The 230,686-nt window shown below is 54.8% G+C and carries 200 protein-coding genes and 1 pseudogene (2 of these 201 running past the window's edge); 51 read left to right on the top strand and 150 right to left on the bottom strand.

The window, feature by feature from the left end:
- Positions 1-1,772: the 5' portion of an adenine deaminase gene (locus tag KI379_RS06950; RefSeq protein ID WP_212983159.1), read on the bottom strand. It extends 49 nt beyond the left edge of the window; the window shows 1,772 of its 1,821 coding nt (coding positions 1-1,772); its start codon is at positions 1,770-1,772; the stop codon falls past the left edge of the window.
- A 208-nt stretch (positions 1,773-1,980) separates the two neighbouring features.
- Between KI379_RS06950 and KI379_RS06945 the strand changes: the two genes are divergently transcribed.
- The 3 genes from KI379_RS06945 to KI379_RS06935 are packed head-to-tail and all read left to right on the top strand — an operon-like array spanning position 1,981 to position 4,741.
- On the top strand, positions 1,981-2,925 hold the full coding sequence (locus tag KI379_RS06945; RefSeq protein WP_076168448.1) for a D-alanyl-D-alanine carboxypeptidase family protein: 945 nt from the start codon (positions 1,981-1,983) through the stop codon (positions 2,923-2,925).
- A gap of 24 nt (positions 2,926-2,949) precedes the next feature.
- On the top strand, positions 2,950-3,639 hold the full coding sequence (locus KI379_RS06940) for a response regulator transcription factor (protein WP_076168451.1): 690 nt from the start codon (positions 2,950-2,952) through the stop codon (positions 3,637-3,639).
- Entirely contained in the window at positions 3,632-4,741 is a 1,110-nt protein-coding gene (locus tag KI379_RS06935; protein WP_076168453.1) for a sensor histidine kinase, read from the top strand. Before KI379_RS06940 ends, KI379_RS06935 begins: the two co-directional genes overlap by 8 nt.
- Before the next feature lie 60 nt (positions 4,742-4,801).
- On the opposite strand, the gene KI379_RS06930 is transcribed toward KI379_RS06935, so the two are convergent.
- Complete coding sequence (locus KI379_RS06930; protein ID WP_076168456.1) at positions 4,802-5,857, bottom strand: aromatic acid exporter family protein; 1,056 nt, start codon at positions 5,855-5,857, stop codon at positions 4,802-4,804.
- Positions 5,858-6,101: 244 nt separating this feature from the next.
- Between KI379_RS06930 and KI379_RS06925 the strand changes: the two genes are divergently transcribed.
- Positions 6,102-6,611 carry a hypothetical protein gene (locus tag KI379_RS06925; protein ID WP_076168458.1) on the top strand — a complete coding sequence of 170 codons (510 nt, stop codon included), beginning with the start codon at positions 6,102-6,104 and terminating at the stop codon, positions 6,609-6,611.
- A 39-nt stretch (positions 6,612-6,650) separates the two neighbouring features.
- Here the strand turns inward: KI379_RS06925 and KI379_RS06920 are convergent, their stop codons facing one another.
- From KI379_RS06920 to KI379_RS06910, 3 genes are all read right to left on the bottom strand, one after another.
- A complete protein-coding gene (locus KI379_RS06920; RefSeq protein ID WP_076169571.1) occupies positions 6,651-7,733 on the bottom strand; it encodes an AI-2E family transporter in 1,083 nt (360 codons plus the stop codon).
- Positions 7,734-7,849: 116 nt separating this feature from the next.
- On the bottom strand, positions 7,850-8,491 hold the full coding sequence (locus KI379_RS06915; RefSeq protein WP_244879213.1) for a phosphatase PAP2 family protein: 642 nt from the start codon (positions 8,489-8,491) through the stop codon (positions 7,850-7,852).
- A 212-nt stretch (positions 8,492-8,703) separates the two neighbouring features.
- A complete protein-coding gene (locus KI379_RS06910) occupies positions 8,704-8,910 on the bottom strand; it encodes a DUF1657 domain-containing protein (RefSeq protein ID WP_094593650.1) in 207 nt (68 codons plus the stop codon).
- A gap of 145 nt (positions 8,911-9,055) precedes the next feature.
- Here KI379_RS06910 and KI379_RS06905 point away from each other — a divergent pair, with 145 nt between their 5' ends.
- The 4 genes from KI379_RS06905 to KI379_RS06890 all read left to right on the top strand — a co-directional run bounded on the left by KI379_RS06905 (position 9,056) and on the right by KI379_RS06890 (position 12,836).
- The gene (locus KI379_RS06905; protein WP_076168465.1) at positions 9,056-9,916 is read left to right on the top strand and encodes a DUF421 domain-containing protein; all 861 of its coding nucleotides are present in this window, start codon (positions 9,056-9,058) and stop codon (positions 9,914-9,916) included.
- A 12-nt stretch (positions 9,917-9,928) separates the two neighbouring features.
- The gene (gene spoVAC / locus KI379_RS06900; protein WP_076168467.1) at positions 9,929-10,411 is read left to right on the top strand and encodes a stage V sporulation protein AC; all 483 of its coding nucleotides are present in this window, start codon (positions 9,929-9,931) and stop codon (positions 10,409-10,411) included.
- An 8-nt stretch (positions 10,412-10,419) separates the two neighbouring features.
- Positions 10,420-11,430 carry a stage V sporulation protein AD gene (gene spoVAD, locus KI379_RS06895; RefSeq protein WP_089546472.1) on the top strand — a complete coding sequence of 337 codons (1,011 nt, stop codon included), beginning with the start codon at positions 10,420-10,422 and terminating at the stop codon, positions 11,428-11,430.
- Between the two features lie 221 nt (positions 11,431-11,651).
- On the top strand, positions 11,652-12,836 hold the full coding sequence (locus tag KI379_RS06890) for a foldase protein PrsA (protein WP_212983158.1): 1,185 nt from the start codon (positions 11,652-11,654) through the stop codon (positions 12,834-12,836).
- Positions 12,837-12,989: 153 nt separating this feature from the next.
- On the opposite strand, the gene KI379_RS06885 is transcribed toward KI379_RS06890, so the two are convergent.
- Positions 12,990-14,414, bottom strand: a complete 1,425-nt coding sequence (locus KI379_RS06885; protein WP_212983157.1) for an NAD-dependent succinate-semialdehyde dehydrogenase — start codon at positions 14,412-14,414, stop codon at positions 12,990-12,992.
- 477 nt (positions 14,415-14,891) lie between these two features.
- The gene (locus KI379_RS06880) at positions 14,892-16,151 is read right to left on the bottom strand and encodes an MFS transporter (RefSeq protein ID WP_212983156.1); all 1,260 of its coding nucleotides are present in this window, start codon (positions 16,149-16,151) and stop codon (positions 14,892-14,894) included.
- A gap of 344 nt (positions 16,152-16,495) precedes the next feature.
- Between KI379_RS06880 and KI379_RS06875 the strand changes: the two genes are divergently transcribed.
- The 3 genes from KI379_RS06875 to KI379_RS06865 all read left to right on the top strand — a co-directional run bounded on the left by KI379_RS06875 (position 16,496) and on the right by KI379_RS06865 (position 19,168).
- Positions 16,496-17,272, top strand: coding sequence for an ABC transporter permease (locus tag KI379_RS06875; protein ID WP_089546469.1), 777 nt, complete (start codon positions 16,496-16,498; stop codon positions 17,270-17,272).
- A complete protein-coding gene (locus tag KI379_RS06870) occupies positions 17,269-18,069 on the top strand; it encodes an ABC transporter permease (RefSeq protein ID WP_212983155.1) in 801 nt (266 codons plus the stop codon). The genes KI379_RS06875 and KI379_RS06870 overlap by 4 nt, the downstream gene beginning before the upstream one ends.
- Positions 18,070-18,157: 88 nt before the next feature.
- Entirely contained in the window at positions 18,158-19,168 is a 1,011-nt protein-coding gene (locus tag KI379_RS06865; protein WP_076169572.1) for an ABC transporter ATP-binding protein, read from the top strand.
- 78 nt (positions 19,169-19,246) lie between these two features.
- On the opposite strand, the gene tdh is transcribed toward KI379_RS06865, so the two are convergent.
- From tdh to KI379_RS06765, 20 genes are all read right to left on the bottom strand, one after another.
- On the bottom strand, positions 19,247-20,350 hold the full coding sequence (tdh, locus tag KI379_RS06860; protein WP_089546467.1) for an L-threonine 3-dehydrogenase: 1,104 nt from the start codon (positions 20,348-20,350) through the stop codon (positions 19,247-19,249).
- 73 nt (positions 20,351-20,423) lie between these two features.
- Entirely contained in the window at positions 20,424-21,308 is an 885-nt protein-coding gene (gene rfbA / locus KI379_RS06855; protein WP_089546466.1) for a glucose-1-phosphate thymidylyltransferase RfbA, read from the bottom strand.
- A 56-nt stretch (positions 21,309-21,364) separates the two neighbouring features.
- A complete protein-coding gene (gene cps2T, locus KI379_RS06850) occupies positions 21,365-22,621 on the bottom strand; it encodes a beta 1-4 rhamnosyltransferase Cps2T (protein WP_212983154.1) in 1,257 nt (418 codons plus the stop codon).
- A 77-nt stretch (positions 22,622-22,698) separates the two neighbouring features.
- A complete protein-coding gene (locus KI379_RS06845; protein WP_089546465.1) occupies positions 22,699-24,267 on the bottom strand; it encodes a right-handed parallel beta-helix repeat-containing protein in 1,569 nt (522 codons plus the stop codon).
- A 24-nt stretch (positions 24,268-24,291) separates the two neighbouring features.
- A complete protein-coding gene (locus KI379_RS06840; RefSeq protein WP_089546464.1) occupies positions 24,292-25,677 on the bottom strand; it encodes an O-antigen ligase family protein in 1,386 nt (461 codons plus the stop codon).
- Positions 25,674-26,960: a hypothetical protein gene (locus tag KI379_RS06835; RefSeq protein WP_089546463.1), complete on the bottom strand. Its 1,287-nt coding sequence runs from the start codon at positions 26,958-26,960 to the stop codon at positions 25,674-25,676. Before KI379_RS06835 ends, KI379_RS06840 begins: the two co-directional genes overlap by 4 nt.
- Before the next feature lie 23 nt (positions 26,961-26,983).
- Positions 26,984-28,078 carry a glycosyltransferase gene (locus tag KI379_RS06830; protein WP_212983153.1) on the bottom strand — a complete coding sequence of 365 codons (1,095 nt, stop codon included), beginning with the start codon at positions 28,076-28,078 and terminating at the stop codon, positions 26,984-26,986.
- Entirely contained in the window at positions 27,990-29,315 is a 1,326-nt protein-coding gene (locus tag KI379_RS06825; protein WP_179231909.1) for a hypothetical protein, read from the bottom strand. Before KI379_RS06825 ends, KI379_RS06830 begins: the two co-directional genes overlap by 89 nt.
- Complete coding sequence (locus tag KI379_RS06820) at positions 29,312-30,424, bottom strand: GNAT family N-acetyltransferase (RefSeq protein WP_089546461.1); 1,113 nt, start codon at positions 30,422-30,424, stop codon at positions 29,312-29,314. Before KI379_RS06820 ends, KI379_RS06825 begins: the two co-directional genes overlap by 4 nt.
- A gap of 25 nt (positions 30,425-30,449) precedes the next feature.
- On the bottom strand, positions 30,450-31,568 hold the full coding sequence (locus KI379_RS06815) for a GNAT family N-acetyltransferase (RefSeq protein WP_212983152.1): 1,119 nt from the start codon (positions 31,566-31,568) through the stop codon (positions 30,450-30,452).
- Positions 31,565-33,055, bottom strand: a complete 1,491-nt coding sequence (locus tag KI379_RS06810) for a lipopolysaccharide biosynthesis protein (RefSeq protein WP_212983151.1) — start codon at positions 33,053-33,055, stop codon at positions 31,565-31,567. The genes KI379_RS06815 and KI379_RS06810 overlap by 4 nt, the downstream gene beginning before the upstream one ends.
- Positions 33,042-34,157 carry a glycosyltransferase family 4 protein gene (locus KI379_RS06805; protein WP_212983150.1) on the bottom strand — a complete coding sequence of 372 codons (1,116 nt, stop codon included), beginning with the start codon at positions 34,155-34,157 and terminating at the stop codon, positions 33,042-33,044. The genes KI379_RS06810 and KI379_RS06805 overlap by 14 nt, the downstream gene beginning before the upstream one ends.
- Positions 34,154-35,503, bottom strand: a complete 1,350-nt coding sequence (locus KI379_RS06800) for a phenylacetate--CoA ligase family protein (RefSeq protein ID WP_179231907.1) — start codon at positions 35,501-35,503, stop codon at positions 34,154-34,156. The genes KI379_RS06805 and KI379_RS06800 overlap by 4 nt, the downstream gene beginning before the upstream one ends.
- The gene (locus tag KI379_RS06795; protein WP_089546457.1) at positions 35,494-37,671 is read right to left on the bottom strand and encodes a bi-domain-containing oxidoreductase; all 2,178 of its coding nucleotides are present in this window, start codon (positions 37,669-37,671) and stop codon (positions 35,494-35,496) included. Before KI379_RS06795 ends, KI379_RS06800 begins: the two co-directional genes overlap by 10 nt.
- 14 nt (positions 37,672-37,685) lie before the next feature.
- The gene (locus KI379_RS06790; RefSeq protein ID WP_212983149.1) at positions 37,686-39,635 is read right to left on the bottom strand and encodes an alginate lyase family protein; all 1,950 of its coding nucleotides are present in this window, start codon (positions 39,633-39,635) and stop codon (positions 37,686-37,688) included.
- Between the two features lie 41 nt (positions 39,636-39,676).
- The gene (gene wecC, locus KI379_RS06785) at positions 39,677-40,945 is read right to left on the bottom strand and encodes a UDP-N-acetyl-D-mannosamine dehydrogenase (protein WP_212983148.1); all 1,269 of its coding nucleotides are present in this window, start codon (positions 40,943-40,945) and stop codon (positions 39,677-39,679) included.
- A 68-nt stretch (positions 40,946-41,013) separates the two neighbouring features.
- A complete protein-coding gene (gene galU / locus KI379_RS06780) occupies positions 41,014-41,910 on the bottom strand; it encodes a UTP--glucose-1-phosphate uridylyltransferase GalU (RefSeq protein ID WP_089546454.1) in 897 nt (298 codons plus the stop codon).
- A gap of 281 nt (positions 41,911-42,191) precedes the next feature.
- On the bottom strand, positions 42,192-42,842 hold the full coding sequence (locus KI379_RS06775; protein ID WP_306433647.1) for a CpsD/CapB family tyrosine-protein kinase: 651 nt from the start codon (positions 42,840-42,842) through the stop codon (positions 42,192-42,194).
- A 13-nt stretch (positions 42,843-42,855) separates the two neighbouring features.
- On the bottom strand, positions 42,856-43,605 hold the full coding sequence (locus KI379_RS06770; RefSeq protein WP_179231905.1) for a YveK family protein: 750 nt from the start codon (positions 43,603-43,605) through the stop codon (positions 42,856-42,858).
- 39 nt (positions 43,606-43,644) lie between these two features.
- A complete protein-coding gene (locus KI379_RS06765) occupies positions 43,645-44,385 on the bottom strand; it encodes a tyrosine-protein phosphatase (RefSeq protein ID WP_212983147.1) in 741 nt (246 codons plus the stop codon).
- A gap of 331 nt (positions 44,386-44,716) precedes the next feature.
- Between KI379_RS06765 and KI379_RS06760 the strand changes: the two are divergent.
- The 3 genes and pseudogenes from KI379_RS06760 to KI379_RS06750 all read left to right on the top strand — a co-directional run.
- Positions 44,717-44,914: pseudogene (locus tag KI379_RS06760) on the top strand (helix-turn-helix domain-containing protein); the annotation flags it as partial.
- A 182-nt stretch (positions 44,915-45,096) separates the two neighbouring features.
- Positions 45,097-45,744 carry a metal-dependent hydrolase gene (locus KI379_RS06755; protein ID WP_089546450.1) on the top strand — a complete coding sequence of 216 codons (648 nt, stop codon included), beginning with the start codon at positions 45,097-45,099 and terminating at the stop codon, positions 45,742-45,744.
- Positions 45,745-46,110: 366 nt separating this feature from the next.
- Entirely contained in the window at positions 46,111-47,031 is a 921-nt protein-coding gene (locus tag KI379_RS06750; protein ID WP_076169574.1) for a cation diffusion facilitator family transporter, read from the top strand.
- Positions 47,032-47,085: 54 nt separating this feature from the next.
- Here the strand turns inward: KI379_RS06750 and KI379_RS06745 are convergent, their stop codons facing one another.
- The 14 genes from KI379_RS06745 to KI379_RS06680 all read right to left on the bottom strand — a co-directional run bounded on the left by KI379_RS06745 (position 47,086) and on the right by KI379_RS06680 (position 64,258).
- Positions 47,086-48,249, bottom strand: a complete 1,164-nt coding sequence (locus tag KI379_RS06745) for a DUF2264 domain-containing protein (protein ID WP_212983146.1) — start codon at positions 48,247-48,249, stop codon at positions 47,086-47,088.
- 90 nt (positions 48,250-48,339) lie between these two features.
- Complete coding sequence (locus KI379_RS06740; RefSeq protein ID WP_212983145.1) at positions 48,340-50,139, bottom strand: S9 family peptidase; 1,800 nt, start codon at positions 50,137-50,139, stop codon at positions 48,340-48,342.
- A gap of 268 nt (positions 50,140-50,407) precedes the next feature.
- Positions 50,408-51,367, bottom strand: coding sequence for an L-threonine 3-dehydrogenase (locus KI379_RS06735; protein WP_076168543.1), 960 nt, complete (start codon positions 51,365-51,367; stop codon positions 50,408-50,410).
- 33 nt (positions 51,368-51,400) lie between these two features.
- Positions 51,401-52,594, bottom strand: coding sequence for a glycine C-acetyltransferase (locus tag KI379_RS06730; RefSeq protein ID WP_089546445.1), 1,194 nt, complete (start codon positions 52,592-52,594; stop codon positions 51,401-51,403).
- 301 nt (positions 52,595-52,895) lie between these two features.
- A complete protein-coding gene (locus tag KI379_RS06725) occupies positions 52,896-54,176 on the bottom strand; it encodes a Gfo/Idh/MocA family protein (protein WP_212983144.1) in 1,281 nt (426 codons plus the stop codon).
- 70 nt (positions 54,177-54,246) lie between these two features.
- Positions 54,247-55,875 (bottom strand): extracellular solute-binding protein, encoded by a 1,629-nt coding sequence (locus KI379_RS06720; protein WP_212983143.1) that lies wholly within the window; start codon positions 55,873-55,875, stop codon positions 54,247-54,249.
- 61 nt (positions 55,876-55,936) lie between these two features.
- On the bottom strand, positions 55,937-56,821 hold the full coding sequence (locus KI379_RS06715) for a carbohydrate ABC transporter permease (RefSeq protein WP_076168553.1): 885 nt from the start codon (positions 56,819-56,821) through the stop codon (positions 55,937-55,939).
- 14 nt (positions 56,822-56,835) lie between these two features.
- Complete coding sequence (locus KI379_RS06710; protein ID WP_076168555.1) at positions 56,836-57,795, bottom strand: ABC transporter permease; 960 nt, start codon at positions 57,793-57,795, stop codon at positions 56,836-56,838.
- Positions 57,796-58,364: 569 nt separating this feature from the next.
- The gene (locus tag KI379_RS06705) at positions 58,365-59,402 is read right to left on the bottom strand and encodes a LacI family DNA-binding transcriptional regulator (RefSeq protein ID WP_089546440.1); all 1,038 of its coding nucleotides are present in this window, start codon (positions 59,400-59,402) and stop codon (positions 58,365-58,367) included.
- A gap of 184 nt (positions 59,403-59,586) precedes the next feature.
- Positions 59,587-60,300 (bottom strand): GntR family transcriptional regulator, encoded by a 714-nt coding sequence (locus KI379_RS06700; RefSeq protein ID WP_076168559.1) that lies wholly within the window; start codon positions 60,298-60,300, stop codon positions 59,587-59,589.
- 10 nt (positions 60,301-60,310) lie between these two features.
- Positions 60,311-61,327 carry a sugar kinase gene (locus KI379_RS06695; RefSeq protein WP_212983142.1) on the bottom strand — a complete coding sequence of 339 codons (1,017 nt, stop codon included), beginning with the start codon at positions 61,325-61,327 and terminating at the stop codon, positions 60,311-60,313.
- Complete coding sequence (dagF, locus tag KI379_RS06690) at positions 61,320-62,075, bottom strand: 2-dehydro-3-deoxy-phosphogluconate aldolase (protein WP_212983141.1); 756 nt, start codon at positions 62,073-62,075, stop codon at positions 61,320-61,322. Before dagF ends, KI379_RS06695 begins: the two co-directional genes overlap by 8 nt.
- Before the next feature lies 1 nt (position 62,076).
- The gene (locus tag KI379_RS06685; RefSeq protein ID WP_076168566.1) at positions 62,077-63,180 is read right to left on the bottom strand and encodes a DgaE family pyridoxal phosphate-dependent ammonia lyase; all 1,104 of its coding nucleotides are present in this window, start codon (positions 63,178-63,180) and stop codon (positions 62,077-62,079) included.
- The gene (locus KI379_RS06680; RefSeq protein WP_212983140.1) at positions 63,158-64,258 is read right to left on the bottom strand and encodes an amidohydrolase/deacetylase family metallohydrolase; all 1,101 of its coding nucleotides are present in this window, start codon (positions 64,256-64,258) and stop codon (positions 63,158-63,160) included. Before KI379_RS06680 ends, KI379_RS06685 begins: the two co-directional genes overlap by 23 nt.
- 243 nt (positions 64,259-64,501) lie before the next feature.
- Here KI379_RS06680 and KI379_RS06675 point away from each other — a divergent pair, with 243 nt between their 5' ends.
- Entirely contained in the window at positions 64,502-64,999 is a 498-nt protein-coding gene (locus KI379_RS06675) for an RDD family protein (RefSeq protein ID WP_212983139.1), read from the top strand.
- A gap of 87 nt (positions 65,000-65,086) precedes the next feature.
- Here KI379_RS06675 and KI379_RS06670 read toward each other — a convergent pair whose 3' ends face one another.
- Together KI379_RS06670 and KI379_RS06665 are read right to left on the bottom strand one after the other, a co-directional pair.
- On the bottom strand, positions 65,087-65,740 hold the full coding sequence (locus KI379_RS06670) for a deoxynucleoside kinase (protein WP_076168573.1): 654 nt from the start codon (positions 65,738-65,740) through the stop codon (positions 65,087-65,089).
- Positions 65,727-66,365 carry a deoxynucleoside kinase gene (locus KI379_RS06665; protein ID WP_212983138.1) on the bottom strand — a complete coding sequence of 213 codons (639 nt, stop codon included), beginning with the start codon at positions 66,363-66,365 and terminating at the stop codon, positions 65,727-65,729. Before KI379_RS06665 ends, KI379_RS06670 begins: the two co-directional genes overlap by 14 nt.
- A gap of 217 nt (positions 66,366-66,582) precedes the next feature.
- On the opposite strand from KI379_RS06665, the gene KI379_RS06660 reads away from it, so the two are divergent.
- The 3 genes from KI379_RS06660 (at position 66,583) to KI379_RS06650 (ending at position 68,497) form a co-directional block, all read left to right on the top strand.
- Positions 66,583-66,999 carry a BlaI/MecI/CopY family transcriptional regulator gene (locus KI379_RS06660; RefSeq protein ID WP_089546433.1) on the top strand — a complete coding sequence of 139 codons (417 nt, stop codon included), beginning with the start codon at positions 66,583-66,585 and terminating at the stop codon, positions 66,997-66,999.
- A 3-nt stretch (positions 67,000-67,002) separates the two neighbouring features.
- The gene (locus tag KI379_RS06655; RefSeq protein WP_212983137.1) at positions 67,003-67,839 is read left to right on the top strand and encodes a M56 family metallopeptidase; all 837 of its coding nucleotides are present in this window, start codon (positions 67,003-67,005) and stop codon (positions 67,837-67,839) included.
- 103 nt (positions 67,840-67,942) lie between these two features.
- A complete protein-coding gene (locus KI379_RS06650) occupies positions 67,943-68,497 on the top strand; it encodes a DUF2231 domain-containing protein (protein WP_212983136.1) in 555 nt (184 codons plus the stop codon).
- Positions 68,498-68,609: 112 nt separating this feature from the next.
- Here KI379_RS06650 and KI379_RS06645 read toward each other — a convergent pair whose 3' ends face one another.
- From KI379_RS06645 to KI379_RS06620, 6 genes are all read right to left on the bottom strand, one after another.
- On the bottom strand, positions 68,610-70,238 hold the full coding sequence (locus KI379_RS06645; protein WP_212983135.1) for an LTA synthase family protein: 1,629 nt from the start codon (positions 70,236-70,238) through the stop codon (positions 68,610-68,612).
- A gap of 167 nt (positions 70,239-70,405) precedes the next feature.
- Positions 70,406-70,747, bottom strand: coding sequence for a DUF1801 domain-containing protein (locus KI379_RS06640; protein WP_212983134.1), 342 nt, complete (start codon positions 70,745-70,747; stop codon positions 70,406-70,408).
- Positions 70,748-70,784: 37 nt separating this feature from the next.
- Positions 70,785-71,231: a YciI family protein gene (locus KI379_RS06635; protein ID WP_076168588.1), complete on the bottom strand. Its 447-nt coding sequence runs from the start codon at positions 71,229-71,231 to the stop codon at positions 70,785-70,787.
- A gap of 119 nt (positions 71,232-71,350) precedes the next feature.
- Positions 71,351-72,613: an RNA polymerase sigma factor gene (locus tag KI379_RS06630; protein WP_212983133.1), complete on the bottom strand. Its 1,263-nt coding sequence runs from the start codon at positions 72,611-72,613 to the stop codon at positions 71,351-71,353.
- Complete coding sequence (locus tag KI379_RS06625) at positions 72,610-73,044, bottom strand: YciI family protein (protein WP_212983132.1); 435 nt, start codon at positions 73,042-73,044, stop codon at positions 72,610-72,612. The genes KI379_RS06630 and KI379_RS06625 overlap by 4 nt, the downstream gene beginning before the upstream one ends.
- 151 nt (positions 73,045-73,195) lie before the next feature.
- Positions 73,196-74,023: an alpha/beta fold hydrolase gene (locus tag KI379_RS06620; RefSeq protein ID WP_212983131.1), complete on the bottom strand. Its 828-nt coding sequence runs from the start codon at positions 74,021-74,023 to the stop codon at positions 73,196-73,198.
- 393 nt (positions 74,024-74,416) lie between these two features.
- Between KI379_RS06620 and KI379_RS06615 the strand changes: the two genes are divergently transcribed.
- Positions 74,417-74,830: a hypothetical protein gene (locus KI379_RS06615; protein ID WP_076168596.1), complete on the top strand. Its 414-nt coding sequence runs from the start codon at positions 74,417-74,419 to the stop codon at positions 74,828-74,830.
- Between the two features lie 63 nt (positions 74,831-74,893).
- On the opposite strand, the gene KI379_RS06610 is transcribed toward KI379_RS06615, so the two are convergent.
- The 5 genes from KI379_RS06610 to KI379_RS06590 form a co-directional block, all read right to left on the bottom strand.
- Positions 74,894-76,171 carry an erythromycin esterase family protein gene (locus tag KI379_RS06610; RefSeq protein ID WP_212983130.1) on the bottom strand — a complete coding sequence of 426 codons (1,278 nt, stop codon included), beginning with the start codon at positions 76,169-76,171 and terminating at the stop codon, positions 74,894-74,896.
- Between the two features lie 83 nt (positions 76,172-76,254).
- Positions 76,255-77,346, bottom strand: coding sequence for a GerAB/ArcD/ProY family transporter (locus KI379_RS06605; RefSeq protein WP_212983129.1), 1,092 nt, complete (start codon positions 77,344-77,346; stop codon positions 76,255-76,257).
- A gap of 51 nt (positions 77,347-77,397) precedes the next feature.
- Positions 77,398-78,615: a Ger(x)C family spore germination protein gene (locus KI379_RS06600; protein ID WP_076168598.1), complete on the bottom strand. Its 1,218-nt coding sequence runs from the start codon at positions 78,613-78,615 to the stop codon at positions 77,398-77,400.
- A gap of 15 nt (positions 78,616-78,630) precedes the next feature.
- Positions 78,631-80,235, bottom strand: a complete 1,605-nt coding sequence (locus KI379_RS06595; protein ID WP_306433646.1) for a spore germination protein — start codon at positions 80,233-80,235, stop codon at positions 78,631-78,633.
- Between the two features lie 272 nt (positions 80,236-80,507).
- A complete protein-coding gene (locus KI379_RS06590; RefSeq protein ID WP_076168600.1) occupies positions 80,508-80,894 on the bottom strand; it encodes a DUF5684 domain-containing protein in 387 nt (128 codons plus the stop codon).
- Between the two features lie 323 nt (positions 80,895-81,217).
- Between KI379_RS06590 and KI379_RS06585 the strand changes: the two genes are divergently transcribed.
- Positions 81,218-82,120 carry a DUF4261 domain-containing protein gene (locus tag KI379_RS06585; protein ID WP_212983128.1) on the top strand — a complete coding sequence of 301 codons (903 nt, stop codon included), beginning with the start codon at positions 81,218-81,220 and terminating at the stop codon, positions 82,118-82,120.
- 103 nt (positions 82,121-82,223) lie between these two features.
- Here KI379_RS06585 and KI379_RS06580 read toward each other — a convergent pair whose 3' ends face one another.
- The 7 genes from KI379_RS06580 to KI379_RS06550 all read right to left on the bottom strand — a co-directional run bounded on the left by KI379_RS06580 (position 82,224) and on the right by KI379_RS06550 (position 88,092).
- Positions 82,224-82,856 (bottom strand): ferric reductase-like transmembrane domain-containing protein, encoded by a 633-nt coding sequence (locus tag KI379_RS06580; RefSeq protein WP_244879212.1) that lies wholly within the window; start codon positions 82,854-82,856, stop codon positions 82,224-82,226.
- Positions 82,853-83,806, bottom strand: coding sequence for an FAD:protein FMN transferase (locus tag KI379_RS06575; RefSeq protein WP_212983127.1), 954 nt, complete (start codon positions 83,804-83,806; stop codon positions 82,853-82,855). Before KI379_RS06575 ends, KI379_RS06580 begins: the two co-directional genes overlap by 4 nt.
- Positions 83,807-83,835: 29 nt before the next feature.
- Positions 83,836-84,159 (bottom strand): hypothetical protein, encoded by a 324-nt coding sequence (locus KI379_RS06570; protein WP_089546419.1) that lies wholly within the window; start codon positions 84,157-84,159, stop codon positions 83,836-83,838.
- A gap of 237 nt (positions 84,160-84,396) precedes the next feature.
- Entirely contained in the window at positions 84,397-85,338 is a 942-nt protein-coding gene (locus KI379_RS06565; protein ID WP_212983126.1) for a ring-cleaving dioxygenase, read from the bottom strand.
- Positions 85,339-85,536: 198 nt separating this feature from the next.
- Complete coding sequence (locus KI379_RS06560; RefSeq protein WP_212983125.1) at positions 85,537-86,535, bottom strand: type I glyceraldehyde-3-phosphate dehydrogenase; 999 nt, start codon at positions 86,533-86,535, stop codon at positions 85,537-85,539.
- Between the two features lie 27 nt (positions 86,536-86,562).
- Complete coding sequence (locus tag KI379_RS06555) at positions 86,563-87,129, bottom strand: NADPH-dependent FMN reductase (protein ID WP_212983124.1); 567 nt, start codon at positions 87,127-87,129, stop codon at positions 86,563-86,565.
- A 21-nt stretch (positions 87,130-87,150) separates the two neighbouring features.
- The gene (locus KI379_RS06550) at positions 87,151-88,092 is read right to left on the bottom strand and encodes an alpha/beta hydrolase (RefSeq protein WP_212983123.1); all 942 of its coding nucleotides are present in this window, start codon (positions 88,090-88,092) and stop codon (positions 87,151-87,153) included.
- A 467-nt stretch (positions 88,093-88,559) separates the two neighbouring features.
- Between KI379_RS06550 and KI379_RS06545 the strand changes: the two genes are divergently transcribed.
- From KI379_RS06545 to KI379_RS06535, 3 genes are all read left to right on the top strand, one after another.
- A complete protein-coding gene (locus KI379_RS06545) occupies positions 88,560-89,648 on the top strand; it encodes a low temperature requirement protein A (RefSeq protein WP_212983122.1) in 1,089 nt (362 codons plus the stop codon).
- 384 nt (positions 89,649-90,032) lie between these two features.
- Complete coding sequence (locus KI379_RS06540; protein WP_212983121.1) at positions 90,033-90,704, top strand: response regulator transcription factor; 672 nt, start codon at positions 90,033-90,035, stop codon at positions 90,702-90,704.
- Positions 90,694-92,100 carry a sensor histidine kinase gene (locus tag KI379_RS06535; RefSeq protein WP_084203782.1) on the top strand — a complete coding sequence of 469 codons (1,407 nt, stop codon included), beginning with the start codon at positions 90,694-90,696 and terminating at the stop codon, positions 92,098-92,100. Before KI379_RS06540 ends, KI379_RS06535 begins: the two co-directional genes overlap by 11 nt.
- Before the next feature lie 89 nt (positions 92,101-92,189).
- Here KI379_RS06535 and KI379_RS06530 read toward each other — a convergent pair whose 3' ends face one another.
- The 4 genes from KI379_RS06530 to KI379_RS06515 all read right to left on the bottom strand — a co-directional run bounded on the left by KI379_RS06530 (position 92,190) and on the right by KI379_RS06515 (position 96,762).
- On the bottom strand, positions 92,190-92,645 hold the full coding sequence (locus KI379_RS06530) for a GNAT family N-acetyltransferase (protein WP_212983120.1): 456 nt from the start codon (positions 92,643-92,645) through the stop codon (positions 92,190-92,192).
- 159 nt (positions 92,646-92,804) lie between these two features.
- The gene (locus KI379_RS06525; protein WP_212983119.1) at positions 92,805-94,604 is read right to left on the bottom strand and encodes an ABC transporter substrate-binding protein; all 1,800 of its coding nucleotides are present in this window, start codon (positions 94,602-94,604) and stop codon (positions 92,805-92,807) included.
- Positions 94,605-94,797: 193 nt separating this feature from the next.
- Entirely contained in the window at positions 94,798-96,255 is a 1,458-nt protein-coding gene (locus KI379_RS06520) for a DUF4179 domain-containing protein (RefSeq protein ID WP_212983118.1), read from the bottom strand.
- A 27-nt stretch (positions 96,256-96,282) separates the two neighbouring features.
- Entirely contained in the window at positions 96,283-96,762 is a 480-nt protein-coding gene (locus KI379_RS06515; protein WP_212983117.1) for a sigma-70 family RNA polymerase sigma factor, read from the bottom strand.
- A 294-nt stretch (positions 96,763-97,056) separates the two neighbouring features.
- Between KI379_RS06515 and KI379_RS06510 the strand changes: the two genes are divergently transcribed.
- A complete protein-coding gene (locus KI379_RS06510) occupies positions 97,057-97,860 on the top strand; it encodes a MerR family transcriptional regulator (RefSeq protein ID WP_212983116.1) in 804 nt (267 codons plus the stop codon).
- The gene (locus tag KI379_RS06505) at positions 97,850-99,322 is read left to right on the top strand and encodes an alpha-L-fucosidase (protein WP_212983115.1); all 1,473 of its coding nucleotides are present in this window, start codon (positions 97,850-97,852) and stop codon (positions 99,320-99,322) included. Before KI379_RS06510 ends, KI379_RS06505 begins: the two co-directional genes overlap by 11 nt.
- A gap of 332 nt (positions 99,323-99,654) precedes the next feature.
- Here KI379_RS06505 and KI379_RS06500 read toward each other — a convergent pair whose 3' ends face one another.
- From KI379_RS06500 to KI379_RS06460, 9 genes are all read right to left on the bottom strand, one after another.
- Positions 99,655-100,107 carry a VOC family protein gene (locus KI379_RS06500; RefSeq protein ID WP_212983114.1) on the bottom strand — a complete coding sequence of 151 codons (453 nt, stop codon included), beginning with the start codon at positions 100,105-100,107 and terminating at the stop codon, positions 99,655-99,657.
- 173 nt (positions 100,108-100,280) lie between these two features.
- Positions 100,281-100,745, bottom strand: a complete 465-nt coding sequence (locus KI379_RS06495) for a MarR family winged helix-turn-helix transcriptional regulator (RefSeq protein WP_306433644.1) — start codon at positions 100,743-100,745, stop codon at positions 100,281-100,283.
- Between the two features lie 91 nt (positions 100,746-100,836).
- On the bottom strand, positions 100,837-101,586 hold the full coding sequence (locus KI379_RS06490) for an SDR family NAD(P)-dependent oxidoreductase (RefSeq protein ID WP_076168641.1): 750 nt from the start codon (positions 101,584-101,586) through the stop codon (positions 100,837-100,839).
- A gap of 336 nt (positions 101,587-101,922) precedes the next feature.
- Entirely contained in the window at positions 101,923-105,756 is a 3,834-nt protein-coding gene (locus tag KI379_RS06485) for a GH32 C-terminal domain-containing protein (RefSeq protein WP_373309533.1), read from the bottom strand.
- Between the two features lie 545 nt (positions 105,757-106,301).
- The gene (locus tag KI379_RS06480) at positions 106,302-107,192 is read right to left on the bottom strand and encodes an ROK family protein (RefSeq protein WP_212983113.1); all 891 of its coding nucleotides are present in this window, start codon (positions 107,190-107,192) and stop codon (positions 106,302-106,304) included.
- 101 nt (positions 107,193-107,293) lie between these two features.
- On the bottom strand, positions 107,294-108,757 hold the full coding sequence (locus KI379_RS06475) for a glycoside hydrolase family 32 protein (protein WP_076168649.1): 1,464 nt from the start codon (positions 108,755-108,757) through the stop codon (positions 107,294-107,296).
- Between the two features lie 154 nt (positions 108,758-108,911).
- Positions 108,912-110,510, bottom strand: a complete 1,599-nt coding sequence (locus KI379_RS06470) for an ABC transporter substrate-binding protein (protein WP_076168652.1) — start codon at positions 110,508-110,510, stop codon at positions 108,912-108,914.
- Between the two features lie 56 nt (positions 110,511-110,566).
- Entirely contained in the window at positions 110,567-111,448 is an 882-nt protein-coding gene (locus KI379_RS06465; RefSeq protein ID WP_212983112.1) for a carbohydrate ABC transporter permease, read from the bottom strand.
- Between the two features lie 17 nt (positions 111,449-111,465).
- Positions 111,466-112,389: an ABC transporter permease gene (locus KI379_RS06460; RefSeq protein ID WP_244879353.1), complete on the bottom strand. Its 924-nt coding sequence runs from the start codon at positions 112,387-112,389 to the stop codon at positions 111,466-111,468.
- Between the two features lie 521 nt (positions 112,390-112,910).
- Between KI379_RS06460 and KI379_RS06455 the strand changes: the two genes are divergently transcribed.
- Together KI379_RS06455 and KI379_RS06450 are read left to right on the top strand one after the other, a co-directional pair.
- A complete protein-coding gene (locus KI379_RS06455) occupies positions 112,911-113,951 on the top strand; it encodes a LacI family DNA-binding transcriptional regulator (RefSeq protein WP_212983110.1) in 1,041 nt (346 codons plus the stop codon).
- A gap of 287 nt (positions 113,952-114,238) precedes the next feature.
- Positions 114,239-115,201, top strand: coding sequence for a C45 family autoproteolytic acyltransferase/hydolase (locus KI379_RS06450; RefSeq protein ID WP_212983109.1), 963 nt, complete (start codon positions 114,239-114,241; stop codon positions 115,199-115,201).
- A 194-nt stretch (positions 115,202-115,395) separates the two neighbouring features.
- On the opposite strand, the gene KI379_RS06445 is transcribed toward KI379_RS06450, so the two are convergent.
- From KI379_RS06445 to KI379_RS06435, 3 genes are all read right to left on the bottom strand, one after another.
- Positions 115,396-116,601, bottom strand: a complete 1,206-nt coding sequence (locus tag KI379_RS06445) for an MFS transporter (RefSeq protein ID WP_212983108.1) — start codon at positions 116,599-116,601, stop codon at positions 115,396-115,398.
- Between the two features lie 221 nt (positions 116,602-116,822).
- On the bottom strand, positions 116,823-117,407 hold the full coding sequence (locus KI379_RS06440; RefSeq protein ID WP_212983107.1) for a TetR/AcrR family transcriptional regulator: 585 nt from the start codon (positions 117,405-117,407) through the stop codon (positions 116,823-116,825).
- A gap of 173 nt (positions 117,408-117,580) precedes the next feature.
- Entirely contained in the window at positions 117,581-121,975 is a 4,395-nt protein-coding gene (locus KI379_RS06435) for a X2-like carbohydrate binding domain-containing protein (RefSeq protein WP_212983106.1), read from the bottom strand.
- Positions 121,976-122,988: 1,013 nt separating this feature from the next.
- Here KI379_RS06435 and KI379_RS06430 point away from each other — a divergent pair.
- From KI379_RS06430 to KI379_RS06420, 3 genes are all read left to right on the top strand, one after another.
- On the top strand, positions 122,989-123,615 hold the full coding sequence (locus KI379_RS06430; protein WP_212983105.1) for a chromate transporter: 627 nt from the start codon (positions 122,989-122,991) through the stop codon (positions 123,613-123,615).
- A 10-nt stretch (positions 123,616-123,625) separates the two neighbouring features.
- A complete protein-coding gene (locus KI379_RS06425; RefSeq protein ID WP_084203786.1) occupies positions 123,626-124,162 on the top strand; it encodes a chromate transporter in 537 nt (178 codons plus the stop codon).
- Positions 124,163-124,248: 86 nt separating this feature from the next.
- On the top strand, positions 124,249-125,604 hold the full coding sequence (locus tag KI379_RS06420) for a sodium-dependent transporter (RefSeq protein ID WP_089546393.1): 1,356 nt from the start codon (positions 124,249-124,251) through the stop codon (positions 125,602-125,604).
- A gap of 230 nt (positions 125,605-125,834) precedes the next feature.
- On the opposite strand, the gene KI379_RS06415 is transcribed toward KI379_RS06420, so the two are convergent.
- A complete protein-coding gene (locus KI379_RS06415) occupies positions 125,835-127,313 on the bottom strand; it encodes an alpha-N-arabinofuranosidase (protein WP_212983104.1) in 1,479 nt (492 codons plus the stop codon).
- A gap of 118 nt (positions 127,314-127,431) precedes the next feature.
- Here KI379_RS06415 and KI379_RS06410 point away from each other — a divergent pair, with 118 nt between their 5' ends.
- Both KI379_RS06410 and KI379_RS06405 read left to right on the top strand, forming a co-directional pair.
- Positions 127,432-128,211 (top strand): helix-turn-helix domain-containing protein, encoded by a 780-nt coding sequence (locus KI379_RS06410; RefSeq protein WP_212983103.1) that lies wholly within the window; start codon positions 127,432-127,434, stop codon positions 128,209-128,211.
- Positions 128,212-128,292: 81 nt separating this feature from the next.
- On the top strand, positions 128,293-129,324 hold the full coding sequence (locus KI379_RS06405; RefSeq protein ID WP_212983102.1) for an FUSC family protein: 1,032 nt from the start codon (positions 128,293-128,295) through the stop codon (positions 129,322-129,324).
- Here the strand turns inward: KI379_RS06405 and KI379_RS06400 are convergent.
- Genes KI379_RS06400 through KI379_RS06380 form a run of 5 tightly spaced genes read right to left on the bottom strand, consistent with a single transcriptional unit; the run spans position 129,276 to position 134,627 of the window.
- Positions 129,276-129,920, bottom strand: coding sequence for a nucleotidyltransferase family protein (locus KI379_RS06400; protein ID WP_212983101.1), 645 nt, complete (start codon positions 129,918-129,920; stop codon positions 129,276-129,278). The two genes, KI379_RS06405 and KI379_RS06400, sit on opposite strands and share 49 nt — an antisense overlap.
- The gene (locus KI379_RS06395; RefSeq protein WP_212983100.1) at positions 129,907-130,953 is read right to left on the bottom strand and encodes an XdhC family protein; all 1,047 of its coding nucleotides are present in this window, start codon (positions 130,951-130,953) and stop codon (positions 129,907-129,909) included. The genes KI379_RS06400 and KI379_RS06395 overlap by 14 nt, the downstream gene beginning before the upstream one ends.
- A 14-nt stretch (positions 130,954-130,967) precedes the next feature.
- Positions 130,968-131,432: a (2Fe-2S)-binding protein gene (locus KI379_RS06390; protein WP_212984629.1), complete on the bottom strand. Its 465-nt coding sequence runs from the start codon at positions 131,430-131,432 to the stop codon at positions 130,968-130,970.
- A 50-nt stretch (positions 131,433-131,482) separates the two neighbouring features.
- Positions 131,483-132,316, bottom strand: coding sequence for an FAD binding domain-containing protein (locus tag KI379_RS06385; RefSeq protein WP_212983099.1), 834 nt, complete (start codon positions 132,314-132,316; stop codon positions 131,483-131,485).
- Entirely contained in the window at positions 132,303-134,627 is a 2,325-nt protein-coding gene (locus tag KI379_RS06380; RefSeq protein ID WP_212984628.1) for a xanthine dehydrogenase family protein molybdopterin-binding subunit, read from the bottom strand. Before KI379_RS06380 ends, KI379_RS06385 begins: the two co-directional genes overlap by 14 nt.
- 545 nt (positions 134,628-135,172) lie before the next feature.
- Here KI379_RS06380 and KI379_RS06375 point away from each other — a divergent pair.
- The 3 genes from KI379_RS06375 (at position 135,173) to KI379_RS06365 (ending at position 137,971) form a co-directional block, all read left to right on the top strand.
- Positions 135,173-136,354 (top strand): DUF4272 domain-containing protein, encoded by a 1,182-nt coding sequence (locus tag KI379_RS06375; RefSeq protein ID WP_212983098.1) that lies wholly within the window; start codon positions 135,173-135,175, stop codon positions 136,352-136,354.
- A 234-nt stretch (positions 136,355-136,588) separates the two neighbouring features.
- Positions 136,589-137,293 (top strand): DUF1963 domain-containing protein, encoded by a 705-nt coding sequence (locus tag KI379_RS06370; protein WP_212983097.1) that lies wholly within the window; start codon positions 136,589-136,591, stop codon positions 137,291-137,293.
- Between the two features lie 24 nt (positions 137,294-137,317).
- Positions 137,318-137,971 carry a hypothetical protein gene (locus KI379_RS06365; protein ID WP_212983096.1) on the top strand — a complete coding sequence of 218 codons (654 nt, stop codon included), beginning with the start codon at positions 137,318-137,320 and terminating at the stop codon, positions 137,969-137,971.
- Between the two features lie 48 nt (positions 137,972-138,019).
- Here the strand turns inward: KI379_RS06365 and KI379_RS06360 are convergent, their stop codons facing one another.
- The 17 genes from KI379_RS06360 to KI379_RS06280 all read right to left on the bottom strand — a co-directional run bounded on the left by KI379_RS06360 (position 138,020) and on the right by KI379_RS06280 (position 154,549).
- On the bottom strand, positions 138,020-138,718 hold the full coding sequence (locus KI379_RS06360; protein ID WP_244879210.1) for a VIT1/CCC1 transporter family protein: 699 nt from the start codon (positions 138,716-138,718) through the stop codon (positions 138,020-138,022).
- 252 nt (positions 138,719-138,970) lie between these two features.
- Positions 138,971-140,224, bottom strand: a complete 1,254-nt coding sequence (locus tag KI379_RS06355) for a C40 family peptidase (RefSeq protein ID WP_244879209.1) — start codon at positions 140,222-140,224, stop codon at positions 138,971-138,973.
- Positions 140,224-141,324 carry a mandelate racemase/muconate lactonizing enzyme family protein gene (locus KI379_RS06350; protein WP_076168738.1) on the bottom strand — a complete coding sequence of 367 codons (1,101 nt, stop codon included), beginning with the start codon at positions 141,322-141,324 and terminating at the stop codon, positions 140,224-140,226. Before KI379_RS06350 ends, KI379_RS06355 begins: the two co-directional genes overlap by 1 nt.
- A 16-nt stretch (positions 141,325-141,340) precedes the next feature.
- Positions 141,341-142,306, bottom strand: a complete 966-nt coding sequence (locus KI379_RS06345) for a S66 peptidase family protein (protein ID WP_212984625.1) — start codon at positions 142,304-142,306, stop codon at positions 141,341-141,343.
- 17 nt (positions 142,307-142,323) lie between these two features.
- Positions 142,324-143,904, bottom strand: coding sequence for a peptide ABC transporter substrate-binding protein (locus tag KI379_RS06340; RefSeq protein WP_373309584.1), 1,581 nt, complete (start codon positions 143,902-143,904; stop codon positions 142,324-142,326).
- A 237-nt stretch (positions 143,905-144,141) separates the two neighbouring features.
- The gene (locus KI379_RS06335; RefSeq protein WP_076168743.1) at positions 144,142-145,182 is read right to left on the bottom strand and encodes an ABC transporter ATP-binding protein; all 1,041 of its coding nucleotides are present in this window, start codon (positions 145,180-145,182) and stop codon (positions 144,142-144,144) included.
- Positions 145,183-145,188: 6 nt separating this feature from the next.
- Positions 145,189-146,106, bottom strand: a complete 918-nt coding sequence (locus tag KI379_RS06330) for an ABC transporter permease (RefSeq protein ID WP_076168746.1) — start codon at positions 146,104-146,106, stop codon at positions 145,189-145,191.
- 3 nt (positions 146,107-146,109) lie between these two features.
- Complete coding sequence (locus KI379_RS06325; protein WP_212983094.1) at positions 146,110-147,042, bottom strand: ABC transporter permease; 933 nt, start codon at positions 147,040-147,042, stop codon at positions 146,110-146,112.
- Between the two features lie 100 nt (positions 147,043-147,142).
- Entirely contained in the window at positions 147,143-147,967 is an 825-nt protein-coding gene (locus KI379_RS06320; RefSeq protein WP_116231420.1) for a M55 family metallopeptidase, read from the bottom strand.
- Between the two features lie 196 nt (positions 147,968-148,163).
- Positions 148,164-148,502: a DUF3870 domain-containing protein gene (locus KI379_RS06315; protein ID WP_212984624.1), complete on the bottom strand. Its 339-nt coding sequence runs from the start codon at positions 148,500-148,502 to the stop codon at positions 148,164-148,166.
- Between the two features lie 193 nt (positions 148,503-148,695).
- The gene (locus KI379_RS06310; RefSeq protein ID WP_212983093.1) at positions 148,696-149,229 is read right to left on the bottom strand and encodes a DUF6220 domain-containing protein; all 534 of its coding nucleotides are present in this window, start codon (positions 149,227-149,229) and stop codon (positions 148,696-148,698) included.
- 16 nt (positions 149,230-149,245) lie between these two features.
- The gene (locus tag KI379_RS06305) at positions 149,246-149,770 is read right to left on the bottom strand and encodes a DUF2269 family protein (RefSeq protein ID WP_145156588.1); all 525 of its coding nucleotides are present in this window, start codon (positions 149,768-149,770) and stop codon (positions 149,246-149,248) included.
- A gap of 174 nt (positions 149,771-149,944) precedes the next feature.
- On the bottom strand, positions 149,945-150,637 hold the full coding sequence (locus tag KI379_RS06300) for a response regulator transcription factor (RefSeq protein ID WP_089546368.1): 693 nt from the start codon (positions 150,635-150,637) through the stop codon (positions 149,945-149,947).
- Entirely contained in the window at positions 150,634-152,097 is a 1,464-nt protein-coding gene (locus KI379_RS06295; RefSeq protein ID WP_212983092.1) for a sensor histidine kinase, read from the bottom strand. Before KI379_RS06295 ends, KI379_RS06300 begins: the two co-directional genes overlap by 4 nt.
- A gap of 12 nt (positions 152,098-152,109) precedes the next feature.
- Positions 152,110-152,853, bottom strand: a complete 744-nt coding sequence (locus KI379_RS06290) for an ABC transporter permease (protein WP_212983091.1) — start codon at positions 152,851-152,853, stop codon at positions 152,110-152,112.
- Positions 152,822-153,580 carry an ABC transporter ATP-binding protein gene (locus tag KI379_RS06285; RefSeq protein ID WP_212983090.1) on the bottom strand — a complete coding sequence of 253 codons (759 nt, stop codon included), beginning with the start codon at positions 153,578-153,580 and terminating at the stop codon, positions 152,822-152,824. The genes KI379_RS06290 and KI379_RS06285 overlap by 32 nt, the downstream gene beginning before the upstream one ends.
- A 63-nt stretch (positions 153,581-153,643) precedes the next feature.
- Positions 153,644-154,549: a hypothetical protein gene (locus KI379_RS06280; RefSeq protein WP_212983089.1), complete on the bottom strand. Its 906-nt coding sequence runs from the start codon at positions 154,547-154,549 to the stop codon at positions 153,644-153,646.
- A 298-nt stretch (positions 154,550-154,847) separates the two neighbouring features.
- Here KI379_RS06280 and KI379_RS06275 point away from each other — a divergent pair, with 298 nt between their 5' ends.
- Positions 154,848-155,780: a carbohydrate deacetylase gene (locus KI379_RS06275; RefSeq protein WP_212983088.1), complete on the top strand. Its 933-nt coding sequence runs from the start codon at positions 154,848-154,850 to the stop codon at positions 155,778-155,780.
- Positions 155,781-155,883: 103 nt separating this feature from the next.
- Here the strand turns inward: KI379_RS06275 and KI379_RS06270 are convergent, their stop codons facing one another.
- The 18 genes from KI379_RS06270 to KI379_RS06185 all read right to left on the bottom strand — a co-directional run bounded on the left by KI379_RS06270 (position 155,884) and on the right by KI379_RS06185 (position 174,807).
- Positions 155,884-158,223, bottom strand: coding sequence for a X2-like carbohydrate binding domain-containing protein (locus KI379_RS06270; protein ID WP_212983087.1), 2,340 nt, complete (start codon positions 158,221-158,223; stop codon positions 155,884-155,886).
- Positions 158,224-158,314: 91 nt separating this feature from the next.
- Complete coding sequence (locus KI379_RS06265) at positions 158,315-159,217, bottom strand: helix-turn-helix transcriptional regulator (protein ID WP_212983086.1); 903 nt, start codon at positions 159,215-159,217, stop codon at positions 158,315-158,317.
- A gap of 248 nt (positions 159,218-159,465) precedes the next feature.
- Positions 159,466-160,806 carry an LLM class flavin-dependent oxidoreductase gene (locus tag KI379_RS06260; RefSeq protein ID WP_212983085.1) on the bottom strand — a complete coding sequence of 447 codons (1,341 nt, stop codon included), beginning with the start codon at positions 160,804-160,806 and terminating at the stop codon, positions 159,466-159,468.
- The gene (locus KI379_RS06255; RefSeq protein WP_076168781.1) at positions 160,803-161,348 is read right to left on the bottom strand and encodes an OsmC family protein; all 546 of its coding nucleotides are present in this window, start codon (positions 161,346-161,348) and stop codon (positions 160,803-160,805) included. The genes KI379_RS06260 and KI379_RS06255 overlap by 4 nt, the downstream gene beginning before the upstream one ends.
- A gap of 259 nt (positions 161,349-161,607) precedes the next feature.
- Positions 161,608-161,796 (bottom strand): hypothetical protein, encoded by a 189-nt coding sequence (locus tag KI379_RS06250; RefSeq protein ID WP_076168783.1) that lies wholly within the window; start codon positions 161,794-161,796, stop codon positions 161,608-161,610.
- Positions 161,797-162,025: 229 nt separating this feature from the next.
- Complete coding sequence (gene ndk, locus KI379_RS06245) at positions 162,026-162,430, bottom strand: nucleoside-diphosphate kinase (protein ID WP_212983084.1); 405 nt, start codon at positions 162,428-162,430, stop codon at positions 162,026-162,028.
- A 62-nt stretch (positions 162,431-162,492) separates the two neighbouring features.
- Positions 162,493-163,614, bottom strand: a complete 1,122-nt coding sequence (locus tag KI379_RS06240) for a sensor histidine kinase (protein ID WP_212983083.1) — start codon at positions 163,612-163,614, stop codon at positions 162,493-162,495.
- Positions 163,607-164,260, bottom strand: a complete 654-nt coding sequence (locus KI379_RS06235; RefSeq protein WP_076168789.1) for a response regulator transcription factor — start codon at positions 164,258-164,260, stop codon at positions 163,607-163,609. Before KI379_RS06235 ends, KI379_RS06240 begins: the two co-directional genes overlap by 8 nt.
- Before the next feature lie 35 nt (positions 164,261-164,295).
- Positions 164,296-164,742: a hypothetical protein gene (locus KI379_RS06230; protein ID WP_076168791.1), complete on the bottom strand. Its 447-nt coding sequence runs from the start codon at positions 164,740-164,742 to the stop codon at positions 164,296-164,298.
- A 369-nt stretch (positions 164,743-165,111) separates the two neighbouring features.
- Positions 165,112-165,840, bottom strand: coding sequence for a Crp/Fnr family transcriptional regulator (locus KI379_RS06225; protein WP_212983082.1), 729 nt, complete (start codon positions 165,838-165,840; stop codon positions 165,112-165,114).
- A 297-nt stretch (positions 165,841-166,137) separates the two neighbouring features.
- Positions 166,138-166,875 carry a pyruvate formate-lyase-activating protein gene (gene pflA, locus KI379_RS06220; protein ID WP_212983081.1) on the bottom strand — a complete coding sequence of 246 codons (738 nt, stop codon included), beginning with the start codon at positions 166,873-166,875 and terminating at the stop codon, positions 166,138-166,140.
- A 73-nt stretch (positions 166,876-166,948) separates the two neighbouring features.
- Entirely contained in the window at positions 166,949-169,219 is a 2,271-nt protein-coding gene (pflB, locus tag KI379_RS06215; protein WP_212983080.1) for a formate C-acetyltransferase, read from the bottom strand.
- A 109-nt stretch (positions 169,220-169,328) separates the two neighbouring features.
- Positions 169,329-169,952: a molybdenum cofactor guanylyltransferase gene (mobA, locus tag KI379_RS06210; RefSeq protein ID WP_212983079.1), complete on the bottom strand. Its 624-nt coding sequence runs from the start codon at positions 169,950-169,952 to the stop codon at positions 169,329-169,331.
- Positions 169,953-170,056: 104 nt separating this feature from the next.
- On the bottom strand, positions 170,057-172,663 hold the full coding sequence (gene adhE, locus KI379_RS06205; protein WP_212983078.1) for a bifunctional acetaldehyde-CoA/alcohol dehydrogenase: 2,607 nt from the start codon (positions 172,661-172,663) through the stop codon (positions 170,057-170,059).
- Between the two features lie 260 nt (positions 172,664-172,923).
- On the bottom strand, positions 172,924-173,469 hold the full coding sequence (gene hpf, locus KI379_RS06200) for a ribosome hibernation-promoting factor, HPF/YfiA family (protein ID WP_212983077.1): 546 nt from the start codon (positions 173,467-173,469) through the stop codon (positions 172,924-172,926).
- A gap of 145 nt (positions 173,470-173,614) precedes the next feature.
- Positions 173,615-174,013 (bottom strand): DUF3147 family protein, encoded by a 399-nt coding sequence (locus tag KI379_RS06195; RefSeq protein ID WP_089546350.1) that lies wholly within the window; start codon positions 174,011-174,013, stop codon positions 173,615-173,617.
- 15 nt (positions 174,014-174,028) lie between these two features.
- Positions 174,029-174,391 (bottom strand): DUF3147 family protein, encoded by a 363-nt coding sequence (locus KI379_RS06190; RefSeq protein WP_089550108.1) that lies wholly within the window; start codon positions 174,389-174,391, stop codon positions 174,029-174,031.
- A gap of 98 nt (positions 174,392-174,489) precedes the next feature.
- Positions 174,490-174,807: a hypothetical protein gene (locus KI379_RS06185; protein ID WP_089546349.1), complete on the bottom strand. Its 318-nt coding sequence runs from the start codon at positions 174,805-174,807 to the stop codon at positions 174,490-174,492.
- Positions 174,808-175,137: 330 nt separating this feature from the next.
- Between KI379_RS06185 and KI379_RS06180 the strand changes: the two genes are divergently transcribed.
- Entirely contained in the window at positions 175,138-175,416 is a 279-nt protein-coding gene (locus tag KI379_RS06180) for a hypothetical protein (protein WP_145949335.1), read from the top strand.
- Between the two features lie 24 nt (positions 175,417-175,440).
- On the opposite strand, the gene KI379_RS06175 is transcribed toward KI379_RS06180, so the two are convergent.
- Both KI379_RS06175 and KI379_RS06170 read right to left on the bottom strand, forming a co-directional pair.
- Positions 175,441-175,620, bottom strand: a complete 180-nt coding sequence (locus tag KI379_RS06175) for a hypothetical protein (RefSeq protein WP_089546347.1) — start codon at positions 175,618-175,620, stop codon at positions 175,441-175,443.
- A complete protein-coding gene (locus KI379_RS06170) occupies positions 175,617-176,009 on the bottom strand; it encodes an NIPSNAP family protein (RefSeq protein WP_089550107.1) in 393 nt (130 codons plus the stop codon). The genes KI379_RS06175 and KI379_RS06170 overlap by 4 nt, the downstream gene beginning before the upstream one ends.
- Positions 176,010-176,397: 388 nt before the next feature.
- On the opposite strand from KI379_RS06170, the gene ant(6) reads away from it, so the two are divergent.
- Both ant(6) and KI379_RS06160 read left to right on the top strand, forming a co-directional pair.
- A complete protein-coding gene (gene ant(6), locus KI379_RS06165; RefSeq protein ID WP_212983076.1) occupies positions 176,398-177,252 on the top strand; it encodes an aminoglycoside 6-adenylyltransferase in 855 nt (284 codons plus the stop codon).
- A gap of 222 nt (positions 177,253-177,474) precedes the next feature.
- The gene (locus KI379_RS06160) at positions 177,475-178,788 is read left to right on the top strand and encodes an alpha/beta hydrolase family protein (RefSeq protein WP_212983075.1); all 1,314 of its coding nucleotides are present in this window, start codon (positions 177,475-177,477) and stop codon (positions 178,786-178,788) included.
- Positions 178,789-178,886: 98 nt separating this feature from the next.
- Here KI379_RS06160 and mmsB read toward each other — a convergent pair whose 3' ends face one another.
- The 6 genes from mmsB to KI379_RS06130 form a co-directional block, all read right to left on the bottom strand.
- Complete coding sequence (gene mmsB / locus KI379_RS06155) at positions 178,887-180,056, bottom strand: multiple monosaccharide ABC transporter permease (protein WP_076168828.1); 1,170 nt, start codon at positions 180,054-180,056, stop codon at positions 178,887-178,889.
- Positions 180,040-181,590 (bottom strand): multiple monosaccharide ABC transporter ATP-binding protein, encoded by a 1,551-nt coding sequence (gene mmsA / locus KI379_RS06150; protein ID WP_212983074.1) that lies wholly within the window; start codon positions 181,588-181,590, stop codon positions 180,040-180,042. Before mmsA ends, mmsB begins: the two co-directional genes overlap by 17 nt.
- Positions 181,591-181,640: 50 nt before the next feature.
- Positions 181,641-182,726: a multiple monosaccharide ABC transporter substrate-binding protein gene (chvE, locus tag KI379_RS06145; RefSeq protein WP_089546343.1), complete on the bottom strand. Its 1,086-nt coding sequence runs from the start codon at positions 182,724-182,726 to the stop codon at positions 181,641-181,643.
- Between the two features lie 279 nt (positions 182,727-183,005).
- On the bottom strand, positions 183,006-184,220 hold the full coding sequence (locus KI379_RS06140; RefSeq protein WP_212983073.1) for a response regulator: 1,215 nt from the start codon (positions 184,218-184,220) through the stop codon (positions 183,006-183,008).
- Positions 184,217-186,142, bottom strand: a complete 1,926-nt coding sequence (locus tag KI379_RS06135; RefSeq protein WP_212983072.1) for a cache domain-containing sensor histidine kinase — start codon at positions 186,140-186,142, stop codon at positions 184,217-184,219. The genes KI379_RS06140 and KI379_RS06135 overlap by 4 nt, the downstream gene beginning before the upstream one ends.
- The gene (locus KI379_RS06130; RefSeq protein WP_212983071.1) at positions 186,132-187,139 is read right to left on the bottom strand and encodes a substrate-binding domain-containing protein; all 1,008 of its coding nucleotides are present in this window, start codon (positions 187,137-187,139) and stop codon (positions 186,132-186,134) included. The genes KI379_RS06135 and KI379_RS06130 overlap by 11 nt, the downstream gene beginning before the upstream one ends.
- Positions 187,140-187,538: 399 nt before the next feature.
- Between KI379_RS06130 and KI379_RS06125 the strand changes: the two genes are divergently transcribed.
- A complete protein-coding gene (locus KI379_RS06125; RefSeq protein ID WP_212983070.1) occupies positions 187,539-187,928 on the top strand; it encodes a hypothetical protein in 390 nt (129 codons plus the stop codon).
- Positions 187,929-188,544: 616 nt separating this feature from the next.
- Here KI379_RS06125 and KI379_RS06120 read toward each other — a convergent pair.
- From KI379_RS06120 to KI379_RS06070, 11 genes are all read right to left on the bottom strand, one after another.
- Entirely contained in the window at positions 188,545-189,156 is a 612-nt protein-coding gene (locus KI379_RS06120) for a DL-endopeptidase inhibitor IseA family protein (protein ID WP_212983069.1), read from the bottom strand.
- 69 nt (positions 189,157-189,225) lie between these two features.
- A complete protein-coding gene (gene melA, locus KI379_RS06115; protein WP_212983068.1) occupies positions 189,226-190,548 on the bottom strand; it encodes an alpha-galactosidase in 1,323 nt (440 codons plus the stop codon).
- Positions 190,549-190,606: 58 nt separating this feature from the next.
- A complete protein-coding gene (locus tag KI379_RS06110) occupies positions 190,607-191,476 on the bottom strand; it encodes a carbohydrate ABC transporter permease (RefSeq protein WP_145135311.1) in 870 nt (289 codons plus the stop codon).
- 80 nt (positions 191,477-191,556) lie between these two features.
- Positions 191,557-192,939: an ABC transporter substrate-binding protein gene (locus KI379_RS06105; RefSeq protein ID WP_212983067.1), complete on the bottom strand. Its 1,383-nt coding sequence runs from the start codon at positions 192,937-192,939 to the stop codon at positions 191,557-191,559.
- 22 nt (positions 192,940-192,961) lie between these two features.
- Complete coding sequence (locus tag KI379_RS06100) at positions 192,962-193,906, bottom strand: carbohydrate ABC transporter permease (RefSeq protein WP_244879208.1); 945 nt, start codon at positions 193,904-193,906, stop codon at positions 192,962-192,964.
- A 172-nt stretch (positions 193,907-194,078) separates the two neighbouring features.
- Positions 194,079-194,867 (bottom strand): helix-turn-helix domain-containing protein, encoded by a 789-nt coding sequence (locus KI379_RS06095; RefSeq protein ID WP_076168852.1) that lies wholly within the window; start codon positions 194,865-194,867, stop codon positions 194,079-194,081.
- A 186-nt stretch (positions 194,868-195,053) separates the two neighbouring features.
- The gene (locus KI379_RS06090) at positions 195,054-196,481 is read right to left on the bottom strand and encodes an alpha-L-fucosidase (RefSeq protein WP_212983066.1); all 1,428 of its coding nucleotides are present in this window, start codon (positions 196,479-196,481) and stop codon (positions 195,054-195,056) included.
- Between the two features lie 102 nt (positions 196,482-196,583).
- Positions 196,584-198,248 carry an ABC transporter substrate-binding protein gene (locus KI379_RS06085; RefSeq protein ID WP_373309531.1) on the bottom strand — a complete coding sequence of 555 codons (1,665 nt, stop codon included), beginning with the start codon at positions 198,246-198,248 and terminating at the stop codon, positions 196,584-196,586.
- A gap of 88 nt (positions 198,249-198,336) precedes the next feature.
- Positions 198,337-199,251 carry a carbohydrate ABC transporter permease gene (locus KI379_RS06080; RefSeq protein ID WP_076168856.1) on the bottom strand — a complete coding sequence of 305 codons (915 nt, stop codon included), beginning with the start codon at positions 199,249-199,251 and terminating at the stop codon, positions 198,337-198,339.
- Entirely contained in the window at positions 199,245-200,219 is a 975-nt protein-coding gene (locus KI379_RS06075; protein WP_084203793.1) for an ABC transporter permease, read from the bottom strand. The genes KI379_RS06080 and KI379_RS06075 overlap by 7 nt, the downstream gene beginning before the upstream one ends.
- A gap of 258 nt (positions 200,220-200,477) precedes the next feature.
- A complete protein-coding gene (locus KI379_RS06070) occupies positions 200,478-202,730 on the bottom strand; it encodes a helix-turn-helix domain-containing protein (RefSeq protein WP_212983065.1) in 2,253 nt (750 codons plus the stop codon).
- Between the two features lie 277 nt (positions 202,731-203,007).
- On the opposite strand from KI379_RS06070, the gene KI379_RS06065 reads away from it, so the two are divergent.
- Positions 203,008-203,661, top strand: a complete 654-nt coding sequence (locus tag KI379_RS06065; protein WP_244879207.1) for a cell wall hydrolase — start codon at positions 203,008-203,010, stop codon at positions 203,659-203,661.
- A gap of 113 nt (positions 203,662-203,774) precedes the next feature.
- Here the strand turns inward: KI379_RS06065 and KI379_RS06060 are convergent, their stop codons facing one another.
- From KI379_RS06060 to KI379_RS06050, 3 genes are all read right to left on the bottom strand, one after another.
- The gene (locus KI379_RS06060; RefSeq protein WP_212983064.1) at positions 203,775-204,227 is read right to left on the bottom strand and encodes an SRPBCC family protein; all 453 of its coding nucleotides are present in this window, start codon (positions 204,225-204,227) and stop codon (positions 203,775-203,777) included.
- A 150-nt stretch (positions 204,228-204,377) separates the two neighbouring features.
- Positions 204,378-205,022: an alpha/beta hydrolase gene (locus KI379_RS06055; RefSeq protein WP_212983063.1), complete on the bottom strand. Its 645-nt coding sequence runs from the start codon at positions 205,020-205,022 to the stop codon at positions 204,378-204,380.
- 55 nt (positions 205,023-205,077) lie between these two features.
- The gene (locus KI379_RS06050) at positions 205,078-205,662 is read right to left on the bottom strand and encodes a TetR family transcriptional regulator (protein ID WP_212983062.1); all 585 of its coding nucleotides are present in this window, start codon (positions 205,660-205,662) and stop codon (positions 205,078-205,080) included.
- A 149-nt stretch (positions 205,663-205,811) separates the two neighbouring features.
- On the opposite strand from KI379_RS06050, the gene KI379_RS06045 reads away from it, so the two are divergent.
- Positions 205,812-206,582, top strand: coding sequence for an SDR family NAD(P)-dependent oxidoreductase (locus KI379_RS06045; protein WP_212983061.1), 771 nt, complete (start codon positions 205,812-205,814; stop codon positions 206,580-206,582).
- A gap of 72 nt (positions 206,583-206,654) precedes the next feature.
- Here KI379_RS06045 and KI379_RS06040 read toward each other — a convergent pair whose 3' ends face one another.
- From KI379_RS06040 to KI379_RS06025, 4 genes are all read right to left on the bottom strand, one after another.
- Entirely contained in the window at positions 206,655-207,749 is a 1,095-nt protein-coding gene (locus KI379_RS06040; RefSeq protein WP_212983060.1) for a Gfo/Idh/MocA family protein, read from the bottom strand.
- A 40-nt stretch (positions 207,750-207,789) separates the two neighbouring features.
- The gene (locus tag KI379_RS06035; RefSeq protein ID WP_076168872.1) at positions 207,790-208,635 is read right to left on the bottom strand and encodes a sugar phosphate isomerase/epimerase family protein; all 846 of its coding nucleotides are present in this window, start codon (positions 208,633-208,635) and stop codon (positions 207,790-207,792) included.
- A 23-nt stretch (positions 208,636-208,658) separates the two neighbouring features.
- On the bottom strand, positions 208,659-210,017 hold the full coding sequence (locus tag KI379_RS06030; protein WP_212983059.1) for an MFS transporter: 1,359 nt from the start codon (positions 210,015-210,017) through the stop codon (positions 208,659-208,661).
- A gap of 327 nt (positions 210,018-210,344) precedes the next feature.
- On the bottom strand, positions 210,345-211,346 hold the full coding sequence (locus tag KI379_RS06025; RefSeq protein WP_163877440.1) for a LacI family DNA-binding transcriptional regulator: 1,002 nt from the start codon (positions 211,344-211,346) through the stop codon (positions 210,345-210,347).
- A 258-nt stretch (positions 211,347-211,604) separates the two neighbouring features.
- On the opposite strand from KI379_RS06025, the gene KI379_RS06020 reads away from it, so the two are divergent.
- Complete coding sequence (locus KI379_RS06020) at positions 211,605-212,582, top strand: bile acid:sodium symporter family protein (RefSeq protein ID WP_076168878.1); 978 nt, start codon at positions 211,605-211,607, stop codon at positions 212,580-212,582.
- Positions 212,583-212,901: 319 nt separating this feature from the next.
- Here KI379_RS06020 and katA read toward each other — a convergent pair whose 3' ends face one another.
- Positions 212,902-214,362 (bottom strand): catalase KatA, encoded by a 1,461-nt coding sequence (katA, locus tag KI379_RS06015; RefSeq protein ID WP_076168880.1) that lies wholly within the window; start codon positions 214,360-214,362, stop codon positions 212,902-212,904.
- Between the two features lie 229 nt (positions 214,363-214,591).
- Between katA and KI379_RS06010 the strand changes: the two genes are divergently transcribed.
- Both KI379_RS06010 and KI379_RS06005 read left to right on the top strand, forming a co-directional pair.
- Positions 214,592-215,044 carry a sigma-70 family RNA polymerase sigma factor gene (locus KI379_RS06010; RefSeq protein WP_212983058.1) on the top strand — a complete coding sequence of 151 codons (453 nt, stop codon included), beginning with the start codon at positions 214,592-214,594 and terminating at the stop codon, positions 215,042-215,044.
- Positions 215,041-216,162 (top strand): DUF4179 domain-containing protein, encoded by a 1,122-nt coding sequence (locus KI379_RS06005; protein ID WP_212983057.1) that lies wholly within the window; start codon positions 215,041-215,043, stop codon positions 216,160-216,162. The genes KI379_RS06010 and KI379_RS06005 overlap by 4 nt, the downstream gene beginning before the upstream one ends.
- 86 nt (positions 216,163-216,248) lie before the next feature.
- On the opposite strand, the gene KI379_RS06000 is transcribed toward KI379_RS06005, so the two are convergent.
- The 4 genes from KI379_RS06000 to KI379_RS05985 form a co-directional block, all read right to left on the bottom strand.
- Positions 216,249-217,337 carry a Gfo/Idh/MocA family protein gene (locus tag KI379_RS06000; protein WP_212983056.1) on the bottom strand — a complete coding sequence of 363 codons (1,089 nt, stop codon included), beginning with the start codon at positions 217,335-217,337 and terminating at the stop codon, positions 216,249-216,251.
- A 257-nt stretch (positions 217,338-217,594) separates the two neighbouring features.
- A complete protein-coding gene (locus KI379_RS05995; RefSeq protein WP_244879206.1) occupies positions 217,595-219,238 on the bottom strand; it encodes an extracellular solute-binding protein in 1,644 nt (547 codons plus the stop codon).
- Positions 219,239-219,276: 38 nt separating this feature from the next.
- Positions 219,277-220,158, bottom strand: coding sequence for a carbohydrate ABC transporter permease (locus KI379_RS05990; protein ID WP_163877449.1), 882 nt, complete (start codon positions 220,156-220,158; stop codon positions 219,277-219,279).
- Positions 220,159-220,189: 31 nt separating this feature from the next.
- Positions 220,190-221,116, bottom strand: coding sequence for an ABC transporter permease (locus KI379_RS05985; RefSeq protein WP_244879350.1), 927 nt, complete (start codon positions 221,114-221,116; stop codon positions 220,190-220,192).
- 356 nt (positions 221,117-221,472) lie between these two features.
- Here KI379_RS05985 and KI379_RS05980 point away from each other — a divergent pair, with 356 nt between their 5' ends.
- From KI379_RS05980 to KI379_RS05965, 4 genes are all read left to right on the top strand, one after another.
- Positions 221,473-223,758, top strand: a complete 2,286-nt coding sequence (locus tag KI379_RS05980; RefSeq protein ID WP_244879349.1) for a helix-turn-helix domain-containing protein — start codon at positions 221,473-221,475, stop codon at positions 223,756-223,758.
- A 323-nt stretch (positions 223,759-224,081) separates the two neighbouring features.
- Complete coding sequence (locus tag KI379_RS05975) at positions 224,082-225,167, top strand: GerAB/ArcD/ProY family transporter (RefSeq protein WP_244879205.1); 1,086 nt, start codon at positions 224,082-224,084, stop codon at positions 225,165-225,167.
- Positions 225,164-226,603, top strand: coding sequence for a spore germination protein (locus KI379_RS05970; RefSeq protein WP_212983054.1), 1,440 nt, complete (start codon positions 225,164-225,166; stop codon positions 226,601-226,603). Before KI379_RS05975 ends, KI379_RS05970 begins: the two co-directional genes overlap by 4 nt.
- 8 nt (positions 226,604-226,611) lie before the next feature.
- Complete coding sequence (locus KI379_RS05965; RefSeq protein ID WP_212983053.1) at positions 226,612-227,748, top strand: Ger(x)C family spore germination protein; 1,137 nt, start codon at positions 226,612-226,614, stop codon at positions 227,746-227,748.
- Between the two features lie 12 nt (positions 227,749-227,760).
- On the opposite strand, the gene KI379_RS05960 is transcribed toward KI379_RS05965, so the two are convergent.
- Positions 227,761-228,657, bottom strand: a complete 897-nt coding sequence (locus tag KI379_RS05960; protein ID WP_212983052.1) for a LysR family transcriptional regulator — start codon at positions 228,655-228,657, stop codon at positions 227,761-227,763.
- Between the two features lie 103 nt (positions 228,658-228,760).
- Here KI379_RS05960 and KI379_RS05955 point away from each other — a divergent pair, with 103 nt between their 5' ends.
- Entirely contained in the window at positions 228,761-229,630 is an 870-nt protein-coding gene (locus tag KI379_RS05955; protein ID WP_212983051.1) for an alpha/beta fold hydrolase, read from the top strand.
- 78 nt (positions 229,631-229,708) lie between these two features.
- Positions 229,709-230,686, top strand: the 5' portion of a protein-coding gene (locus KI379_RS05950) for an acrylyl-CoA reductase family protein (protein WP_212983050.1). The gene runs 18 nt beyond the window's last position; 978 of the gene's 996 nt are visible here — the first part of the coding sequence; it begins with the start codon at positions 229,709-229,711; its stop codon lies off the right edge, out of view.

Here is a 230,686-nt window from a genome sequence, read left to right as displayed (position 1 = left end):
ACCAGCCCTTTATCCGACAGCCGCAGCTCCGGAATGACGACCAGCGCCAGAAGCGACAGCGTCATGAACGCGTTGTTCAGCAGGCAGCCGGACTGAATCAGCGCCTGGCTGATCGCTTCGGACTGGCTCGCGACCGTTTCAAACGGCTGATCGGACATCAGGCCGCCGACCGGCAGCGGGAACTCCGTCCGGCCCGTGCGCGTGAGCATCACGACGCCGCCCTGCATCTCGGCCACGCGGTTTCCCGCCTGCGCCATCAGCCGGTCATCATTGCCGATGACCGTTACGTTATGGCTGTCATGGGCCACGGTCATTGCGATAGCTGCCGGTTCTTCAAAGCCGATCCCCGCCACGATGCCGAGCGCATGGCCTCCGCCTTGACCGTGGCGTTCAAATACCGCCATTTTGCAGAGGCCGCTCTCCGGCGTAACGCGAAGCGCCGAATTATCCACCGGCACGTTCACCCACGTTTCCTTCGTCTCCACATGATTCTCCACGACCCCAATCGCCCGGACCTCAACCGTTCCGTCCGTCTGCGGCGCGGCGATGACCAAATCCCGTTCTTCAATCGGATGCCCCAATTTGACGGTGCCGTACGCCTCTGGCGGTATGGCATATGGCTCCCACTCGGCGGTCATGCGGCCTTCCTCCGCCACAACCTGTCCGGCCGCGATCGTCATCGTGACGTTCACGTCGGCCAAATTCCCGTCCAGCAAAATGATATCCGCGCAGAGCCCGGGAGCGATCGCTCCGATATCCCTGGCCACTCCGAACCGTTCTGCCGTATTGATCGTGGCCATCTGGAAGGCCGTTACCGGCTTGACGCCCTGCGCAATGGCGTGGCGGACGACAAAATTCATATGCCCTTCGTTCATCAGCGACTCAGAGCTACGGTCGTCCGTGACCAGAATCATGCGCCGGGTATCCAGGCCGCCTTCGGTATGCGCCTTGATGGTGGCCGCAACGTCATGCCAGGCCGAGCCCTGCCGCATCTTGGCGTACATGCCGAGCCGGACGCGCTCGATGACATCCTCCGCGCTCACGCATTCATGGTCTCCATCAATGCCGCTTGCTGCATACACCGGAAGCCTCCAATCCCCGGAACTCCATGTAAAATGGCCGTCCGCGTATTTCCCGGCCCGCAGCGTCGCCTCGATCTCCCCGATCATTTTGTCGTCGCCGTATACGACGCCGGGAAAGTTCATCACTTCGCCCAATCCGATCATATCCGGCCCCCAGCTGAGCGCTTCCGCCACTTCTTCAGGACCGATGTAAGCCCCGGTGGTTTCCAGCCCGGGGTGGGTCGACGGCACGCAGGATGCGACCTGCATATAGGCGGCCAGAGGTGTCGTTCTGGCTTCCTCCAGCATGAAGCGAAGGCCCGGCAGTCCGAGGACGTTCGAAATTTCATGCGCATCGAAAAACCCGCCGGTCGTGCCCAGCGGAAGCACCGCTCTGGCGAATTCGGTTGCCGTAAGCTGCGTGCTCTCAATATGACAATGTCCGTCCAGCAGTCCGGGCGCTGCATATTTGCCTCCGGCATCAATGACAACGGTCCCTTCGCCGATGGTATGGCTCACGTCCTTGCCGACATAAGCGATCCGCGGCCCCTGTACCGCAATGGACATCTCCGGCACGATTTCGCCTGACAAGACGTTGACCAGTCTCACGTTCAGGATGACGAGGCTTGCTTTGCGGTCCCCGCGGGCGGTGGCGACCAAATCCCGGACACAGTCGGCCATCGGGAGTCTTTTCCAAGTGTTGTTGTGCATTGTAAACCCTCCAGTCTCTCTATCTCTCGATTGATGTCTGTAACTTTATCCATGCTGCCGGACGGCATTAGGTTAGTCATATTATATATCCGAACAGGGACGAAAACTTTACATTTCTTAAGATTTTCTTGTAGGGCAATTAAAGTTTGATGGTTAGACTGGTAAAAGAATGAAAGGTATTCAAAACGGATAAACGAGGTATGGTGCCATGAAATCAAAGCAAAAGCAAAAAAGAAAACTGATTGCGCTGGCGCTGCTGTCGAGCTTGACGGTGGCCGCGGCCGTCAGCCTGATCCGGTTTCCTATGATTACGATCAAGGCGCAGGCAGCCGTTCTTATGGATGCGGAGAGCGGAAAGGTATATTATGAGCATAACGGGTCTCAATCACTCCCCCCGGCCAGCATGTCCAAAATGATGACGGAGCTGCTCGTGCTGGACAGCATTCATCAGGGGCGAAGCTCCTGGGATGAGCCCGTCACCGCCAGCCGGTATGCCGCGAACGTGACGGGTTCCGAGATCGGACTCCGCGAAGGCGAGACGCTGACGCTGCGCCAGCTGTTTGAAGCGATGGTCGTGCACTCCGCCAACGATGCGGCGGTGGCCATTTCCGAACATATCGGCGGCAGCGAGAAAGAATTCGTCAAACGGATGAACGCCAGGGCCAAGGACATCGGCCTGTCCCCCCAAGCCGTTTTCGCCAATGCGACTGGACTGACCTCAAGCGATCTGCGGCAGTTCAAGTCGGCGTCTTCGCGGGGAGAGACGATGCTGAGCGCGCAGGATGTGGCCAAACTGGCAAAGTGCCTCATTGATTCCTACCCCGAAATTTTAAATATTACGCAGAAGGCCGATGTCAGCATCCCCGAGAAGCGAATTACGCTGCATACGACCAACGCGATGCTCCCCGGCGAGCCTTACGCCTATCCCGGCAACGACGGCTTCAAAACCGGGTATACGGAGCGGGCCGGGTACTGCTTTACCGGAACGACCGAAAAGGACGGCAAGCGGGTCATTGCCGTTGTTATGGGAGCGCCCGACACCGAGACCCGGTTCCAGGACGCCGCGGCCATGTTCGATTACGCCTTTGAGCATGCGGACAATCCTGCCCGCAGCTGGCTGACCCGAACGGTCCGCTCCGTCTCGAACTTATAGACAAGCACTGATGGAGGTTTATGCATGCGCAACATTATGGTCGTCGACGACGACAAGGAAATCGCCAATCTGATTTCGATTTATTTGCAAAATGAAGGTTTTCACGTCATCTGCGCCTATCATGGCGAGGAGGCGCTCCAGCTGCTGAACGAGCATCCGGTCGACCTCATCGTGCTGGACGTGATGATGCCCAAACTGAACGGCCTTGAGGTGTGCCGCCAGGTTCGGGAGAACGAGTCGACCATTCCGATTCTGATGCTCAGCGCCAAGACCGAGGATATGGACAAAATTCTCGGCCTGATGACGGGTGCCGACGATTATATGATCAAGCCGTTTAATCCGCTGGAACTGACCGTGAGGGTCAAAACGCTCCTCCGGCGTTCTTTTCAATATAATGAACCGAAAGAACAGACGGATTCCACCCTTCGGATTCACGATGTGGAGATCAACCGGACTTCCCATAAGGTGACCGCCCGCGGGACCGACGTACAGCTCACCGGCCGTGAATTCGATATTCTCCACCTGCTCGCCTCCCATCCGGGAAGAGTGTTCAGCGCCGAGGAAATTTTCCAGCGGGTCTGGAAGGAAAAGTATTACGTCTCCAACAATACGGTCATGGTTCACATCAGCAACCTCCGGGACAAGCTGGAGAAAGAACTGGGCTACAAGCTGATCCAAACCATGTGGGGAGTTGGTTATAAAATCGATGCGTAGCATATTTAACAAGCTGCAGTGGAAAATCGTCACGTTATTTTTCCTCAGCGTCGCCCTGACGTTCGCTACGCTGGTGATCGTCAAGCCGATTCTGCAGGCGGTGTACGACAATCATTTCAAAGCGCTGTATCCCTTTGTGGAAGCGATCATCCGGGTTAACCGGATTTTTGGGTTTTCCGTGTGGCAGGCCGTCGTCGTCATTATGCTGTTCATTTTTTACTGCATGATTCTAAGCTGGGGCACGACCCGGAATTTGACCAATATCATCCGCGGAGTTCAGCGCATGTCTTCCGGCAATACGGATGTCCAGATTCCGGTTCGCTCCAAGGATGAGCTCGGGCTGCTCGCCGGGCAGATCAACGCGCTGGTCTCCCAGCTGGAAGCCTCCAGGGAGGAGGAGCGTCTGGCGACCCAGGCCAAAAACGATCTGATCACCAACGTTTCCCACGATCTCCGCACGCCCCTGACGTCGATCATCGGCTATCTCCGGCTGATCGAGGAAGACAAATACAAGGACGAGGTGGAGCTGCGGTACTATGTCAATATCGCCTATGAAAAATCCAAACGGATGAATCGGCTCGTGAACGATCTGTTTGACTATACCCGGATGGGCTTCGGCCAAATTCCGCTGCACCGCACCCCTATCGATCTCGTGCAGCTGATCGGTCAGCTGACCGCGGAATTTTCGCTCCAACTGCGCAACCAGGACATGGAGATCGTCTTCTCGCCGCCGCAGGAGAAGCTGATGATCCAGGCCGATGGCGACAAGATCATGCAGGCGTTTGAGAACCTCATTACCAATGCGATGCGCTATGGTAATGACGGGAAGCAGATCCGGCTCGAGGCCAAGAAGTCGGAGCAGGAGGCCGAGGTCCGGGTCATCAACTACGGACCGCCGATCCCGCCGATGGACCTCCCTTATATTTTCGAACGCTTCTACCGCGTCGAGAAATCGCGTTCCCTGGACACCGGCGGCGCCGGTTTGGGGCTGGCCATCGTCAAGAGCATCATCGAGCTTCATGACGGACAGATTTATGCTTCGAGCAACACGGCGGAAACGGCGTTTATCGTGAAGCTGCCGCTGATCGATCTGAAGGCTTAGCAACTGAAAACCCCGGTCAACTGCTTCTCTGCCGCAGATGACCGGGGTTTATGCATTTCTTTATTTTTTAATCCACGATGCCCAAAATCCGGATTCATCGTCATCGGTTTTGTGATAATGCTCGACCAATCGGTTAAGCCGCTCCAGCTGATACCCGTAATCGTACATCGTGGCCCCCACGATGGATAAGCGCAGCCTGCCTTCGGGCTCCTCGATAGCCAGGCTCAGCACGCCCTGGATAAACGCGGTGTTTTCCTGGTCCAGCTGTGAAGCCTCCAGGCAGTTCGGCTTGAGCTTCTCCTCGAATTTGAGCAGGATGTGCTCGTGAAACTTGATCAGCCGCTCCAGCTGTTCGTCAAAGATCCGGTCGGTGCCGGCTTCCCGGTCCGACTGGAAATAATGCTCCTCCACCGCGTCCAGCACTTCGCGCCCTTTCCGCAGAGCATTCAGCATCTGCTTATAGACGACCAGCAGCCGGGTCTGGCTGAAGGAGGCCCGCTTCATCTTCTTCTGCTCCTCTTCAAACAGCTGATATTTGCTCGACAGCGATTTGATGGCATCCTCCAGCTCACGCTTTTTGTCACGGAACACATTTTCCTTGATTTCGTCCGAAATGGCCGTCCGCATAAGCAGCGACATCCGGTCGAACGTATTTTGGATCTGCCCGATAAACTGCTGCTTGGGCTTCGGCGGAAACAGTAAAATATTAATCAAAAAGGCCGAAACGATGCCGATCAAGCTGAGTGAAAACCGGGTCAGCGCAAACTGCCATTGCCCGGAGGCCTCCATCACGGCAATGACCGTAACCAGCGTCAGGCCGATCGTATCGCCCATCTTCAGCTTAAGGCATATCATGATGACCAGGATGCACACCAGGCCGACCGCAATCGGCTCGTTCGAGAACACCTGGCCTGCCAGCAGTGCCAGTACGGCTCCCAGTGTATTGGTCTGGAGCTGGTCCAGAAAGTACCGCCATGAGCGATAAATCGACGGCTGCATGGCAAAGATGGCCGCCACAGCCGCCATCACCGGCGAAGACAAGTTAAGCCAGATGCTGATATATAAAGCGAGGGTAACCGCGATTCCCGTCTTTAACATCCTCGCGCCAAAAGTCACGCTCACCCCTCCTAATTCCATCGTTGTATAGATTGAACTAACGTTTTCTTTTTTCTATATAGTACATATTGTATCGTCTTCCCGAATTAATTACCCGGTGAAGCCCTTTGTGATACCAAACCAAATATTACAGCCAGGGCCGAGGGCCTGCATCTTTGAATATACATGTATGTTTTTCCAAATCAGGCGCATAATAGGACAGAAAAAATAAGCATGACCCAATTCAACCAAGAGGTGAACTGACATGAATCCAATCAAAAATGCGCTGCTGGCCGGTACGCTGGCCTGCATCGTGTTCGCCGGATCCCACGGCATCGCTTTCGCCGACCCGGCGCCGGTTACTCCCCAAACGGACGACTCCCCATCTGCCCATATAGCTACGCCGGATCAGGACCGGAAGGAGAACGGCCATCACATCCGCCATGGACATCACGGCCGCAAGTACATTCTGCTTAAAGACGCTGCGGATCTGCTCGGCATGAGCGTCCAGGATCTCAGCAAGGAATGGAAGCAGGGCAAAACGCTGCAGCAGATCGCCAAGGAGAAAAAAGGCTGGAGCGGCGACGAGCTCGTCAAGAGGATGACAGCCGTCCAAAGCTCCAAAATCGATGCCGCCGTCAAAGCCGGCAAAATGACCCAGGAGCGTGCCGATCAGCTCAAGCAGAAGCTGCCCGCTTCCTTGAAGCGGTTTACCGAACGGACGTACCGCCCGCACTCGGACCGCACTCAGCCGGGTTCCTATTCGCACATCTAACGCAAGGATATCCGCACAATAAAATCCTAACATCAACCGTTAGGATTTTTTGTGCGGTATTTTTTTGTTCTTCTTGGCGGCTCCAGCGGGTTCATCTTTCGGCCCGTTGACCGGCACCTCGAGCAGATCCAGCAGGAACATGAACACCGGCACGCCGAGAATAAGCCCCCACACCCCGAAGAAGTGCTCGGAGATGATCAATACAGCAAACGTATAAAATATCGGCAGATGCGTTTTATCCGACATAAACTTTGGATTCATGACGTACGCCTCGAACGCGTGCAGGACGGCCACCATGATCAGGACGTAAACGACCTTCATCACTCCGCCGATGCTGAACGCGATGGCACACAGCGGCACCAGTGAGACGATCACCCCCATGACCGGCACGAGGCCGAGCAGGAAGATCATCAGCCCGAGGGCGAACAGGTTGGGAAATCCGAGGATCCACAGAAACAGCGTGGAAGCCGCTGCGTTAATAATGGAAATCAAAAACTGGACCTCGATCACTTTTCCGAAAGAAAACGTAAATTTTTTCCCGAAGTAAGCTAATTCATCATAAAAGTAGGCGAATTTGCTGCTTCTGAACTTATCCGTGAAATGGGTCACTTTCTCTTTCTCCAGCATAAAGAACAAGCTCATGATGATCGCGATGGCAAAATTGATGCCGAACTTGCCGATGTTGGAGATCGTTCCGGTCAGCAGGTTGTAGCCCTGCTTGACGTACTGCGAAATATCAATCTTATGGATGTATTCCAGCACGTAGTCCATGACTTTATTGTCGGTAAGCTCCAGCGGCTTGCTGTAAAACGAAATAACCTGGTTGATCAGCACGTTCAGTTCACCCAGCAGCTTCGGAGCATATTGATAGGTTCCGATCGACAGGGCTCCAAGAAAGACGGCATAAATGATTAGTACGGCGATCTTCTTGCTGATTCCCATTCGGTTCGTAAACCGCCGGGTGAGCGACGAATGAATCCGGTTCACCAGGTACGTAATGATGAAGGTAATCAGAATGAGGTTCATCATGCTCCGGAAGACATACAAAAACAGCACGAGCAAAATGAGGACCATCACTTTTTTAACGGCAGGCAGTTGAATAAAATCTCTTAGCGACGTCATCGGACCGAAGCCATACACCCTTTCCTTTAAAAGATCTTTATGCAATCATATTACGCGAGCGAGGCGTTTTCATGCAAGTTTCTGCCGCCTGATGTACGGTTTTCATTTCCTGGCGCCTATGGCCTCGGCTTCCAGTACTTTTCAAAGATATAAATGGACAGCATCAGCCACGTTGCGCTCGCCAAATACCCGCCGAAGACGTCGCTCGGATAATGCACCCCGAGATAGATCCGGCTGATCCCGATCAGCAGCGTCAGGGCCACCCCGATAACGATCATCGCAATTCTTCCGGCCAGCGCGGGAATATGCCTCCACAGCAAGTAGGTCAGCGTCCCGTACAGGGCGAACGCAGCCATCGAGTGCCCGCTCGGAAAGCTGAATCCGCTGATTTCGATCAGCCGGTGCATGGTGGGGCGCTGCCGCTGCATCCAATTTTTGATGATGATATTCCAAATTTCCGATCCTCCCACGGACAAGAGAAACATCAGCAGCTCCTTGCGGTGCCGCAAAACCAGCCACAGAAACAGGAACGCGATCACGCTCAGCAGCGTCGCTACAAGCGATGACCCAAGAAAGGTGAAGCCCTTCATGATCCGGGTCAACCCCTCATTCTCCATCCCCTGAACTGCATCGATGATCGATTGGTCAAACCAGGCGATCCGGTCCGCTCCGACCAGGACCATCATGATCACGAACAGCACGCCCAGTACCAGGCTCATAACTAACAGCTTATTCAGCCGTCCTTGATTTGCTCTCATATCTATATGTACTCCTCTCTCTACAAACCCCCGCTTCTGCCATGCGGTATGACTTTAATATTATCCATGAAGACCCGTCCTTTGTCACGCTTATCCGGAAGCAGAATTTGCCAGCTGCAGCATAAGCAAAAAGCACCGGCAAAGCCGGTGCTTAAGGCAAAACGTTATTGGACTGGAGCGGTATGGCCTGATGTGGGGGATCAATTAAAGAATTAGAATCCTTTATATTGAGGCTCCTCGTTTTCAAGCTGTTGTACCCGGCTTTCCACCTGCTGCACGATTTGCTGGGTTTGCTGTGCAGCTTGAGTGAACAGGTTTTTGGCTTCCTGGTTTTGCGTGCCGAGAGCAAACGTCTCCAAGCTCGCTTGGGCGCTTTTCAGGGATGCAAGTGTCGTTTTGACTTGGGATGCAACGGTCATTGTTACTTTCACCTCCTTTACAGGATAAGTACGAAACATAATCTAACCTGCCTGAATTCAAAAAATTCATAAAACGAGAAGATGCTGCAAATAATTTTGTTATCCGCGATTAAAGCAAAGATCTGGAATGGAGGAATTTATAGATATGCCGGATTGGATAGAGGTTATCGTTCGGACTTTGGCTTCTGTGGTCTTTCTGTTTGCCTTGACCCGTCTTTTGGGCAAAAGACAAATCTCCCAGCTGTCCTTCTTCGAGTACATTACGGGGATCACGATCGGTGACCTGGCGGCCTCCATCTCGCTTGATTTGAAAGCCACCTGGTACCTTGGCGTCATTTCCCTCGCCGTGTGGGTAGCCGTTTCGCTCATGATTGAATTTTTGCAGTTAAAGAGCAAGAAAGCCCGGGATTTCATTGACAGCACCAGTACCGTGCTGATCAAGGACGGCAAGATCATGGAGGACAATCTGAAGAAGGAGCGGCTGACGAACGAAGAGCTTATGGAGCAACTCCGCGGGAAAAACGCCTTTAAAACGGCGGAGGTCGAGTTTGCGATCATGGAGCCGAACGGACAGATCAACGTGCTGATGAAAAAAGAAAATCAACCGCTGACCCCCACCCATCTCGGCATCAAGGTCGGGCCGGAGAGCGAGCCGCAGACGGTCATTCTGGACGGCAAAATCATGGACGAGCCGCTGGCTACAAGGGGCCTGAACCGGCGCTGGATCCATACCGAGCTCGAAAAGCTGGGCGTATCGCTGGACAACGTCTTTATCGGGCAGGTGGATGCGTACGGACAGCTGTACGTCGACCTCTTCGACGATCAGATCAAGGTTCCCGAGCCGCAGCAGAAAGCGATGCTGTATGCAGATCTCAAAAAATGCCAGGCGGACCTGGAGATGTACGGACTTTCGACCAAAAACGAGCAGAACAAGGCGATGTACGAGCAGGTGTCCGCCCAGCTGGAGCAGGTTATCTCGGACGTCAAGCCATTATTAACCCGTTAGGAGTGAAGCATCATGGTCAGCAAAAAGAAAAAGAAACTGACGCCTGTCCAGCAGGAATACCAGGAATTGGCCAAAAAGCGCGAGCCCAGCAAGTTTACGTTCAAAAATTTATACAGGGCCTTTCTCGTCGGCGGCCTCATCTGCCTGCTCGGGCAGGCGGTGCAGCAGATGTTTATCCATTGGTGGGGCTTTGAGGAAAAGGCGGCCTCGAGTCCGACCGTAGGCGTCATGATCATCATCTCCGTCATTCTCACCAGCTTGGGGGTATATGACAAAATTGCCCAGTGGGCGGGCGCTGGAACCGCCGTCCCGGTCACCGGCTTCGCCAACGCCATGGCTTCGGCGGCGATCGAGTACCGCCGGGAAGGGCTCGTGCTCGGCATCGGCGGCAGCATCTTCAAGGTTGCCGGACCCGTCATCGTGTTCGGTTCGGTCGCAGCCTTTTGCGTCGGCATCGCCTACATCATTTTTGATCCTAATATTGTAGGGGGGTAAGGATTCATATGCTGAAAGGCCATCAAAGCTGGGTGTTCGAGAACAAGCCTTCCATCAAGTCGAAAGCGGCGATCGTCGGCCCGTTTGAGGGTCAGGGTCCGCTGGCCGACGACTTCGATATCATCCACGGCGACATGTATTTGGGACAGGACAGCTGGGAGAAAGCCGAAAAGGCTTTAATGGAGGAAGCGGCCAAAATGGCGGTGCAGCACGCCGGACTGACCGAGGGGCAAATCCAGTTTTTTCTCGCCGGCGACCTGATGAACCAGATTATCAGCAGCAGCTTTTCCGCGAGAACGCTGGCCATTCCATATCTCGGCCTGTTCGGCGCATGCTCCACGTCGATGGAGAGCCTCGCGCTGGCCTCTTATATCGTCAACTCGGGCGGGGCAAAATACGTGCTCTCCGGAACGTGCAGCCATAATGCCAGCGTGGAGAAGCAGTTCCGGTATCCGACCGAGTACGGCTCCCAAAAGCCCCCCACGGCTCAGTTTACGGTGACCGGGGCCGGCGCGGTCGTCCTGTCGCAGGACGGGGACGGGCCATACGTCACTTCCGCCACGATCGGCCGGGTGGTCGACATGGGCATCAGCGACCCGTTCAATATGGGCGCGGCGATGGCGCCGGCAGCGGTAGACACAATGGAAGCGCATTTCCGCGACCTGCAGATCGAGCCGGGTTACTACGACCTGATCGTTACCGGCGACCTGTCCAAGGTCGGGTATCAAATCGCCAACGATCTGCTGAAGAAGCATAACATTCCGATTCATCAGACGACCTATTCGGACTGCGGCATGATGATTTACGATTACGGTAAGCAGAATGTTCAGGCCGGGGCCAGCGGCTGCGGCTGCTCGGCGGTCGTGACGTACGGCCACCTGCTGAACCGGATGCAGCGCGGCGAGCTGAACCGCATCCTCGTCGTGGCGACAGGTGCCCTGCTCTCCCCCCTCTCCTATCAGCAGAAGGAGAGCATTCCTTGTATTGCGCACGCTGTATCAATTGAACGGCAAAGATAAGGCATATAGCTATGGCCGCTCCCGGGGCATTTCCGTCCGGAGCGGTCTTTTATTTGGCCACATCGTCTGCTTCCTGATTAAAACCGCCGCAAACAGCCGAATCTTAAAACAGGATTAAAAAAAATCTGTCACAATTTATGTCTTCTTAAGGATTATTTACGGCAAATCTGGTAAAGTGAACCCATAAGCGTTTTGCATATATTAAAGGAGGACAAGATTTAATGACAGACAAAGAAAGAGAATCGTTAAACAACGAAGAGCTGAACAATACCGAAACAACGGGGGAATCATCTGAACGGACCAGCAAACCGGCAGCCCCTTCCGAGAGCGGCGCACCGGTCCTCAGCGAAATGAAACGCGACGGCGAGACGCCGGCGAAGCCGAATAAAGAGAAGACGCCTGCTCCCAAAGCGTCTGCTGCGGCGTCCGGTCCTGCTCCGAAAGCATGGTCCGGCGGAACTGGCAAGGTATGGATGGCCGTATCGCTCGTGCTTGCCGTCATTCTCGTCATTGTGCTGATCAAGCCTCCTTTTAATTCGGGTAGCAACCCGACGGTAGCGACGGTCAACGGCACGGACATTAAAAAGGACAAGCTCTATGACGCACTGGTGGACGCTGGCGGCAAACAGACGCTGGACAGCCTCATTACGGAAGAGCTGGTCAACCAGGAAGCCAGCAAAAAAGGCATTAAAGTAACCGATGCCGACGTCACTAAGGAAATGGACGATATCAAGAAGGGCTTCAGCAGCGACGAGGAATTCCAGATGGCTCTGCAGCAGTCGGGCATGTCGGTGGAAGACCTGAAGAAGCAAATGAACATGCAGGTGCAAATCCGCAAGCTGCTCGAACCGGAAGTCAAAGTGACCGACGACGATATCAAGAAATATTTTGATGAAAATAAAGCATCCTTCAACACGCCGGAAGAAGTCAAAGCTTCCCACATTCTGGTGAAGACGAAGGAAGAAGCCGAAGGCATCCTGACGCAGCTCAAGGGAGGCGCCGATTTCGCCACGCTGGCAAAAGAGAAATCGATCGACCCAGGCTCCAAGGACAACGGCGGCGACCTAGGCTTCTTTGCCAAAGGTGTGATGGAAGCACCGTTTGAAGAAGCGGCGTTCAAGCTGCAAAAGGGCGAAATGAGCGGCATCGTGCAGTCCAGCAACGGCTACCATATCATCAAGGTTACCGACCGCAAAGCGGCTCATACGGCTACGCTTGACGAGAAGAAGGCTGACATCAAGGAAACGCTGATCACGCAAGGCATTTCTTCCAAAGCGTCGACCTGGATTGCCGACCTCAAATCTAAAGCCAAAATCACCAACTCGCTGGACGATTCGACTAACGCGGCAACCGATACGGCTGCAGGCGCAGGCGCAGCCGATACAGCGGCAAATACAACGAAATAACAGCTTTGTTAGTGAAGAAGCCCGAGGATCATCACCTCGGGCTTCTTCTTTGTCTTTGATTGGCGGCTTGCATGAGATCTTGGCCGGAGCTCTGCCTGGTGCATTTCCCGGATGTTGGGGCAGTGCACCGAGCGTTTTAGGCAGCTCCTCCGGTTAGAGCCGGAGCGATACATATTTGACCTCGAGGTATTCCTCGATGCCGAAATGGCCGCCTTCCCGTCCGAGTCCGCTCTGCTTAAACCCGCCAAACGGAGCCTGCGCCGTGGAAGGCAGCGGATCGTTTACGCCGACGATTCCGTATTCGAGTGCTTCGGCGGCGTACAGCGCCTCCTGGATCCGCTCCGTGAAGACGTAAGCGGCCAGCCCGTAAGGACTGCGGTTGGCCCGCTGCACGGCTTCCTCCAGCGTACGGAAGGTCGTAATCGGAGCAAGCGGTCCGAATGTTTCGTGTACCATGCATTCCATGTCGTCGGTCGCCTGTTCAATCACGGTTGGCTGCACGAAGTGTCCGCCGGAATGCTGCAGCACCTCGCCGCCCGTCACGATGATCCCGCCCTTAGCTTTGGCGTCCTCAATTTGACGAAGCACTTTGTCCACCGCTTTGGCATTGATGAGCGGACCGATATCCACGCCTTCTTCCATGCCGTTGCCTACCTGAAGCGCGGCCGTCCGTTCCGCCGCTCTGCGGGTGAACTCGCCGGCGATCCGCTCATCCACATACACCCGGTTGGTGCAGACGCAGGTCTGGCCGCCGTTGCGGAACTTGGACTTGATCAGCCCATCCACCGCTTTGTCCAGATCCGCCGCGGCGGTCACGATAAACGGGGCGTGTCCGCCAAGCTCCAAGGAAATCTTCTTGACGGTTTCGGCTGCTCCCTTCATCAGCTCCTTGCCTACGGCGGTCGAGCCGGTGAAGGAAATTTTGCGCACCCGCTCGTCCTGCTGCCAGCGGCCGGCGATCGCTGCCGCCTCGCCGGTCACCACGTTGATCACGCCGGCCGGAAGTCCGGCCTGGTGTGCGAGCTCTGCGAGCTTCAAGGCCGTATACGGCGTCTCCTCGGACGGCTTGATCACGACGGTGCAGCCGGCGGCCAGCGCCGGCGCAACCTTGCGGGTAATCATCGACGCCGGGAAGTTCCATGGCGTGATCGCCGCCACGACGCCGACCGGCTGCTTCTGCACCCAGATCCGCTGCGAAGCGGACGAGGCCGGTATGCTCTGCCCATAGACGCGCTTGCCCTCCTCCGCGTACCAGGAAATAAAGCTGTTCGCGTAGCCGATTTCCCCGGCGGCTTCCTTCAGCGGCTTGCCCTGCTCCGTCGTCATAATCCGGGCGAGCTCGTCCGTATGTTCGCCGATCAGTCCGTGCCATTTCATCAGCAGCGCCCCCCGCTCGTCCGCCGTCAGCGCGGACCATGCCGGGAACGCTTCATAAGCCGCATCCGCGGCTTCGCCAGCCTCTTTCGCTCCGCCGTTCGGTACGGTGCCGATCACGTCACCGGTGGCCGGGTTCAGGACGTCGAGGTGCTCCGCGGCATCCTTCCAGGCCCCATTTATATACATTTGGTTGATAAACATAAATGATTCCTCCCTGCTCCTAAATTCACCTCTACTTATTCATTATACCCCCGAATGGAAGGTTCACGCGAAAAGCCGGCTTTGGTTTGGGGCTTGAAGTGCCTGCTCGGCAGGTGTGAGGCGTTTACTCGTAGCGCAGTGTTTGGCGGTTGTGAGGACGCTCCGCGCTCGAATCCTTCCTCCAATCGCTGTTGCCCCCGAATATCCTTGAATCTATTTCAATGGTGGATATTCGGGGACAAAGGCGACCGCTTCGCTTTTTCGGAATGGCTTCGATCTCTCCGCTGCTGCGTGCGTCCGCATAACTTAAAAGCAACAAAAAACCTCCCTCAAGAAGACGGAAGCTCAATTTGCCGTCTTCTTATGGGAGGTACCTCAGCCATTTCGTATTCTATTAGGAATATTATCGACAAGCAGGATATATAAACTCAGACCGCCCCGTGCCAGTTTCAACCCTCGCCTCTTTTTCTCGAGCCCTCACGAATTCCGCAGAATCTTCCGGCCAAGACTGACCGTCAGCAGCAGCATGCTCAGGCCGACGACGATCTGCACGCCATAGATCCGGGTCCATTCCGGCCAGTGGCCGATGAGCTCGTAAAGATTGCCACCGATCAGTGGGCCAAAGAATGCTGCGACACCCGTAATCGCCGCGTACATCGCCATATACATCGGACGCTCCGCCTTCGGCGTGTCGCCGATCATGAAATTGAACGCCAGCTGGTTGAATCCGCCGACACCGATGCCAAAAATCATGTGTGCCGCAATCAGCACAGGCAGCATCGGCAGCACCGACAGCAGCCCCCAGCATAGGCAGGATAATGCGATGATCGGCAGCGTCCAGAACAGCAGCCTGCGGTTGCTGTGTCGAACGTTCAGATTACCCCACACATAGAAGCTGGCCATCATGGACACCGTTTGCAGCACGTTCAGCAGCGACAGCGTCTTGTAGTTGATGTGCAGCATTTCCAGCATGACGTACGAATACAGCGGCACAACCAGGTTTTGCAAAAACAGGAATCCGGCCAGGAAGAGCGTCGCCTTCAGAAAAGAAGCGTCGCGCAGCGGTTTTTTCAGCATCGGGATAAAACGCTTCTCCGAGGACCGCTCAAACGGAATGTCCGGATAGAAGAAGAACACGGCGATATTGGCCACAATGCAGACCCAAACGATGATATAGAGCAGCAGAAATCCCTTTCCGCCCGGCTCATGATCGAGGATGACTCCACCCCCGTACATCACCAGCGTTCCGAGCGCATTCAGAATCGTGTTCCGGATGCCGAAGTACCGTCCTCTGACTTTGGGGTGGACCATATCGCTGATAAGCGAGTTCCACAGGATGCCCCCCAGCGTATTGAACATGAAGGCCACCGTGTACAATACGATAAACGCGGGCACCCAGTAAGGCTTCGGGACAATAAACGGCACGAGACCGGTGCTCCCCCATATGACCCGGTGCACGGCTACGAACAGCACCAGCGTCCACTTCCGGCTGCGCAGCCTCTGGATCAGATACGCGGCAAAAATTTGGACGATATTGACAAAAGTCGTGATCGCCAGCACGAATCCAATCTCACCTGAGCTTGCGCCAAGGTACAGCAGATAACCGGTCAAAAACTGCCCGCCGAGCAGGGTCATAAACATCACGGCCGGGATGCCTTCCAGGCTGGCTACCCTCAGGTTTCTGCGCTGCATGGAAGTCTTGCGGCGGTGCTGCGGCCGCGTCTTGAATGATATCATCGGGTACTCTCCTCCGGTGCCTTCAAACCGAATCATTTTGTTGTTTTCACTTCGTCTTTGCTCCCATTCTACTCGGAAGGAAGGGCAAGTCAATATGCGCCAGACCGCCTCTGATTACAAAAATAATTGTGGGAAATCACGTGGTAAAAGAGGCAAGAAAGCGTTATAGTGGAATGTCATGACGCTGCATGCGCATGGCAGCAGACAAGGATGTATCCGCCTCCGGCCGAAAACTTTTCCTTGTACCGCCAACCTATTTTTGGTATGATGGAAATCCTTCTCACTCACCCGCCTTGACTGAAGTTGACGGTTCTCGTCGCCACAAAACTTATCGGAGGTGTGTAATGCTTTATTTCTCACTTGCTTCAAAAGCGTATGCGCGCAACCTGCAGTACCGCGGGGCCCATATGCTGCACAACGTTGCAAGCGCCCTGTTCGGCTACCTGTATGCCTGCATCTGGATCGGCATCGGCCAGGACAGGCCGCTCGGCGAATACGGCGTGCACGGGATGATCGGCTACATCGCTTTTACCCAGGCGTCGCTGTGGATTTCGGGATTTACGACCAATGGGCTAGGCATTCCCCAATCGGTCAGGACAGGCCAGATCTCGCTGGATCTGATGCGCCCGGTTCATCTGTTCGTTCATTTGATGTGCCGGGAATGGGGTCAAATCGCGTACCAGTTTGTGTACAAGTCCGTTCCGATCTACCTGCTGTACGTCCTCGTATTCTCCCTGTCGCTTCCGCAGCAAGTCACCACCCTGCTTCTGGCACTGGCCGGTTTGGCCGCGGCCGCCTATTTATCGATCTGCATGAATTACATCATCGGGGCTACGGCCTTGTGGACCACGGAATCCAGCTGGCTGTATTGGATGAACCATGCCCTGATCAACCTGCTGGCAGGCTTCTTCATTCCGGTGGAATGGCTGCCGCGCTGGCTGCAAACGGTTTCCTGGATTTCTCCCTATCCTTACCTGCTTTACGTACCGACCCGGATTTACCTCGGGTTTGAGGATGCCTCCCGGCTGCTGGGCTCTCTCGTATGGTGCGTACTGATGACGCTGGCTTGTCTTGGCGTAACGGCGGTCGTTCGCCGCAAGGTGGAGGTGCAGGGCGGATGAACATTCGGTATTGGCTTCATCTGTATTTCGTATTGATCCGCTCCAGCATCCGCAGCGGGATGCAGTATAAGATGAACTTTCTGCTTGGGATGTTTCTGGCCGCCGGGATCCAGATCGCCGAGTTTCTCATGATTGCCATCGTGCTGAACAAGTTCGGCGCCGTGAAAGGCTGGTCGCTCTATGAAGTCGGCTACCTGTTTGCCGTCATGACGCTGTCCAAGGCGCTGTACCGCAGCTTTGCCAATGATGTTCATCATCTCGAGAACTACCTGACGTCAGGCGACCTGGATCAGCTCCTGACCCGGCCGGTCCCCGTTCTGCTTGCCCTGATGTCGCAAAACTTCCGGATGATGCCGGGGGAACTGCTTCAGGGCGGGTTTATTCTGACCTGGGCGCTGCACGGGATGATGCAGGCCGGGCAAATTACCTGGATTGCGGTTCCCTTCACGTTTCTGGTGATCCTTACGGGAGCAGCCATCCTGTTCTCCATCGGTCTCGCCACCGCTACTGCCGGGTTCTGGCTGACCCGAATCAATGAGCTGCAGACCCTGACGGAGGACGCCTCCCAGACCGCGGTCCGTTACCCGCTGGTCTTGTATCCTGTCTGGCTCCGGTCCATCCTGCTCGTCGTCATTCCCGTCGGTTTTGTCAATTATGTACCTTCGCTGTTTATTCTGCGCGGGGAGCTGGGCGCCTGGGTCCTGCTTGGCATCGTCCTGGTGGCGGCAGTCTGCCTCTTCGCCAGCATGAAATTGTGGACATTCGGCATGTCCCGTTACCAAAGTACCGGAAGCTAGAAAGGAGAAGATCGATATGGGAATCATGACAGAAGCAGCCGTACGAACGGAGTTGGAACGGTCGGCGGATAAGGATCGGCCCCAGCCGATGATTGAAGCCAGGGGGCTGCACAAGCAGTTTAAAACGCCTGTGGTCAAGGAGGGGAGCTTCGCGGGCATCCGCACCTTGTTTACACGGGAATACCGCGTCAAGGAAGCGGTTAAAGATATCAGCTTTACGATCAACCAGGGGGATTTTATCGGCTATATCGGGCCGAACGGTGCGGGCAAATCGACGACGATCAAAATGCTGACCGGCATTCTCCATCCGTCATCCGGGGAAGTCCGCATCGCCGGGGTCGATCCGCATCGGCACAGGCGACGCGTCGTCAGCCGCCTTGGCGTCGTCTTCGGGCAGCGAAGCCAGCTGTGGTGGGATCTGCCGGTCAAAGACTCATACGAAATATTGGCCCATATGTACAAAGTTGGGGACAAGGAGCGGGACCTGCGTCTCGGACAGCTGTCCGAGCTGCTCGGCCTGGGGGAATTTTGGACGACGCCGGTGCGCAAGCTGTCCCTAGGACAGCGGATGCGGGCCGACATCGCAGCCTCGATGCTGCATGATCCGGACGTCCTGTTCATGGATGAGCCGACGATCGGCCTCGATGTCACCGCCAAACGCAGCATCCGCGATTTTCTGAAGACGCTGAATACCGAGTTCGGCAAGACGATCCTGCTGACCACCCATGACATGGACGACATCGAGCAGCTCTGCGAGCGCGTCATGGTGATCAACCACGGGCAGCTCAGCTATGACGGGACGATTGATGAACTTCGGGAGAAAATCGGTCTTCCGACGACGATCCGGGTAACTTTCGCTGGAGCTTGGTCCATCCCGCTACCGCCAGGAGAGGGCCTCCAGCTCCCGCTGGAAGTTCGCCTCCCCACCGGGGAAGCGTTCCGCGTCGTCGAGACCGGACCCGATTACGTCCGGGTTGAAGCGAACCGCCAGCAGATCCGTGCGGTGGACATTCTGCGCGAGATGTCCGCATGGGGCGAAGCAGCCGACATCCATACGGAAGAGCCGGCGTTCGAGGATGTGATCCATAAAGTTTACTGAGGACAATTCACGAGACAAGTGTTATTAAGGCATGCGCCTAATCAAGCCGGTCCCCAAAATAGGGGCCGGCTTGATTAGTTATAGCGGCAATTCCTGATATACATCTCGGCTGGCGTTACCCCCCATCTCCCCCCGGCTCACGAAATCATGGAGGAAAATGATTTTGCCACACCGTCCCTGCCGCATCAGCTCAAACGCCTCTTCATAGCGGTCCAGGGTGAATGTATGGGTCACCAGGCGCTCCAAATGCAGCGCCCCGCTGTCCAGTAGACCCTTCAGCTGATACCATGTCTGATACATGCGCCGTCCTGTTATACCTTCCAGCCGAAGGCCTTTGAAAATAATTTGGCCCATATCGAGCGGCACCTCACGGGTCGGAATGCCGAGCAGCGATATCCTGCCCGCATGGGCTGCGGCGATCATACTTTCCCGGATTGCTTCCGGATGTCCGGACATTTCCAGCACGACCTCTGCCCCCTCGCCTGCGGTATGATTCCGGATTGCTTCGGACAGCTTCACCACAGAGCTGTCAATTACAACATCGGCTCCCATCTGGCGGGCCATGTCGAGCCGGTATGGGTTCACGTCAACCGCAATGACCCTGCTCGCGCCGCAAGCTTTGGCTACCGCAATCGACATGAGGCCGATGAGTCCGGCGCCGATCACTGCCACCGATTTGCCAACGATATCCCCGGAGAGGACGGTTTGAACCGCGTTGCCAAGCGGATCCTGAAGGCAAGCCAGTTCAAAGGGGAGATCCAGACGGTTATGGATCACATTGTCCGCCTTTACCAAGGCGTATTCGGCGAAGCAACCCGGTGCGGTAATGCCGAAGCTGCGTGTATTGAGGCAAACATGGGAATTGCCCGTCCGGCAGGGGCGGCATTTCCCGCACACCATGTGACCCTCAGCCGATACGTGATCCCCGATGCTGACATCTGTTACCGCGCTTCCGATCTCCACCACGATGCCGGCAAATTCATGTCCAAACACGTAGCCGGCTGTAACGGATTTTTGCGCCCATGCATCCCAGTTATATATATGTACGTCTGTACCGCAGATCGAACTGGTCATCACTTTGACCAGTACCTCATCGGGGCCAACGGCAGGAACCGGAACCTCTTTCAACACGGCTCCCGGTCCGCGGTTTTCTTTTACTAGTCCAATCATTGTTTTATGCACGAGTGCTCCCACCTTCATTTACGCCGACTAGGCGGAATATCTGAAACTTAACGCTGATGTTTGCTTCGGAAAATCACATATAAACTGGCTTGACGCTGCCCTGGGCCACTTTAATCAAGTAACTGCCATAAGCGTTGTTCATTCCTGTACCAAGCGACATCAGCTGCTCGCTGTTTATATAACCCCTGCTGAACGAAATCTCCTCCAGACACGCAACCTTCAGGCTCTGTCTCTTCTCGATGGCTTCAATATATTGGGAAGCCTCCAGCAGCGACTCATGCGTGCCCGAATCGAACCACGAGAACCCCCTTCCCAAAATTTCAACGTTCAGTTGATCCCGGTTCAAATAAGCACGGTTGACATCGGTGATTTCCAACTCCCCTCTCGCCGAAGGGGTGATCCTTTTGGCGATATCCACGACCTCCCGGTCATAGAAGTACAGGCCGGTCACCGCATAATGCGACTTCGGAAACTGTGGCTTCTCCTCGATGGAAACAGCCCTGCCCCCTTCGTTGAACTCAACGACACCAAAACGGCCCGGGTCCTGGACATAATAGCCGAAGATCGTCGCTCCCTCCTCGCGGTTCCCGGCTTGCTCCAACATCTCTGTAAGTCCATGTCCATAAAATAAATTATCGCCGAGGATGAGGGCTACCCGGTCCGCGCCAATGAAGTCCTCGCCGATAATAAAGGATTCGGCCAGTCCATTCGGCTTCTCCTGTACCGCATAGGTCAGTCGAATCCCCAGCTGTTCTCCCGTTCCGAGCAGTTCCTCGAAACGCGGCGTATCCTTCGGTGTCGAAATAATCAGAATTTCCCGTATACCGGCTAACATCAGCACGGATAGTGGGTAATAAATCATCGGCTTGTCATAGACCGGTAGCAACTGCTTGGAGATGATCCGGGTCAGCGGATAAAGCCGGGTGCCGTTGCCTCCTGCCAAAATAATTCCCTTCAAGCGACAAACATCCCCTCTCTTTTAACAGCCTTTGAATAACAGCAGACCTTGACCTTTTATTTGCTCTGTCCGGTTTGGGCAGCCTTCTCCACTTCAGTCGTTCCGGCGGTTCGCCGTGCTGGGCGGAATGCCCGGCTGGGACTGTGACTATAGCTGTATTGATGGAATAACCGCTCATAGGCATCCACAATGTGCTCCCAGCTGTATTCCATTTTGATCCGGTTTTTGGCCCTTGCTTCCCATTCCTCCACATTAGCTCCTTCATACTGATCCACTTCTTGAATCAGCGCGGTAAGCGACCCGGGATCGGATGAAAAATAAAGAGCTCCTTCCCCGCCGACCTCCCGGTTAAATATAACGTCGTACAGCAAATTAAGCTTCGTTGAAGCCAGAGCCTCGAGCAGTGACGGATTCGTTCCGCCTACTTCGTGCCCGTGGAAATATGCATATGCAAGTTCTCTGATCTTTTTTAATAGAGGGGCGTTGTACACCGTTCCAACAAATTTGATGCGGGGATCCAAATCGAACCGGCATTTCTTCAGAAGCTCGTTATAAAACGGATTCTGTTCTGCTCCGGTAATCATCACTAGATCCTTGTCGCTGCCTGAAGCCATAAACTCTCGAATGATCATTTCGTAATTGTTCTCGGGCACAAAGCGCCCGATCATTAAATAATACTGATTCGGCGTGATATGAAATTGTTCCATCCATCGAACCAGCTCCTCGTCCCCTTCACTCATGACGGAAGGAGCAACGTCCGCTCCGTACGCAATGAATGTAGTCTTCGGCTGGTACATGGCGTAATCTTCCAGAATATATTGCTCGATGCCCCGGGAATCACATACCAGCAGGTCGGAGTGCTTGACCATCAGCCTTTCAGATATTTTCCAATAGGTTTTGACTGGTAAGCTCCACTTTCCCCGCTTCCATTCATGCCCATCGGGGTTAACGAGCACAGTGACTCCCATATGCTCCAGTCTTCGTTTATAAAACGCGAACATCGGTCCAATCCGGCAGGCCAGGATATAAACGATGCTGCCCGTCAGTCGGTGCTTCCGGATGTACTCCACGCATCTCCCCAGGCTCATCAGGTCATACAGCACAGCCCTCGCACTGCCGATGCTCGGTACTTTGACCTGAAAGCACCGTGCCTGATTATATATGAATTCCCCTTCCCGATCGGAAAGGCATGATACGTGATAGCGGATGTCCTGCGCCGTTTTCCTCCTTGTCAGCTCGTCGACGAAGGTTTCAAACCCGCCGTAATGGGCCGGTATTCCTTTGGAACCGATAATGAACACATGGGTTGTCATCTGACCTACCTCTTTTACAAAAAAATTTATCGGGATAAAAAAAAGGACCCGCTGGGGTCCCTCTAGCATCGTCCATCCTAGAAATTTCTCGATATCTCCATGATCTGAGACCCGTATACCAGCAGCGTCATACTGGAATCAGCCGGAAAAGATACATAAGATCCCGAGCCTTTCAGCTTCACGCCAGGAATTTGGCGCGAAATTCTTAAATTACTCGTATAGGAATAAATAACGATCATCCGCGGCAGGGATTGCGACAGATTTTCTTTCGTCAACTGCGTGACAACGGTGGGTTTGCTGCACGCGAAGACCGCCAACGTCAGATTGGACAGATCAACCGCCGTTTCGTTATTGGTAAAAGCCCGATATTCCTCGGACAAGACCCCTTTTAGGGGCACGGCTGGCAAGCCCTCGGTGTTTCCGCTGAGATAGTTCGTACTGACCGGTGTATCCGAGTAGTATCCCTGATTGAGCGTTCCCTGCGGATAATTCGTAAATTGGTTGGACGTTACGCTGACGGAGGTGCATGTCGCCGGGCTGTTGATGAGTAGCGGCTGGTTTTTCCCATACTGGCTGCGGGCATTATTGCCGGTTATATTGATAAACGAGCTGTCCTTGATTTGGATAGCATATATGCCGGGGAAAAACAGGTTGTTATTCGATATATTTCCGATAAAATAGGGGCTGTTCTCAATATAGACACCGGTCGATGCAATGTCTTCACCGGATTTCCAGGTAAGGTTATTTCCGTTGATCACGCCGCCGACAATGGCGGAGAGGAATATGCCGTATTTTTGGGCCCATGCCACATTGTTGTTCGCAACGACGAGATTAAATCCGTCACGTGCGATCACCGCGCTGTCGACCGCTTCAAAGAGATGGTTTCCTTCGATAACCACCCAGTTGAAGTTTTCAATATATATATTGCTTTTCTCCATTCCAGTATGGCCGAAGAAGAAGGTGTTCCCTTTGCAAATGAGGCCGTCAATGCCTTTAGCCCAAATATGATACATATTTCCGAAAGCGCCACGGACGTTCGTTCTAGATTCATACATATTGTTGGAGAAATTCACGTCCCCCACGACATGGTTTCCACCGTCATCCGGAGGCGAATAATCCACATACAGGCCGTAATTGCAATCGATCAGTTGATTGCTCGTAATTGTGTATCGGGAGGAATGTTGGGTTTTGTTCACCTTTTCAAAATAGATCGCTTTCAGACATTGAATAAATCGGACATTGGTAATCAGCACACCGTAATACCATCTGATATTAACCCCGTTGCGGACTTTGTCCCCCAGAATGGTAATGCCGTCGATCTTCACGTTGCCAGTCCCGGTGAACCGGTCGTTTGTCGTCGGGGTCCCATACAGATTAATGCAGCCGTTAAGAGTGCCGGTGCCCGTAATATAAATATTGGACGTTCTGATCGTGATGTTGGCCTTATACACTCCATCGGGAATAAGGATCGTTCCCCCGGTCTGCGAAATGCTGCTGATCGCCTGCTGGATCGCCGGTGTGTCATCCGTCACGCCGTCGCCTTTGGCTCCGAATAGCCTGACATTGATTCCCGCCCCCAGGGAAGGATCAGCGAATGAAGCGGACAATGGCTTGCTTGGATCCCCGTTTTCTCCTCCGGACATCATAAACGCCTCCCTGATCGATGATGGTTATACCCCCTCGTTCACTAGCATTATATTGGCGGCCGGATTTCTTTGATTCGGGCAGTTTGACGCCTCCATTGGTCCATTTTGTCTGCGGTTAATGCCCCTCCTGGCAAAAACGAAGCCGAAGGCGATGATAAAAAAGGTATAAACGCAGAGGCTGTAATATTGATTCGGATTAAAATTGGCGACGATAAAATTTCCGATAAACAAACAAAGTGGAAACCACCTCTCCCCTTTATACAAGCGAAGGCTCCACAAGAAGAGCAAGACGTATGTGGTGAAAAATAGAATCCCGCCAATCGTTCCGAGTTCTACAAAGGCATTCAAAAACTGGGAGTGCAGGGCGATGTCGTTAACCCCATGATGAATCTGCATATACGGGATATATTGACCTGCGCCAAGGCCGATTCCCATGTGCTCCTTCATGATCCCAAACGCTTCGTAAAACTGGACAAAACGGTGCGATTCGGTATTGCCCCGGTCGAGAAACAAGATCTGATTCAGCTGGTCGAAATACATCTGATAGATGATCAACCCGGCCAAAGCCGCAAACATCACAATACCGAGCTTCTTCAGTAGCTGATACTGCACGCCGATTTTACCGGTAAGTAAAAAGACTAGGAACTGCACGCACACAGACAAGTAACCGATCCTTGTGAATGTAAGGAATAAAAAGAGCAGATTCAGGAGAAGTGCGGCCGCACCGAAAAACGTTCTCTTGTTCAGAAAATACATCAATAGGACCGGAAACAACACCGCTGCCAGGTTCCCTGCGCCGTTGCTTGCTCCGACAAACCCGACGACCCGCTTCGCGACCTTGACGCCTTCATAGTAATTGATCGAATCTTCGGCTGCGAACAGCAAATATGAACGGTTCGTAACATATTGAAGAATGCCGAGCAGGGAGTTGGCCAGGGAATAGACGACGATGAGCTGCAGCAGCCAAGAAGCGTTCAGCTGCATCCTTGCCAACATATACAGCAGGGATGCCATCAGGAGTATATTTACATACACATTCAGATGATACACGTACAGTCCGGATTCGTAGATTTCCGAAACAAACCCTTGGAATACGAGCACCAGCAGAAGGAGCACGATGAAGATGGATACGGTCTGCAGTCTGGCGAGGCCGGAACTATCGTTTCCCAAGCGATGAATTCGCCTGCGGAGCATGAGATGCACTATCAGGGACAAATCCGCTGCCATCAAGACGAAAAAAGTCAGATCCACGTGAACGTCACGGAAGCCTGCACTCAGTTGAATCCCGCTGACCGCGGCCAGAAGCACCATGCCGATGGCCAGTGCGATCATCCCTTTTGCCGGAATAATGTGGACCGCTACCAGAAAGCCTAATACCAGAACGGGAATGATAAGCAAGAGCACCATCATGGCAACGGTCTCGGGGCCCGAAAAGTCCGTTCCCCTTGTGCGACCCGGCTGATGTCCCCAATAAAATCAAGCAGGCATTGGGCCTGCCGGCTTCTGGAATACCTTCCCCGATCCGAAAAGTCATAGTGACCGTCGATCACTCGGTTCATCCCCGAAGCCACTGCTTCTGCATCATGGGCACAGCATTCGCCATAACGCCCGTCTACGAGGGAGATCAGCTCCGGATCCCGGGTGACCGCCAGGATAGGCTTGCATGCCCCGATATATTCGAAGGTCTTTCCCGGAATCGCATAATCACTCCCCCGAGGGTGCGTGAGGATCACGGCAATATCGGCCTCCTTCAGACGCTGGACTGCCTTCTCGTGATCCATGCTGCCGAGTACCCGGACATTCACCCCGATGCCGGTAAGGTCTACGCTATGAAGGTCCTCATACGCCTGCTGATCGAGCAGTCCGATCAAATCGAAGCGGATCCGTACGCCGGACTGCAGGTGATACGCCCGGAGACCCTCAATCAAACTTTTCAAATTTCTTCCTTTATAAATAGATCCGAGATGAACCAGACTCAATGACTCGGGCGGTCCGCTTGTAAAAGGCAAGTACCGGCAGTCTGTGAATTGCGTATCGTCAAAACCGTTTTTGATCAGCACTACTGGAATTCTGTCCGTACCGGATTGATAATGACGCACAATCCCTTGAGAGACGGCCACTACACCGTCAGCCAGCCTGGCCAGCTTCGCCTCCGCGAGGCGGTAAGTCAGGCGGGGATGGCCTTCGCCGATACTGTGATTAATAATGTCGCGAATTTCAATAATCGCCGGAACCCCGGGGCACTTGGCCTTAATGTAGTCCAGAATATAAAGACCGTAAACGTCAGGCACCGTGACAAACACCGCCTGGATCTCTTGCTGCTCCATAAGTTGGTCCAGCTGCCTGAACAAGGCGGGATTGATTCGGACGAATTTGAACCGGCTGTACCTGTAATTTCTCCAGGCCGACAATACCCACTTGTTCCGCAGCAGTTTCTCTGCCCGATCTTTCAAAGGATGCTTGCGGACGGCGTTCTCGCCGTCCTTCAATGTCTGGGTGAACGAGCTGACCGGCGATGCGTACGCCAAGTGGATATTGGAGAACCGGCTTGGCCGGGCTCCGTGCTTGCCGTCGCTGATCACGACCAGCCGGTATTGCTCTTGAAAGTGGCGCATTAGCCCCTCAAACCGGACCGACGCCACTACTGGTTCTCCCTCTGTATAATCGGAAATGACGATCATGGTGTTCTTCATCCTCTGTTTACCTCCCGCACACGTTATCCTAACAGCTGACGGTATCCTTCCACCGTTTTCTCCGCCGCCTTCTCCCAAGTATAGTGAGCAGCAATTCTACGCTGAAGCTGCTCATTTCCGGGCGATTGGAAAGCCTGCATGACGGCACGCTGAATACTCTCGACACTGCCCGGTTCACAGTAGAAGGCGTCATCCCGAAAGTATTCCCGAGTCGTTCCCCTCGTCGTCGCAACGATATTGCAACCGCTGACAGCCGCTTCCAGGGAAACAAGCCCGGGCGTGTCGTACCAGCTGGGTAGAACATGAACTTTGGCTCTTCGGTACCATGCTTTTAAATCATCATGTTCCATTTCGGGAACGATCTGCACGTTGCTGTTTCCAATGGCTTTTTTCATCGCGTCAAAATATTTCTGCTGCGTTCTGTGCGCCGTTCCTGCAAGCACCAGCTTGTAAGGAAGGCCGCGAAACGCCTTGATCAGGTTCAGCTGATTTTTGCGCGGCTCGAACCGGCCGACGCAGAGCACCAGATCCCGATCCGGCAGCGGCTCACACCAAAACAAACCGGCGTCAATGGCATTCGGCACAACCAGATATCGGATCGGTTTGCCGGGCTTCAGCACGTTCCGGATGAGCTCAATCTCGCCTTCTCCATTGGGAAGCAGAAGATCGACCTGATCGAGAATGTCCCTTTGCAGACGGGTGTATCCCCGGCGGATCAACTGCTTTGTGCCATCGTGCTTCTCGCCGTCGAGGTAGTACCTGTACAAAGCTCTGATTTTTTCCATTCCGTCGTAATCGATCAGCCGGTTGATCATCCTCCTCAATCCGAATTGGCCCTGCTTCTCAAACTCGGGGCTCCGCCAATAGATCGTAGATAGAACCGTTTTTTTGTTTTGGGCTTTGGCATTTTGCACGAACAGGCTTGTTTCCTGCGGACGGAGTAAATTGAAAATATGGACCAGGTCGTAACCCGATACGTCCACCGATGGATCGCTGTTAATATCAATCCGGATGTCCGGATATTTTCGTTCAATAAACTCTCTGGTCTTGACGATTTGGACGGTGTCCCCGCCTTTTCGGGTGAACAGATTGAATCTTGTCTGGAACAGCACCTTCACTGGCTCTTCCCCTTTCCGGGCTCTCCTCGCCCAATGGTGTCATGACGGTATACTCTCCCGGGAGTACCGGAATATTAACGACGCCGTTTACAGCCTGCACCGATGTTCCATCGGGTAGCCGCAGCCGGAAGGAAGGCAGATCCCGGGACCTGAGCGACAATGTCCGTCCCCGGTGTTCCATTTCATGCCTTAGCTTAAAACGGCCGTCCGCCATATGTTCGATGACGGAATGGTCTCTGGTATTCACGTAATCCGCCAGCTCCGAACCGGTGCAGTACCAGACATTTTTGCCCTTCAAATAGCTGAACAGCTGGATCAGGCTCGCACTGTCGTCGAAAATGTTGGGACTCTGCCGTTTACCGTCATCACGCGAAGGGGCGATATGCTCCTGGATGCTGATAACCAATTGGTGCTCCATAAGCGCATCCACGCTGCGCAGCTTCTGCCGGATATAGGTCTTCCTGAGCATACGCTTCACCGCTCCTTTAGGGGACCGGACCGATCCGAACGCACCGTTCAGCAGCGCGCCATTCACGGTGGATGGAATGTCAATAACTCCGCGGCTCCCAAAACGCTTGATATCGTAATTGGTCAGGGGATCGGGGTCCGTCCCGAAAGTCGGATCGGAGATGCCGGACTCCAATCCGCGGTTCCAGTATCTGCACCACCAGGTGAAGCCGGAGCTGTTAATACTTTCGTCGGAAAATTCGTTGCTGGTATATCCGCAGTATTTTCCCCCTAGAGGTCTTGCGCCCGCCGCATCTTCAAAGATGTGCAATCCCTCACCTATACGTTGCAGGGCCTCGTCCAGACTGCCGAAAGAAGCCCATTCCTGGCGGAAATCCGCAGCAAGCCTTCCAGGAACTCCATGAGTTGTTCCATGATATGCGAGCTCGTAGTTCGGATGGTGGTGAATGAACCTAAAAAACGCCCTGCTGTCTTCCGTCGCATTGATGGGTTCGGAAACCATGGTTAGCTGAGGTTCAATCACCATCCCCACTCTGCAGCCGACCGGAACAAAAAAGGTCACCTTGACGTCCGGATATTCGCGTAATATCCGCTCCTCCAAAAAGCGGAACGAGGATTGGTCTTCATTTCTGAAAAAACCCCAATCCTCGCCCCATTCCACTTTTCCGTTGCTATTCGTATCCACCCAGGCGTTCGCAAGATCATCAATCATGAACAATACCGGCGAAGCCGCACCGTTATACCATTTGCACAGTTCGATTCGCATCATTTTGTCTCCTTACCGATAATCCTGCGCTCCCGTTTCCCCTCGAACAAGGATTTGATTTGTTCCTTGTTGACCTGCAATAAACTAAGTGCCCTTAGCAGGCTGCTGCGCCGGTCCCGTTTGACCAAACGGTATTGGTAATGGATTCTGGCCGAGTCAGACCAATAAAATTTGTATTCCTGCACGCCATGCATAAAATCGATCTCCCTAATGCCCTCACGGGAATAATGTTTCATCATCCGGTTGACCAGGATGAGACCGGCGCCGTACTCGGCGTAAGCCTTAGAGAACGCGGTCAAATACATATATACCTTACTGTTATAGCGAACCGTCATCCAGGCCGAAGCCATGCATCCTTCCACTTCCAGATAAGAGAAGTTAACCCGGTCCGTACCCTGGTATTTTGATATGATGTCCCGATAGAAGGCCATCATCTTATTTTCATGAAACATGCTGTCCGTCCACCTCTGCTTGTGCAGCGCCGTGAAACGATCCCAGACAGCGGAATCAAACGGTACATCAATCACGATTCGTGCTTCGCGGTCCTGATGAAGTTTTCGCTCTTTCCGTTCAATCGCCTTGATTCGGCTGTTCTCCAGCTTGTGCGGGTTGTACAGTTTCAAATTGATATAAGGAGCCACGGATCTCGGCTTTATGTACAGCTCTGCCCAGTCTCCGAAAGCCTGGCCCAGCAGCCCAGCCACTGGATGATGGGCGTGAAGATTGTATAAGTCCATACAATCCCATTCGTGCCGGTGCTCCCGTAAACACTCCGATATTTCCTTCATCATCCTGGCGTAATTATACTCCTTATGTAATAGGATGCTTCCGGATTCACCGGTTCCGTGTATGATAAAGCGAAGAGATCTCATTCGCATCCCATGCCATTTTTGCCCTAGGATATACAGCGGTGCAATCGCAATGCATTGGTCCCGATCGGTTACGGCCACAATAAACAGCTCCTGATCCGGTTTGGACAAATGCCGTATGTACGCCTCCAGCCACTCCCAGGTATCATACACCTCGGCAGCTTCCATATGGTTCACGAGCTCCCGCCAGCGCCCTTCCCATGCCGGAAGCTCTTCTCTGCTTCGAATCACCTGCGTCTTCATGCTAGTTCACTCCATCTTCATTGGCTTAGTGGGCGTTTCTGATTTGCTTGACGGCCCGAAGAAGCTCCCGGTAACGTACCAGCATGCGCAGCAGCCTCGATTGGCGGCTGGACTCGTTCCACATGGCGAAGGTATAGCTGACTGAAAACTGGTTTGTCCAGCGGAATTTCCAGGGATAGGTACCGGCACCAAAGTCAATCTGGTCGGCCCGGTCATCCTCAAAGAGACTTCGGATCATTTCCATCAAAAGCACGTCGGAAATACCATGGTAATGGGAAAATTTAGGTGAATAACCGGTGTTCCATCCATACAAAACCCCTTGATATAGGTAACAGCATTTATAAATGATGATTTCACCGTCTCCCGACTCCAGGTAAAACAACAAAATGTGGTCGTTATCCTCAAATAAGCGCCGAAGAAACCGCTCCATACCTCTATCCTCGAACAGGCTGCGGCGTTCCTTCCTCCCCTTCATTTCCAGTAGATACTTTTTTTCCAATTGATGCACTTGGGCAATTTGTTCATAGATGTCCCGGGTTTGGCCACCGCTAACGCAGCGGAATCTGTATCCTGTTTCCCTGAGCAGCTTGATGCGCTTATGTTTCATTTTGGTATCGACCATTTCTTTTTCAAATTGTTCATACGAGTCAAATCCGTCGCGATTGATCCTCGAACAGGAGGTCAGATATTCGGTATATTGGCTGTACCGGTCGTGCCGCAGCAAATAGCGCAGCAGCTTGGTATCCATCTGCAAATGTGTCAGCTCGATTTTGTCCCATTTGGAGGAATGCTGCTCGATGGTACGGAACAGCTCCTTCATTAGAATGGAAGATTTAAACCGGCTGGAATCGGTGATAAAGCTGAAATAATCGCCTTTCCCCAAAAAACACAGCACGTTGCACTTAGCGATCTTTTTATCGATTTGCCGGATCATGAGAGGGGCGATCGCGACGAGCTCCCGATCCCGGTAATGACAGACGATGAACAGCTCCTTGCCTGGGTCCTGACCAAAAGTCAGCCACCACGTATAATTAAATTCAAATGTACTGTAATACGTTGCATCCGGATCAATTTTCGTCAGCTTCTCCCAATCTTCACGGAGTTTGAGAAAACCGTCCGTGTCAGTCACAATTTTGGTCATCATGTTTCAGACTGAACCCCTTCCATGATGATGGTTTCGGATCTGCGCCGTACAAACCTGCGCCAATCCCCCATCAGCTCTTTGCGGGTCATAAACTTAAAAAGCATGCTCAAAACGATGAATCCGGTAATGAGCAGCGTATTCAGCGCAATTTCAACCCAAATGGCATCCACAAACGGCATGTAGGCCCTGTAAATACCATATATTGGCAAGTAGATGATCAGGTATTTGTAGGGAAACCAGACACCGAGATGGAGCGGATAATATTTGGAACCGTAATGATGAAAAACGATGTTGGTCACCGCGTAGGAGATCACCGTTGCCAGGGCCGAGCCGTATATCCCGAACCATGGTATCAAAACGATATTGCATGCGACATTCAGTACGGCGGCCAGCATCGTGATCAAATAATTGATCCGCATTTTGTTCGCGATGTGCAGTCCAAGGGAGTAAAATGCGATGCTCCCTGACAGGAAGTAAGAAAATGAAATGATGGGAATGACATCGGCCGCCGCCTCATAATTCCCGGGGGCGACCAGTTGAACCGCCACATTGGCAAACAGGGACAGGCCGAGAACGCACAGCCAGCCGAGAAAATTATACATGCGGAACATGCCGCGAATCTTCTCCGCTCCGTCCGCCTCCTTATAAGCCCTGAATTTAAATGCCGTAAACACGGACATAAACGGATTGATAAAAACCGGGTTCATCAGCATGCCAATCTTATAGCCGATCGAGTACACCGCAACCGAAGAAAGATTCATATATCCCTTTATCAGGAACCGGTCGCTCAGTCCGAGCACCCAAGCCGAAATATCCCCAAGCAGCAGGCCGGTCCCATAATTCAGCATCCGGCGAAGCGGTTCAGGACGGAGCATAAACCGGAAACGCCGGATATTAACGCAGAATAGTACGGCGAGGACTAGCGCGTTGGCTAACAACTGCGCCCGCAAAATGCCGATCACGCCCATGTCCAGCCGAATAAACAGAAGCAAGACAAACAGCAGCGTTAAGATGAGGACTGCAAACGGAATGCTGCTTGACCGCAGCGCTTTAAACTGCATGGAGTAGTAACTGGAGTAGATCAAGTTCAGGCAGCTGAAGACCGAAATCATGACTACATAAGGAATGTACTGGCTAGCAGTGTCCGCCTGCCCGAAAATCAGGCCGGACACCCACGGGCTAACGCCCCAAGCCGCCGCGATACAGAGGCCGCCCCATAGCAACCCGAACGTAAGCGCGGTGTTCCGAAGCCCTTCTTTATCGTCGAACTCGTTAAAAAAGCGGATCATACCCGAGTGGACGCCGAGAGCGATCATTAGAGACAGCAGCAACTGCATGCTGAGGATCAAATCGTACTGGCCGTACATTTCCTGTGATAAGTGATGGGTATATAAAGGAATCAGCAGCAGATTGACGAGCTGGGTCATCAGGGAAGATGCAAAGTAGACAAACCCGCTCGACAATATTTTCCGGTTATCCGTTGACATGCGGGATCACTTGGCTTTCTTCTGGAATGTCCTTCACAATCCTTCGGTACCATTCAATCAGATCCGGGCCGTAGTCAACGGGCTTCAACTTTGCGGTCTCTTCTTTATACGACCTGTAGCGGTTCATGATATCCAGAACTTTATCCGTCAGCTCACCGACATTTCCGGAGTTGAACAGTACGGTCCCCTCCGGCCGCCTGCACACGTTACTTGCGACCGCGGGGATCTGAAACCGCAGCGCTTCGGCTATGGAAACGCCGTATCCGTCCGTAATGGTCGGCCGGATGAATAAATGGCTTTTCTTCAAGATCGGATACAGCTCGGTTTGCTCAGCCTCATACCAGGAGAAGGAGTCGTCCAGTCCATATCCACGGACCCTGTTCCGCAATTGTTCATAGTAAAGACGCTCTTCGGCGCTCTGTCCGGCAGATCCCAGGACGGCGAACAGGCAGCGCACCGCGAGTCCCCGAGACTTCAGCTCCCGCATCACCTCGATAAGAAGATTCACGCCGTACGCATCCCCTTCGGGAAGCTGCCGAATAAATCCGTTAGCGCTGATCACAAACCCCCTACCGTCCAGGAAAGCATGCACCTCCGCGGGAATGGCCCGAGCATCCTCCTCACAGTCTTCAGGATGGATGTAAGCCGGTATCGTCTTGACTCGATCAGAATGGAATCCCTGATCCAGAAGCATCTGCGTAGTCGCTGGATTGACGCATACAATCCCGTTTAGAGACTTCAAGCTGCGAAGCAGCATGCGCCTCATGAGCGGGCTCGACTCTTTCAGCTGCTGCGCCAGGCTTTCGCCGTGAACCGTCAGCATGATTTTTTTGCCAAGCAGCCTGTATACTCCCAAGAGCAGCCGCAGGCGCTTATCAATCGTATGAAAATGAATCAAATCACCCTGGATAAAAGGAATCTGCAGCAAAAAACGTCTATAGCTCAACATCGGCACTACATTCAAGCTATCTCCCCGGTGACCGGACTCATTGTAAACAATGCACTCCATGCCCTGGCGTTGCAGCAGCCGGGACAACCTGCGGATATGGACGGAGATTCCGCCGATTGGGGGAGGCAGCGGCCCAACAATGACAATTTTCATAACGTCACTTGTCCCTCTCCGATCCGGACCTCGACATTCTTGAACTTGCCCGTTGCCGACCTTGGAATATAAGTCACGATCGAGCTTGTAAAATGCATATCCGGAGTAAACAGAGATTGAAGCTTGCCGATCATCATAGCGATGTCCGGGCGTACAGCTTCCTCGGGCAGACTCGATTCTACGAGGATCTCGATGTGGTCGTAGTTGTGCTGGATCAGCTTGCATGCGCTGAAGGTCGTCGTCCCCCTCAAGGCGATGGCCATCAGCGGAGAGGGAAGCATGTCGCCATTAGGCTTATACATGATCTCTCCCATCCTTCCGTCGATCGTATCGATCACCGGAAACAGATGATCTGCCCCGCTGCGCGGCTCTTCGATCAGCGGCGACGCCGCATCGGTCAGTTCATACCGGATGAGAGGCATCACGTCATTCAGCAGCGAGGTTCCGATGATGGCACCGTTATCCGGGTTCTGCTCTACATAGCTGTACAAGGGGAGAAAATAGTAGGCTCTCGTCTCATCCAGCCATCCGGCGAGGGCGGCCTTTTCGGTCTGACCGTAGTGGGCAAACAGCTGCGCTTCATGAAATACGTTGTGTATAAAATGAACCTGATAATCATGAACCATTTCGCAGGCGAGCAGGATGGCTTTGGGCTTCACTTCATGCTGCTTCCCAGCCTGAACGGCCAGTTTTGCAAACAAGGCGATGGCCGATGGAAAGCCATACAGGTACCGATACCCCGTATCCCGGATGGCCTGGACGATTTCCGGCACATTTCGCTCATGGATCGCCGTCGTATTGATTTTAAGCGTTCGGGAATACCTATCCAGCCGGTATACCTGATGATCCGGCAATGCTCCCCTAAACTCCACGCGTCCCTCGCCGGGCTTATAACCGACCCTTGCCCATTGAAAGCAGATGGCCGCCCATTCCCTTTGCTCCACCGTACGATTTGAATACAGCGTCAAGGAGACTCCCGTCGTCCCGCTCGTTCCAAGCTTCTTCAGCTTCCGCCCGCGGTAGCGGTTGACGATCATATCCTCTCCGTGGCTGCGGATGTCTTCCTTGCGGATCACCGGTATCCGAGCAATATCACCTGCATCTTGGAGCATGGACGGATGGAATCCCTGCTTGTCGTATAACTGCTTATAGAACACCGTCTCTTCATAGGCGAGCGTTACCATTCGCTTTAGTGTTTCCAACTGGGCGGCGCGGATCTCTCCGGGGCTCATTTGCATCGTCTGCTCGAACTTGTACAGCCACAGATGAAATTCCCTGCCGACATTCACGTATCGGTACGGTAAATAGGACAAAATGCGCTTTGCAACCTCTCTGGTCATCCCCATTGGCTATTCATTCCCCCGGTTAAAAATCCCTCTACCTCCAGTGCCATGTCCGTGGCCTGCACCTGCTGCCACAGCGGTATCGGCCAGGTTCCGCCTTTCTGGATTGCATGGGCGAATCGCTCCAACGCTTCCCGCTGTCCCTTGTCGCTGATCTTGGTCTCCAGACCTTTGGCACGGCTGCCGGCAACCACCAATTTCCGGTAGTCGTCCAAAAAAATGTTCTTCCCATCCACGTAGATGTCCATCTGTTCTTTGGCGTATTCCTTGGAACCTAATGATGTATAGGTGACGGAAGCCACGGACCCGTCGGCAAAATGAAACGTAGCCACGAAATTATCGGTATGCGAATAATAGTTCGTCGCCGGCTTCAAATGATTCACCTGGGTATCAATCACCCGACTGCCTGTCAAATAAGTAAACAAATCATAAATATGGCAGCATTCGCCCAGGTTCCGGCCGCCGCCTTCTTCCGTCTGCGTCCAATGATCCAGAGGTAGATAGCCAGCGTTCATGCGGTAATTGATTATCATCGGATTGCTCCGGTCATGAACTATTTCCTTGATGCGTGAGCCGTATTTGGAGAATCTCCGGTTAAAACCGGTCATCAAAAGCGGCGCAGATTGTCCCGCCTCTTCGTGTTCCTGATAAAACTGCTTAATGAACAGCAGCTCATCTGCCGTCAATGCCAGAGGCTTCTCTACAAACACATGCTTGCCTGCCATCAAAGCATCAAGCACCATCGGACCATGTGTGTCGTGACGGGTTGTAATCAGTACGGCGTCTATATCGGGATCTTCCAGGATCACCGGGAGACTGGTGGCTGCATAAACTGCTCCGAATTGCCTAGCCGTCGCGGCAGCGTTATGACCTGTCTGGCTCATCACTGCTTGAAGCGTAAACTGATCGGACAGCGACTTCAGATTGGGCAAATGCATGGTTTTCGCAAAGTCGCCCGCTCCTACCAGCCCCACTCGGATCCGCACTTGTTTCCGCTTCGGCGGCTGAACCTCGGGCTGGATGATCACTTTATGGATGGGCTTCATGCCGGCGGCACTTTGCGGGTATGACAGAAGTACCATCATCGGTTTGGTATTCTGCTGGATATAAGCATAAGCTTCGGGGGCTTCGTCAAGCCGGTATACCCGAGAGATCAGCGGTTTAACGTTTACTCGTTCTTCAGCCAGCAATTTCAGGTATTCGCCCATGTTGCGGTTCTCAGTCCACCTGACATAGCCGACAGGGTAATCCCTGCCTTTCTCCTCGTAGTTGTAGTCATACCTTCCGGGTCCATAGGAAGTGGAAATATAGAAGTCCAGTTCCTTTTCATAGATATCCGCACGGTTGATATGAAGACCGACATCGCCGACCACCACAACCCTTCCTTTTTTTCGGGTCATCTTGAACGCCTCCGAGAGGATCGTGTTGGATTTGGCCGCTGCCGTAATGATGACACCGTCCGCGCCGATGCCGTCTGTCAACCGGTGTACCACATCCATCGCGCTGCCCCCGGACGGATCGATTGCATCGTCCATCCCGAGCTGACGGGCGAGGGTGATCCGGCCCGGGTCCAGGTCTGTTCCAATGACGCGGCAACCGTTTGTTTTCAGAAATTGAACCGTCAGCTGGCCGAGTATACCCAGACCGATGACGACAAAGGTCTCTCCTAATGTCGGCTGAGCCCTGCGTACGCCCTGCATGGCAATAGCGCCCAGCGTAACTGTGCTTGCCTCAGCAAGGTCCAGCCCGTCCGGGACCGGCACCACCAAGTTCCTCGGCACGCGAATGACCTCCGCGTGATGGGCAAATTGCGCTCCGGCACACGCCACCCGGTCGCCTGGTCTAATATCCGTGACTTCTTCACCCACCTCAATCACTGTACCCGCGGCGGAATAACCTGTCGGTTCAGCCGTTCCGACTTTGACCTGAAGCAAGGCCCGTGTGCGAGATATTCCCTGCGCGGCAACCATCCGCATAACCTTTTTCACCTTGTCGGGCTGCTGCACCGCACGCTTCCAGAGAGGAACGCCGCTTGAACGCAGTCCGCTGATTTCGGTCCCGCTTGAAATGCAGGAGTGGTCTACCCGCACCAGGACGGTCCCTTTCAAAACCACCGGCTCCGGAATGTTCTCCACCACCGCCGCGCCCTGTCTGATTAACACTTGATTCATACTGTTCCTCCATTCTATGTCCAGCGAAACAAGGCGCGCAGTCCTTGTCCGCTTCCCCGAACGCATAATTTCAAACTTGACTCGCGTACGCCGTATCGGGGTGATACCCAGGCTTCCTGGAGCCCGGCTTCATCCGCTCCCTGTAAGATCAGTTCCAACCGGACAGCTCCGCATTGAAGCTCCCAGGTTCCTCCCATGGAAACGGCCAGAGTACCCGGCGGAAGCACAAAACAAGCCGTGTAATCCACGGCGGCTGCTGACTCTTGACCCGACAGCTCCAGCCTGTCCACGACCTCCAGCTCGCCGCTTCGCAGATAGAAATCACGCCTGTGGATCACACCGCACTTCTCTGTGTAGCCGAAGTGACTGCCAGAGAAATATTCCCCCGTGAAGGCGTTGCATTTGGCAAACGTCTGTTCGCGCATAAGAAACAGTTCGTGCTCGCCAAAGTCATTCTGTTCATGTCTTCCTACCTTTATGGTGCTGTGCATTCCGGTGCTCCGGAAAAGGTTCCGCTGATGAAAGTCCGCAGAATATACATAAGTTCCGGGATCAACGATAACATCCTGCCCTTCCACCTGAAGCTCAAAGCTCAGCTGATCATTGTGGCTGTGAGCTCCATGCCCGTGAAAGGACAGCTCGCCGCAGCGAATCAAGCAGTACGCCTTATGATTCCGCATCACATAAAATCCGCCGTGCGGGAACGCGGCCGGATCGGTATTCCGCGCGTCTAGCAACTGTACCATCGATGGTGGACCTGTCAACCATAGGGCATCCTCACACATGGAACGACCAGCCTGCCGGAAATCCTCTCGTCCGAAAAATTCGCCTGCTGCCGCGAGCAGAAAGCGAAAATCGCAACGTTCCCAACTGCCATAACGGGCCGTGATCAAATACCTTCCGTCGTCCGCATCGCCGAACATGGGTGTCCTTCCGTCCGGCTTCATCACGGACAGCATGAAATCATGCATCTCCTCGAGCCGCTTCATGAATCGGGCAGAGAAGAAAATGCCGTTGCGGGCACACCATATGGCACTGACAAGCAGCAGTTCCGCTACAAGCCGGTGGTACGAGGTAGACGCCTCATAGCTAGCACCATCCTCGTGAACCTGGACAAACATCTCCTTCTCCATTTCACGGACACCGAAATCCAGCCATTCCTTCGGTCCACTCCGGCATTTACCAGGAGCAGTGACTACAAATTCCCCGAAGTACAAACCTAATCCAATCAATCCGGCGAGATTGGACATGTAATGATTTCCCGTATGTTCATCCGTATTTTCTAAATTGTTCATAATGAACTGGCCATGCAAATACAGAGAAGCGTTAAGACGATTCCAGAATGCATTGTCAAGCAAAGGGCTATCCCGGAAGAAATAAACCGCCGAGATCCAGTTGACGGCACGAATAGCCACATCCATTGCGCATGTCCAGTTGACCGACATCGCAGGAGGGTTCTCCCGGAGCCAATCCTCTGCCTGGGCTTGAAATTCTAAGGCATACTTCTCGTTGCCGGTCAGCCAGTACGCCTTCCCGAGCGTGAAGGCATGCTGAAAACGCGAAAGCTCCCAGGGAACCTTCACGTCAGCTCTACTGAATAGATCCACAGTCCGGATCTTTTTGTAATATCGGGGCTCCCACCGGTATCCCGACTTAAAATCAACATGCCAAGGTAGGTTTGCCCCCAAATCGGTCATTCCTGAGCCCAGCAGATCAAACTGATGGGCGCAGACGATATCCGCCTGCCGTATGATTTCCGCATCCAGGCCTTCATTTCGCAGAAACGCGATATACCGATCCTTATTCATTGAATCGAACAGAAATCGACCAGCCACAGTAAATCCTTCGAAGTGGAATGGATCCAGTACAATCGGGGCGAAACGTATCCGAAGGCTCATGTACGTATTACGCGTTTCATCCAGGACTTTAGACGCCACTTTCAGTACTGCTTCATGCGGTGTCATCCGCCTGAGCTTCTTAACTTTCATAAGCAGGGAGAACATATCTACACGCCTACCTGGACACGGGGCGATTCGCTGAAGAAGCCGCGCGTATCCATTACGATTTTTTCCTGAAGCAGATTCCGATCAATCGGGTAAAAAGCATCATGGTTCACGAGAAGCAGCACGATATCCGCCTTGCGTACAGCTTCCTCAATCTCCATTAATTGGACCCCCGCCTGCTGCAGAGACTCAGGCAGAACCCGAATATGCGGCTCAACAGCAAGGAGGGTTCCGATTTCCAATTTGGACAGGTGCTCAACGATCGCAGCGGCAGGGCTCTCACGCAAATCGTCTATGTTTGCCTTGAAAGACAGTCCCAAGCAGGCAATTATCGGCGATTTGAGCCGTTTGGCCCGCTCCGCCACTTTTTCTACGACATAACCCGGCTTAAAGTCATTGACCACTCTGGCAGTATGAATGAGTTTTGCCTGCTCGGGGGCGGCATCGACAAGGAACCAAGGATCCACAGCGATACAGTGACCCCCAACTCCCGGACCAGGCTGCAAGATGTTAACTCGTGGATGATGGTTCGCAAGACGGATCAACTCCCATACGTTGATACCCAAATGGTCACAAATCAAAGAAAGCTCATTAGCAAACGCGATATTGACATCCCGGAACGAGTTTTCCGCCAGTTTGGCCATCTCAGCCGTTTTGGCATTCGTCTCCAATATTTTTCCGCTAACGAATTGTCTGTAAAAGGCTACGGCCCGTTGAGTGGATTCCAAATCAATCCCACCAATAATCCTGTCGTTCTCAACCAGCTCCCTTAGAATCTGTCCTGGCATGACCCTCTCGGGACAATGGGCTACATAAATCCGCCGGGAGGCCTGATGAACCAAACCAGATACGCTCAAATCGGTCCTTGCTTCCATTAACCATTCTGTGGCCGTCTCCGTAGTCCCAACGGGACTCGTGGATTCGAGGATTACGATATTGCCAGGACGTAAATAGGGAACAACGGCGAGGACAGCCTGCTTAACATAGGATAAATCCGGTTTCTGATTCTCCTGAAAAGGAGTCGGTACCGCCAAGATAAAGACGTCAGCTTCCTCCGGCTCCTCCGACACGTGCAGTCTTCCGCTCTGCACAGCAGCCTTCACCATAATGTCCAGATCGGGTTCCACAATATGAACCTCGCCTTGGTTGATTAGATCTATAGTCTGCCTATTTACGTCAACGCCATGAACATCGAATCCCTTAATCGCCAGCAGGCTCGCTGTCGGAAGCCCAATATAACCGAGCCCGATGACACATACCTTATTAACCATATTCGCCCCTACCTTGCTTTTATATTTGAATTAATTAGCGCTTCCTTAATTAACGGGGAATTGCATTCTTACGACCTGGGTTCAACTCTTTCCAGCTTCATGATCCGCTCCAACTCCTCAAGAAGCGGAAGTTTCAGCTCGCTCTGCTGCAAAGCAAACTGAACGGATGTCAGAATATAGCCCAGCTTTTCTCCGACATCAAACCGCTCGCCTTGAAATTCATAACCAAGGCATCCCTGCTTCGCGATCAGCTGCGAAATGGCGTCGGTTAGCTGGATTTCTCCGCCATAGCCCGCCTTCTGATATTCCAGGATACCGAATATGTCCGGTGTAAGGACGTAACGCCCCATAATCCCCAGATGAGACGGAGCTTCCCCCGGAGCCGGCTTTTCCACCACGCCGCGCAGCTCATAGGCCCGGGGGTTTGTATCCAATCTGGAGCTTGGATCAATAATGCCGTAACGCTGCGTTTGGTCGGGAGCTACCGGACCTACGCCCACTATCGGTCGTCCATATTTTTCGTACTGCTGCACAAGCTGTCCGATGCATGGAGTTTCCGCTCTAACGATGTCATCACCGAGAAGAACGGCAAAAGGCTCATTGCCGATAAAATTGCGTGCGCACCAAATTGCATGTCCCAGGCCCTTGGCCTCCTTTTGGCGGATGTAATGAATTTCAACCACCGAGGAACGCCTGACCATTTCAAGCACATCCAGTTTTCCTCTTTCGAGTAGGTTCAGCTCTAATTCGAATGAGTAGTCGAAGTGGTCCTCAATGGCCCGCTTCCCCTTGCCGGTTACAATGATGATATCTTCGATTCCTGCCTCGATCGCTTCCTCCACAATGTATTGGATGGTTGGCTTGTCGACGATCGGCAGCATCTCCTTGGGCATCGCTTTGGTCGCCGGCAGGAACCGGGTACCAAGTCCCGCCGCTGGGATAATTGCCTTCTTTACTTTTTTCATTGTACTGCCCCCATTTCTAATCCTTTTATCCCTGGTGTCATACCAGCTTCTGACTCTCTGGATGAAAGTATGAGCTATATTGTCATTAACAACATAGCTCATACTTCGATCACGAAGCATGAATAAAATCGGGCATTTAACCCGGCCTCACGTCACACTTTCGACGATAAACGTCTAAGGTACTCTCATACCCACAGCATGACCGAGTGCCTACCATGATAAAGGTACAGTAGACATAACCTTTGGGACCGGACTCATTCAAGCCCTGGCTCAGACTTGATTTATTGGTGATAATAGCGGTACTGATTCGCTTCTGATTTGCTGTACTTTTTTTGATTTAACACGACTCCCAGAATTGACGCCTTTGCATGCTCTAACTTCTCTTTCGCTTTCTGGATATATTCCCGCTTTACTTTTCCGGCCAGAATCACGATGACGGCACCATCAGCCAAAGAAGACACAATTAATCCGTCAGCTACAGCCATCACTGGTGCGGTATCAAGCAGAATAATGTCATAGCATTCTTTCCAAGCCGCAATCACTTCCGGTAATTTGTCTGATGACAATAGCTCGGTCGGATTAGGCGGGACAGGACCTGCCGTTACGAGTGACAGGTTTTCAACCACTGTACTATGGACGATATCCCCATAAGAGCATTGGTCGGCAAGCAGATTTGATAAGCCTACACGGTTCGATAAGTTAAAAATACTATGCTGGGAAGGGTGTCTCAGATCTGCATCGATTATAAGTACGTTCTTCCCTTCCTGAGCATAAGCAACGGCCAAATTGCTGATTGTGGTCGATTTGCCTTCACCCGCCTGTGTTGACGTTACAGCGATAACCCGAAGATTTTGATTCCAACCAGAAAACTGGATATTAGTGCGAATGTTCCTATAACCTTCGGAAATCGAGGATCTTCGGTTTACATTCATGATCAACTTGTTCCTATTGGCTGACTGACGCATATTTTTCACCTGCCTGCTTTTTGGATCGGTCTGTGGAACGCGAACGCAAATCCTTTTTCTTCATTTTCCGGACTGAGCCCAGCGTTGTCAGTTCCAGGTACCGCTCCACATCCTCTTCGGATTTGATCGTGTCGTCCAAATATTCCAGAAACAACACAAGGCATACAGCTGCCATCAACGAAATCACGAAAGCTGTAGCGGTGTACAGTTTTACATTCGGAACCACCGGCTTAGGCGAACTTTTCGGCGCGGCGTTGTCCAGAATGGAGATGTTGTCTACCTTCATGATTAAAGGGATTTCATCCTTGAACACCCTCGATACGGCATTTACAATGTTCATCGCCTGTTCATATGAGGCGTCCCTGACTTTGAGTTCGATAATTTGGGAGTTTTGGGCGGTTTCAACACTGACCCGATCCCTCAAATCCTGGGTGGTCACGTTTAGAGAGGGGTATTGACGAACAACTTTGTCCATGACGGATGCCGATGTGATAATGACCTTATAGGAGTTGATCAGCATAATGTTAGAATTGATTTCATTAATATCGAGCGTCGGTTTTCCCTCGCTGTCCAAATTGGACTTATTGACGATCATCGTGCTGCTTGCTTCATAAACCGGCTTCATGACATAGATGCTGTAGGCACCGGTGCCGGCCGAGCACAAAACGACCACCAATACGATCAGCCAAAGACGCTTTCTTAACATTTGCAGCAGCAGCTTGAATTCCATAATCCTTCCCCCCAATTTCATCGAATGGTTGCCTCCGCTCTAGACGGTGGGCTGATGAAACGTTCCGATCTCCTTTCCGCTGATGAGCTGCACCGCATGGTCCTCCAGGCTCCTCCGAAAGCCTGCTCCACACAGCTTGTCGATGATGCCGAGCCCTTCCTGTGCGTAAAATTTCCGCCGGACCGTGTTGTGCGCATCCGTTCCTATCAAATGGACCAACCGGTGTTTGCACAAGTAAGCAGCTGTGCTCTGTACCGATTCCCCAAAAAATCCGGCAAGAGATTGGGTCGTCACCTGCAGCAGGACGCCGAAGTCCCGAATCCATCCCGCCACTTGATCGGGCTGATCGATAATCCCCAAATTCCGTTCCGGATGGGCAATGACGACCCGAAGATCGGCCCGCTTCATGAAGGCAAGAAAATCTGTAAAATACCCGGGTACCTTGCGGGAGGGAAGCTCTACGAGTAAATAGCGGCTGCCGGCAAGCGTCTGGATCCGGCCGCGCCGGAATTCGGTGGGATAACGTTCGGTAAGGTGGTACTCCTGTCCAGGGAGCACCTTCAGGGGGATCCCGGCGCGTTTGAGCTTGGCGTTAAACAGCTTCACGCGGCGGTTGATTTTTTTGGCGGAGTTCAAATAATGTCTCTCTCGGTGGTGCGGGGTGGCGATGATCGTCGTAATCCCTTCTTCCACTGCAGCCGCAGCCAAGCGAAGTGCTCCATCGATCGTTTTCGGCCCGTCGTCCACAGCCGGCAGGATATGGCAGTGTGTATCGATCATACGTATCAGCATCCATCCCTTTGATTTTTGAAAAACAGCGAAACATTATGTATCATTAAATACGGAAGCTCGACAGAATATGCACTGGTTCCGGCTTCCTGGTGTAACAGATGGTGACGAATTGCGTCTTTATTCCTGGTATTGGATTAATCTATGAATAAAGATTGACTTTCCAAGAGGAGAATGAACCTGTTTTTTTGGGTAAATCGGTTCAAAAACAGCTTGCACTATTGACGACACTGTTAATTTACGATACATTTTGTATCATGTCAAGCGTTATTTAGCAGGTCCAATTGCTCACGCATACCCGGGTATCCAAGGGGGGAAAGAAATGAATTACGGCAACCGAATATCAGAGCTTAGGGAGCAGAAGAAATTGACTCAAGAGGCATTGTCCATAACCCTTGGGATCAGCCGGGCGGCCTTGTCCCACTATGAGAAGAACCGCAGGAAACCGGATTTTGATACGCTGTCGAAACTGGCTGATTATTTTCAAGTCTCCATAGATTATTTGCTTGGACGGACAGAGGCAGCCGCGGCGGACGAAAATTCGGATACAGCCAATCCGGCTGATTAACGGACCTGATGGTAACACGAACTTTAGTCCTATCCTCTCTGACAGGCATATACACGTGACACCAAAACGTGTATAATACGATAGCAAACATATGTTTGCCTGCAATCATCCTGATGTCAGTCAGAGGAGGAGAAATGAAGGGTTCGACACATCTCGCTATAGGCGTAGTGATCGGTGCTGCCGCCGCAGCCCATTATCCGTTTACGCTGAAGCATGCAGCGATGTACATCGCGGTTTCCGCCTTATCAGCGCTCAGCGCAGACCTCGACGGCCCCAGCATGCTCAGTTCTACCCTCGGCCGGTTCTCGAAATGGCTCAGAGAATGGCTGTACTGGTCCGGGCTTCTGCTCGTGATCGTCCTGGGGTACCTGTATATTGCTAAGGGGAGCTTTTATCTCGAATATTCCATTTTGGCGCTCGTCCTGTTTCTGCTCGGACTGATCATTAAAGACGGCATGATTCGTAACGTGCTCGTCAGCCTGATTGGCTGCATATTGATTTACGCCGGAATACATAACGCCATGGTCTGGATGTCCGGACTGGGTGGATTTGTGGGTATCGCCCCTTGGCTCAAACACCGCGGCATGACCCATACCGTCTGGGCGGTTTGGCTCTGGGCATGGATCAGTTCCGGACTGGAGGCATACCTCAATCTGGAAGGGATCATGCTCGTATCCACCGCCGGGTACTTGTCCCATCTGATCGCCGATTCGATGACGCCAAGCGGTGTAAAGTGGCTGTATCCGCTCTACAGGAAATCCTTTAAACTTCCGTTTAAATAGCCTCCGCAGTTAGACGATCCAGCCTTGTACCGGAAAGCTTCTGTTTCATCAACCAAGCAGCGTCAATTTAGGCCTCATAGCCGGCATAAAGCCTCCTGTTATTTGTCCGCCTCCTGCACCTCTTTTTATGCGGGTAAGACAAATGTCACGGGAGGCTTTTGTTCTGTCGCTTGAGCCGGAAAGTGGGAATATGATGTATACGATTCCACCTTTTTCCGAATACTTTTAACTCGGAGGACTCCCGAGGCGCGATATTGTCGTGTCATGCGGGGGTTATCTTTGTCCGCGAGGCATGTTTTGGCGTAATAAGAAATGTTTATTTTTGGTTATATAAAAAGAAATAAACCCAAGAATAGAGCGAGGAGACTGGAGTCCGTGGCCAGCAAATCAATATTGGCGGTATGGGTCAGCCTCATCAGCAACGTCTTGCTGACCCTTCTCAAAATCATCGTCGGGCTGTTATTCGGCAGTAAGGTTCTCGTAGCCGACGGGATTCATAATGCAGGCGATGTCGTGGCGACGATCGCGGCACTTACCTCGGCCATGGTATCCCGCAAGCCGGCGGATGAAGATCATCCCTACGGGCATGGGAAAGCCGAAGCGATCGCATCGGGCATCGTGGCGATCATTCTCGTCATGGCGGCGCTGCTGATGGTGTATAAATCAATCGAATCGCTGTTCGTTCCTCCAGCTGAAGCCAGCTGGATCGCGCTTGCGGCCGCGCTGGTTTCCCTGATCTGGAAGCAGATCCTGTACATGTACTGCATCCGGATCGGCAAGGCTGAGAACAGCCGCAGCCTGATCGCCACGGCCTACGACCATATCGCGGACGTCTACGCTTCCGCAGCCGCGTCCATCGGGATCGGCATTTCGCTGATTGGCGAAGCCTATCATATCCCCTATACGGAATACGGCGACCCGGTGGCCGGGATTATCGTATCGTACCTGGTGATCCGGCTCGGGTACAAAATGGGACGGGAGTCCGTCGACATTCTGATGGACAAAAACATCACGAACGAGCAGCTCGCCATGCTGAGCTCGATCATCTACTCCGTTCCCAACGTGAAACGCGTCGACAGCATTCGAGCCCGGGAGCTCGGCAACGCCATCATCGTCGACGTCAAGGTCAGCGTTCCCAACCATCTCACCGTACAGGAAGGGCATGACGTCAGCCGGGAAGTGAAAAAAACGATCATGGAGCGCATGAAGCAGGTGGCCGACGTCATGGTGCATCTGAACCCATGGTACGATGACGGACAAGAGGCTGTCCCCGCCAGGCCGAAGTAGCCTGGGGACAGCCTCTTGGTTTGTGACAAGCACGGTTCCATCATCCGGTGCTGCTTAATGTCCAAGCGCATGGTCGATTCGGCCATGCCCGCCGCTCCAAATCCGCTTGGACGTCCACTCAGCTTCGCCCTGCCAGAACGGATCGTTCTCCGGCAGCGCGAGAGGCAGCAGGACGGTCGCGCATAGATACAAGCTGCCCGTAGAAATGTAACCCTCGCCCAGCTCCGGCTGATGACCGCTGAGGCCAATGCGCAGCCAGCCTTCGGCGTCGTACGTTCCGGCCGGCTCGAAGCAGCGCTTCATAACGGCCGTCAGCGCGCCGCGTACCTGCGCCGCGTCCAGCCCTTCCGGCAGCCGCTGCTGCCAGGCCAATTGGGCCAGCAGATGGAAGGCGCCCGTCCGGTAGCTGATGGACCGGCCGACCACCGGAAAGCTGCCGTCCGGGGCGATCATGCGCTCCAGCTGCTCCGCGTAACGCTGCGCCCGGACGAGCGCAGGTCCCTTGTGCGCCTCCCAGTCCGGCTGCAGCGCGCCGGCGTGATCCAGCACGTCCAGCAGCATCGGGTGGATGACAAAGCTGTTGTAGTAGTCGGCGTGGTACGCCGGCCCGTCGCCGTACACTCCGTCACCGGCGTACCACTGTTCCAGCTGCTTCAAGGCGTAATCGATCCGCATCGGATCCCAGTCCCGGTCGCCAAACCGGGCCAGAGCCGTCTCGATGACCGCCGAGAACAGCAGCCAGTTGTTGAAGAACGGCTTGCGCGTACGGGTCAGCTTCCAGGTGGATAGCCATCTTTGCTTTTGCTCGTCCGTTAACGGATCCCATAAAACATGGGGTGCACGGAGAAAAGCTTGGCACAAGAAGGCCGTGTCCACGATGGGCTGATGCCCTTCGCCAAAATTCAGCACGTCCGGGGAGGCCGGGTCGCTGGCCTGCTCCAGCGCTTGATGCGTCAGCCCCAGCAGCTCTGTGCGCAGCCGCTGCTCCTCCGCGCTTCCACCCTCGGCTCTGAGCCAAGGGGCGATGCCGTCCAGCAGGCGGCCAAAGGCCTCCAGATGGGTGTAAGCCTCCCGGCCATCCCCGCTGCTCTCCACCGGCATCTCTGCGCGCAGCCTTCCCTCCGCAAGCCGCGCCAGCACCGGACGCGCCCAGCATTCCAAATGATGAAGCCAATACAGCCGCTCTTCCCTGCCAGCATGTTCTGTTCGTTCCGACATTCCTCTGTCTCCTCTCCCGGCTTCACGGCCGGCCCTAAGTTGGATGAAATCGCCTCATTCGCGCGGGCTTACAAAAGCCCCCTCCACTCGCTACTGGCAGCGGTTCATGAACTCGACCATGCGGGTGTATGCGATTTTTTCGTTGGCCTTTTTGGTCATGCCATGACCCTCGTCCTCGAACACAATATACTCAACGTCGCGGCCCTTGGCCTGGAGCGCTTCCACGATCTGGTCGGACTCCGCCTTGACCACCCGCGGATCGTTAGCCCCTTGAATGATCAGCATCGGGTTGACCATCTGATCCAGATACGTTATCGGCGAATCCTTGACGAACCGTTCGCGGTCGCGTTCCGGATCGCCGAGCCAGCGCTCCATGATCGACTTCCAGTGGTCCGGCACGGAATGGTAGAACGTAAACAGATTGCTTACGCCGAAAATATCCACGGCCGCCCGGAAATACTCGGGATTGCGACCGGCCAAGAGCAGGGTCATATATCCGCCGTAGCTGCCGCCGACCACGAACAGCTTATCCCTTGAGGAAATGCCTTGCTCGAACAGCCACTCCATCCCTGCCAGGCAGTCCTTGCGCGGCCCTTCGCCCCAGTCCTGCTCTACCAGCTTCACAAACGAGCTGCCATAGCCTGTGCTGCCGCGGAAGTTCGGGCAGAAAATGTTGTAGCCCTGCGCGATAATATATTGGAACATCGACCGGAACTGCTTGCGCTCCGCGGCCTGCGGCCCGCCGTGCGGCCAGAATACCGTATACCCGTTGGCCGTATCCGCCTTCGCCCGGTACAAAAGTGCCTCGATCTTCATCCCGTCAAAAGAGGAATAGGACACCACTTCGGGCGCGGACAAATCCTCCTCGGTCAGTCCCGTCAGCACGTTTTTCGTCAGCATCGTCCACTGTCCGTCCGCGTAACGGTACACATTCAGCGGCTTGACAGCGCCGCGCGCAAGCACGTACAGGTTCCCTGACCGGGTTACGGTCAGCTGGTGTACGATATCGGCGGGCAGCGGAATCGGCGTCAGCTCGCCGGTGTCCAGGGCATACGCGTACAGCCGGTCTTCGACCCCGCGGTCCGTCACCAGATACGCCGTCCGCGATTCCCGGTGCAGACGGATCAGCTCCACACTTTCCCGCTCGATGTGCAGCCGTTGTTCAAACGTGCCAGTTGCCAGATCGAAGGAAGCCAAATAAGCAAATTCCGCATCATAGTCGGTGGCAAAGACCACCTCCCCATCATTTAGAAAATGAACCTCACCGGCATTATGGACCCGCCCGGGATCCGGCGTCAGGCACTGATCCGCCTCGTCCCCTACCCGGCGTAAATAACTGACGTTGTATGTATTGGCGTAGCTCTTGGTGTATGCGAAGGTCTGCTCATCCGGGCTGACGGCCGTAAGACTGGTCGTCGTTTCTTCGCCCTGCAGGAGCAGCCGGTCCTCTCCCGTATCCAGGCGGTACACCCGGGAATTCAGAAACATCGGGTTATCCCGGGAGGTGCTGTAATACAGGCGGTTGCCATCTTCGGACAGATGGACAAAGTAATGCTTCTCATCCGGAGAACTCTCAGGAAACAGCGGCAGCGGCTGTCCGCCGTTCCACTTCAGCGCATGGAATTGGTAGTTTTCGTCGCCGTCGCGGTCAAACGCCGTCAGCAGATGCCTTCCCTCCGGGTCCGGCTTAACGAAGCTGGCCATTTGATCGTTGTACGTCAGCGGGTAAGGATACGATGTATCCCCTTTCAAATCCATGGCCCACACATTGAATTTCCCGCTCAGGCTGGCGCTGAACACAAGCCTCGACTCGTCGGCGCTCACTCCGAAGCTGCTGATGACATAGCTCTGAAAAAACTGCTCCACATCCGGTTTTGGAAATGATATCATGCCTTCGCCTCCTTTGATTAGGTGTGATTAGGCGCTTATATACTTGCTGCTGCAGTGAAGCTTCGTGTTGGCTGCGCCTGTACACTTTCTTACCCATTATATCGAAAAAACGGCCTGCGGAAGGGCGATCATCCCTACTTTTTTTCCGCCAAAAAACCAAAAAAGCCGCACTCCCAAGGCCCATGCATCCCATTGCATTCCTTCCTTGAGCGTACAGCTTTTTCCCGTTACAGCTTTCCAGCTTCATTAAATGTTCGTATCCGTCGAATCATGCTTTACGGAGCAGTTGTCTCCCGCCAAGATGGCCCAGCATATCCTTCGTCATGGCATCCAGGTCGTAACGCGCCCGGAATCCCCATTCAGCCTTCGCCGCCGAAGCGTCGATGGAGTGCGGCCAGCTGTCTGCAATCGCCTGCCGCTTCGGATCGACATCGTAGTCCAGCGTGAAGCCTGGGATTTCTTTGCGGATCGCCGCGGCGATCGCTTCGGGATCTACGCTCATGGCCGTCACGTTAAAGGAATTGCGGTGCGTCAGCCGCGACGAGTCGGCTTCCATCAGATCAATGATGGCGGTCAGGGCGTCCGGCATGTACATCATATCCATGTTGGTGCCCTTGGCGATATAAGACGTGTACTTGCCTTGAGTGACGGCCGCATAATAAATCTCCACCGCATAATCCGTCGTCCCTCCGCCGGGAGGCGTCACATAGGAAATCAGCCCGGGAAAACGGAGGCCCCGCGTATCGAGCCCATATTTATGGAAATAGTAATCGCACAGCAGCTCACCGGACACCTTGTTCACGCCGTACATCGTGTTGGGGCGCTGAATCGTGTCCTGCGGCGTGTTGTCCTTCGGCGTCGACGGCCCGAACGCCCCGATGGAGCTTGGCGTAAAGAACTGGCATTTCAGCTCTCTGGCCACCTCCAGCGCATTCATCAGCCCGCCCATGTTCAGATTCCAGGCCAGGAGCGGCTTCTCTTCGGCTGTTGCCGACAGCAGCGCCGCCAAATGAATGATCGTATCGACCTGATATCGCTTGGCAATTTCATACATCGCCTTGTCATTGGTTACGTCCAGCAGCTCGAAAGGACCCGTACGGGTAATTTCGTGGGCGGATGAACGCAGATCTGTCGCAACGACCGCGTCGTTGCCGTATATTTCACGCAGCTTGGCAACCAGCTCGGAGCCGATTTGCCCAAGCGCCCCTGTCACCAGAATCCTTTTCACGCGTCATTCCTCCTTGGAAAATTCACTAAAAATTTACCCGATCAGGTTCATTTCTTTGCCGACCTTTTCGTATACACCGATGACCTGCTCCAGCATTTCCTTCGTATGAGCGGCTGTCGGCATGTTGCGAATCCGCCCCGTTCCCTTCGGCACCGTAGGGAATACGATTGATTTGGCATAGACGCCTTCCTCAATCAGCCGCTTGCTGAACTGCTGCGTCTTCACTTCGTCCCCGATGATGCAAGGGGTGATCGGCGTTTCGCTGTGCCCGATGTCATAACCAAGCGCGCGCAGACCGTCTTTCAGAAAACGGCCGTTCTCCCACAGCTTGTCGATGAGATCCTTGTCGTTCATCAGAATGTCCACCGCCGCGATGCAGGCCGCAATGACTGCCGGAGGCTGGGAGGTCGAGAACAGGAACGGACGGCTTCTCAGCTTCAGCCACTCGATCAGCTGCTTCGAACCGGCGACATAGCCGCCAACAACGCCAATCGCTTTCGATAACGTACCGATTTGAAAATCGATCCGGTCGGACAGGCCGAAATGCTTGACGGTTCCCGCTCCTTCGCCCAAAACGCCGGAGCCGTGAGCATCGTCAACATACGTAATGAGGTCGAATTCCTCGGCAATCTTTACGATTTCCGGCAGCTTGGCGATATCGCCGTCCATCGAGAACACGCCGTCCGTGATCACCATAATTTTGTTGTACAAGCCGGATTCCTTGGCTGCTTTCGCCTGGCTTCTCAGATCTTCCATGTCCGAATGCTTGTAGCGGATCACTTTCGCCTTCGACAGGCGGCAGCCGTCGATAATGGAAGCATGGTTCAGCTCATCGGACAAGATGGCGTCGTTTGCGTCCATTACCGCAGAAATGGCGGCCATGTTGCAGTTAAAGCCCGATTGGTACACGATGACGGCTTCCGTGTGCTTGAACCCGGCCAGCTTCTCCTCCAGCTGGTTATGCAAATCCAGCGTTCCGTTGATCGTTCTGACTGCGCCTGCACCCGCACCGTGCGTCTTGGCTGCCTGCACCGCCGCGTCGACCAGCCGGGAATCGGTGGCGAGACCCAGGTAGTTGTTGGAGGAAAGGTTAATCAAGGACTTTCCATCAATTTGGATCACCGGGCCGTTCGGTCCCTGCACCGTATCAATCACGTTATACAATCCCTTGGCTTTCAGATCCTCAATGTTCGTGCTTAGAAACAAGTCCAACGCCTGACTTGCCATATCAATCCCTCCTCAATATACATATGTCCTCTCACAGTAGACATTTAAAATCCGTTATATCCCTTGTCAGTAAAGGATTTATTTAATTTTTAATGTATCACCTTTTATTCGATTTGTACATCCACTGAGGACAAAAATATTTTGGATTTTTTTCAGGGCAAAGCACCTTCCGGGCTGATGAACAGCGGAAATGAAAAACAACTAAACCCGAGGCATTCGGAGTTTAGTTGTTTTCTGGGCGTGCCATTCCACTGGAAAACAGGACAGCGACGTCTTGTTTCCGCCCGCTCGCTTCATCGCCCTATTTCGGCTGCTCGGCCGTTTGCTTCCTGGTCGTCCATGCTTTTGCAAATTCATTCAAATCGATTGATTTTCCTTGATGAAGCCGCGATTCCTCTGCCGCAAACGCCATCAGATGGCTGCGCACCGATGCGCTTGCCGACGTCAGGCTTTCCTGGCCGTTGTAGCCGCGGACTTCCTTGAGGAAGCTGCGGACGATGCCGCTGTCCCCGCCGCCGTGGCCGCTCGCCTGGGACGGGATGGCGATTTCCGTCTGCTGATGGGTCAGAAAATCGAAGACGGTGACCTTTCCTTCCTCGCCGCGAAGCTCGCCGCGCGTGCCCATGATCTGAATCCGGCGCTCCTGCTCAAAGGTAAAGCCGCACATGCTGAACATCGCCGTAGCTCCGCCTTCAAATTCCATGTTGACCACCTGGTGGTCAACGACGTTGTTGTCGCTGCGGTAGACGCAGCGGCCGTAGTCCGTCTCGCGCAGGCCCTGGATGATGCTCGCCTTCGTCAGCTCCGGCGTGAAATGTCCAGCCCAGCCTTTGTATTGGTCGCTGAGGTAGAACCTCGGCGCCGAATACGGGCAGTCCGGCTCGACGGCACAGTCCAGGCAGCGGTCTGCCGAGCCTTCCGGCGCACGGCCTTCATGGAAGTGCATCAGCGAGCCGTACGAGCTCACCCGCATGCATTGCTTATCCATAAGCCAGGACAGCACATCCATGTCGTGGCAGGATTTGGCCAGAATCATCGGGCTTGCCTTGTCCGAGTGATTCCAGTTGCCGCGGACGAAGCTGTGGGCGATATGCCAGTAGCCCACGTTCTCGTTCAGCTGGATCGACGCGATTTCGCCGATCGCCCCGCTGTCGATCACCCGCTTGATCGTGCTCCAGAACGGCGTGTACCGCAGTACATGGCAGATCGTCAGCAGCCGGTCATGGTCCCTGGCCGCCTGCTCCATGTCCAGGCATTCGCCGGGATCCGGGGACATCGGCTTCTCCAGCAGGACATGATACTTTTGCCTCAATGCCTGCATGGTGGGGCCGTAATGCATCCGGTCCTGCGTGCAGATGACGGCGATGTCCGCCATCCGCTCCGCGGCGAGCAGCGGCTCCCAGGATTCGTAGCACTGCTCCGGATCAATGCCGTGCTTCTCGGCAAAACGGAGCCGCCGCACCGGGTCCGCCTCGGCCACGGCCACGAATTCCAGCTCATGCGGATAGTCCAGCGCGTATGGGGCATAACCTCCGGCTCCGCGGGCGCCCGCGCCGATCAGAATCGCTTTCAGTTGCGTCATATCTTGTTCGCTCCTTTGAAGTCTCTATATAAGTTGAACAATTGAACTGGGTTCAACCTATACATTGCAATTATTTGGAATAACGGTCCGCCGCCGACTGATAGATGGCGATGTAGCGGTCCAGGCCCATTTTTTGCAGCGTGGACACGTACGCATCCCACTCGTCAAAGGAGGCGTTGCCGGATATGAATTTGTCGCGCATTTCGTCGACATAGGTCGTAATATCCGTCTGGATGCCCGTCAGGTCGGCCTGCTCCTCAGCAGTGAAGTTGAACGGCGGCCAGATTTGATCCTGCGGAACGACATGTGACTCCGCTTTTTTGGCATTGTCCACGGACGTCGGTAGTCCTTCGGCTCCTTTGAAGTACTTCTGAGTGACGAAGCCGGGATAATAACCGCCTGGCCAAATCAGGTACTGCCCCACCGCCTGGTCCAGATTCAGGCCGTTCGGGTTGTTTTTGATGTCGTCTACGTAATCCACGCTGCCGTCCGCGTTTTCTTTATAGGTCTCATCTTTCCAGCCCATGAAGAACATCTTGATGCCTTCGTCGCCGTAAAAATAGTCCATCCAGCGCATCAACGCCTCCGGATTTTTCGCTTTATCGGTCAGTACAAACATCCCGATGTTGCCGAGCGGCGATCCGGTCGCGCTGAACATTTGGTCGCCATGCGGCCCTTTAAGCACCGGCAGCCCGACATAGCCCTTCTGGTTGTAAATCGCCACCGGGTCAACGTTATCCACTACCCCGATCAGCCCTTCCATCCCTTTCGCATCGACTTCGGTGCTCTTGACCGACATGATGTCCTGTTCCAGCAGGCCGTCCTTGTAGAGCTTGTTGACGTACTGCAGCAGCTCTTTGTAGCGCGGATCGGTCGGGATAAATCGGACTTTGCCGCTGTCTGGATCGGTATCGACATAAATATTTGACGTTCCGTGGTTGTTCAGGCCGAAAGAGCCGCGCAGGTAGTTGACCAGGCCAGCCGCTCCGACCGCACCCCATGCGATTTCGTCCTTCTGTCCGTTACCGTTCGGATCATTCTCCTTAAACGCCTTCAGCATGTTATAAAACTCATCCAGCGTCTGCGGCTCCTTCAAGCCCAGCTTGGTGAGCCACTCGCTTTTCACCCATGGCGTCCCGTACAGCACGGACTTGAATTCCGGATCGTACAGCGTCGGCAGACCGTAAATGTTGCCGTCCGGCATCGTGATGCCTTTTTCGATGATCGGGTACTTCTCCATCAGCGCTTTAAAGTTGGGCGCATATTTGTCGATCAGGTCGTTCAGCGGAAGAAATGCGCCCTGTTTGCCGTATTTGAGCAAGTCGGCCCGGGGAAACGCGGAAGCGTAGAACATTTCCGGGTAATCGCCGCCGGCCAGCAGCAGATTGCGCTTCTCCGCCAGATTATCCTTCTGGACCGTGTCCCACTGGACGTGAATGTTGGTCATTTTCTCGTATTCCTGCCACAGCTTGATGTTGTTCCAGTCGGCATTGGCGAAAAACTTGCCGGCAAAAGCGTTCACCGTCAGCTTGTCGGTTACAATCGGCATCCCGGTCTCATTAACCTGTCCCCCGGCCGATCCCCCGCCCTTCGATTCCGCGGCTGCGCCGCCTTCCTTGTCCCCCGAGCTGCAGCCCGCCGCCAGCGATACCGTCAGCAAGCAGGTCAGCAGCAGACTCCCCCATTGCTTCAGCTTCATCCAAGATTCCTCCCTTTGTTCTGATTCCAACCACGATTCCATCATTTATCCATGCAAGGAATTATCCTTTGATGGCTCCGATCATGACGCCTTTGACAAAATAACGCTGCAGGAACGGGTACAGCACGAGCACCGGAATGTTGGCCACCACCAGCACGGCGTATTTGATGCCTTCCACCTCGCGCTGCTGCTTGATCGCCGATTCGGTCGACATTTTGACCATGTCGTTCGTCTGCCCCTGGATCAAAATTTCGCGGAGCACCAGCTGCAGCGGGAACTTGTCCTTATCTGTGAGGTAGAGCAGCGCGTTAAAAAACGCGTTCCAATGGCCGACCGCATAAAACAAGATCGTAACCGCGATGATCGGCATCGAGAGCGGCAGTATAATGCGCGTCAGAATCTGAATGTTGGAGCAGCCGTCGATCGTCGCCGCCTCCTGCAGCTCATGCGGGATGGACTGCTGGAAGAAGGTCCGCATAATGATGATGTTCCAAATGGAGACGGCGTTCGGAATGATCATGACCCAGAGGGTGTTCAGCATGCCGAGGTTTTTGATCAGCAGGTATGTAGGGATCAGGCCGCCGCTGAAAAACATCGTGAACACCAGCAGCGCCATAATGCCGTTTCGTCCCACAAAGTCTCGCCGGGACAACGGATAGGCCGCCAAAATCGTCATGACGAGATTGATCGCCGTCCCCAGCGTCGTGTAAATAAGCGTGTTGGTAAAGCCGCTGATGATGTCCTTGTTCTGGAAAATTTTCTCGTATGAGTTCAGGTTGATGCCCTTGGGCCACAGCAGCATTTCGCCGCGCAGCACCGTCTGCGGGTCGCTGAACGAAGCGCTGAGCACAAACACGAGCGGGTACAGCACCACCAGCGTAACCAGGATCAGAACGACGTAGTTGATGACGTTAAAAATGCGGTCTCCCTTGGATTCGATAAGCATGCCTCATGCCTCCCCTACCATAGACTTGTCTCGCTGATGCGCCGGGAAATCTGATTCACGACGACCAGCAGCACGAAGTTGATGACCGAATTGAACAAACCGATCGCGGCGGAAAAGCTGTATTCGGCATTCTGGATCCCGCTGCGGTACACATAGGTGGCGATGATGTCGGAGGACTCCAGATTCAGATTGTTCTGCATCAGCAGCACCTTCTCAAACCCGACGCCCATGATGCTGCCGATGTTCAAAATGAGCAGGATGACGATCGTCGGCATAATGCCGGGGATGTTGATATGCCAGATCCGCTGGAGCCGGGTGGCGCCATCGACGCGGGCTGCTTCATGCAGTTGGTTGTCAATCCCGGCCAGGGCGGCCAAATAAATGATCGAGCTCCAGCCCATCGTCTGCCATACGTCGGAGAGCACATACAGCGATTTGAACCAGGCGGGCTCGGTCATGAAATTGATCGGCTGGCCCCCGAACAGCTGAATGGCATGGTTGACCATCCCGTAGCGCGGCGACAGAAAAATCATCATCATGCCGACGACGACGACGGTAGACAGGAAATGCGGCGCGTAGGTAACGGTCTGTACGAATTTTTTGAATTTCTCGGCCCTTACCTCGTTCATCAGGAGAGCGAGGATGATCGGGATCGGAAAACCGACGGCCAGGCTGTACAGGCCGATGCCCAGCGTATTTTTCATCAGCCGCCAGAAAAAGTAGCTGTGAAAGAAACGCTCAAAGTGGTCAAAACCGACCCATGGGCTGCCCCAAATGCCTTTGGTCGCAATAAAGTCCTTGAAGGCGATTTGGATGCCGTACATCGGAACGTATTGGAACAGGATGTAATAAGCGATCACCGGGGAAATCAGCAAATAGAGCTGCCAGTTCCGGTAGATCCGGTTCCACTTCAACGCCTTGCGTTTTTTGCCGGCTGCCGCCTGCACGGCGGGTTGTACTTGAATGTCAGCCATACGACATCACCTCGAATGAAGGATAGGATAAGCGCAAACCCTGTCATGACTGGGGATCGCAAACAAACGGCCCCGTTTATATGTAATATAAAATGACATAACAACAATGGGAACTGAGTTTGGAGATGTGTCGCTTACTGGAATAGAGTGGTTTGGATTATTTTTGGATAAAAATTCGGATTTTATTTGGATTAATTTTGGATATAAACAATCATCTATAGGACAAAACCGGGATATCCCGGGGAGTTATCGTTAAAGGGAGGAATGACCTCATTTTCATAATTCCTTTATTTAAAGTAAATGAAAACGCAATCATATGGCAAATGGTTCGCGGAAAATTTGGATATCGATCACTCCAAAAGGATGAAAACCAATCCAAACGTTGTTTAATTTTTCCTCATCATAATATAGCTTTTTGGGGATGTCAAACATTATTTTGGATTGTTTTGGTTTCAAAACCGCTCAAATTTTGCTTAAAAATACAAAAAAGCATCCGCCGGAACCCGCTCCCAGCCGATGCTGCTCACAAAAATGCGTTATTATTATGTAACATAATCGAACATAAAAAGTCATTTCCTGCTGTAACTGGACGACTCTCTGACGATCAATGAACAGGACAGCAAAATCTTGGTCCCTGCCGGATAGTGCCCGTCCAAATAGTCGACAATCGATTTGGCGGCAACCCGGCCGATTTCGTGCTTGGGCACCGAAACTGAAGTTAACGGAGGCGTTGTATATTGGGCGACATCAATATTGTCCATGCCTACGATAGCGATATCCTGCGGGATCCGGCCTTCACGCTCCACAACGGCCCGCATCGCCGGGATCGCCAGCATGTCGCTGGCGCAGAAGATCGCCGTCGGCCATTCCGCTTTCGGAAGCCGGCTCAGCAAATCGCTCACCCCGCTGTAGCTGCGGTCCACGTTCCAGTCCGTATTGATCAGCCAGTCCTGGCGCAGGGCAAGTCCCTCCTCCAGCATGGCGAATTTATACCCGACAAAACGCTCCTCGCTCTCCATCTGCCTGGAATAGGCAGGACCACCAACAAATCCGATCCGCGTATGTCCCTGTTCGATCAAGTGGCGCACGGCCGCCCGTGAGGAGAAGATCCGGTCGCAGTCCACGACAGGCACCGACAGTCTATCGTCGTTCAGGCTCACACCCAGGATGGCGATCCCTTCCTTCTGAATCAGCCCGAACAGCTCCTCGTCATACCAGCTGATGGCCACGACGCCCTGCGCCCCGGTTTCCCTCAGCATCTGCTTCAGCCTCTCGGCATCTGACATTTCCTCCGATGTGCGGACCATCGCCGGCGGCTGTCCCATCTCTTCCATCTTTTCATGGAAACCGGCCAGCACCTTGGAGAAATACGGATGATCGTCCATCAGATGCTGGGGAACGATACAGGCGATCCGCTTGGTCTCGACAACCTGCTGGGGCGCGCCTTTCTGCGATCCGTGCCATTTGTACCCCAGCTCTTGGGCCGCTTCCCGGATCTTCTGCTTCGTTTCCTCACTGACCGGCCGGCTGGTGTCATTGCTGATCGCCCGGGATACGGTGGAAATGGACACGCCCACCCGTTCGGCAATATCTTTTAGCTTCGCCAATCCAAGTCCCTCCTCTGCAAATTTTGGCTCCAAATTTTACAACTGCAAACTGATCATATCATAAACCTGCAAATGCGTGGCGTCAAAATTCTACGCGGTGATGGCTCCCCCAAAAATGAACCAAATGCAAAAAAGCTGTTCCGAAAAACGGATGAATCCGCTTCGAGAACAGCCCGTAATGCCGCTATCTGTCGTAGGTGACCACATAATTTTGAAGGCCGGTATGATAGTAACCGATGCTGTATTCGATCACCTGGCCCAGCTCGTCATAGGAGTAACGCAACCTTTTGAGGACCGGGGTACCCCCGTCCAGGCCGAGCGTCTTCTGCACATGTTCCGGCGGGACGGCCACCGTAAACTCATCCCGCAAATTGCCGAGGGGAATATCCCGCCCTTCGAGCCATTCGTACAGGGACATAGCGTTTAGATCGTCCATATCCACCTCGCCGGCATCCGGGGTCACATAATGCGTGTAATAAATGTACGGCCGGTCATCCAGGAAATACACCCGTTCCAGCAGCAGGCTGGTCTCTCCCAGCAGCCGCCAAGCTTCCGACGATTCGTCATTGGTCACGCGCTTGACCTGAAGCCACAGCTTCCGGATCTGATGCCCTTCCTCCACCAGCACTTCCGTGAAATGCTTCCACTTGGCCAGCTTGGATACCGAGGTATTGCGGATCACCTTCGTTCCCCGGCCGCTGCCCTTCTCCAGAAAGCCCTCGCTGACCAGCTCCGAAACGGCGGCCCGGATCGTAATTTTGCTGACCGCAAATTCCTTCTCCAGCTGCGGCTCCGAAGGGATATTTTCGCCTTTGGGGTACACGCCGTGCAAAATCCGTTCCTTCAAAATATGCTTGATTTGTATGTACAACGGCCTATCTTTGCGGGATAAGCTCACAGCAGCTCCACTACCTTTCTACGTCACCTGCGGATGCCGTCATCGCCTTGAGAATGTCCTGCGCGGTGGACATCGGCGTATCGCCCGCCACCGTATGGGCCAGCATGCCGGCGGCCGCCGCATAACGCACCGTCGTCTTCGGCGGCAGGCCTTCCAGCTCGCCATGGATGATTCCGCTGGCAAAAGCATCTCCTGCCCCTATTCTATCATAGACGGCGAACGTCAGCAGGTCCGAATACGCAAATTGTCCGCTGGTGAACATAAATCCTTGCAGCGAATGGGAATTGTCGCCGTTCACGAAGCGGTGGGTCCCGGCAACCGTGCGGATGCCGAACGTCCGCGCGGCAAGCGGAATCAGCTCTTCCAGCTGCTCCCGGCGGGTTTCCTTCTCCGTACGGAAGCCAAGCGTCAGCATGGCGTCCCGCTCGTTCATCAGGACGACGTCCGCCAGGCGGAGCATCTCTTCATAATGCGGCCTTGCCCGGTCATATCCGTCTTCCCCCCACAGGGATGGACGGTAGTTGCAGTCAAATATGACCGTGCCGCCCTGCTGTTTCACCGCCCGGGCGAGCGCCTTCATATGGGCGCGCACCCCGTCGTTCATAGCCAGGGCGATCCCGCAGAAGTGAACGGCGTCCACCCGGCCCGCAATGCCGGTGAAGTCGTACGTTCCCTCCGGAGCGGTGTTAAAGCTGCTCTCCAGCCGGTTCGTATATGTGACCCGGCTCGGGCGGACGCCGAAGCCGTTCTCGAGAAAGTACATCCCGAGGTACTTTCCGCCGCGGCCGGCAAAGGAGAGGTCGATGCCGAGCTTACGGAGATAAGCTGCCGCCGCATCGCCCAGCGGATTGTCCGGCAGGCGGGTCACGAGCATCCCTTCGTGGCCCATGCGTGACAGTGCGGAAGCCACGTTGACTCCGGTGCCGGAGAACGTGTAATGCAGCGTCCCGGACTGGGACAGCAGTTCAACCCCCGGAACCGTCAGGCGCATCATCACTTCCCCGAAAGCCGCGATGCGCTTAGGCATAATCGTCCGCCAGCTTCTTCATGATTCCGGTCAGCGTCCGGACGTGCATGATGTTGGTATTGCCCGTATCTTTGTCGATGATGGAAGAATACACATGCGGAATGACCTGCGGCACGCCGCCTTCCAGCGCAATGCGGAGAATCGCTTCGAAATTGTCCATGTCGATGCCGCCGGTCGGCTCCAGGGCAAAGCCTTCAGCAGCACATGCCTTCACGACTTCACGGTACTCATCCTCGCGCGAAAGCCCCTGCATCGGGAAATACTTGAGCGCATTCCCGCCCATATCGCGCACCAGCGCAATCGCTGCCGCTACAGGAATGATGGCAGGATCGGACTGCGCCGCGCTGAATGGGCCGGTCGAAATGTTAACATAGCCCGGACGGCCGCATGGCGATACAAGGCTGTTGATCCAGCTGTCCTTCGCCCCGAGGTTCGCCCGGGTCGCGCCGACCGCCGGGAAAACCTGATTGATGTGGCTTCCGGGGTAATGCTTGGCGATTTCCGCCACCACTGCGGCCTGGCGGTTGTCCCCGGCCCCAAGCCCGATCGACACCGCCTCGTCGATCGCCTCGCCGTACTGCTTCATCGCCGCCACAGCTTCTTCCACGCTGGCGTAGTCCTTCGACAGGACGCCGACAAGCACATGGCCTTCGGCCGCTTCAAAAATCTCCTTGGCGTTCGCGATATCCTTCGCCAGCACGTTCAGGGCGACGCGGCCCTTATACCATCTATTCTCAATGTGGGACATTTTATTTTCCTCCTGTCAATTCACGGATTCGCGATTCAATCACCGTCATGTCATCGCCCATCAACGGCCTTGGATCGATGTCAAAATACCCCTGTCTTACGCCGTAATCCCGGGTATATATCGCAATGGCGCCCTGTCTCAAGCCGTCGTTCACATCCTTGGCGGTCGTTCCCGCCTGCTGCGGATCGATCTGCACCCGCGCCCGGTAAATGGCCCGGCCGGCCTCATCCTGCACGATCGTTACCCGGACCCCGGGAATGTCGTTCAGCGGCATCAGCGCCTGCAGCGATGCCTTTTCCTCCTCGCTCCGATCGACTTTGACCATATATTCGTCCAGCGCCTGCAGCAGGCCGAACGACGTTTCCTTGCCCACCTTCATGCTTCGTCCGATACCATGCAGCTGGACCTTCACCCACTCGATATATTCCCGTTTGCCCGCCACAATGCCGGAGGTCGGTCCTTCGATCGCCTTGGAGCCGCTGTATATGGCCAGATCCGAGCACTTCACGTACTTCTGGAGGTCTTCTTCCGCCGCAGCGTCGACGATCAGCGGTACGCCTGCCCGCTTGGCGGCTTCCCACGCTTCTTCAACGGAGATCATGTTCTTTTGTACGGCATGATGCGATTTTACGTACAAAATGGCAGCCGTCTTGTCCGTCACAGCGTCTTCGATATGCTCCGTGCGCCCCTCATTGGCATATCCAACCTCGACCAGCTTGCCGCCGCCGAGGTAGACCATCGTTTCCACCGGAGCGCCGTACTGCACGTTATGACCTTTAAGAATAATAATTTCGTTTTTCGCGATCGGCTCTTTATGCAGCTGTTCGCTCCGGCGGCGGTTTCCCTGCGTAACGATACCGGCCACCGACAAGGCGATGCCGCTGGACGCCGAGTTGACGATGACCGCCGCCTCCGAGCCGAGAACTCCGGCAATGTAATCGCCCGCCTTATCCACCAGGTCGGCGATTTCCACATAGCTCTGTCCGCCCTGCTTCATCGCTTCCATGACCGTGTCCGTCGGCGCGGAAACGCCGAGAATGCTCATCCGTCCGCTGGCATTGATGACCCGCTTGAGCCCATACTTAGAAAACAATGAATTCCCCATGAATGACCACTCCTTTGGTAGTAATGACTTGCTCAGCCGTTCTGTGCACACCCTCGGAATCTACAAGCTGCGCGGATTCGCCGCACACCGTAAAGAGGCTCAAATTCGCCGCATCCCCGACCTGTATCCGCCCGAGCTCGGGTCTGCCAAGCCACTGCGCAGCACGGACCGTGACTCTGCTGATCGTTTCCTCTAGAGAATACCCCAGGCTGAGGAACTTGGAAAGTACATTTGCTAAGCTGTACACGGGACCGTTCAGCCGGTTGCCCCGGTAAATATCCGTACTGATCGTATCCGGATGAATGCCGTGCCGTTTCGCGTCTTCAGCCACCCGGAAGGAAAAGCTTGCCGTCCCATGCCCAACGTCCAGATGGACGCCGCGCCGCACGGCATCGGTGAGCACTTTCAGCGGACGGCCGTCTGCATCAAACAGATTGTTGCTCTTGCCGTTTAAATAGTGGGTGATGATGTCGCCCTTCTCCAGAAGGGGAATCACGTCCCGGATATCCGGCGGCGCCGAACCGATATGCACCATCAGCGGCAGGCCGGTATCGTCCGACAAACCCCGGGCAAGGCGCAGCGGCTCGAGCCCGCTCTCCTTGACGACGCTCCGGCTGATGCGCGCCTTCAGCCCGACGATCAGCTCCGGATACGTCTGCGCCGCCTCGATCGCTTTGCCGCGGTCGATCCATTCCAGCCGGGACAGCTCATCCACCCGTTGCAAGCCGATCCGCGAAATGTTCATGAAGGCGAGCAGATTCGTCTTGGCTGCACGTCCGCTGGCGGCCAGATCGGCAATCCGGTCGGCCCCGCAGCTTCCCGCGTCGACGATCGTCGTGACGCCCTGCTTGACGCCGATTTCGTCAATGTCATCGCCGTAAGGGTCAAATTCGGGAAAGGCATGGACGTGCATATCGATCCAGCCGCTCGACACGTAAGTGCCCCGGCCGTCCCATACGGCGTCGCCCTTCCCCTCGCCGGCAGCCGTAATGCCGGCGATGATGCCCTTGGTTATGACGATGTCGATTTCTTCTCCGCTCACAAGCTTCACTTGGCGGAGTACGGTCGTTTGCTCCATGTCATCACCTGTCTTTTTATTATAACGTTATAATGTTTAAGATAGCACGGAACTACCCGTAAGTAAATATAACGTTATAATGTTTCAAGGAAGCAGCGTTATCCAAAAAAATCAGAATGAAAGGTTGTAGATCCGCAGCCCGCCGTCATAGATAATAGGATTAGACAAACCGCGTTCGACGTACATTGGAAGAAGCAGAACCACCATCATCAACTCCGTACGATACGGAAAGGGGAAACGGCCATGAAGCTGACCTTGGTAAGACTTACCGCCTACGGGCTGGATTTTATCATGCTTGCGCTTGTGCTCGTCGGTCTTCAGCTGGCGGCCTATCATCTGACCGGAGGATTCCCGTTTGACAGGCTGGTCAAGGGCTATCAAATCGAATGCTGGGTGCTTGCCACGATGTCCTTCCCCGTGTGGCTGTATTTTATCGTGTCGGAGTATTTTTTCGGCGCGACGTTAGGCAAAAAGCTGCTGCGGCTCTCGGTGACCCGCCGGGACGGAGAGCGTATTTCCTTTATCCAGGCCGCCGGCCGGACCTGCCTCAAGCTGCTGCCGTGGGAGCTGACCCATCTGATCGTCCTGGTTCCGGACCCATGGTGGAACGTCCCGGAGCCGCCGTATCCCGCATTGGTTCTGATTCCGAACGGGATGATTCTGCTGTATATCGTGTTCCTGCTGCTTAACCGGGGAAAGCGCGCGCTTCATGATATTCCTGCCGGCACTTTCGTCCGTTAACCGTTGACAGAGCTGGACAGCTCCGCTGATCATTTATAATCTAAAAAACGGACCACGCCCACTGGCATGATCCGTCTTCCTTTATAACTATAATTTTGCCGGCGTGCCTGCAATCGTTCGGCCCACTTGCGTCAAAATGTCGGACATGGACCGCTCGTCGTGCACATCATAATCCTCGATGTTCAGGCGCAGCACCGGGCAGGCATGAAATCCGTTAATCCAAACCGTATATCGTTCATGCATTTCTTCCCAATAAGACACGTCTGTCTGGATTTCCATCTCGCGGCCGCGTTCCCGGATTCGGGACAGAATGGACGGCAGGCTCCCTTCGATATAGATCAGGACGTCCGGATGCGGAAAATAAGGCGTCATTACCATCGCCTCGAAGAGGCTGGTATATGTACGGAAGTCCGTTTCCGACATCGTCCCTTTATCCGCATGCATTTTGGCGAAAATCCCGGTATCCTCATAGATGGAACGGTCCTGGACAAAGCCACCGCCGAGTTCGAACATGCGCTTCTGCTCTTTAAACCGCTCGGCCAGGAAATAGATTTGAAGATGGAAGCTCCAGCGCTCAAAATCGTGGTAGAACTTCTCCAGGTACGGATTGTCGTCCACCTGCTCAAGCGAGGTTTTAAAGCCGAGCGAACCGGCCAGCGCCGCCGTCAGCGTCGATTTGCCGACACCCACCGTGCCCGCCACCGTAATGACCGCATTATCCGGGATATTATATGGATTCATACACAAGCTCCTTTATTTGCGAGGATATCGTTTCAAATTGTTCCTCATTCTTGACGAAATCAACTTCGTCCCCATTAATCGTCAGCAGTACCGTCGATGCGCCGTCTGTGCCGTCACTGAGCTTGCCCATCGCGGCATCATAGTCCTCGATCAGCTGCTTGAGATAGGCGGGATCCATTCCTTCTTCAAAAGGGCGGCCCCGCCGGGCGATCCGTTGCAGCAGCGTATCCAGGCTGGCCCGGATATAGATAATGACGTTCGGCTTCGGCAGATCGCCGGTCAGCACCTGATAGATTTGCCGGTACTTCTCCCGCTCGACGCCGTGCAGCGTTCTTTCGCTGAAAATTAAATTTTTATACATATGATAATCGGAGATAACCGGCTGTCCCTTGCCGATATAGCCGTTCACCGTATGGGTGAGCTGCTTGTACCGGCTGCACAGAAAGAACATTTCGAGCTGAAAGCTCCAGTCCTCCATATTCTCGTAAAATGACTCGATGAACGGATTTTCCTCCACAATTTCCTTCACCACCGGAAAGCCCAGTCTGTTAGCCAGCATCGCAGCCAGCGTGGTTTTCCCCGCTCCAATGGGCCCTTCTACGGCGATAAACGGCACCTGTTTCATGAATGGTGTGACTCCCTCCCTACGGTATGCCAAAAAAAACGACTTACCTATTGTATCACAGCATCGTCCGTTTGCTAGAAGAACTTTTCTTGAAATCATATCCTTTAGCTGCGCAGGTTATGCAGGCGCTGAAGGCCAGGAAAGCCAGTGCTCCGGTCCTGGTTGACGGGCATGCCGACATAACACTATAATTTGTAGTGTAAAGGGAGTGCACTGTATGAAGATGAACAAGTTCAATTATCAAGGACGGGGATTGGAGCGATTCTTCGGCCCGCTTGAAGCCAAGGTCATGGACGTGATCTGGAGCCGCCTGGAGGCGGTGACCATCAAGGAAGTGAACGCCAAGATCAGCGAAGACAAGCCCATGAGCTTCAACACGATCATGACGGTCATGAACCGGCTTGTTGACAAGGGGATTCTGCAGAAGAAGCTTCAGGGGAAATCTTACGTGTACAGCCCCGTTCTGACGAAGGAGCAGTTTCTGGAGGAACAATCGAAAGAGCTGTCCTACGATCTGGTTAAGGAGTTCGGTTCCCGGGCCGTCGCCCATATGATCGATGCGATGGAACAGGTGGACCCCGACCTGCTCGACCAGCTGGAGAAGCAAATCAAACAATGGAAAAAGGATCGGTAAGCCATGTGGGAAAAGCGATCGAAAGGGATGCTCGCCTTTGTCATGCTGACGGCCGGCTTGGTCTACGTGCAGATGACGCTGTTTGTGGTTCAGTTCATTTTCCATGTCCGTATGCCGGCGAACCTCTTTAATGTCTGCATTGAATTTTTGCGATTCATCGGGTTCCCGGTCCGGATCAATGTCATGCTGTTTTTGCTGCTTACCTCACTCCTGCTGTCGCTTGCCGTCTGGCTCCGGGAAGGCATCGCTTCGTTCCGCTGGAGGAAGCTTCTGCACCGCTGCCTGGATCCCGACTTATCGCAGGCGATCGGCGAAGAGCACGGACTTGGTCCCCAAGCTTTAACTGTGATCGATCATCCGGATCAGGTCGCCATGACGGTGGGACTGCTGCGGCCCCGCATCGTCCTGTCGACAGGCCTCATATGCGAGCTGAGCGAGAGCGAACTCGCGGCCGTCATGGCTCACGAGAAGTACCATTTGAGCGAGAGGCATCCGCTTAAAATTTTTCTGCTGACGCTGGTCGGCACCACGTTCTGGTACATACCGATCTACCGCTGGCTGATCGGCAAATACAAAATGCTGATCGAGCTGATGGCCGACCGTCAGGCCGTTCGCGCCACCGGAAGCGTCGCCGATCTGGGCAGTGCCCTGCTCGTGATGCTGAAGCGGGGGACATCCGCCACGCTGGTACCGAGCAGCGCGTCGTTTGCCGACAACGCGATCAATCTGCGCTTGAAGCTGCTGGTGGATCCGCACTTTAAGCCGCCGCTGCGTCCGCCGCTTATCCCCTGCATCGTCTCTCTGATCGCATTCGGATTCGTCGTATTTGGCATTGGATAATGCGGTAAAACAACGCCTTGCCGTTTCATATCAGGCAGCGGCGTTTTTTCGGAAACTTAAAACTACGTTATGTAGTGTTAATTGAAGTGGAGGAGAAATGGTGATGAATTATTTATGGGATAACAAGCATTTTATCATTACGCATTTTCCGATCGTGCTCCTGCTGTTCAGCCTGCTGTTTGATCTGGCTGCTCTGATCTGGAAAAAACGGGAGTGGCATTCCGCAGCCCTCATCTGCCTCATCATCGGCACGGTCAGCACGGTCGCTGCGGTATTGACCGGACCGAAAATGATGCGCAATCCGAACGTAGAAACTCATGCCATGTACGGCGTCTATACGATGTATTTGGCGATCGCGCTGTGCATCGTCCGAGGAGCGATTGGGCTCTGGAAGAAGCGGGACGTCGGCAGAAACCCGCTGTACCTCGTGGTGACCCTCGCAGCCGTCGTCCTGGTGATGTATACCGCTCATCTCGGGGGAGAGATGGTGCACCGTCCGTTCGAGCCCGGGCAGTTCCCTCAAGGACAGATGGGCGGCGGTCAAGGCCAAGGCGCCTCAGCCGGGATGCCGGGCGGGCAGGGTGTGCCCGGGGACCAGGGCGGCCAGCCGCCGGCAGACGGAAGCGCCGGCGCTTCCGGATCAGATTCGGCGGAGTAATTTCCTATTTCCACCAGGCTGCACTCCCCTTAACGGCAAAACAGCGGTCCCCGGTGTATCCGGTGGAGCCGCTGTTTTTTGGTATGACGATCCATGCCGTTGAATGTTCCGCTCACCGTGCCGGATGATCCGCTGCAGGCTGCTTGATGCGCTCTTTACTTCCGTCCTTCCCCGCTTTTCCGTTTGAACTCGGCTTGGCACGGAGGCCGGCTGGCCCATCATTGCCCGCCTGCCTTTCACCCGGCTTTGCTCCCGGCCCGGTTTCCGCTTTAGGCGGCGCTTTGGCCCCCGCAGGCTCCTGCTTCGACTGGGATTCCAGCTTGACGCCGGGTCTGGCGGGCAGACGCTTCACGTACCGGTCCGACAGCCCCATCCGTTTTTGAATAAATTCAAAATCCGGTCGATACCGCTCGACGTTCTGTACTGGCAGCATCGTTCGGAGATCGTATGCCTTTCCGTCCTCAAATCCGTTTTTTCCAGCGACAAACACGATGTCGTCATTAAAAAAGGAGCCGGCCGGCATGTAATACCGCGATCCGACAATATTGTGACCGACGTTGGCCAAATCGTGGCCGAAAGCGGTAAATTTCTCCTGTTTCAAATCAATGCCCATCACATTGGCCACTGTGGGCAAAATATCGATCTGCCCTCCGGTCCGCTCGATCCTCTTGCCCTCGCGCTGGCCGGGCAGGTGGATGATCAGCGGCACGTTGTACGTGCTGATGTGCTTATGGTACGGAATGCCGAGCGCTTTGCTGACGGTGGCGGGGCGATGATACCTTTTATGAAGGCCGAAATGGTCTCCATAGATCACGACTACGCTGGTATCCCAGAGCCCCGATCTTTTCAGCTTGTCGATAAAGGTTCCCAAGGCATAATCGGTATAGTTGACGGCCGTCAAGTAGTCCCCGAGGCGCCCATCGGCGAAGTCGTCAGGAAGGTGAAGACGCTTGTCGGCTTCTTTGATTTTATAGGGAGAATGGCTCGTCACGGTAACGAATTGGGCGTAGAACCGCTTGTCCAGCTTTCGCATCGTTTTCATTTTACGGATACCGACCCGGAACAATTCCTCATCCGACGCCCCGAACCGGCTGAATTTGACCTTGCTGAAATAGGGCTTGTCATAATACGCGTGAAACCCCAGCGCCGGATACATTTGGTCCCGGTTCCAGAAGGTCACGTCATTGACATGAAACGTCGCCGTAACGTAATGATTCCTGCCCAACAGCTTGGCAAGGCTCGGCAGCTTTCGGTCGGCATACGTAGTAGACATGGCTGAAAACCCGATGGGGTAGATCGACGTGCTGGCGGCAAACTCGGCGTCTGACGTATTGCCTACTCCGATTTGCTGGAATATGTATGGAAAATACAAGCTTTCTTTGGACAACTGTTTCAATACCGGCGCTACCTGCTGCCCCTGAACCGATGCATTCAGCACAAAATTTTGAAAGGATTCCAGCTGTACGACAATGAGATTTTTGCCCTTTCCGGCCCCCCAATAGGTTCTGGCACTGCCCTCGGGAGGCTCCCCAAACGGATAAGTCCGGTCGAGCTCTTCAAGTTTTTCGGGAATCGTTTTTTCGCGCTGGGGCTTAACCTCTTTTTGTGTCAACGAATGCGGCTTGGTTTCGGGCTGCAGCTTGGCCGGAAGGTTCCGGTAGAGCAGGACCGCGCCTGCAATCAATGCAGTCGACAGGGCAGCGGCAATGTAACGGGCATAACGAGACTTGAATCGGTTCATCAGCTCTTTAACCACTCCAAGAAGCATAATATGGCGGTCAATCCTGGACCTGTTATAGGGTGTCCCATCCTGCCCGAATGATTCCCGGTTCTGCGAAAAAAAAACAAAAAAACCCTTGGCATTCAAGGGTTTGGATTTCCATATCGCGTCGGGTCTACGGATAACATTTACAGTGTTTCGGCAGCCTGGCTGAGCCAAGCCGACAGCTGGCCGGCATCAAACGAGTCCCCTTTGCGCAGCTTCATCGTTTTTCTTTCCGCCGGTCCCTCAAACATGCCTTCCGGAAGGTCCAGCCCATCCGCATTAAAGATCGTAAAGCTGACCGCATCCTTCGAGGCGGAGATGACGGCAGCGTATTTTCCGTTTTTCAAAAAATGGGGTTTCTTGTACTGGATGCGCTCGCTCACGTCCGGCAGGGCCTGATGGACCACTTCACGCAGACGGGCGGACAGCTCGTTTTGCCACGGTTCTTTCAACGCCTCAATATAATCGACGACTTCCTGACTCATTTATGATTCGCTCCTTTGTCAACGATGAATGGGTTGCTTATGAAAATTTCTGCATCTGATCCAGCATACGGACCTGCTCCTGCAGGTCCGCTTCCAGGGCCAACACCCTTGGATTGCGGTCTTCCTGTGCCCATTCCCTGAGCTCGCGGACATCTACTTCGCTGCCCTCACAGCCTTCGGGTACCGGCATCTTCATAGCCCATTCCACCGCCTCGTCCGCCGTTGCCGACTCGATGACTACGTATCCCGCGATGAGCCGATGATCCACCGGGAATGGACCGGGGCAGACCTCCGGAATTCCGTCACGGCCGGTAAGCCGGATTCGGACCCCGCTTGAACTGGGCTGGAGCTCCTCGGCAGCAAGGAGCTTGCCTGCCTGTGCCAACGCCTTGCGATATTCGGCCATCCCTTCCTCGAACCGGCGCGTGTGTAAAATACCGGCTTCCGACAACCCGTTTGCCCTGACGATCAACATAAATCTCATGAACGTTTCCCTCCTTGTTGGAGGAAGACTAAAGGCCACGATTTCCTGCCCTTCTTATTCTTCCACCTGCTATAACGACGAATGGGAACGTCCTTCATCGACATGCAGCAGCAAAATAATCAATTTGGTGAACCGCCGCACTCCGCGGCCCGCTTCAAGAGCAGCTGCTGCTCACGGCTGTTGCGGGTCATGGCGGCCGCCCGTTCGAATTCGGAGCGGGCTTCGTCCATCCTTCCGAGCTTGGCCAGAAGGTCGCCGCGGACGCTCGGGAGCAGGTGATACTCTTTCAGGGCGGGTTCGTGCATCAGCTCATCGACGAGCTGCAGACCGAATGCCGGACCGAAGGCCATCGAAATGGCCACCGCCCGGTTCAGCTCGACGATCGGGGAGGGCGCCACCCTGGACAGCGCCTCGTAGAGGGCAGCGATGCGGGCCCAATCCGTGTCCGCTGCAGCGGGCGCCTGCGCATGACAGGCGGATATCGCCGCCTGAAGCGCGTAAGGACCGAGCGGGCGGCCCAGCTTCCGGCACCGCTCCAGCGCCGCCAGCCCGCGGCGGATAAGCAGCCTGTCCCACTGCGCCCGATTCTGGTCCATCAGCAGCACCGGCTCGCCAGAAGCGCTGACCCGGGTCTTGAAACGGGAGGACTGGATTTCCATCAAAGCCACCAATCCGTGAACCTCCGGTTCCTCCGGGGCAATCTCGGCCAGAACGCGTCCAAGCCGCAGCGCTTCCTGGCAGAGCAGCGGGCGGAGCCAATGGTCTCCGGTCGTCGCCGAGTATCCTTCATTAAACATCAGGTAGATGACCTCAAGTACGGCGCTCAAGCGCTCCTGCAGCTCCTCTCCTGCCGGAACCTCAAAAGGAACCTTGCGGCTGCTTAAGGTTCGTTTAGCGCGGACGATCCGCTGGGCGATGGTCGATTCTGCCGTCAGAAAGGAACGGGCGATTTCATCCGTGGTCAGGCCGCATAACAGGCGAAGCGTCAGCGCGACCCTGGCATCCCGAGACAGCACCGGATGGCAGGTCATAAAGATCAGACGGAGGAGATCGTCGCCGATCTCCCCGTCCATATTCCGCTCCAGGTCATCTTCAGTATACAATTCTGTCGTCTGCGCCATCTCCGCGTATTTCTCATCCCGGAGCTTGTTTCTGCGCAGCAGATCGATGGCCTTCCGCTTGGCCGCCGTCATCAGCCAGGCGCCGGGATTGTCGGGAATGCCGCTTTCCGGCCACCGCTGGAGGGCGATCACCAGGGCGTCCTGGGCCAAATCCTCGGCCAGGCCCACATCCCGGACCATTCGCGTCAGGCCGGCGATCAGCTTCGGGGATTCAATCCGCCAAATGGCGTCAATGGTCCGGTGCGTTTGTGATGAAGTCACGCTTTTCGTTGCTCCTCCAGCTGCTGCCGGAGCGCGTTGTCCTTGGCGATGGCTTCCGGATTATCCGTCAGGTCCTCCATTTCAAACACCTGTCTCAGCTCAATTTGACCCTGGCCGTATCCGTGGGGATCCGGCATCCGCAGCGCCCACTCGATCGCTTCCTCCCTCGATTTGACTTCAATCAGAGTATACCCCGCGATCATCTCTTTGGCTTCGGTGAACGGCCCGTCGACCACTTTCGGCTTGCCGCCGGGTTCCGGGTAGGAGATACGGATCGCACTGGAGCTAGGATACAGGCCATCGCCCCCGAGCATGACACCGGCTCTGGCCAGTTCTTCGTTATAACGCTGCATGGCTTCAAGTAACTCCGGACTTGGCAGAACTCCCGCTTCAGAATCGGTTGTCGCTTTGACGATCATCATAAATCTCATATTTTTATTCCTCCTTGGATTGGGATGAAGCCGCCGTCTTCCCTGATTCAGCTTCTATCATTTCGACGAACGGGAGAGACTGAAATCGACATCAGCGCTTCATTTTTTAAAATTTTTTATTTCTTTTGGTCTGGATCGTTCAGTCATGCCTTTACATGCCGGATGCCTGCGCCTTGTCTGCAAAAAATGCGGACAGCTCCGCCGCAATTTTCGGAGCGTCCAGCTTTTTCGTATGGGCGAGCCCCTTCTTACTCAGCAGAACGGCGTTCGGCAGTCCTTGAGCCAGCGCACCGGCGGCATGGCGGAAGGAGATCGGACTATCCGGCCCTTCCAGAACAAGCGTCGGCATCGTCACGCGGCTCCACTGTTCAACAGGCAGCGGTTTACCGTCCCAATAACCGTCAAGCAGCGCGGCATCATAGGGCAGCGTGTGGGCCACCGCCATCAGGTTCGCCCACACCTTCGGCATCATTCGCATCATGCTGACGACGAACCCGGGGGCTCCCATCCCTTTGGTCATAAAATATTTAATCGCTTCGGCGCGCCGCCCGCTGCGGCTCAGCTCCGTCACCTGCGGCATAAAGTCCTGCGGCGGCTTCCGGTCCGAGGCATCGACCACAAGCGGCGGTTCGTGGAGGGCAAGCTTCGTGATGGCCGCCCCTCGGGCGGCTGCCTCAAGGGCCAATACGGCTCCCGAGGACAGCCCCCAGACATACGCGGAGCCTCCGGCCGCTTCGATGACCGCTTCCAAATCCTCGATCTCGCGTTCCACGGCGTAGGGCTGGGAATCCCCGCTGTCTCCCCGCCCGCGGCGGTCGTAGTTATATACGGTAAACTGGCTGGACAGCAGCTGGGCCAGCTGGACCTGCGCCGGAAATTTGCGGTAACTGAACGCCCCCGCCACCAGGATGAGCGCAGGCCCCCTCCCGCTCCGGTCGTAAGCGATCTTGGTTCCGTCTTTTGAAAGGACAGTGTGCATGAGAATAATCTCCTTTTTCATGGTTTCTATATAGACGACGAACGGACGAAACCCGGATCGACATATCTTCAAAAAAAGTTTTCAACAAGCTGTTCAGTGCTTCCTTCCCTTTCCGGATGTAATCATGCATCTGTTGGTTCTTGGACGCCTAATTGTTTTCGGCAGCGTATGCCCGATTTCCTCCCTGTTTTCGGAGTGCTGCCGATTCCTAGAACCTTAGGGAATCTTTTTTTGTGCACGCTAAAGCGGCCGCCGGGAAAATCCCTTGAGCCGCTTTTTCGATCCATATTTGCAAAACGATCTGGTGTGGTTTGGTTCCTTAAACAACAAGGAGGATGAAAATTCGATGTCGAATAACAAAATCATGGAAACTGAATGAGGGGGGAAGTGAACATGGCAGAGGACAATACCCGGTACGAACAGGTGAAAATGATTTGTGCAGAAGATTGCGGAAACGCACCCAAAAAAGAGTTCCTCAGAGCGTTTAATGCTGCCTTTGTTTGCAACGATATTGACTTTATTAATGAGAAGACGATAGAAGATATCCAATGGAATATTGTCGGCCATAATACATTGCAAGGTAAGGATCAGGTTTTCGAAATGCTCAGAAAGCTGATGGACAAAACGCCAACGGAGTTAATCATTAGCAATATCATCACGCACGGATATTCCGGTTCTTTAAATGGCATACTCAACCTCGAAAATAATATGAGCTACGCTTTCTGTAATATTTATCGTTTCAACAGCAGTTTAAACAAAACAAAAATTAAGGAAATTACTTCTTATATCATCGATATTTCAAAATAACAAACGATAAATAAGCCGCCTTTAATCCTCTCAGGCGGCTTTTGTTCATTTAACTATGAACCTTCAAACCATCTGCGGCAGTGCCAGCGGTTCTAACGCATGGGTTTCATGGATAAAGACGAACGCATCGTAACGCATCGGCATACGCGAGGGAACGTAATTCCCAAGCTCATACCCGGGGTCATAGACGACGCCGATCGCCCGGTGACCGAATACCTCCCGCAGCTCCGGCTGGGCATCGGCGTCGAACAGCAATAGCATGTTCTCGCCTCCGCCTACCCGGCCCAACAGGTCTTCCCAACTGCCCCGGATGGCGGCCGGAACTTCCATGACCTCCACTGGGGCACCCCAGGCCGAGCCTGCCAGCACATGCCCGTGATGGGTGCCGAAGCCGACGCTGAACGTCTGGGCCGGTCGGTAATATTCGCGGACGAGCTGACCGACGTTGACCATGCCGTCAGCCGCCATGTCCGTTGCGCGGGCGTCCCCGATATGGGTATTATGCTCCCATAGCACAGCCTGGGCATCCGGCCCGTGATAATCGAGCAGCTGCCGGAGCACCCGAACCATATGACGGTCCCGGACGTTCCAGGAATCGGGTCCTCCGCGGACCATGGTCCGGTAATAGTGCTCCGCGTCGGCGGCCGCCATCGTGTTCATCATGGCGTTCAGCTCCGCTTCGCTCTGCGGATGGCCGAGCCTGGTGCGCTGCATTTCATGCAGCAGCGCCACGCTCTCCTCCTCACAGCCTTCCCCGATCAGTCCGGCGGAAATGCCATAGGACTGTGAGTCGTCCCCATAAGGCTCAAAGCAGCCGAACGCCTGCAGCGCCGTATCCAGGAGAGGCGACTCCGTTTGCTTCAAATAATCGACGATATGCTGCATGGATTCCCACAGGCTGTATACGTCGAGGCCGTAAAAGCCGATCCGTTCCCCGGCGGGCCGCCCCAAGTTATAGCTTCTGAGCCATTCGATGAACGCTTCCATTTCCCGGTTCGCCCACATCCAGGACGGCCATCTGTGAAATGCCCGCAGCGCCTCTGCCGCCGATTTGGCTTCGTTATCCTCCAAATCCTTGACGTACTTGTTGACTTCGTAGCAGGAAGGCCAGTCGCCTTCCACAGCTATAAACCGGATCGCCTTGCTTGCGATCAGCCTTTTCGTTATTTCGGCGCGGGTCGTATAAAATTCGGACGTCCCATGCGAAGCCTCGCCGAGCAATACTAACCTCGCATCCTTGGCGGCTTCGACCACCCGGTTTAAATCTTCCGGGCTGTGGTAAGGTATGGCCTCGCGGCGAATTCGCCGGGCTGAAGATTCCGATTGCAGCAGTTGTTCCATATTTCATCCCCCTTTAGGACAGATACGGATAGGGTATCCACCTCCGCAGCGGGATTATGTGCATATCCCAATGAAATCTTCGCCTAGGCCGGCTTCCGTTTCTTTTTGCCTATTAGCATCGCAATGACCAGTATTCCGGGAATCACCAGCTGCGTAATCGGCATCAGCTGCTCTACGGTCAGCTTGAGACCTGCCCTGAAATATTCCGTAAACGTGGGTGATAAATACGTGAGGCCAAATACGGTCAATGCCAGCGGGATGATCCACAGCTTGTAGCGGATTCCGGTGAGGCGCTGAAGGCCGATGCCTGCCCCAATCAGTAAGAAATTAGCCTTCATGCCGATGCCCATGAACAAGAGCAGGACAAACAGCGCGTCGGCTCTCTCAATCACGTTGGCCACCTCCATCATCTGTACGACCATAAACAGCGGATACGTGCCGATGGTGGCAATCTCGGGCCCGAGAACGAGAATAACCAGCTGGTTTAGAACGGTCAAAAAAACAGCTGTAGCCAGAAAGGATACGATGGTGAGCCTGCCGAGATGTTTGCCCCTCTGAGCATATTTAAAATAAACCAGAAACAGGACGGTTTGCCCGAAAGGAAACGATACGATGTTAGGCATGGCCGCCCGCCACACTGGAGCGAATCCGTTCTCCAGGACAGGAAACATGAATTTAGTGTGCAGCAGCCCCGTCAAAGGGACCATGACTAAGATCAATACATATCCGAACGCCATGACATAGGCATAAATCACGCTCAGTCTGAAAGCCGCCCGTGGCCCAAGATAGGTGATGTACGACCCGATAAGCACCGAAATGAAAATAATGATCGACATCGGTGTCCGGTTCAGCATCGTTTGAACGGCCAATTCGCCGATATCGCGAAAATTCCGGGAGGCTTCATAAGCAAAATAAGCGGTAAGCGCAAACGCAGCAATCCAGCCGAATATGCTGCCCAAGTAATGCCGGCACATCTCGAACAGATCCCTTTCCGCATCCAGGCGGTACATCAGCAAATAAACCAGAAGCAGCATCAGCCCTGCTCCGGCGCCAAGAAGCATGGCGATCCAGGCGTCCTGCTTCGCCTCTCCCCCTAACAGGAACAGGGTAGTGCTTCCTACTTCAAACAGTGATAACGATATGGCAATTTCAGAAGCACGGGTCGTTCGGATCATAGGATACTCCTTCATCGTACTCAGTTCTCTTGGGCTGCCCGGAGACAACTATTACTTCATCAGTTGTATCGTCTTCTGGATAAGTCCCGGCCGGCGGATCGTTGCCTTGACCTGGACCTGAATATCCATGCGTTTAAATTGTTCCGGCCATGTGGCCTGCATCTTCCTCCACTCTTTGGGAAAACTGCGGTGAATGATGTCGGCGTAACCGGTCACGTCAATTCCCATCTGACGCACGGCATCCCAACCGGTAGACATCTGATCACGGACTTCCGCTTCGATACTCTTCTCCATTTCACGGATGACCTCCGGTTTGGACAAGTCCTTGCTGCACGTGGATTCCATTAAATTCCCATTCAGTTTGACGTTAACCAGCATCGTATAGTGCGTGCCGGCATGGACGGGCCTGAGCTTCGTTTTCGCAGAGGTGATGATGATCGAATTATGCTTGTTTTTCGCTTGGGGACAAGGAAAAGATAACTCGGTCCCCTTCACTTGATCGGTCAGCCACGACAGCCCCATGCTTTCTCTGCCGCTCAGATATCCGGTCAATCGGTCCCCGCTGAATACGCCAAGGCGGGTCAGCCTCAAGGAAAGCGGAGGTGAGGTTTCTTTTAGGACATCGAGCGAATGCAGCTTCTCCTTATTCTCCTCCGTGTCCTCACCCACAAATGTAGCTACCGGTATACCGATACTTTTGGCATCCGAATGCAGGCTGAGCGCCAGATCAAAGATCGTTTTTTTCGGAAAAATCGATATGAATCTTGACTCTTTCCCCATAATATCGCTGTAGCTTGCACCCGGCAGCTTTTCAGGAGGAACCATTTTCTTCAACAGATCCTTCGCCGTTCCGTCGGTGAGCAGCAGCTCTACGGTTTCACGGGATTCCGAATTGCGCAGAAACAAATCAACCAGCTCGCCGAGCCCCCGCTCTGCCGCTTCCCTGCCGACCACAATCACTTTGGCGTGTGCGACATACAGCTTCCGGGAGGCTTCCAAATTACTCTTCATTCGGGCCCCGAAAATAGTATCGGAAACCATGGAAAACACATAAATGGCCGGCTGTGAGCTCATCCCGGCCGAGCCGCCCGTCCCGGAGGCCATGGAGGACGGGATGATCGTCTGATAGCTGATTTCCCATTTGTCCCCTACTCGGTCGATGCCGCCGGCTACCGTAATTCTCAGGTCGTTCAGCTCAGCCCGATTCCAGCAGCCTGTTGTAAGCAACAGGCAAGCCATCAGCACCAAGCAGGCAATCCGTCTTCTCATCCCCATCCCCCCTTCCTAGGCCAATGGATCCCTCGGGCGCCCGACCTCACGTTCTGCGAACGACTTCTTGTCTTTCGGCTGGCGCATCCGGTTCTGGTCCCCGATGCCTATTGGACGCGTGCGCAGCTTCCACCAGGGCGCCCGAATCATCTGGTCCTTTTGGTTCGTTTTGTTAAAAGGCGATGACGGCATGAGATAAGGTACGCCAAACGATTCGAGTGAGGCCAGATGCGCCATCAGCGGAATCAATACCCCAAGCACACCGACCAGCCCGAAGCTTCCGGAAAATATCATCAGGACAAATCGGAGAAGGCGGACGGACGAAGCAAAGTTAATCGCCGGAAGTGCAAAATTGGAAATCGCTGTAAAGGAGACGACAATCACGACGGCTGCCGATACCAGTCCCGCCTGGACCGCGGCCTGACCGAGCACTAATGCGCCGACGATAGAAATGGCCGGGCCGATCGCTCTCGGCATCCGGACGCCTGCTTCACGAATGACTTCAAAGGTCAGCTCCATCAGCAGCGCTTCGACCAGCGTCGGCAGCGGCGTAATTTCCCGCTGTGCGGCCAATGAAATCAAAAGCGGCATGGGAAGCAGTTCCTGATGGAAGGTGGTTAAGGAAATAAAAATCGATGGGAGAAGCAGGGCGGTGAAAAACGAGATCATCCGGACAATGCGAAGAAAGGAAGAAATATCGAATCGTTGATAATAATCTTCGCTGGAGGTCAGGAAACGGTAAAAAGTGACGGGAGCCACTAAAACAAAAGGCGTGCCGTCCACAAAGACGGCGACCAGTCCCTCCAGCAGCCCGCCTGCGACCGTGTCGGGCCGCTCGGTATTATATATGGTTGGGAATGGCGACTGAACGCCGTCCTGTATCATTTCCTCAATGTACCCGCTCTCCAGAATCCCGTCGATTTCAATACTTTGGATCCGCGATGTCATTTCCTTGACGACCTCCGGGTTTGCGATCCCTTCGATATAGGCGATGGATACGTTGGTGCGCGTATAGGTTCCGATGACATGCGATTCAATGGTCAAATGCGGGGATTTGATTTTTCGCCGGAGCAGGGCGATATTGGTCGTGATATTTTCCGTAAACCCTTCTTTCGGGCCCCGGATCACCGTCTGGGAAGAAGGCTCCTCTACTGATCGCCGGGAACCTCCATCGATATATACGGCGAAGGCTTCCCGCATGCCTTGAACGACAATAACGGCCCTACCGTCCAGGACCGAATGGATTAAATCTTCCTGCGTGCAGATGACCCGAACATTCCCTATGGCCAGCTGGTTTTTGAGCCAATCGGCAGATGCCTTGTCCGCCCGAAGCAAATTATCCAACTTCAAGCGATTCAGGTTTTCCAGCAATTTGGAAAGGAGCAGCGGATCTACCAGGCCGTCGATAAAGCTGACGATGACTTTATAGTCCGATTCCTGATCGGCTGCGAGATGATGGATGACAAAATCCGTATTTTTGCCCATGGATTGTTGGAGCAGCTCCAGACTGTCGGATAGTTCTTTGCTCAGGGGCTTCCCCTTAGGAGAATCCTGATGTTCTTGCTCCCGCTCAGGCCGGGGATAGGTATACAGAAACTTTTTCAGCCGCTGAATAAACAATGGGAAAACTCCTTCGAGAAATGATTACCATTATTTTGCTGTTTCCCCTGTTTTTTATGCATCGAGCTCCCTCCCGGTAACACCTCCGATATCCGAAAATGCAAAACCGCCCCCTAACGGGAGCGGTCACGGTCATTGTGTGCATTTTTACCTCGATGATTGGGGCCGACCCGAGTACGAATCATGCCCTGTGTTGTTAAATCTTAGAATCACGCTTCAGTTCTGTCGGTATGTAAGCAAAGATCCGGTCAGAGCCCAAGAACGATTTCTGCTTAAAATGCGGCTGTTGGCCCTGGGGGAACCGGCGGATTGTACAGCTGGTAAGTCGTCTTGCTGGAATAGCCCCAAACCATCCACAGAATCACATATACCGGGGACAGGAAAATGGCAAAAAGAACGTAGGCCCCGTTCTTGCCGAACGCGTTCAGCAGCTTCACCTGCCAGATGATGGCGAACACGATATTGGCAATCGGCACCAGTGTGATCAGGATCCACCATGCACTCTCCTTGATCAGCTTCAACTGGAGAATATAATTCAAAATCGGGACAAACGCAAACCACGCGATGTCGTCCCTGCCCGCCTTTTTGGCAAGCTGGAAATACGCGCCGCAAATGGCGATATATATGGCTAGGTACAGCACAATCATGACAACGATCATTAAACATCCTCCTGAAATTTGGGTGTAGAGGTAAAAATGCACTTCTCTTTATTCGATGCGTTTCACCAAATCCCTTCTTTAATTGTGCTTTTTTCGACATAAAACTACATCCCGGGACCGATGCGTTTTCGGAGCACTCCGATTTCAGCCGGGCCTTTTATAACTTATTGCCGGCCTGCGGTTTTATGACATCCAGCGATTCGCCGAAATAAATAAATTTCCTTCTCCCTGTCCGGCGGGATACGGAGCATGAGCTGGAACACATTGGAAAGATTCGTTACAATAAGGAATGGAGAACAGTACAGCGATAGGAGAAGAGGAACATGACGAGTGAGGTAACTCAGGAAGAACAAAGCTTTGGCTTCTCGCGGGTATATGCAGTCGAACTGAAATATCGGCACAAGCCGGAAATCGACCGAAGCCGTTTGTTTGCAAGCATGGAGCGTTACACCGGCTCCACCCAGCAAGCCGGAGAACGCGAACATGCCGGCCTTGCGGTGTGGGGGCCGGATGAGTCCGGTCCGGATGATCTGCTGCACTTTTTTCACCTGGACTATAAGGTTGCCTATTCGGAAGGCGAGATGCCGGCGCAAACCAGCCTGATGCCGGTCCAAAACCGCCCGGTAGACGAATATGCCACCGCCGTTCAGCAGTCCTGGCACTGGAGAGAAGCCGGAGAAGTCGTCAGCGGATGCGGTTATACGCTGCTGCTCACCGACCTGGTGGCTTCGGGCCTTATGCCCCAAGACAGATTGCAGCTGATGACCGGCGCCCTGCGGGCCGTGCTGGAGGTGGCTCCATGCGACGCCGTCTATTTCCGGGCCAGCGACAAGCTTGTCGAACCGCAGGCGTACCTGGCGGCAGTGGAACAAGGCGAACTGCTGTACGGCGCGATGAACATCCGCTTTTATAACGTGGAAGGGACCGGGAGCGGGCGCAATGAAGGGCTGATGGATTCGCTTGGGCTGGCGGCGCTCGGGATTCCCGACGTCCAATGCCACTTCTTTGACCTTGACCCTTCCGAGCTGGCCGGCCAGCTGATGGATGTGGCGTACTATTTATTCCGGCAGGGAGACGTGATCGAAGACGGCGAAACGATCGGCTTCACCGAAGAGATGCGCTGGCGCTGCGAGCATCAATATGCGCTGGCCGAGCCGCAGCGCGTCGTGCTCGACATCGATCCAGGCGCCCCCTACTACGCCGGACGGCAGGAGAACAGCCGCTAAATCTAAATGGCCCGAACCCGAGCGAATATGAACTTTTGATAACATCCGAATAACGCTTGATCATGCTTAACAGGCGGAGCGCAGAAGCACTCCGCCTGTCTTATTAGCGTGAAGAAGGAATTTGTTTGATGCGGGTTTTCCCGCCTTCCTGCACCACAATCAGTCTCCCTCCGCCCTTTCTGCGAGAAGCGGCGATCCGGTTCACCAGCAGGATGAGCACCGTCACGCCGGTCACCGCATAGAGCCCAATCACGGGAGCCTGCCGGCTGTCCGTTCCCAGCATGATCCCGTGGACCAGCGCCATCAAATAGGCGGGCATCGCCAGAAAGTGAATGAAGCGCCATACCTTTTTGCCGAGCTTCTTCATCAGATCCGAGCTGATGATCAGCAGCAGCAGCAAGTACAGCGACAAAATCCCCATCCCCATCCACAACCGGTCGCCGCTCGCCTTAAAGGGGATCAAAAGATCCGCCAAGGAATACCCGACAAACCGGTCGAACAGAAGAACGAGTCCGTGAACCATGCCAAATAACAGACCGAACCAGCCGCACCATTGATGCACCATGTTCAGCTTCGCTTTAACCGGCCCTTTAGCCCACGCCCCTCCCTGCAGCAGTCCTGCCGCAACAGAAGCGAACAGGAGCATATAAGAGGTCAGCCCCGCCGCCCTCGTCGTCACCCACACCGATAAAATTTGACTGATGCCGCTGCCGAAATGATAAAAGACCGCCATCATCCCGCCTCCTTTCCATTCTCCTGTCGATATGCTTCGATGAATCCCGCCGTACAGACGGAGCCGTCTTCGCAGACGAGCACAGCCGCCGCGGCGGGATGTTTGCGTTCAAGCCATGCCGTCCCGGCCTGCAGGCCAAGGATTAGCAGGCATTTGGCATAGACCTCGGCCGCCGTCAGCGACGGATGGATGACCGTCGCCTGCACCACATCTGTCAGGCTAGACATCATGGTGCGAGGATCGAGGATGTGATGCCGCTCCTGTCCCTCTCCGTCCAGCCATTTCCGCTTTAGCCGGCTGCTTGTGGCAACGCCCGCGTTCCTGCGGATGACGAGCGAATCCATGTCGCGGTCCAAAGCGAATGGATCCGCTATGTTAACCTGCTGCGGACGGTCCTCCCCGCCCCACAGCATCATGTCCCCGCCGGCGCTGACCGCCCCGTGTGCAATGCCCTTTCTGCGCATCATGCCCGCGAGCTTCTCGGCGCTCCAGCCCTTGGCGATGCCGCCGAGATCCACCGACCATGCCGGAGGCAGCTCGATGCTGCGAAGCAGCGGGTTCAGCTTGGCCCCCATCTCCGGGCCAAAAGCGCCCAGCAGCTTTGCATTAGCCTCCGTTCGATCGGATGCCTGTGAAGAAACCTTCTTTTCAGCAGCCGTCTCTCCGAAACTTCGGCCGTATCCCAGATCAGTCAGGAGCTGCCCGAGAAAAGGGTTAAACAACCCGTCGGCCCTATGGTAATAATCCACCGCCACGCTGACGGCTTCGAACAGGATCGGCGTCGCCATAAACGGCCTGCCTGCCGAACGATTCAGCCCGGACAGCTCGCTGCCCGGGTCGAAGCGGGTCAAATGCTTTTCTACAAAAGCAAACCAGGACTCCGCTTCCCTCTGCTCCGCCTCAGGCAGTCCCTGCGTGACGAATTCGGTGTTCATCGCTCTGAATGTATGCATCTTCAATCACCTCCGTCCAGCATCTGCCGCTAGGAAGCGTGGGTGCGCATGGAGCCTTCCCCGCTGCTGCTTTGCCCGGAGCCGAAGTCCATGCCCGACCGGGAGCGGCCGCCCATAAATCCGCGTTCCTGCCCGGAGAACCCTGCGTCCCCGCCGGAAGCTTCGTCCCGCCACTGGTTCTCGACGTCGCCGCTTGAGTCGTCTTGTCCCGCTCCGAAGATCGGGGAAGCGCTCGCCACATTCCCTGCAGCAGTGTCGGCCGGATTAAACTTGGAGATATATCCTACGAAACCTGTAAACATGACCACACCCGCCATGCCTGCCGTCCATTTGATCCATTTGGAATTTGCCATATACAGACCACCTTGTTTCAAGTATGTTCATTCCCGTTATGCTGTCATTGTACGGGGCGATGGTGAAAAGATGGTGAAAAGCCAATGTCTCACCATAAAGTCTAGCGTTCAGGCAGAAGATTGCTAAAAAAAAGATGACCCCTGTCCTTGCAGGGATCATCGATGGACGGCGGTTCTAAATTACCTCATATCCAAATGCTGATTGTCTCACGATATCGCGCACCGCCTGTTCCGCGGTCAATTCCATACTTTCTCGGTCGTAACCGGCTCTAACCGGGCTTCAATGTCACCGCGCTGCGGTTCAAACCATTCCGGCAGCATCAGCTTGCGTCCCAGCGCATCCGGGGCTTCGTCCCGGGCGAATCCGGGAGGATCCGTCGCAATCTCAAACAGGATTCCGCCGTGTTCCCTGAAATAGATGGCTTTAAAATACTGGCGATCCTTAATTGGAGTGACGTCAAAGCCATTGACCGACACGCGTTCCCTCCACGCTTCATGCTCCGCGTTATCGCTTGCCCGCCAGGCGATGTGATGTACGGTTCCGGCAGTGCCATGTCCCGCTTCCATGTCCTCCATACGAACATCGATCAGGTTGCCGATCTCAGCCGTCGCTTGAAAACGGGCGTATCCGGCGTCTTCCCCGATTTTGGCCAGTCCGAGAAGGTTCTCCAGCACGTCGATCGTGTCGGCATAAGCCTCGCTGAACAGAACCGCACCGCCTAATCCCTTGATGGCCTGGTCATCCGGAATGCTTTCAAGCGGGCTTGCGCCCCCGGCTCCGTCCTCCCGCTCCACCAGTTCCAGGCGCAGTCCGTCCGGATCCGAGAACTGCAGATAGTTCTCTCCAAACCGCTTGCTGCTTGCTGCATCCCGTCCGAACCAAGCCAGCCGTTCCTGCCAAAAATCAATGGAGCCGGGCGGAATGACAAAGGTCACGATGCCCACCTGACCGCCCCCAATCTGCCCTTGCCGGGCCCGTGGATAAGGAAAAAAGGTCAGAATCGTTCCCGGAGACCCGGCCGGGTCACCGAAATACAGGTGATACACCGTAGGATCATCGAAGTTGACCGTCTTCTTCACCAAGCTGAGTCCGAGGATGCCGCTGTAGAAATCAATCGTTTCCTGGGGATTTCTTGAAAATGCCGTAATGTGATGAATACCTGCCGTGCGTGTGAACATCTGTATCGCTCCTTTAGGATTTTTGGATCCGGGTTTTTATTTCGAATTTATTTATCTTAAATTAAAGATAAATGATGTTCTTCTCATTGTCAATCCATTTTTTCGGAGCGAATCCGATCCGTCCCTTTCTCAAGCAAATTAGGGCCGCCGGTACTCACCGGCAGCCCCTTTCCTCTGTAACTGCAATCCTATTTCATCCTATTTCCCTGCCAAATAAGCAGCAACTTCCGCCAATCTGGAGGCATAACCCCATTCGTTATCGTACCAGGTGGCGACGGACAGCATTTCCCCCTGCACCTGGGTTAACGGCAGGTCGATAATCGAGGAATGCGGATCGGCAACGATGCGTGACGATGCCCATTCCCCTTCCAAAACGTCGAGCACACCCTTCAGATCGCCTTCGCTTGCGGCCTGCCGGAACATATCATTGATCTCCTGAACGGTACAAGGCTTCTCCGTGATCAGGTTCAGCTCGGCAATGCTGCCTGTACGCGTCGGAATGCGGTACGCTTTGCCGGTAATCTGCAGATCGTTCCAGATGAACTTGAGCGCTTTGGCGGCGCCGGAAGACGACGGAATGATGTTTTCGGCTGCAGCCCAGGAGTCCCGGCGGTCCTTCATCGGCTGATCGGTTAACGATTGCGTGTTCGTATACGAGTGTACCGTGGAGAATAAGCCGTATTTGATACCGTAGTTTTCCCGGACCAATTTGACGACCGGAGCCAGCGCATTCGTCGTGCAGCTCGCCATACTGATGATTTTATGCTTTTCCGGATCGAAGCTGTCGAGGTTGATTCCTTTCAGCAGAACGGCGTCGCAGTCATCAAGCGTTTTGCTTGGTCCGCTGACCAGCACCCGTTTGGCTCCCCGCTCCAGATGCTGTTCGGCCACAGGCCGCGTCACGGCCCGCCCGGTGCAGTCGACGACCAGGTCGACGCCGAGCTCACCCCAATGAGGCACTTCCTTGGCCGAATTCAAATACCGGATATCCCGGCCGCCGATCACGATCGCGCCCTCGCCGCCCGATACGTTCTCAGGCCAGCGCTTGTAGTTGGTGTCCACTTCAAACAGCGCCGCCAGCGTCGCTTCATCTTTGATATCGGAGATGGAATAAGGAACAAACAAACTTTGTTCCAACGCCGCCCGAAGCAGCTGTCTTCCGATCCGACCGAATCCATAAATTGCTATGTTACCCATAATAGCCTCAGCTCCTGATTAAGATGGTTATTGCCCGTTCATCTGCTGTACCTGATCGACCCATTGGATGAACGACCGCACGTAACGCTGTACATACCTGCGGGTCGTTTCATCGGTCAGCTTACCGCTCTCCGGATCAACCTTCTCCATCGCCTGCGATATATACATTTTTTGAAACGGCATCACATAAGACTGAACGGCGTCCAAGGTTTGCCGGATTTGCTGCTGCGACAAAATCGTCCCTTTAACGCCCGGCGTCGCACCGATGACCCCGGCCGGTTTATGAATGAGAACCGCGGTTTTGGTCGGGGTTGAGGCCCAGTCCAGCGCATTTTTGAGCACACCCGGGATGCCCGAGTTATATTCCGGGCTCACGATGATGATTCCGTCCACCTGTTGAACCGCTTCGCGGTAGCGTTTGACCGGCTCCGGGCTTTCCTCCCGGTCCAAATCCGCGTTGTACAAGGGAAGATCCGCAATCGAGATGAATTCATATTGTGCGGAATCTACAAGCTCCGGGATCGTATCCGCAATCATCCGGTTATACGAATGCTCCCTTAAACTCCCCACCATAATGCCTATGGTTGTCGCCATTTGCTATTTTCACCGCCCCTGCTATTCTTTGAGCCAAGCGTTCGCCAGCGCGATCGCGCCTCTAGCCGCTGCGGTATCCGCAAGAGCATTCAGCATGACGAAGTCATGAATGGCCCCCTGGAAACGGGCAGCGGTCACCCGGACGCCGGCTTCGCGCAGTTTGTTGGCATAAGCTTCGCCTTCATCGCGAAGAACGTCCGCTTCAGCAGTAATGACCAGTGCAGGAGGCAAGCCTTCGAGCTGCTCGCGCGTTGCCCGCAGCGGGGAAGCATAGATCTCCTCTTTATCGCTCGGCTTCGCAATATACTGCTCCCAGAACCAGGCCATGGCGTCCCGGCGCAGGAAATAACCTTCCGCAAACTGATGATAGGACTCCGTGTCGTTGCCCGAGTCCGTCACCGGGTAGAACAGCAACTGTTTATGAATGGCGGGTCCCTTACGTTCTTTCGCCATCAGCGTAATCGCAGCGGTCATATTTCCCCCAACGCTGTCCCCAGCCACGGTAAGGCGGTCCGTATCCAGACCGTATGCCTCGCCATGTTCCGCAATCCAGGTCAGAACCGCGTAGATTTCTTCGATCGCCGTCGGATATTTTGCTTCCGGAGACAGGCTGTAATTCGGGAAAACGACGCAGGCCTCGGCACCGACCGCAAGCTCCCGGATCAGGCGATCATGGGTATGCGCATTTCCGAACACCCAGCCGGCGCCATGGATATAAAGAATGACCGGCAGCTTATTTGTAACGTTTTCGGGACGAAGCAGTCTGACCGAAACCTGTCCGCTAGGCCCTCCCTCAACGGTGATATCCTGAATTTCAACCGGGAGCTTCGGGACGTCGCCCGATTGAACCTCGTCTACGGCTTCGCGCCCTTTTTCCGGTCCAAGATCAAACAAATACGGCGGATTGGCGGTATCTTGTGCAAATTTCAAAGCAGCGGGTTCCAAAACAACCTTCTTTGTCATATGTATTCCCTCCCATAATTTATACTACAATGCGTAGTTTCAAAAAGCATGAAATCACCCGGTAAGGGCCACGGCATCCCATGATGCCCGTCCATCAGGCTAAGGACCTTCCAATGTTGATCCGGTGCTCCGTGCAGCCAAGAAGCGTAGTGGGAATCGACAAACATGCTTGACGCATAACATCCCTTTGGCAACGTTAGAATAGCACATAATGTTTTTCGTGTATATAAAATTATATTAACTATGTTTTTCTCTCTAATGTACAAAAAATCAGTAAAAAAGGCCGTTGCATTTACCCCTGCTTAACAATCCGGGACTTCGGTTACAGTCAGCAGTCCTATTTCCGAAAATGTAGTAGACCGGGATTTGAAAATTGATATAATAAATTGATTCTTCGGATGAGCGGCGGATTCGCTTGTGACTCATTTGACGGCATTCATCACATCAAGGAGGAGATCTATAAGGCTATGATTGAAAAAAAGGTGACTTGGCTGGAGCTGTTTTACGATCTTCTCTTAGTCGCAGCCGTGTCCAAAGCAACGCATGTCCTGCTGCATGCGGAACACGGGACCATTCCCTTGGAGTACCTGAGCAAATTCGTGTTGATTTTTATCCCGATCTGGTGGGGTTGGGTAGGACAAACACTCTTTGTGAACCGGTTCGGCCAGGATATTTTAATTCACAGGATCTTCATGATCCTTCAGCTGTTGTTCGTTCTCGTCATGACGGCGAGTTTGTCGCCTGACTTTGACCAATACTATGTTCCCTTCTTTGTAGGATACATAGGCTCAAGGGCGCTGACAGTCCTGCAGTATCTTCTGGTCCATCGGGCCAAAGCGGCTCATCAGCAAGTGACCGCCTCCTATTTGGGCACCCACTTTTTGATCGGCATCCTGATCTCGGCCTGCTCGCTGTTCTTCGACTCCTGGATCCGGTATGCCGTCTTGTACGCGGGAATCGCCGTAGATATTCTGCTTCCCTTATTGGGGCGCCGGCATTTGGTCAAAACGCCCATCAATACGCACCACTTGCTCGAACGCTTCGCCCTGTTTACCTTGATTCTTCTAGGCGAATCGGTCGTCAGTATCCTGGCCGTGCTGCAATTTAATCACTGGGACCTGCCGTCCGTCCTGTTCGTAGCCTTTACCAGCCTGCTGGTCATCGCCATGTGGTGGCAGTACTTTGATAACATCGACAAAAAGGTAAGCCGGGAAATCCACACCGCCGGCCAAATGATTATTTACGGTCACTTATTCGTGTATTTATCGATGAGTATGATCGCGGCAGCCATTCAGCTGTTATACAAAGACCAGATGGATTACTCCTTCATGCTGGCATTCGTGTTTGGGTCTGTGCTCCTGTATTTCTTATCGACCTCTGTGGTGTTCCACCGGTACAGACACAAACATTTGCGGCTGAAGCCCTATCATCTGGCTATTATGCTGGGGATTCTTGCTTGCTGCTTCGTGATTGACCTGATCTTCCCCGTCCCCAATTACGCCATCGTCGGAGAAGTCATGATTTTCTTCATCGTCTACGCGAAGTTAACGACATGACCCGTTTTATCAAAAAGGCACATCTCCCAGTTATATTACGGGGTATGCCGCTTCTTCATCAGCCCCAAACCTTCAAGAGCTCCAAAGCCTTGGGTTTTGGGGCTTTTGTGATATGCAAAGTCCTCAACATCGTGCGCAGCCACCAAACGATTGCTTGTACCACGCTGAAAAGAAAGGTTGGAGCATCGGCCTGCCCTGATTCTTGACTCGGTTTGTCCGCCGGAAGTATGCTCTTATTAAACTTGAACTCCGGCACTATTTCAGGAGCTAGATCGAATGAACTAAAGAAATAAATGTTATAGGCCGCAATAGACCGATATAACAGGAAGCTCGATGCAAAACTTTAGTTCGATCTATATAGATGCGGGAAAGGATTGGATATGGATGAAAATATTGCTGGCAGAAGACGATATGCGGCTTGGGGAGTTGGTCGTGCACATGCTGAAGAAAAAAGGCGGCCATACTGCGGATTGGGTCACTACCGGCAGGGAAGCCTGCGAGTATGCCGAGGCCACCAATTACGACGTCCTGATTCTCGACTGGATGATGCCGGAAGGCGACGGCGTCTGGGCTTGCCGGCAGCTGCGGAAGGAAGGATACATGGGCGCCATCCTGATGCTGACCGCCAAGGACGGACTGCAGGACCGGATCAATGGACTGGACGCGGGCGCAGACGACTATTTGGTCAAGCCGTTTGAAATCGAGGAGCTGCTCGCCCGGCTCCGCGCCCTGTCGCGGCGGAATTTTGCGCCCATTCAAGGTGAGGAAGTTCAGGTCACCGGCCTCATCCTGAACCGGACCAACCAGACGGCAAGCATCGCGGGAGAGCTCGTCCAGCTGACGCCGCGGGAGTTTCAGCTGCTGGATCTGCTGATCCAGAACAAGGGCATCGCTTTGACCCGGGAAGTCATTTTGGACCGGATTTGGGGACTCGACGCCGATGTCGGCCCCAAAGCGATCGACGCCATGATCAAGCTGCTCCGCAAGAAGCTCAGCGGACTGAATCAAGAGCTGATTCAGAGCATCCGGGGGGTCGGCTATAAAATTGAAGCCTAAATGGAAATGGAAAGTTCCCTTCGCCTGGCCCCGGCAGGGGAGTGACCTGTTCAAAAGAACCCAGAACCGGTTGACGCTGCAGTATACCGCAGTGCTTATCGCTTTCCTCGCCCTGTTCATCGGAACGGTGTACGGGCTGCTGTATTTTCTGCTGATCAACGACCAGAAAAATCAGCTGAACGACTGGATTCAAGATATGTCCTATGCGTTTCATGAATCGATGGAGCATACCGGCTCCTATAATATTGAAGGCAATCTCGGCAGCAGCTATCCATCGTTAGCGAACCAGACGGTGGGCTGCTTCAAGGACCCTCAAGGGAATTTTCTGTACGAAGCACAGCAGCGGATGGGACTGAGCGCAGCGGTCGGCAGCGCGGTGGCGGAGTGGACGCCCGAAGGCGATCAGACGGAATACAAGACCGTTACGATCAAGGAAACCGGCCGGGATGGAGGGCCGCCAAGACACGGAAACGATCCCCGCAAGGCGGCTCCCGGAAATGTCCGCATGCTTCTTGCCGGCAAGGCCGTTTACGATAACGGGGTCTTTATAGGCACGCTGTACGTGGCCAAGGAGGTAGGCAGCCAGTACCGGCTGTTCGGCTGGCTCCTGCTCGTGCTGATCGGGCTCGCGCTGCTGTTCTGCGTCCTGGCCGTGTTTCTCAGCCGGAACATGTCGGTCAAGGCGATGGTTCCGATCGCCCGCTCGTATACGAGGCAGCGCGAGTTCGTCGCGGACGCCTCGCATGAGCTGCGCACGCCGCTCAGCGTCATCCTGTCCTCCATTGAGGTGCTCGAAATGGAAAACAGCCTGAAGGACGATCCGTTCAGCCGGAGGGTGCTGGACAACATGCGGGAAGAAGCCAAGCGGATGACCGACCTTTCCAGCCACCTTCTGACACTGGCACGCTCCGACTCAGATGAGGTTCAGCTGATCATGACCGACTTTGATCTGGCGGCCGAAGCCTCGCGGACGATAGCATCCCTGCTTTCTTTGGCGCAGGCCAAGCAAATTACACTGAAGCTGCATGCGGAAGACGGCATGACGGTTCATGGCGATGCCCAGCGCCTGCAGCAGCTGATGGTCATCCTACTGGACAATGCCATCAAATATACGCCGGTGGGCGGCACCGTCTCCCTTGCCCTGAAGATCCGGGAGGACAAACGGAGAATGCTGCACATGACCGTCAGCGATAACGGAATCGGCATACCGCTGGAGGAACAGCCGCACATCTTCGAACGTTTTTACCGCGTGGACAAATCCCGCGCCCGGGAGCTGGGCGGCCACGGCCTTGGGCTGTCCATCGGCAGATGGATTGCCGAAGCCCACGGCGGCACTTTGAGCGTGCAAAGCACGCCCGGCCAAGGCAGCACCTTCACCGCTGTCATTCCTTGCTAAGTTTTCCGGCACATGAAGTAAAGGACATGCTCACCCTGTCGATGACAGGAAGCATGTCCTTTTTTCACATCAACTTCCGCATATTTAGGTTACAGCTCTCGGGTCATAAAAGTACTGTAGGGATCGAGCGTATAGTCCGCAAATGGGTCGCACTCCTCAAATCCGAAGGCTGCGTACAGCCGTCTGGCCGGCTCGAACGACGCCATCGAGCCTGTCTCCAGGCTCAGCCGCCGGTATCCCCGCCTACGGGCCTCCTCAATGATGTGCGCCAGGATGGATCGGGCCACGCCTTTACGCAAGTGGGCGGATGCGGTCCGCATCGACTTGATCTCGCCGTGGCCGGGATCAAGCTCCTTCAGCGCCCCGCAGCCAAGCAGCTCTCCCTGTTCCCATGCGCTCCAGAATGTCACATCCGGACGCCGCAGCCCGTCCAGATCTAGGGCGTGTATGCTCTCCGGCGGCGACTCCTCCGCCATGCCTTGAAGATGCTCGCGGATCAACGCGGCTATTTCCGGCCCGCTTAAATCGTCCAGCATAATTTTCATACCGTTCACCTTCACTCCGTTGGTAAGTTTCATCTCATGTGCTGTGATCATTGTACAGCCGGACGAGCCCTTAGAAAAAGGTAATCTTTCCGGGAAACCTTTCCCCTTTCGTCAGATGTCATGTTTTCCCGTACCGCAATCGCGGTTGATCTCCTGCTGTTAACCTTCCCCTTTAAACCAGATGTCCTTAAAATCTACCCACCCGGCGGCATTCAACCGAACGCCCTGCTGCGCCGGGTGGGACAGCACCCGGGCCTCGTTGTAGGTCAAATAGACGGCCGTGCTGCGGTCGATCAACCAGGATTCCAGCCGTTGAAACGCCTCGTCCCGGACTTCAGGTTCCGCCTCTTGAAGCAGCTGCCCCACAAGCCGGTCCGCTTCCGCCTGCGTTCCGGGATCCAGCATGCTGCGAATGAAGCTGTACCGGGACAGCAAATATTCGATCTGCCGGAGCAGCCCCTCGCTCAGCAGCGCCTCGAACAGGATCAGGTCCGCCTCCCGGATCCGCTCTTCCTTCATTAATTCCTCCCAGGGCAGAATATGCACGTCCAGCCGGATTCCGGCCTGACCATATTGCTGCTGAAGCCAGTCAGCCGCCTGCTCATGGCGACGGTACGCATACAGCTTCAGCGCCTCTCCGCCGTACCCGGACCGTCTCAATTCCCTTGATGCCTCTTCCGGATCATACAGCGGATCAGCGGCATCCGGCTGCGGCTCAAGGTGAAAAGCGAGGCAAGGTGAAGCATGCGGGTACCCCAGCTCCCGGACCATCCGGCTCCGGTCAACCGCAAGTGCAAGCGCCCTGCGGAAGGAACCGGTTTGCAAAACCCCCGGTTTCGCAAGGTTTATCGTCAGCATACTGCATCCGGTGACGAGACGGCTGCGCCGCCATGTCTTCAGCTCTTGGCGGCGCGCTTCTCCCGTCTCGACGACCAGTACGCCCGGATTGGTCTCCACCGCCCATTCTCCGCCGGTGTCCGGGATGATCATCACTTCGATTCGATCGATCAGGCCCCGGGCCGCATAATAATCCGGGAAAACCTCCAGCAAGCACATTCCCGGCTTAAGCTTAGCGATCCGGTAAGGCCCTGCCCCGACGGGCAGGCTGCCGGGAACCGTTCCGGCCCCGGACTCCCCGCTGGCGCGGGAAAGGATGGCTGCCGCCGTATGTGACATAAATAACGCAAACAGGACGTTGGGCTGACGCAGCTCCATGCGGATGGTGTAACGCGATTCCGCATTGATCTCAACGATGTCCCTGCACAGCCAGGAATGATTGTTGGATTCCTGCTGCACGCGCAGCAGGCTGTATTTGACGTCATCGGCCGTAAGCTCCGTGCCGTCATGAAACGTCACGCCTTTTCGCAAATAGAACGTCCAACAACAGGCATCAGCACTAGATTCCCAATGATGTGCGACGCCCGGAATAACCTTGCCGGTGTCCATTTCCAGCTCGACCAGCGTCGCATGGATTTGGCGGATCAGATGGGTATCGAAAGCATACATTGCGTCCGCCGGGTCCAGCGTCACGATCGGTCGGTATACCGGCAGGCGGAGCGTCTCAACCATATGTCCCTCCCCGGTCGTTTCCGTCCGGTATCCGAAATAGCCGGTGAGCCAGTCCACAAACCGCTGCATCACTTCGGGTTCGCCCGCCTGCTCTTTTACCCATAGAAGCGCGCCCTGCACGTCTCCCTGCTTCACGTATTGCTGCGCTTCTCGGATCACGAGCTCCCGCTTGTCCGCCAGAAACGTCAGCTCCGACCGATGGCCTCTGCCCTGCCCGGCTGCATAGCGGATCAGGCCGGCGTCCGTCATTTTGCGCAGGATCAGCCTGGCGTTACGGGGCGTGCAGTACAGGGCCTCGGCCAGCCCGTCGATCGTCACCCGGAACGGCTCCCCTTCCTTTTCACCGGAATAAGCGCTTCGCAGCCGAAGGTAATCTTCTGCCAATTTCACCGGACATAGCCCCTTTTGTTCAGTTGAAAAAATGGTATGCATCCAACATACAAATTTTGCTGGCGCATTTCAATCCCACTGGCCGGGCTTTTCTGAAGGGAACAAAAAGGCAGCCTTCGGGCTCCTCAGCCCATCAGACTGCCTGTCTGTATATTTTGTGGTTGTACGTGGTTGTACGCGGTTGTTACGCCAACTACTTCAGCAGCTCCACCGCCTGCGTATCCTGAATCGGCATCCATATCTGCTTCACCTTAATGGTCAGCGGCTGCGGATAGTCTACCGCATCCTTGCCGAAGTTGTAATCGTAATCGTCTCCCATCGTGTCTTTCTTGTTGGACCAGCTATGTCCACCTTGGGAATATCCTTCAGGAGACTGCCTTTTGTGGACGTTGCCGTCGGCATCGGTGAAGCTGTCCTCCAGCGACAACGACAGGCTCTCGCCGGCATAGGCGTGTTCGAGCTCGCGGTGAATCAGCACCTCGCCAGGGCCAGCCGTCCGGGTGTATGAAATCAGGGTAAACCGGTCGTCCGGCGCTTCCACAATCTGCTTCTTCTTCAGGTCGATCACGATTTGCAGCTGGTCCTTGTCCACCGCAGCCGTGCCCTCCGTCTTGAGCCTAATGGAATCATACCGGGCGTATTTCTGGCCGCTGCCGTACATCAGCATCGCGTCCGTCCCCACCGTGAGGGCCTCCGAATTGTCCCGAGAGTACCACTTCGGATAATACAGCTTTTCGATTTCGTCTCCGACTTTCCCGATGAGCACCGGACTGAGCAGCCGGAATACTTGTTTCCCATTCGCCTGATCATAGTCCAGGTCGACATACGTGTGCAGCGGCGTATAGATGACCTGAGTCACATGAATCTGCTGGCCGCCTACGGTCAGTGTCCGGTCTGGGTGCAGCACGCGCTCTTTGTCCTTGAACATGCCGGGATCGAGCTCAAACGAAATGTCGAACGCCGTGCGGTATTTATTGGAGCTGGACATGAGCGCTTCGTTTGACGTCTCCGTCAAGGTCACATGAAACTTGGCATCCTTGGTATAGTGAACGGACGGGTCCAGGGGCACGGTGTAAATAAAATGATTGGCTCCATTCGCCGGAATTCTATTGCTGCCACTTCCCGCCAATTCCACCGACGCTCCTTTGGACGGGGCTTCCACGCCGCCAAGTTCAAGGGCTACGTCCGCGTTGATGACCTCTTTATCCGTTTGGTTGCGGACACCGAACAGCACATAGGCCATCCGGCCATCCGTGACGGCACCGTCCACCTCTACGCGATACCCTTTTTGTTCGACGCTTTCGGCAATCGGCTTGACGAGCCCCCGGTCCATTGCGCTCGCCAGACCCTCCACCGTGGTTGATCGGTACGGCTCCAGCATAGCCTGGCTCGGAATCCCCGCCGTCTGCTTCGGCGCCGGCTCCTCCCGTTGGGCCAAGCTGCCGATCGAGTAATTGATAATTAGCAGGGCCGCCGCGAGCGCCATAACCGTCCCCGTACTCCAAAAATAGAAACGCCGCTTCTCACGCATTTTTCCTCTCTCCATTCCTTTGCGCATAGCCAAAGTCAATTTCATCTCAGGCAACGTTTCCGCATGCTTGTTTACTTCATAGGCATCCTGCAGCAGAATGCGCTGTTCTTTTTCGGGCATAACCTGTCCCTCCCTTCTGCTCAGCCTCTACATATATTTCCGGAGCTGCTTCAGGCCTTCCCGCAGCCAAGTCTTGATCGTTCCTTCCGGCTTGCCCAGCACCTTCGCGATTTCCACGGACGTCATGTCCTGGTAATATTTCAGCATGACGACATGCCGGTACTTCGGCTTCATCCGCTCCAGCGCGCGCTGCAGGTCGATCCGCTCGCTGCTTTTCATCTCCTGCACGGCCCCTTCCTGCGGCACCTCCACCGGAAACACCCGTTTCTTCCGCCGCAGCTCGTCCATGCAGCAGTTGATCGTGATGCGGACGAGCCACGGGGTGAAGGACTGCGGGTCCTTCAGCTTCTTCCGCTTCACCCACGCCCGGTATGATGCCTCCTGCACAGCTTCCAGCGCGTCGGCTTCACTGCGCAAATAACTGTAGGCGATGGAATACAATTTTCGCTGCTCGGCGGTCAGACGCTCAAAAAACGCTTCTGCTTCCGTCAGCGTGGTTCTATTCATATGGATCTCGCTCCATGTACTATCAGCATTCAGCGTCCCCACTCCCCCCTCTGTATCTCTACAACCCGTTCACCGACGGGTCTCTTGGCGGCCGCTCTATAATATAGACGCGCGAGATTGGAAAATCGATTGAATATTTTTTAAGTAACGGAATCTCGTAAGCATGTCCCGCTCCAGTACGACGAAGTCTTGGCTCGAATGAAGCATGCGCGTCCGTTACGTACGATTTCTTTTCAAAAAACAGTTGCTCATTACGTAACGTCATGTGATGTAATGAGTATGGAGGTGTGATGCATGCATAATGACGACACAACTTATTTGGTCGGAGAAATATCCGCAGCTACCGGCGTAACGGTACGGACCCTTCAGCACTATGACAATATCGGGCTGCTGCCCACAACCGGCCGTACGGCAGGCGGACGGCGGTATTATACGAAGGATGACCTCCTCTGCTTGGAGCAGATCATTTTTTACAAATCTCTAGGGCTCTCTCTTCAAGAAATCCGCGACAAAGTCATCCAGCGTCCCGACTCATCGCAGATCGAACAAATTCTGCAAGAGCAGGAACTGGCGCTTTACCGAAAAATAGAAGAAGCACATGCAGGCATTGCCGCGATCGAAGCCCACCGAACGGCGGTCGCGGCCGGGAATGATGCGCCGTGGCAGCTTTTGGCCTTTTTTATCCGGTGTTTCAACAACAGCAGCTTGGTTGATTGGAAACAATATGCTTTTAGCGAAACCCAAAAAGAAATTTTTGGCAGACGATTTGCCACGGAACAAAGTGCATTCGATTTGTATCATACCTGGAGACGGCTGGCTTTAAAAGCCGTTACGCTGGAGCTGGCAGGCGCAGGGCCGGAAGAGTCCGCTGCACAAGAGGTGGCCAAGGCTTGGTGCACCATGGTGCAAGAGGCAACTGGCGGAGAAAGCGAACAAGTGGATGCGTTTGTACAAATGCAAGGTGAACGGGCATCTTGGCCGGAGGGCGACCGGGAACTTTTCGTGGCATCCCAAGCTTTTATCGACAAGGCGGTAAATCATTATTTATCGGGTCAATCATCAGGCGACAAGGACGGTGGAAACAGCCGTGAATCATAAAAATTACGAGCCCACCCGGGAATCCCTCAACGGTCACCCGCTTCCGCAATGGTTTGACGAAGCAAAATTCGGCATCTTTATACACTGGGGTCCCTATTCCGTACCTGGTTTTGCACCCGTAGGTAACTTTGCGGATACTTTAAAGACCGATTATGAACGGGCAATGCTCGTCTACCCGTACGCTGAAGGCTACTGGAATGCGATCAAAGACCAGACCACACCGTCTGCGCGTTATCATCAAGCCGTATATGGCAGCATGCCCTACCAAGGATTTAAACCGCTGTTCATGGACGGAGTGAAACAATGGGACCCCATAGCTTGGGCCAAAATTTTCAGGAATGCCGGTGCACAATACGTCGTGATCGTCTCGAAGCACCATGACGGATTTTGCCTATGGCCAACGAAGGTGACCAACCCGCATGAGCCGCACTGGTTTAGCGAGCGCGAGATCATCGGCGAATTAGCAGACGCTGTACGCAGCGAAGGCCTGCGCTTTGGCATCTACTATTCGGGTGGGATCGACTGGACTTTTCGGAGAAGGATTTCAAGAACGTTTATGGACTACTCCTTTTCCACACCCGGGGGCGGTTATGCAGCATACGCCGACGCCCAGATCCGCGAACTGATTTCCCGGTACCGCCCTGATATTCTATGGAACGATATATGCTGGCCAGGGAACGAAGACTCCCTTTTTCGATTGTTCGCCTACTACTATAACGCTGTACCCGAAGGCGTGGTCAATGACCGCTGGAAGTATTCAACTTCCGCTAACAAGTTGTTAAGTCTCAAACCTGTACGCGCAGTGATGGACATGATGATCAAACGAATGATCATGAACAATCCGGATATTCATTCTGCCCTGGCGCAGCCTGCGATCCCCCATAGCGATTTTTCGACTCCGGAATATACCAAATACAAGGAAATACAACCCGAAAAATGGGAGATGACCCGCGGAATCGGCCATTCATTCGGTTACAACCGCAATGAGCAGGATGAAGACTATTCATCCTTTGAAACATTGCTTTACGATTTTATAGATGCCCTGTCTAAAAACGGAAACCTGCTGCTGAATGTAGGTCCGCGCGGCGAGGATGCTCAAATTCCTCCCGAGCAGTTAAGCCGGTTGTCCAAATTTGGGGATTGGTTACAACGGAATGGGGAGGCCGTATATGGTACGCGTCCCTGGATCCGTGCGGAAGCGGAAACAGAAAACGGTGAAACGATCCGGTTTACGCGAAAGGACAACCGGCTGTATCTGATCATTTTGGGGCGTCCTAACGGAATAACCGTCAAGGTAAAGGAATTTTTCTGTGAAGGCACAGCAAATCTGCTAACGGATGGCAGTCCTGTTCAACTGAAGCGGGAAGGCGAGGATATGAACCTCATTTTCAAACACCGGCTTGAACATATTATCGTTCCTGTCATCGTAATAGAAGGAGAGCATGACGATGGAACGCAATGATTGCGCTTGTTGGTGCTGCGGGCGCGGACCTTGCAGTCAGTGAGGGATGAATGGAAACGAATCTGCGTTGTAGAAATGTCCTTTTAGCTGAACTTGTCAACAAGTTTAAGTTTTAAAGTAGCAGACGAGTGTTTGAATTGGTGAGCCACTTTGGCTTTGCGCGCAGCGCAAAACAAGAGAGCGAAGCAAGTCAAACAGGAGTTGGTAAAGTCCAACTCACAAATAAGCAGCTCTTTATGAGTGCGTAAGGCTGTCGGGAACATGCCCAACAGCCTTTTCAACCATATTATTAAAAGCGACACTCCCTCATATTCTTCAAAACAAACATATCATCAATCACTCGTAACCTCATTACCTCTCTTCATCCATTCCACCATCTCCAAATAATGCCGGTTATACATAATCCCCAGCACATTGCCAAAAGGGTCCGTTACCGAAGCCGTAACGAATCCCTCGCCACGCGGAGTAATTGGTTCGTATTGCTTCGCGCCCATCTCCAGCAATTTCGTAAACGCGGCTTCCACATCATCAACATGCCAGTACATGATGGCACCGCCTGGACCCGGCACCGCTTGCGAAGGAGCATAACGGCGGCTGATCAGACCCAACTCATGCTGGTAGTCCCCAATGCGGAACTCGGCATAGGCAAGCTCGCCAGACGATCCGGTGCGTTTGAAGTACGGGGAGATCCCGAGCACCTCCGAATACCACGACACCGCTGCCTCCATATCGTCTGCCCAATAATTAATCGTCGCCATGCCTCTTAACGTTTGTTTTTCGATCATGTTTATTTTCCTCCTCCGTTTGTTCCCTCATCATCTACGGCCATTATAGGAGGCAAAAGCTGACAACTGTACGTCATGGTTTTAATAAAGCAAAAAAACACCTCCAGGTGATGTCCATATCTCACGATATGGCTGTCATCACGTGAAGGTGTCACGCTGCGCCTCGGGGATTCTCATAAAAACCCGGTCAGCTTTTCATAGATTTTCAGCAGCTGCTGCCTTTCTTCCTCGGTCAATTTTTCAAAAAGATTTCTGCGCAAAATTTGCCCGTCCTGATTCGCCTTTTGAACGATGTCGAGACCCTTGTCCGTAATCCCCAAATAGATGATACGACGATCCTTCTCATCGACGATTCGAACGGCTAACTGCTTCTGCACGAGTTTTTCCGATAGATGGGTCAGCGTCGGCGGGGTCAGCCCCAGAGCCTTGGCGATATCCGAAGGCCGGCTGTTCCCATGGTGCTGCAGGTGAGCCAGAACGAGAATATGGGAAATTCCAAGATCCTCGTTGAACAATTTCCCCCACTGGATGATGAGGTTGTTTGTCACTTTATCCATATTGTGAATGATTTCAAAAATCGTCTGTTCTTCCATCAGGCAAATCCCCGCTTTCTGCAAGTCAAAGCCTCTAATCTGCATTAGAGGCCTTCATTATCATACATGCTTTTCAGCCGGGAATCCACCGTTCCTGGCAGCCCGTGAAGCCTGCGGCGCAGGACGAATCCCGCTTTTAACGCAATTTAATGGAGCCCCCGTCCACCATAAAGGTTTGACCTGTAATATAGTCGGCGTCGCTGCTGGCCAGAAACACCGCGACACGGCCGATGTCCTGCTCGGGATCGCCGAGCCGGCGCAGAGGAATTTTATTCAGCATCGCCTCGTATAGCTCCGGAGCATTCTCGCGCCACTGTTCCACGCCCGGCGTCAGTGCGATCGGGGAAATCAGATTGACGTTAATTCCTTCCGGACCCCATTCATTGGCCGCAACACGCGACACGCCCCGGATCGCTTCTTTGGCGGCAGCATACGACGTCTGCGTGACCTGCCCGTCAATGCCCGCACCGGATGCAAAGTTGATGACCTTGCCTTTCGTTTTCTTCAGTTCCGGATACGCCGCCTGCATGAAATGAACGGTAGGATAAAAGCCTGTTCCGAAGGATAAATCAAAAAGCTCCTGCGTTGTTTCCATAAAAGGCGCCTGTCTCGATACATGTGCATTATTCACCAGAATATCCAGCTTGCCGAAGCGCTTGACCACGTCGGCCACGATTTCATGCGCGCTCTCCTGCTTGGAAATATCCTTGATGAACAGCATTCCCTCTGTATATTGGTTAATCTCGGCCAGCGTCTCTTTCCCTTTCTCCTCATTCACGTCGACGATCGCAATATGTGCGCCTTCCTTAGCCATAGCCAGCGCCATGCCTTTGCCGATGCCTGATGCACTGCCGGTAATGATACCGACCTTCCCTTGTAATTTCATGCTGCTTCCTCTTTTCGTTATATATTTAGTTATCTAAATATTTTATATCTAAATAATAACAAACCTCAGAGCAGCCTGCAAGTTGGTAGAAACTGCATCACCTCATAAAATAGTGCATTAACGTAATGTCATAGAAGGCAGACCGCCTTTTATCAGGAGTTATTGTGGCGTTTATAGAATGTTTCCCTCTGCTGAAAATCTATTAATCTAGAGAACAAAGCAACCGCCCCCCATACACTGGGTTGCGGTTGCGTGATGGTACATCAGCTCAGCGTTACCCTTATTTGCGCTGTCTGTTCTGCGTGGGCAGTCGATAAGCCCTATTGCTGCTGCATCTTATTTTTCCGGATGAAGATCGGCATCCGGCAGGACCTTCCAGCGCTGCCGCGGCTCACCGGCGGCCGGGTCGCCCAGCTGCAGCTTTGTCCCATCGGCCGATACCTCCAGCGCCTGTCCGTTATGCACGGAGAATACCGTGACGACAGCGTCTCCTTGGTCCTCCACTCGCCAGCGCTGGTTGTTGTAGCCGAGGTAGTCGTACAGCTGCAGCCGGCCCTGCCCCGTGTCGAGGTCCAGCGCTTTGCCCGCTTGGGTCCGGATGGACCATGTCCCGTCCCCGTTAGGGACGAAAACCCATGCCTGCGGGGAAGCCCCTTCAGGGCCGCCCACCGTTACCGGTTCGCCGTTTTGCGATTCCGCAGCAAACAGTGCAAGGCCGGAGGCCGCGTTCACCAGCGTCGTTTCGGCCAGCTTGGCATCAGCCATTCCGCTGACCGTCACCTGCTGGTAAAACGCCTGCCCGCCGAACACGTTCACGCCGAAGTGCCCCTCAGCAAACGTGCCGTCCTTCACATCGAAGACTTGCACCCCGTCCACTTCCGCCCGGATCTGCGGCCCCTTCGCTTCAATGCGGATATGGTACGTCCTCCCCGGCTGGATGAACCTCGGGGCCTTGGCCAGCACCTGCCTGTCCTCAAACCGCCCGTCTACTTTATAGAAGAGTCGAATGGCCTTCAGGTTCGGATCGAGATTGAAATAATACCCGCTGCGGCCGTCAGCGCTCGCCCGGAACAGGATCGAGCCGGCGCCTCCTGTCTCGCCCAGCGTCATGTCGGCTTCCAGGGCAAAATCCCCGGCCTCCTCCTGCGCCATGTAGTTCGCATCGCTTGTATAGCTGCCCCGGATGCCGCGTTCGGTCACGACCCACCGCGATGCCGACAGATCCGGCTTCCAGCCTGTCAGATTCGTCGTAAACGTCCCGTCGGTGACGTTTACGACGCAGCGGGCTGAAGCCTTCCCGTTCGGTGACACGGCCGTAATGACGGCCGTTCCCGCCTTATTCGCCCGAAGCACCGCTATCCCCGGAGATTCCCCCTGATTGGAGGAAGTCACCTGCACGACGCCGGGATTGCTGGACTTCCATACCAGCGGCGGATGGCTTGCTCCAGAGGATTCCAAGTAAGATGCATACAATTTCTCCTCATCCCCCTTAGACAATTCCAGCTCTTTCCGGTCCAGGATGATCGAGGAGCCCGTCTTCCGCCCTTCACGCCATACGTTGTCCAGCGCATGCACCTGCAAGGACGCGAGCTTCACTTTACCTCCCTTGGTATAGAAGCTCATGCCCCGCCGGGCCGGATCCGGAAAAATCAAGTCGGAAAAGACGACCCTGCCGTTATTGCCGAACACTTCCACCGAGGATTCATCCACAAGGATCCGCAGGCGGATGCGGCTGCCGTCCGGCTGGAGCGCGGCCTCATGCCTCGTTTGCAGCAGGCTTGAGTAATCGGTAACGCCGGATGACGAGCGGTCCACAAATAGTTTCTGCTCGGCAGTCTTGTACCCGATCATCGTCTTCTGCCCGCCGCCTTCGCGGACCGTAAATCCGAATTCAGCTGCGGCTCCGCTTTGCGGCAGCTCGATATCGGCTTCGATTTCATAGGCGCCTGCTGAAATTCCTCCAAGCACGTTCGCTGCCGATTCGCTAACCTCACGGTTTTTCACGCTGAACAAGGTGCTGCGCAGCCCGGCAAGCTCCCGGACCGGCGACTGGAACAGCCGGATGCCGTTGCCCGTCGTATGCAGCGTGACCTCCCGCGGTACGGTCATTTGCCCCTTCCAGCCTTCCGTCGGGAAGCTGAACGGATAATCCCAGTTCGTCATCCAGGCCAGCAGAATCCGCCGCCCGTCCGGCGTGCCGGAGAAAGACATGGAGGCATAAAATTCTTTGCCCCAATCCGTCTTCAGCACGGTTCCCGCCGGATTGTCGTTCATGAATTTCCCTTCCGGTGTCAGCTCCCCGATAAAATACTCCGCGTCCGAGCCCTGCGTTTTCGGATTCGCGCCGGTGCTGATCATCAGCACCCATTTGCGCCGGTCCGTGCCGTCTACCGGAAGCTGAAACAGGTCCGGGCACTCCCACACCCCGCCGCGTACGTACTCCCCGTATCCGAAATTGTCGGTCAGCGTCCAGTCGATCAAATTGCGGGAGGTAAAAAAACGGATGTGATCGCCGCCGGAGACGACCATCACCCAGCGGCCGTTCGCCTCATCCCGGACGACCTTCGGATCGCGGAAGTCCCAGCCGCCCGGGTCGGCGCCGTTTTTGCCGGGATTATCGATCACGACCGGGTGCTCCGCCGAGTACTGCCAGGTCCGTCCCTGATCGGTGCTGTAGGCCAGCCCGATCTTTTGGTTGCCGTTCGGCAGATCCGGCGAATAGGAAGTATAATACGCGATCAGCCCCTTGCCGCCTGAGCTTCCGAACAATCCGGAAGCGTTCGTCGTGTCGGCCACGGCCGAGCCTGACCAGACATGCCCCAGATCGTTCCAGGGCAGGGCGATCGGCAGCTGCTTCCAGTGCAGCAGGTCACGGCTGACGGCATGCGCCCACTGTCCTCCATCCTGATGGAACAGATGGTATTCTCCTTCAAAATAGACGAGACCGTTCGGGTCGCTTGCCGATCCCCGGATCGGGCTGTAATGGTACTCCGGCCGATACGTTTCCGTATAGTATTCGGAGTCAAGCGTGACATAGGCATCCTGGACGTATGCCGTGCCTTCTCTTACAACCAGTCCGGTATATCCGGCCGAATAACTGTCGTCTGTCACGTCTACGGCGGCGGGAGCGTATCCGTCCACAAACACCTGAATCCTCGGCCCGACGGCCTGAATCTCCAAATGATGCTTGGCGTTTGGCGAATCGGGGTAAACGCTAGTCGAGGCGCTGATGAGAGATCCGTCCATTTTCCGCAGCAGTACTTGTACCCCGCTTCCTTGGTGCCGCAGCACAGCTTCATATCCGGCGGTTCCCTCCGCATTTGTCCGAATCAGCATGCCCGCGGATGAGGCTTCACCCAGTGTAACGTTGCCTTCATAGACGGCGTCCGCAGCAATGTTCCGGTATACCCGTAACGCGGCTTGTCCGGTCGTTCCCGTTCCTTTAAGCCCTTTGAGATCGGGCTGCCAGCTTCCGGTTGAAGCGAGCATGCCGTCCAGATTGCCTGCAAGGCTTCCGACCTTCACATTCTGAAATACGGCGGAACCGTTCCACACATGAAGCCCAAGATATCCGGAAGCATAGGCGGTATCGACCGCACGGATGACAGGCTGATACTGGCTGCCCCAATACACCTGCAGGCTCGTTCCCTCAACCTTCACTTTCAGGTGATAGATTTCGCCGACCTTCAGCGGCACCTGCCGTTCTTCCTGGAGCCCTCCTCCGGCTGCGTTTTTCAAGCGGATGATGCCCGACGACGGTACGATTTGCAGCATATATGAAGACCAGCCGTCGCTGCTAGCGCGGAAAAGCAGCGAAGCATCGGTCCCGGCGTTTTGGATCATGACATCGGCTTCGTAGATAAAATCGTCCGCCTTCGTGCTGGAGACCGCCATCACGTTCTCCTGCGGATCGGAAGCCAGCTTCAGCCCCTCCGCCGTCTGCTCAAGCTCGCCCTTGCCCTGGACCTGCCAGCCTTCCAGGTTCGTATTGACGCTCGCTGCCATCCTGTCCGCCTCCTTCGTTAATGCAGCTGCCGCGCCGTTAACTTTAACTTCGGAATCTGCAGGCATCGCCCATCCCCGGCCTTCGTCAGACCCATACAGCAGGATGGACGCACATGCCAAAATTCCGGCCAGGCACGCGGACAGCATCTTTTTTGCTGATCTCATCAACACTCCTCCTTATCATCAGAACAATGTGTAAAAATGACATATAAACGAAGACAAGCTTATACATGAAACAAATCTGTGCATGAAAATAAACCTGTGCATGAAGACAAGCCTGTGCATGAAAACAAATCTGTGCATGAAGACAAGCCTGATGCATGAAAACAAAACTTATTGTAAACGCTTACACAATGCGGCGTTAAACAGGCGTTTTCCTTATAAACAAACAGTGCAATGCACTCAAATCGAATATGAACGATGTCTGAACTGAGCTAGGCTGGACTTAGGTTAGAGAGAAACCGAACAGGATATGCCGAGTAAATTCAAGGTTAGCCCTTGGCTTGTCCTTGGCTTGTCCTTGGCTTGTCCTTGTCCCTGTCTCACCAAACCCTGTCCAGCATCATCTCAGTTGTTCCTCCCAGCCTAATTCGGCTCAGCACGAGATATGTACCGTTTGTACCCTCGCCCGCTTTCGGGCAGCCGGCCTGTGCTGCGGCTGGCTGCTCCCAAACGAAGGCGGGATTGAACCAAAGTTTTGCTGCAGGCTCCTACACCTTCTGACCGGATGCCTCCAGCGCCTGAAGCCCCAGCGCAAGTGCGCCGTATAATCCGGCTTGGCCGCCGAGTCCGGGCGGAACGATGTAACCATCGATTCCGACCGTAAGATCCAAGGCGTCCACGTAGCCGTTCAGGCTCCGCTGAACCTCTTGGCGGATCAGCGGGTAGAGCTGCGGCTGCTGCATGACGCCCCCGCCCAGGATGACCTTCTCCGGCGAGAGCATCAGGACCGCCGCCGTGACCGCCTGGGCGACATAATACGCCTCAAAGGTCCAGGCCGCGTGATCCGCGGGCAGCTGCGGCCCCTTCACTCCCCACCGCGCTTCCAGCGCCGGCCCGGCGGCCATCCCCTCCAGGCAGTCCCCGTGATACGGGCACGCGCCCGGGAAGCCGTCCTCCGGATGACGGCGGACCGGAATATGCCCGCCTTCCGGATGGACGAGCCCGTGAACAGGCCGGCCGCCGGCATACACGCCGACACCGACGCCGGTGCCGATCGTGAAGTACGCGCAGCTGCCCAGCCCGCGGGCCGCTCCCCACAGCGCCTCGCCGCAGGCGGCGGCATTCACGTCCGTGTCCCATCCATAGGGGACGTCGAAGTGCCGCTTCAGCTCCGCGAGCAAGGGATAATGCGCCCATCCCGGCTTAGGGGTGGTCGTGATGCTTCCATACCCCGGGCTGCCGGGGTGAAGGTCGATCGGGCCAAACGATCCGATCCCGATCGCTTCCGGCTGGCGATCTTTGAAATAAGCGATGACCCGGGGCATCGTTTCCTCAGGCCGTTCCGTCGGAAAGCTGATGCTCTCGCTGATTTGCCCGTGTTCGTTTCCGATGCCGCAGACGAATTTCGTCCCGCCCGCTTCAATGGCTCCGATGCGCATGATGATGTGCCTCTCTTTTCAAATTTTTATCGGTCGATGGATTAGGGTTCTCCATTGGATCAAGCTTCGTATTTAAAAGTACTTATTTATAAGGTTGTTATTTAAATAGAAAGATCGTAAATGTCGAGCGATTCGACGAGCGCCTCTTCATCGTCTGCCTTGAGGGACAATCCGGTGGATGCCTGATCCGGATAGATCAGGTCGGTGAGAACCGCACGGCCGCCGCCCGCGAACACCTCTACCGAAGACCGGTCGATCAGGATTCGCAGTTCCACCGTTCCGTCCGCCGCATCGAGAACGGCCGCATGCCTGCCGGCAAACAGCGGGTGAAAGTCTGCCGTTCCCGCCCGGGTCCGGTCTATATAGACTTCACCCGCCGCTCCGCTGTAACCGATCACCGTCTCCTGACCGCGGCCTGCCCGCACCTTCAGCTCCAGCGATTGGCCGGATCCTAGGCGGATCCGAATCTCTCCGCTCTCCAGCTGTAAATCGGCCAGCTGCGCGGAGGCCTGAGCGGCCGTTACCCGCTTCAGGGACAGAAGCTCCTTGCGGTATCCCTCCAATTCCCGGGCGGGCTGCTGGATCAGCTCGGCCGAACCTTGGCGCAGCTCCAGCTTGAGCTCCCGCGGCACGGTCATCGCGCCCCGCCACACGCCGGTCGGCGTCTGATTGGCATATTTCCAGTTGCTCATCCAGCCGACGAACAGGCGTCTGCCGTCCTCGGCCGGCACATCCGACCAGCTGACGCCGGCGTAGTTGTCCCGGCCGTAATCAATCCATCTCACGCGGGTCTGCGATACGGCATCCGGCGTAAAGCGTTCCCCGTCGAAGTCTCCGGTAAAATATTGCGTTCGCGACCCCTCCGCCAACTCCGGATGGTCGCCGATGCTGACGAGCATCACCCACTTCGTCAGGCCCGGGTCCCCGTCCACCTGCAGCGGAAACAGGTCGGGACACTCCCACACGCCGTCATGGCTGCCGATGCCTTCCCCGAATTCGCTGGACAGCGTCCAGTCGATCAGGTTCGGCGAACGGTACAGACAGACGGTCTGGCCGCAGGCAACAATCATCACCCACTGTGAGGAAGCCTCATGCCAGAATACTTTCGGATCGCGGAAGTCCACGAAGGTGTCATGCGACAGCACCGGGTTGCCGGCATACTTCGTCCAGGTCCGTCCCGCATCCGTGCTGTATGCCAGGCTCTGGCGCTGCACCGGCGCTTCGCCCTCCGGTCCTTCGGCATGCTGCGTAAAAATGGCGACAAGCCCCGGCTCCCCGCCGAAAAAGCCGGTCGTGTTATTCCAGTCGACCACGGCGCTGCCGGAGAAAATCGTGCCAAACTCGTCCGGCGCCAAGGCGATCGGGAGTTCTTCCCAGACGACCAGGTCCCGGCTGACCGCGTGTCCCCAATGCATCGGTCCCCAGGTGTTCCCGAAGGGATGATGCTGGTAAAACAGGTGGTATTCCCCCTGGAAATAGACCATTCCGTTGGGGTCGTTCATCCAGTGCTCTTTCGGGGAAAAGTGATACCCCCCGCGGTAGTTGTGCGATATGAATGTGGACATTAGCTGTGCTCCTTTGAATTACAAGTTTTATTTGCAGCGGACCCGGCCGCATTTTTGCCCAAAGGCATCTGGCGGCCGCATCCGGATTCTGCACTGCTAACGTTTATGCGCCAAGCAAGTGCGGATATGTTGTTTTTGATGTTTTATTCAACCTTTATTGCGCGCTGCGGTCATACCCCGCCTGCTTGATCTTCAGCCAATCCTGCAGCCCCAGCCGGTTCAGCTCTTTGAGGTAGGCATCCCACTCCTGATCGACTTTGCCGTTCTGGTACCACTCGGTGCGCTTCCGCTCGAGATAGGCGAACATGTCGGTCTGGATGGTGGACAGCCGGTCCAGCTCATCGATGGAGAAGAATACGTTCGGATACGTATTTTTCGCCTTCATGTGCGGCACCATCACGTCCTTCAGCAGTTTAAGACGCCATGCCGCGTCGTCCGGCATCGTCGTGTATTTGCCGTAGTACTCGTCGAGGATGGCCAGCGGACCGGCGATGCTCGTCTTTTGCCGCAGCTCCACAGGAGCTGTGCCTTCCAGCGGCAGATGCTTCAGCATGCCCTTGGCTTCGTCGAATTCGAAAATGTTCTGCTGCGTCTGATCCCCGTACGTCCCCCAGTTATCCTGAACGGACTGCAGCGGATCGTAGAGCTGATCGACCCATTTGGCCGTCTCCTCCAAATGTTTGTTGCTGCTCGTGATGACCATGCGCCCGCGGTCCAGGCCGATGCCGTTCGTGCGGGTCACGTTGACTTCGCCGCTTGGTCCTGCCAGCGGAGGCATCACGTCATACGTATCGTTCATGCCGGTGATGTTGGCCTTATCCCATGTAAAATACAGTCCGTACCGGTTATCCTTGCCTTTCGCCAAATAGGTGTTCCAGTCCTGCTGGAAGGACTCGATATCGATCAGCCCTTCCTGGTACAGCTCGTGAATGTACTTGATCGCTTCCTTATAACCTTCTTCCGCCGCAGTGAAGACAACCTTGCCGTCATCGGTCACGACGGTGTGGTCCCAGTTCTCCCCGAGCCCGAAAGAACCGTACAGGAAGGCCAGATCTTCCCCGCCCGGCTTATTGATAAAGGAGAGCGGAATTTCGTCCGCCTTGCCGTTGCCGTTCGGGTCCTGCGTTTTGAAGGCGATCAGCACCTTCTTCAGCTCCTCGGTGGTCTTCGGCATAGACAGCCCCAGCTTCTTCAGCCACTCCACGTTGATCCACGGCAGGTCGTCCACGGACTGAATCCGTTCCTTGCCGGAGCCCAGCTCTTCAATCCAAGGGAAAGAATAGATGTGGCCGTCAGGCGCGGTAATCATCTTTTTGTATTCCGGCGCCTGCTCCAGCACCTTTTTGAAGTTCGGCATATGCTGCTCGATCAGATCGTCGAGGGGAATGATGACCCCGTCTTTGGCCAGCTTCAGCAGGTCATAATCGCCATACCCGGCATCAAAAATCGCATCCGGCAGATCGCCGCTCGCCACGGCCAGGTTTCTTTTCTCCGCAAAAACGTCGTTCGTGTAATTTTTCCAATTGATATGAATGCCGGTCTTCTCTTCCAGCCGCTTATTGATGAGCTTGTCGTTCGGGTCCGCGGGTGCCAGCGGCGAGCTCTGCGTCAGAAAATTGAGGGTGACTTTCCCGTCAGGCGACTCCTTGGCGTCTCCGCCGCTTCCTCCGCAGCCGGACAAGAGCAGCAGCGCCGCGAGCGCTGAAACGGATGCCGTCATGGCAGCAGCCTTGCGATTTCTCTTTTTGTTCATCGTTATGACCTCCACAGGATTAGAATGGATCAGTGCCATGTATGTTCAGGCCGTCCCTATTTCAGGGAACCGACCATCACACCTTTTTCGAAATACTTTTGGAAAAACGGATACATGACGAGCAGCGGCAGACTGGAAATGACGATCGCCGAGTATTTGATCATTTCCGAGAGGCGCTTGAGCTCGTTCATCGCCAGCTGGTCGCTGATCATGCCCGGCGCCGCCTGGTTCTGGATCAGGATCGAGCGCAGCACGAGCTGCAGCGGATGAAGCTTCGCATCCTCGAGGTAAATCATCGCGTCGAAATAGGAATTCCACTGCCCGACAAAAGCATAGAGAGCCAGCACAAAAATAATCGGTTTGGAGAGCGGCAGCACGATCCGGAAAAAAATGCCCGCCTCCGTCGCGCCGTCGACGTTGGCCGCTTCCCTCAGCTCATTCGGCACGCCTTTGAAAAAGGTCCGGGACAGGATGATGTTCCAGACATTGACCGCACCCGGAATGATGATGGCCCACACCGTATCCAGCATGCCAAGCTGCTTGACCAGCAGATATGTAGGAATCAGGCCCCCGCCGAAAAACATCGTGATCACAAACAGCGTCATAAAAATTTTCCGGCCCGCCAGCCGCGAATCAGACAAGGCATAGCCTGCGCATACCGATACAGTCACGGTAACGAGGGCAAATGCAGCGGAGTAAAATACGGAATTGCCGAAGCCCCGCAGCATAGCCGGGTTGGACAATATTTTCCGGTAGCCCTCCAGGCTCCAGTCCGAAATGCGAAACGACAGGCCCTGATTCAGCAGCACGGTCGGATCCATAAATGACGCCACCGCGACGTATACGAGCGGCACGACGATCAGCAGCACCGCCACCGTCAGGAACAGGCCGTTCAGAATCAGCAGAAACCGGTCAAACGGCGAATGTTTAACAGCCATAGTTGATAAGCTCCTTCCTAATAAAGTCCTTCGCCCTCATTAAGCCTCTTGACGATAAAGTTGACCGTGAGCAGCAGCACGACGTTGATCACCGAGTTGAACAGGCCGACCGCCGCGGAATACGCATAGTCGCCGGACTGCAAACCGACTTTGTACACATAGGTGGCGATGATCTCGGAAGCCGGAAGGTTCATCGAGGTCTGCATCAGGTACGCTTTTTCAAACCCGATCGACATGATGCCTCCCGCCGCCAAAATGAACACGATGGCCATGATCGGCCGGATCGTCGGCAGGTCGATGTGGCGGATGCGCTGGAGCAGGTTCGCCCCGTCCAGGCTTGCCGCATTGTGCAGCTCCGGGTCGACGTTCGCCAGAGCAGCCACGTAAATGATCGATGCCCAGCCGGCGCCCTGCCAGATGTCGGAGAGGATGTAGATCCAGCGGAAATATTTCGGCTCGGACATAAACATCAGCGGCTCTTCCGTGATCCATGTCAACAGATGGTTGACCGGTCCCGTCGGGGACAAAAAGATGAACAGCATGCCCACGATGACAACCGCCGAAATGAAGTTCGGCGCGTACAGAAACAGCTGAACGTTCTTCTTCACCCCCGCCCTCCGGACCTGATTGAGCATGAGCGCCAGCAGGATCGGCACGGGAAAGCTGAAAATCAGGCCGAAGAAACTGAGTTTAAGCGTATTCATAAATATGACGTCGAAATTAGGCGAGGAGAGAAACTTCTCAAAATGCTTCAGTCCGGCCCAGTCGCTGCCCATGATGCCCTTGATCGGGCTGAAATCCTTAAAGGCGATAATCGCCCCGTACATCGGGACATATTTGAAAATCAGGGTCAGAATAAGCGCCGGAGCCAGCAGCACGTACAGAAAATAATGCTTTCTGACCGTCTGCAGCACCCGCCCCGCAGAGCTCTTCCTCCTCACTGCCGCCGCCCTTGGATCCACTTCTACCGTATTTTCCAAAACCGTGACCTCCGTTCTTTGCACAAAAAGTTTACACGCCGCATACCGTAAGGGCTTACATTCGCACCTGCACCGTATCGCTGCTTTTACAATTTAGCAGACGATGTAATGTTCGTCAATAACTTTTGTAAATATTTATTTGTGCAATTGACCAATATAATTTGTTCATAGAGGTTCATTATTTTGCTAAAATGTCACTTTTTCCGTCAATTTAGGGACCAACTATATCTTTTCAAAGCGCGGTCTGTCGGTTCGGATTCTGCTGTTTGTATAATAATTGCCTATGTAAAGTCATCCATCTGTGTTGCATGTCATTTTGCACAATGAAGGCATTATATATTTGTGCATTTGTAAAGTTAACATTGCTATTTGAAGCAATCTGGTATACATTGGTCATAGGATACCTGAGATCGAATGCATGCAGGTTTATGAGGAGGAACTTGCTTCCGTACTAATAATCGTTAGAGGTGAACATCGAATACATGGGGAAAGAGAAAGTCACCATTCAAGATATCGCCGATGCGCTGGGCATTTCCCGGAACACGGCGTCCAAAGCGCTGAACGGCAGCGACAGCATACCGGGCGAGACCCGCAACCGGGTGATCAAGAAAGCAATCGAGCTGAAGTACAAGCAGTTCGCATATATGGAAACCGAAAGCCTGATGCCAAAAAACCCGGGTAATATCGCCCTGCTGACGCAAAACATGCCCAGCATGTCGCATTTCGGGGCCAAGCTGATCAGCGGACTGGAGAAACGCATCAGCGGCGAAGGCTACAATTTGTCCATCCATATCGTAAGGGACATCGAGCGAAGCTCCCTCCAGCTTCCGAACAATTTTGAAGCGTCCAAGGTGGACGGCATCATCTGCATCGAACTGTTCGACATGGAATACAGCAAGCTCATCACGAGCCTGGGGCTCCCGACCATATTCATTGACTGCGCGGCGGACATGTCTTATCCCGACCTTGAAGCCGACCTGCTTCTGATGGAAAACGAACACAGCACCTATTTCATGACCAAACGGCTTATCGAGGACGGCTGCGGCTCGCTCGGTTTTATCGGCGACTACAACCACTGTAAAAGCTTCAACGAGCGCTGGGCCGGCTTTAACCGGGCCCTTGCGGAAGCGGGAATTCCGCTGGACCGCAGCCAGTGCGTCCTGGAACCGGACCGCGAATTTTTCTCGGAGTCCGACTGGATGGAGCAGCGGCTGGACAAGATGCCAGACACGCCCTCGGGCTTTGTATGCGCGAATGACTTTATCGCGGTCAACGTGATGAAGGCTTTGAAGAACCGTCAGATCGCCATTCCGGAGAAAATCGTCGTGGCCGGATTCGACGATGCGCCCGAGTCGCGCATTGTCGAGCCTCGTTTGACGACCGTGCACATCTATAGTGACGAGATGGGCATCACCGCCGCTAATATGCTGCTCTCCCGGATTAAGGAGCCGGAGCAGCCTTACCAGGTCACGCATATTCAGACCAAGCCGCTGTTCCGGGAGTCAACGCAAACCGCCCGGTAATCCAGGCTCCCAGGCAGCATGGTACAAGAACGGGTTAAGAAAGCAGGCTGTTTCCTTAAATGCCTCAATCGAAGAACCAATCCGGTTACATCCTACGAATATCCGCAGTCCGGCGCTTCGCAGTACAGCAGCCGGGCTTTTTTTTTTGATGAAAGCCATTCATTTGATCCTATCGGCTGCTGGGCTATCCAAAGACCGCACAAATGAACAGGCGGAACGGACTCGATTGCGTTAACGTAGCAGGTGAAGGATTCTTCAAACTTGATTCATGAAAAGGAGACTCAGAGATGGTAAATGAAACGAAACCGTTTTGGTTTAAGCGGCTGCCGGCGCTTTCATCGCATCCTGCGGTATGGGCTTCCCATATCGCCCAGCACTGGAATATGGAGGCGTTCCGTCCCCAGAATCCCATGGATCCCGAGAAAGTACGGCTTGCTCTCCGTCATTTCATGCCCGAACTGCTCCCCGAGTACGAGGCCTTGCTGTCCGTTTCACCAGACCGTCCCGGCGAAGCTCAGCTGCTTGCTATGTATAACCTCCCTCCCTTCTTCTCCGGCTGCAGCAACTCGATATCCCACCGATTAGGCCATCCTACTTTAATCCGAAATTACGACTTCAGCTTGGACGGGTTCAGCGGCGTATTCCGTTACGAGCCATTGCCTGATGGAGGGTGGATCATGGGTTCCGCCGAAGGCGGCTGGGGCTATCTCGATGGCCTGAACCATCACGGTCTCGCAGCGGCCATCACGTTTGGCGGGGACTTCACGGTAGGTAACGGTTTCAGCATTCCGCTCATTGTCCGCTATCTCTTGGCCACTTCGGCAACGGTTCCTGAGGCAGTGGAACGTCTGAACTCGATCCCCCATCGGCTTGTTCAAAACATCTCGCTTTTGGATCGGAAGGGCTGTTTCAGCGTCGTCTACACTTCGCCGGAAGGCGTGAGCGCAGCTGACGGTCTCATTTGCTGCACAAATCATCAGAGCCAAGTTCAAAATTCCGCGCACGACGAACACCGGACCGTGGAGCGGTTCGACCATCTCCTCAGAATGGGCGGTGCCGTATCGCCTCAGGATTTTCATAAAGAACCGTTGTATCATCGCAAGTTTTCGAAACATTTCGGCACGCTTTATACCGTCGAAATCGATCCTGTAACGGAAACGGTTCATTATCACTGGCCTGTAGGACAGCAGCTTCTCGCCACGCCGGCGTCGCCGGAGACTGAGATTAACATACTATTGTCCGAGAATTAGACGGGTAGGATATAGCATTTCTCTCAGGGAGGTATAAAAGCGAAACTAAATAGCCAGCCGCCGATTCATGATCGACGACTGGCTGCTTAAAACGTGAAAGGTGTTTTGATACCTGCCTTAAACGGGGTCATTCCCCTTGTACGGTTGCTTTTTTGAGAAATCTACCAGCGATCTTCCGGATGATACCAAACTTGTTATTTCGCTTCTTTTTTCTCCGTTAAGAAGTAGAGCAAAGCCAGCACCGGAAAAAGAACGCCAAGCCATATGGCCGCTTCCCATCCGCCTTGTGCATACGCCCATCCGCCTACTGCGGAACCAATAGCCCCGCCGGCGAAAAAGATAGCCATGAACAAGCCGTTCAGCCGGCTGCGAAGCTCTGCACCCAGTGCGAAAATGGAACGCTGCCCGAGCACCAAATTGGCGGAAACGGCCATATCCAGTACAATGGCGGCCACGACCAGGCTGATGATCGATAGCAGGGAACCGCCATGGATCACAATAGGCAGGAGCATGGAAACGACCGCGAGTCCAAGGGCGATCCCTGTACCGGGGCGGATCCACCCTTTATCGGCAAGGCGGCCGGCAACCGGCGCAGCCGCTGCTCCGGCTACCCCTACCAGGGCGAACAGGGCGACCCCTGTCTGGGAAAAATGAAATGCCGGGCTGACCAGCAGCATAGGAACCGTTGTCCAAAACAGGCTGAAGGAAGCAAACAGAAACGCGTGGTAAAGTGCTCTGCGCCGCAAAATCGGCGTCGTTTTCAGCAGCTTCAGCATTGATGAAAGGATCTCCGGGTAGCTGATGGATGTTTGCGGGCGTCTTGCCGGAAGCGCCTTAGCCAGCACCAGCGCAAGCATCAGAATCAGAACGGCGGACAGAATAAAGATGGCGTGCCATCCAAGGAAGTCTTCCACCAAGCTGGCAGCCGGACGGGCGAGCATAATGCCAAGGAGCAGGCCGCTCATGACATTCCCCACATTGCGTCCCCGCGTTTCCTCAGGAGACAGATGAGCTGCATAAGGAACCAGGATCTGGGCGGCAACGGACCCTACGCCGATAAACAGCGATGCCGCAAGAAACAAAGCCGCGTTACGGACTTCAGCAGCGAGGAGAAGCACGATCACGTTAAAGATCAGCAGGGTGACCACAAGCTTGCGGTTTTCAAGCAAATCCCCTAAGGGCACGATCAATAACAGGCCGATTCCGTAACCGATCTGAGTCAGGGTAACGATCAATCCCGCAGCTCCGGAGGATAATCCCAGGGCTGAGCTGATCGATCCTACGAGAGGCTGGGCATAATACAGGTTGGCCGCGATGATGCCGCAAGCGACGGCGAGGATCAGGTTGATCCAGGATGAAACGGCAGCGGCGTGAGGCTTTTCTTTTGCGATGGTACTCATAACATTTCTCCTTTGTTTGTAAGGCATCCCTTTTCCGGAACAATCGTTCCAGTTTAGGAACAGTCCGCCTATTGTTTTTTAACATAAAATATTTTTTCTCTGAAATTCTTTTTTTCGGAACAGTCGTTCCAGTATGGCTAAAAAGATGCCTGCCGACGATTCTTCGCAGAAGTCAGACCGCTTACGGAAGTTTTTGTTGCCGAATCAGGAGCGGAGGCTCGTTACAGCATGCCCAGCACCATTTCCATCATCTCCCGCGCCTTGGTGCTGTCCTGCTGAATTTTCGCCATCACGTTAACGCTGTGGTTGAGATTGAGCAGCATGAACGATAGGAGACGAATGTCTTTGTCGGGAGAAATTTCTCCGGTCTCTTGTCCTCGCTTTAATTTTTCGTAAAACAGCTGTTCCAGTTCATCAAAGCTCTTCTTGACCATGTTCTGCAGCGGTTCGTCCATGGCGTCGATACTAAGAGCTGCGTTCGTAATCATGCATCCATTGGGAAGGACTTCGTCCTGCGCGGCAAAAGCGCTCGTGATATGGATCTCGAAATACTGCCGGATGCCCTCAATGGTGGTAGGAGCGGCGATTAACACATCCCGCTTTCTTTGCGACATCTTTTTGTAGTGCTGGATCGCCTCGTAATACAGGGACTGCTTATCCTGAAACGTTTCATACAAACTGGAACGGCTAAGACCCATCGCTTCCAGCAAATCCGGTATGCTTGTCGCTTCGTAACCTTTCTCCCAGAACACCGTCATCGCTTTGCGGAGCACTTGATCCCGGTCAAATTCTTTGGTGCGGCCCATCGGCGCCACCTCCCTTTGAGCACAAGTATATACGAACTGGAACGAGTAGTCCAGTATTTTTTATCTGTGTCCATAAAACATGCAGCAGGCCGCCGGTGCTTCGGCGGCCTGCTGCATTTTACAGGTCATTTTTCCAAGGGATCTGCGATGCGGATCCCCTGGATGATGTATTTTTACGGCTGCTTAACCGTCTCCCCAACCCACTCTTCCCCGCCTGCTACTCTTGCCTTCACCGGATGATCCAGCGAGGCTTCGGCGATATCCTTATACGCCCAATATTCAGCAGGCACATCGCTCCAAGGCAGCGCGGCCGTTCCATAGAGCGGTCCGCGGCCGAGCGCGCGGTTCAGTGCCGTTACCGCCTCCGCGCGCGTCAGCGCCTTGGACGGGCGGAAGGTGCCGTCCGGGTAGCCGTTCAGAATGCCGGCTCCCTGCGCCTTCGCGATAGCGCTCTCCGCCCAGTGGCCCGCGGTATCGCGGTAGCCGCTGCCTGCCGCGGAAGCACCCGGCTTCAGTCGGCTGGCCAGCGTGGCCATTTCGGCGCGCGTGATGGCCTGATCCGGCTTGAAGGTGCCGTCTTCATAGCCCTTCATCAGGCCCGCCGCCGTTACGGCAGCGATAGCCTTCCCGGCCCAGAAGCCGTCCTTCACGTCGCGAAACGCGCTGGCTGCCGTACCGGCCGTATCGCCTGCCGCTTGTGGAGCCGCCTTGGACAGAATAACCGCCATCTCGGCACGCGTAACTGGCTTATCCGGCCGGAAGGTGCCGTCCGGATATCCCTGAATATATGCGGGATGCCGCTCATTCAGAGTATCGTCCTGAGCTCCGGGTTCAGGTGTGGACGGAGGAGCTGCCGCTCCTGACGATGATCCCCCCGCGCTTGATCCCGGGCCAGGTGCTGTTGGACCGGACGGCCCTGTTGGCGGGTTCGGCGCGCCGGGATCTACCGGGCCTGTGCCCGCCGCAGGCACGGTGAATTTCAGCTGGTCCACGAGCATCAGATCTCCCGATTTTTTCATCGCCCTCAACGTATGTGTTCCGTCACTCAAACCGGAAATACGGTATAAAGGCTGTGATACCAGGCGCTGATCGCTGTAGGCGCTGACGGTCTTTTTCAGCACGCCATCCACGTACACGTCGATGTCTCCCAGAGCCGGTCCAACGGGACCCACCAGCTCCACGCCCGTCCCTTTGAACGTATAGGCCAGTTCATCACCGTTCGCTGCCGTATAATGCACGTCGTTCTGATAATCCCCGCTGAACCCGAACGCCAGCTGCAGCGTTCCGGCCGGCTGGGCGGCCAGATAAGCTTTGCTTAGAATCACCCGGCTGCCTTCAACCGTATAATCGGTTCCTTCGACGAGCCGGTTCTTTCCGTTCGCTATGCCGCTGAACAATTGCGGCTGCTGCAGCAAGGTGATCGCCACATCCTTCTGGTTATCCGCTGACTTGTCAAACACGGCCGATACCGGGCTGATCAAGTCGGGGATTTCGACCTTGAGCATATCCACCAGCATGAAGCGGCCGGATTTCTTCACAACTTTCAGCGTATGAAACCCTTCCTTCAGCCCGCTCACGCTGTACAGCTTCTGCTGCGGCTGGCGCTGCTCGCTGTATGAGCTGATGGTCTTCTGAAACTCGCCGTCCAGGTAAATATCCATGTCTCCCTGCGACGGGTCGATCTCGGTAAAAAACTGGATGCCCGTTCCCCGGAACGTATGCTCAAAGGAATCGCCGTTGGCTTCCGTATAGTGCACATCGTCCTTGTAGTCACCGAAATTCCTTCCGGTGCTGCGGTTCCAGGCTCCATGATAAACAATACCCGGATCGTCATCGTTCAGAGTCGTATAGCGCACCGTCTCTGCCCCGGTCATATGGACGGTCAGCGTTTGGGGATCGCCAGCGCTGAACATAAATTTGAGCATGATGTCGCCATCCGGCAGCCTCGCCAAAAATTCCTTCTTGATCGTCACCGTATCCTGATCGGCGGCATACTCATTCTCCGTCAAAGGCTGCCCCTCGTATTCTACGGCGGTCAAGGTGTTGCCGTTAAGCCCCAGCTTCACGGACAAGTCCTGCTGCTGGCCGGCGCTTTTGTCGAAGCTGGTCTTCTTCGGGTCAATCGAGCTGTTCTGCGCCGCTTTGCCGCGGATGTCCACGCTCAGCACCTCGCTGTCTCCACCTTCAAACATAAAGCTCAGCGACGCCGGACCCTCCGGCTGCTTGGCAAGATAAGCTTTGCTGATGGTTACCGTGCCGCCGCTTACCGTATAATCGCTGCCGTTCTTCAGCACATCGGCGCCGTTCCGTATGCCCGTAAGCGAACCGCTCCCGAGCGTCAAATTCACGGTCAGGTCGGACGGATTGGCGCTCTCCCTGTCATAGCTGGCGGATACCGGGTCGATCAGATGGCTTGCCGTCACCTTCAGCGCGTCCAGCAGCATATATTTGCCCGTTTTTTTGACCGCCTTGATCGTATGCGGACCTTCCGGAAGTCCCGATACGGTGTACACCACCTGCTGCGCCTGCTTGCTGCCTTCCGTATACGTGCTGACCGTTTCCGGTTCAGCCGCTCCATCCAAGTAGACGTCTACCTCCCCTTGCTCCGGATCTTTCTCCGTAATCAGGTCAATGCCGCTGCCGTTAAAGGCATACTCGAAGAAGTCGCCGTCCGTTTCGGTAAAATGAACATCCCCTTTATAATCACCCGCAGACCGGCCTCCCTGTGACGACCAGCTACCGCTGTATGTAATTCCAGGATCATTATCGTTGATATACACCGAATGAGTGACCGTCGCTTCTGCGGAAGCAGGGACATCCGCTGCGCTCTTGTCCGAGGAGTTAGAAATCGCCTCCCCAGAGTCAGAAGTCTGGCTGCCCGCGGCTGCATCAGGCTGCTCGGCAAAGGATTGGCCAGCGCCATCCAGCTGAATATCACTCGCTGCATCCAACTGAACGCCGCCTGCGTATTCCTTCTGACCGTCACCCGCTTCCTCCGGCTGAACGACTTCTGCTCCTTCCGGTTGAGCGCCACCTGCTGCCTCCGGGTGAACGCCGCCTGTGTCTTGCTCGGACCCTACGCCCTGTATAGATGCGGAGTCTTTAATCGTCACAGCCAGATTTTGTACGGCAGGCGTCTGCTCGTAGCCGCCGTTCCGCTGCCAGTCCCCGGTATATCGGATGCCCGTATCGTCATCATTGACTGCCGAAGTTCCTTGGACAGCCGTTACCTTGAACATTCGGGAAGCATGCGGCTCCAATACGGCTGCGTATCCGTCATCAAAAGTTCCCAGCTCCGAATGGCTCCACAAGTCCCTTACCTTGGCCGAGCCGGTCAGACCGATGTCCTTCCAGTTGACCTTGACTTCAGCACTGCGGCTGCCCAGGTTGAACAAAGCGACGCTGTAGGTACCATCCCCGTTGTTGGCGTACCACACCTGCTGCTGGGTGTCCATCGACACCGGGTGAGCCGGGCGGCCCGCCTGATTGACGGCGATCACCTCGTCGTTGGTCAGCAGCTTGAGCCCGTAGTCATCAAGCCGGGTCATATCGTTGCCGATATAGAGCGGCGCCGCCGATATTGCCCAGAAGGTCATGGCCGTCTGGCGCTCGTCTTTGGTCAAGCCGTCCATCGAGCCGTTGCCGACGTTCAGGGAGTCAAAGTCGTTCCAGCCGGTGGCCGGCCCGGCGTCCCTCCACCATACGGCCGCATCCGGGAACAGGCGGGCGATATTGGCCCACTGCGTCAGCCCGACATTGCTGTCATAGGCTTCCACATCCCATTGAATGCGCCAGCCGTTGGCATACTTTTTCCAAAAGTCCACGTAGTTGTGGTCCAGTGCCCACGAGATCTCGAACCAAATGTCGTGGCGTGCCAGCGCCTCGGACCAGGCCTTCACGTCCCCGCGGGAGTCGAGGTTCAGGTTGTTGTTGCCCGACCCAGGGGTGACACTGTCGAATTTGACGAAATCGATCCCCCAATCCCCGAGCATGTCGGCAATGGAGTCCACATACTTTTGCGCACACGGGTTGGTGAAGTCGATTTTGTACGTGTACGAGTTCCAGGCATCGACGATCTTGAGCGGCTGTGCCGCAATGTCGCGCACCCGGCAGACACCGCCCGTCCCATAAACTTCGAGATCTTTCTTATAGGCATCAATCGACAGGCCGGGAATCAGATAAATACCGATTTTCTGCCCGTTATGATGCACGTAATCGATGACTTCCTGAAATCCGTTCGGATACAGTTTCGTGCTTGGAATCGGCCTGCCGTATTCGTCCATGTCTCCGTTCCAGCCCGCATCAATATTGATGTAGTTGTATCCGTGGGACTGCAGCTTGTCGCGCATCGCGTCGGACTGCTTCTTAATGCTCTCCGCCGACGTCCAGCTGCCCGCAGAATCATACACCTGCATACTGTAGCTGCTCCAGCCCATATACGGCTTTTGGGCCAGCTCCTTGTTAGCCGCTTCGGCCACGTTCAGCTTTTGTCCAGCCCATCCGGTCTGCACCAGTACCAGCATCACCAGCAGGATAAGCCCCATCTTCCTTCCCAACCGCTTCATCATAATTCCATCATCTCCTCCCAGCATGAATAACTTAGAGGCGCCTTCGCGTTTTACGGATGACCTTATTTCGGACCGCTTGACGGATGCTGGCTTCCAGGACGCTGACGCCACAGACGGCCGGCCATCGAACACGAAATGATAGCGCTTTCTATACTGCTGATGATAGGGACTTCCTCATTTTCTGAACAGGTACATCTGGGTGTTCCGGCGTACACTTTTCCCAAAAAACTGGTGTTTTGTCCGGCAAGCAAAGGATTTTTTCAGTTATGGGTATTCAAAAAAAACAGCACTTTCCCAATTCTTCACAGGGTACAGGGTACCGGCTGCCTCGAACCAAAGGGGAGTCCCCCCGGTTTCCATGGCATCTGCATTTAAATTGTCCAGTGACCGATTTATTTAGAAACGATTAACGGGAAGTATATCCAGTGCCGATGCGGATCGTCGTTCCCCTGTTTGAGCATCTGCTGAAGCCCATCCTTCATGCACAAAGCTGTGCCCGTCAAATCTACTGAGATCAGCCAGTCCCAGTATGACTCGTCAAAATCGGCGGCCGGCTTGTCATCCGCTGGATTGAGGAAGATTTTCCGGAGTCTCCGGATTAAACGGCCAAGCAAATCGTCGAGATTACGGTGACGTCTACCGAAGTGTTTTATGTAAAAAACAAGCATGCTCCCAAGAAACCTTGAAGCGGCCGCTGGTCTTTAAGGTTTTTTGGTATACGCTCATTCGCTGAACTCAAGTTAATTCTATTATGAAATAAAGTCGAGCAGTTCGCTTGGTTTAAATCCTTTTTTTGGAACCTCTCTCAAACTTGATACAAATAAGAAAAAACCCACTAATTTCCTCGACATTACAATGGCCTAGCAAACATTCCACAGCCGATATCTCAATCCCCGGTTACTACCTGCTTCCCTTCCCTTTCGATATCTTCCAGCCTATTTTCAAATAAGTTAATTTCATTTTGAATAAAAGATGTTATAATACAGACAGAATTTAACTCGAGGTGACGTGTTGTGCATACCGACAAGACATCGAAAGCGTATCTGCTGCTTCAATTGTTTTGGATTTTTTTCAAAATCGGTCCGGCGACATTTGGCGGCGGATACGCCATGATGCCGATGATCGAGAAGGAATTCGTCGATAAACGCAAATGGATGGACCGCCAGGAAATGAGCGATTTAATGTCGCTCGCGGGCTCGGCGCCCGGCGGCGTCGGGGTGAACGCTTCGGCCTTTCTGGGATACCGGCTGGGCAAAATCCCCGGCGCTCTGGCGGCCACGCTGGGCATAACGCTCCCTACGTTTATCATCGTTTTTCTGCTGAGCGTGTTCTACTCGATGTTCCGCGAAGAGCCCAAAGTCCAGGCCGCCTTCAAAGGCATTCACGGCGCTGTCATCGGACTGATCGCAGTGGCCGCGTTCAAAATGGGCAAAAATGCGCTATTTGACCGGACGACCGTCATCACCGCCGCAGGCTCCCTGGCCCTGCTTTTGCTGACCGGACTGAACCCCATGGTTCTGATAGCGGTCGGGCTGGTGCTCGGCATCACCGTCATCCGGCTGAAGAAGCGGCTGGGGTTTCCGGTTCACACCGAGAGGGCACGCGAGGAGAACGAGTCCGTAATCGAATATTACATCTAGGAGGCGTCCCATGCTGTTCTGGCAGTTATTTGTCTCATTTTTAAAAATCGGGTTTCTCTCCTTCGGCGGAGGTTATGCGGTTATCCCGATGATCCAGTACGAAGTACAGCAGCACGGCTGGCTGAGCACCGGGGAATTTCAGCGGACGGTATCGATCGCGGGCATGTCGCCCGGCCCGATCGCCACCAACAGCGCGACGCTGATCGGTTACCAGACCGCGGGCCTGGCTGGAGCAGTTACCGCTACCGCCGGCATCGTTCTGCCTTCCCTGCTCATTGTGATCCTGATTGCGGCTTTCTTTTATCGAATGAATGCTAACCCCTGGGTTAAATCCTCCTTTTACGGCCTCCGGCCGATCATTACCGGACTTATCGTCTATGCAGCCATCCACTTCGGTTTCCCCAATCCGTCGGAAGCCATCTATCACTGGACGACCTTCGCCACGCTGCTGATCGGCGTGCTGGCGTTTGTCGCGATCACCAGATACAAACTGCATCCGGTGACCGTCATCGTATGCTCGGGCGTTGCGGGAATCGTGCTGTTTTAATTGGGTGAAATTAAATTTCCTATGCCTTTACGGGGACGTTAAATTATAATAGAATGAACTTTCAAAAATAAACTGGGGGAACTTCTATGACTACACCACCAAAAAACCCAGCGGCATCAGGAAAAAAAGACCAGTTTTCATCCGCAGGCTTTATCCTGGCCGCCATCGGGAGCTCTGTGGGTCTCGGGAATATGTGGAAATTTCCGTACATCACCGGACAAAACGGCGGCGCAGCCTTCTTTCTGCTCTTTATCGTGTGCTTGATCGTCATTGGTTTACCTGTTTTGCTCGCTGAGCTTGCCATCGGACGCGCAGGCAGAGGCAGTGCGGCCACTTCGTTTGTGAAAGCGGGCGGCAGCAAAGTGTTCGGCCGTCTCGGCCTGCTGCAGGTTATCGCGCCATTTCTGATTCTGACCTTCTACGTCATCGTCGCGGGCTGGACGCTGCATTACGCCGTGCAGTCTTTCAGCGGACACCTGTACAGCAATCCGGATTTCAAAGGACAGTTCAATTCGTTTATCGGCGGCTACATGCCGATTGTATGGCAAGCTGTCGCCATCCTGATTACCGGCTTTGTCGTGGTCAAAGGGATATCCGGCGGCATCGAAAAGTTTAACAAAGTGCTGATCCCGGGATTGATCATCCTGCTCATCGTCCTGATGATTCGTGCCGTATCCCTGCCTGGCGCGGGTGAAGGCGTATCGTTTTTCTTGAATCCCGACTTCTCCAAGCTGACCCCGGAATCGGCGCTAGTCGCTTTGGGACATGCCTTTTTCTCCCTTTCGTTGGGGATGGGCATTCTGCTTACGTATGGTGCTTATGTGGACAAGCGCCAGTCTCTTGGGTCTGCCACGATCGCCATCGGGGTCGGTGACCTGATCTATGCGTTCGTTGCCGGGCTGATCATTTTCCCGACAACCGCTTCGTTCGGGATCGAGCCCGACTCCGGGCCAAGTCTGGTGTTCATCGCCCTGCCGGCCGCCTTCTCGGCCATGCCGTTTGGTGCGTTCTTCGGCGGTCTGTTCTTCGTCCTGCTGGCAATCGCCGCCTTGACGTCGGCGGTATCGCTGCTGGAAGTGCCGGTAACATACCTGATGGACCGCTGGAAGTGGGGCCGTACGAAATCGGTTGTCATCATCAGCGTGCTCGTGCTGCTGATCGGCCTTCCGTCTGCGCTCTCCTTCGGCATCGTGCCGGGGCTGTCGGAAATGGGCAGCAAAAACTTCTTTGACTGGCTCGACTTCATTACATCCAACATTTTGCTGCCGGTCGGCGGGCTGATCACCACCATTTTCGCCGGGTACTTCTGGAAAGGCGCTGCCGAAGCGGCCGGCCTCAAATCGGGATGGTTCCGGGTATGGCTGTTCATGCTCCGCTACGTGGCGCCGATTCTGGTGCTGCTCGTGCTGCTTGACACAACGGGCATTCTGAAACTGAAATAACGACGAAACTACAACAAAAGCAATCTCCGGGGCTGTTCACGACAGCGCTGTGGAGATTGCTTTTTTATTATTGGAACGTATAACTGCTGTCCTTCATGATCCGGATGGCAAGAAAAACTTCCGCTGCACGCGGTTGTCATGCGATCCTAAGAAGGATCCGCTGCTCCACTTGCGGCGAAGCGGTGCGCCTATCCCCCGCATCCCCGCCGGCAAGCCCAAAGCAGACTTACTTAGACCAGTTCGAGCACAGTCACCGACTTGGAAGGCAGCTCGACGACCAGGTGCGTCCCATCCGTCTTGAACGCATCGAACGGCTTCGGCGCGATCCGGTCGGGCTGTTCAAACGTGTTATGCGCATCCAGCTCCTCCGAGGTCAGCGTCGTTCCGGTCACCGTCAGCGATGCCGCCGAAATGCCGCGCAGATCGATCGTTACGGTCGAAGCGCTCTCGTCGTTCAAATTGCACAAGCTGATATGGATTTTTCCTTCGGCGTCCCGCGAGGCGGTTCCCGTCACTTCCGGAATGGACCGGCCGAAGGCGCTGTATGTACCGCTTTCCAGATTCAGATCCAGCAGCTCCGCATCCTGATGCACTTTGTACATATCGAACACATGGTACGTCGGGGTCAAGGCGATTTTTTCGCCTTCGGTCAAAATGACTGCCTGCAGCACGTTGATCGTCTGGGCGATGTTGGCCATCCGCACCCGGTTGCAGTGCTTATGGAAAATGTTCAGGGTCAATCCCGCCACGAGCGCGTCCCGCAGCGAGTTTTGCTGATACAGGAATCCCGGATTGGTTCCCGGTTCCACGTCATACCACGTTCCCCATTCGTCGACGATCAGTCCGATCCGTTGGTCAGGGTCATATTTGTCCATAATCGTGCTGTGCTTGGTGATGAGCTCATCCATAAACAGCGCCTTTTCCAGCGTGGTGAACCATTCTTCGCGGCTGAATCCGGTAGCCGGCCCCTTGTTCCCCCATGTTCCCGGGACGGTATAATAGTGCAGCGTAATGGAATCCATATACCGTGCGGCCTCACGCATCAGCACGTCCATCCAGTTGTAATCGTCCGAGTTCGGGCCGCAGGCGATGCGGTGAATCCGGTTGTCCCCGTAGTTGCGGACATACGTCTGGTACTGGCGGTACAAATCCGCATAGTATTCCGGCCGCATGTTGCCGCCGCATCCCCAGTTTTCATTGCCTACGCCAAAATAGGTGACCGACCAAGGCTGTTCGCGCCCGTTCTCTTCGCGCAGCTCTGCCATCGGCGATACGCCTCCGAAGGTCAGGTACTCCACCCATTCCGACATTTCCTGCACGGTACCGCTTCCAACATTGCCGTTAATATAAGGCTCACAGCCGATTTGGGCACATAATTCCATGAATTCATGCGTACCAAAGTGATTGTTCTCCACCACGCCGCCCCAGTGGGTATTAATCATCCGTTTGCGGTTTTCCCGCGGTCCGATGCCGTCCTTCCAATGGTACTCGTCCGCAAAACAGCCGCCCGGCCAGCGCAGCACCGGTACCCGGATTTGCTTTAGCGCCTCCACGACGTCATTGCGGATGCCGTTCGTGTTCGGAATCGGCGAATCCTCCCCGACCCAGATGCCTTCGTAAATGCACCGCCCCAAATGCTCCGAGAAGTGTCCGTAAATGTTTTTATTGATTTTGCCTTTAATCGTGTCCACGTTTAATACGCTGCTCATCCAATAGCCTCCTCTTTCCCGGTTTTCTCCCACACAGTATAGTAGCTTGTACGTTATGCCACAATGATTTATACTGGCCAAAAACTGACCTATCGTGCTTTTTATGGAGGAGGCATTTATGATTCAATTAGTCAGCTGCGGGCACAACTTCGTTCACTCGGACGGGATCCGGATCGACCGCAGCAGCGGGGCCGGGAATTACGCTTTTGTCCTTTTTCGGAGCAAGGCGGAAGTGGTGATTAACGGCACGGCTTATACCGTGGATAACAATGCCTACATCTTGATGCAGCCCAGCACGCCTTACATGTACCGGGACTTGGAGAAGCCCTTCGTCAACGACTGGTTCCACTGTGAAGGAACGGAGCTTGGCGCATATCTGCAGCAGCTTCAGCTTCCGCTTGACCGTCCGGCCGAAGCGGCTTACCCGGCGTCCGTGTCCAGGGGCATCATGGAGCTTCAAAACGTGAACTGGCTGGGCGGGCCCCACCGTTTGGAAATTATCGACCTGGACCTGCGCAGCCTGCTGATGAAGCTCGCCAATTGGCGGCACCTGCCCCCTGCCCAGGGAAATGCCGGCCGGTATTTGCACCAGCTGTCGGAAATCCGCAGCGAGCTGTACCGTTCACCGCAGGCCTCCTACTCCCTGGACGAGCTCGCGGCAAGCGTCAACCTGAGCAAATCTTATTTTCAGCATCTGTACAAGGATTTGTTCGGATGCTCGGTTTCGTCCGACATGATCAACAGCAGGCTGGAGTACGCGAAGTATTTGCTGGATAACAGCTCCCTCTCCATCGGCGGCATCGCCAAGATGTGCGGATATGAGAACGAAACCCACTTCATGCGGCAGTTCAAAAAATTCGTATCGGCCACCCCGAGCGGCTACCGAAAAAGAAAGTAGCGCACCTGCCCTGCGAGTTTACTCCCCTGACTCCATGGGAACAATAGCAGCAACAATAAAGTAAAATGGGGCTGCAAACGAATGAGTGACAATCTATGGAATACGATCAAAAACAGCGGTGTCGTCTGGAAAATGCCGCTGGCTGCGGCGCTGTCATGGGAGGCTGCAAAGTGGGCGGGCTCATCACATCCTTATCTCGCCCCGCTGACCGCGATATTGTCCGTACAGGCCACGGTCAGTCAATCGATGCAGTTCGCCTGGCAGCGTGTCTTGGGAACGGTTGCCGGCGTCCTCCTGACGCTCTGTGTAACGCCCTGGCTCCCCCTGAACGGATGGAGCATCGGAGCGTGCCTGTTGGTCGCCACCTTTGCCATCCAGCGCCTGAAGCTGGACCACACCATGGTGACACAGGTGGCCCTCAGCATTCTGCTCGTGCTGTTCTTTCAGCACAAAATGCCCAGCTATTCGCTCGACCGGATCCGGGATACGATCATCGGCGCCGTGTTAGCGGTATTGGTGCAGTCGCTGCTGTTCCCGCCGGATTCCATCCCATCCGCCAAGCAAAAAATGACCCGCTTCGCGGACCATTTGGCAAGTCATTTTATCAAGGCCGGGCAATGGGTGGAGAAGGGATGTCCTCCAAGTGAAGCGCAAACGCTGAAATGGACTTGGCAGGCGCTGTTTCAGGAGCTGCACCAAGCGACCACCGAGCTGGACAAGGCAGCCCAGAGCTTGCGGTACCACCCTTTTGCCGCCAAGAAGCGCGATCTGCTGAACCGCCTGACCCGGCAGATGGAGCAGCTGCGTTCGGGCTACGCCAATCTGTCGGATATGATCCGGGTGCTGGGGCAGTGGTCGCAGACCGGCCATTTTACCCGGGAGCAGCAGCAGCAATGGGCCGACTACCTGCAAGAACTCGCCCAGATGATCAAGCGATGGCATACCGGCCCCGGCATCTCCACAGACGGCAGCGCCGGCAAGGTCAGCTTGAGCCTTCACGCTCCGGCGCATTGGGAGCAGGAGCAGTACCCTCTCGCCCTGTATATGAATGCCGGGCAGCTGCTTCAGGATTTTGGCGGGGAATCGATCTCCTTGTCCCGCAGCAGCCCGTAGTCCTCCGGTGTGTCCACGTCGAGGAACAGATCCGGCGATCCGAAAGGGACAGAGATCCCCGGCCTTCCGTGACGGATCAGCTGCCGGGCTCCCTGGTCCCCTTGCAGCCGGAGCAGCTCCGGAAACATCCGCCGGTGGCAAATGACCGGCGGTCTCGCCAGACCGCCGAACTCCGCAGCGGCGTAATGAATCTTTTCCCGTTCCGATGCCTGATCGTAGCGGCAGAGCAGTTCGTTGATCATTGCAGATGTGACGCAGGGCTGGTCGGCGAGCAAAATCATGACCGCTTCGGCCCCCGCGGTCATCGCCGCCTCCACCCCGCACCGGATCGAATGCGCCTGTCCTGAATGCGCATCCGGACAGCGGACAAGCGTCCACTTTGGTCTAAAGCGGTCGCTGCCAAGGGCTGCGTCCATCCAATCCGCCTTCCCTTCGGTAGTCACGATCCATATATGCGCCAGTCCGGCCTCCAGAGCGGCAAGCAGAGCATGATTGCCAAGCGCAATTCCCCTCAGCGGCAGACCGAGCTTGTTCGTTCCCATCCGGCTGCTTTGTCCCGCCGCCAAATAAATGCCATGGACACTATGTCGCTTCATAAGATAAGCGCCTCTTTCGGGAAGTTCGGTACACCTGGATTAATTCGGCCACGATGCTGAAGGCGATTTCCTCCGGACCTTCTGCTCCGATCGGCAAACCTACGGGGGCGTGCCAATGGTCCGGCAATGAGCCGCTTTCAAGAAGCCGCTGCGTTCTGCGTTTCGAGCCCAGGAGACCAACATATGCCAGGTTATGGCTGGAGAGGAATCGGATGAGCTCCCGGTCCCTCCGGAAGTGATGCGTCATGATGACGACGTAATCGTTTGGCGTCCACCGCATCCGTCCGGCCGTTTCCTCCGGGAAGCCGTCAAGCAGCGTGTGGGCATCCGGAAAAAAGCTTCGGTCGCACAGGGCTGCCCTCCAATCGGCGACGGTAACCGTGAATCCGGCGGCGGCCGCAAAGGAGGCCAAAGGCCTGGCATCCGGCCCGGCACCGAACAGGGTCAGCCGGGGTTTGGGGAAATACGTGTGGACGAACACTTCCTCCGCCTCTCCCGGCACGTTCTGCATCCCGCTCCGCCGCCCTATCCGGGCAGCTGCCCAATCCAGCAGAGCCTCGGGAAACGCTCCCGGCCATTCGCCGAACCGGTGCCTGGAGCTGGTGACAAAGCTGTATCCGGCAGCCAAGGGGTCCGCGCTATTTTTTAGAATCAGCATGACTTCGGTCTGATCGTCCAAATAATCCTTCAGCATCAGCAGATGCCTCCGCAGCGAGTCGCCGACAGCCACAGCCGTAACCTGAATCACGCCTCCGCAGCCCGGTCCTTCCCCCCAGGACAGCGGATCGGCAGCATCCAGGTCGAAGGTATAGGTGCATGGAACCCTGGCTGCCAACAGCTCCGGCACGCGGGCTGCGATATCCGCTTCCAGGCAGCCGGCGCTCAGCACGCCGATCTGCGTTCCGTCCTCGAACAGCAGCATGGATGCGCCCTCTTTACGGTAGGCGCTGCCCTTCACCCGGGTAATGGTCGCCAGCACGCTGCGCTGTCCGCACTGCTGAAGTGCTTCCAGAATCCGATGAATGTCTTCCAAGCGTGTTCCTCCTTTTAGCTGCTGCCGGTTGCCGGGCCGCCTTCCTTGTTCACTGCCAGCGCCGCCATGATCGCCCCGTGAATTTCTTCATACGAGGTGCAGCGGCATATGTTCGATTCCAGCCACAGCCGGATCGTCTCCGGATCCGCGTCCGGATGCGCACTCAGCAGCCCGTGACCGTTCATGATAAATCCCGACGTGCAGTAGCCGCATTGGAATGCCTGCTTCAGGACAAATTGTTCCTGGACCGGCGAATGCTTCAGCCCTTCAATCGTGGTGATGCGCTGTCCGTCCGCCTCTACGGCGAGCATCAGACAGGACTTCATCGGCAGCCCGTTCAGGATGACAGTGCAGGCGCCGCAGTCCCCGTTCTCGCAGCCGGGCTTGCACCCGGTTAAGCCAAGGTGGTCCCGAAGGGTATGCAGCAGCGTCTCCGCCGCACGGACCCAGAGCCACCTGCGCTCCCCGTTGACCTCCATCTCCAGCGGGTAGATCGCATTCGAGTTCGAGCTTGCGCTTTCCAGGACGTTCACCTTCCTTCCAAAGCATGAATGGCGTCTTTGACGGTTTGCCTAAATAAAAAGAGCCGGTAATCGGCCGTGCCTTCCGTATTGGTCAGCGGCGGTGCCGGGAGCCGTCCGGCTGCCTGGCTGGCCCGCTCTTCCGCAGAAAGCCCGGGAGTGTTCAGCACCTGCTCGATGGAGGCCGAACGGAACGGGAACCCGCAGACCCCGCTGAATGCCGCGCGGATGCGGCTTCCCTTTTTCACGGCAACCAAGGTCACCAACGGGTAACCGACATTACCGATCTGCCGCTTCTTCACATGAACGGACGGCAGAGATACAAATTCACGGTCCGTCACGGTCTGCAGCAGAAATTCTCCGGGTTCCAGACGGATCTGCCCGCGGAAGACTTCGTGGATCGCAGCCTCCCTGACGCCGCCTTTCCCTGCGATGACCAGGCGGCTGTCGGCCACAAGCAGCGGGAGTACCGCTTCCCTGTAGTGGATTCGGCCGCACAGGTTGCCGCCGAGCGTAATTTTGTTACGGGACGTCTGGTCGGCGACTCCTTGGGCCGCCCTGCCGAGCAGAGGGAAGAGGTTCGCGCCGGTGACGGCGGACAGCGTGACGCAGCCGCCGATGATCAGGTCATTTTCGCGGAACTCCATGACATTGCATTCGGGGATCGCTTTTACATCGACGACCGCTCCCGGCCGAACGCGATTCAGCCTGGCCATCGTAATGATTTCCGTTCCTCCGGACCAATACATCGGGTCCTTCCCTTGGGTTTGCAGCGCCTGAAAGGCATCGGCCGCGTCTTTCACTGAAGACGGGCGGTAATATTCAAAGTCAAATGGGATCATGGGCCGTCCTCCAGATCCGCTCCGGGGTAAGCGGTAGCCGATTTAGCGCGATGCCCGTTGCTGCCGACAAAGCGTTGGCGAGTGCAGCTGGCATGCCGATCACGCCATGCTCGCCGATGCCCCGCAGGCCGAATGGCGCCTCCGCATTCGGCGTTTCGACGAAATCGACGAAATACGCCGGCTGCTCTCCGTAACGCAACATGTGATAAGTCCGGAACTGCGGATTCAGCACCTGGGCCTCTTCATTGAACGCAAAGGCCTCCCTGCTGGCAAGGCCCAGCCCCATGCTCATGCCTCCGGTGATTTGGCCGCGGGCGAAAACCGGATTGATCACCCTGCCGGCATCAATAACGGTTGCCGCCTGCAGGATCCGATAGCTATAATCCCTCGTATCCAGCTCCACTTCCACCATCTGTGCGCCGACCGTCCATTCCGGGCCCGGTTTTCCTTTGCCGGTCATCGGGTCCAGCTCCTTAATATCCCGCATCGCATAACTGCCGCGGCCGATGACCTGGCTTCCAATCGTCCCCCCCTCCGGAAGTTTGTATCCAAATGCTATCCTGGTGATCTCTATGCCGATCCCCGGATCCCGCATACTGTAAACCCTTCCGCCTCCAATTTCCAGCTCGGCCGACGGGAGCTGAAGTACCCGGGCAGCCGTGTTCTTCAGCTGTACGATGGCATCGTGCGCCGCCGCCCGAATCGCGTTGCCGACCAGAAAAGTGCTGCGGCTTGCAACGGTTTTCCACAGCTGCGGCTCGGTCTCCGTATTGACGTCAGTGCTGATCGATACTTTATGCACATCTATTCGGAGCAGCTCGGCTACCATTTGGGTGAGGGACGTCCGCGTGCCCTGCCCGATCTCCACAGCACCGCAAAGCAAATTCACGCTGCCATCGGCATTGAAAATGATGACCGCCCCCGCACCGGCATCGGCGGGGGTATTGGAATTTTTCCACATACAGCATACGCCCCTGGCTTTGACAAAGTGGCCTTTTGCTTCAATCAAGGGCTGCTCATCCCATCGGATCATATCTTTCAGCTTGGCGATACACATCGGGAGATTGCCTACCGTACTCCGGTCCAGCAGCGTTTGCGTCGGCGTCGTGTCACCGGGCCCGATCGCATTCAGAAAGCGGAACTCCAGCGGATCCATGCTGAGGCGTGCGGCCATGACATCCATTGCCCGCTCGATGGCAAACGTCAGCTCGGGATGTCCAAACCCGCGAAATGAAGTGGAATACGGGTGATTCGTATACATGCAGAGCGAGTCGCACTGCAGATTGTCGATTCGGTACGGACCCGAGCAGTCGCTGGCTCCGGCCTTGCTCATGATCGGTCCCCGGTCCGAGTAGGCTCCTCCGTCAAACCAGTGCGTAATTTCCGCGGCAGCGATTTTTCCATCGGCGGCACAGCCCAGCTTGACTCTCGATTCCAGCCCGATATGCACCGGGGAAGAGACCATGTCGCGCTCCCTTGAATTGACCAGCTTGACCGCTTTTCCCCCTGCGGCCCTTGAAGCCAGAAAAGCGAGAAACTCCAGCTGAACGGCCGCCTTCCCGCCAAACCCACCGCCAACGAGCGGGGTGTGAACGATGATTTGCTGCAGCGGGATATGAAAGTATCTGTTGATTTGGCTGCGGATAATGTAGGGGGACTGCGAGGCGGAATGGATGACGGCTTTGCCGTCCGGCAGCAGCTCCGCCGTACTGCAGCGCGGTTCCATCGCGGCATGATCCGATTGCGGCATGCTCACCCGGACCTCGATCGTGTGGATGCTGCGGCTCCATCCTTCCTCCATGTTTCCTTTGCGGATCCGGTTGCGGCTTGCAACGTTGGTGCCGGGCTCCGGATACACCTCCTCATAATGCTTATACTCGGCCAAATTTTCATGTATGAGCGGCGCGTCCGGCTTATAGGCCTCCAGCGGGGACTGAACAAGCGGCAGCGTTTCGTATTCCACGCGGACCTGCAGCGCCGCCATTTCCGCGATATATTCCGCATCCGCCACCACCACGGCAACCGGCTCGCCGAAATACCTCACCTTGTCTATGGCCAGCGGCGGCCGGTCTTCCAGCGGAGAACCGGTGAGCACCGGGAAGTCCTCTCCTGTGATGACCGCACGGACGCCCGGAATACTCCGGGCCGCGGAGGTATCGATCGACAGCATCCGGGCATGGGCATGCGGGCTGACAGCCAAGGCGGCGTGCAGCAGGCCGGGTTTCGAGGTATCTCCCGTGTAACGGGCCGCCCCGGTTACTTTCTGCCCGGATTCTTTTCTCAGAACTTCTTTTCCGATGGACGAGGCGATATCGGCTCCCTCCTTTCATCCCCATCGTTGTGATAGATGCACATCCTCTACTGCCTATTTATATGGGAAATGCATTGTCCCTAGTATTCGGGTTTATACGCGAGCCCCATAAAAACGTCTATTGATGTACATTCAATGTAGACAATCGGTAGTTTCTCTGGGGAATTAAGGAAGCCAAGCCGCTGAAGCTTTTACCACTCTTATACCTAAAAAAACTGCCCGGCGGACATGTATCCTGTCCGTTCGGGCAGCGGGTTCATTTCCATCCCTGTGTATGGTGACCTGCTTTCGAGTTCAGAGTTCCGCCATCGAAGCCTTTTCATCCGCTCCAAGGCTTTTCTCGGCCCCATCTATATTTGACGAATCGCCGGACTGATCATGCGGCACCGTGACGGTAACCGTACGGGCTGTTCGATTGCCCGCTTGATCACCCGTTCACCAGAGATCCGGCCTGGAAGTCGTACACGAATTCGGTATAAAATGGTTGATGTGTGCTTTTTGCACACAGTTACTGGTTGTTTTTTACATGTGGGAGGAGAATCGTTGTGAAGAATTGTGCGCTGTACAGCTCAACCTTCGATCTGGATCAGATCGTGGACCTTATGAAGGGGATCGACCCGAATGGAAAAATGAGCGTCAATGAGAGCAAAACCCGGATTGAAATCGTCAGCAAGGGCTGGCTTCGCCGAAAGGCTACCGCTTTTAACATCATGACCAGCAAAACGCACCCGGATGAGTTTGCAAGCATGCGAAGCGGCATGGAGCAATTTTTTGCCCAGATCCCGGCGGAGAACGAGCCGCTGCAGCAAAAGCTGCTGATCAAGATCAGCACGCTCAATATGGTCATCGGCGTCGAAACGGAGGATGACATTTCGGAATCCTTATTCACCCAGCTGCTGTCGATGATCCGGACGCTGGACGGGCTGATGTTCTGGGGCGGCGGGCAGCTGCTGAATCCGGAAGGACGGCTGCTGCTGGGTACGGACGGCCGCTCGGAAGTGGAAGATTACACCGTCACCGCCCATACGAGCTTCCTCCATGGCGAGGAGCCGGAGACAGCTTCCGGTACGGAGCGCAAAGCGCGGTCCGAAGCGGTTCTGTCGGCGCAAGGCTTCCAGAAGATGCCGCCGATACCCGGACGGCTCGGCGATGAAGCCGCGGGACGAATCCGGACCCTTGCGGAAACCGCACAGCGGGCCGTCGCCCTCTGCATTACCGCCGTCAAGGGCGAATGCATCGGTGCGGGCGAAAGCCCCGAGGATACCCGGGAGCTGATCTCGAGAATTACGGCCCAGTACGGGGCGGACGGGTTCTTTTCCCCTGAGGAGAAGGCGTTTATCCAAAACAGCCAAGCGGATGAATCCGAAGCGGTCCCGTTTTCCTGGCGGTATGAAGGCTTTTGGGTGCTGCTGTGGGCCTTGGGCCATGTGGACGCCTTGGGGAGCCCGACGGATATTTGCGATGTCCCCGAAGCCGTCTCCAAGCTGCAGATGTTTGATTCGTTTGATGCCTTTTTAGCGGGCTCACGGCTGCGGAGCAGTAAGGAAATTCTCGACGCCGCCGATTTGATCTACCGCTACGACTGGCTCTGTGTCGACAGCCGGATTCAAGGACAGCCGGCTCCCGGCGGCCTCAACGCAGGCGTCGTGTATGAGCGTCACCGTGCCTTGAACTGGCTGACCGGATACATGGGCCAGGAATGGGACGATGTGCGGACGGATACGTAAGGTGAAAGAAATATGGGTTACTACTTTCCGGAGGGTAAGCAGCGGGATCCGAACAACGGCATATTTGCCGAGGGTTAAGCAGAGGGGATCGAACAAAGACCTACTCGAAGATGGTTTGTAAAGAAGCGGCAAAGTTGCTTACGTGTACATACATGATGATATATGGAAGATCTTCGTTTTTTCAGATGGACGCAGGGGTGACCTGAGCATGGGCACTTAAAGGAGGATGCAAGTATGAGTAACGAACGGATTGTAGAGCTTCAAAGCGCCTTGAAGCGCACGGCGACCCTTTTTCAAACAGGTGGAAGCAGGCCTAACCTCTCGGTGGAGCAGTGCTGGATCGGACAAGTCAACCTGGCATTGCCCGATGAGGAACTGCCCGTCGATGTGGACGGAGAGGCGATGGCTCCCATCCTTCAGCTATATCTGCCCGCGCTGCCCTATGTTCCGGACGAACTGAAGGAAACCGAACTGCTGACCGTATTTTTGTCACCTAACGTCCTGGATCACGATGATATGAGCGGATATATGTGCATCCGAGAGTACAGCGATACCGGGAAATTGGTCTTGAAAGACTTCGGGCCTGCCTTTATGTCGATCAAACCTTTCCCGCTGTTCCCAGAGCTTTGTCAAGATGACTCCCCGCAATGGGACAGCGATGATATTCCCGAAACGTACAGACAAGAGATTCTGCGACTGGAAGAGCTGGAAGGGCTGAATTATTTCGAGGATATTGCCGGGGAAATATATCGTGTTCACAAGCTTGGGGGATATGCCGCCTTCACCCAGCCTGGCATTGACTTTGGAGATGGATACGCTTTTGTCCTCCAAATCGCCTCAGACGCCAAAGCCGGGCTCAACATCGTGGATGACGGCAATTTTTATTTTGCCAAGCATAAAAAGGACGGCACCTGGCGCGGCTACTTCGATTTTTATTAAAGGATCTATAGGGAGTGAAACTTGATGGATGTGCTGGACCAAGCCATGGCATCTTTTCTAAAATGGCAGGATCAATATAACGAGGCATACGGACTTTTCAAAGAGCAGGACATCCGCCCGTTGGCGGAGTTGTGTGACCCCGGCGTGGATGATCGGATTCCGCTTTCGCCGGAACTGCAGCATTTTTACACCAGATATGAAATAAGAAGTGGTTCTGATCATATAACATCGCTCGGAATGAAAAGCGCCGCCGTGGAAATCGGAGATGCGGCCGTTCTTTTCTTTCCGAAGCCGGAGCATTTGTTTCGCCAGCAGTTGGGATACCGTTGGCTGGGAACGGGGGAGCCGTACCAAGCATCCCCTTCGTGGCCTCCGGAGCATGTGGTCATTGCCAATTACAACGATGACCCGCTGATCGTCGACACCGCCTCGCCGGCATCCCCGGTGTATGGGCGGATCGATGGATCCGGAGCATTTCCCCTTGCAGACTCGCTGGCCGACTTTTTTTCGGCCCTGGCGCTCTTGATCGAAGCCGCTGTCACAATGGAGGGGAATGTAACCAACGAAGAAACGTTTGAAATCGAGGCTGCTTTTGTGGAGGAAGTCAGGCCGAAGCTGATGCAGCTGCTGGGCGAGGAGAAGGCGGAGAATATAATGAAGTATTTGTCGTTTTACTAGAGAACATCCCGGATTCATACGCTGAACACAGTCATTGAGAGTTAACCCTCAAGATATGAGTCTTGCAATAAAAAATGCGATTCCGGCGGCCGCTCCGCCTACAATGGTTGTTTGCCAGGCGCTGCGGAACGGACGGGTACCGGTGAATCTTCCTTTAACGTAGCCAAATACGAATAAGGCAATCAGCGTGACGATCACCGAAACGGATAAAGCTGTGCCCGACTGCCTGATCAGCATGTAAGGGGACAGCGGAATGACACCCCCTATAATGTAGGACAGTCCGATCGTGAGCGAGCTGTTGCGCGCCCTCTTAGGCTCGGGTTCTTCGAGCCCGAGCTCATATTTCATCATAAATTGAACCCATCGGTCCGAATCCCGGCAGATGGCATCCACCGCCGATTCCACAATTTCTTCGGGAAAATGCCACTCTCTCAGGATATCGGCCACTTCCTCCCTTTCCTGATCCGGTATTTCCCTGATTTCCTCCTGCTCCCGCACGAGTTCGGATGCATAATGCTCCCGGTCCGTCCGGGCGGCAAGATATCCGCCAAGCCCCATCGCGATAGCACCCGCAGCGATTTCAGCCATCCCCGCCACAACGACCAGGCTCGTATTCGGTACGGTCCCGGACAAGCCGGCGGCAAGGGCAAACGGAACCGTTAAACCGTCCGACATTCCGATCACAATATCCCTGATCAAATCAGGTGCGTTAAAATGCTTTTCCTCATGCCTTTCCACAGTCATCATTCCCCCACCCTGCGAGCAGCTTCTGCCTTGATTCCCTTAATATGGGTGGTTTCCGTTAAAATATACCTGAATGTGCCTGCACGGGCTGTGCTCCATTCGGGGGATGTCCGCAAAAACTCCCGGCGTCATAGAACCGACCGGGAGTTTGTTGTCGCTCGAAGTGTTCATTGTGATTCTCTGGTTATTGTAATCTGGGAGCAGCTTACAGAACGCTTCGAGTTGAAATGCGATGCCCGGGCAAGCCTTGCCTCGTTATGTCCAATAACGGCGGGAGACGCAGTGCTCGTCAGCAAGCTTATACCCTTTCAGCGGAATCAGCTCCACCGAGCTGGCCGAATCCGGCGAATGGATCATGTGCCCGTCCCCGGCGTAGATGCCGACATGATGGACGCGTCCCTTGCCCTGCTCATAGGCAAAGAACAGCAGATCCCCCGGCTGCAGCTCCTCCGGCGGAATGCCGGCTCCGTGCAGCGCCTGGACAGAGGCGTCCCTCGGGATGTCGATGCCGCAGGCGAGATGCATGGAGTGGGCAAACCCGGAGCAATCGTAGCCCCAGGCCGACATGCCTCCCCACAAGTAAGGCAGTCCCAGAAAGCGCTTGGCCTGCGCCACGATGGCCTTGCCCCTATTCTGTTCATCCGCACGAGAGCCCGGGTATTCCCCTGGCTCAGCCACCACCTGTACGTCTGCCCGTCTGATCCGGGCAAGACCGTGCGGGGTCTGCACGACGACAAAAGCATCCCCACCATAATCTGCACCTGCCCCAACGCCATCTCTCGGAACACTCCCTGCTTGGGGAAAAGCTCCAGCAGCGGGTCCCGCTACCGTTTCGGCTTGTAAACCCTTTACGGCTTGAACTCCATCGCCGGGTTCTACCTCAGGCACCGTCCCCCGCTCCTCCTCGGTCGCCAGCGGCAGCCTTGTCAGGAAGCTGATACGCAGCTTCGCCGATGAGGATAACAGCTCCAAGTCCGTCGTAGGTGCCGTAACGATCGCAGAAGCTGGAGCAGCAGCGGCGCCGGGAACGTTTCCGCCGCTGTCCAGCAGCCGATACGCTTTCTCCTCAATCAATGGCAGCAGCTGCTCCGTCGGAATCCAGCCGGGATATCCGTTCTCATCCTTGGGCGAGATCTGGCCCGGGATGGCGACCCGGCTCCATCCGTCCTGCTCCTCATAGACGAGGACGGCCGTGCCGTACAGCGCCTGGGTCTGCACGCGGTTGGCCGCGCACAGGTCGAGCTTATCCGATACCGTCATGGCGGCGAGCCATGGTTCGATGCCGCTCCCCCGCGCATTCGCCGGATCGGTTTCCATCTCCAACGGGTTCCCTGAATCAGATGGATCCGTGGCCTCCCGTTTGCCACTCCCAGGTTCGCTAGGGGCGAACCCGGCCAGAGCCGGCGCGTCCAGCGCCCGCGGAGAGGACGGACTGGTCCAGACGGTGGCTACCGGAACGCTGACCACCCGCCATGCCGGGGATACGGCCTGATCGTCTTGATCCCCCATCACCATACCCCCACTTCGTCCGTCGTGCGCACGTCGGTAATGCCCAGACCCGGCGCATCCGAGAAGGTCATTACCCGGCCGTCGTACATGACGCCGCCGACGACATCATCCTGGTGCAGCATCAGCGGCGCGTCGAAGTCGTAGCGGGTGACGTTCTTTTTGCTCGCGGCGAAATGGGCAGCGGCGGTCACCGCCAATCGGGATTCGATCATGCTGCCCACCATGCACTCGACGCCGTATTCTTCAGCCAGCTGGTTGATCAGCTGCGCCTTGTAAATGCCGCCCGCCTTCATCAGCTTGATGTTGATCAGGTCGGCCGCGTGCCGCTGCAGCACCTCCAGCGCCTGCACCGGAGAAAAGACGCTTTCGTCGGCCATAATCAGGGTGTCCACCGCGGCGGTCACCTGCTGCAGCCCGTAAATATCCCCGGCCCGGACCGGCTGCTCCACCAGTTCGATGTTCAGCCCCATGTCCTCCATCTTCCGGATGGAGCGGATCGCCTCCTTGGCCTGCCAACCCTGGTTGGCGTCCAGGCGGATCTTGACGTCGCTGCCGATGCGCTGCCGGATTTCCCGGATGCGGCGGATGTCATGCTCGATGTCATCCTTGCCGACCTTGATCTTCAGTACGGTAAATCCAGCCTGAACGTATTGGGCCGCATCTTCTCCCATTTCCTCGGGCGAGTTGACGCTGACCGTAAAGTCCGTTTCGATCCGGTCGCGGTACCCGCCGAGAAATTGGTACAGCGGCATACGCCCGTGCTGGGCCACCAAGTCATAAACGGCCATGTCGATGGCCGCTTTGGCACTGGTACAGCCGACCATAGCCTGGTGGAGCGACTGCAGGATCTGCTCATAGGCGAGCAGGCTTTGGCCGATCAGCAGCGGCTTGAATGTATGTTCAATGGCGGACTGGATCGCCTCAAGGCTGTCGCCTGTGATAACGACAGTGGCCGGAGCTTCGCCCCAGCCCACTTTTCCGTCGTCGGCCGTCATTTTCACCACAATCGATTCGGCTTGATGAACCGTGCGCAGCGCCGTCTTGAACGGTTTGGTCAGCGGCGTGTACTTGCGCAGCACTTCGATATCATGTATTCGCATTTGCCGGTTGCCTCCTCTATATAATGGCTGACTCCAGCGCTTCCACTTTTTTGTCAGCCGTGCTCAGCTCGGCTTCCATCCCGTGCGGAACCGCGACGTTGGGCGAGCCGTGCCCGATCCCGAAGCCCATCAGGGAAGGTCTGCCCGCTTCGGTCACATAATGCCGGACGACCTCCTCCAAGGTAAAGGAGATCGGGCGCTTGACCGGCTCGCAATCGCGGAAGTCGCCCACTAGGATACCGGCCGCCTGCTCCAGCTTGCCCGCCATCCGCAGCTGGTTCAGCATACGATCGATCCGGTACGGCTCCTCCCCGATATCCTCGATAAACAGGAGGCAGCCCCGGGTATCGATCTCAAACGGCGTACCGAGCGTACTCGTCAGCAAAGTCAGGTTGCCTCCGACGAGCGGGCCCTTGGCTTTGCCTTCCACCAAGGTATGCAGCGGGGTGATGTCCTCGGTGTAGCGGAGCGGCTCGGGCCGGACCAGCTGGGCGAAGCTCTGCCGGGTCAACGGGTGAACATCCTTGTCTCCCAGGCAAATCATCATCGGCCCATGCACCGTGATCAATCCGGTCATCTTCCAGATGGCGGCATGCAGGAAGGTGATGTCGCTGTACCCCCACAAAATTTTGGGATGCCGGCGGATTTGATCGTAATCGAGCTTCTCCGCGATCCTGGCGGTGCCATAGCCTCCACGGGCGCAAACGATGGCCTGAATGCCGGGGTCCGCAAACATGGCGTTCAGCTCGGCGGCCCGCTCGGCGTCGGTTCCGGCGAGGTAGCCGTGGCCGCGGTTCAGCGAATCGCCAAACCGGACCTTCAGGCCAAGCTCTTCGAACACTTCGGCCGAACGGCGGATCGCCTCCGCGTCCCCGCGGCTCGCCGGGGCGGTGATGCCCACCGTGTCCCCCGGCATCAACCGGGCCGGCCGGATCGGCCTTTTCCCGGCACCGGCCTGCACCTTCGAATCGGCAGCATGCATGAACGGTCTCAGCCTTCTCATTTCAAATCAGCCCACTTAAAGTCCATGTAGCCGTACGGATGGCGCACCACGTCGACGAGCTTGTCGCTTTGCAGATAAGCCGAATCATAGAAATACATCGGCATGATCGGCGCCTCGTCCATCAGGATTTTTTCGGCCTGGTGCATCAGGTCATAGCGCTTCGCCTCGTCCGTCTCTTGGTAAGCGGCCTGGATCAGCTTGTCGTATTCGGCATTGCTCCAGCCCGTACGGTTGTTCGGACTTTTGCTTTCGAAAATATCCAGGAAGTTGATCGGATCGGCGAAATCCGGCAGCCAGGACGACCGGGAAAACTGCAGCTGAAGCTGCTTCTGTTCCGCGGTGAGGACTTTGCCTTCTTTGCCCGCGAGCTTGACGTCGACACCCAGGTTTTCCTTGAACATGGCCTGCAGCGTTTCGGCGATTTTCTGATGTAAATCGTTTGTATTGTAAGTCAGCGTCACTTCGGGAAGCGTGCTGTATCCCGCTTCCTTCATGCCTTCCGCAAGCAGGCTCTTGGCCTGCGCTGCGTCAAACGTAATCAAGTCGCCGCCCACTTCGCGGAAATCACGTCCGTCCGGCTCCTTGAGTCCGTAGGATACGAAACCCCCGGCCGGTTTTTGCTTCTGCTTGACCACCAGGTCCACGATTTTCTGACGGTCCACCGCGAGCGCAAAGGCTTTGCGGATTTTGGCGTTGTCAAACGGCTTCATGGTCGTATTGAAGCGGTAAAAATACGTACCTGCCGAATCTTGAACGTTCACCTTGCCTTCCGAAAACAGCTGGTCGCTCATATCGGCGGGAACGCCGGCAATGTGCAGCTCGCCGCTTTGGTACAGCTGGTATTCCGTGTTGGAATCGTTGATCATTTTAAACGTGACGCCGTCCAGCTTCACGTTCGCCGCATCCCAATATTTATCGTTCTTCACCATTTTCAGCTCGGAATCGTGATTCCACTGGGAGATGCGGAACGGGCCGTTGCTGACGAACGTATCGGCCTCCGCCGTCCAGTTCGGATTGGACTCCACAGTCTTTTGCGGCACCGGGAAGAAGGCCGGATTCGCCAGCATGCTCAGCAGCCAGGGGGCCGGCTGGGCCAGCGTCACTTCCAGCGTCTTGTCGTCAGTGGCTTTGACCTGCACGTCGTCCGCCGTCCCTTTGCCGGAGTTAAAAGCCTCCGCTCCTTTAAATACATAGGCCAGCGTCGCGGCAGAAGACGCCGTTTTCGGATCGAGCATTCTTTTCCAGGCAAACTCGAAGTCACTCGCCTTTACCGGCTCGCCATTGCTCCACTGTACGCCGTCGCGCAGCGTGAACGTGTATTGGAGTCCGTCTTCGGATACCTTCCACTCGGAAGCCATAGCCGGCTCCGGAGACTGGTCCTTGCCGAGACGCGTCATGCCCTCCATCGCATTGTTCAAAATGTCATAGGAAACCTGGTCGAAGCCGATCGGCGGATCGAGCGAAGTGGGCTCGCGAACGTTGTTGTACAGGAGGATTTTACTTCCGGTATCTCCTCCACCGCCGCTTGCTCCTTCAGTTCCGCCGCCGCATGCGGCCAGCAGCAGGCTGAGCAGCATGCACGTCAGCAGCGCCAGTATTAACCTTCTTTTCACAGCCTTGTTCACGACAGCCTTTTCCATGAGACCCTCTCCCTTAATCCCGAATTGGTTGGTTGCTGCAAATACAAGCTATTCCGTTATTCATGAGCTTGCGCTATTCAAGACGCTGATCTATGGTCAAGTCCCAAGGCTTGCAGAGCAAACCTGAAGCAGGATCCTGTTCCCGCAAAATGATAAAACTGTGCTCTTCATGCCTTATCCCTGGCTGGCCGATGCGGTTTCAACCTGCGCCGGCCCTTGCGGCGGCATCGTTCTGGCCCGGGCGTCCTGCAGCCAGCAAGCTACGGTGTGCTCTCCGTCCAGCTTCACGCTGTCCGGCGGGAACAGGCCGCATACCTCCATCGCGTGAGGACACCGGGCGGCAAACGCACATCCCTTCGGAGGTGCGAACAGGTCCGGCGGGGTGCCCGGGATCGCGTCGAGCTTCGCCCCTCTTGGCCGGTCCAGGCGCGGGATGGAATCGAGCAGCCCCCGCGTATACGGATGCTGCGGATTCCGGAACAGCTCCTTGACCGGTGCGGATTCCACAACCTGCCCCGCATACATGACATTGACGCGGTCGGCGATGCTGGCGACGACGCCGAGGTCGTGCGTAATCATGATCAGCGAAGCCTGGGTCGTGCGCTGCAGCATGCGGAACAGATCCAGGATTTGCGCCTGGATCGTGACGTCCAGCGCGGTGGTCGGTTCGTCCGCGATCAGGACGGCGGGACTGCAGATCGCCGCCATCGCGATCATGATCCGCTGCCTCATGCCCCCGCTGAACTGATGCAGGTGCTGCTTCAGCCGGAGTTCCGGGTCGCGGATGCCCACAAACTGCAGCATCTCGACCGCCCGCTTCCTCGCCTCCGTCCGGGACAGCCGCTGGTGGCGGATGACGCCCTCCATCAGCTGCTCCCCGATCGTCATTGTCGGATTCAGCGCGGTCATCGCGTCCTGAAAGATGATCGCGATGTCCGAGCCGCGCACGTCACGCATCTGCTTTTCGCTCAAACGCGTCAGCTCGCGTCCGTTAAAACGGATGCTGCCCTCCGTAATTTTCGAGTTGTTCTTGGGCAGGAGCCGCATGATGCTGCGGGCGGTGACGCTTTTGCCGCAGCCGGATTCGCCGACGATCGCCAGCGTCTCTCCCCGGTGCAGGCGGAGGCTGACGCCCCTGACGGCCTTCACCTCCCCGCCGTACGTGGAGAACGAAACATGCAAATTGTCCACTTCGAGCAGCGCGTCGTTGTTCATCTTCCGTTACCTCCTTTGCTTCGGATTAAAGGCGTTCAAGAGTCCATCTCCCAACAGGTTGAAGGCGAGCATCGTCACCGAAATGAAAAAGGCCGGGAAGAACAGCCGCCACCAGTTGCCGGACAGAATGGTCGGCAGGGCATCGTTGGCCATCGTTCCCCAGCTCGCCAGCGGCGGCTGAATGCCGAGACCGAGGAAGCTGAGGAAGGCTTCGGCGAAAATGGCCGAAGGCACGGAAAACGTCACCTGCACGATAATGACCCCGACGGCGTTGGGAAGCATATGCCTGCGGATGATGTACCACGACCCGGCTCCCAAGGTCCGGGCGGCCAGAACGTACTCCGACGATTTCAGCTGAAGCACCTGCCCGCGGACGATCCGCGCCATCCCGATCCACCCCGTCGCCGTCAATGCCAATATAATGGTCAGCAGCCCGGGGCCCATTACGACCATGAGCAGAATGACCACAAGCAAATAAGGAATGCCGTACAGCATATCGACGAAACGCATCATCGCGTTATCGACGCGCCCGCCGAAATATCCGGCGATGCCGCCGTAAATGATACCAATGAAAAAATCGATCAAGGCGGCGGCCAAACCGACCGTAAGCGAGATGCGCGAACCGTACAAAATCCTGGCGAAGACATCCCGCCCAAGGTCATCCGTTCCGAACCAGTGCGCGCCGGACGGAGGTTGGTTCGCGCTGAGCAGATTCTGGCCGGAGTAGCTCTGATCCGTCAGCAGCGGGCCGAACACGGCCAGCAGTGCCAGCAGCACGATCAGGGCGAGTCCGCAGCAGGCCAGCTTGTTGCGGAGCAAACTGCGGACGGCCTGCTGCCATAACGACTGGCGCGGCCTGACGATCCGCTCCTGTTCTCCGGCCGTTCTGTACATCGGGGTAAACAAATGGTCCGGTACCTGCATGCGTCAGGCCCCCTTTCTATGCAGCTTGATACGGGGATCGATGAACCCGTACACGATATCCACAATAAACATCATGAAGATGAGGAGTGCGCTGTAAAAGACCGTCGTGCCCATGATGACGGCGTAATCCCGGTTGTTGATGCCGTCCACGAAGTATTTCCCCATGCCGGGGATCGCGAAGATTTTCTCGATGACGAAGCTCCCCGTCAGCACGTTGGCCAGCAGCGCGCCGAGCAGCGTCACCACGGGCAGCACCGCATTGCGCAGCGCATGCTTGACGATCATCCTTGCCGGCGACAGCCCTTTGGAGCGGGCCGTCTCCATATAGTCCTGGGTCAGCACCTCAATCAGATTGGCCCGGGTCAGGCGCGCGATCGTGGCGATGGGCCCAACCGAGAGAGCGAAGGCCGGAAGCACGACATGCTTCCACGTTCCCCACGAAGCGACCGGCAGCAGCCCCCATTTGACGGCGACATATTTGATCAGGAGCGGAGCGATAACGAAGCTTGGCACCGCGATACCGATGACGGCCAGCACCATGGCGATATAGTCGATGATGCCGTTCTGCTTCAGGGCGGCCACCGTACCCAATGCTATTCCGGCTGCAATCGCCAGCAGAATGGCTGCCTCGCCGAGCTGGAAGGATACCGGGAAGCCGCGGTCGATCATCGTGTTCACCGTTGTCGGGTAATGGGATATCGATGGCCCGAGATCGAAGGTCAGCAGCGATTTGAGATACAGCAAATACTGGACGCCCAGCGGCTTGTCCAGATGGTAGAACGACATCATGTTCTGCACGACCGCTGCGCTTGCTTCCTTCCCGTCGCGGTCAAACGGAGAGCCGGGAATCGAGTGCATCAGGAAAAAGGTGACCGTGACGATCAGCCACAGCGTGACCAGCATGGATAAGAAACGCTTCAAAATGTATTGCGCCATGAATCTCACCCTCTCTTTACTCGGCATATGGTGCATTCTTTCAGGCCCATCTACCTCGGATAAACCTGACAGCGTATTTTCGGAAAACAGGCGGCCTTCATCAGCAGAAGGATGTTCGCATAGCCAGTTCAGTCATGACCAGCATAGCCTGGTACGCTTCAAGAATATCTTTGGCCTGGAACGAGACGACAGGCGATCCCTGTTCGATCGTGGTGCCTGGCATCAGATGGGCCCATTCCGCCTGCCCGTAATTCGCGAATTCGATCGTCAGCTGCGGGCGTTCCGGCGGAACGAGCGGCTTGACGCGGTCGCGCCCGGCAATCGCTTCAGCCATCTTCTGGCGGAGCAGCCGTCCGCTCTTCTCCGGTGACAGGCACAGCGCCGACGTGCGGGAAATACGCTCCTTGACGATCGCCGTCGTCACGCCGGGCAGCAGACTTTCGGCCTCGATAGCCGTCTCGTCGTCACCGGCCACCATCAGTACCGGCACGCCGTAATGTCCCGCCACGTAAGCGTTAAATCCCAATTCGCCTACGGAGACGTCGTTGATATACATGTTCCGGACGCCGAAAATCATCGTATGGCTGAGGACGCCCTTCCGGGCAGCCATCGCGTGATAGCCGAGAAAGACGGCTCCCGCATAACTTCCGTCAAGCCCCTGCATCATCGAAAACGGTTTGACGTCGCCGGAAATCAGTTTGCTGTCCGGGTGGAGATTTTCGATGATCAGATTGTTCATTTTCGAGTGGCTGTCGTTGACGATCACCTCGCTGAACCCTTCTTCAAAAGCGGTTTCGATGACGTGATTCGCCTCGGCCGTCATGATATGCTGGCCCCGGGTGTAGTTGTAGCGGCTGGAATCGACGAATGTCGCGTCCACCAGACCGGTAATGCCCTCCATATCAATGGATATGTACAATTTCATCTTCAAGTCCCTCCGATTGTCGTATTTGGGTATAAAAAAACCCGGCAAACGTCATATGCCTGCGCTGCCCGGGCGTGCATATGTCATTTGCTGGGTTTTATTTACGCGTATGTCGCCATACTGATAAACAAAGCAGCGGTATGCAATTAGTGAAACACGGAAAACATGGCTTCAAATCGTTCCGAATCGCTGCTGCTCATGAATCCGGCGAAGTTTCCCTCGACGAAAGCGCCAATTTATACTTCTTCTGCGCATCCTTGAACGCCACGATGATCGCCTTCTGCGAAGAGCCGTAATACCTCATCCGGATCTCTTCCGCCACCGGCTCAAGGGAAAGCATGCTCTTCCCGAGAAAGATGGAGCGTACAAACTGCGACGTGAGAGGAATCGTGGAGGAACAGGCGGCATCCACGATTTTGTGGCTGACGGTGTCCACGACCAGTCCGATAAAAAAGGCGCTGTACTGCTGGGTTATCGGATTATTCACCGAGGTTTGTGCATCGCCGACGATGTAGATCGTGTCCTTATCGTACAATTGACGCATCCCCTGTCTCCTCGCTTCTCCTGCTGAACCCATAGGGATGTTCGATGGGCGGCATCGGACGACCTATAAGCCGCAAGGACAAGCTGATTTGTTATTTATTCTAACAAGGGATTCGCGATTTTGTAAATACAAAGTTCATGCAAGCGCTTAATATTTTTCGACACGTCAGAAAACATCACATATACTAACCTTTCATATCTCCGGATCCTGACGCACTGGCCTTCCCGGCACGGTTCGAACCCAGCAGCCAAGGCCAGGAACGTCTAGCCAAATGCACCGACAACCCGAACAGCAGCAGCGCATCCACCGCATGAAGTGCACGCAGCGAACCTGTCACATTTTGAATGGTGATGTGCTGCAGCGCAGTCAAGGCGAACAGTGCGAGCGGCCACCATCTTAGACCACCCCGGATATCCCCCAAGAAGGACAGGACAAACATTACAATAGGAACGAACTCAAAAACGTTCGCAAAGACACGATGCAGCTGCAAATCGCCGGGATCCACCAAAATGCCGAGGCCGGCGAAAAACACCTGCACAACAACACAGGCGAGGTAACCCGCCGCCAACAATCCGTAGATCCACCTTACGGTTCGGATCCGGACCAGCATCGTTGCAGCTCCTGCATCACCGGAGTTAAACTGCCGCCCAGACTCCGATTTCGTACCGAATCCTCCTTTTACTTCATTTTTTTCCTGCTTTTCGTTCCTGCCACCCATTCCTTACCGCTCCCTTTCATCTTTTAACATGGAGTCTTGCTTTGTCCCGCCGTGCTCCCCACGGTTTGAATACCGAAATGATAAATAACCCTGCCAGCGAAACGATCTGCAGAATGATCCCGGTCCACAGCTGTACGTTGTTCACCGTAAATTCCGGGCTGAGGATACCCTGCATTCCCGGCTCGGAGACGTATTGGACCGCTTGCAGCGTCCAGAAATACATGCCGACAGGCCCGAGAATGACCAGAAGCAGCGTCAGGATTTCTTTGACGATGATCCAGTAATATTTGAACAATCCCCATGGCGTCCAGACCGACAGCATGATGCCGGTTACGAGCGTTGCAATCGTGGACACGCGCACCGTCTTTTCGGACAGCATATGCATGATGCTGTAGCATGCGCGAAATACGCCCTCATCCTCTGTGACGGCTGCCGTAATGCTCAAGAACAAGAAAATAACAGCCGTGCCCAGCATAACGGCAGAAAACAGCAAGTGCAGGGTCAGCAGCCATTTCCGCTGCTTCACCGTCATTTTTTTCATCCGATTCACCTCCTTCTTCAGCATAGATCCCGATTCTAAACCGGCTCTAAACCGAATCTAAAAAAAGTATAAAAACACGATCGGGCCTCCAAGCTCCGAAAACGCAAAAAGGCCTTTACCGACAGTAAAGGCCCTTCCCAAAAACGTTTATTAGGATCAAATGCGTATCTTCATCTATACATTAAAGCGGTAACCCACACCCCAGATCGTCTCGATATATTGCGGCTTGGAGGGGTTCGCTTCGATTTTCTCCCTTAATTTGCTGATATACACGGTGACGGTGGCGTTATCCCCCAAAGCATCGAGTCCCCAAATTCGTTCGAACAGGTCGTCCTTGCTGAACACCCGGTTCGGGTGCGTGCACAGGAACAGCAGCAGATCATACTCTTTGGAGGTCAGCAGCACCTCCTGTTCGTTCACGAACACCTTGCGGGACAGCTGGTCAATCCGGATTCCCCGCAGCCGCAGCTCGCTCTTCGGCTCCCGCCGATGCTCCGACGTCAGCCGGTCATAGCGGGACAGATGCGCTTTGACGCGTGCTACAAGCTCGCCTACGCTGAAGGGCTTCGTAATATAATCGTCCGCACCGAGGCCGAGTCCCCGGATTTTATCGATGTCCTCCTTGCGGGCAGTCACCATCAGGATCGGAATGTTCCTCGCCTCGCGGACCTGGCGGCAGATTTCGAATCCGTCCACCTTCGGCAGCATCAAATCGAGGATGATCAAATCGTACTCCTCTTCCAGCGCCTTCTTCAGGCCGGCATCCCCGCTTGCCGCGACGTCGACGGCATATCCGCCCGCCTCCAAATAATCCTTTTCCACTTCCGCAATGACCAGTTCATCCTCAATAATCAAAATGCGCTTCACGCCCGCTCACCGCCATCTCCTGTCATCTTTGGCAACGCAAAATAAATGCTCGTTCCTTCACCGGTACGGCTCTCCGCCCAGACTCTGCCTCCCATGCCCTCGATCATTTGCTTAACGATCGCAAGCCCGAGGCCGCTCCCGCCGGTATCCGTATTTCGCGACGGCTCGGCGCGGTAGAACCGGTCGAAAATATGCGGCAGTGCCGCTTCTTCAATCCCGGAGCCGTTATCCTTGATCCGGATCACAGCCTCATCCGGCCCATCGCTCAGGTATACGGACAGTTCCTTGTCCGCCTTATCCAAATACTTCAGGCTGTTGTCGATAATATTCATGATCACTCTCCGCAGCTTCTCCCGGTCCGCCATCACCTGGACGCGCTCCCTATCAGGCAGTTCACACGCGATCTTCACGCCGGACATCCGGGGATCGAGCTGCAGCTCCTGAACACAGTCCGCTACATATCCCTTCAGATCGGTCGGCTCCATATGAAAAGGCAGCTTCTTCAAATCCAGCTTCGAGAACAGCAGCAGTTCTTCAATCAGCCGGTCCATATCCTCCGTCTTTTTCGCGATCATCCCCATATACTTATCCCGCATCGCGTCGGTATCGGCAATCCCGTCCTGAAGGCCCTCCACGCAAGCCTTGATGCCGGTAATCGGCGTCTTGAGATCATGGGAAATGCTCGCGATCAGCTCCTTGCGGTTATCCTCGTACTGCAGCTGAAGGCGGATCGATTCGCTCAGGCGGCTCCGCATTTCTTCAAATGCCTCCCCCAGCTCCCCGATCTCATCCTTGCGCTTCAGCGCGATTTCGTGGCTCAGATCCCCGTCCTTGATCTGCTCTGCGGCATGCTTTAATGCATACAGCGGCTTGATCAGGCTCCGGGAAACCAGAAAGGTCAGAATTCCGTTGGTTAACCCGATGACCAGAAGCAGGGATAGTATCATCAGCGGGAATAACTTTTTGGCTTCCGCAAAAAATGTGCTCATATCCGTCAAGACGTAGACCGCCCCCGTATGCTGGCCGCTGAACGCGACATCGAATTTCTCCACGGAGAACCGGCCGCTTCCTTTCGCTCCCCAGCGGTGCCAGGACATCGCCGGCTGCCACTTCTGGATTTCCTTCTCCACATCGACGCCGCGGAGCAGATCCGAGGCATACGTGATCCGGCCGTCTTCCGTTACGACGATCCCCGCATCCAATCGGGTCAGCTGTTCGTCCGCTTTGGCTACGAAGGAGGGATCGGCGAACCGATCGGGTTCGGTCTGGATCATAAACTTGAGGCCGGCGGCCATTTCGCCGCGAAGGCTTGCTTTTTCCCAAATGGCAGGGGTGCCGCGGCCTTCCCCGATGTTTTTGAACAATACGGTATACAGCCCTCCGGCAATCACAGCGAACAGAACGACCGGGATGAAGGTCATCGCAATATAAGAAAGCAAAAGTCTTGTTTTGATGGACATGGGCCAATCTCCTTAGAGCTGTTTTCTCGCGAACATCATGAGTCCCGCCGCATAAGCCATTATAATATAAGACAGCAGCAGGAGAAACGTATTGAGCAGTGTACCCGCTGGCGCTCCGCTGCCGGTCCACAGCACATCCCAGCGTGTGTAGGAAAAGACAGACCAGGCAGACAGCTGCGGCAGCAGCAAAGGCAGCGCTTTGGCCGCGGCATAGATCAACACGATGGTCATTAAGGCGCTGGTTCCGGACGAAAACAGCTGCGCCATGAATACGCACACCAGGCCGATGGCCATCATTGGCACTAAGGAAGCGGCGTACGCCTTCAGGCTGTCCGCCATGCCGCCTGCCGGTCCCCCGACTGCCCACGCCGATACGGTTGAGGCGATCCAAAGCACGCCAAGGCATAGGGCGGCAAACACCGCGATGGCGATCACTTTAGACGCGTATGCCCGGGCACGCGTAACCGGCCGCAGCAGAACCAGCTTCATCGTGCGGGCCGCCACTTCCCCGGCAAACGAGTGGGCTGCCGCAGCCGCCATGTAGAGCGGAATGATCGCAAAGGTGAACAAGTGAAGCATGGCCACCGGGAGGCTCCCCTCCAGTCCAAACAGCATGCCTGCCCTCATCTTCAGAAGGCTGGACAGCAGCACGGTAGCGACTGGCAGGATCAGAGCCAACAGCAGGAATCCCTTCGTCCGGCGCTGCCGCCAGAGCTTCTCCGTTTCATTCAGCAGATTGGCGTATAAGCTGTGCATCGCGCTCCCCCTCCTTGGACTCCAGCAATTTAAAAGTGACGTATTGTTCCAGCGACAGGCCTGCCCCGTTCCATTCGTCATCCCTTCCCAGGCTGATCAGACGACCCTCACGCATCACGCCGACGCGATCCGCGATCAAGCTCAGATCGTGGATCAAGTGGCTGGAAATGAGGAAGGTGATTCCTTGGTCTGCCAGCTGCCGGACCGTGCTGCGAAAATCGGCCATCCCTTCGATATCCAGCCCGTTCGTCGGTTCGTCGAGCAGCACCAGCCGCGGAGCGGACAGCAGCGCCGAAGCCAGCCCCAGCCGCTGCTTCATTCCCAGCGAAAAGCCGCGCACCCGTTCATTGCGGTATGGCTTGAGACCGACCTTCTCCAATACTTCGTCAATCCGGCTTGCCGGCAGATCCTTGTAAAACCGTGCCGACAGCTTCAAATTATCGCGGGCGCTCATGTATTCATAAGCTTCCGGGGTCTCAATGATACACCCCGTATGGCTGACGGCCTGTTCAAAACGCTCCGCGATATCATGCCCCATGATCCGGACGTTTCCCCGATCCGGTTGGATTAAGCCCGTGATGATTTTGAGCACCGTCGTCTTACCCGCGCCGTTGGGCCCGATGAATCCGAATACTTCGCCCTCCGAGGCGGTAAATGACACATCCTTAACCCCCCGGTGGTTACGGAATAGCTTGGTGATTCCCTCCACTTCAAGTACGCTGTTCATGCGTTCAATCCCTCCTTCTAAAAAAGGGCGGCCGGACCTTCTCCTGTCCGGCCGCCTTCCTGCTTAGTGACGATTCCAGCCGTTTCGTTCCCATCGGTTATCGACCTTCTCGGTCTGTTTACCCGCGAGATCGACCCGGTCGGGCGTCGTTGCGTCATACCCCGAGAAGCCGGCGTTCAGTTGGAAGGTAAGCTCATGCGCTGCTCCTGCCGCATCCTTCCCCGTAACCCGGATTTCCGCCGATTGGTTTTCCAAGGCAGCGTTTTTGCCGATTTTGGCATCCAGATCGACCTGCTCCACCTTGATCTCATCCGTCAGCTTCGGCAGACTCACCTTCCATTCCGAATGTCCGGCCGGCAGATGTCCCTGAACCGCCGCACCGTGATTCCAGCCATCCGCGCTGCCGGCCTTGGAAGCGATGAGTGAGCCTACAGCATTCACCACGGCCGGAATCTGGCTGCCCGATAGATGGAGCTCCGCCTCCTTCGTACCGTCGCTGCCCGTCTCCACTGTCGCCAAATCCTTGATGTTCCCCATCAGCGCTTCCATTACCTGCTCCGCGGCTTGCGGCATTTGGGCCGCTTTACCGTCATGCTGCCACTCTGGCGCCTGGTCCATCACCCGATATACTTCCGAATTACTGCTCTTTAGAATCATCTTGCCGTCCTGTCTGTATGTCTGCATCGTATGTGTCCGTGTACCGTCGTCTACCACCGCCGTCATGCTCATCGCCTGCTTGGCGTGATTGACCTTCATGTCCGCCGTACCGGACAGCACCTTCTTACCGTTATCGCTCAAACTCCATACGACATGGGAAGCCATGCTGTCAGCGCCCTTCGTATGCGTAAACGCTGATTTGTAAGCTTCATATCCGGATGTGTTCGCCATAACGGAATACCCGCTTGCGAACAGCATAACCGCGCCCAGCCCGACAACCGCTCCTGCCGACAACCATTTTTTTCTCATCATATCCTCCATTGTTTCGTGAATTAGAAAGCCCGGGTCCCGGGATGGCATCTGCCGTCCGCCTTCGGAGCGGACTCGCCCTGGCCCTCTAATCACCATCTTATCCCCCATCTCTAAAACGCCTCTAAACCAAATCTAAAAAAAGTATAAAAATGCGCCCGGTCACCGCTGTCCGGGCACGATGCGGGAAAACCTTCCCGGCCGGGCGTCCGTACGTTTCCAAACGCCTGCGTACCGCATTAAGCTGTATCATCGGTTATTTATGGCCAGATTCTATGAACGATGGAGGGAGTGCGCTGCGATGAACCGGCAAGTCATTATCAATGCCGACGATTTTGGCCTGTCACTTGCCGTGAACCGCGGCATTATTGAGGCATACCGGGCCGGTGGAATCACCAGCACCTCGATGATGGTCAATATGCCCGGTTTGGCGGACGCTGTGCATGCAGCACGCTCGCTGCCCGGTCTCGGCGTCGGGCTGCATTTTAACCTGACATATGGACGGCCCTTGTCGGACCCGGCTGCCGTCCCTTCGCTGGTGAGAGAGAACGGGCTATTCCTTGATGGTAAAATCAGACGCAGCCGGAATGCCGCCGATGTCGCCGCCGAGCTGGATGCCCAGTGGAACCGGTTCCTGGAGACGTCCCTGTTCCCCACACACCTGGATTCACATCAGCTGCTGCATCAGGACGACCCTGTGATCTACCGGGTGATGGCTGAGCTGGCGTGCAGGCACCGGATCCCGCTCCGGAGATCGCAGATTGAACATCCTCATCTTCCCCCGCCTGCTCTGAAAATGACAGACCGGGTCCTTCTGGACACCTATGGCGACAGCGAAGGCCTGCAGCGGCTGCTGCACTATATCCGCTCTGCTCCGGATGGGATGACCGAGATTATGTGCCACCCCGGTTACGTGGATGACGTGCTGCGCGGCTTGTCCGAATGGACTGAGATCCTGGAGCGCGAGCTTCGGGTATTTACCAATCCCGAAATTGCTTGGACGATGCAAGCATGTTCCATTGAACCGGTGAACTTTAACGCCGTCAGGGAGCGCCCCGTTTTATCCGATGACGGAGTTTCATCCGCAGCCCCGCTTAAAAAAACCACCGTCCCGCGAAGCTCTTTAGCGAAAAGGAGATCGCGCTCGCCGATCACGCAAACCGGCAGGCACGCAAACCATAAGCGCCGGCGCAGACGTTCCGTAACCCCCTCCGGGAAGCCTTCCCTGCCGTAACATGCCGAAAGCCCTCCGTGTGGAGGGCTTTCCATCGCGCGATAAACTTCAGCGCCTTCGCAAAAGGATTCAGCAGTTCATTCCTGCATTCTCTTGGAACGACTCACTGCTGCGGGTGGACGTCCACCGTCACAAACGCGTCGTTTCCTGCGCTGAAGGTCAGCCGGAGCGGCTGCGGCCCGTCGGGAAGCTGCGACAGATAAGCCTTTTGCAGCACAAGGGTCGATCCTTCAAGTGTGTAATCCGTCTCTTTACGTAACTTCCCGGATTCATCCTGGACCGATACCAGCCGGTTGCCGTTCAGGCTCATCTGAAATTCAGTCTGGTCTCCGCCCCGGACGTAAGTCGCGGTCGCTGCCGATACAGCCGACTGCGCCGGAGGGAGGCCTGATGCCTGAAGCCCCATTTCGCCAAATGGAATGCCTTTAAGCTCCGGAATCCGGCTGAGCGCCTTGGCATTCCGCTTCAGCTGCAGGCCGCCTGCCGTTCCGTCCACCGGAACCAGTTCGGTCAGCTTGCCGACTGAGATGTTGTTCTCAAATGTTCCCAGTGCCATGTTCTGCTCGACCTCCCCCGTGATTGGCCCGCTGCCCACAAAAACATTATTCCGCACCACGTTCCGCTTCGGAAGGAGCGGCTCGTCGTTCAAGATGTCCGGGAGCGTCGGGTAGCGTTTGCTCCAGATCTCGCCTTGATAAGGGACCTGATCGAACTTGCCCATCAACGAGTCGTAATTCTTTTCTCCCGGCTTATAGTTCCGTGCCATAAATGCAATCACATTTCCGGCATGGATGACAAGGTTGTTTTCGACGACGTTTTCCCGTCCATTGGCCAGCTTGAACGCCTGCTTGCCGATATCGGTGATGACGTTGCCGCGCATTTCCACACCGCTCATATAGTCGTCCAGATAAATAGCCGCGGTGGAGACCCGCAGATTGCTGGCCTTGATGTCGTGGATGTAATTGTAATTGATGGCATTGCCGCGCCATACGAAGCTTCTGCCCGAGTAAATGGCTGAGGCGTCGGCTGTTTCCTTGACCACATCGTAAATCTCGTTGTACGCGATCGTATGGTCGTTCCCCCGGAACTGAATGGCAAAATGGGGAGCATTATGCATCTTGTTATGCGTCACGCGGTTGCCGACTCCGTTGATTTCCACAGCCGAGGCGTACGTCAATTTGATCCGCGCATAGTTGCTGATGTCGTTGTTGTCCGCGTAATTCCCGGCAGCCGTCAACGTGGCGGCATCTCCCCCGTTCAGGATCACACCCCCGTTCCCCATGCTGTAAATGCTGCAGCCGGATACGCCGTTGTTTTGTCCGCCGTCGATTTTGACCGCATAGCCGCCCATTTTGCTGATCTCCATATTGGAGATGAGGTTGCTGCCGCCGCCGGTCATCGTGATCGCGTTGCCCCGGCTTACTTCCAGGTCCATCCCTCTTAACGTCACGTTCGATACGTGATCCATCCGGATCATGTCCTGCGTGAAAGCGGATAGCTGGATTGTGATGCTATTCAGTGGGGCCGGAGGATACAGGTACAGCATGCCGTTCTCCCGGTTCAAATACCATTCGCCCGGCCGGTCGAGCTCTTCGAGGACGTTGTAGAAATAAAAACGCTGTCCGGCTTTCATCGCATAGCTGCTGCCCTTGAACGTTTCGATCCGCTTCTGCGCCTGGTCGATCGACTTGATCTGAAGGTCGTTGGTGAACCAGTCATTCCCCCAATACCCAAGCATCCAGGCATCCCGGAACGACTGCCAGGCATGCGGCATCTCATCCTTGAACGTAAAGGTGTAGCCCTTGCCGGCCGCTTCGTCCGCTTTGTCCACGACCTGATCGACTGTAGTGAAACCTGCGTTCGGCCACCGCGCCAGCGTCATGGCATTGCCGTTCACCCATAATTCCGGGGCGACGGCGAGGTTGTTCCCCAGCTCACCGTAGTCCGTAATGCCAAGGGACTTCAGGTCCAGCTGGACGATTTTGCCCCGGCCCTCCTGCGGAATTCTGCCCAGCACCTCAGGATCGGATACCGGGCGAAACTCCGACGGATTCAGCGTATCTCCGCCGACGAGGCTCACCTTCTCGCCATTGTAGGCCTGGTACGTAATCGGACCATCCTTCGTCCCCGAATCCTGCTCGTTCAGCTCGAATGTCCGGCTGAGACGGTATTCGCCGCCGCGGATCAGGACAGAAGCCCCGCCTGCGGGGAGCGTGTGATTCCGGATCATTCCGCGGATGACATCCCTGGCTTTTTCCAATGTTGCAAAAGGCTTCTGCTTCGATCCGTCATTGGCATCGCTGCCATTTTGGGCCACATACAGCATGGCCGGATGCTTCGCAGGAGCAGGGGCAGCTGCCGTATGTACCGAGGGAACAGACAAGCCGCTGCCGAACATCACGCCAATCGCCATCATCATTTTCAAGCCGGCGACCATTCTCATGAACTCCACCTCACATTTGCCCGGATTCCGCCGGTTGCCGGCGGTTCTCCTCATCATACAGCGCTTACAAGAGGGGCCGAAAGGGATTAGCCTAACCTGAATTGTTCTCAAACAAACAACTTGGTTCGAGCATAGGCTGTGCTTCAGGCATGAGGTTGGCATGGCCGTTCATCAGCAGATTCCGGTATTCGGAAGGGGAAGCGCCGTACTTTTTTTTGAAGGCCGCGGAAAAGTGGGACAAATCCTTAAAGCCGCTCTGGCCGGCGATTTCGGTAATCGCCAAATCCGGCGTCTCCAGCAGCTGCTGCGCATGCTCCAGCCTTCGCTCCTGAATATAACGCATCGGCGTCATACCGAGATGCCTTTTGAACATCCGGATAAAATAGTTGGGGTGGAAATGCGCCTGCCGGGACAGCTCTTCGATCGTAAGATCCCCGGACAGATGCAGGTCGATAAAATGGAGCGTCTCCATCAGTTCCTTGGGTGAGACGGAAGCGTATTTCGCCCGTTGAAACCGCAGGGCCCGTTCGATAAAAAAGGCGATGATCGACAGCAGCGCGGATTGAATCCGGAGCGATCCGGCGGGTCCTGGATTCGCCCGGTGCTCTACCAGCTCTTGAAAGCTGCTGCTCAGGCCGGCGGAATCCCCTGCCCAAACGGCATGCGGAAGGCCGTACAAATGGAACAAACGCCTCAAAGGGACATTGGAGCGAAAATGGCACCAATATTTCGTATACGGCGGTCCGGCGGTCACGGAATACGATTGTTCCAATCCGCCCGGGATCAGCACCAGCTCCCCCGGCTTGGGCCGAAGCTGCTTGTGGCCGACCTGCATCCACCCTTCCCCGTTGCATATGTAATACAGCTTGTCGTACGTTGGGGTAAACCGGAGCCGCTGCCAACCGGCATGGCAGACGGACCTCTTGGCAAGGAGCAGCTGAACGCGCAGCTGGGCCAGCTGCCGGCTCATGAATTGCTGGTGAATCGGATCCATGCTCATCCCCCTTCATCCGTAGGTTTAAGGTTCGTTTAATAGCATAAACCCGCTTCTGGGGACGATACAGGTGTTTTGTTATGGATTTGGAAGGAACGGCAAAAAAGGAGAAGAAAACAGCTTCTTCTCCTTAGTCCACGGCGGTGAACCGAACGAATCGGCAGTAGATATGCAATGAATCGGCTGCAATCGGTGCATGGTACTTCCCGTGCACCGATGCAGTGCCAAGCATGCCGGTGCATTGACGATTAAGCCTCGTGGACTGCCTTGGCGAGGTTTTGAGCCGCGTACCGGTTGGCCGGGACCGGCAGCCCGAGATTCCCGCGCAGCGTATCGCTTTCGTACTCCGTCCGGTACAGGCCTCTCGCTTGAAGGATCGGCACCACGAGATCGACGAAATCGGCCAATCCGTTCGGCACCACGGTCCGGACATTGAAGCCGTCGGCCGCCCCTTCTTCAAACCATTTCTGAATCAGGTCGGCGACCCGCTCCGGCGTACCGATAAACGAGGTGCGCGGGGTCGAAGCCCGCAGTGCCACTTCGCGGAGCGTGAGCCCCTGCTCCCTGGCTTCCTGCTTGATTTTGTCCGTCGTGCTGCGGAAGCTGTTGCTGCCTAAATCACCGATGTCCGGGAACGGCTCGTCCAAGGGGAATTGCGAAAAGTCGAAATGGTCGAAATAACGTCCCAAGTAATTCAGCGCCTGATCGATCGAAACGAGCTCCGCAATCTCGCGGTATTTCCGCTCCGCCTCCTCCTCAGTGCGGCCGACGATCGGCCCGATTCCCGGGAAGATCAGCAGCTCCTCCGGCTTGCGGCCGTAAGATGCGGCTCGCGCTTTGACGTCCTGGTAGAAAGCGCGTGCTTCCTCCAGCGTCTCGTGCGCGGTATAAATCGCGTCCGCAGTGCGGGCCGCCAAATCCCTGCCGGACTCGGAGGATCCGGCTTGAAAGATGACCGGATGCCCCTGCTTTGACCGTGCGATGTTGAGCGGCCCCTGCACGGAAAAGTGCTTGCCTTGATGGTGCAGCGTATGCAGCTTGGACGGGTCGAAAAATACCCCTGCCGCCTTATCCCCGACAAACGCGTCATCCTCCCAGGAATCCCACAGTCCTTTGACAACCTCCACATGTTCCTCGGCGATTTCGTACCGCAGGGAATGCTGGGGGTGCTCTCCCTTGCCGAAATTGAGCGCAGAACCCTCCAGCGGCGAGGTGACCACATTCCATCCCGCTCTGCCCCCGCTAAGTTTGTCTATGGAAGCGAACTGCCGGGCCACGGTGAACGGCTCGCTGTAGGACGTGGACAGGGTGGCTACGAGGCCGATATTCGTCGTCACGGCCGACAGGGCGGACAACAGGGTCAGCGGCTCGAACCGGTTCAGAAAATGAGGATTGGATTTCTCGTTAACGTACAAACCGTCTGCGATGAACAGCAAATCGAATTTCCCCTCTTCCGCCTTCAGCGCCTGCCGCTTGTAAAACTCCAGGCTTACGCTCGCATCGGTTGGAATAGAGGGATGCCTCCAGAAAGAAATGCTGTTGCCGACGCCATTGAGATTTGCACCCAGCTTTAATTGCCTTTTGGTCATCGTACAGCCTCCTCCGGCCGGCTGAGGACCAGCTCGCCTTCGATCGCCTGGGGATCACGGAGCAAATTGAAAATCGGGCAGACCCGTTCGACAGCCTCGTGCAGCGCCTGCAGCGTCTCCTCGCTTTCGTCTGATTCAATGATCAGCCGGTAGCGGATGTCATGCGGGTAGATAGGAATATGCTCGTATCCGGGTCTTCCCGCCAGCGGATGCATCTGCGCCTCCACTTCAACTTCCAGGCTGTGCAGGGACACCTCGCGTTCCGCGGCTTGAATGAGCGTAATATGCGTCAGGCAGCTGCCGAGCACGCCGAGCTGAAGTTCAGGTGACGAAGGCCCCAGGTCATAGCCGGCAAAGTCAGGCGGACTATCGCTGATCACCCGGTAATCCCGGATCCGGATTTCGCGCACCCCGCTTCTTCCCTTGGCCGACACTTTGGCACGCAGCGTGTTGACGGCCTGCGCCGGCTCCGCTTCGGCCTTTGCTCGCCGGAGCAGCAGCGCATTCCTCTTTTGCTTCAAATACTCATTCAGATCAGCCATATTGGACTTCGCCTCCCACTGATTTTTTCCGCCATGCCACCAACGGAATTTTCTATAAATCCTATAAGAAAAGTAGTAATTATAAATATAGGGGAACTCCAGCGGCTTGTGTAATAGAAAAATCCAATTCGCGCATGCAAAATTTAAATCCAAACAAAAAAGGCCGCCGGAAACGACGACCCAATGATCTAGCCTATTTGGGATAAAACTTAATCTTAGAGCAATAGCTTTCTCAGGGCGTTCACCCGCCATGCACGGCCTAAAGTGCGTATTCCTTCAAAAGCTTTTCCGTCGTTTCCGCATCCGGCTGCTCTTCAACACCTGTATGCTGCGCCTTCCAGCAGGCCAGGCATTGCTCCTCGGTCGTGCACTCGTAAGCTTTCGGACAGGTATAGCAGCAGTGGATCATAAATGTCGTCAGGTCGCGGAGTTGATTGATCTCGGTCATCACCGTTCACCTCTTCTCGTGATAGGACTGCTCATCCAGGTCATGATGCGAAAGACTGCCAGAGTTGTGAAACACTTCACATCATCAGGCGGAAGAGGGCCGGGCCTCCAAAGTTATAATGCTTGAAAGTCCGGCATGCATGCTCTTTTCGGCTTCCCCCTGCAGTTTCATTATATATCCGAACACAAACTGAAACTGTGACCTATTTTACACTTGCGGCGTTCAAACGCTATTTTTCGAAAAATAACCGGATTTCCCTGCGCGCATGCTCTGGCGAATCGGATCCGTGGATGACATTCTCTTCAACGGCCAGCCCGAAGTCGCCACGGATCGTGCCGGGAGGCGCCTCAGCCGGATTGGTGGGACCGATGAGGGAACGCGCGTTAGCCACCGCTTCCTTCCCTTCCACGATCATGGCAAATACCGGTCCGGACGTAATGTAATCGACCAGTTCTTCAAAGAACGGCTTGTCCTGAAGATGGCCGTAATGCACGCGCGCCGTTTCCCGGGAAATTTCCATGATCTCGCCGCGCAGCAGACGGAGTCCCTTCTTCTCAAAGCGGCTGACGATTTCGCCGACCAGCCCCCGCTGGACGCCGTCGGGTTTAATCATGACGAATGCTTTTTCGCTCATCGTTGTCATCTCCTTCTTGCCCCCATCTTACGGGTTAAGCCGGAAAAAAGAAGTGAGCTTTCTCACAGTTTCGCCGTTGATTTCGGCAGCGTCAACGTTACTGTCGTTCCGCTTCCCGGCGCGGAGTCGATCCGGAGACGGCCGCCGGCTATCCGTGCCCGCTCCGCCATACTGAAGCGTCCCACTCCTTGGGTTGGCAGAGACGGCTCGAAACCGGCCCCCTGGTCGCTGATGCGCACGGCAACCTCCTCTTCTTGCTCCCAGATCTCCACCTCAGCCTCGGAAACGTCGGCATACTTGGCGATATTGGTCAGCGCCTCCTGAATGACCCGGTAGATCACGGTTTCCTTCTGGATATCCAGACGCTTGCGCAAATTGCATTCAAAAGCAACCTTGATCCCATAATGGGATGCATAGTTTTCGATATAAGTCCGGATCGCAGGGACGATGCCGAGATCATCCAAAACAGACGGCCGCAGTTCCCAGGCGAGCCCCCGGACTTCCTCGATGACCCCCGCGACATGCTCGCGGATCCCGCGAAGGTCTTCTTTCTCAGGCTCAGGGGAGGCAATGGCCCGGTCCAGCTGGATCAGCAGGGAAAACAAGCTCTGCCCGATGCCGTCATGGAGCTCGCGCGAAAATTTGCGCCGCTCTTCTTCCTGAATGGTCATGACCTTGGCCAGCGTTTCCTGCAGCTCTTCCTCCACCTTTTTCAGGCGGGTGACTTCGTTGCGGATGGCCAAATATTGATAAGGCGTCCCGTCCTCGCCTATGAACGGGACGATCGTCGTGTTCACCCAATAATAAGTCCCGTCTTTGGCCCGGTTCCGGATATCTCCGGTCCAGACCCGCCCGGAGGAGATGGTGCTCCACAAGTCGCGCATAAACGCTTTGGAATGCGTCCCCGAGTTGATGATCCGGTGATCCTGGCCCAAGAGCTCGGAGCGGTCATATTTCGAGATTTCGCAAAATTTATCGTTGACGTATTGGATCTTCCCCCGGCGATCGGTCACCGCCACGATCGACGACTCGTCCAGGGCGAATTTGACGTCCGCCAGCTGTTTCAGCGATTCCCGCAAGTCCGTGCGGAACCGGGATTCCGGGAGCTGCTCATCGAGCTGGGACAGAAGCGACTCGACATGCTCGGCGATAATCTTCCCGCCGGGTTCCGGTTGTTTATTCAAATTGCAGCAGCCCCTTCTTCATGGCGTATTTGATCAGCTCCGGCCGGGTTTTGAGCCCCAGCTTCTCCATCAGATTGCTCTTATGCGTCTCGACGGTCTTGACGCTGATCACGAGCTGCTCGGCGATTTCTTTGTTGGCATAGCCCATGGCCGTCAGCGACAAGACCTCCTTCTCGCGTTCCGAGAGGCCGTCGAACAGATCGGTGCTCTCGCCCCTCCGCATCTGCTCCACATACTCGTTCATCAGCCGCTTCGTCGCCGTCGGGTACAAATAGGCGTCGCCTCCGGCGACCGTGCGGATCGCGGTAAGCAGCTCTTCATGGGGCGCGCTCTTGAGCACATAGCCCGCGGCGCCGGCATGAATCGCCCGGAACAAGTATTCGTCGTCGTCATGCATGGTCAGAATGAGAACCGCCACGTCCGGTAGCTGCTGCTTCAGCTCGGTCGCCGCCGTTAACCCGTCCTTCCCGTGAGGCATGCTTAAGTCCATCAGGACAACGTTCGGCTGATGCTCAAGGGCCATGCGGATGCCTTCGTCCCCTTCGGATGCTTCAGCCGCCACCTCAATGTCGGGCGCCGCGCTCAGCAGCATACGAAGCCCGGAGCGGACCATGGCATGGTCGTCTACAATGATAATGTTGATCATTGGCGTCCTCCTTTTGCTTTTATGATCTAATCATATCATTTCTTGCCGGGTTCAAAGGCGCTTCTTCCGGATAACGCGGACTTGATCCACGCCGTCTCCGTCTTGGCATATGCCCTGCCATCCCGTCTCCCTAGCAATAGAATACCGCTGCTGGCAGTGGAATGGCCAGTGGTTACCGGAAATGCCATACCGGAGAGCAGCTTTTCGGCGAGCATAACCGGACATTCTTCACGCATGAACGGGTTTTCCCCTTCGTGAGCCGTATAAACCGTGCCATGGCGCATCACCATGCCGCCCAAACCAACGCCTGGCTTGATCGTCATCTGCCGCACCCGGACATTGCTGCCCCCCAGGATGCGGTCCCATCCCATTCTGCGGGAGCTGCCGGCCGGCTGCGCATAAGCGATGAAATCGCTTCCGCTTTTCAGGCGAATCCATTCCAGCCGGCGGTCGAATTCGTCGTCTGTCCCTGCCCTTTCCATGCATATCCCCCTCTATCGAGTCGTGCGCTTCATGAACATCGATATTCCTATTTTCCCAATAGTTCTAGTTCTATTGAAAATAGAAACGTCTAGCGACATACATTCTATGAATCCAGACCGTGTTTAGTTGAAGTTTTTTTGCGAGATCAGGATGCTTAGCCTCGTCAGTTTATATTTTCTGATTTCTAATAAAAAGCCCGCTTGTTTGTATGTAAGGGGACCCCCCGATTCCCGCTCAGGGAGCTGCCACCTACATATGCAAAACGGCCAGCTTGGTTTGTAATTTGCGCTACTCCTTACGGAATGCCTGCTGTGCAGCAAAAGGAAGACCAGGCAGCAGCTGCCCGGTCTTCCCCACGCCGGTCCGGATTACATACGGCATATTTCTTTCGGACAGTTCTCGCACCGGCAAATATCCCGCAGATAGTGAAGGTCCTTGATGATAATATGGCCGTCCTCGGTTTCGATCACTTCTTCCTTTTTCAAATCACTCAGCATCCGGTTCACGCTTTCGCGCGTGGCCCCGATCATGTCGGCCATTTCGGAATTGTTGATTTTCAAATCGATATAGACGCCTTCTTCCCGCTCCGTTCCATACGAATTCCCTAGCCGAATCAACAGCGAACAGAGCGCTCCCGTCTTGCCGAACATCATGAGATCGCGGAATTTGGTTTGCGTCAAACGATGCATCAGACCCATCCATTTCATGAACTCAACGGCCAGATCGCCGTGCTGCCAGAGCAGAACCTCCAGGTCTTTGCGCTGAATGACCCCGACCTTGGCATCCTCCATGACCTCGGCGCTGAAGCTGTGCACCGAATCCTGAAACGGATCCATCTGTCCGACCAGATCCCCTTCATGATGCAGGTACAGTGTCAAAGCCCGCCCGCTGTCCGAGGTCTTCGTCGTTCTCACCCGGCCCTCGATGATGAAATACAGCTTGCCGGCCGGATCGCCTTCCCAGAACAGGCAGCTGCCCTTTTCCACGCTGCGCTTATACATGATGCTTTCCAGCTTCTCGAAGCTCTCTTGCGACAGCAGCGGCTCCAAACCCTCCCGGCGATGCTTCGCCTGTGTCCCCGTCACGGTCTGCCCCATCGTTCATTTCCCCTTCCGCACATCTTTGCCTTTATCATAACCCGTCAGGATGGATTAACCTATCGGGGGATGCACTGATTTTTCATAGGGGTGACTCCCCTAGATCCTATGAGAAAAATCACAGCCTAACTCGGTAAGTCGCTTAGGGCAGCCCCGTCAACGGAACGACGCAGCGCTGAGGAAATATCCGGACGGATTCGGATGGAACCGTGGGACAGAGAAGATTCCGGCGAACGATTCGGAAATAGGGCCGGGGCTAAGGGTTGCCGCATCCTGTTCCGGACTCTCTGCTCCCTATTATGGCCGGGACGCCGCAACCCTCCGCGCCGCCTCGATCAGCTCTCTTGCGCGTTCCACCTCGCGGTCCGTTGGCGTAGGCACGCCGTCCAACGCGTACGGGCGGCCTAACTGCTGCCATTTGTATACGCCCATCCGGTGATAGGGCAGCAGCTCGATTCGCTCCACATTGCGCAGGTGTCCGATAAATTCACCCAGCAGCGTCAGATCTCCTGCCTGATCGGTGATGCCCGGAATCAGCACGTGCCTGATCCATACCGGTTTTCCGATGGCGGACAGCCATGCCGCAAATTTCAAGATCCGGTCATTCGGCTGGGAGGTCAGCCGCTCATGCTTCTCGTTGTTCAGCTGCTTCAGATCGAGCAGGACCAGATCCGTATACTGCATCAGCTCGCCTGCATGAGACGGTTCGCAGAAACCCGAGCTGTCGAGCGCCGTATGCAGGCCGAACCGCTCCTTGCAAGCCTTGAACAGCTGCGCCACAAAAGGCGCCTGAAGCGTCGGTTCGCCTCCCGTCACCGTGATGCCGCCACCCGAGCTTTTATAGTAAGGCACATAGGGTTCGATTTCCCGGAGAATCTCCTCGACGGTAACCTGGCGTCCTCCCTTCGTATCCCATGTATCGGGGTTATGGCAAAATTGGCACTGCAGCGCGCAGCCCTGCATGAACAGGACGAAGCGGATGCCCGGTCCGTCCACCGTACCGAAGGTGTCCATGGAATGTATTCTGCCTTTCATGCGGGCCACGCTCCTCTCTTCATGACAACTTTTGATTTCACTGCTTTATTGCTCTGCGAATCGTAACGGCCGTTCAGATCTCTCCGTGGAACGTCCGGCTGATGACATCCAGCTGCTGCTCCCGCGTCAGCTTAATGAAGTTGACCGCATACCCGGATACCCGGATGGTCAGCTGCGGATAGTTCTCCGGATGCTCCATTGCATCCAGCAGCTGCTCGCGGTTAAAGACGTTGACGTTCAGATGATGTCCGCCGCTTGCGGTATAGCCGTCCAGCAGCGCCGCCAGGTTGCTGTGTCTGGCTGCGTCCTCTTTGCCCAGCGCCTTCGGAATGATCGAGAATGTATTGGAAATGCCGTCCAGGCTGTGCTCGTAAGGGATTTTGGCGACCGAAGCCAGCGAAGCGAGCGCGCCTTTGCGGTCGCGTCCATGCATCGGGTTCGCGCCCGGTGCAAACGGCTGCCCGGCCTTGCGGCCGTCCGGCGTGCTGCCCGTCTTCTTGCCGTATACGACGTTTGACGTAATCGTCAGAACCGACATGGTCGGAATGGCGCCGCGGTACGTCTTATGCTTGCGCAGCCGGTTCATGAACCCTTCCGCCAGCTCCACGGCGAGCTGGTCGACACGGTCGTCGTTGTTGCCGTACTGCGGATACTCGCCTTCGATTTCAAAATCGACCGCGATCCCCTTTTCGTTGCGGATCGGGCGAACCTTCGCGTAACGAATGGCGCTCAAGCTGTCGGCCACGACCGACAGGCCGGCGATGCCGCAGGCCATCGTCCGGACAATATCCCGGTCATGAAGGGCCATTTCGATGCGCTCGTAGCAGTATTTGTCATGCATATAATGGATCACGTTCAGCGTGTTGATGTACAATTTCGCCAGCCAATCTTGGATGACGTCGAACTTTGCTTTCACTTCCTCATAGTCCAGCACCTCGGACGTGATCGGCGCGATGGCCGGTCCGACCTGGGCGCCGCTCTTCTCGTCGACGCCGCCGTTGACGGCGTACAAGAGCGCCTTGGCCAGATTGGCCCGGGCTCCGAAGAACTGCATCTGTTTGCCGATCCGCATCGCGGATACGCAGCAGGCGATGCCGTAATCGTCGCCGAAGTGCGGACGCATCAGGTCGTCGTTCTCGTACTGGATCGAACTGGTCTCGGCCGACACTTTGGCGCAGAACTTCTTGAAGTTCTCCGGCAGCTGCGCCGACCACAGCACCGTCAGGTTCGGCTCCGGCGCAGGTCCCAGGTTGTAGAGGGTATGCAGGAAGCGGAAGGAGTTCCGCGTCACGCGCGTTTTGCCGTCAAGCCCCATGCCGCCAACCGACTCGGTCACCCATGTCGGATCGCCGCTGAACAGCTCGTTGTAGTCCGGCGTGCGCAAAAATTTGACGATCCGCAGCTTCATGACGAAATGGTCGACGATTTCCTGCGCCAGGCTCTCCGTCAGCGTACCTTCCACGAGGTCGCGCTCGATATAAATGTCAAGGAAGCTGGATACCCGTCCAAGGCTCATCGCCGCTCCGTTCTGCTCCTTAATGGCTGCCAGATAAGCGAAGTAGAGCCACTGCACCGCCTCTTTGGCGTTCATCGCAGGTCTCGAGATATCATGTCCGTAAGATGCGGCCATCGCCTTCAGCTCGCCGAGGCTTCGGATCTGTTCGGACAGCTCTTCGCGCAGCCGGATCACGTCTTCGCTCATCGCATCGACTTCGAGCTGGAGCAGCTCCTCCTTCTTGCCTTGGATGAGGCGGTCGACACCGTACAGCGCCACGCGGCGGTAGTCGCCGATAATCCGGCCCCGTCCGTAGGCATCCGGAAGGCCCGTGATGATGCCGGCCTTGCGGGCTGCGCGCATCTCGGACGTATAGGCATCGAACACGCCTTGGTTATGCGTCTTGCGCAGATCGGTAAAAATACGCTCCAGTTCCGGGTTCAATTGATACCCGTACGCATTGCAGGCATCGACGACCATCCGGATGCCGCCGAACGGCTGAACGGCACGCTTAAGCGGTGCGTCGGTCTGCAATCCGACGATGGTTTCCTTGTCCTGGTCGATGTATCCCGCTGCATGCGAGGTTATGGTGGAGACCGTGTTCACGTCCACGTCGTGAATGCCGCCCCGCTCCCGCTCTTCCTTTAACAGCTGGCTGACCTGCTTCCACAGATCCAGCGTGTTCTCCGTTGGCGGCGCAAGGAACTGCTCATCGCCCTCATACGGTGTGAGATTGCGCCCGATAAATGAATTGACGTCAATATTTTTCTGCCAGCTGCCTCCCGCAAAACCGCGCCATGCCTCCTCGAATCCAGCCCGGTTCTTTACTTCGCTTTCTTTCATCGCCATGATCAAGCACCTCCGTTTTCTATGCTTTCATGTTACTTTTTTCACAGGTTAAAGACAGTGATTTTTCTCACTCTTTTTACTTTTCTCACCATCTTCGCTGCCGTTATTTTTATTTGAACGATCTAGATGCTTTCCCTTCGTCAGCCAAAAATTCGGTCAGCGCATCTCCCCAAGCATCTTCGAGTGTGCGAACAAAGCCGCCGTCCATGCCTTGATACCCGAAATCCGTTTCCGCAACCATCAGATAACGAAGCTGGCGAACCAGACCATCAGCTTCCGTATGGCCGCTCTCCAGAAACTGCCCAAAATACACGGCGCAGGAGCGATCATAAATACCGTGAAGCGGATGGAGCCTGCCGCCGATCATCGGCAGGACGGCGTCGAGCCCGTCCTCCAGCCTCAGCGCCATCAGCTCAGCGGCGTCGGCCGAGGGATACGGCATGTGGCAGCCGATAATCCACACGGCCCGGTGTTTAGACAGGGAGAGGCCCGCGTGCATGCCGCCAAGCATTCCTTTTCCGACATAATAATCCGTAATGATCCGGATATCCCGGTCCACCTGGCGAAGCAGCGGCCGGGGATCGTCCGTCACGATCGTAATCTCGCCGCAGCACTTCCGCATTTCACGGATCTGCCGCTGCAGCAGCGTTTCTCCTTGAATCATCCGGAATAGGGTAGGTGCGCCTTTCGTAGAACCATGATTGCCGCCTGCCAAAATAACGCCGGACAGCATATGAATCACTCCTTTCCACTGCGATCAACGCACATCACGATTCTGAGACAAGAAGGCTGCCGACGCTTTCGGTCGGCAGCCGGCTGGATCATGCGGTGCAGCTCCTAGAATTTGCCGTAGAAGGCGTTCCGGTAAACGTCCGCCAGTTCACTGACCAGCGGCATCCGCGGGTTGGCCGTCGTGCACTGATCTTCGAACGCACGGTCGGCCAAATAATCCACTTTAGCCTCGAAATCGGCCGGGTCAAAGCCGAGATCCTGGAATTTCTCAGGAATGCCCAGCGACTGGTTCAACTTGCGCACCGCCTCGATCAGGCTGTTGACACCTTCCTCCGTATTCCGGGACGGCAGGCCGAGCATCCGGGCGATTTCCGCATAGCGCAGGTCGGCCACGAAATGGTTGTATTTCGGGAAGGACGCGAACTTCGTCGGTTTCTGCGCATTGTACCGGATGACATGCGGCATCAGGATCGCATTCGTCCGCCCGTGGGCCGTATGGTACTGGCCGCCCCACTTGTGGGCCAGGCTGTGGTTGATGCCGAGGAAGGCGTTGGCAAACGCCATGCCGGCAATCGTCGACGCGTTATGCATCTTCTCCCTGGCCAGCGGATCCGCCGTGTGGAAGGACTTTTCCAGATTTTCAAACACCAGCCGGATCGCATGAAGCGCAAGCCCGTCAGTGTAATCGCTCGCCATGACGGAAACGTACGCCTCGATGGCATGCGTGAGGACGTCCATGCCGGTGTCGGCCACCGCCGTTTTCGGCAGGCTGTACACGAATTCCGGGTCGATGATCGCCACGTCCGGCGTCAGCTCGTAATCGGCGAGCGGATACTTCGTATTCCCTTCCTTCTTGTCCGTGATGACCGCAAAAGAAGTCACTTCCGAGCCGGTGCCCGAAGTGGTCGGGATCGCGACAAACTGTGCCTTTTCGCCAAGCCGCGGATACTTATAGACCCGCTTGCGGATATCCATGAACTTCTGCTTCAGCGAGTGGAAGCTGGTGTCCGGATATTCGTAGAAGAGCCACATCGCCTTGGCCGCATCCATCGGGGAGCCGCCGCCAAGTGCGATAATGCAGTCGGGCTTAAAGCTCTCCATCAGTCTCGTGCCGCGCTCTACCGTCTCGACGGACGGATCTGGCTCCACGTCGGAGAACACTTCGATCGCTACCGGATTGACGCGTTTGCGCAGGTAGTACTCCACCTTCTCGACGTATCCCAGCTTGACCATCATCTCGTCGGTGACGACCAGCACACGGGAAATGTTCGGCATTTTCTCAAGGTACTGCGTCGCGCCCTTCTCAAAATAGACCTTCGGCGGAACCTTGAACCACTGCATGTTGACCGTCCGGTAGGCCACGCGTTTCACGTTGATCAGGTTCACCGACGTGACGTTGGACGTCGTCGAGTTGTGTCCGTACGAACCGCAGCCGAGCGTCAGGGACGGCAGGTTCGTGTTGTAGATGTCGCCGATCGCCCCGTGCGTCGAAGGCGAGTTGACGATCACGCGCCCGGTCTGCAGGCGGTTGGCGAACGCCTGGATGACGGCATCATCGTTCGAATGGATGACGGACGAGTGTCCCATGCCGCCGAATTGGACCACTTCGGCCGCGCGCTCGATGCCCTGCGTCGCCGTCTTGACCTTATAGCAAGCAAGCACCGGGCTCAGCTTCTCTGCAGACAGCGGGAAGGCCGGACCGACGCCCGCCAGCTCGGCCACGAGGATTTTGGTGTCCTGCGGCACCTGAATGCCGGACATTTCGGCGATTTTTACCGCCGGCTGGCCGACGATGACCCCGTTTACCGCGCACTTCTCGCTGTTGATGACCAGCTTGGACACGGCCTCGGTTTCAGCCTTGTTCAGGAAGTAGCAGCCGCTGTCCTTCATCAGCTTCCGGACCTGGTCGTACACCGGCTCCTCGATAATGACGGCCTGCTCGGAAGCGCAGATCATGCCGTTGTCGAACGTCTTTGAGAGAATCAAGTCGGTGACGGCCTGCTTTAAATCCGCAGACTGCTCAATGAAGCAGGGAACGTTGCCCGGTCCGACGCCAAGCGCAGGTTTGCCCGTGCTGTATGCGGATTTCACCATCGCCGAGCCTCCGGTTGCCAGCACGAGCGCCACGTCGGGGTGGTTCATCAGCAGCTGCGTCGCTTCCAGGGACGGCGTTTCAATCCACTGCACGCAGTGCTCCGGCGCGCCGGCCGCGATTCCGGCGTCACGCAGCGTGCGGGCCGCTTCTGCGCTGCACTTTTGGGCGGAAGGGTGGAAGGCAAAGATGATCGGATTGCGCGTCTTCGTTGCGATCAGCGTCTTGAACATGGTCGTGGACGTCGGGTTCGTCACCGGGGTAACACCGGCGATGATGCCGACCGGCTCGGCGACCTTCTTGTAGCTCTCAAACGCGTTCTCCTCGATAACGCCGACCGTCTTGTCATGCTTGATGCTGTGATAGATGTATTCCGTCGCGAATATATTCTTGGTGATTTTGTCCTCGTAGACGCCCCGGCCGGTCTCCTCGACCGCCATCTTCGCGAGCGGCATGTGCCGGTCCAAACCGGCCAGCGCCATCGCCTGTACGATTTCGTCAATTTCCTCTTGATTCATGTTCAGGTACGCTTCCTGCGCCTTCCTGGCGCGGGCAACCAATCGGTTCACTTCTTCTTGGGCGGAGTTCTTTGTTTCCAGCTTGCTTTCTTTAACAGCCATCGTTTTCTCCTCCTTGGAGACCTTTGCCGGTCCCTCATCTCCTTGATGAGTTCATCCTACTGGAACCCCAGGGGGGCTAACTATGACATTACTCACATCGATCTATAAATTTTTTACGGCCCGAAAAATGCGGTGCTTAGGCGCTTTTCCCGAAATTCTATCGTCTAGACAAAAAAATACCGAATGGAGTTATGGCTCTCCATTCGGCGCAAAGGAATAGCAGTTAGGAGTCATCAAGACTTGAAGACAACAAACCTGGCTTAATCAGCAAAGAGGTGCCCGTAAGTGCCGTCCGCCCTGCGGTAAACGACTTCCTCACGGTTGGTATCCCGGTTCAAGAACAGATGGAAGCTGTGGTCCAGCAAATTCATCTGCAGCACGGCCTCCTGCAGATCCACCGGCTTCATCACGAGCCGCTTTTCTTTTGCAATGACAAAGGCTTCCTCCGGCGCTTCCGGTTCCGGCTGTCCGCCGTCCTGAATGCCGGCGCCGACCGCGCGTCCGTGGCTGCGCAGTTTGCGGCGCGCCCGCTCCTTGTACTTGCGGAGCTTGCGGTCCAGCTTATCCGCGGCCTGGTCAATGGCGGCATACATGTCCGCATCCTTCACTTCGACCCGAAAGACCATGCCGTGATAGGGAATGGTAGCTTCAACGACATGCTCCTGTTTCCGGGCCTGCAGCAGCAGGGTGACGTGAATGGTCACCGTCTCGTCAAACCAGGATTGAGCCGAACCGATCTTCTGCTCGGCATACGCCTGGAGTGCCGGTGTCACTTCAAAATGTTTGCCATGAATGTGTGTAGCCATGGGATCTGCCTCCTTCAACGGGAAAGGACTCTTGCATGACTATATTGTAAAACGCCTGGGCACCCTGCGCTGTGAAAAATATCACACCAACACGGAAACGTCATGCGTCCCCGCGCATGACTGATCCATGACGCAAGTCGGCCATTTACACGTGCTTGGTCTGTTTTCGCGGCAGCCGGTGCATGTGCTGGTTTTTTTGCACTTTCTCCCTCACCATGAGCAGCGCAAACGAGCCGGCAAACCAGCCTATAAGTCCCAGCATCAGGCTGGGCCACCAGGCGCCGGTTATTTTCAGGGCATACCAGACCGTCACGACGCAGACAGCACAGCCGGTCATCCCGTATACCGAACCTCTGGCCACCGCGGCCGCCTTTTCCGAGCCCTGGCTGAGGCCCACCATCAGCACGGCGACGACCATCACCGCGGGAAACGCCGCAAAAATACCGCCAAGGGCCTTCCACGGCAGCAAGACCGACGCCACATAGCTCAATACGACCGCCAGGCCGCCCAACACGAACCGAAGCAGCAGCTCCCGTAATTTCATTTCCTGTTTCCCCCTTTACAAGCTGAATAGCACATAGGATATCGTGAACGAAACGAGCAGCCAGCCGCCTACGGACAAGGTCAGCCCCTTCTTCCATCCTTTGCTGGTGCACAAGTAGCCTGCCGCCGCGGCGCACGCCACATTAATCGCCATCCCGATTAAAGCGCCTTGGGACAGATCGATGGAATGGGCGACCAGTTCACGGGAACCGTAATCGAACCTCATCGTCAGCAGCGCTGCCAGAAAAACGGCGGGAAACGCGGCAAAAATGCCGCCGACAGCTCCTCCTGCGCGTTTGGCAATAAGCGATGCCGCCACCACGGCTGCACCTCCCAGAAGGAACCGCAGCAAAATGCCTATCAGCGATAGATGAGCCAGAGCCATGTCCAATCTCCCCCGTCTGTTTTTGTGAAAATAATCACTAACTCAACCGAACCCATCATAGCACAGGGCCGGATCAGGTTCTGTAATCTGCATCACAGCCATGCCCAGGACAGGAATAAAATGCATGTCCATGCCAGCAGCTCTTGAATACGGAAGCTGGCGCCGAAATCGCCGATGCTCTGCCGCGGATCTGCTTCGGGCTGCTCGAGACCGTAGGCCTCCCTTAGCCGCTTCGCTTCCTCATCCGAAAGCTTAGGGGATACAGCCGGACTTGTGACGACGGATATGGGGGGATGTTTCGTAAGTATCGCCCCTTCCCAGGACGATAAACCCGAAGCTAGAACTACACCCGAATTTGCCGGTAACCAAAGGGCGCAAATCAGCATCAAGGCAAAGATTTTTGGGATCATGACAACTCTCCATTTACACAAGGTTAACGTCAGCGACGGCTGCAAGCCGCCATCTTGAAACTATTATAATCGTAGACGAGCTCTGTGGCACACGGATTCTATGAAAAAAATCGAACCCATCAGCTTTACCCCCGAACGGCCGCCGTATTGCCGGCATAAGCACTAAAAAGATCCTTGGCATGATTGCCAGGATCTTTTTATCCACTGCTCCCACGGGGTTTCACAGGTTCAGCAGATTTTCGCTTGTTAAAGGCTTATCGAACTAGAGACAATCCTCATTTCATTGTGGTAACATTTAACAAAAATAGAATCGGAGGAACTCACTAATCTATGCTAAAGTACATCGCTTTACCTATCATCTTTGCCGTTTGTTTTGTTCTGATCCAAACCGGCATTCAGACAGGCCTCGGCATGTATATGACCCAAAAACATACGGCGAACATGATGGCCGCCTATGATCCAAACGGTGCGGAACCCCTGCCGTCCACGGTTGAATTCGGGTCCGACCGGCCGTGGATTACACCGCAAAAAATAACGGTGTGGTTGATCTCTCTCGTGATTTCGGCCGCCGCTGCGTTCCTGTTTCACCGGCTTGTGTTCAAAACATGATGGCGGCCTCGGCCGCGATGACGTTCAGGATCGCGCAATAGAATCGGCAAGCTGATCCTTCATCAAACGCAGCTCTTCATCGTCCGGATCCAGCGCTAACGCCAAATCAACGATGGCCGCGGCTCCGTCCGGTTCGCTCTGATTACAGGCGAGCAGGAAACCGAATAACAACATCGATGCCATCGTTAATGGAAATTTCCTCATGTCGCTCTTTCCTGCTGCCGCCCGGCCGATTCTGAATCCGCCAATCCGTCATGTTCAACCGTAGATAACAGCTCTTCATTTCGGACCTCTAATAGATACTCCTTATACACGCGGTCCCTGCCGCCATGCTGGTCGTACCAGTTCTGTATCCGCTGTACGTGTTCCTTGTCGCTTCTTATTTTAGCCTCAATTTCTTCATACTGATCGCGGCTGTCATATTCCCAAATCGCAAAAATTTCGGTTGTGAATTCATCACGAGGCACCATCCATCTTCCGATCAGGCGGGTGCCGTGCTTCATTTGATTCGGTAAATTGGTTTCATTAAAATGGCGGTTGAAAACGTCCACAAATTCATTTTTCACAATGTAAAATTTTCTGCGGTAAAACATCCGTTCACTTCCTTCCAGATTATTCAACCCAAACTTTTCGATCCTCAAAATACTGAAATTCGATCCAAAGCCGATCATACTACTTTTTTAGCTCTTCTCGCTGCAAACTGTCTCGTAATAAGGCCATTCTCTCGCCTCCTTCGACTCGTCTATTATTATAAACGCCTACCGGAGTGCAAACGTTATGTTTTTTGCTGTGGCATGCCTTTTATTTATGGTAAAATAAAACATTATCGTTCAAGAAACGGAGGGCCATGACTTATGGAAAAGCGGCTGGATAAGTTATAACGTGCCTCAGGCCGAGAGTGCTGTTCCCTTCGGATTCGCGGACCGCCTTCCTTCAAGGATGACAATGCAGAACTAGAATATGGGGGAGGTTGAGGGCAAAATGCGAAGTGAGCAAGAAATGATGAAGCTGCTTTTGGATTATGCAAAACACGATGACCGGGTTCGATTGGTGACCCTGGAAGGATCGCGCACCAACACAAATATCCCTTCGGATGCATTCCAGGATTACGACATTTCTTATTTTGTAACCGAGATGGATTCGTTCAAGGAGCATGACGGGTGGCTAGATTTTTTGGGAAACCGCATCATGATGCAAAAACCTGAGGATATGGAGCTGTTTCCGCCGGAACTGGGCAATTGGTTTTCCTATCTAATTCACCTGGAAGACGGCAATAAAGTCGACTTGACCCTGATTCCATTCAATGAGGTGGAGAACTATTTCACCCAAAGCGACGGTTTGGTCGAGGTGTTGCTGGATAAGGATGCTCTCATTACAAATGAGGTGATCGCGGATGACCGCCAGTATTGGATTAAGAAGCCTACGGCCAGGGAGTTCGATGATTGCTGCAATGAGTTCTGGATGGGATCAACTTACGTGGTCAAAGGATTGGCGCGAAAAGAAATCCTGTTTGCCATCGACCACTTGAACGAGATCGCCCGGCCCAATTTGCTGAGAATGATGGCCTGGCAAATTGGCTTAGAGCACGGGTTTACCTTTAGCGTAGGAAAAAATTATAAATTTATCGACCGTTACCTTCCCGATGAAGATTGGGAGACTCTGCTGTCAACCTACGCGGAGAACGGGTACGAGCACATGTGGAGGTCTTTATTCACTTGTTATGAGCTTTTCAGAAAATATTCCAAAACGGTGTCTAGCCGTCTCGGATATTCGTATCCCGATTACGATGAAGCCATTTCAAAGTATACGGAAAATGTTTATTCTGCAATAAAGTAACCGACCCGTCCCTGAATCATTACACCCCGTAAATTTAATGTTGGAACCCCTTAGGATGGACTGTCTGATCCTAGGGGGTGTTTTTTCTGTTCGGCGGGCAAATGACAAGCACACCGTGACAAAAGCGTAAGGTTGGCCATGCGCTTTGTAAGCCGCGATTCATGTTCGCTTTTGTAGAATGGGATAGGCAAGACTTATTCCATAATTGGAGGTTCTAAACGTATGCTTATCGAAAGCAAAGCCCGAAGAGGCTGCTCGGCGCAAAGAGGGAGGCTTGTCCTGCGCCTCACCCTAGGTATCCTCCTGGCTGGCGGATTGACGTCCTTGATCCCCACATCGTATGCCGAATCGGCGGTTCCCGCTTCCTCTCCGCCTCAAACAGCCCCGATCGTATTCAGCTTACCGGAACCGACCGGAGCATATTCGGTGGGCACAACGGAGATGCATCTGATCGACAGGGGCAGACCCGATCCTTGGGTGACCGGAAAAACGCGGGAACTTATGATCAGCATCTGGTATCCAGCCCGGCAAAAGACCACCAGTTCCTCTCTCGCTCCTTATATGCAGCCCGGGGCGGCCGCCCATTACGAAAAATCCACCCTGATCCCTGCCGGTATAAGTCCTGGGGCCATCCAGTGGGAACAAGTCAGGACGCATGGTATGCTCGCTGCCCCGGTGGCAAATCCCCATAGCCGATACCCCGTCGTGTTATACTCCCCGGGAAGCGGCGTCCCCCGGACGGCCGGCACGATCGCAGCCGAGGAGCTCGCCAGTCAAGGGTATGTCGTCGTCACGATCGACCACACGTACGACGCATCCGAGGTGGAATTTCCAGGCGGAAGGGTGGAAGTGCAGGCATTGCCGAAGCTAAGCGAAGAAACCATCATGAAGCTTATGGCCGTAAGGGAACTGGACATCCGGTTTGTCCTTGATCAGCTGGCGGTCCTTCGGACAGGCGGGAATCCCGACGCAGCACAGCGCCCGCTCCCTAACGGGCTAGGTAAGGCGATGGATCTGTCGCATATCGGCATTTTCGGCCATTCCGCCGGAGGAGCCGCCGCCTTGCAGACGATGTATGATGACCGCCGCATCGATGCAGGCATCCTGATGGACGGAACGCTCGGCTACTTGCCGGATGCCCTGCTCCCTGTCGCGGAGGAAGGCCTGGATCGCCCATTGATGCTGATGGGGTCCGGTTATTATCAAGAACAAGGGCCCGATTCGCATGTAACCAGACCGGATTGGAAGTCATTGTGGACGCATTCAACCGGCTGGAAGCTGGACGTCAGCGCCCCGAAAGGCATGCATTTTACATTCACGGATTACCCGGCGATACTGCCTCAGCTCAAAGAGAAACTAGGCTTGCCAAGCGCAGTCGTGCAGGAGGCCATCGGCACGATGGAACCGGCGCAGGCTGTATCAGCCCAACGAGCGTACGTTACGGCTTTCTTCAACCTGCATTTGCGGCATATGTCATCCGAGCTGCTCGAAAACCGTTTAACGAAGTATCCGGATATACACATGATCCAAGATTAAATATAGAAAAAGACCAAGAGTCCGCAAAAACTGCGGACTCTTGATCTTCAAGTGCCTTATATTTCAATGGAAAATGATCTGTTGTCAAAGTAAAACTATTATTTCAGAAAAGTCACTTTCTTCTTATTATATATATCGAAGGCTACGGCCGCCAACAGGACAAGACCCTTAATCCCCTGCTGCCAGTCAACCCCCAGACCGATGAGCGACATCCCGTTATTGAGCACGCCCATGACGAGGCCGCCGATAATGGCGCCGAAGACCGTTCCGATGCCGCCCGTCGCCGATGCCCCGCCGATGAAGCTTGCGGCGATCGCGTCCAGCTCAAAGTTGGTGCCGGCTCTAGGCGTGGCCGCGTTCAGGCGTGCCGCAAAGATGAGGCCCGAGATGGCGGCCAGCACGCCCATGTTGACGAAGACCCAGAACGTCACCTTTTTCGTCTTCACGCCGGACAGGTCCGCCGCTTTTTCGTTGCCGCCGAGAGCGTAAATATGGCGTCCCATCACGGTTTTGTTCATGACGAACGAGTAGATAATAATGAGCACCAGCAGCAGAATCAGAATGTTCGGCAGCCCGGCGTAGATCGCAAGCATAAAGGTAAATGCGTTGATGATGGCCGCAATGACGACGAGCTTCAGGATGAACAGTCCGCCCGAAACCACTTCAAAGTTATACTTCTTTTGCGCTCTGCGGTCGCGAAGCTCGTTGACGATATAGATGACGGTGAATAGAATACCCGCCAGCACCGCCACGATATTCGTTCCGGCACTGCCGAAATCCGGAATGAAGCCGGAGCTGATCTTCTGAAATCCGTTCGGAAACGGCGCGATGGACTGCCCTTTCAGCACGATCATCGTTAGACCGCGGAACAGCAGCATGCCGGCCAGCGTGACGATAAACGCCGGGATTTTTACATAAGCGACCCAAAAGCCCTGCCAAGCGCCGATCAGCGCACCGACTACCAGGGAGGCGATAACGGCGACAACCGGATGCCAGTGCAGGTCAACCATCATAATGGCGGCCACCGCACCGACGAACGCGGCGATCGAGCCGACCGACAGGTCGATATGCCCTGTAATAATGACCAGCACCATCCCGATCGCCAGGACGAGAATGTAGCTGTTTTGCAAAATCAGATTGGTAATGTTAATCGGCTTGAGCAGCAGGCCGCCCGTAATCATTTCAAACAAAATCATGATGACGACAAGGGCGATGATCATCCCGTACTGCCGGATATTATTTTTAAACAATTTAACCAACGTTTCCATGCTTGGCCCCTCCAGTCTTGGTCATATATCTCATCAGCGTCTCCTGCGAAGCTTCTTCACGGCTCACTTCGCCTGTGATCCGGCCAGCGTTCATCACATAAATGCGGTCACAGATCCCTAGAATTTCCGGGAGCTCGGAAGAAATAACGAGGACGCCTTTGCCCTCATCGGCCAGCTGATTAATAATCGTATAAATTTCGTATTTGGCCCCCACGTCGATTCCGCGCGTCGGTTCATCGAGAATGAGGATATCCGGCTCGGAAAAAATCCATTTGCTCAGCACCACCTTCTGCTGGTTGCCTCCGCTGAGATTCCCCGTTTTCTGCAAAATGTTCGGCGTCTTGATCTTCAGCTTCTTCCGCATTTCCTCCGCCACCAGAACCTCCTGCTTATCGTCGATCACCGTGCCCTTAGCCAGCTTGGGCAGCCCCGTCAGCGAAATGTTGCGCTTGATATCGTCGATCAGGATCAGGCCGTAATGCTTGCGGTCCTCTGTCACGTACGCAAAGCCGTTGTCGATCGCCTGCGTGATCGTGTTGTTCTGGATCGGCTTTCCGTCCTTGATCAGCGTCCCGGAAATGTTGCGCCCATAAGCTTTGCCGAAAATGCTCATCGCCAGCTCCGTCCGCCCGGCCCCCATCAGCCCGGCAATGCCGACGATCTCCCCGCGCCGGATATGAAGATTGATCTGATCCAGCATTTTGCGGTCGCTCCGCTGTTCGTCGTACACGGTCCAGTCCTTGACCTCCAGAATCGTATCGCCGATCTTCGGCGTGCGCTCCGGATAACGGTTCGTTAAGTCCCGTCCGACCATGCCGCGGATAATCCGGTCCTCGTTCACGTCCCCCCCCTTCATGTCAAGCGTCTCGATCGTTTGGCCGTCGCGCAAAATCGTGATCGAATCGGATACTTTCGACACCTCGTTCAGCTTGTGGGAGATGAGAATACAGGAGATGCCCTGCCGCTTGAATTCCAGCATCAGCTGGAGCAGGTTTTCGCTGTCGTCCTCGTTCAGGGCCGCGGTCGGCTCATCCAGGATGAGCAGCTTGACCTTTTTGGAGAGCGCTTTCGCAATTTCAACCAGCTGCTGCTTGCCGACCCCGATATTGCCCACCGGCGTGTTCGGGTTTTCCTTCAGTCCGACTTTGTCCAGCAGCTCTTTCGCTCCCGTGATCGTTTCATTCCAGTTCATGATGCCGCGGCTTGACCGTTCATTGCCGAGGAATATATTTTCTGCAATCGACAGATACGGGATCAGCGCGAGCTCCTGGTGGATGATAACGATGCCGAGCTCCTCGCTGTGCTTGATATTTTTAAATTCGCAGGTTTTCCCTTTGAATAAAATCTCTCCGTCATAGGTACCGTGCGGATAGACCCCGCTCAGCACCTTCATCAGCGTCGATTTGCCCGCCCCGTTCTCCCCGCACAGGGAGTGAATTTCGCCTTCCCGGATTTTAAGGTTCACGTTGCTCAGCGCCTTGACGCCGGGAAACTCCTTCGTAATGTTCCGCATTTCCAAAATGTATTCCGACATGTGAGCTTCACCTTCCCCTCGCTTCGCTTATGTTGATTCCGAACTTCGGACTACTTCAGGCCGATTTCCGCCTTGGTGTAGTAACCGGATTCCACCATCTCTTTCTCGACGTTCGTCGCATCGACCGATACCGGCGGCAGCAGATAAGCCGGCACGACTTGGATGCCATTATCGTAAGACTTCGTATCGTTGACTTCCGCCTTCTGGCCCTTCAGGATGCTCTCAGCCATCTTGACCGCCTGCTCCGCCAGCTTGCGGGTGTCTTTGAACACCGTCTGCGTCTGCTCCCCGGCGACGATGGACTTGATGGAAGCAAGCTCCCCGTCCTGGCCGGTGATGATCGGCATCGGCTTTTTGGCCGTACCGTAGCCGACACCCTTCAGCGAAGAAATGATCCCGATGCTGATGCCGTCGTACGGCGACAGCACCGCGTCCAGGTTCGCGTTCGAATAGTTCGCGCTGAGCAGGTTATCCATCCGGGATTGCGCCAAGGCGCCGTCCCAGCGGAGGGTCGCAATCTGCGCCATCGTCGTCTGCTTGCTGCGGACGACCAGCTTGCCGGAGTCGATATACGGCTTCAAAATGGACATTGCGCCGTCGTAGAAGAAATAGGAGTTGTTGTCGTCCGGCGACCCGCCGAACAGCTCAATATTGAAGGGGCCTTTGCCTTCTTTAAGACCGAGCTTCTGCTCGATGTAAGAAGCCTGAAGCACGCCGACTTTGAAATTGTCGAACGTCGCGTAGTAGGACAGATACGGCGTGTTCCGGATCAGCCGGTCATAGGAGATGACTTTAATCCCCTGATCATGCGCTTTCTTGATGACGTCGGTCAGCGTGTTTCCGTCAATCGAGGCGACGACAATGACGTCAACCCCCTTGGTAATCATGTTCTCGATTTGCGAAATCTGGTTCTCGACCACATCCTCCGCAAACTGCAAATCGGTCTTGTAGCCTTTTTCCTGGAACAGCCGCTCCATGTTTTTGCCGTCGTTCACCCAGCGCTCGGACGATTTGGTCGGCATCGCCAGCCCGACATAGCCCTTGCTTTTATCACCGGCTCCGCTCTCGGCCAGATTGCAGGCCGTCAGGGCCATCAGCATCGCGACCATCAGGAGCGCTAACATTGCTTTCTTCATCGGTACGTTCTCCTTTCCGGTATGCCCAAGGTCGAGAGCGCTTACATCCAATGGATCGTAAAGCCTCTCTGTACTTCAAAGGATACATGCTGACCCGCGCCGGGGTCTTTCCACGGATCGAACCTTTTTTATAAATTTCAAACCTTTGTTGGGATCGTTGCCGGTGGGGCATGCCAGGGTAAGACGCGGGGATGGCTATTATTGAGCATAAAAAAAACGACCGAAAAATTTCGATCGTCGGTCGTTAGGTTTATATTGATGCCGCCTGCTCCCTGGCCACTACACTTCCTGATACGCGTCGCCGCGCCGGTACCGGTTGGGAGAGACGCCCATCACCTTCTTGAACGCTGTGCTGAAGTAATGCTGGCTGTCGTAGCCGACCTGCTCGGCAATTTCGTAGATGGTCAGGTTCGTCGCGTTCAGCAGCTGGATCGCTTTGCGGATCCTCGTCTGCGTCAGGAAGCCGACGAAGGAAGTCCCCAGCTCCTTTTTCAGCATCCGGCTCAAATAAACCGGCGATACCTGCAGGCTCTCCGCAAACGACTCCAGCGTAAGTTCGGGCCGGTCGTAATTGTCGTGGATGAGCTGCCGGGCCCGCCGCACCAGCGGGGACAGCTGCGCGTCCCGGAACACCGCCTCCCGGCAGGCGTCATACGCGGCCGCCATAGCACCCGGGCCTTCCGGCACCGCCTCGATCTGGCAGTGGACGGTGATTTTCAAATATTGCTGCACCGCCGATTCAATATTCGCTGCCATTTCCAGCGGCGCGTTATTCCACAAGCAGATGCCGATCAATTCCGTATGCTCGCGGAATACCTGATGGGGCGTATCCTGCAGCAGCTCCGAGACGATGTTCTCGATCGCGAACAAATACAGCTGTCTCTCGCTCTCTTTCATCAGCGTCTGGTTTGAGGCCGTCTCCGGCCATCTGACAATCCCCAGCTCTACCGGGAAACCGGCAGGCAGGCCGAGAAATTCCAGCTGCTCAAGCGCATTACCGTCATCCACCAGCCCCTGAATCCACTCCTGGCAGAAGCGCTGCCGCAGGAGCGGGATGTTCCGCTCAATCTGCTCCGAGGCCTGCTTCAAATAGTGGATCTGCACCTGCTGCTCATCAAGCTCTTGCTTGACACTCTGCAGCACCTCTTGCAAATGGCCGCTGTTGACCGGCTTCAAAATATAATCCTTGACGCCGAGGCGGATCGCTTCCTGCGCGTAGGCAAATTCGTCATGCCCGGTAATGATGACAAACCGGCACGCCGGGCGTTCGGCCTTCAGCCGCTTCATCAGCGTCAAGCCGTCCATGATCGGCATGTTCATGTCGACCAGAACGATGTCGACCGCTCCGCGCAGGGCGAACTCAAGCGCTTCCTCCCCGTCTTCCGCTTCGCCGGCGACCTCCATACCAAGCGTCTCCCAATCCACCGAATCCATGATGCCTTCCCGGATAATCTGTTCATCGTCCGCAATCAGTACCTGATATCGCTTCTTCATTCACGATCTCTCCCATCTTGTACACGTTGCGCCGGGACTGTATGCAGCAGCGGATGCTCGATCATCACGCTCGTGCCCGTGCCTTCCGTACTCTCGATGCTAATTCCGTATTTTTCCCCAAAAGTCAGCGCAAGCCGCGCCTGGACGTTCAGCATGCCGTAGCTGCGGCTGGCCGGTCCACCTTCTTCCGGTGGATGATCCATGGCCACCAAAGGATCTTGAAGCTGGCGGCGGAGCGCATCCAGCCGCTCCTGGGACATCCCCGCCCCGTTGTCCTTAACAATGAGGCGCAGGACACCGCCCTCCATCTCAGCGGATACCCGTATGATGCCCGGTCCTCGGCGTGCCTTAATGCCATGATAGATGGCATTTTCAACGATTGGCTGAAGCACAAGCTTTAGAACGTACAGCCCTTCCGCCTCCTTGGGCAGATCCAGCTCGTAGGTGAGCCGGTCCCGGTAGCGAGTCTTTTGAATCTGCAAATAGCTGGAGATATGCGTCCATTCGTCGGTCATCGGAATGATGTCATCCCCTTTGCTGAGCCCGATCCGGAACAGCCTGGACAGCGACTCCACCATATCGGACACATCGTCGGCCCCTTTTTTCTTAGCCATCCAATGGATCGTATCCAAGGTATTGTATAAAAAATGCGGCTTGATATGCGCCTGCAGGCTGCGCAGCTCCGCTTCGCGCTTCTGCCGTTCCCGAAGCTCGCTCAGCTTCAGCAGCTTGCGGATTTCGGCCAGCATCCGGTTAAAGCTGCGCCCCAGCATACCAACCTCGTCCTGCCTTCCGCCCCAATAGCGGATCGTCAAATCCCCGGATTCGGCCTTCTGCATAAAGGCCATCAGCTGGCGGATCGGCCGGGACACGGACTGCGACAGCGTATACGAGGCCGTCAAGCCGAACATGCAGACGACAAACAGGAAGCAGATGACGTAGAAGCGGATCTCCCGCACTTCGCGGACCGCTTCGCCGCTGTCGAACACGCCGATGGTCCGCCAGCCTGTAAAAGACGAGGTGCCGTAAATAAACTGCAGCCGCCTGCCGTCGACCTCATGCCTGAACATGCCGCTGTCTTCCCGGGGAATCCAGGATGAAGGAATGTCCCGAACCAACGGTTCGTCCGGGGTGTAAATGGCCGAGCCGCCGGCATCGGTTACCATCAAATACCCGTTTTTACCGAGGGTGACGTTCCGGACCGTGCTGGCCACCGCCCGCAGTTTCAGGTCGATCAGCACGGCTCCGGTGACTTTACGCGTATCCGGATCGACAAAGGACCGCACGACCGAGATCAGCTCATCGTTGGCATAATGCACATGCGTCGTGACGTTTCGCTCAGAAGGATGCCCCAGCACTGTAAAAATCCCTTCGTGTCCTGCAGCCTCCTCGTACCACGAATCCCGGGTCAAATTGGCCGGCGTCCGGGCATACATTTCGTTGCTGATGTAATCGCCGTTGTGGTTCACGACCAGGATGGCGGCAATTTCCGGATACAGCGTCGTGAAGCCCTGCAGATACTTCTTCAAGGCGTACACTTCCCCGTTTTGGTCATTAATCTGCGGGCGCTGCGCTTGTCCGGCAACTCCACCGGGGGCACCCGCCCCTTCAGCGGCGATCTGCCCATTCAGGAACCGGTTGATGGCCGGGTCAAAGCCGATCAAATACGTAATGTTCTGCAAGTTTTCGATATCGTTATCAAGCGTCTGATTGACTTTGCCGATGAGCTGCACCGTGTTCGCCGTGACCTGCCCGTCGACGATCCGGTTGACCGTCCAGTTGACCAATGCGCCGAGCGCAATCGACGGAAGGATGCCTACCATCAGAAAAAGGATAATCAGCTTGTACCGCAGAGGCAGATCGCCGAACCGGGTCCACTGCAGCAGACGCTGCCGCCAATTGTTACGCAGTTTATTTCGCATAATAATCCTTCACATTCTCGCGGGTAACGATCGTAATGCCGGTATCCACCCGCGGTGGCAGCGGGGATACGTCGTTGCCCAGCGTCGGTGCGGGAACGGTCAGCCCGTGATGAAGATGGAATAAATACTGCAGCGACCAGTAGCCCATATTCCACGTCCCCTGCGCGATCGTCGCTGAAATCGTGCCGTCGGATATCCGGTCCAGCGTCTCTTTATTGGTATCAAACCCGATGATCTTCACCTTCCCGGTCCGATTCGCTGCGATCACCGCGTCGGCCGCTCCGGTGCCGCCGCTGGCTTCCGTCACGAAAATGCCTTTAAGGTCCGGATGCTTGCCCAGCATGTCCGCGGCCGCGGCTTTGGCGATCATAGCGTCGCCTTTTCCTTCCTTCACCTCAACCACCGACATGGCCGGATACCGGCTCGCGATCGTTTCCTTGAACCCTGATGTGCGGTCGCTGTGGTTTTGCTGGCCGGACTGCGTGATGATGCCGACCTCGCCCTGCCGGCCGACGATTTGCGCCATTTTATCGGCAGCCGCCACACCCGCATCGTAGTTATAGGTCGCAAGAAAAGAGTACGCCTCGCTGTCCGGGGCGTCCGAGTCGAACAGGACGACGGGAATGCCCGCGTCCACCGCTTTGTTGATCGTCGCGGTCAAAGCGTCGGAATCGATAGCCGACAGCGCGATGCCGGCAGGCTTTTTGGCAATGACCTGCTCAAGGACGGTGATCTGCTCCTGCACGTCGTACTGGGTGGCTCCGTGGTATTCGACGGACACGCCGAGGGCGTCGCCTCCATCCTCGAAGCCTTTCACAATATTTTTCCAATATTCCATTCCGGATTGGAAGGTCACCATCACATAGTTCTCCCCGATGCTGCCGTGAAGCCCGCCGTCCGGCCATGCAGAAGAACGCTTGTCATCCATCCGGTACATAAATACATAGACGCCAAACGCAATGATTAGTACCAGGTAAACCATCATCATCTTCTTCATCTGCGTTTCCCCTTGTCACAGTCTGCTGAACTCTATGGAATCGGTTACATTATAGCACAAGGCAAACTTTTGGGAAGCGCAAGAACTTGCCAATATCCGATTCACTCTCCTGCAGCACCACCTTTTACTGTCCATCGGCGAACCCTTGATGCTCCCCTGATTTCACCGGAATGGCCAATAGATATTGGGGGAAGCTCATGAGCTTTCCGTTGTTTTTTATCTCTAAAGTGAAACCGATCCGGGAAGCAACACGTAAAATCTTTAGGTACGGTTATAGAATCTTTAAGGTTTTCCTCAGGTTTGCTGTCTATAATGACCTTAGGCTGAAGATCTCACATACCCCATACCTGTTCACACAAATGACCCGTAACAAAATACATGAAAAGAGGATTTTTAACCATGAATATAAAGCGAGTGATGATTGTCGGAACGATGGTCGTGATCATGTCCTTTGGAAGCACCGCGTTAAGCGCCTCCATCACAAGCGCAAGCCCGGCCGCCAAATGGGCCGCTACCGGCGTAAAGGATAAAGACGAACTGCTGGAAGCTCTCCATCAGGACTCCGACGAGGAACTGTATGAAGCGCTGTATGAGGGCAAGTCCCTGCATAACATCGCTGCTGACCGAGGAGCTGACATCCAGAGAGTCATCGATCTGCAAGTATCGCAGCTGACCCGCCAGCTGGATGAGCGCCTGCGCAAAGGGAGCATTAGCGCAGATCAATATTCGGCGCACAAGGCTGAACTAAGGGAAATCGTCGAACGAAGCGTCCATACTTCATTCGGGTAACTGGAGGTACATACGACCGTCCAACGTTTTGATGGTCATCCGGGCGCTCCGATACGGATCCGGCGTTCACACATGGAGGATCACATGATTCTCCACGGCCAACGGAAACAGAATGCTCGAACGAATTTCAAACGAAAACGGATAACGAAATTTGTAAACCAGCCTGGACGCGTTGTCCAGGCTGGTTTTTTGATAAGAAAAACGTCTATCGACGTACCTTCAAAGAAGACAGACCGCTTCTAGAGGAGGTTTTTCTTGCGAGATCAGGAAGCAGAAGCTCCGAAACTTATACGTTCTGATCTCTTAAGAAAAACGTCTATCGACGTACCTTCAAACAAGACAGACCGCTTCTAGAGGAAGTTTTTCTTGCGAGATCAGGAAGCAGAAGCTCCGAAACTTATACTTTTCTGATTTCTTAAGAAAAACATCTATCGACGTACCTTCAAAGAAGACAGACCGCTTCTAGAGGAGGTTTTTCTTGCGAGATCAGGAAGCAGAAGCTCCGAAACTTATACGTTCTGATCTCTTAAATAAAGACCCCGCCGGCGCCCGGCAGGGTCTTTCGTCTGTTTCCTCTTCCCTCAATGCATATGGAACTTCGAGAGCAGGGAGCCTTCTAAAAAATCGCATGCGGGGCGGTGCCCACTCTCCAAAATTGCCCGACTTTCTCAAACTTGACCGTCACGTAGGCCGGGCCCTGAAGATGCTCCGGGTAAGGAACGCTCAGCTTATACACGCGCTGCGTATCCGTCATGCTGAGCAGTTTGGCCGTCGCCTTGTCGAATTCCAGAATGTTGCCGCCATCGGCGTTGAGCTGGGCCAAACGACCATCATGAGAAATGAAATATTTGTCCACAAAATAGGCCGCTGCCTTTTCCGTATATACGGACTTCAAATAATTCATCAGCTTCTCCCGGGTTCCGATATCATCGGATAAGTACCGGTACTGCCGGCCATCCACCTCGAATGTGTCCCCTAATCCCTTGCCGCCGCCCAGGGCATAAAAATACCGCTTTTCGGCTTCTATGATTAATGGCGTCACGCTGGTATGGTTCAGCTTGCTGATCTTGGTCGCGTCGGTCACGACGACCTTCTCTACCGTTTGTGCCGGCACCTGCGCCGGAGCAGCCGTGCTCCCCGCCGGAGCCGCTCCGACCGCAGCAGCCAGCAGGCTTGCTCCCATCAAACCGGTTGCTAGTGTAAATCCAATTTTTCGATTAAGTTTCATCTTGTATGATCGCCTCCACCCTGTTAAACGAATTCAGGATGGAAAAAGTTTCATCCAGGAAACGATAAGTTATGATTTGAAATGTTTAAACTGCGGCAAATATTCGCGATTGGCTTCAAACATCTCATCAACCATCGATTTGATCTCAGCCAGGCTGAGGACCGCGGAAGTCAGCGGATCGAAGCATACCGCATGGAATACTTTCCGCGGATCGCCCGTAAGCGCGCCTTCCACAGCCATTTCTTCGCAGCGGGCGCTTATATTGGTCAGGGCCGCTAACTGATCCGGCAGCGCTCCCACATGAATCGGCTCCAGCCCTCGTTTCGAAGCCAATACCGGGACCTCAACGCAGCAGCCGTCAGGCAAATTATCGATCAAGCCATGATTACGGACGTTGCCATTGAATTTAAACAAAGTGCCATCCCCAATCGTGGCGTTAAAGATATACGCCGCGTACTCTTCGCCACGCTTCAATTCGACAGGCTCATTCATCCAGCGCTGCATCTGTTCCTTCCAGCTGCCCTGCCTCTGTTCGTAGCCTTTGATAATATACGCGTATTCACCGGGATTCCAGCCCGTGCCGTTCGTGCAGTACTTTTCAATCAAATCCGGCCGCTTTCTGAACCAGGCATTGTATTCAGAGTTATGGCCGCTGGATTCGGTGACGTAATAATCCAGGTGAAGGAACATTTCATTTCGGACCTGCTCCTCGTTGTAAATGTCCGGGTGATTCACCGCCTCCCGGATGAGCGGATACGCGTCTTGCCCGTTCCAGCGAAAATCCAGGTAGAACGCCTGATGATTGATGCCTGCACAGAGATACGTAATCTCCTCTTTAGGCGCCCCGATCCACCTGGCCAGCATCGATGCCGTTCCCTGCACGCTGTGGCACAGACCTGTCACGGTCACGTTCGTCTCGCTCTGCATCGCCCTGCACAGCATCGCCATTGGATTCGTATAATTCAGAAATACCGCCTGCGGACAGTATCGCTCGATATCGCGGCAAATGTCCAGCATCACCGGAATCGTGCGGAGCGCCCTGAATATGCCGGATGGCCCGCGCGTATCTCCGACATTAATGTCCACGCCGTACTGTTTCGGAATTTCGATGTCTTTCCGCCATACGTCCAGGCTTCCCGCCAAGATCGTGCTGACGACTCCGTCCGCGCCGTCGAGCGCTCTGGTCCTGTCGGTATGCGCCTCAACTTTCGCCGGATAGCCTCCGGCCGAAATGATTTTCTCCACCGTCTTCTTCGCAAATCCGAGACGCTCCTCGTCAATGTCAACCAAAGCGATGATGCTGTCAGCGAGCGCAGGGAACGTAAGCAGGTCGCGAACGAGGTTTTTCGTGAACACGAGACTGCCTGCCCCGATAAATACGATCTTCTTCACTGCCGAATTCCTCCCTTTGATCAAGCTGCATGCGGCCAGAACCCCGGCCTGTCAGCTGTCAGCCTTTGATGCCTGTCGTCGAAATCCCCTGAATAAAGGTCTTTTGAGCAAAAAAGAACAAAATGATTATAGGCAGCGTCGCTACGGTGGAAGCCGCCATCAGCATCCCCCAGCGCGTGCCGTATTGACCGATAAACTGCTGTAAACCAAGCGATACGGTGTACATTTTCTCGTCGCTCAAATAAATTAACGGTCCCATGAAGTCATTCCAGTTGTTCATAAAAGTAAATAACGCCACTGTGGCGAATGCCGGACGGGCGAGCGGGAGGATGATCTGCCAAAAGGTCCGGAATTCCGAACAGCCGTCGATCTTGGCCGCCTCGGATAGTTCCTGCGGAATGGTCAGAAAAAACTGCCTCAGCAGAAAAATAAAAAACGCACCGCCTAAAAATGCCGGGATAATGAGCGGTTTGTAGCTTCCCACCCAGCCGATCTTTTTGAAAATAACGAAAATCGGAATCATCGTGACCTGGGAAGGCAGCATCATCGTGCTGAGCATAATCATGAACAGTACGTTCCGTCCCGGCCATTGGATTTTGGCAAACCCATAAGCCACGAGGGCGGAGGAAACGCAGGTGCCGACCATTGTCCATATGCAAATCGTTAACGTATTGAGGACGTAAGTACCGAACGGGACAAACGTCAGCGCCTCCGGAAAGTTCGACCATAGGAACTGATCCGGAATCCACTCCGGCGGCCATTTGAAAATTTGCGCCTCCGGTTTGAGCGCGGTGGACAGCATCCAGACAAAAGGAAACAGAAAGGTGATGCCCAGCAAGATCAAACAAACATGGGCGATCAGCTGTTGAAACACGCCTTTCTTTGTTCTGCTTAATTTCGTGGCTGGCTGTGCCTTGATTTCAAGCATCTTGGGCCTCTCCTTTCACGGTTATGAAGGCAGGAGGTAGGGGTAACCGAATTGGATCCCTTCCTCCCTGCCCTTATTCGTTATTTGCTTCCGGCTTTGGCTATTTCTTCTTCGACTTCTTTCTGCAAGGTTTCCAAGGCCTGCTTCGGATCTTTGTTTCCCGTCATGACGGACTCTTCGGCTTTTGCCGCCCGGTCCCAATAATACTGCTGCACCGGAATGACAGGCGTGATCTTCGCATTGGGGCTGCCGAGCAGATCGACGAACGTTTTTCTGGCCGGAATTTCATTCATAAAGTCCTGGTAAGCCTGCTTCTCTGTAATCTTTGGCGATGGCGGGATCCATCCGCCCTTGGTCAGCATTTGCGCCGCCCAATCTTCGTTATGGTAGCCGGTCAGCCACAGGATAAATTCCCACGCCTCTTTCGGATGCTTGGCTTTTTCCGGAATGATGTTAAAGTTTCCATTGACCCAGGTCGCGTCCGGTTTTCCGGTTCCTTCCGGGTAAGGCAGCGTCATGACGCCGTACTGAAGGTCCGGAGCATAATTTTTCAGGTCCTCCAGCCTCCACATGCCGTCCATCGCGAACACCTGCTTGCCGCTGAGGAAAGACCACGCTGAGTTCACGTTGGAAGACATGCTTTTGTTAAAAGCGGCAACTTTGGTCGGATCGTATTTTTTCGCGTAAGACTGAAACCATTCCAATGTGGCCAGGTTGTTCGGATCGGTTGCCGTCGGCTTGCCATCCTCATCCGCCCATTTTCCGCCGAAAGCGGTGCTCCACTGGGTAAGCCCGCTCGGCATATAGCCGACCCGCTGGATGAATCCGCGTTTATCCAGCTTCCACAATTTATCCTGCATTGCATCCAGCTCCTGGATCGTAGTGGGCGGTTTTTCCGGATCGAACCCTTCCTCTTTCAAAATATCCTTGTTGTAATACATCGCCAGCGTATTCATCGAAAATGGGATCGCATACATTTTTCCCTTGTAAGTTCCAATTTCCTTTACCGTAGGGTACATCCACTCGCCCAAATCCGGCGCGTCGGCCTGGATGTACGGATCCAGTGAAGCGATGGCTCCCTTTTCCGCCCACGAGGGGATGATCTGGTTCCATTGCGTCATGACGTCGGGCGGATCCCCGCCGGCCTGTGCCGTCAAAAATTTAGCGTTGGCATCGCCGGTAATGGAGAGCGCGGTCACATGGATGCCGGGATGCGTCTGATTGAACTCATCGACCAGGCTGTCGATCAGCTTCTTCCAGTCACTCGTCCACATATGCCAATATGTAACTTCTACGGCTTTTCCGTCGCCTTTCTTCCCGGAATCGGAAGAAGGGGCGGACGTATCTTCCTTCTTGCCGTCCTGTCCGGCCGCCGGAGTACCCGGTGAGGAACATGCTATTAGACCGGCAAGCATCAGCATGATCAGCACGATCGATAAGAACGGTTTGAGCGTTGACTTCATTCCATGCACCTCCGATATCGTTTTACCTTTCCCCGCCATAGAAAACCCAGCGTGCCGAGCTCTTAAATACCAGCAGCGTGACGGCCATAATCAGCAGGAACAAAATCCATGCCATAGCCGAGGCATACCCCATATGGAAGTAAGAAAAGGCGTTCTTGTACAGATACAGCGAATAGAACAGCGTAGAATCGTTGGGTCCGCCGGACGTAATAATGTAGGCCTGCGTAAAATACTGAAAGGAACCGATCAGGCCCATAATTAAATTGAAGAAAATGACCGGACTCAGCATCGGCAGCGTAATATAGACGATTTTTTGCCACCATACCGCCCCGTCGATCTGCGCCGACTCGTACATTTCCTGCGGAATATCCTGCAGCCCTGCGAGGTAGATGATCATCGCGCCGCCGACGCCCCACAGCCCCATCACGATCAGGGCAGGTTTCGACCATGCCGGGTCGACAAGCCACCCGGGACCCGCAATGCCGATGGCATCCAGCAGGCCGTTGATCAGTCCGAACTGCGGGTCGAACAGCCACAGCCACAGTACGGAAGACGCCACAACCGGAACGATGCTGGGCAGGTAAAAAATCGTCCGGTACAAAGCCATTCCTTTCACCTTCATGTTCAGCAGCAGCGCCAGCGCCACGCCGAAAACGATGCCGAGCGGAACCGAAAATAACGTATAGTACATCGTGTTGGTAATCGATTTCCAGAATAACGGGTCTTTGAATAACTGCACAAAATTATCCAACCCTACCCATACGGGCGAACTGACCACATCGTAGGTCGTAAAGCTGTAGTACAGGGATAGCAGAAACGGCAGCAGCGAAAAAGCGGCAAACCCTGCCAGCCAGGGTGAAACGAACAGCAGACCGTTCCGAAGATTCACTTTTGCGATTTTGCTCATGGTTCCCTTGGACGAACGGGCCTGAACAGACGGCCGAACCTCTGCACTTGAACGGGACAAGCAGACACCTCCTAGCCGATTTTTGCGGATTTAGCAGATTCCCCCTCCTTTGACAGCGTTTTCTTAAACGTGCAAGCCTATTTTATAAAGGGACGCCTTCGCTGTATTTATAAAAAACTTCACAAGTTTTACGATTATCGCTGAACATTTTCCGAAGACAGCCTGCGACTTCTCACCCGCCCCTTCTTCGCTGCTCTTTCCTCCAGGCGGTGGGAGACATCCCCGTCTGTTTTTGAAACCAGGCGGAGAAGGCATGAATATTGGGGAATCCGACCCCGCTCGCGATTTGCTGAACCGTCTTGTCGGAGAAGGTAAGCAGCATTTTGGCCTCGGACATCCGGTACTGCTGTAGATATTGCTTGGGTGAGAGACCGTAAGTCTTTTTGAAACAGGAGCGCAGCCCGCTCTCCGACATGCGGATCATCCGCGCCAGATCGGTCACCCTCATTTCTTTGTCCAGGTTGGTGCGGATATACTCGGCAATGGCGTCCAAGGTAATTCTGGAATCCTGTTGTTCGATGCGGTCCAATAAAAACAGCATAAATAACTCGACCCACGTTTTTAACAACCGGTTAAACAGCTGATTCGGGCGGACGGAGGTCATGTGGAGCCACACGCTGAACAACTTCTCAAAACGCTCCAATGCATAATGGGCCAGGGGAAACAGGTGCAGCGATTCTTCATTTGTCATTTGAAAAAATAACCGTTCGAGCTCATGCGACAAATGGTCAACCTGCAGGACGGCGAAGCGGATCGGTGTAACGGAGCTGTAGTCGTGGGGTACGCCGGGGGTGATCAGGATGACGTCCCCCTCCTGAATCGAAAAGACCTGGTCTTCAGCATAGAACACACCTCGTCCGAAAGTGACCACGCAGATTTCGAAATGGGGATGCACATGCGTGCCCATTTTCCATCCGGAAGGGTACGTTACGAGATCGGTGTACAGTGAAGATCTATCCAATACGAATATCCCACCTTCCATGATTTGAAATTGTTGGTTCGAAGTTCATTAACATTATACTGAGGCGGGAATGTCGGATAACCGCAAAAAAACTCCCCGATGGACAGACCCTATACGGGCCCGCCTCAGCGAGGAGTTTAATCAGTTCATAGTATACGATTGAAAAGAAACTATAATGGTTCCGCTCTATGGCTGCAGATAGATCCGAATGGAGGAAATCTGCGGACACCACCGGGATTCCCGGATTTGAAGCCGGATATAACGGCTCTTGACAGCGGGAAAACGGCAGATCCGCTTGTACCCGATAACCGTACCCGTGTAAGCTGTTTTCCACGTGTCCCCATCCAGATACTCGAGTTCAAAGCGCTCGACCCGCTGGCTGTACCGGTATTCCTGCAGCACGACGTGGTCAAAGGCGGTCTCCCTCTGCAGATCCAGCGTGAGCGAAGCCTGCTCCGTGCCTTCGGGCGGCGCCCAGTACGTGTCCGGTTGTCCGTCAAGAACATGGTCTGCTTGATGGCCTTCTGCCTGAACGGATGCCTCCAAAGTGGCCCCTGCCCCCAAGTCGGTGCCAAACGTGCTGCGGATCCGGTCCCCCAGCTCCTGCAGGCGCTGGACGTCCCGTTCATGAATGAGGCCGCGCCGGTCCGGCGGAAGGTTAAGAAGGAACGTCGCATTGCCGCCGACCGATCCATAATATACGTTCATCAGCTCATCCAGCGATTTGACCTTGTCATCTTCGGAGGCGTGGTAGAACCAGCCCGGACGGATCGACGTGTTGACCTCCGCCGGGTACCAGACCAGATCCTGCTCGTGCTCGATGACCGCCCGGCTGCCCAGGTCCTCGTCCTCCGACCGGTAGCTCCGGGCAAACGACGGATCGTCCTCCTGCTGCGATTTTGCCTGGATTTTCTCGTTATCCCGCAGCGACGCAGGCACGACGCTCCACTCCGATTCCCGGCAGTGGCCGGCTTCGTTGCCGCACCAGCGGATATCCGGACCGCAGACCGAAATCGCCGCCTCCGGCTGCAGCTCGCGGATCAGCGCGTAGTAAGCGTCCCAGTCGTACACCTGGCGCTTGCCGTTCGGCCCTTCGCCGCAGGCGCCGTCGAACCAGACGCAGAACACGTCGCCGTAATGGGTCAGCAGTTCCCTCAGCTGATTGGTAAAATATTCGTTATACGCCGGCGAATCGCCGTATGTAGGCTCATGCCGGTCCCAGGGGGACAGGTAAATGCCAAAGCGGATCCCTTCCCTCCGGCACGCCTCCGACACTTCCCGGACCACATCGCCCTGCCCGTCCTTCCACGGGCTGTTCTTGACCGAGTGCTCCGTATACCGGCTCGGCCAGAGGCAGAAACCGTCGTGGTGCTTGCACGTCAGAATCAGCCCCTTCATCCCGGCTGACTTGATGGCCGCCACCCATTGGCCGGCATCCAGCTCCGCCGGATTAAAGATAGCCGGATCCTCCTTCCCGTCCCCCCACTCCCGGTCCGTAAACGTATTGACCGTAAAATGAATGAACGCGTAGAACTCCATCTCCTGCACGGCCAGCTGCCGTTCGGTCGGCTGAACCTGTGCGGCGTAGCGGATCCTTTCGGTCGTTACCATCATGAAATGCCCTCCATCCAGGTTTTGATTACAGGTATGCATACCTTGTTCTCCTTGTAAAAGCCAGATACCTGCTTTACACCTCAGATATCCGGCTGCCGTCCCTTATTTCTTTAACGCTTTTTGGTAGATCGCCAAGTATTGATCCAGCTGCAATCCCTTGAAGCCGGCGATGTAGCTGTCCCAATCCTTGTCGATATCTTTGTTGCCCGTCACGAACTGCGCCAGGCTCGATTTCACATAATCGGTCAGCGACTTCTGCATTTGCGCAACCGTCATGGCGTCCGCCGGGTCAATGAACGTATCCGCAGGATAGACGACTTCCGGCTTGGCGAAAGGCTCGTATTTTTTGGCGGCCAGCCATAAGCGGTATTCGTAGGCACCGTTGCCCAGCGGATCGCTTGGAGCGGCAAAGGATTCGCGGATGGAGTTAAGCATCTGCATCGTGCCGAGCTGCCACCAGAAATTGTCCAGCGTCGTTTCCCCGTTCGCGGACGGAGCCTTCGGGACCACTTCATACTTCGCCGGTTTGCCGTTGTAATCCAGCTTACCGCTGTCGGCTTTTTTCCAGCCTTCACCTTCAAAGCCCCAGGAGGTCATGACCGTTCCCTCTTCGGACCAGAGGTAGTCCGCCAGTTTGATGGCAGCGACCTGCTCTTCTTTCGTCGCCTTGTTCGTGATCACAAACGATCCGTCGCCCGCGCCGATGCTGTAGCCTGTCAGCTGGACTCCATTTGGTCCTTTCAGCGGCGGAACGACGTCGTAATCCTTATGTCTCGGGTTCGAGTCGTCCACGCTGAAGGCACTGCTAAGCAGCGCGTAACCTACGGTGCCCACGGCGGCGTCCGGCTTGTTGGCCAGCTGCTTCACCGCATCGTTGTTCTGCGTAAAAACGGCTTTATCCATCAAGCCTTCGGCAAACAGCTTCCGCAAATACTTCAGGCCTTCCTTCCATTCGGGCTGCGCCGGTGAATAGATGACCTGGCCGTCTTTGATGCTTAAATAATCCGAGGTGTTATCATAGATAAAAGCGTTCATCAGGAACGAATCCACGCCGCCTCCCCACACGCCGTCGGACGAGGTCGTGAACGGAATTTCGTCGGCTTTGCCGTTGCCGTTCGGGTCTTTCTCCTTAAAAGCCTTCAGTACGTTGTAAAACTCATCGGTCGTCGTTGGCATCGACAGGCCCAGCTTCTCCAGCCAGGAAGTATTGATCCACATCCGCTGCCCATAGGTGCAGTGCAGACATTCGTTCAGCTTCGGCAGCGCGTAAATTTTGCCGTCCGGGGCGACCATGCCCTGCTTCAGGTAAGACACGTCCTCCATCGCCTTTTTGATGTTGGGGGCATACTGATCGATCAGATCGTTCAGCGGGATGAAGGCTCCCTGCTGGCCGTATTTGATCTGGTCCGCTTTGGATATGCCCGCGTTCATAATGACAGCCGGGTAGTCGCCGCTCGCCAGAAGCAGCAGCTTTTTGTCGCTGAAGCCGGCGTCCGGCACCGTGCTCCAATTAAACTTGATGCCGAGCTTGTCCTCGATGTACTTGGAGAACTTGTTGACGTCCATGTTTTCGATCCCCGCCTGCTGCGGCGCGAATACCGACAGCTCCACCGGTTTACTGGGATCCGAGGCGGCAGCCCCTGCGTCATTCTGCTCCTGCTTGGAGCCTCCGCATGCCGACAGCAGAAGGGATAATACCAACAACACACTTAAGCCGATAAATGCCCGTTTTTTCAAAGAAACTCCTCCTTTGGTTGAATGGCTCATATCCATGCCCCCTTACAAATGACCACTTCAAAACATCCTGCAGCGTTAACCCGGTCACACCCCCCTTACGAAATTCCGTTCACCGTCTTCATCCCTTCAGCGATCCGATCATGACTCCTTTAACAAAATGCTTCTGGACAAACGGATAAATGATCAGCACCGGCGCGCTGGAGACGACGATGAGTGAATATTTCAGCAAATCCTTCAGCCCCTGCTGCACGAGCAGGCTGTTCACATTGGTCATCATGTCGGAATTTTCCGAGTTCAGGATGAGAATGTTCCGCAGGAAGATTTGCAGAGGGAACATGCTGTTGTCTTTCAGGTAAATGAGTGCATTAAAGTAAGCGTTCCAATGCCCGATGGCATACATCAGGAACAATACCGCAAGGATGGGCTTGGATAACGGCAGTACGACCTGCAGAAAAAATCTCATGTCGCTGCACCCGTCCATTTCAGCGGCCTCGGCCAGCTCGTCGGGAAGCGACTGGAAGAACGTCCTGGCGATAATGACCTGAAATACGGCCAGCGCGCCGGGGATGATCATAGCCCATCTCGTATTGACCATACCCAGGGATTTGACGAGCAGATAGTTTGGAATCAGCCCGCCGTCGAAAAACATCGTAAACACGATCACCACCATAATCAGCCCGCGGCCGTAAAACGTTTTGCGTGCCAGCGGATAGGCCAGCATCACGGTGAACGAAACGTTAATGAGCGTACCCACGATTGAATAAAAGAGCGAATTGCCGAATCCGATCAAAATATCGGAATTTTGGAATACCGCCTTGTAGCCGACCAGGCTGAAATTCACGGGCCAGAGCCACACCTTCCCGGATGTCACCGCCGCCGGCGAGCTGAAGGATGCGCTCAGCACATGCAGCAATGGAAATAAAATGACGATCAGCACCAGCGATAAAAACAGGTAGACGATGCCCAGAAACAGCCGGTCCGCTACCGCTTCGCGTATTTTCGTTGATTGCACGCTTTTCGCACCTCCTACCATAAACTGTTGGACGAGATCTTTTTGGCGATGAAATTGACAAGGATCAGCAGCACAAAGTTAATGACCGAGTTGAACAGCCCGATCGCGGCCGAGAAGCTGAAGTTGGCGCCCAGCAAGCCGATCTTGTAGACGTAAGTCGAAATGACCTCCGACGTGTTCAGGTTCAGTGGATTTTGCATTAAGTAGATCTTCTCGAAGCCCAGTCCCATGATCTGTCCCAGGTTCAGAATCAGCATAATGACGATGACCGGAACGAGGCTGGGAAGGTCGATATGGACAATTTTCTGAAACCGGGAAGCTCCGTCCACCTTGGCAGCCTCGTATAAATCGGGATTGACCCCGGACAGCGCCGCGATATAAATGATGGCCCCGTAGCCGGTGAACTGCCACACATCCGAGAGGACGTAAATCGTTTTGAAGTACCCTGCCTTGCCCATAAAATCGATCGGCTCCATCCCGAGCGACCTGAAGATGTTGCTGAGGAGCCCGACATTCGGCGATAAGTTGACGATCAGAATCGAGACGATCACGACCGTTGATATAAAGTAAGGCGCATAGGTAATCATTTGAACCGATTTCTTGAACAAGCCGTTGCGAATTTCGTTCAGCGCCAGCGCCAGAATGATCGGCGCCGGAAATCCGATGGCCATGCCGTACAGCGAAATTTCGAGCGTGTTCTTAAAGTACTGCCAGAAGAACGGGGTATCGAACAGCTGCTTGAAGTACTTCAGCCCGGCCCACGGACTGCCGAGGATGCCCTGTACGACGTTGTACTCCTTAAATGCGATGATGACGCCGAACATCGGCACGTACTTGAAAATGACGATATAAAGCAGAGGGAGGAAGACGAGCAAATAAAACTGCCAGTGCTTCCTGATTTTCCGGCCGGCCTGTGACCCCGCCCTCTTCCGGCGGGCGGCCAATCCGGGGGGATGCGGCGAAGCCGCCTTGCTGCTAGTTGCTTCCATACCTGCCGACTCTCCTTTGCGCTTGAGTTGCCTTCATGTTATCGGCACGGCACGGATGCGTTCAATATACAACTTTCGCCCGGTCAACTTATTTCCGCAATGCTAATGAATCGTCGTTCCCATAGAAAAAATCTGAAGGGCTAAACCTTTTTCTCCATGCAACTTTTTTCTTACCGGCCTGGTCTATACCAAAAAAAATCCCGCAGGGATCTGTCCCGGCGGGATACGGCACCTTGAGGAACCGGCGCAAATGGCCTGTCAGAGAGCGGCTGAATCCCGCTCTGTCCGGGTGATGTGTTCACGGTATTCCCCCGGGGACAGGCCCACGATTTTTTTAAACATCCGACCAAACGAAATGACATTCAAGTATCCGACCTCTTCGGCGATTTCCTGCACGGCATGGTCCGTATTCTCCAGCAGCGTCCGCGCGCGCCCGACCCGAAGCTCGATTAAATAATCCACGAACTTCTGCCCGGTTTCCTCCTTGAACAATTTGCTGAGCGTTTTGGAGGGAAGATCGAACCGTTCACTGAGAAAATCAAGCGACAAATCCGGATTGGCGAATTCCCGCTCCATCGTTTCGCGGACCTTGCGGATCGTATCCGAATGATTCCGGGTGACCTGAATTTGCAGCAGCTGTTCATAACACCGTTCCAGCGTCTTCATGAAGCTCTCTTCCACCTGCTCAAAGGTATCTGACGCGTGCAGCGCCTGCTGCAGGGGACGGTGCCCGGTCTCCTCCCACAGCTCTTGGTATTCCTTCGTCATTTTGCCCATTTCCCGCCCGATGGAATAGATCAAATAATCCGCCAGGCTGACGATATGGTCGCGGCTCAGCAGATGCTGCCCGATGCCTTGAATCAATTGGCCGTATTTATCCTTCCAGTCCGGCTTGCCGAGCCGGAACGATTGGGCGATCGAGTGGACCAGCTGAAAATAGTCGAACATGGCTCCCTGATCCTCTTTGGCCAGCGAATCGTAGAAAATGATCCGGTTGCTGCCGAGAACCATTTTATATTTCAGAGCCTGCTGGGCTTGGGCGTAAGATTCCGGAATGTCCGCCGGGAACCGGGCTGCCGCCCCTGCACCGACCGTAACGGTAAGCTTCAAACGCTCCTGCACCCATCTCCTTGCATGGTCCAGCATATCGGTGACCCGGCCGCGGAGATCGTCCGTCTCCTCGATCTGCACCAGCACGCCGAGCCCATCGCCGGAAATCCATTCCGTCCACACGATTCCCCCGTGCTCCTGGGCGGTTTCCTGGATGACGCTCTTCAGGGCGAACTTCATCAAGTACTGGTCTTCTTGGGTGAACTGGCTGCAGAACGAAGCAAACTTGTCGATTTCCACGACGCACACGACCTGCGGCATGTCGAGATCGTTGAGCTGCATCGTGTCCCGCAAGGCTTCCCATTCTTCGGATTTCGGAAGATGCTGCCCTTCAACCAGCTGCTGGAACAAATACGCCTTCTTGACGTGCAGATCCTCGCGGAACTGGCGCTGATAGGTGTTGGACTGTTCCAGCATCTGGTTAATGGCGGACTGCAAAAATGTAAACTCGTCCTGGCCGCTGCCCTGCATCAGGGCTGCCGCCTTCGTCTGGGATAACTTCTGAACCTGGGTGACGATCCTTTCGATCGGCTTGTAATTTTTTCGTGCGGCATAGACGATCCATAAGCCGCCTGCGGCGATCATAACGATCCCAAGGATGAACCAGACGTTATAGAGCTGGCTGGCTACGTCCACCCATTTTCCGTTAATCAGTCCGCTTTGATAATCCCAGCCGGTCACGGGCGAAATGGCACTCGACACGATGCTGCGCTCCTGCTCCGATTTACCGTTCGGAAGCACGTCTGCCCCCGATTTGTCGATGATATGGATGTAGCTGACATCCCGGCTGTACATACTCTCGATCAATTGGCTTAGCCCATTTGCCGTTACGTTCACGACCAGGAATCCCTGCCCGGTCTTCAGGAAAGGCGCCTTCAGCGCAAGGCTCACGACCCGCTTCGGCCCTTTGATACTGAACTCCTCGAATTGGCGGACACCGCTCCAGCCCTCATCCTTCTTCGCCTGCTCAATATACGGCTTGATAAAAGGCGCATCCGGATAGTCTTCCAGGCTGGAGCTGGTCGCATTGCTCAGGACAAATCCGTCGCTGGACCGAACGAGATAAATGGAATCCACCAAGGGATAGGAATTTCTGAAGTTATTCATAAACTTGACGATCCGGATGTTCAGGTAATAGTCGTTTTCGGTTCCGCTTTTATAAAAAGTCGACAAATCCGGATTATTCAGCAGTTCCGTCATCAGCATCTGCTCGATCGTTTTCAGGGAAGAGTCAATGGAGCTCATCGCCTGCAGCATCAGCGTTTCATTGGCTTTTACGGCTTCCTTGCGGCTCTGATCCCCAAGCATTTGAAAGAAGACGAAAAAAATAAACGAAATGACGATTAAAAAAGCCGGCATATATGAAAAAAGCTGGCGGTAAAACCAATTTCGTTTCCCCATCCGTTCTTGCACTCCTTATGTAAGGCTCCTAAATCTTCTGTCCGCCGTCCTAGTAAAACGCTTTCATATTTGTTCAATTATAGCATCCTGCGGCTTCGAATTCATTAGTTCCAAATGCATAACGTGTAAAAAAACGAACCCGCACCATCATTTTATCGCCGCCGGTTTTCCAAAATTTCGCTTAGAGCCGCAAGGTTTTACCACTTATTTTCCAGTTTATGGCTTTGCCTTGTCCGTCCTCCTCCCGTTATAATGCCTCGTGAAGGAGATGATTTCGATGACAACCAAAAAATGGGCAGTTACCTCGATCCTCGTCGTCCTCTTAGTCATTCAAAGCTTCGCGTGGAAGGCTGATCATGCCGAAGCGGCTCCCGTCCTTAAATTAGGGAGCGAGGATCCCAAAGTTTCTGATTTACAGTATCGGCTGCAGGTGCTCGGTCTCTATGACGGTACGCTTGACGGAAAATACGGCCCCGGCACGGAAGCCAGCGTCAAGGAATTCCAGAGGGAGTACGGCGCCGTTGCGGATGGCACGGTCGGTCCCGCTACATGGAGACAGCTCCGGAAGTACACCTTAAGCAAAAACGATATGGAGATCATGGCGAAAATCATTTACGCTGAAGCCCGCGGCGAGTCCTATAAAGGACAAGTAGCCGTCGGTGCCGTCATCATGAACCGGATTCAGTCGGACGAGTTCCCGGACACGATTCAGGGCGTCGTTTTTCAGAAGAACGCATTCACCGCCGTCAGCGACGGCCAGTACGGCATGAAGCCGAACCGGACCGCCTACCGTGCCGCCATCGACGCCGTGCGCGGATGGGACCCGACCCATAACTCGCTCTACTACTATAACCCGAAAACGGCAACGAACAAGTGGATTTGGACGCGCGCCCGTACCGTAAATATCGGACGTCATGTATTTGCCATTTGATTTCAACGTACATAGGCCCAAGGGATCATGCCCTTGGGCCTTTTTTAATATGGTAGTAACATTGTGAATGCCACTTTCCTTGACTGTCATATCCCGCTCTCCTTAAGCTGCGCTTAACCCGCGGTGCCGGACTTCATTTCCTCCAGCAGTTGGCCGAACCGGTCGAAATTTTCCTCATTGCCGTTGATGCACATTTGTTTGATCTGCTCAAACTGCTTTTCCTTTTTGAACGTCTGGCGAAAAACAACTTTAGTCCGGCCCTTCTCTTCTTCAAACGTCGCCGTAACACGGAATTGGGGCTCGGAGAGATGATCCAAGACGACCCGCTCCATAGGGACAAGTTCTACAAAAACACTCTCGTTCGGATAATCCCGGCCATCCGGTCCGTGCATGGTGAATTTCCAGGCTCCGCCCGGCGTGATGTCGATTTCATGGAACGTATTCGTGAACCCGTGGGGCCCCCACCAGCGGACTAATAAATCTGGAGTTGTCCAAGCCTGATACACAAGGTGCTGCGGTGCGTCGAACACCCGAGTGGAAATAATTTCGTTCTTTCCGATCGTCATGCCAATGTCCTCCTACAGGTTGAATTTTTTAGGCGCCTATTTTTTACCGGTAGGCCCATTATAAAAGGTGACGCCGCGTCAGGTGCAAGCCACTTTTTTAAGCAAAAACAAAAAACCCGCTCCAAGAGCGGGCTTGAACGAAATACCGGACTAAAATGCTTCAACTTCCATCATCACCTGTTTTAACACGTCCATCGACGCAAAAAGATCGGTTTCGTATTCCAGGCCGTGATTCACGCCGGGGATCAAGCGCAGCAGCAGATTCGGATTTGCCCAGAGCCGCTCGAATCTCTCCTCGATATAGCAGCTGTCGTTGTCACCGATGAAGCATAGGCTTCTTTGCTTACTGTCCAACATCGCGTTCCAGACGAAATCTCTGCCCAGCAGAGGCGTAAACCAGATGACCTTGGCCTTTTGGAACAGATCACGCTGCACCTCAAACCCAAGCGCAATCGTTCCAATGGACTTGCCGATCAGAATGTAATCGTCGTAGGATGCGTTCTGCAGCACACGGTCGATTACGGCGCCGACATCGATGCGGATCGCTTCGGCCATCTCATCAAAGCTGAAATCCCGGTAGAACGGATCGTTGTACTGATAGTTCACCTGCAGCACGTCGTAGTTTTGGTTCAGATAAATCCCCATGGAGTAGTACAAAAGAGGTGCCTGTGCGGTGTACCCCTGTCCCGGAAAAATGATCGCCAAGCCGCTGGTGTTAGATTCTGCTTTAGACAATAAGGTATAGGATATTTTCCTGTCTTTATAGCCCTGCACCCAGTCTGCCATGATCTTCATCCAAAAAAACCTCCCTTTCGGACATATCTAATGAGGGTTCCCTTTTTTATCTGGATCAGCGATTTTCCTTAGAGGCGGGTTCGCCCGCCAACCGTCCGACCGCCCTCATGATCGCTTCCCGCAGCTCATCGGTTTTGCCGCTACTAGCCGGATCGATCGATGGACCAAACGGATTGGTCGGCATCCAGGCTGTGGCCAGAACCATGATGCTGGTCAGAAGAAACGCCGGGGAAAAATCCGTTCCGATGTTCCCCGCCTCCTGTGCTTTCGCCAGCTCCGCAATTTTGCGGTTATGGGCTTCCTTCCTCTGATCCAGCTGCTCCGTCTTCTGCTCCAGCGTAAACCATGTCATCAGCCGCATCAGGTCGGGATTGGCCATCATAAAATCAAAAACCCGCGCGGCATACCCCGGAAGATCTTCCGGAGTAAAGGCAAACTCCTCGTACACTCTCGTCAGATGCATTTCCAGCACAGTCGAGAAAAGCTGCTCTTTATTTTCAAAATAAATATAAATCATGTTCTTGTTGCACTTCGCCATCTTGGCGATCCGGTCCACCCGGGCGCCGGCAATTCCGTAGGCGGAGAACTCGGCCATGGCCGCCTCCAGTATTTTCTCTTTTGTAGCTTCGGCGTTACGCATAGTGGTTCCTCCCGTGTTTTTGCATAGGATTTACTATATCACGATTTTTAAGCCATTGACAAACCGGTTAGTTAGTTATATATTATGAACTAACCAGTTAGTTAGTAAACCTGGTCGCTGGAAAAATCAATGGAAAGAAGGTCTTTTGAATGACTTTACAAACCTCTGATCGAAAAATCGCACTCGTGACCGGCGGAAGCCGCGGTCTGGGCCGCAATACGATTCTTCAGCTTGCCAAGCGCGGCGTCGATTCGATCTTTACCTATCACACCAATGAAGCCGAAGCGCAGCAGGTCGTCCAGTCCGTCCGGGATCTGGGGCAGGAGGCTGTCGCCCTGCAGCTGAACACGGCAGACACCTCTTCCTTTGACGGTTTCGCCCAGAACGTCCGCCAAGTCTTGGCGGAGCTTGGGGCGAAGCGGTTCGATTACCTGGTTAACAATGCCGGAACCTCGCATCACAACTCCATCGAGCAGACAACCGAAGAAGAGCTGGATCAGCTGTACAACGTCCACTTCAAAGGCGTCTTTTTCCTGACGCAAAAGCTGCTCCCCCTCATTAACGATGGCGGGCGCATCGTTAACATCTCCTCGGGGCTGACGCGCATGAGCATCCCGGGAAGCGCCGCTTATGCCTCGATGAAAGGCGCGGTCGAGGTGCTTACCCGTTACCTGGCCAAGGAGCTCGGCGAGCGCCGCATCGCCGTCAATACGGTGGCTCCCGGAGCAATCGCGACCGACTTCAGCGGCGGCATGGTGCGCGACAACGCCGAGCTGAATCAGCAGATCGCCGGCATGACGGCGCTTGGACGCGCCGGACTTCCGGATGACGTCGGGCCGATGATTGCTTCCCTCCTCTCCGAAGACAACCGCTGGGTGAACGCGCAGCGGATCGAGGTTTCCGGAGGCATGTTAATCTGACGTCCCTGCCCCAAACGAAGAACTGCCTGTCCACATCGCGGGACAGGCAGTTCTCTTCATATATAAAGATGATTACAACGTGATCGCATGGCCGGTTTCCGACGATTTGTAGATGGCCTCGAGGATCTGCGTCACAACAAGCGCCTGCTCCGGCTTAACCAGCGGCTCCCGATCTTCCAGAATGGCGTCGATCCACTGCTTCGCCTCCAGCTCGCCGGCGTTCAGCGATTCCCCTTCGTAAAAGGCGATGCCGCCCCCTACAGAAGTGCTCGTTTCGACCAGCTGCCCATACCGCGTATGGTTAAACGTCACCGTGCCTTTGTTATCCCAGGCGTCGCCGAACATTTCGGCCCCGCCCTCGGTACCGCACAGGGTGACCTGCGCTTCTTTCGCGTTGATCATGTTCAGCGCCCACGAAGCTTCCAGCGTAATCGTCGCTCCATTCTCCATCTTAATGAAGCCGAAGGCCGAATCCTCCACCTTGAATTCCTCCGGATTCCACGGACCGAACATGTTGCCGTCCATCTTATCCTTCAGCTTATGGAACGCGGACCCGACGACGAGCTTCGGCTTATAGTTGTCCATGGTCCACAATGCTAGATCCAAGGCATGCGTGCCGATGTCGATCAGCGGGCCGCCGCCCTGTTTTTCGATATCCATAAACACGCCCCATGTCGGAACCCCGCGTCTGCGGATGGCATGCGCCTTTGCAAAATAAACCTCGCCAAGATCCCCTTGCTCACATGCCGCATACAGCGCCCTCGAATCCGCACGGAACCGGTTCTGGTAGCCGATTGTCAGCTTTTTGCCCGTGCGCTTCGCCGCATCCAGCATTTGCTGCGCCTCGGCGGTATTCATCGCCATCGGTTTTTCGCACATGACATGCTTGCCGGCTTCCAGCGCGGCGACCGTAATGACGGCATGCGTGCTGTTCGGGGTAAGCACATGCACCACGTCGATCGACGGATCCTTGAGCAGCTCCTTATAATCCGTATATACCTTGGCTTCTTCCGTTCCATACTCCTTAGCCGCAAGCTCCGCACGATCCAGCTCGATGTCGCAAAACGCCGTCATTTCCGCCTTGTGCCGCTGCTTGGCCAGCGCGGGCAAATGCTTGCCCTTGGCGATCCCGCCGCATCCGATAATGCCGATTTTCAAAGTAGTCATCTGGTTCCCTCCCGGTTGGTTGTCTATCCGAAGCTGTGCCTTACTGCGCCAGCAGCCGCTGGATGTTGTCGAAGCTTTCCTTGACGCTGGCCAGCTCGCCTTTTACGGTCTGATCCTGTTCCACGATGATGTATTGAACCGTTCCGAGCTCTTCCGCTTTTTTCAAAATCGACGGAATGTCCATGACGCCTGCGCCGATCTCAGTGAAATCCTCCTGGTTTGCGGCTGAGAACACCACTTCATCCGTTAAATGCCCAGAAACCTTCTCCAGCAGATTCACCGGATTGGCCGACGGGGCCAGATCCTTCTGGTGAAGAAGCCCGATCCGGCTGCCGTACTTGTCCATAAAAGCGATGGGATCCACGCCGCCGCGCAGCGCCCAGAACGTGTCAAATTCAATCTGAACCAGCTCCGGATCGGTATGCTCCAGCAGAATGTCCATAATGGTCTGGCCATCAAACTCCTGAAACTCATGAAAATGGTTATGGAAGTAAAACTGAATGCCGGCTTCTTTGGACTTGCGTCCGGACGCATTGAGCCATTTGGCCAATTCCACCGCATCCTCCCGGTCACGGAAAAAGGCGCACGGCATAACGATGCCCTTGCTTCCGATCTCCGCGTTATAGCGGATGACCGCATCCAGATCCAGATTCGGATGATAGGCCACGTGGCTCGTGACCACCTGCAGGCCCAGCTTGTCCATCATGGCCTTCAGCTCCGCCGCCGTGTAGTCGACCTCGAACGTGCCGTCTTCCCGGATGTTATGAAAGGCGAATTCGATGTTTTGGTATCCGATATCCGCTATGCTTTGCAGCGTCCCGGCGAAATCTTTAGCCAGCGCTTCCCGTACCGAAAACAGCTGCAGACCAACTGGAATTTGAATCATGTGAAATCACTCCTCTATAATATTTAGGCTTTGACCGACGATGTGCGCAGGTCCAAATCTTGAACAATCTGCTTATGCTCTTTGTCCAGCTTATACAGCACCAGACAACCGATTTGCAGAATGGTGAGCAGGATCGGTCCAATGTAGAACAGGACGCGGATCATATCGGTCGCCTGCGGCGTAACCGCATCGGGATCATATCCGGCGAAACCAAGTGCATAAGCGACAACGGAGCCGCCGACGGCAATGCCGAACTTGGTGGCGAAGCTGTAAGCCGAATACAGCATGCCTTCGGACCGATGGCCGAACTTCCATTCATGGTAATCCACCGTATCGGCGAGCATGGAGAAGTTGGCCGGACTGTTAATGCCGATGCCTATGTTGGCAATAAAGAAAATGACGAGATACAGAACTGGCGGACTGCTTTCCAGGAAAAACAGCACTCCGTACAGCAGCACGGCTCCGGTCAAGGCCAAGATGCTGCCGTTACGCTTACCAAGCCTTCTGAGTACAAACGGGGCGAGTGCGCCTCCGGCAAAGTTGGCGACATTCGCGAGCGTCAGGTACAGCGGGATCATTTCGGGCTGGCCCAGAACGTACTGAACGAAATACACCAGCACGCCGAACACGACGCCGATCCGCAGAAACATGAAGAGGGAGTTCAGGGCGATCATCACCCAAGGCTGATTGCCAAACATATGCTTAGCCGATGTGAGCGTGTTAAACTCTTTGGTTTTCTCGGCGCTCTCCGAGAACCGTTCCTTGCACTTGAGAAACACCACATAAAACATCACGACGGCGACGACCGTGAACATGCCCATCGTAACCGGGAACCCCAAGCGGTCATTCCCGCCGCCGATCCATTTCACCAGCGGGTTGGTGAGCGCCGATACCGCGATGGCCCCAATGGCCATCCCCATGATCCGGAAGCTGCTGAGCTGGTTTTTCTCCTCCGGATCCTTGGTCATCATCGGCATCAATGCGCCGTAAGGAAGGTTGACGCCGGAATACAGGATCCCAAGAATCAGGTAGGTCAAATAGGCGTAGATCAGCTTCCCGCCTTCCGACCAATCCGGCGTAATGAACGTTAAGACGCTGAAGATGGCGAACGGGATCGTCAAAAAGAGAATGAACGGCCGCGCCTTGCCGAACCGGCTGCTGGTCTTGTCGATCATGACCCCGATCACCGGGTCGATCACCGCGTCAAGAATTCTTGTAATCAGAAACAAGGTGCCGATGGCCGTGGCGACCAGGCCGTACACATTCGTGTAAAAATAGAGCAGATAGCTTGTCGTCATCCCCCAGACGAAGTTGGACGCCAAGTCTCCAAAGCCGTAACTGATTTTTTCGCTTAAGGACAGCTTTCCCGCCGCTTGAGCCATGTCTCATCACCACTTTTTGTGTTTTACAATGCGGTTTCTCGGTTTCCTATCCTGATGAACATGCTTGCTTTTCTTCCCCCGGCGAATCCGGAAAATCAACCTTCCTCCGGCAAAATGTAATGCGTTACATTTTAAGGGATGAAAAAGAGATATTGGCCTTACTGGTTGGTTTTGCTAAGGGGTACCTTTGATTCGCGCGAATCCGGTTTCTAGAAATGTAACGCATTACATTTCAGCGGTTTTAAAAAAACGGCTGCTTGGTAACCGTTTCTTTAAGCGATATTGTAAGCGATTTCTATAAAGAGCGCAACCCCCATTTTTCACCTGTCAGCGGGAGCGCTTTGCCGTCGACTCCCGGATGACGATTTCATGGGGCAGCAGGATCGTCTTGTTCTCGCCCGCTTCTCCGCGCAAGCTTTGCAGGAGCGCCTCCATGGCGGCACGGCCGAGATCATACTTGGGCTGGCGTACCGTCGTGATAGGCGGCCGGCTCATCAGCGATTCCACCGTATCGTCGAATCCGACGACGGCAACGTCATCCGGCACCGATTTGCCCAGCGATATCGCCCCGTTGACACAGCCGATGGCTGTAGCGTCACTGGAGCAGAAAATGGCGGTCGGATGCTCCGCAGCTTGAAGCCATTCGACGGCAAGGTCGTACCCGTTCTGGTACTCGTAGTCGCTCTCCCTGATCCACTCCTGGCGCACCTCGATCCCCGCCGATTCCAGCGCTCGCCGGTACCCCTGCTCCCGGGCGGCGGAAGAACTCTTCGCGTTTCCCCCTTTAACCATGGCAATCCGCCGGTGGCCCAAAGACAGGAGGTGGGATACCGCATCAAAGGCTGCCTGCTCATTGTCGACCGAAACGCTGTAAGCGTGCTGCACCTGCTCATATTCCGAGCACTGCACGATGCTGTAATCTTTCGCCAGTTGATCCAGCTCCTCCGCGCTCAAGGTGGAAGCCACAATGATGACGCCGTCGACGATTTTTTTCTTGAGCATCTGCAGCAGCTCTTCTTCCTTATCATGGTCGTCCTCGGAGGCGCAGACCAGCACCTGATATCCGTTCTTCTGAGCTACATCCTGTATTCCCTTATACACGTCCGCCATAATTGGAAAGACGAGGCTCGGAGTCAGCACCATAATGCGGCGCGTCTCCGCTCTTCTTAATTCCCTGCCGAGGGAATTGGGCTCATACTCCAGCGCTTTGATCGTTTCCATCACTTTCTTGCGCGTCGATTCCTTGACGAGGGGACTGTTGTTCAGCACCCGGGACACGGTCGCAACGGACACGCCGGCCGTCTTGGCCACGAACTGTATGGGTCTCATATTATAGGCCGCTCCTTTACTCCGTACAATTGGGTTTATCTTTCATTTTATCATAGATTTCAAGGCCAATTCCAATTCCATGGTTGGCTGAAGCTCCATATTTTCATAGAGAACGCTGTCCGCGGAATGCCCTTGATCAGCAGGCCTGATGCCGAAATCCAAACAGCTCGCCTGTGCCCAACTGGCCGATTCAGCCTTTTTCAATACTGCCATGCCATGTATAATGTATGAATACGAAAACATAAGGACGGACTGCTTATGCTGCAATCGCTGAATGCCCGACTCAACCGAATCATGCCTTTGATTACGCCGGCCAGCATCGTCATCGGCGTCTTATGCGGAGGTTTGCTGTCTTCGTATACGTTCATGTCTCCCTGGCTGTTTGCTTTTATGACATTTGCCGGAAGCATCAGCTTGAGCTTCAAGGATTTTCTCAGTGTTATGAAAAGGCCGCTGCCGCTCTTCGCCTGCCTGCTGGTTTTGCATGTGATCATGCCGTTGGTCGCCCTCGGCACGGGCAGGGTTCTATTCCCGCTCGATGCTTATACGATCACCGGGCTTGTACTTGCCGCGGTCATCCCTACGGGGGTCAGCAGCTTCGTATGGGTAAGCCTGTACAAGGGACATATCGCGCTGACATTGTCCATCATCCTGGTCGACACGCTGATCGCGCCTTTCGCCGTTCCGGGCATTCTGTCGCTGCTGATCGGAACGAGCGTTCATATGGACATCCTGCCGATGATCAGCAGCCTATTCGGCATGATCGTGGTCCCTTCCCTGCTCGGCATGGCCTTGAACGAATGGAGCAAAGGCGCCATCGTTCCGGTCTGGGGACCGCGCCTTAACCCGTTCTCCAAGCTGGCCATGGCGCTGGTCATCATGATCAACGGCTCCGTGGTCGCTCCTTATCTGTCCGACATCAGCCCCCGACTGGTCGGCATCGCTGCGGTCATCGTCTTTTTGGCCGCGGCCGGGTACCTGCTGAGCTTCGCAATCTCCGCCCTGATGGGCTGGAGCGAGCCGGAGCAGGTTGCCCTCGTCTTCAACGGCGGGATGCGCAACATCAGCGCGGGCGCCGTCCTGGCCGTCGCCTATTTTCCCGCACCGGTCGCCGTTCCCGTCGTTCTGGGCATGGTCTTCCAGCAGATGATGGCGTCTTTGGTCGGACTTCTGCTCGGCCGCCGCACACAGCTTCGAATACGGCGGGAGGAGTCGGGGAATACCCAGACATTATAAAAAAAACAATAAAGAAGCTCACCCTTCCGATTCGGGTGAGCTTCTTTTTATCTGGTTCACTTTTCCGCGAATAAACCGTCGGTATTTATTTTATCTATGCGGATACTAGCTCCGCAATGCGTTACTTCAATTTGATTTTGGTTTTGATTTTGCTCCCGCAGCCGCAAATGATCGTATGCTTCAAATTTTTGATCGGCTGGTGGCACATGGGGCATACACTTGGCTGAAGCATCATGCCGGATCACCCTCCCTTTCATTTGTTCGCACGCCTCGATCCATGCGGCTGCCGCCTTTAAGGGGCAAAACCGCTGCTGCCGCTTTACGCTTGGACGGTTAAGCCCAAACCTTCGGCAACGCGGGTTCCGTAATCCGGATCCGCTTTGTAGAAATGGGAGATCTGGCGCAGCTTAATTTCCTCCAGCTCCACCGGCTTCATCGCTTCCACGATGGTCCGGATGAGGCGGGCCTTCTCTTCTTCGCTCATCAAGCGGTACAAGTCCCCGGCTTGCGTATAGTGATCATCGTGATCGTACGCCGTTTGTCCAGCATAGCCTTCGACCTCGAACGGAGTGATCCGGGCATGCGGATCTTCCTTCGGTCCGTTGAAGCTGTTAGGTTCGTAATAGACCGATCCGCCGCCGTTCGTACCCGAATTCATGTATCCGTCGCGCTGATAGTTGTTGACCGGTACCTTCGGACGGTTGATCGGCAGCTGGTTGTGGTTCGCCCCTACACGGTAACGGTGCGCATCCGCATAGGCGAACAGGCGGCCCTGCAGCATTTTGTCCGGGGACGGTTCAACGCCGGGAACAAGGTTGCCCGGAGAGAACGTGGCCTGCTCCACTTCGGCAAAATAGTTTTCCGGATTCCGGTCAAGCACCATTTTCCCAACCTCGATTAACGGATAATCCTTCTGGGACCACGTCTTCGTCACGTCAAACGGATCGAACCGGTACGTGTTTGCGTCCTCCAGCGGCATAATCTGAACATACAGCGTCCAGGACGGATAGTCCCCTGCTTCGATCGCCTGCTGCAGGTCCTGAATATGGTAGTCGGGATTTTCACCTGCCAGCTTTGCCGCCAGATCCGGATCCAGGTTCTTCACGCCTTGGTCTGTTTTAAAATGGTACTTGATCCACACGGCTTCACCCTGCTCGTTGACCCATTTGAATGTATGGCTGCCGAAACCGTGCATATGACGCAGCGTTGCCGGAATGCCGCGGTCGCCCATCAGGTAAGTAACCTGGTGCAGCGATTCAGGAGATAAGGACCAGAAATCCCATACGGCGTTCGGATTTTTCAGGTGCGTTCTCGGATCGCGCTTTTGAGTATGGATAAAGTCCGGGAATTTGATCGCGTCGCGAATGAAAAAGATCGGCGTGTTGTTGCCGACGATATCGTAATTGCCTTCTTCAGTGTAGAACTTTACAGCAAATCCGCGCGGGTCGCGGACGGTGTCTGCGGAGCCCAGTTCTCCCGCAACGGTTGAAAACCGGATAAAGAGGTCGGTTCGCTTGCCCTTGTCATGAAACAGCTTCGCTTTGGTATATTTAGACATGTCGTTGGTCACTTCGAAATAACCGTGCGCTCCGGCACCTTTCGCATGAACGACACGCTCAGGAACTCTCTCGCGATTAAAGTGGGCTAATTTCTCCAGCAGGTGAACATCTTGAATCAGGGTAGGACCGCGATGTCCGGCCGTAATGGAATTTTGGTTGTCCCCAACCGGGGCTCCCCAGCTTGTTGTCAGTTTATTGGAATTGGAATGATTTGTACTCATTAGCTCTCCACCTTTTTCGTAAAATGATCATCAAAAACCTCATAAACAAATGATAACACTTATCAATTTAAAGTCAATATTTATTTAGAATAATTATAAATAAGATTTTTAAAACCGTTTGAATCGTTGGTCCGTCTGTACCACAGAGACAAAGAAAGGAGGGCTGCCCGCTTGGGCTCTCACGCAGAAATGAAAAAGGTCAGCATGGGACAAGCCGGAGTTGAAACCGATGTTTATTACGCCATCATCATATTTGCGCAATCGTCATGATGCCCTGGAGGCGCTGCAGGAAATGACGTGCAGGGCATGGGTCAAACGCTCGACGCTGAAAGACGGCAGGGCGCTGAAGGCTTGGCTCATCCGCATTCTCATTTATGTATGCATCGATGAACAGCGGCGCAGGAAGCGGACCGTTCCTACCGTGGATGCGCAGCTTGAGGAGATTAGCCAGCCTCATGATGCATTCAAAGCATTCAACCACGATAAGGTCGCCATGGGTCCCTTGCTGGAAAAGGTGAAGCCGAAATACCGCCATGTGCTGATCCTGAAATACTACAACGACCTGACGCTCACGGAAATCGCCGCGATTCTCGGCAAACCGGAAGGCACGGTCAAAACGTGGCAGCATAAGGGGCTTGGCCAGCTCCGCAAATGGATGAAGAATCGGAGGGATTGGGAATGAACACGAACCCTGAAGAACAAGCCCTGCTTGCCGACGCGGCGCAGCTCCGGCGGGAAAGGATGCAAATCGGCGATACGGAAGCTACCGAGGCGATCCGGCGCGGATTCGCGAATAGATCGGCTTCGCGGAAGCGGCGTTTGCTGCCCTATGCCGTCGCTGCAGTGGTGCTGGCCGTGCTGCTCGGCGCCGGATGGTGGCAGGGCGGCCCGATCGGCATTCCTGCACCGCTTACGGCGAAGGATATGAGTTGGGGCGCATTGGAAAGATACAGGGCCCTATCCGCCAAAGACGTGGACCATGCGACACTCGAATCCGCAGTACGCAACAATTACATCCAAATCGTCAACAAGTCGGTTTCCTCCGGTCCTTACCGAATTACCCTCGACGCCGTCACGGCTGATGAGAACAAGATGCTGCTGCTTTACACGGCCACAGCCGAGTCCAGCCATGAAATCAAAGCGGTGAACAGCGTCAAAGTGACCGATTTGAACTCAGGCAGGCCTCTGAATGCTGAGCTGCAGATCAGCAATGGAGACGTACACAGCTTCTCCGCTCTGAGCACGGTGATGCTTGACCGAAGCCAGCCTTTTCCGAGCCGCATCGAGGTTGATTTTCAGGTGACCTCCGTAAATCCCGGGAAGCTTGGCGACCCGAAAACCAGAGCGGCCGCTGCGGACTTCCTTTATTCCGACCGTATGAAAATTAAAGTTGATTTAGAACCAAAATTTGAAAAGACGCCGACCTTTGTTATGCAGCCCGATCGTTCTATCAGCATCGATGGCCATAAGGTTGTTCTCTCCAAGGTGGAAATGTCTCCGTTGTTGACGCGCGCCACCTTCGTGATCGATAACGGCAGCGAGTTGGATTTCAAAACAAAGCAATCCATCTGGGATAAGCTCCGTTACATGACCATCGTCTCCACTAACAGAAATGGAAGGGCTGTGCAGCTGAGTCCGGTAGCCGGAAACGGGACCGCCGAAGGCTTCCAGCAAATATTCAGCAGCAGCATGCTCGACAAGCCCCGCTCGCTTGTGCTGAAGATGTACCTCGAGTCGGATGACGCGGGCGTCCCTATACCTCTAAAGGATCTGCCCGTCGTTGAACTGAAAATCAAATGATGGCTGTAATGAAAAGGAAAAAACCGCGATACGATCGCGGTTTTTTAGTCTTCCTTATGTTCCGGCTCGGCCATCGGGATCGTCATCTACTCATCGCCTGACCAAACCTGACGTGAAGAAACGACGGTTTCTCCAGACTGAATCGCCTGCTGTATGAGCATGCCCAAATAATGATCCTGCGAAGCATCGGAGAGACTGTAGAAACTGGGGCCGCCCGCAGCGTAGACAGCCATTTGCTGCAGGCAGCAGGCAATCGCGATTTCGTCGTCGTACAGCCTTGCAGGGGCAAACGGATTGTTATACACCCACCGTTCTCCCGCCATGATCCCCTCCAGAAAGTACCCTTCCTGATTCTCGAGCTCACCCTTATTGATTCGCTTGAAGTTCAAATAAAGCGGCGTACGGAAGTCCTTCAGGACCGTCAGCCGGTCATCGAATATTTCGCCCCGCTCCCCCCGAACCGACAGGTGGTTCGAGCGGATCCAGGAACGATGCTGGTCCGCGGTGAAATCGTAGATCCCGAGCTTGCCGCCGAAATCCAGCCAGGCCAAATCTCGCTGGGACGTCACGATCTGTTCTTCCGGCGGTGGTCCGCTCCGGGTAGGTCCTGCCACCCAGTCGGACTCAAACCGCATTGCCCGAACGCGGACGTCTTCAAATCCAATACCGAGCATCTTCCGAAGCAGGGCGGCTCCGTGGTAAAAGTGTGAAATCGATACGGTTGCCTGGGTTACGTTCCCGAGCAGCCCTTCCCGAATGATGGCCATTCTGGCTTGATTCATCGGATGGAACGGATACTGCTCGGCGACCTGCACCCGCGCACCACGGCGTGTCAGCTGGTTATGCAGCCTGATCAGCCCGTCCAAATCAGGTGCAGGAGGCGTTTCCGCCAATGCGGGAATGCCATGGTCCGCAAGCTGAATCAAATACTCCGCGCAAGCCGATGCGCTGACGGATACAACCATGAAATCCGGCTGCGGGCCGGTCAACAGCTGTTCAAGCGTCCTGTATGCGGCCACCTGCCACTGGCGCTCCATCGCCTGGCCTTTGGCTGCGTCCCGGACCACCATTCCGGTGACCTGGAATTTCTCTGGAAGCGCTTGCGCAATTCTTAAAAAATATTGGGCCCGAAATCCACCACCACCGATAATGCCGAAAGTTGCAGGTCTTCCCATAACAACACCTCCTTTTTATTAAGAGCAGCCCGAAGGCGGCAGTACCCTGAGCGATAGCCATGAACGAATCGCGGATATCGCCCGCTTCTCCCTTGGATAATAACTACCTTAGCATCGGCCCAGATCATTGACAATCCGCCGATAGTCAGAAGAAAGAACCGGCCGTTGGCCGGTTCTTTCCCGATGAGGATGGAACTATTTTTCTTGTGTACCTGTCATCTCTGTTACCGGAAGAATTCCAAGCTTCGTATGATGATTTATTCCGCCTGATACCGATCATAAGCCGCCTGATACACGGACATGTACTGGTCCAGTCCCATTTTCTTCAGGTTATTGACGTACCCGTCCCATTGATTGAAAGACGCGGAGCCGTTAATGAACTTTGCTTCCATTTCCGCGGTGTAATCTTCAATGTCCTTGCCGGTGGAAGACATGACCTCCGTCTCCTCCGGCGTATAGTTAAAGTTATACAGGATGTTCTTCACCGCGTAAGGCTTGGCTTTTTCGGCCGCGGCCATGGAATTCGGGAGCGTCTCCGACCCTTTGAAATACTTCTCCGTCACGAAGCCGGGATAGCTTCCACCCAGCCAGGTGAAGTATTTGGCCAATGCCTGGTCCTGCGTCAGCCCGTCCGGATTGTTCGTGATTTCGTCCACGTATTTCAAATTGCCGCTCGCGTCACTGTTATACGTCTCCCCTTCCTTGCCCATGAAATACAGCTTGGCGCCTTCATCGCTGTAGAAGTAATCCATCCAGCGGATCGTAGCTTCCGGATACGGATCTTTATTGGTAATAGCAAACGCGCCGACATGCACCATCGGAACTTTCACATGGGCATACAGCTGGTCGCCATGCGGCCCTTTCAAGGCCCCGAGTCCCGTAAATTCCTTGCGCCCCATCACGGTTTCAGGGTTCGGCACCACTGTTGAACCAAGCAGGCCGGCCTGCCCCTTGGCATTCAAGGCGCTGCCCTCGATCGTAAATATTTCGGGATCGATCAGCCCCTCCTTATAGAGCTTGCTTATGAACTGCAGCACTTCTTTGTACTGCGGCAGGGTTTTGATAAAACGAAGCTTGCCTGTCCCAGGGTCCACATCCACCAGCTTATGCCCAAGGCCGCTGGTGCCAAGCCCCCAGGCCCCTTTCATGTGGTCGATCAGGACGGTCACGCCGCCGGCGCTGAACGGAATCTCGTCATGCTTGCCGTTCCCGTTCAGGTCCGTCGCCTTGACCGCCTGCAGGTACTTGTAAAATTCCTCGGTCGTCTGTGGTTCCTCCATCCCCAGCTTCTTCAGCCAATCTTGGTTGATCCACAGCGGCGTGCCGATCAGCATGGAGAGAAGATCCGGATCATAGAAGGACGGAAGCGAATAAATGTTGCCGTCCGGCATCGTCAGCCCTTTGCGGATGTCCGGATATTTCTCCATCAGCTTTTTGAAGTTGGGCGCGTACTTGTCGATCAGGTCATTTAACGGAATGAAGACGCCCTGCTGCCCATACCGGGCGAGCTCAGCCGATCCGACGCGCGCTGAATAAAAGACGTCCGGATAATCGCCTCCCGCCAGCGCCAGGTTCCTTTTCTCGGTCAGCGTTTCAAACGGCACCAGATTGAACTTCACCTGGATATTCGACATTTGGCTGTACGTTTTCCAAATCAGCGTATCTTCAAATTTGCTGCCGTTGGTCGGCGACTTGCCTGTGAAAAAGGTCAGCTCAATCGGTTCTTTCACGATCGGCATGCCCGTTTCGTTCAGATTCGCCAGCTTGTCGGTCTTGTTCTCCCCTTCGCCTTCCGACGCACTGCCGCTGCATCCGCTCAGCAACCCCGCAGCCATCACGAGCGACAGCGTGAGCGGTCCCCATTTGCCCCTCATCTTACGAAGCCGTTGTTGCTTTCCCATACTCCATCTCCTCCGTTAACGTTTAGATTTGAACCTGATCAGCCTTTAATCGCACCAACCATGACACCTTTGACGAAATACTTTTGCAGAAAAGGGTAAAGAATGAGCATCGGCAGATTCGTGACAATAACCGCCGCATATTTGATCGCCTCGGCATCCATCAGACTGCGGGCCAGCGTATCATCGCTGATGTCGACCATCTCCTGCATCTGGTTCTGTACCAGAATCTCGCGCAGAAACAGCTGCATCGGATACAAATCCCGGTCCGACAAATAGAGCAGTGCGCTGAAGTAAGCATTCCAATGTCCGACCGCGTAGAACAGCACCATGACCGCGAGTACCGGTCCCGACAGGGGCAGTACGACTTTGAGCAAAATTTTAATATTGGAGCATCCATCCATGAAAGCCGCTTCTTGAACTTCCTTGGGGATGGAGGATTGAAAAAACGTGCGCATGATCAGAATGTTCCATACCGAGACGGCGGACGGAATAATCATGGCCCAGAACGTATTGAGCAGCCCGAGGCTTTTGATCAGCAGGTATGTCGGAATCATGCCGCCGCCAAAAAACATCGTAAACACGATCAGGAACGTAAAGAAGTGCCTGCCTTTAAAGTCCGTGCGGGACAGCGGGTAAGCCCCCGCCACGGTCATCACCACATTGAGCGCGGTTCCGGCAACTGTGTACATAACCGTGTTCATAAAGCCACGGAGCAGCTCTTTGTTCCCAAACAGGCGTTCATAACCAACGAGCGAGAACCCTTTGGGCCACAGCCAGACCTCTCCCCGGATCACCGACCCGGGATGGCTGACCGATGCGATCAGCACAAAGAACAGCGGATACAGGACGATCAGGGTGACGACCCCCAACAGAACGTAGATGCCTATACCCGTGATCCGTTCGGACCTGGTCTCCAGCATGGATGACCCTCCTTCCGTTGTCTAGTCAAGATTACCATAGGCTGCTTCCGCCCATTTTGCGCGCGATCCGGTTTACGGTCAGGAGCAGCACGAAATTGACGACGGCATTGAACAGACCCACGGCGGCGGAATAGCTGTACTGCGCCCCCAAAATGCCGCTGCGGTATACGTTGGTGGCAATGACGTCCGACGCTTCCATATTGAGCGAATTTTGCATCAGGAACACCTTTTCAAAACCGACGCCCAAAATCGATCCGATGTTCAAAATGAGCAGAACGACGATCGTCGGCGCGATGCCCGGCAAATTGATGTGCCACATCCGTTTGAGCCTGCCGGCACCGTCCACCTTGGCCGCTTCATGAAGCTGCGGGTCAATCCCGGACAAGGCGGCCAAATAAATGATCGAGCTCCAGCCCATGCTCTGCCACACGCCTGACCAGACATAGATGCTCTTGAACCATGACGGTTCGGTCAGAAAAGCAACCGGCTGGCCGCCAAGCCATACGATAACCGCATTGACGAGCCCGCTGACCGGAGACAGAAACATCATCAGCATGCCGACCACAACCACAGTCGATAAAAAATGCGGGGCATAAGTCACCGTCTGGACGAATCGCCGGAACTTGGATGAACGCACCTCATGCAGCAGGAGCGCCAGCATGATCGGAACCGGAAAACCAGCGATCAACTCATACACCCCGATGCCAAGCGTGTTCCACAGAATGCGCGCAAAATAAAAGCTGTCAAAAAAACGTTCGATATGCTTGAGTCCGACCCAAGGACTCCCCGTGATGCCTTTCGAGGCGATGTAATCCTTGAATGCGATCTGCACGCCGTACATGGGAATATAGTGGAAGACGATAAAGTAACCCAGAACCGGGGCAATCAACAGATACAGCTGCCAATTCCTGAGCCATGCCGCCGCCCGGCTGCTCCCTCGTCCGTTATTCTCGTACATGCTGCCGCCCTTGCCGGCCATCTTGTTCACCGCCGTTTGGCTGTCCACAACGAATTTCCCTCCCCCTTGATCTTCTGTGCAAGATTCATGCCCCATGCTGGACGCTATCTGACACGAATGCATCATGACACAGCATTGCCGCACGCCGCTATGGACAATTTTCAAGATGCTTACCCATCTCCCAACTCTTCTAACTTGCAGTCCGGAAATCATGAATAATCAAACTAAATCATAAAATTTGCATATACAATTTTTACGTTCTCTTAACATCCGCGCCCAATCGACTTAATAGTGAGCCGTTACATTAATGGGATAGGTATCCATGCCAAAATGGTTTGAAGGGAGCTTAAGCGGTGATGATTAGCTGGATCAAGGAACGCAGGCGCTCGCTGTTCGTCCAGATTTTCGTTAGTTTTCTTGCGCTGATCCTGCTGTTTGGCGGGGTTTATACGGCCATTTACCATATGTTTAAAGGAACGCTTCAGGAAGAAATCATCCAGTCGAACCAGAGTGATCTGCACGATGCGGCGGGCCGCTTCACCAATCAGCTCCAGCGTCTGCAGGTGCTGCTGTACGATCTGTACAACCAGGAGGACTTGATCGGCTTTAACAGCCAGCTTCACAGCGCAGAGAGCCAAAACGTCGATTATCTCAAAGCCCGAAGCGTGATTCTCCAAATGAGAAGGGATGTATACAACCCCCTCTTTTACCTGGAAGACGTCATTATTTATTTTGACGAAAAAGATTTTGCCCTCAGCAAATCCGGAAGCAGCAGCGCTTCTTACCTGTTCAGCCATCTCTATGCCAGCTCCGCGTACCCGCAGCATTTCTGGCAGGCCGCCTCCGGTCCGTCTGATCCCCAGACGTTCCGGCTGCTGCCGGCGTCGCCGTTTCACGTCAATGTCACGGTGCCGGATGCCAAGCAGCTGCTGCCTTACGTGTACCAGCCGCCTGCCGGGCGATATCAGGTGATCGCATTGATCGACATTGAAAAAGCGGCCAGTTCATTTTTCGGCAACACCCAGAACCGGACGGTAGGAATCATGGACCCGGAGGGAAACCTGCTGTATCAGCATGGAAAAATCAGCATGGATACGCTGCCTGAATTCAAGCCGGGACAGCTGCAGATGCTCTTTGACGATACCTATTACTTCAAAACATCGTCGGACCAAGGGCTGACCTATATTACGGCCGTACCCTACAAGCATGTCTCCTCGCAGTTCAGCCGGGTGACAGGAACCGTCCTGGTCATCTTCATGCTGACGCTCGCCGTTTCTGTAGGCGTTTCCATCCTCCTCAGCCGCAAGCTGCATACGCCCGTCAAGCGCATGCTGTCCGCCATGCTGGACCATAAACCCTTTGATGCAGCCCCTGCACCCTTGCGGAAGGGCGCGATGGAATATGATCTGATCGCGGAGAGGATCCACGAGCTGCAGCGGGACAAAAACGAGATCCGGGCCAAGCTCCAACAGCAGCGGTCCGTACTGACCAGCTATTCGTATATCAGCCGCCTTAAAAACATCAACACGGATATCAACGAATGGAAGGACTTCCTGACGGCGGACGAACGCTATGTCGTGGTGCTGTATCACATCCGGTTCCGCTTATCCCATACGGCAGATTTGCCTGTGCACGCCGATACAGCCGTCAGGCATCTGCTGGACCATATTCATATCCTGACGACCGGGCAGTTCGAGGGCTCCCATACGTTCCAGCTGGAGAAAAATGAAATTATATCTATTATGAAGGGAGCATCCTCAAGCTCGACTTATCCCTTTCTGGAAGAGATCCGCAGCATGCTGGAGGCGGAGAAGGACCAGATTCTGGTCAGCATTGCCGTCAGCGGCGATATCCACCAGGTATCGGAGTTCAGCCGGGCTTACCATGAGCTGCGGTCGTGGACGGCCCAGGCCAAATTGGTCGAGGAGACCCAGCTGATTACCGGCAGCCGCTCCCTTCCCGCTTCCGTATCCCTAAGCCCGGCTCAGGAGCGTGAATTCACCGCTTCCCTGCAATCGGGCCAGGACGTCCGCTGCCTGCAGCTGATCGACCAGGCGCTGGACTTCATGCTGCGCAAGGAAGCCGGCATCGGCCAATTCCGCTTCTTCGCCGATTCCATCGCCTCGCGGGTCATCTACTTCGTGGAAGCCGCCCAGGTGGAACCAACGAAGATTCAGTCGCTGAAGCAGTGGACCCGCGGGCTGCAGGACTGCCAGTGCGTCACCGATTACCGACAAGTCTTCCGCCAGCTGCTCGAAGCAGCCTGCTCTCTGCTGCGTTCCAAGTGGGATGCGCGGGAAGAGCCGCTGATCTCCAAGCTGCTGAAGGTCATGCAGACCCAGTACGCGGAGGATTTGTCCCTGGATTACCTGTCGGCCAAATTCAATCTGACGAGCACCTATTTATCCGCCTATATCAAAGACAAGACCGGCTTGAATTTCAGCGACCATATGCAGGGCATCCGGATGGAAAAGGCGCGCGAGCTGCTCGCCTGCACCAGCCTGACTGTCAATGAAATCAGCCAGCAGGTTGGGTACCTCAATATCACCTCTTTCAACCGGACCTTTAAAAAGGTGACCGGCATCACGCCGGGTGCCTACCGCAAAAGGCATTGGCTTCAGAGCACCAGCCAAAGCGGTTAGCGGAACCCGGATGCGGCGCTCCGCTCTTTTCGCATGTTGACCCAACACAAAAACAGCCATTTGCCGGTTACATACAGGCAAATGGCTGTTTTTTGCTTGAAGTTATATCTCGAACAACATACATCCCATGATCAGGTTCGCCGCCATGCTCAACAATTCCAGTACCCATAACATGACAAGATCCGCCTTAGGTTAATTTTGCTAATCATATTCCTAAAGCAAAGCGGTCGCAGTGTCACGTCATAAACAAGGCACTCTGTATAATTCTTCTAAAATATCCCATTATAAGAAGGAAAGATTGCCAAAGCAGGAGGATGAGGATCATGAAACCCCAAATTTCGTTCGTTCAATCGGTCATGATCTTGATGCTCAGCACGGGGCTGATGAACCATGTCATCATTATCCCGGTCCTGCTGGATGCCGCTGATCGGGACGCCTGGATGTCTGTAATTGTTGCGGCGGCATGCTCGCTGGCGTGGATTGTCATCCTGCACTTAGGAATCAGCAAAATCGGCAAGCGTCCGATATTTGACATCGTCTCAAAGGCTTACCATCCTCTTGTAGGGCGCCTGCTGGCCGGAGCGGCAGCGATCTACCTCTTTGCGATTTGCACGATCACGACCCGGGACACTGTTTACTGGATTCACCAGACCTTTTCTCCTGAAACACCGATTCTGGTGTTTGCGTTGATCTTTCTTTTCATATCGGTGGTCAACGCGTACCTTGGTATCCAATCGATCGCCAATACGTCCAGCATCCTGCTGCCCATTGTCATCCTGCTCGGCTTTTTCGTCATGTTTTCGAACACTATGCATAAAGACTACTCCTTGCTTAAACCGCTTCTCGCCTATGGCATGCAGCCCGTCTGGAGCGGCGTGATCTATGTGGGGGCCGGCTTCGCGGAAGTGATCATGCTGTTCTTCATGCATCATCACATCAAAACCCGCCTGTCGTATCTATCCTTTATGATCATCATACTTCTGCTGGCGGGTCTCACTATGGGGCCGCTTATCGGTGCCATCACGGAATTCGGGACGGACGAAGCGGCCAAGCTGAGGTTTCCAGCTTACGAGGAATGGAGACTGCTCACGATCGGCCGCTACATCGAGCACTTGGACTTTTTCAGCGTGTACCAATGGTTCAGCGGCGCGTTCATCCGGATATCCCTCTCCATGTTTCTCATTCTGGATGTATTCCGGATTCAGAGCAAAAAGGGAAAAGCCTGGATGCTTAGCTGCCTTTACGCGGTCATCACCTTCATCTCGACCATGCCGATCAGCGATCAGGCATTTCTACGAATAATGACAAACTATTTGCTCCCTATATCGCTGTGGGGAGTGCTGGCGTTATCCGTTATTATGACTGGACTGCTCCTGCTGGCTCAGCGAAGGGGGAAAGCGGCGTCATGATGAGAAAAAGCAGCCGGAACGGTTCAGCGATCGATGCTTTGGTCACCCGCTTATTCGATGCGAGCGCGGATATTAAGAATATAACCCTCAAGCTATCCAATGCAGACTACAGCGTTCAGCTGCTGTACTGCCAAGGGTTGTGTGACGTCAACAAAGTGGAGCAGGGTATCATTCCTGCGCTGAAGGACATTTCTGAAGATATTTTTCGATCCGACCAGATGAACCTGCAGCAGAAAGTTCCGTTTCACATGCAGGCCCTGCCTGAAAAAAACCGGGAAAATGCCATCAAGGAAACCGTGCTGAACGGAAATCTTCTGCTCCTATTTAAACCTACTTATCAGATTTACTCGGTGACTGTAGCCGATCCGCCCTTACGGCAGCCGGAGGAACCTAATACAGAGGTGTCGACCCGCGGACCGCGGGACGGATTTGTCGAAGATGCATACACCAATCTGGCCTTGATTCGAAGAAGGCTCAAGACTGAGATGCTGGCGGTTGAAGCGTTCACGATCGGATCCGAAACGTCGACCGAGGTATTTCTGATGTACCATAAGGGTGAAATTCAGAAGAACGTACTTGATGAAATTCGCTCCAGGCTTACGCACGTACGTACCAAGGGCCTGATCAGCAATACGCAGCTGGAAGAAACGTTGACAGGCTTTTCCTTTTTTCCGCTAATGTCCTATACGGGCCGGCCGGACTACGCCGTTAACGCATTGCTTCATGGCAAATTCGTACTAGTGATGAATGGTTCGCCGACGGTGGTCTTTGCCCCCGTGACCTTTAATCTTCTGCTTAACACGTCGGAAGACGCACATTACGTCAATGTCTTCGTGGCCTTCACCAGGTTACTGAGGATAAGCGGGGTCATGCTGTCGCTTTTTTTGCCGGGCTTCTGGACGGCGATTACGACATACCACCAGGATCAGATCCCCTTCACCCTGCTGGCGACCATCGTCAACTCCAGGCAAGGCGTGCCGCTCCCGGTCCCATTGGAGGCCGTGGTGAGCCTGCTGCTCTTTGAGATTTTCAGGGAGGCGGGGATGAGACTGCCTTCATCCTTCGGACAGACCCTGTCGGTCGTCGGCGGGTTGATTATTGGCCAGGCGGCCATCAGCGCAGGGATCGCGGCACCGGGGACCATCGTCGTTACGGCGATTTCGGTCGTCTCCACCTTTACGCTGGTGAACCAGTCCTTGGTCACGGTGGTCAGCCTGCTAAGGCTTGTGATTCTGCTGATCAGCGGGTTTCTCGGACTGTTCGGCACGCTGTCGAGTCTGATGGCGCTCATACTGTTCCTGGTCAATCTTCGATCCTTTGGCACCCCTTATTTGGCCCCTCTATCCCCACCGCAATTTAAGGAATGGTTTAAGGTCCTTTTCCGCATGCCTTGGGGCAAAGGAAAATTCACCGACCAATCCGGAAACAAAGGATGAGTAGAGGCATGAGAACGATAAGATGCATTTTAACTGTGATCCTGCTCTCCACGCTGCTGACCGGCTGCTGGGGAACGAGGGAAATCGATCATATGATCTATGTAAATACACTAGGCGTAGATTATGTCAAAGACAAAGTCGTCGTGTACATCCAAATGGTCAACTTTGGAGGGATTGCCAAGAAAGAATCGGGGCAGGCCCAACAGCAGAAGACCTATGTCGGGAAAGCTGAAGGTGATGCGTTCGACGCCGCGGTATTCAATCTGTACGAATCGAGTCCGCAGCGAATTGTCTGGAGCAACGTGAAGTCGGTTGTCTTTACCGAGAATGCATTAAAGCACGGACTGATCGATCAGGTTTTTGACGTATGGGACCGGTATTACGAGTTTCGTTATACCGTATGGGCAATGGCCACCAGGGAACCCTTGGAGCGGGTGCTCAATGCGACGTCAACCAGCGAACTGTCCGCCATATACTCGCAGCTGAACAGCCCGATGCGGTCTTATGAACAAAGCTCCATCGTCGCCCCGCTGTATATGTACAAATTCATTTGGAAATGGAAAGAAAAAGGTGAAACGGTCCATCTGCCTTACCTGGAAACCGTATCGGGTTGGACCGACAACCAGAAGCCGTCCCCTAACAACAGCATGGCCGGCGTATGCTTTCTGGATCATCAGAAGTTCCGGAGCTGTCTTCCGGCCCAAGATATCCTGGGACTCCGCTGGACGGAGAAAAAAACGATAAGAACGCCCCTGATCATCAAGGAAAAAAAGAAAATCAAAGCCGTTATAGTCATGAACAACATCAAATCGTCGATCCGTCCGCGCCTCGTCAACGGGAAACCTGTCTTCGATATCAAGGTTTCCATGCAGGGTACGCTTCCGCAGCTGAGCACAAGCCTTCATCGACAACAGCTTGAGCTGCAGGCTGCCAAAGAAGTCAAAAATCAGATCATGGACACGTATGTAAAGGGGTTGGAGAAGGACATTGACGTGTACAGCCTGTCGGCAAAGCTGTACCGCAGCATGCCCAAGGAATGGCAGGAACTCAGCGCCAATGGACAATTAAAGCTGGATCGGGGCAGCATTGGTATCATTACCGTCAAGGTGAATCTGATCAGCGGCGGTATTTCCAAAATGCGATGAAATGATACAGCATTACTCCTGTTGGACCAAGGGGTATTTTTCGCGGATGAAGTCAAGGAAAGTTTCCGATACCGGGGTAAGCGGCCTGTCTTTTTTCCACACTACGCCGATCGGAAGCTTGCATGCCGGGTCATCGACCTTCACCCAGTGCAAATGATGATTTTGAACACCTATCGTCTTCGGCAGCAAGGCAACTCCAAAACCCGCAGAAACGAGCCCGGCCACCGTATCCAATTCGTCCGCTTCAAATACGGTGTTCGGGCGAATCTGTTTTTTTTCGAACAATTGGTTGATGGTGAAATTTAACCCGCAGGACGTCTTTAAACCGACAAAAGGCTCATCCTGCAGCTCCTCCAGACTGATTTGGCTTTTGCTGCTCCACCGATGATGCTGCGGAAGGGCCAGAAATAATTCGGGCATGCCGAGCAAATGCCAGTTGAACTTGTCATCCAGCAGCTCGGGCGTGGAAAGGCCGAAATCGCATTCGTGATTGGAGATGAGCGTAAGCAATTGTTGATTGGAGCTCTCATGAAGCTCAAAACGGATATCGGTATAACGCTCCCGGAAGGAACCGAGCAGGCTGGGGATCAGCTGAGCTCCGAGCGTATGCAGGAAGCTAAGGGAAATCACACCCGCCTCCGGATGGATTTGGTTCGCGATCTCCTGTTTGGCTTGCTCAATTTCACGAAAAGCTTGTTCGGCCCGTTCCAGAAAAAGGCGCCCGAACCGGTTCAGGACCAGATTACGTCCGCTCCGTTCGAACAAAGCCACGCCCAGCTCCTTCTCCAAGCCTGCGATGGAACGGCTCAAGGCAGGCTGGGACAGGGATAACTGCTGTGCCGCCTTCGTCATATGCTGCAGCTTCGCCACCGCAATAAAATACTCAATCTGCTGCCACTCGATTTTCATCCCCTCCTCATCCATTACATTTATGCATGATTTATATACGAATTATAAATTAGACGAAATGAACGAACAAGGATACGATTCTAACTATAAGGAGGGATCGCCGATGACGTTCGATAAGCAGATGCTAAACCACTTGCGGCAGCCCGTGTCTTTTACGGTAACTGGGGGCGGCGGCGTTAAGCTCCATGTCGAGGAATCGGGCAATGTCCATGGCCGCCCGCTGCTGTTCCTGCACGGCGGATCGCAGTGCAGCTTGTGTTGGAAGAAGCAGATTCATTCGGAGCTTGCCCTGGACTACCGCCTGGTAACGATGGATTTTCGCGGACACGGTCAATCGGATAAACCGGCTCAGGGGTATGCCGACGGACGGCTGTGGGCGGAGGATATTCATGCCGTCATTCGGGAGCTGGGATTGATTCAACCGGTATTGGTCGGCTGGTCATTCGCGGGAATCCCCCTTCTCGACTATATCCGGGAGTATGGGGAGAACGAGATTGGAGGAGTCCTGTTTGCGGGTGCCTTAACCCGGCTTGGCAAGGAAGCTTTGACCGCGGATATGGGAAGCGACACGCTGAACATGTCGGCGAGCCTCTTCTCTGACGAACCGATGGTTCGGATTAACTCGTTGGAGCAATGGCTGGAGCAAAGCGTGTTTTATCATACTTTGACCCGCGAGGAGCACTATCTCTTTCTCGGATCCAATGTGGTCGTTCCGGCATTCGTACATCAAGGAATCTTTAACAGGCAGATCACGAACGACGATGTATTGTCATCGATGACGAAGCCCGTTCGGATCACGCACGGAGCCCAGGATTGCACCGTGAAGCTTGAAGCCAGTCGGCGAACCGCTGAAATCATCCCCCATTCCAGGGTATCCCTGTATGAAGAAGCAGGGCATGCGGTCTTTTGGGATCAGCCGGAGCGCTTTAATCTGGAACTCAAAGAGTTTGTTGATTCGATCGGACCGAGCTGAATCCGACACGCTGCATCCATGCTTAGAGCTTAATTTTCTGCAAATCATCCATCATTATTTAAGAGAGGCGGCATCCAAATGAACACTTATCAAGCATTAACAGTAGATTGGAAAGGGGAAGAACTGAAGCCGGAAGTACGGGGCTATTCACTGGACGATCTGCCGGAAGGGGACGTAACGATCCGTGTTGCATACTCAGGCGTGAATTATAAAGACGGGCTGGCCAGCATCCCTGGAGGCCATATCGTGAACAGTTACCCGCATATTCCGGGAATTGACTTAGCCGGAACCGTCGTCGCTTCGTCTGACCCGGCATTCTGTGAGGGAGACGAAGTCCTCGTTACAGGATACGGATTGGGGGTATCCCATCCGGGCGGTTTCAGCCAGATGACGCGGGTGCCCGCTGCTTGGGTCGTGCCCCTGCCGCCGGGTATGTCGGCGAAGGCAGCGATGGCGGTCGGCACCGCCGGGTTCACCGCTGCCTTATCCATTCACCGGATGGAGGAGAACGGACTGGCTACCGGCCAAGGCCCTGTGCTCGTGACCGGTGCCACCGGCGGCGTGGGAAGCTGGGCCGTCGCCATGCTGGCGCGGTCGGGTTATGACGTGACGGCCAGCTCCCGCAAAAGCGCTGAAGCCGATTATTTAAAAAAACTAGGCGCCGCCGAATCCATCTCGCCCCAGGAGCTGGAATTGCCTGAAGGACGCGCCCTTCAGCAGGAACGATGGGCCGGTGCGGTCGATCCGGTAGGCGGGGCTCTTCTGCCTCATGTCCTAAGATCGGTCCGTTACGGAGGCTCTGTCGCAGTCAGCGGTTTTACCGGGGGAATGGACTTCGCCTCATCGGTGCTTCCGTTTATTTTACGCGGCGTTAATCTGCTCGGCATTGACTCGGTGCAGTGCCCTATGGAGCTCCGGCGCAAGGTATGGGGACGGATTGCGGCCGAGTGGCTGCCGGAAGAAGACATGCTCGATTCCGTCGTTCACGAGATTGCGCTGTCCGATCTGCCGGACGCGTTGACTCAAATACTTCAAGGCCGCATGCGGGGCCGGGCT

This window comes from Paenibacillus cineris (genome assembly GCF_018333335.1).
Classification (GTDB): Bacteria; Bacillota; Bacilli; order Paenibacillales; family Paenibacillaceae; genus Paenibacillus_AQ; species Paenibacillus_AQ favisporus.
The sequence above is the reverse complement of the archived record's forward strand: the minus strand, read 5'-3'. Positions and strand labels throughout refer to the sequence as shown.

What these genes read in the sequence shown, in the direction of transcription:
- KI379_RS06945 (WP_076168448.1), top strand. Translation starts at nt 1,981, where the DNA reads ATGAAATCAAAGCAAAAGCAAAAAAGAAAACTGATTGCGCTGGCGCTG.
- KI379_RS06940 (WP_076168451.1), top strand. Translation starts at nt 2,950, where the DNA reads ATGCGCAACATTATGGTCGTCGACGACGACAAGGAAATCGCCAATCTG.
- KI379_RS06935 (WP_076168453.1), top strand. Translation starts at nt 3,632, where the DNA reads ATGCGTAGCATATTTAACAAGCTGCAGTGGAAAATCGTCACGTTATTT.
- KI379_RS06925 (WP_076168458.1), top strand. Translation starts at nt 6,102, where the DNA reads ATGAATCCAATCAAAAATGCGCTGCTGGCCGGTACGCTGGCCTGCATC.
- KI379_RS06920 (WP_076169571.1), bottom strand. Translation starts at nt 7,733, where the DNA reads ATGACGTCGCTAAGAGATTTTATTCAACTGCCTGCCGTTAAAAAAGTG.
- KI379_RS06915 (WP_244879213.1), bottom strand. Translation starts at nt 8,491, where the DNA reads ATGAGAGCAAATCAAGGACGGCTGAATAAGCTGTTAGTTATGAGCCTG.
- KI379_RS06910 (WP_094593650.1), bottom strand. Translation starts at nt 8,910, where the DNA reads ATGACCGTTGCATCCCAAGTCAAAACGACACTTGCATCCCTGAAAAGC.
- KI379_RS06905 (WP_076168465.1), top strand. Translation starts at nt 9,056, where the DNA reads ATGCCGGATTGGATAGAGGTTATCGTTCGGACTTTGGCTTCTGTGGTC.
- spoVAC (WP_076168467.1), top strand. Translation starts at nt 9,929, where the DNA reads ATGGTCAGCAAAAAGAAAAAGAAACTGACGCCTGTCCAGCAGGAATAC.
- spoVAD (WP_089546472.1), top strand. Translation starts at nt 10,420, where the DNA reads ATGCTGAAAGGCCATCAAAGCTGGGTGTTCGAGAACAAGCCTTCCATC.
- KI379_RS06890 (WP_212983158.1), top strand. Translation starts at nt 11,652, where the DNA reads ATGACAGACAAAGAAAGAGAATCGTTAAACAACGAAGAGCTGAACAAT.
- KI379_RS06885 (WP_212983157.1), bottom strand. Translation starts at nt 14,414, where the DNA reads ATGTTTATCAACCAAATGTATATAAATGGGGCCTGGAAGGATGCCGCG.
- KI379_RS06880 (WP_212983156.1), bottom strand. Translation starts at nt 16,151, where the DNA reads ATGATATCATTCAAGACGCGGCCGCAGCACCGCCGCAAGACTTCCATG.
- KI379_RS06875 (WP_089546469.1), top strand. Translation starts at nt 16,496, where the DNA reads ATGCTTTATTTCTCACTTGCTTCAAAAGCGTATGCGCGCAACCTGCAG.
- KI379_RS06870 (WP_212983155.1), top strand. Translation starts at nt 17,269, where the DNA reads ATGAACATTCGGTATTGGCTTCATCTGTATTTCGTATTGATCCGCTCC.
- KI379_RS06865 (WP_076169572.1), top strand. Translation starts at nt 18,158, where the DNA reads ATGATTGAAGCCAGGGGGCTGCACAAGCAGTTTAAAACGCCTGTGGTC.
- cps2T (WP_212983154.1), bottom strand. Translation starts at nt 22,621, where the DNA reads ATGACAACCCATGTGTTCATTATCGGTTCCAAAGGAATACCGGCCCAT.
- KI379_RS06845 (WP_089546465.1), bottom strand. Translation starts at nt 24,267, where the DNA reads ATGATGTCCGGAGGAGAAAACGGGGATCCAAGCAAGCCATTGTCCGCT.
- KI379_RS06840 (WP_089546464.1), bottom strand. Translation starts at nt 25,677, where the DNA reads ATGATGGTGCTCTTGCTTATCATTCCCGTTCTGGTATTAGGCTTTCTG.
- KI379_RS06835 (WP_089546463.1), bottom strand. Translation starts at nt 26,960, where the DNA reads ATGAAGAACACCATGATCGTCATTTCCGATTATACAGAGGGAGAACCA.
- KI379_RS06825 (WP_179231909.1), bottom strand. Translation starts at nt 29,315, where the DNA reads ATGATGCGAATCGAACTGTGCAAATGGTATAACGGTGCGGCTTCGCCG.
- KI379_RS06820 (WP_089546461.1), bottom strand. Translation starts at nt 30,424, where the DNA reads ATGAAGACGCAGGTGATTCGAAGCAGAGAAGAGCTTCCGGCATGGGAA.
- KI379_RS06815 (WP_212983152.1), bottom strand. Translation starts at nt 31,568, where the DNA reads ATGATGACCAAAATTGTGACTGACACGGACGGTTTTCTCAAACTCCGT.
- KI379_RS06810 (WP_212983151.1), bottom strand. Translation starts at nt 33,055, where the DNA reads ATGTCAACGGATAACCGGAAAATATTGTCGAGCGGGTTTGTCTACTTT.
- KI379_RS06805 (WP_212983150.1), bottom strand. Translation starts at nt 34,157, where the DNA reads ATGAAAATTGTCATTGTTGGGCCGCTGCCTCCCCCAATCGGCGGAATC.
- KI379_RS06800 (WP_179231907.1), bottom strand. Translation starts at nt 35,503, where the DNA reads ATGGGGATGACCAGAGAGGTTGCAAAGCGCATTTTGTCCTATTTACCG.
- KI379_RS06795 (WP_089546457.1), bottom strand. Translation starts at nt 37,671, where the DNA reads ATGAATCAAGTGTTAATCAGACAGGGCGCGGCGGTGGTGGAGAACATT.
- KI379_RS06790 (WP_212983149.1), bottom strand. Translation starts at nt 39,635, where the DNA reads ATGACACCGCATGAAGCAGTACTGAAAGTGGCGTCTAAAGTCCTGGAT.
- wecC (WP_212983148.1), bottom strand. Translation starts at nt 40,945, where the DNA reads ATGGTTAATAAGGTATGTGTCATCGGGCTCGGTTATATTGGGCTTCCG.
- galU (WP_089546454.1), bottom strand. Translation starts at nt 41,910, where the DNA reads ATGAAAAAAGTAAAGAAGGCAATTATCCCAGCGGCGGGACTTGGTACC.
- KI379_RS06775 (WP_306433647.1), bottom strand. Translation starts at nt 42,842, where the DNA reads ATGAATGTAAACCGAAGATCCTCGATTTCCGAAGGTTATAGGAACATT.
- KI379_RS06770 (WP_179231905.1), bottom strand. Translation starts at nt 43,605, where the DNA reads ATGGAATTCAAGCTGCTGCTGCAAATGTTAAGAAAGCGTCTTTGGCTG.
- KI379_RS06765 (WP_212983147.1), bottom strand. Translation starts at nt 44,385, where the DNA reads ATGATCGATACACACTGCCATATCCTGCCGGCTGTGGACGACGGGCCG.
- KI379_RS06755 (WP_089546450.1), top strand. Translation starts at nt 45,097, where the DNA reads ATGAAGGGTTCGACACATCTCGCTATAGGCGTAGTGATCGGTGCTGCC.
- KI379_RS06745 (WP_212983146.1), bottom strand. Translation starts at nt 48,249, where the DNA reads ATGTCGGAACGAACAGAACATGCTGGCAGGGAAGAGCGGCTGTATTGG.
- KI379_RS06740 (WP_212983145.1), bottom strand. Translation starts at nt 50,139, where the DNA reads ATGATATCATTTCCAAAACCGGATGTGGAGCAGTTTTTTCAGAGCTAT.
- KI379_RS06730 (WP_089546445.1), bottom strand. Translation starts at nt 52,594, where the DNA reads ATGGCAAGTCAGGCGTTGGACTTGTTTCTAAGCACGAACATTGAGGAT.
- KI379_RS06725 (WP_212983144.1), bottom strand. Translation starts at nt 54,176, where the DNA reads ATGACGCAACTGAAAGCGATTCTGATCGGCGCGGGCGCCCGCGGAGCC.
- KI379_RS06720 (WP_212983143.1), bottom strand. Translation starts at nt 55,875, where the DNA reads ATGAAGCTGAAGCAATGGGGGAGTCTGCTGCTGACCTGCTTGCTGACG.
- KI379_RS06715 (WP_076168553.1), bottom strand. Translation starts at nt 56,821, where the DNA reads ATGCTTATCGAATCCAAGGGAGACCGCATTTTTAACGTCATCAACTAC.
- KI379_RS06710 (WP_076168555.1), bottom strand. Translation starts at nt 57,795, where the DNA reads ATGGCTGACATTCAAGTACAACCCGCCGTGCAGGCGGCAGCCGGCAAA.
- KI379_RS06695 (WP_212983142.1), bottom strand. Translation starts at nt 61,327, where the DNA reads ATGCCTAAGCGCATCGCGGCTTTCGGGGAAGTGATGATGCGCCTGACG.
- dagF (WP_212983141.1), bottom strand. Translation starts at nt 62,075, where the DNA reads ATGTCCCACATTGAGAATAGATGGTATAAGGGCCGCGTCGCCCTGAAC.
- KI379_RS06685 (WP_076168566.1), bottom strand. Translation starts at nt 63,180, where the DNA reads ATGGGGAATTCATTGTTTTCTAAGTATGGGCTCAAGCGGGTCATCAAT.
- KI379_RS06680 (WP_212983140.1), bottom strand. Translation starts at nt 64,258, where the DNA reads ATGGAGCAAACGACCGTACTCCGCCAAGTGAAGCTTGTGAGCGGAGAA.
- KI379_RS06675 (WP_212983139.1), top strand. Translation starts at nt 64,502, where the DNA reads ATGAAGCTGACCTTGGTAAGACTTACCGCCTACGGGCTGGATTTTATC.
- KI379_RS06670 (WP_076168573.1), bottom strand. Translation starts at nt 65,740, where the DNA reads ATGAATCCATATAATATCCCGGATAATGCGGTCATTACGGTGGCGGGC.
- KI379_RS06665 (WP_212983138.1), bottom strand. Translation starts at nt 66,365, where the DNA reads ATGAAACAGGTGCCGTTTATCGCCGTAGAAGGGCCCATTGGAGCGGGG.
- KI379_RS06660 (WP_089546433.1), top strand. Translation starts at nt 66,583, where the DNA reads ATGAAGATGAACAAGTTCAATTATCAAGGACGGGGATTGGAGCGATTC.
- KI379_RS06655 (WP_212983137.1), top strand. Translation starts at nt 67,003, where the DNA reads ATGTGGGAAAAGCGATCGAAAGGGATGCTCGCCTTTGTCATGCTGACG.
- KI379_RS06650 (WP_212983136.1), top strand. Translation starts at nt 67,943, where the DNA reads ATGAATTATTTATGGGATAACAAGCATTTTATCATTACGCATTTTCCG.
- KI379_RS06645 (WP_212983135.1), bottom strand. Translation starts at nt 70,238, where the DNA reads ATGAACCGATTCAAGTCTCGTTATGCCCGTTACATTGCCGCTGCCCTG.
- KI379_RS06640 (WP_212983134.1), bottom strand. Translation starts at nt 70,747, where the DNA reads ATGAGTCAGGAAGTCGTCGATTATATTGAGGCGTTGAAAGAACCGTGG.
- KI379_RS06635 (WP_076168588.1), bottom strand. Translation starts at nt 71,231, where the DNA reads ATGAGATTTATGTTGATCGTCAGGGCAAACGGGTTGTCGGAAGCCGGT.
- KI379_RS06625 (WP_212983132.1), bottom strand. Translation starts at nt 73,044, where the DNA reads ATGAGATTTATGATGATCGTCAAAGCGACAACCGATTCTGAAGCGGGA.
- KI379_RS06620 (WP_212983131.1), bottom strand. Translation starts at nt 74,023, where the DNA reads ATGCACACTGTCCTTTCAAAAGACGGAACCAAGATCGCTTACGACCGG.
- KI379_RS06615 (WP_076168596.1), top strand. Translation starts at nt 74,417, where the DNA reads ATGGCAGAGGACAATACCCGGTACGAACAGGTGAAAATGATTTGTGCA.
- KI379_RS06610 (WP_212983130.1), bottom strand. Translation starts at nt 76,171, where the DNA reads ATGGAACAACTGCTGCAATCGGAATCTTCAGCCCGGCGAATTCGCCGC.
- KI379_RS06605 (WP_212983129.1), bottom strand. Translation starts at nt 77,346, where the DNA reads ATGATCCGAACGACCCGTGCTTCTGAAATTGCCATATCGTTATCACTG.
- KI379_RS06600 (WP_076168598.1), bottom strand. Translation starts at nt 78,615, where the DNA reads ATGAGAAGACGGATTGCCTGCTTGGTGCTGATGGCTTGCCTGTTGCTT.
- KI379_RS06590 (WP_076168600.1), bottom strand. Translation starts at nt 80,894, where the DNA reads ATGATCGTTGTCATGATTGTGCTGTACCTAGCCATATATATCGCCATT.
- KI379_RS06585 (WP_212983128.1), top strand. Translation starts at nt 81,218, where the DNA reads ATGACGAGTGAGGTAACTCAGGAAGAACAAAGCTTTGGCTTCTCGCGG.
- KI379_RS06580 (WP_244879212.1), bottom strand. Translation starts at nt 82,856, where the DNA reads ATGATGGCGGTCTTTTATCATTTCGGCAGCGGCATCAGTCAAATTTTA.
- KI379_RS06575 (WP_212983127.1), bottom strand. Translation starts at nt 83,806, where the DNA reads ATGCATACATTCAGAGCGATGAACACCGAATTCGTCACGCAGGGACTG.
- KI379_RS06570 (WP_089546419.1), bottom strand. Translation starts at nt 84,159, where the DNA reads ATGGCAAATTCCAAATGGATCAAATGGACGGCAGGCATGGCGGGTGTG.
- KI379_RS06565 (WP_212983126.1), bottom strand. Translation starts at nt 85,338, where the DNA reads ATGTTCACACGCACGGCAGGTATTCATCACATTACGGCATTTTCAAGA.
- KI379_RS06560 (WP_212983125.1), bottom strand. Translation starts at nt 86,535, where the DNA reads ATGGGTAACATAGCAATTTATGGATTCGGTCGGATCGGAAGACAGCTG.
- KI379_RS06555 (WP_212983124.1), bottom strand. Translation starts at nt 87,129, where the DNA reads ATGGCGACAACCATAGGCATTATGGTGGGGAGTTTAAGGGAGCATTCG.
- KI379_RS06550 (WP_212983123.1), bottom strand. Translation starts at nt 88,092, where the DNA reads ATGACAAAGAAGGTTGTTTTGGAACCCGCTGCTTTGAAATTTGCACAA.
- KI379_RS06545 (WP_212983122.1), top strand. Translation starts at nt 88,560, where the DNA reads ATGATTGAAAAAAAGGTGACTTGGCTGGAGCTGTTTTACGATCTTCTC.
- KI379_RS06540 (WP_212983121.1), top strand. Translation starts at nt 90,033, where the DNA reads ATGAAAATATTGCTGGCAGAAGACGATATGCGGCTTGGGGAGTTGGTC.
- KI379_RS06530 (WP_212983120.1), bottom strand. Translation starts at nt 92,645, where the DNA reads ATGAAAATTATGCTGGACGATTTAAGCGGGCCGGAAATAGCCGCGTTG.
- KI379_RS06520 (WP_212983118.1), bottom strand. Translation starts at nt 96,255, where the DNA reads ATGCCCGAAAAAGAACAGCGCATTCTGCTGCAGGATGCCTATGAAGTA.
- KI379_RS06515 (WP_212983117.1), bottom strand. Translation starts at nt 96,762, where the DNA reads ATGAATAGAACCACGCTGACGGAAGCAGAAGCGTTTTTTGAGCGTCTG.
- KI379_RS06510 (WP_212983116.1), top strand. Translation starts at nt 97,057, where the DNA reads ATGCATAATGACGACACAACTTATTTGGTCGGAGAAATATCCGCAGCT.
- KI379_RS06500 (WP_212983114.1), bottom strand. Translation starts at nt 100,107, where the DNA reads ATGATCGAAAAACAAACGTTAAGAGGCATGGCGACGATTAATTATTGG.
- KI379_RS06495 (WP_306433644.1), bottom strand. Translation starts at nt 100,745, where the DNA reads ATGCAGATTAGAGGCTTTGACTTGCAGAAAGCGGGGATTTGCCTGATG.
- KI379_RS06490 (WP_076168641.1), bottom strand. Translation starts at nt 101,586, where the DNA reads ATGAAATTACAAGGGAAGGTCGGTATCATTACCGGCAGTGCATCAGGC.
- KI379_RS06485 (WP_373309533.1), bottom strand. Translation starts at nt 105,756, where the DNA reads ATGAGATCAGCAAAAAAGATGCTGTCCGCGTGCCTGGCCGGAATTTTG.
- KI379_RS06480 (WP_212983113.1), bottom strand. Translation starts at nt 107,192, where the DNA reads ATGCGCATCGGAGCCATTGAAGCGGGCGGGACGAAATTCGTCTGCGGC.
- KI379_RS06475 (WP_076168649.1), bottom strand. Translation starts at nt 108,757, where the DNA reads ATGTCCACATTCATATCGCACAACTACCGCGGGGGGTATCACTTTTCC.
- KI379_RS06470 (WP_076168652.1), bottom strand. Translation starts at nt 110,510, where the DNA reads ATGAACAAAAAGAGAAATCGCAAGGCTGCTGCCATGACGGCATCCGTT.
- KI379_RS06465 (WP_212983112.1), bottom strand. Translation starts at nt 111,448, where the DNA reads ATGGCTGTTAAACATTCGCCGTTTGACCGGTTTCTGCTGATTCTGAAC.
- KI379_RS06455 (WP_212983110.1), top strand. Translation starts at nt 112,911, where the DNA reads ATGGGGAAAGAGAAAGTCACCATTCAAGATATCGCCGATGCGCTGGGC.
- KI379_RS06450 (WP_212983109.1), top strand. Translation starts at nt 114,239, where the DNA reads ATGGTAAATGAAACGAAACCGTTTTGGTTTAAGCGGCTGCCGGCGCTT.
- KI379_RS06445 (WP_212983108.1), bottom strand. Translation starts at nt 116,601, where the DNA reads ATGAGTACCATCGCAAAAGAAAAGCCTCACGCCGCTGCCGTTTCATCC.
- KI379_RS06440 (WP_212983107.1), bottom strand. Translation starts at nt 117,407, where the DNA reads ATGGGCCGCACCAAAGAATTTGACCGGGATCAAGTGCTCCGCAAAGCG.
- KI379_RS06435 (WP_212983106.1), bottom strand. Translation starts at nt 121,975, where the DNA reads ATGATGAAGCGGTTGGGAAGGAAGATGGGGCTTATCCTGCTGGTGATG.
- KI379_RS06425 (WP_084203786.1), top strand. Translation starts at nt 123,626, where the DNA reads ATGCTGTTCTGGCAGTTATTTGTCTCATTTTTAAAAATCGGGTTTCTC.
- KI379_RS06420 (WP_089546393.1), top strand. Translation starts at nt 124,249, where the DNA reads ATGACTACACCACCAAAAAACCCAGCGGCATCAGGAAAAAAAGACCAG.
- KI379_RS06415 (WP_212983104.1), bottom strand. Translation starts at nt 127,313, where the DNA reads ATGAGCAGCGTATTAAACGTGGACACGATTAAAGGCAAAATCAATAAA.
- KI379_RS06410 (WP_212983103.1), top strand. Translation starts at nt 127,432, where the DNA reads ATGATTCAATTAGTCAGCTGCGGGCACAACTTCGTTCACTCGGACGGG.
- KI379_RS06405 (WP_212983102.1), top strand. Translation starts at nt 128,293, where the DNA reads ATGAGTGACAATCTATGGAATACGATCAAAAACAGCGGTGTCGTCTGG.
- KI379_RS06400 (WP_212983101.1), bottom strand. Translation starts at nt 129,920, where the DNA reads ATGAAGCGACATAGTGTCCATGGCATTTATTTGGCGGCGGGACAAAGC.
- KI379_RS06390 (WP_212984629.1), bottom strand. Translation starts at nt 131,432, where the DNA reads ATGGAGGTCAACGGGGAGCGCAGGTGGCTCTGGGTCCGTGCGGCGGAG.
- KI379_RS06385 (WP_212983099.1), bottom strand. Translation starts at nt 132,316, where the DNA reads ATGATCCCATTTGACTTTGAATATTACCGCCCGTCTTCAGTGAAAGAC.
- KI379_RS06370 (WP_212983097.1), top strand. Translation starts at nt 136,589, where the DNA reads ATGAGTAACGAACGGATTGTAGAGCTTCAAAGCGCCTTGAAGCGCACG.
- KI379_RS06365 (WP_212983096.1), top strand. Translation starts at nt 137,318, where the DNA reads ATGGATGTGCTGGACCAAGCCATGGCATCTTTTCTAAAATGGCAGGAT.
- KI379_RS06360 (WP_244879210.1), bottom strand. Translation starts at nt 138,718, where the DNA reads ATGATGACTGTGGAAAGGCATGAGGAAAAGCATTTTAACGCACCTGAT.
- KI379_RS06355 (WP_244879209.1), bottom strand. Translation starts at nt 140,224, where the DNA reads ATGGGGGATCAAGACGATCAGGCCGTATCCCCGGCATGGCGGGTGGTC.
- KI379_RS06350 (WP_076168738.1), bottom strand. Translation starts at nt 141,324, where the DNA reads ATGCGAATACATGATATCGAAGTGCTGCGCAAGTACACGCCGCTGACC.
- KI379_RS06345 (WP_212984625.1), bottom strand. Translation starts at nt 142,306, where the DNA reads ATGCATGCTGCCGATTCGAAGGTGCAGGCCGGTGCCGGGAAAAGGCCG.
- KI379_RS06340 (WP_373309584.1), bottom strand. Translation starts at nt 143,904, where the DNA reads ATGCTGCTCAGCCTGCTGCTGGCCGCATGCGGCGGCGGAACTGAAGGA.
- KI379_RS06335 (WP_076168743.1), bottom strand. Translation starts at nt 145,182, where the DNA reads ATGAACAACGACGCGCTGCTCGAAGTGGACAATTTGCATGTTTCGTTC.
- KI379_RS06330 (WP_076168746.1), bottom strand. Translation starts at nt 146,106, where the DNA reads ATGCAGGTACCGGACCATTTGTTTACCCCGATGTACAGAACGGCCGGA.
- KI379_RS06325 (WP_212983094.1), bottom strand. Translation starts at nt 147,042, where the DNA reads ATGGCGCAATACATTTTGAAGCGTTTCTTATCCATGCTGGTCACGCTG.
- KI379_RS06320 (WP_116231420.1), bottom strand. Translation starts at nt 147,967, where the DNA reads ATGAAATTGTACATATCCATTGATATGGAGGGCATTACCGGTCTGGTG.
- KI379_RS06310 (WP_212983093.1), bottom strand. Translation starts at nt 149,229, where the DNA reads ATGGGTGGCAGGAACGAAAAGCAGGAAAAAAATGAAGTAAAAGGAGGA.
- KI379_RS06305 (WP_145156588.1), bottom strand. Translation starts at nt 149,770, where the DNA reads ATGAAAAAAATGACGGTGAAGCAGCGGAAATGGCTGCTGACCCTGCAC.
- KI379_RS06295 (WP_212983092.1), bottom strand. Translation starts at nt 152,097, where the DNA reads ATGTCCATCAAAACAAGACTTTTGCTTTCTTATATTGCGATGACCTTC.
- KI379_RS06290 (WP_212983091.1), bottom strand. Translation starts at nt 152,853, where the DNA reads ATGCACAGCTTATACGCCAATCTGCTGAATGAAACGGAGAAGCTCTGG.
- KI379_RS06285 (WP_212983090.1), bottom strand. Translation starts at nt 153,580, where the DNA reads ATGAACAGCGTACTTGAAGTGGAGGGAATCACCAAGCTATTCCGTAAC.
- KI379_RS06280 (WP_212983089.1), bottom strand. Translation starts at nt 154,549, where the DNA reads ATGATGAGAAAAAAATGGTTGTCGGCAGGAGCGGTTGTCGGGCTGGGC.
- KI379_RS06275 (WP_212983088.1), top strand. Translation starts at nt 154,848, where the DNA reads ATGAACCGGCAAGTCATTATCAATGCCGACGATTTTGGCCTGTCACTT.
- KI379_RS06270 (WP_212983087.1), bottom strand. Translation starts at nt 158,223, where the DNA reads ATGAGAATGGTCGCCGGCTTGAAAATGATGATGGCGATTGGCGTGATG.
- KI379_RS06265 (WP_212983086.1), bottom strand. Translation starts at nt 159,217, where the DNA reads ATGGATCCGATTCACCAGCAATTCATGAGCCGGCAGCTGGCCCAGCTG.
- KI379_RS06260 (WP_212983085.1), bottom strand. Translation starts at nt 160,806, where the DNA reads ATGACCAAAAGGCAATTAAAGCTGGGTGCAAATCTCAATGGCGTCGGC.
- KI379_RS06255 (WP_076168781.1), bottom strand. Translation starts at nt 161,348, where the DNA reads ATGGCTGATCTGAATGAGTATTTGAAGCAAAAGAGGAATGCGCTGCTG.
- KI379_RS06250 (WP_076168783.1), bottom strand. Translation starts at nt 161,796, where the DNA reads ATGACCGAGATCAATCAACTCCGCGACCTGACGACATTTATGATCCAC.
- ndk (WP_212983084.1), bottom strand. Translation starts at nt 162,430, where the DNA reads ATGAGCGAAAAAGCATTCGTCATGATTAAACCCGACGGCGTCCAGCGG.
- KI379_RS06235 (WP_076168789.1), bottom strand. Translation starts at nt 164,260, where the DNA reads ATGATCAACATTATCATTGTAGACGACCATGCCATGGTCCGCTCCGGG.
- KI379_RS06230 (WP_076168791.1), bottom strand. Translation starts at nt 164,742, where the DNA reads ATGGAAAGGGCAGGGACAGACGACGAATTCGACCGCCGGCTGGAATGG.
- KI379_RS06225 (WP_212983082.1), bottom strand. Translation starts at nt 165,840, where the DNA reads ATGGGGCAGACCGTGACGGGGACACAGGCGAAGCATCGCCGGGAGGGT.
- pflA (WP_212983081.1), bottom strand. Translation starts at nt 166,875, where the DNA reads ATGAAAGGCAGAATACATTCCATGGACACCTTCGGTACGGTGGACGGA.
- pflB (WP_212983080.1), bottom strand. Translation starts at nt 169,219, where the DNA reads ATGGCGATGAAAGAAAGCGAAGTAAAGAACCGGGCTGGATTCGAGGAG.
- mobA (WP_212983079.1), bottom strand. Translation starts at nt 169,952, where the DNA reads ATGCTGTCCGGCGTTATTTTGGCAGGCGGCAATCATGGTTCTACGAAA.
- adhE (WP_212983078.1), bottom strand. Translation starts at nt 172,663, where the DNA reads ATGGCTGTTAAAGAAAGCAAGCTGGAAACAAAGAACTCCGCCCAAGAA.
- hpf (WP_212983077.1), bottom strand. Translation starts at nt 173,469, where the DNA reads ATGGCTACACACATTCATGGCAAACATTTTGAAGTGACACCGGCACTC.
- KI379_RS06195 (WP_089546350.1), bottom strand. Translation starts at nt 174,013, where the DNA reads ATGAAATTACGGGAGCTGCTGCTTCGGTTCGTGTTGGGCGGCCTGGCG.
- KI379_RS06185 (WP_089546349.1), bottom strand. Translation starts at nt 174,807, where the DNA reads ATGATCCCAAAAATCTTTGCCTTGATGCTGATTTGCGCCCTTTGGTTA.
- KI379_RS06180 (WP_145949335.1), top strand. Translation starts at nt 175,138, where the DNA reads ATGCTAAAGTACATCGCTTTACCTATCATCTTTGCCGTTTGTTTTGTT.
- KI379_RS06175 (WP_089546347.1), bottom strand. Translation starts at nt 175,620, where the DNA reads ATGAGGAAATTTCCATTAACGATGGCATCGATGTTGTTATTCGGTTTC.
- KI379_RS06170 (WP_089550107.1), bottom strand. Translation starts at nt 176,009, where the DNA reads ATGTTTTACCGCAGAAAATTTTACATTGTGAAAAATGAATTTGTGGAC.
- KI379_RS06160 (WP_212983075.1), top strand. Translation starts at nt 177,475, where the DNA reads ATGCTTATCGAAAGCAAAGCCCGAAGAGGCTGCTCGGCGCAAAGAGGG.
- mmsB (WP_076168828.1), bottom strand. Translation starts at nt 180,056, where the DNA reads ATGGAAACGTTGGTTAAATTGTTTAAAAATAATATCCGGCAGTACGGG.
- mmsA (WP_212983074.1), bottom strand. Translation starts at nt 181,590, where the DNA reads ATGTCGGAATACATTTTGGAAATGCGGAACATTACGAAGGAGTTTCCC.
- chvE (WP_089546343.1), bottom strand. Translation starts at nt 182,726, where the DNA reads ATGAAGAAAGCAATGTTAGCGCTCCTGATGGTCGCGATGCTGATGGCC.
- KI379_RS06140 (WP_212983073.1), bottom strand. Translation starts at nt 184,220, where the DNA reads ATGAAGAAGCGATATCAGGTACTGATTGCGGACGATGAACAGATTATC.
- KI379_RS06135 (WP_212983072.1), bottom strand. Translation starts at nt 186,142, where the DNA reads ATGCGAAATAAACTGCGTAACAATTGGCGGCAGCGTCTGCTGCAGTGG.
- KI379_RS06130 (WP_212983071.1), bottom strand. Translation starts at nt 187,139, where the DNA reads ATGAAGAAGATGATGATGGTTTACCTGGTACTAATCATTGCGTTTGGC.
- KI379_RS06125 (WP_212983070.1), top strand. Translation starts at nt 187,539, where the DNA reads ATGAATATAAAGCGAGTGATGATTGTCGGAACGATGGTCGTGATCATG.
- KI379_RS06120 (WP_212983069.1), bottom strand. Translation starts at nt 189,156, where the DNA reads ATGAAACTTAATCGAAAAATTGGATTTACACTAGCAACCGGTTTGATG.
- KI379_RS06110 (WP_145135311.1), bottom strand. Translation starts at nt 191,476, where the DNA reads ATGCTTGAAATCAAGGCACAGCCAGCCACGAAATTAAGCAGAACAAAG.
- KI379_RS06105 (WP_212983067.1), bottom strand. Translation starts at nt 192,939, where the DNA reads ATGAAGTCAACGCTCAAACCGTTCTTATCGATCGTGCTGATCATGCTG.
- KI379_RS06090 (WP_212983066.1), bottom strand. Translation starts at nt 196,481, where the DNA reads ATGATGGTAACGACCGAAAGGATCCGCTACGCCGCACAGGTTCAGCCG.
- KI379_RS06085 (WP_373309531.1), bottom strand. Translation starts at nt 198,248, where the DNA reads ATGAGCCATTCAACCAAAGGAGGAGTTTCTTTGAAAAAACGGGCATTT.
- KI379_RS06080 (WP_076168856.1), bottom strand. Translation starts at nt 199,251, where the DNA reads ATGGTAGGAGGTGCGAAAAGCGTGCAATCAACGAAAATACGCGAAGCG.
- KI379_RS06075 (WP_084203793.1), bottom strand. Translation starts at nt 200,219, where the DNA reads ATGGAAGCAACTAGCAGCAAGGCGGCTTCGCCGCATCCCCCCGGATTG.
- KI379_RS06070 (WP_212983065.1), bottom strand. Translation starts at nt 202,730, where the DNA reads ATGGGGAAACGAAATTGGTTTTACCGCCAGCTTTTTTCATATATGCCG.
- KI379_RS06065 (WP_244879207.1), top strand. Translation starts at nt 203,008, where the DNA reads ATGACAACCAAAAAATGGGCAGTTACCTCGATCCTCGTCGTCCTCTTA.
- KI379_RS06060 (WP_212983064.1), bottom strand. Translation starts at nt 204,227, where the DNA reads ATGACGATCGGAAAGAACGAAATTATTTCCACTCGGGTGTTCGACGCA.
- KI379_RS06055 (WP_212983063.1), bottom strand. Translation starts at nt 205,022, where the DNA reads ATGAAGATCATGGCAGACTGGGTGCAGGGCTATAAAGACAGGAAAATA.
- KI379_RS06050 (WP_212983062.1), bottom strand. Translation starts at nt 205,662, where the DNA reads ATGCGTAACGCCGAAGCTACAAAAGAGAAAATACTGGAGGCGGCCATG.
- KI379_RS06045 (WP_212983061.1), top strand. Translation starts at nt 205,812, where the DNA reads ATGACTTTACAAACCTCTGATCGAAAAATCGCACTCGTGACCGGCGGA.
- KI379_RS06040 (WP_212983060.1), bottom strand. Translation starts at nt 207,749, where the DNA reads ATGACTACTTTGAAAATCGGCATTATCGGATGCGGCGGGATCGCCAAG.
- KI379_RS06035 (WP_076168872.1), bottom strand. Translation starts at nt 208,635, where the DNA reads ATGATTCAAATTCCAGTTGGTCTGCAGCTGTTTTCGGTACGGGAAGCG.
- KI379_RS06030 (WP_212983059.1), bottom strand. Translation starts at nt 210,017, where the DNA reads ATGGCTCAAGCGGCGGGAAAGCTGTCCTTAAGCGAAAAAATCAGTTAC.
- KI379_RS06025 (WP_163877440.1), bottom strand. Translation starts at nt 211,346, where the DNA reads ATGAGACCCATACAGTTCGTGGCCAAGACGGCCGGCGTGTCCGTTGCG.
- KI379_RS06020 (WP_076168878.1), top strand. Translation starts at nt 211,605, where the DNA reads ATGCTGCAATCGCTGAATGCCCGACTCAACCGAATCATGCCTTTGATT.
- katA (WP_076168880.1), bottom strand. Translation starts at nt 214,362, where the DNA reads ATGAGTACAAATCATTCCAATTCCAATAAACTGACAACAAGCTGGGGA.
- KI379_RS06010 (WP_212983058.1), top strand. Translation starts at nt 214,592, where the DNA reads ATGTTTATTACGCCATCATCATATTTGCGCAATCGTCATGATGCCCTG.
- KI379_RS06005 (WP_212983057.1), top strand. Translation starts at nt 215,041, where the DNA reads ATGAACACGAACCCTGAAGAACAAGCCCTGCTTGCCGACGCGGCGCAG.
- KI379_RS06000 (WP_212983056.1), bottom strand. Translation starts at nt 217,337, where the DNA reads ATGGGAAGACCTGCAACTTTCGGCATTATCGGTGGTGGTGGATTTCGG.
- KI379_RS05995 (WP_244879206.1), bottom strand. Translation starts at nt 219,238, where the DNA reads ATGGGAAAGCAACAACGGCTTCGTAAGATGAGGGGCAAATGGGGACCG.
- KI379_RS05990 (WP_163877449.1), bottom strand. Translation starts at nt 220,158, where the DNA reads ATGCTGGAGACCAGGTCCGAACGGATCACGGGTATAGGCATCTACGTT.
- KI379_RS05985 (WP_244879350.1), bottom strand. Translation starts at nt 221,116, where the DNA reads ATGTACGAGAATAACGGACGAGGGAGCAGCCGGGCGGCGGCATGGCTC.
- KI379_RS05980 (WP_244879349.1), top strand. Translation starts at nt 221,473, where the DNA reads ATGATTAGCTGGATCAAGGAACGCAGGCGCTCGCTGTTCGTCCAGATT.
- KI379_RS05975 (WP_244879205.1), top strand. Translation starts at nt 224,082, where the DNA reads ATGAAACCCCAAATTTCGTTCGTTCAATCGGTCATGATCTTGATGCTC.
- KI379_RS05970 (WP_212983054.1), top strand. Translation starts at nt 225,164, where the DNA reads ATGATGAGAAAAAGCAGCCGGAACGGTTCAGCGATCGATGCTTTGGTC.
- KI379_RS05965 (WP_212983053.1), top strand. Translation starts at nt 226,612, where the DNA reads ATGAGAACGATAAGATGCATTTTAACTGTGATCCTGCTCTCCACGCTG.
- KI379_RS05960 (WP_212983052.1), bottom strand. Translation starts at nt 228,657, where the DNA reads ATGAAAATCGAGTGGCAGCAGATTGAGTATTTTATTGCGGTGGCGAAG.
- KI379_RS05955 (WP_212983051.1), top strand. Translation starts at nt 228,761, where the DNA reads ATGACGTTCGATAAGCAGATGCTAAACCACTTGCGGCAGCCCGTGTCT.